We start from the raw sequence: 225,472 nt of genomic DNA, 5'->3' as shown, positions 1-225,472 counted from the left end.
TCAGCGTGCGGGCGTGGGTGCGCTCGATCTCTTCGCGGGTGACGACTTCGGTGCGGATGGGGGTGTCGTCGAGCGTTTTCTCGGTACGCGTGCCGGTGACGACGACGGGAGCGAGCTCGTGTGCCGGCTCGGCCGCATGGGTCGGGGCGGCAAGGACCGGAGCGCCGAGAACGGCGCACAGAGTCAGGCGCACGCTCGGCTTGCATGGGAAACGGGGCATGGGCAAACCAATTGCTGATGTGGGACCAGAGCGCCAGCGGGGGCTCGTGCCATGCCCTGGCGTTCTTACGTATTGATAGTGGTTATCAATTTCATTTTTATTTTCTATTTAATTTTCTGTTACGTCAATGAGGAAAAACCGGAGCGTGAACCGCTACTGGGAGCTGTAGGCGGCGGGATCGAGCTCGAGCAAGCGCATGGCCGTCCCGCCCGCGATCATGCCCCGCTGTTCGTCCGTCAGCCGGCTGGCCTGCCGGAGCAGGTCCAGCGGCGCGATGTCCGCGAACGGATAGTCGCCGCCGAGCACGATGCGGTCGGCGCCGACGCGTTCGACCAGTATCTCGAGCGTGCGGGCGTCGTAGACGCAGCTGTCGTAGTAGAAGTCGCGCAGGTAGGCGCTGGGCAGTTTGCTCAGGTTGCGCATGGTGTCCGGCCGGAAGGTGGCGTTGCGGTCCAGCCTGCCCATGTAGTGCGGCATGTAGCCGCCGCCGTGGGCCATGGCGATCTTGAGGCCGGGATGCCGTTCCATGACGCCCTGGTAGATGAGCGAGGACATGACTTTGACTTCCTCGATCGACTGCCCGATGGAGTTCCACATGGCGTAGTCCTGGAACCACGGATCGCGGATGCCGTCGGGGTGGATGAAGGCGGCCAGGCCGTGCTGGTGGAGGGCGGCCCACAGTTCCTCGTAGCGTTCGTGGCCGAGATAGTCGCCGCGGTAATTGCTGGGCAGGTTGGCCACGCGCAGTCCGAGCGACAGGGCGCGTTCGAGTTCGCGCAGCATCATGGCCGGATCGCCCAGCGGCAGCACGAAGCTGCCGATGAAGCGGCGCGGGAAGCGGCCGGCCCAGTCGGCCGCCATGTCGTTGACCATCCGGGCCAGTTCCGCTTCTTCCTGCGGCGGCGCCCAGGAGCGCGACTGCAGTATGTCGGCGGAAGTTATCACGCAGGCATCGATGCCGCGGGCATGTCGTCGATCTGTATCTCGGGTTTCAGCAGGCGCTCGAAGCGGGCGCCGGCGGAGGCGGACTGCCTGGTGCCGAAGCCGGTCGAGACGCTGTGCGGCGCAGTGCGTTCGTATACCCGGGGATGGACGAAGTGCGCATGGAAGTCCAGGCAGACCGGGCACCATAGGCGCAGGGAGGCGGACGGCGTAGGCATGATCGGTTTCCTATCGGTTGGCGGGCAGGCCGTGCAAGCGTGCGGGATTGTCGACCAGCACGCGCTGGACCGCTTCCCGGTCGGGCAGGTAGCGATACAGCAGTTCGACCAGGTCGGCGTCGTTGATGGGGGTCTTGGGATATTCCGCATGGGGCCAGTCGGTGGCCCAGACGCAGCGCTCGGGCGCCATGGCATAGCACGAGGCGCCGAAGGGCACGATGTCGTCCCAGGGCCGGTCCATGGCGGATTCGCGTTCGCCGCAGGACAGCATCATCCACCAGTTCTCGCGTTCCATCAGCCGGCGGACGACTTGCCTGCCGGGTTGCTCGAGGCCCTCGGCGGCCTTCATGTGGTCCAGGAGCAGTGTGGCCTTGGCGGACGCGAAAAGGTCCTCCAGCTCCAGCAGTTCCACGGCGGTCGCGTGGATGCGGGCATGCCAGCCCAGTTCGCCGATGCGGGCCAGCGAGCGGTGGAATTCCGGGATGGTGGGAGCGACGTTCAATCGCTTCCAGAAGTTGAAGCGGGCAGCTCGCACGCCGGCTTCGTGCAGTTCGAGCAAGGCCGCATCGCTCAGTTCGTCATTGACGATGGCCACGCCGTGGTAGCGGATGCCGTCGTATACCCCGTCCTTGCATTGGCCCAGGACATCGAGCAGGGCGCCGTGGTCGGAACTGTAGATGGTCGCCTGCACGATCGAAACATGGCTCATGCCGATTGCCTTGGACATGGCGTGCGCGTCGGCGAACCAGGCCCTGGGCGGCGGGTAGGCCGCCTGGCGGCGCGGAGGAAAGCGCGCGGGGTCCGCGTAGATGTGCAACTGGCAATCCCATGCGCCCGCGGGGACCGGCGGGTTCGGCGTGCGAGTGTCGCGAGAGAAGGCTTCGCGTTCGGACATATCGGAGCGTCTCCTGGAGAATGGATGGGAACCCGTGGATCAGTCCGCGGAATAGCCGGATTCCTTGACGACCGGCGCCCAGATGGCCAGTTCGTCGCGTATGGCCTGGCGCAATTGGTCGGGGGTGCTGGTCGCGGCCGACAGGCCGAGCGTCTTGAGGGCATCCTGCAGCTTGGCGGTCGAGGCCGCTGCTGCAATGGCGCGGTTGAGGGAGTCGACGATGGGGCGCGGCGTGCCCTTGGGCGCGAACAGCCCCATCCAGCTCGACCGGTCCATGCCGGAATATCCCAGCTCTGCGAACGTCGGCACGTCGGGCAGCGTCTCCAGGCGCTTCGGGCCGCTGGATGCGAGGATGCGCAGCTTGCCCGCCCGGTGGTGTTCCAGGATGTCGGTGGCGTAGGTCACCACCGCGGCCGGCAGGTTGTTGCCCAGGATGTCCGTGACGATGCGGCCTGCGCCCTGATAGGGGACGGCCAGCGTGGAGATGTTCTCTTTGCGGCCGATCGAGAAGCCGATGAATTGCGGCAGGCTGCCCGGCGCGGGGATGCCGTAGCTGCGTTCTGCGGCTGGCGCCGCACGGTTTCGACGTAGTCGCGGAAGGTCTTCGCGCCCAGCTTGCCGCCGACGATCAGCACCACTTCGAAAGCCGCCACCATCGAGACGGGTTCGAAATCCTTGAGCGGATCGTACTTGATCGAGCGCATGGTCAAGGGCGCCGTGGACATCATGTGATTGTTGGCCATGAGCAGCGTGCCGCCGTCGGGCGGCTGCTGGGAGACCACCTCCGCGGCGATCTGGCCGCTCGCTCCGCTGCGGTTCTCCACGATGATCGGCGCGCCCGTATCCGGGCGCATGGCCTCGGCATAGAGGCGCGCGACCAGGTCGGGCGTGCCGCCCGGCGGAAAGCCGACCAGGATGCGGAGCTGGCGCTGCAAGTCCTGGGCATGGGCGGCCGGGGGAAGCGCCGCTGCCGCCAGCATGGCGAGGAACGAGCGTCTGTCTGTCGTCATGGTCATGAGTCGTCTCCTGTGTCGTTATCGGTCTTTCGCGTGTCGCCGGCAAAGCGTTCCGGCAGTACCGCGGCTGTATGGGGGGCCCGGCCGCGCTGCGTTCCAAAGCGGGGCCGACAAAGGAAAATATATTATTCATCGCAGGAACCAGGCCTTCGACACCTCGGCACAACCATCGATTTTCCAGAAGGACTTACCGACCATTCCAGGAGTGGTTGAGGGACAAGGCGCCAATGACAGGGTATGGCCAAGCCGATTCATTGAATATATTTTAGATACTTATCTAAAATCATATATTTTTTAGAGATGGGGGAAATCCCGGCTATGCGAAAAAGTGCGCGCCGGCGTGTGCCGCGGCACGGGAGGGAGGAAGAAAGAAGCAAGGCGGGCCGCTGCGGCCTTGGCCGCGCCAAGGCCGATCGGGAAGCGCTGTGTGGCCGGCGGCTCAGCCGTGCGCCAGGGATGCCGGGCCGATGCGCACGATCTGCCCATTCTCGATGGGGCGGGCCAGGTCGGCCTGGCGGAAATCCCGCATCCACTGCGGCGTGGTAGCGAGCCCGTGCGCGAGGGCGCGCCGGTAGGCGTGGAAGAACTGTCCGTGGCCCACCGCGACCACGAACCCGCTCAGCGCGCGCACGCGCGCATCGAAGTCACGCAGCCGCTGGGCGAATTCGGCGAAGGATTCGGCGTCGTCGCCGTCGCAGTAGTGAGGATCGGCGCGCTGCCAATAGGCATCGGCCAAGGGGCGGCGCTGGAATACATCGAGCCCGGCGCATTTGGCGGCCGACAGGTAGGTGAACTCATGTATCGGCCATGTCTCGACCGGCGTGTCCGGCCATTTACGGAGGATGGGCTCGGCGGTTTCACGGGCGCGCAGGAAGGGCGAAGCCACCACCAGGTCCGGGGGCCGGCCGACTTCCAGCGCCGCGCGGGACGCCTGCTGGCGCCCGAGCTCGGTCAGCGGGCTGGCGCCCGCCTCGGCCGTGACCGCGCCGGCATTGGCGGCGCTTTGCCCGTGGCGGAGCAACCAGAGCGAGTGGAGGGGCATGGTCGGACGAGGCGGCCGGTGCCGGCTCAGGCCAGCTTCTGCCTGAGCAATTCGTTGACCTGCTGCGGGTTGGCCTTGCCCTTGGCGGCCTTCATCACCTGGCCGACCAGCGAGTTGAACGCCTTTTCCTTGCCGGCGCGGTATTCGGCGACGATGGCGGGATTGGCCGCCAGCACGTCGTCGATCATCTTGCCGATCGCGCCCGTGTCGCTGATCTGCTTCAGGCCGCGCGCCTCGATGATGGCGTCGGCATCGCCGCCGTGCTCGCCCTGCCAGATGGCGGCGAACACGTCGCGGGCGAGCTTGTTGGAGATGGTGCCGTCGGCGATGCGCGCCAGCAGCTTGCCCAGTTGCGCGCTGCCGACCGGGCTTTGCGAAATGTCTTTTTCCTCGCGGTTGAGCGCGGCGGCCAGTTCGCCCATGATCCAGTTGGCGGCCAGCTTGGCCTGGCCGGCCGGCAGGGCCTGGGCCGTGGCTTCGAAGAAGTCGGAAGTGTCGCGGCTCATGGTGAGCTGGGCGGCATCGTAGGCGGGCAGGCCGTAGGCCGATTCGAAGCGGGCACGCTTGGCGCCGGGCAATTCCGGCATCCCGGCGCGCACGCGCTCTATCCAGTCCGGCGCGATGACCAGCGGCGGCAGGTCGGGATCGGGGAAGTAGCGGTAATCGTGCGCGTCTTCCTTGGAACGCATGCTGCGGGTTTCGTCGCGGTCGGGGTCGTACAGGCGGGTTTCCTGCACGACCTTGCCGCCGTCCTCGATCAGTTCGATCTGGCGGCGGATCTCGTACTGGATCGCGCGCTCCAGGAAGCGGAACGAGTTGACGTTCTTGGTCTCGGTGCGGGTGCCGAATTCCTTCTGGCCGGCCGGGCGCACCGATACGTTGGCGTCGATGCGGAACGAGCCTTCCTGCATGTTGCCGTCGCAGATGCCGAGCCAGACCACCAGCGCGTGCAGCGCCTTGGCGTAGCCGACGGCCTCTTCGGCCGAGCGCAGTTCCGGTTCGGAGACGACCTCCAGCAGCGGCGTGCCGGCGCGGTTCAAATCGATGCCGGTCGATTTTTCCCCGTGCGGGCCGATGAAGTCGTCATGCAGCGACTTGCCGGCATCTTCTTCCAGGTGCGCGCGGGTCAGGTTGATGGTTTTTTCCTGGTCGCCGACGAAGAAGCTCAGCGTCCCGCCCAGCACCACCGGGATTTCGTACTGGCTGATCTGGTAGTTCTTGGGCAGATCGGGGTAGAAGTAATTCTTGCGCGCGAAGATCGAGCGGGGGGCGATGTGCGAGCCCAGCGCCAGGCCGAGCTTGATCGCGCGTTCCACTGCGCCGCGGTTCATCACCGGCAGCGTGCCCGGCAGCGCCAGGTCCACCGCGTTGGCCTGCATGTTCGCCGGCGCGCCGAAGCGAGTGCTGCTGCCGGAAAAGATCTTGGACGACGTGGACAACTGCACGTGCGTTTCCAGACCGATGACGACTTCCCAGGTTGTGCCAACCATGCTTTCTATCCAAAAAAAACAGCAACAAAAGCCGCCGCAAACCAAGACATCCAAAACCCAGGATGCGGTGGATCCGGCTTTGCCGGTCCACCCGCATCGCCCCCTGGGGGGCGCGCGTCAGCGCGTAGGGGGGGGCGATTTTTTGTGCCAATCGGTGGCCTGTTGGAAAACGTCGGCGATTCCCAGCAGCCTGCCTTCGTCGAAATAATTGCCGATGATCTGCAGGCCGACCGGGCGCCTGCCGTTGACCGGTCCCTGGCCGAAGCCGCAGGGGATCGATACGCCGGGCAGGCCGGCCAGGTTCAGGCTCAGCGTGTAGATGTCGGCGAGGTACATCGCCACCGGGTCGTCGGTCTTCTCGCCCAGGTTCCACGCCACGGTGGGCGACACCGGCCCGACGATGACGTCGCACTGGCCGCGCAAGGCCTTCTGGAAATCGTCGGCCACCAGGCGGCGCACTTTCTGCGCCTGCAGGTAATAGGCGTCGTAATAGCCGTGCGACAGCACGTAGGTGCCGGTCAGGATGCGGCGCTGTACTTCCAGGCCGAAGCCTTCGGCGCGCGAGCGGCTGGTCATCTCGGCCAGGTCGCGGTACTCGGCGGCGCGGTGTCCGTAGCGCACGCCGTCGTAGCGCGACAGGTTGCTCGACGCCTCGGCCGGCGCGATCACATAGTAGGCCGGAATGGACAGTTCGGTGCGCGGCAGCGAAATGTCCACGCGCTCGGCGCCCAGCGCCTCGAATTGCGCCAGCGCGTCGTCGATGGCCATGCGCACGTCGTCGGCCAGGCCGGCGCCGAAGAACTCGCGCGGGATGCCGATGCGCAGGCCGGCGAGCGGCTTGCTGCCGCGGGCCTGGGCTTGCGCCGTCCAGGCGTCGAAGGCGGCGCGCACGCGGCCGGCGGCGTTGGGTTGCTCGCCGCAGCGCTCCAGGCTGGTGGCGTCGCGTTCGTCGAAACCGGTCATGGGGTCGAGCAGCTCGACCAGGTCGCGCGCGTGGCGCGCGATCGGGCCGCCCTGGTCCAGGCTGGAGCCGTAGGCGATCATGCCGTAGCGCGACACGGTGCCGTAGGTGGGCTTGATGCCGCTGACGCCGCACAGCGCGGCGGGCTGGCGGATCGAGCCGCCGGTGTCGGTGGCGGTGGCGCCCACGGCCAGGCCGGCGGCGACTGCCGCGGCCGAGCCGCCCGAGGAGCCGCCCGGCACGGCCGAGGTGTCCCAGGGGTTGAGCACCGGGCCGTAGGCCGAGTTCTCGTTGGACGAGCCCATGGCAAATTCGTCGCAGTTGAGCTTGCCCAGCGTCACCGCGCCGGCGGCGCCCAGCCGCTCGACCACGGTGGCGTCGAAGGGGCTTGCATAGCCCTTGAGCATGGCGCTGGCGGCCGTGGTGCGCCAGCCGCGCGTGACGAATACGTCTTTGTGGGCGATCGGGATGCCGGCCAGCGGGCCGGCCTGGCCGGCCGCGCGGGCGGCGTCGGCGGCGCGCGCCTGCGCCAGCGTCAGTTCGGCGTCCACGTGCAGGAAGGCGTTCAGCTCATGGCGGGCGGCGATCGCGTCGAGCGCGCTCTGCGCCAGTTCGGCGGCCGAAATGCGGCGCTCGTCCAGCGCCTGGCGCAAGCCGGCGATGCCGGAGAATTCGGTATGCAGGGGCAATGACATGGCTTACTCGATGACCTTGGGCACCAGGAACAGGCCGTCCTGGACGGCGGGGGCGTTGGCCAGCAGGGCCTGGCGCGCCGCTTCCGATGAGGTTTCGGTGACCGCGTCCTGGCGCAGGCGCAGGGTGACGTCCTCGATGGCCGAGATCGGGTGGGTGAGCGGCTCCACGCCCTGGGTGTCGACCGCCTGAAGCTGTTCGATCAGGCCGAAGATGCCGTTGAGGTCGTTCAGGACGCGGGCCTGCGTTTCGCCCGCGAGATCCAGACGGGCCAGACGCGCGATGCGCGCGACGTCGTTTTCGGTAAGCGCCATGGCTGATGAGAGATGGAAAGGCTGTGGAACGGGTTGAGCGGTGCTTGCCGCACGTTTCCCGCCAGGTGATCGCCGCAGGCGTGCGAAGGCCGCAGGATCGCTGCAAATTCAAGTAACTTAATGCGGTCCCGGAGTCCCGCCCGTGGATTATAAGTTATCATTTTGCGTTCACCGGAACCGCCCCCTTCCGCACCCGTTCTTCATAAAGATTCCCGATGTTCAGTTTCCTGCGCAGTTACTTTTCCAATGATCTGGCGATCGACCTTGGCACTGCCAATACGCTGATCTACGTCCGCAGCAAGGGCATCGTTCTGAACGAACCCTCGGTGGTGGCCATCCGACAGGAAGGCGGCCCCAGCGGCAAGAAGACGATCCAGGCGGTCGGCAAGGAAGCCAAGCAGATGCTGGGACGCGTGCCCGGCAATATCGAAGCCATCCGTCCCATGAAGGACGGCGTCATCGCCGACTTCACCGTGACCGAGCAGATGCTCAAGCAGTTCATCCGCATGGTCCATCCCAAGGGCCTGTTCGCGCCCAGCCCGCGCATCATCATCTGCGTTCCCTGCGGCTCCACGCAGGTTGAACGCCGGGCCATCCGCGAATCCGCCCTGGGCGCCGGCGCCAGCCAGGTGTTCCTGATCGAGGAACCCATGGCGGCGGCGATCGGCGCGGGCCTGTCGGTGTCGGATGCCAGCGGTTCGATGGTGGTGGACATCGGCGGCGGCACGACCGAGGTGGCGGTGATCTCGCTGGGCGGCATGGTCTACAAGGGCTCGGTGCGCGTGGGCGGCGACAAGTTCGACGAGGCCATCGTCAACTACATCCGCCGCAACTACGGCATGCTGATCGGCGAACCCACCGCCGAACTGATCAAGAAGGCCATCGGCTCGGCTTTCCCCGGCTCCGAGGTCAAGGAGATGGAAGTCAAGGGCCGCAACCTGTCCGAAGGCATCCCGCGCAGCTTCACGGTTTCGTCCAACGAGATCCTGGAAGCCCTGACCGATCCGCTCAACCAGATCGTCTCGGCAGTCAAGATCGCGCTGGAGCAGACGCCGCCCGAACTGGGCGCCGACATCACCGAGAAGGGCATCATGCTGACCGGCGGCGGCGCGCTGCTGCGCGACCTGGATCGCCTGCTGCAGGAAGAAACCGGCCTGCCCGTTCTCGTCGCCGAGGATCCGCTGACCTGCGTGGTGCGCGGCTGCGGCCAGGCGCTGGAGCGGATGGACAAGCTGGGCGCGATCTTCACTAATGAGTAGTAGACCCCCCCCTACGCGCTGACGCGCGCCCCCCAGGGGGCGGCACTGGCGGACCGGCGGAGCCGGATCCGCTGTGCCCTGGGTTAAAACCTGGTGCTTGGCGGGAATCTGAGATCGGTAGGTCGAGCCGGTTTCCCGTGCGTCGTGTAGTTTTGGAGCGGGGGCGAGCTGCGGTTCGCCCCGGTGTTTTTCCCAGGCGGGGGCGATCCTCTCTCCTGCGGAGGCTGGACACTCCTTCCCATGCAAACCAGTCCACCGTCGTTTTTCAAGCAAGGTCCGCCGGCCTGGGTCAGGCTGGGGTTCTTTGTCTTCCTGTCGCTGACCCTGCTGGTGGTCGATTCGCGCATGCGCGCGCTCGATGCCGTGCGCCAGGCCGTGGGCGTGGTGCTTTATCCGTTCCAGCGGGTCATGCTGCTGCCGCGCGAAGGCATGCAGTACCTGGCCGATTTCTTCGAGGTCAACAGCAGCGTCCAGCAGGAGATCGAGGCCATGCGGCGCGAGCGCATCGAGATGGCGCAGCTGACCACGCAGGCGGCGCAGATGGCGGCCGAGAATGCGCAGTTGCGGCGGCTGCTGGGGGCGAATGCGCGCGTACAGGCGCCCACGGTGCTGGTGCAGGTGCTGTTCGAGGCGCGCGACGCCTTTTCGCGCCGGCTGATCGTCGACAAGGGAACGCGCCAGGGCATCGCCGCCGGCATGCCCGTGATCGACGACGGCGGTGTGGTGGGGCAGGTCGTGCGTGTTTCGCCGATGACCGCCGAGGTCGCGCTGCTGACCGACAAGGCGCAGTCCATACCCATCCAGGTGCTGCGCACCGGCCTGCGCGGCATCACCTATGGCGGCGAGATCGGCGGCCGGCTGGGGCTGCGCTTCATGGCCGCCGATGCGGACATCCAGGTCGGCGACGCGCTGGTGACCAGCGGCCTGGACGGCATCTACCCGGAGGGCCTGCCCGTGGCCACGGTCGAATCGGTCGAGCGCGATGCCAGCGCGGGTTTCGCGCGCATCCTGTGCAAGCCGGTGGCGGGCCTGGAGCGCTATCGCCATTTCCTGGTGCTGCAGACTGTCGAGCCCGGGCAGGCTGCACAACCTCCCGCAACGGCGGGCGACGAATCGTCGACGCCGGCGTCCGACAATTCCCCATGAAAGCGCCCTCCACCCTGCCTCGCTCCAAGATCCCGGCCGAGCATCTGCTCCTGCCGGTGCAGCCGCGCTTCCTCTGGATGACGCTGTTCGTGGCCTGGCTCCTCAACCTGCTGCCGTGGGGACAGGTCGGCGGCATCCCCGACGTGCTGGCTATCTGCCTGGTATTCTGGAGCGTGCACGAACCGCGCCGGGTGGGCATGCTGGCCGCCTTCGTGTTCGGCATCCTGATGGACGTCCATGGCTCGGCCCGCCTGGGCGAGCACGCGCTGTCCTATACCCTCATGGTCTACCTGGCCTTGCTCATGCACAGGCGCCTGTCGTGGTTCTCGCCATGGCTGCAGGCCCTGCACGTGCTGCCGGTGTTTTTCGTGTCGGAGCTGACCGTGTATGCGATCCGCGGCTGGCTCGACGGGTCCTGGCCCGGCTGGTGGTGGGCGATGAACAGCGTCATTTCGGCGCTATTGTGGCCGCTGGCGGGCTGGATCCTGCAGGCGCCGCAGCGCCGGCCGGTCGATCCCGACGATACGCGGCCCATTTGAGCCGTCATTTTCCGCAGCACATGACCGAACTCAAGAATACCGAGCGAGAACTGCAGCACTTCCGCTTGCGCCTGCTGGTGGCGGTCGGTTTCGTGCTGGTCTGCTTCGGTTTGCTGGCGTCGCGCTTCTGGTATCTGCAGGTGGCCAACCACGATGCGTATGCCGCGCGGGCCGAGCAGAACCGCATCTCGCTGGTGCCGGCGACGCCCCACCGCGGCATCGTGGTGGACCGCAACGGCGCGCTGCTGGCGCGCAATTATTCGGCCTATACCCTCGAGATCACGCCGTCCAAGACGGTGGGCAAGCTGGACGACCTGATCGAGCAGCTGGCGGGCGTGATGCCCATCGACAACCGCGACCGGCGCCGCTTCAAGCAGTTGCTCGGCGAATCGCGCCGTTTCGAGAGCCTGCCCATACGCAGCCGGCTGACCGACGAGGAAGTGGCGCGCTTCGCGGCGCAGGCCTACCGTTTTCCCGGCGTGGAGATCCGTGCCCGGCTGCTGCGCACCTATCCGCAGGGCGATGCCGCCGCCCACGTGATCGGCTACATCGGGCGCATTTCGCAGCGCGACATCAACCGGCTCGAAGAAGAAGGGAATCTCTCCAACTACCGCGGCACCGACTACATCGGCAAGGAAGGGCTGGAGAAATCCTACGAAGAAGTGCTGCATGGCAAGACCGGCGTCGAAGAGGTCGAAGTCACGGCCTCGGGCCGCGCGGTCCGCACCCTGTCGCGCACGCCGCCGGTCTCGGGCAAGAACCTGATCCTGTCCATGGACGTGGAGCTGCAGCGCATCGCCGAGGCGGCCTTCGGCAACCGGCGCGGCGCGCTGGTGGCGATCGAACCGGCCACGGGCGACATCCTGGCCTTCGTGTCGCGCCCGTCCTTCGATCCCAATCTGTTCGTCGACGGCATCGACGTCGAGAGCTGGAAGGCCTTGAACGAATCGCCCGACCGGCCGCTGATCAACCGGCCGCTCTACGGCACCTATCCCATCGGCTCGACCTACAAGCCTTTCATGGCGCTGGCCGGGCTGGAGCTGGGCAAGCGCACCTTCACCGGCACCATGTACGATCCCGGCTACTTCGAGTTCGGCGGCCGGCGCTACCGCAACTCGGGCGAGGCCGCGTACGGCACGATAGACATGCAGCGGGCGCTGCAGGTGTCGTCGGATACCTATTTCTATTCGCTCGCCGCCGACCTGGGCGTGGACGCCATCCACGATTTCATGAAGCCCTTCGGGTTCGGCCAGATCACCGGCATCGATCTGGGCGGCGAGCGCACCGGCATCCTGCCCTCGACCGCATGGAAGCGCAAAGCGTATTCCAAGCCCGAGCAGCAGCGCTGGTATGCGGGCGAGACCATCTCCGTCGGCGTGGGCCAGGGCTACAACGCTTTCACGCTGCTGCAACTGGCCCAGGCCACCTCGGTGCTGGCCAACGACGGCGTCTACATGAAGCCGCACCTGGTCAAGGCGCTGCAGGACAGCGCCACGGGCGGGCAGACCCTGACCGTGCCGCACGAAAGCTACCGCATTCCGCTCAAGCGCGAGAACGTGCAGATGATCAAACAGGCCATGGTGTCGGTCACGAAAAGCGGTACCGCGGCGCGCGCGTTCGCCGGCGCGCCCTACGTCGCGGCGGGCAAGACCGGCACGGCGCAGGTCTACAGCCTGCGCAGCGGCGAGAAATACAACGCCAGCCGGCTCGACGAGCGGCTGCGCGACCATGCGCTGTTCATGGCCTTCGCGCCGCTCGACCGGCCTCGCATCGCGCTGGCGCTGATCGTCGAAAATGCGGGCTGGGGCGCGACCGTGGCCGCACCGATGGCGCGGCAGGTTTTCGACTACTGGCTGCTGGGCAAGCGCCCGGGCGGGCCCGTGCCGGACACGCCGCCTTCCACGGAGGTCTCGGGTGATTGACCGTTCCGGCCTGTTCGGCCGCATCACGTGGCGGACGCTTCTGCTGCGCACGTTCTCGGTGTTCGACGCGCCGCTGCTGCTGGTGCTGATCGCGCTGGCGGGCGTCGGCCTGATGTCCATGTATTCGGCCGGCGGCGGCTTCGACGGCCGCTTTGCCGACCAGTTGCGCAACTACGGCATCGCCTTGCTGGCGATGTGGCTGCTCGCGCAGCTTTCTCCCCATACCCTGATGCGGGTGGCGGTGCCCGTCTACCTGGTGGGCATGGTGCTGCTGCTCGGCGTGGAAGTGGCCGGCGAAACCAGCAAGGGCGCCACCCGCTGGCTCAACCTCGGGTTCACGCGGATCCAGCCCTCCGAAATGATGAAGATCGCCGTGCCCATGATGCTGGCCTGGTACTTCCACAAGCACCAGGGCGCCCTGCGCGTGCGCGATTTCATCGTGGCCGCGGTGCTGATGCTGGCGCCTTTTTCCCTCATCGTGCTGCAGCCCGACCTGGGCACGGCCCTGCTGGTGTTCGGCGCGGGCTTTTTCGTGCTGTTCTTCGCCGGGCTGTCGTTCCGCCTGCTGGCGCCGGTCACGCTCGTGGCCGTCGTCGCCATCGGCACCATCGTCATGCTGGAAGACCGGCTGTGCGCGGACGGGCTGGACTGGGTGATCCTGCACGGCTACCAGAAGCATCGCGTCTGCACGCTGCTGGATCCGAGTTCGGATCCGCTGGGCAAGGGCTTCCACACCATCCAGTCGGCCATCGCGGTAGGCTCCGGCGGGCTGCTGGGCAAAGGGTACATGCAGGGCACCCAGACCCATCTCGATTTCATCCCCGAGCGCACCACCGACTTCATCTTCGCCGTCTTCGCCGAAGAGTTCGGCCTGGTCGGCAACCTGCTGCTGCTGCTGTTGTACCTGCTGCTGCTGGCGCGCGGCCTGACCATAGCGGCCAACGCGCCCACCGTTTTCGCCCGCCTGCTGGCAGGCGCGCTGACCATGGTGTTCTTCGTCTACGCCTTCGTGAACATGGGCATGGTCAGCGGCATCCTGCCGGTGGTGGGCGTGCCCCTGCCGTTCATGAGCTACGGCGGCACCGCGCTGCTGACGCTCGGGTGCGCGGCGGGGATCCTGATGGGAGTGCAGCGGCACCGGACGCTGGTGCAGAGCTGACGTCCGCCGGCCACTTCGGGTGTTTGCTCGCCCATAGAGCGCTTGTGCTAACATTGTTCGTACGTAACTAACTTTAGGCGAACGTCATGCCTACGCATGCTCTATCTTCCCCGGGCAGCGCACTGAAATCTTCCCGCTTGGGGCTGCGCACCACGCCCGAACAGGAAGCCGTACTACGGCGCGCAGCAGATGTCGCGCATAAATCCTTGACCGAATTCATTCTGGACGCCGCCACTCGGGCCGCAGAGCAGACTTTGCTCGACCAGCGGCTGTTCATGGTGTCTGGCGCCGAGTACCAAGCTTTGCTGGAATTGCTTGACCGCCCGGAACGGCCCAATCCGGGATTGGCCGAGCTCTTTGCCAGGAAGGCCCCTTGGGAGGCTCGATGAGCCTGTCGGCGCCCACAGCGCTCGACGCCCATCACAATCTCGAAGGATTCGACTGCGGCAAGCCGGCATTGACCGATTGGCTGGTGCGCCATGCTCGACAAGCCCATGGCAGTGGTTCTGCCAGAACCTTCGTTGTTTGTGATGAGCGGCGTGTAGCGGGGTATTTCAGTCTGACGGTTGGCCAGGTCGACACGAGCGACGTGCCGGATCGGGTTCGCCGCGGCATGGGTCAGTATCCCATTCCTGTGATACTGCTAGCCCGGCTGGCCGTCGATACAGCCTACCAAGGGCAGGGTATCGGGATAGGCATGCTGCAAGATGCCATCCGACGCACCCTCTTCATTTCCGAGCGGGCTGGGATACGCGCCTTGCTGACCCACCCCATCGACACGCAGGCGGATGCGTTCTATCGCAAATTCGGGTTCGAACCGACCTTTGCGCAAGAGAGTCAGTTGGTGCTGCTCTTGAAGGATGCGCGAAAGCACGTTTAGGTGGCGGCACTGGCTCTCGATGAGTGACCAGCAGGCGCTCGTGGGGCCGGCGCCGCTACAGCAGCGTGCCGCGCACGAACAGGCCCTGCAGCAGTTTCTTGACCGGCGCGGGCAGCGCGGCCTGTGCCACTTCGCCGGTGGGCAGCCATACCTGCGGCGCCTGCGCGTCGCGCAGCGCCAGCGCGCCCGCGCGTACGTGCCAGGGCGCGATCTGCAGCTTGAAGTGCGTGAACGTGTGCAAGAACTCGGGCAGGCGGACGGCCTCGGCGGCTTCTATGCCCAGTTGCCGGCAGGCCAGCGCGGCGTCGCCGTCGGCGAATTCGGGCAGGCTCCACAGGCCGCCCCAGATGCCGGGCGAGGGCCGGCGCTGGAGCAGGATCTCGCTGTTCTTCTCGATCACCAGCATGCCGGTCTGCCGCTGCGGCACCGCCTTGCGTTCGCGCGGCGTCGGCAATTCGTGCTGGCGCGCTTCGCGCAGGGCCATGCAGGTGGCCCGCACCGGACAGGCGCCGCAGGCCGGATCCCCGCGCGTGCACAGCGTCGCGCCCAGGTCCATCAGCCCTTGCGTATAGCGCCGCATTTGCTCGGCCGCATCCGGTCCGTCGGCCGGCACTTCGGCCTGCGCAATGGCCCACATGCGCTGTTCCACCGCGCGCTTGGTCGGGTCGCCCTCGATGCCGAAATGGCGCGCAAAGACCCGCTTCACGTTGCCGTCCAGGATGGGACTGCGTTCTCCATAGGCAAACGCGGCGATCGCCGCCGCCGTCGAACGGCCGATGCCGGGCAGGGTTTTGATATCCGCTGCTGCAGGCGGAAACCGGCCGCCCCAGTCCGACACCACCTGCCGCGCACAGGCGTGCAGATTGCGCGCGCGCGTGTAGTAGCCGAGCCCGGCCCAGAGCGCCATGACTTGTTCTTCGTCCGCCGCGGCGAGATCGGCGACGGTCGGGAAGCTGGCCAGGAAGCGCGTGTAGTACGGGATGACCGTGGCGACCTGGGTCTGCTGGAGCATGATCTCCGAGAGCCAGATGCGGTACGGATCGTGGGTGTTCTGCCAGGGCAGGGTGTGCCGGCCGCTGGCGCGCTGCCATTCGGCGATGCGGTGGGAGAAAGGCTGCATGGTGGGATGGAATCCTTGCTGTTCCCCGTGGCCCGCCTCTTGGCCGGGCCAGGCTGGAGAACTCTGTTGCCGTGGCAGTGTAGGACGATTCCACGCGTCGCGGCGGCACGCTTGACAGTAGCTTGATTCACTCATACTGTATGCGTGTTAAATGGATAGTTCGAGGAGACAGGAAAAATGATCATCGATTGCCACGCCCACGTCAGCGCTCCGGCCGAGCTTTGGGCATACAAGGCGACGCTGCTGGCATCGCGCGGCACCCATGGCCGGGGCGGCGTGAAAGTCAGCGATGACGAGATCCGGCTGGCAGCGAACAAGGCGGAGACTTGGCCCAAGGGGCACCTGGACTACATCCGCGACCACGGCACCGATATGCAATTGGTGTCGCCCCGGCCGTTCCACATGATGCATTCCGAGAAGCCGGCGCGCATCATCGATTGGTACACGCAGGAGTGCAACGACATCATCCATCGCCAGATGAAGCTCTTCCCGGGTACCTTCACCGGCATTGCCGGGCTGCCCCAGGTGGCCGGGGCGCCGATAGCGCATGTGCTGCCCGAGCTCGAGCGCTGCATCAACGAGCTCGGCTTCGCCGGCTGCCTGCTCAACCCCGATCCCTTCGAGAACGGCGTGGACGAGGCGCCGCCGCTGGGCGACAGCTACTGGTATCCCCTGTACGAGAAGCTGTGCGAACTCGACGTGCCCGCGCATATCCACGCGACCGGCTCGCGGTCCGAGCGCGTGCCGTACTCGCTGCACTTCGTGAACGAAGAAACCATCGCCGTGGTGGGGCTGGTCAACTCCAGCGTATTCAAGGACTTCCCCGATCTCAAAGTGGTGGTGAGCCATGGCGGCGGCGCCGCGCCCTACCAGTTCGGCCGCTTCGAGGCGCCGTCGATCCGCCGCGGCACGGGCAACCGTTTTTCGGACGGCTTCGCCAAGCTCTATTTCGATACGGTGCTGTATACGGAAGAAGCCCTGCGCCTGCTGATCAAGACGGCGGGCGTGGACCGCTGCCTGTTCGGCACCGAGTGCCCGGGCGTCGGTTCCGCCGTCGATCCGAAGACCGGCCGTTCCTTCGACGACGTGAAGACCATGATCGAAGGACTGGACTGGCTGTCGGCCGATGACCGCGGGAAGATCTTCGAAGGCAACGCCCGCAAGGTTTTCCGGCTGCCCGCCGCTTGAGCCGCAGGGGGCCGTCGTGGACCATTCATCCGCCGCGCGCGGCGCGACGCCCGTCTATCTGCTGACGGGCTTTCTGGGCAGCGGCAAGACCACCCTGCTCAGGGCATTGCTGCGCCAGCCGGCGATGGCCTCCACCGCGGTCGTCATCAACGAATTCGGCGAGATCGGCCTGGACCACGAACTGGTCGAGGCCGTGGACGGCGAAACCGTGCTGCTTCCCGGAGGCTGCATGTGCTGCACCGTCCGCGACGACCTCGCGCGTACGCTGGCCGACCTGGACCGGCGGCGGGCGCAGGGCGAAGTGCCGCCGTTCGAGCGCGTGATCATCGAAAGCACGGGTCTGGCCGATCCCGGACCCGTGCTGCAGGTGCTGCTCAAACATGGCGACCTGCTCGAACGCTTCGCGCTGGGCGGCGTGTGGACGACGCTGGACGCGGTGCACGCGCAGTCGCAACTGGATGCGCACGTCGAATCGGTGCGCCAGTTGGCACTGGCGGACTGCGTCGTCATGACCAAGACGGATCTGGCGCCGTTCACCGCGCCGGCGAGCCTGGCGGCGCGCGTGCGCAAGATCAACCCTCATGCGCGGATGCTGCATGTCTGCGAGGGTGCGGTCGACGCGGCCGAACTACTGGCGCAGACGCCTTCCGCGGCAAGCGGCGATGAGCCCGAGGCGATGCTGCGCGGATTATGCCAAGCGGGGCCGACCGGCCATGTCTGCGGCGCCGGCTGCGGCCCGCACGCACATGCGCACGACGGACGCTTCCGCACCAGCAGCCTGCGCTTCGATCGCCCCCTGGAATGGGACGAAGTATGCGACTGGCTGGGCGGCCTGGCCTTTTTCCATGGCGCCCGGCTGTTGCGCATGAAAGGCATCCTGAACGTGGCGGGGGAAGACCGGCCGCTGGCGGTTCATGGCGTCCAGCATCTTTTCCATCCGCCGACCCCGATGGAGCGCTGGCCCGACGACGACCGCAGCTCGCGCCTGGTATTCATTACCGACGGCCTGGACGAGCAGGCGCTGCGGCCGCCTTTCTCTACGGCATAAGCCGCGTGCAGGAATCCGCGGATTCCTGCCTCGCCTCTCGTTCTATTCCCAGACGGCAAAGCCCATCGCACTGCCGGTGCCCGCCGGCGTACGGTAGCAGGCGACGTAGTCCAGCAGCTCCATGCGCAGGCCGCTGTCGTGCATCGCGGCGGCAAGCGGGTACCAGCTGCGGATCTCGGCCGTATTGCCGTTGAACATGGCTTCCGGGATCGCCGCGAGCGCGGCCTCGTCGCGGCGCATCAGCGCATCGAGCACCTGCCGGTCGAGCTCCTCGTCGACGCAGAAATGGGTGAGGCCGCCAGACGCCACGACGGCGACGCGCAGATCCGCGGGCAAGATGTCGATGGCGCGTTTCAGCGCATGTCCGAACGCCAGGCAGCGGCGCAGCCTGGGCCGGTTCAGACCGACGCCCACGTTGGTGAAGATCGGCACGCTGGGCGGAGGCGCGTCGCGCATGATGCGCCGGTAGATGTAGCCGAACGCGTGGGGGATGCCTTCCTGCGCTTTGAGGCTGCGCGGCATGCCGGTCGACGTGGCGACGTCGAACTCCTGGTCGATCAGCGAGGACACCAGGTGTCCGGCCAGCTCCGGCGCGCCGGCATAGGTCGCTCCGCCCGGCGGGCAATGGCTTTCCTCGGCGATGGCGATGCCGGGCGGCAGCCGCGCGACCGCTTCTTCGGAGAGCGGAATGTTCTCGATCGCGGCGCCGGTATAAATGGTGAACGCCGGGACCAGTTCTTCCGTGAACACCTCGCTCTGGTCGTTGCCGAGGACGAGCACGACGTCGGGCGCCGCCTGCGCGAAACGGTCGGCGAGCCGGTCCAGCGCGCGCTGGCAGCGGTCGAAACTGGACTGCTGCGCCGCCGGTTCGAGCTGCGCGGCGAATCCGGGCGCGCGCCGGGCGAGCAGGCTGTCATAGTCCAGCGATTCGCCGCGGTACCAATGGGCCTGGTTCTTCTGGTCGGCCGACGCGCGCAAGCGCCACAGGTCGGGCGGCGTGGACAGCATCGGACCGTGGGATGTCGCGAGGCCGAATACTATGCGGGCCATACTGCTCCTTTGTTCAGTGGGAATGACAGGACGCCATGTCTGAGTCCCGTCGCTAGATGTTGACGATGCCGACTTCGACGGTCTTCAGGCCCATCGCGTCTTCATAGGCACGCTTGATGTGATCGGGCTGCCCGGCATGGAAAGGGAAGTGGTGCAGATGCTTGCCCCACACCGGATGCCGTTCGTATTGCTCGAGCGGCATCCCGTTGAGCATCAGCTCGCGCTCGGACATGGGCAATTCGATGCGCCGGTTCAGGGCCGGGTCGCGGATCACGCCCTTGGGGTCCTGGCCCCGGGCGACCCGGTCCATGTCCTCGAACAGGCGGCGGCGTATCAATGCCACGCCGCGGTCGCTCGCGCCCAGGTTCTCGTGGCTGCGGTTGGTGATGCGGCCCTGGCCGACCCAGGCGACGATGTCCTGGTTGATCACGTGGCTGCAGATCCAGCGGCCGGTCTTGGCATCGACGATCGGGCTTTGCCAGGATGGAATCGTTTCTTGCCGGTAGGGCTCGGCCTCGTTGGGCACGCGGATGAAAGACCAGGTCACGCTCAGCGTGTTTTCGTCGTCGACCGGCACGCGCCATTCGAAGTGGTCGCCCAGGAAGAAGCCATGGGGCCACAGGCAGACGCGTCCAACCGTCCACAGCGGATGGCTTTCGTCGGTGTCTTCGCGCACGCGCTTGTAGACGAAACCGAAGTCGAATTCCTCGAAGTGCAGCTTGGTGTGCGCGGGGGCATAGGGACCGGTGTCGCCCCGCAGCCGCCGGCTCCAGTTGGCGTGCATCCACTCGAAATGGACGGGGTCGATCGAATTCTCCTGGGCTTGCACCCAGTTGCAGGGCACGTCGGCGAATACGATCTGGACGAAGCCGTTGTTCCAGCTGAACGGCTCCCAGTCGGGCAGTTCGGGCGCCGGCTGGGGGCCCAGATAGGCCCAGAGCAAGCCGCCCTTGGCCCGTACCGGATAGGCGGTGTGGCGGATCTTGTTGCGCAGCTTGCTGTCCGCATCGACCATGTCCTCGTAGGGAAAATGCACCCCCTTGCCTTCATGGTCGAACTGCCAGCCGTGGTAATTGCAGCGCAGCCCCCGTTCTTCGACGAAGCCGTAGGCCAGGTCGGCATTGCGATGCGAGCAGTGGCGGGCCAATAGCCCGTAGTTGCCGCCCAGGTCGCGGTACAGGACCAGGTCTTCGCCCAGCAGGCGCACCGGCCTGACTGGATCGCTCGCCAGCTGGTCCACCGCGCCGATCGGGTGCCAGTAGCGGCGCAGCAGTTCTCCGCCGGGCGTATCGGCGCCGACCTGGGTCAGGGCGCGGTTCTTTTCTTCGCTCAGCATGTCGGCATCTCCATCTCAATCGGCTTGCAGCCCGTGATCTTTGATGACGCGCTTCCACTGCTCGAACTCGCGCCGGGTCAGCTCGGCGAATGCCTCGGGCGAGGTCAGCACGACGTCGTAGCCCTTCTCGCTGGCGCTGCGGCGCATCTGCGGCGTATCCATGACCGCGCCGACTTCCTTGTTCAGCCGCAGGATGATTTCCCGCGGGGTGCCGGCCGGCGCGTACAGGCCGAGGTAGGTCGAGAAGTCGAAATCGGGATAGCCGGACTGGGCGATGCTGGGCACCCCGGGCAGGGACGGCGACGGGGTCTTGCCGGTCTGCGCGATGGCCTTCAGCTTGCCGGACGCCACCAGCGTCCGCGCGTTCTCGACCGTTCCGATGATCATCGTGGAATTGTTCTGCATCACGTCCATGGTGGCGACGTTCATGCCGTTGGCCGGGATGTGGCGCATCTTCGTGCCCAGCATGTCCTGCAGCACCAGCGTGTAGAGATGCGTGGTGGAACCCGTGCCGGGCGAACTGTACGACGCCGCATCGCCCTGCTTGCGCAGATGCTCGACCAGTTGGGGAAAGGTGTCGGCCGGATTGGAGGGATGGACCAGCACGGCGAGCTGGCCGTCGACGATCTGCCCGATGGCGTCGAAATCCTTGACCGGATCGTAGGGCGACTTGCGCGACGCCGGCGTGATGACGTGCGAATTCAGCGACATCATCAGCGTGTAGCCGTCGGGCGGCGCCTTGGCCACGAAGGCCGTGCCGATGGCCGTTGCCGCGCCCGCCTTGTTCTCCACCACGACGGTCTGGCCGAGGCGCTGCCCCAGCGGCTCCGACAGCATGCGGGCGAAGGTGTCGGCGCTGGTGCCGGGCGTATAGGGGACGATGATCTTGATCGGCCGGTTCGGATACGCGCCGTCGGCGGCGAAGGCGAACTGTGCCTGGACGGCCAGGGCGAGCGGGGCGGCTGCCAGCGCCAGGAAGCGGCGCCGGAGGAAACAGAGGCTGGGGGTCATGGTGTCTCCTGATTTCGGATGGGATTTATTACACGCTTATTCGCATACTATATGCGTGTTTTTTGCGACGGTAAATCCCATTGCCGGATTTCGTCCGTCCCTGCCGGGCGCGCTGGCGCGCCGCCCTATAATGCGCGCTTCTCCTGCAAGAGGATGCAGCCGCTGTCCGGGCATCCCGGCGCCCGACTCGCGATGAAACGAAACACCAAGGCAAATACTCCCCCCGTGTGGCTCGAGGAAAAACCGGAAGCCACGGCGGTGCGCGTGGAGCGGCAGATCAAGGAAGCCGTGCTGGACGGCCGGCTCAAGCCGGGCGATGCGCTCGGGTCGGAAAACGACCTGGCGGCGCAGTTCGGCGTCAGCCGGCTGCCCATCCGCGAAGCGTTGAGCCGGCTGCGGGCCCTGGGCGTGGTCGAGATCCGCACAGGCGCCGGCGGCGGGGCGCGCATCGCCAGTTCTGGCAATCCCACGCCCGCGGTCGAGGCGCTGGCACTGCAGCTGCAACTGGCGGGCGTGACGGCCGCCGAGGTGTTCGAGGCCCAGTTCGTGCTCGAAACGGCGGCGCTGCCGCTGGCGGCCCAGGTGGCGACCGAGGACGACCTGGCGGCCATCGAAGCGGCCATCGCCGAGGCCGAACGCTGGACCCGGGAAGCCGACGGACGCTTCACCCGCGCGTCGCTGGAAGTCCACCAGGCCATGGTGGATGCCGCCCACAACCACGTCCTGTCCGCCACCATGCGCGCCGTCATCGCCGTGCTGTACCGCGCGCTGCTGAAAGGCACGTCGACCGAGCGCGCCAAAGGCGTCGTCGAACACCACCGGTCCGTGCTGGCAGCCATGCGGGCCCGCGACAGCGAACACGTGCGCGAGATCCTCGTTCCCTACCTCTCCCGCGTCAAACGCCACACGCAAGAGCTGGGCGGATAGGCGGGGAGGGCGCGGTACGGGCGTTCTCCCCAGGGCACAGCGGATCCGGCTCCGCCGGTCCGCCAGTGCCGCCCCTGGGGGGCGCGCGAAGCGCGTAGGGGGGGGCTATTTTTGGCAGCGCGGGCAGAAGTACGTCGCCCGCTGGCCCTGGATCAGGCGTCTTATCGGCGTTTCGCAAATGCGGCACGGCAGGCCGGCGCGGTCGTAGACGCGGGCGCTGATCTGGAAATAGCCGGATTCGCCGCCGGCCCCGACGTAGTCGCGCAGCGAACTGCCGCCGGCTTCGATGGCGTCTCCCAGGGTGTCGCGCACGGCTTGCGCGAGGCGGTCGTAGCGCGGAAGCGCGATGCGGCCGGCCTGGGTGCGGGGATTGATGCCGGCGCGGAACAGGCTCTCCGAGGCGTAGATGTTGCCCACGCCGACGACGATGTCGCCCATCAGCAGAGCTTGCTTGACGGCGGTGCTGCGGCCGCGGGTGTGGCGGTGCAGCCAGGCGCCGTCGAAGCGTTCGTCGAAGGGTTCGATGCCGAGGCTGGCCAGCAGCGGATGCGCTTCGACGGGCCCGGCCTCGGCGGGATGCCACAGGACAGCGCCGAAGCGGCGCGGATCGTGCATGCGCAGGGTGGCATGGTCGAACACCCAATCGACGTGGTCGTGCTTGCGCGGCGGCTCGTCGGGATGGACGTGGCGCAGCGACCCCGACATGCCCAGGTGCACGATGAGCCAGCCGTGGTCGAACTCCAGCAGCAGGTATTTGCCGCGGCGGCCCGCGGCATGGATGCGGCGTCCGGCGACCAGGGCTTCCAGCCCGTCCGGAATAGGCCAGCGCATCCGCCGTTCGCGCACGACCAGGCGGCGCAATGCGCTGCCCTCTACCGTGGGGGCGATGCCGCGGCGGGTGGTTTCGACTTCGGGTAGTTCAGGCATGATGCTTGCTGAAACGAGGGGTGAACCGTTGGCGCGATTGGCGGTCGTATGAAGGATACGAACGCCGGATCGGCTGCCGCGCCCACGGATGGGCTCGGGGCGCAGTGCTAAGATCACCGGATGTCGGTGGCGTCGGCGATACGCCAAGGAATTGTGCCATGTTGTTTAACGTTCATCGTTGGAAGCAGGCGGTTGCGGGAATGGGGCTGGCGGCGGCCATGTCGGCCGCGTGGGCCCAGTCCGGCGCGCCGTCGTCGTCCGACGAGCTGCTGGTTCCCGGCTTGAATCTATCGCCATTGGGCGGCCGGGCGGTGGTGCCCAAGACGCTGCCCGACGTGGATCTGTCCGCCGAAGTGCTGTTCCAGATCCTGGCCTCGGAGATCGCCGCACAGCGCGGCGCCTTCACCCCCGCCGCCGGGACATCCGTGGAGCTCGCGCGCGCCACTGGCGACCCCAGGCTGGCGCGCCGCGCCGTCGAGTTCTCGCTGGCCGGCGGCGATCTGGTGCGGGCGCTGGAAGCTGCGCAGATCTGGGCCGAGCTGGACCCGTCCGACGTCGAGGCGCGCCAGACTGCGCTGTCGCTGGCGGCCGCGGCGGGGCGCGTGGACGGCATGGGGCCGGCGCTGCGCGCGCGCATTGCCGCGGCGCCCGACAAGGCCATCGCCATCGTCGAGGCGCGGCGTGTGGTGGCGCGGCTGGAAGACCGCCGCCGCGCGCTCGGCATTCTCGACGAAGCCCTGGCCGACGTCCGCACCATGCCCGAGGCGCACATCGCCCTGGCGCGCACGGCCGGCGCGGCCGGCGACAACGCGCGCGCGCTGCGCGAAGCGGAGGCCGCTCTCCAGGCGCAGCCCGATTCCGAGACGGCGGCCATGCTGGCCCTGCAGATCGGCATAGAAAGCGATCCCGAGCGGGCGGTGGCCCGGGCCCGGGCCTTCGTCGCCACGCATGCCGAGGCGCGCAGCCTGCGCGTGCTGCTGGCCCGCGCGCTCGCCTCGGTCAAGGATTTCGACGGCGCGCGTTCCGAGCTGGAAGCCATGGCGCGCGCCAACCCCGAGGACTTCGAGATCATCTACATGCAAGGCGTGCTGGCGTACCAGTCCGAACGCCTGGACGATGCCGACGAATACCTCAGGCGCTATCTCGACATCCACGAACAGCGCTCGGCCTCCGCCGGCGCCGCGCCGCTGCCCGAAGCCGACAACGCCCTGTTCCTGCGCGTGCAGATCGCCGAGGACCAGCGCCGCTACGACGATGCCTTCGACCTGCTCGACAAGGTGGACGACCCGAATGCCGCGCTTGCGGCGCGCCTGCGGCAGGCCGTGCTGCGCGGCAAGCAGGGGCGCGTGGACGACGCACGTAAGATCATCTCCATCCTCGATCCGCGTTCGACCCGCGAAGGCGCGCAGGTGGCGCTGACCGAGGCGCAGATCCTGCGTTCGGCCGACCGCCGCGACGAGGCCGTCAAGGTGCTCGAGGCCGCCACCGAGCGCTATCCGGATACGCCGGAACTGATGTACGACCTGGCGATGCTGTACGAGCAGCAGAACCGGATCGAGGACATGGAAAAGCAGTTGCGGCAGGTCATCGCGGTCAAGCCCGACCATGCCCACGCCTATAACGCACTGGGCTATTCGCTGGCCGACCGCAATGTGCGCCTGGCCGAAGCCAAGCGCCTGGTCGAGCGCGCCGTCAACCTGTCGCCCGACGATCCCTTCATCATCGACAGCATGGGCTGGGTCTATTACCGCATGGGCGACCATGCGCGCGCGCTGTCCTATCTCGAACGCGCCTACAAGCTGCGTCCCGATGCCGAGATCGGCGTGCACCTGGGCGAAGTTCTTTGGGCGTCGGGGCAGCAGCAGCGCGCCCGTCAGCTCTGGCGCGAGGTACAGGCCAAGGATCCCGGCAACGGCCTGCTGCGCGGCACGCTGGCCCGTCTCGACGTCACGCTGTGAGCGCCGGCCCGAACCGGCTGCGCATGGCCGCGGCCATGCTTGCGCTGGCGCTGTTGTCCGCCTGCGCGGTGCCCGTGCCTATTCCGGTGCCTGCCGGCGCCGATGAAAACCGTTCGCTGTCGCGGGTGGGGCGTTTCGCCTTGCGCGTGGAAGAGGTCGGCGGCAAGCAGAATGCCGTGCAGGGCAGCTTCGCGTGGCGGGACGACGGCAGCCATCTGGTGCTTGATCTCGCATCGCCGCTGGGCGCGACCCTGGCGCGCGTCGAGGCCGGCCCGGGCCGGGCGGTGCTGCGCGAATCCAACGGCAAGGAGACCCTGGCCCGCAATCCGGACGAACTGGTCGGGATCGCGCTGGGCAGCGACATTCCGGTATCGGGATTGCGCGACTGGCTGCGCGGCCGCGTGGCCGAGCAGCCGGCGGCCGAGGTGGCCGAGCGCGACGAGCAGGGCCGTCCGCTCGCGTTCGAGCAGGCGGGCTGGCGCGTCAGCGCGCGCCAGTACGACGCGCTGGGCCCCACGCGCCTGCAGATGGCGCGCAGCGACAGCGGCGGGCAGGAAGTCGACCTGCGCCTGGTCATCAACCCCTGAAGGCCGCCTGCGCATGACAGCAGAATTGCGCGACGTTCCCGCGCCCGCCAAGCTCAACTTGTTCCTGCACGTGGTCGGGCGCCGGGCCGACGGCTACCATTTGCTGCAGACCGTGTTCCGCTTCATCGATCTGCAGGACACCCTGCATTTCCGGGCGCGCGGCGATGGCAGGATCCGGCGCGTGCGCGAGCTGCCCGGCGTGCCGGAAGACGCCGACCTGACCGTGCGCGCGGCGCGCGCGCTGCAGCAGGCCACGGGTTGTACGCTGGGCGCGGACATCGAGCTTGAAAAGCGCATTCCCGCCGGCGGCGGGCTGGGGGGAGGGTCGAGCGACGCGGCCTCGGTGCTGCTGGCCTTGAACCGTCTCTGGAACACCGGCTTGTCGCGCCGCCAGTTGATGCAGCTGGCGCTGCCGCTGGGCGCCGACGTGCCGGTATTCGTTTTCGGGCGCAATGCCTTCGCCGAAGGCGTGGGCGAGGAACTGAGCGCGCTGGCGTTGCCGCGGCGCTGGTACGTGGTGGCGCAGCCTGACGCGAGCGTGCCGACGGCAGAGGCTTTTCGCGCACCTGAATTGACAAGAGATTCTGCACGCGTCAAAATAGCGGACTTTCCTGGTAGCTCATTTGGTTGCGGCTTCAGGAACGATCTGGAACCTGTCGTTTTTGCCCGGTTTTCCGAAGTCGGTGCGGCAGCGGCAGGCCTAGCCAAGGTGCTCGATGGCGCCAAGGTCAGGATGTCCGGGTCGGGCGCCTGCTTATTTGTCGAATACGACACGCAAGCACAAGCCAATGGCGCGGTGGTTAAAATCACCGCTACAATGCAGGGCCAGCCGGGCGTCATGCCGGCGTTGAGGTTAAGTATGGCGTCAGCCGGCCTCGATGCGCATCCGCTGTTGGACTGGGCCGCATAAGCAATCGCAAGTCGGGAATGTCCGTTACAGCCGGATGTTCGCGCAGCAAGTTTCGATGCCCGCGCAGTCGCCTGCGAGGGTAACGAGTTGGGGAGTCGCCAAGTTGGTTAAGGCACCGGATTTTGATTCCGGCATGCGAAGGTTCGAATCCTTCCTCCCCAGCCAAATACTTTGACCTAGAAGCTGTTGATGCCTGTTCGAATACCACAGGGTCAACAGCTTTGTTGTTTTGTCGATCGGCCCCGGTGACAGGTCAACCCGGGCCACAGCCACGGGCAACGTGTCATGGCGCAAGAAAGCTTCATGATCTTCACGGGGACAGCCAACCCCAAGCTGGCGGCGGACGTCGCAAGCCATCTCGGCATACCACTGGGCAAAATGAGCGTCGGGCGTTTCTCCGACGGCGAAGTCATGGTGGAAATCAACGAGAACGTCCGTGGTAAAGACGTCTTCGTGCTCCAGCCTACCTGTGCTCCGACCAATGACAACCTGATGGAAACCATGGTGATGGTCGATGCGCTGCGCAGGGCTTCGGCCGGCCGCATCACCGCCGCCATGCCGTACTTCGGCTATGCCCGCCAGGACCGCCGCCCCCGTTCGGCGCGCGTGGCGATCTCGGCCAAGGTGGTGGCCAACATGCTGCAGGTGGTCGGCGTCGACCGCATCCTGACCATGGACCTGCACGCCGACCAGATCCAGGGATTCTTCGATATCCCGGTCGACAACATCTACGCCGCGCCCATCCTGCTCAGCGACATCTGGAAGCGCAACCTGTCCAACCTGATGGTGGTCTCGCCCGACGTCGGCGGCGTGGTCCGCGCCCGCGCGCTGGCCAAGCGCCTGGAAGTGGACCTGGCCATCATCGACAAGCGCCGTCCGCGCGCCAACGTCTCCGAAGTGATGAACATCATCGGCGACGTCGACGGCCGCACCTGCATCATCATGGACGACATGGTCGATACCGCCGGCACGCTGTGCAAGGCGGCCCAGGTCCTGAAGCAGCGCGGCGCGCTGGCCGTCTACGCCTATTGCACGCACGCCGTGCTGTCGGGCGGCGCGGTGGGCCGCATCGCCGAGTCCGACCTGGACGAACTGGTCGTGACCGACACCATTCCCGCCAGCGAAGAAGTCAAGGCCTGCAGCCGCATCCGCCAATTGTCGTGCGCGGCCCTGATCGGCGAGACCATGCTGCGCATTTCGCGCGCCGACTCGGTCAGCTCGCTGTTCGTCGAATAAGTTTCTGCCGGCCGCCTCCGCCTCGAGCGGGAGCGGCGGGCGAACCGCAGGCGCTGGTCGCGGCGCTTGCGGACGGGATGCGATGGTCGCGTCCCGTGTATCGCGCAGGCATGCCGCCTGGCGCATTTTGGAGAAAACCATGCAATTCAACGCCACTTCGCGTAGCGTCCAGGGTTCGAGTGCGAGCCGCCGCCTGCGCCGCGCCGGCCGTGTTCCCGCCATCGTTTACGGCGGCGACGCAGCCCCCTTGTCCATCGAACTCGATCACAACGAGATCTACCATGCCCTGCGCAAGGAAGAGTTCCACTCGTCCATCCTGAGCATGCAGTTCGACGGCAAGGCCACCCAGGTCCTGCTGCGCGCCGTTCAATGGCATCCCTACAAGCCCCAAGTGCTGCACGTGGACTTCCAGCGCATCGCCGCCGGCCAGGCCCTGCACACCAAGGTGCCCCTGCACTTCATCAACGCCGAGATCTCGCCTGCCGTTAAGCTGAGTAGCGCCGTGATCACCCACGTGCAGAACGAAGTCGAAGTGACTTGCCTGCCGGGCGATCTGCCGCAGTTCATCGAAGTCGATCTGGGCAACATGATCGCCGGCGCTTCGCTGCACCTGTCGGACATCAAGCCGCCCAAGGGCGTGACCTTCGTGGCCGGCGGCGACACCGTGCTGGCCAACGCGCTGGCCAAGCCGGGCGGCGCGACGGAAGAGGCTGCTGAGGGGTAAGGCCCCCCCCTACGCGCTTCGCGCGCCCCCCAGGGGGCGGCACTGGCGGACTGGAAGGGAAACCCACCCCATGCGGCTGCGCCGCTCCCCTCAAGGGGCGGCACCGGCGGACCGGCAAAGCCGGATCCGCTGTGCCCTGGGTTAAAACCCCCGACGGAATCGAACTGACCCCCAGAAGTTGTGGACGGTCAGAAGCTAAAGCCCGAAGGCCTGAGCCCGGTATTGCACCGGGCTCAGGCCTTTTAGCTGGAGCTTTATGTGGTAGGTGTGTCGGATTCGCGGATCAGGCCGGCGGCTGCGGTTGTCCGTCGATCAGGCGCCACAGCTTCAGGGGATTGCCGTCCTGCAAGGCTTCGGGCAGCAGGTCCGCGGGCATGTCCTGGTAAGCCACTGGACGCAGGAAGCGGTCGATGGCGCTGGCGCCGACGGAGGTGTGGGCGCTGTTCGATGTGGCGGGGAACGGTCCGCCGTGCACCTGTGCGTGGCCGACTTCGACGCCGGTGGGGAATCCGTTGACCAGGATGCGGCCGGCCTTGCGTTCGAGCACCGGTAGCAAATGGCGCGCGTGGTCGTGATCGGCCGCGTCGATCTGCAGCGTCGCCGTCAGTTGTCCTTCGAGCCGCTCGGCCAGCTCGGCCATCTCCTGCACGTCGCGCACCTTGACGATTATCGACGACGGGCCGAAGACCTCTTCGGCCAGCGCGGGCGTGGCCAGCCACTGCCGTGCATCGACCACGTACAGCCGTGCCTGGGCCGCATTCGGCCGGTCCGCCGCCGGTAGGCCGATGCCGGCAGGCTCCACCCCGGCCGCCTGCTCCAGGTTAGCTACACCTCGTGCATAGGCCTGGTGGATGCCTTCGGTCAGCATGGCCGCTGCGGGTTTGTCCGCCAGCGCCGCCGAGGCCGCCGCAATGAAGCGCTGCAGCGCCGCTCCCTCGGCCGCCAGGACGAGCCCCGGATTCGTGCAGAATTGTCCGGCCCCCAGCGTGAGCGAATCCACGAATCCCCGGGCGATGGCCTCGGCCCGTTCCGCCAGGGCGGCGGGCATCAGGAACACCGGATTGATGCTGCTCATTTCCGCGTAGACGGGAATGGGCTCGGGGCGCGCGTTCGCGATTTTCAGCAAGGCCAGCCCGCCGGGGCGAGAGCCAGTGAAGCCCACGGCCTTGATGGCAGGATGGGCGACCAGCGCTTCGCCGATGGCATTGCCGCCGCCCATCACCATCGAGAACACGCCTTCGGGCAGGCCCTGGTCGCGCACTGCCTGCTGGATCGCGCGCCCGACCAATTCGGACGTTCCCAAATGCGCGCCATGGGCTTTCACGACCACGGGGCAGCCGGCCGCGAACGCGGAAGCGGTATCGCCGCCGGCCACCGAGAATGCGAGCGGGAAATTGCTGGCGCCGAATACGGCCACCGGCCCCAGCGGAATCCTGGCCAGGCGCAGGTCGGGACGGGGCAGCGGCTGCCGCGCAGGCTGGGCCGGGTCGATGGCGGCGCGCAGAAAGTGTCCGTCGCGCACCACCTGCGCGAACAAACGCAACTGGCCCACCGTGCGCCCGCGCTCGCCTTCCAGGCGGGCGCGCGGCAGGGCCGTTTCCTCATGCGCCCGGGCGATCAGGGTGTCCCCCAGTGCGAGGATGTTGTCCGCCACGGCCTCGAGGAATGCGCCGCGCCGCGCCGGAGGCAGGCTGCGATAAGGGTCGAAGGCGGCCTGAGCGAGCCGCGCTGCGCGATCGACTTCGGCGGCGCCTCCCAGGCCGAATTCGGGCGCGTCGATGAAGCGGCCGGTGGCGGGATTGGCGGCGCGCTGGCTGCCCTCGGTACCTCGAACGGCTTGGGCGCCGATCAGCATTTCACCCGTAAGCGTCATGGCAATATCTCCTGAAACCCAGGACTGTAGGACGCTCGCGCGGTATTTGCTTTGTGTTTGCCGCAAACCTGCTGTGCGCGCCGGAGTGCTGCGCCCGGCATGGGCAGGCGCGACGCGCGGTTTTCGCTCAGACCCGGCCGCCGCCTCGGCCCGGCGCGGCGGCTATCCCGCCAGCGGTTCTTCGAGCGTGGCCAGCAGCCTGGACCGGCCGTCGAGCACGTGCCGTTCGGCCGCCGCGCGCGCCTTGGCCGCGCTTCCGGAGGCGATCGCCTCGTAGATTTTGCGGTGCTCCACGTTCGACTTGCGCATGTTGCTGCGCACATTGAAGTACCTGCGCCGGAACAAATGCAGCTCTTTGACGTAGTCGTCGTAGGCTTGCCGCGCCCGCCGGTTGCCGCACAGATCCAGGATCAGCTCGTGGTAGGCCAGGTTCAACTCGTAGTAGCGCGTGCCGTCGCTGGCCTCGCAGGCTTCGTCCATGCCGGCCAGCAGCCGCTCGAAGCGCGCTCCGGCCTCAGGGGAGAAATGTTCGCAGGCCCGCTCCGCGGCGTAGCCGAACACCAGCGCGCGCAATTCGTAGACCTCGATCATCTCGCGCACGGACAACTGCCGCACGAATACCCCTTTGTTGGGCACCGGCGTGACCAGTCCGAGACCGGCCAGCACTTTCATGGCCTCGCGGATGGGGCCGCGGCTGGTGCCCATGCGGATGGCGAGCGCGGCCTCGTTGAGGCGTTCGCCCGGCTGGAATTCGCCCGAATAGATCAAGCGCTTCAGCTCTTCGGCGACGGTTTGGGACAGGACCGCGCTGCGGGTGGGGGAGGGAGAGTCGTCCATCGGGCAATCCTACCTGAAAGCCTGCGGGCAAACCTCGTCCGAGGCAGCCAGCGGTGTACATATCGCTGAAATGTGTCTACGAATATCGCAAAGTGTTGACAATATTCTATGATGTGGCAACACTATGCCGAAATAACAGCGAAAGAGAGACTCATGCCCCATCTTCCGGCTTCCGACGCGCTCAAGCGCTTCCGCGTCATCGACCTCACCCAGGTGCGCGCCGGCCCCACCGCGTGCCGCCAACTGGCGGACTGGGGCGCAGACGTGATCCAGGTGCAGATGCCCGAACACATGCGCGGCGACGACACCCTGGGCGGACAGGACGGTTCGGACTATCAGTACACCCACCGCAACAAGCGCTCCATCACGCTCAACCTGAAGGAGGCCGACGGCATCGCCACGCTCAAGCGGCTGATCGCGACCGCCGACGTGGTGGTGGAGAATTTTCGCCCCGACGTGAAATTCCGCCTGGGCATCGACTATGAAACGCTGGCCGAGGCCAACCCCGGGCTGGTGTACGCCAGCATTTCCGGCTTCGGGCAAACGGGCCCGTATGCCCAGCGTCCCGGTTTCGACCAGATCGCCCAGGGCATGAGCGGCCTGATGTCGGTGACCGGCCTGCCGGGCGGCGGCCCGGTGCGGGTGGGCATTCCCATCGGCGATCTGTGCGCGGGCATCTTCGCCGCGCAGGGCATCCTGGTTGCGCTGCTCGAGCGCGCGTCCTCGGGCAAGGGGCAGTGGCTGCACACCTCGCTCCTGGAGTCCATGGTCTACATGATGGATTTCCAGACCTCGCGCTATCTGATCGATGGCGAAGTGGCCACCCAGGCCGGCAACTTCCATCCCACCAGCATCCCCACCGGCGTCTACAAGGCGCGCGACGGCTATATGAATATCGCCGTGTTCGGCTCCAAGATCTGGGAGCGCTTCTGCGCCATCCTGGGCGCGCCCGAATGGATCACCGACGAGCGCTATCACGACAAGGCCTCGCGCTCGGCGAACCGCGACACGCTCAACGCCGAGATCGACCGCCGGCTGGCCGAGCAGGACCGCGGCTACTGGATCACCCGCTTCAACGAGGGCGGCGTCGCCTGCGGGCTCATCAACGACCTGGCCGAGGTCTTCGACGAACCGCAGGTCCGGCATCTGGGCATGGTCAAGGAAGTCGTATCGCAGCGGCTCGGCAGGCAGCGCCTGGTCGGCCAGCCGGTGCAACTGACGCGCACGCCCAGCACCATCGCGCGCGCCGCGCCGCGGCGGGGCGAGCACACCGAGGAGATCCTGCAGGAGCTGGGATACCACGCCGACGATATGGCCCGCATGAAATCCCAGGGAGTCTACTGATGTCCCATCCCGACTACCGATCGTCCACCGAGCGTGTCCTGACGTGGCTCGATGGCGCCACGCTGCACATCCGGTTCAACAATCCTTCGCGCCACAACGCGCTGTCGGCGGACATGTGGGAAGCGGTGCCGCCGCTGCTCGACGCCGCGCGCGGCGACGACCGCGTGCGCCTGGTCGTCTTCTCCGGAGCCGGAGGCAAGGCCTTCGTTTCGGGCGCCGACATTTCCCAGTTCGAAGACATGCGCGCGGCGCGAGAGGCCGTCACCCGCTACGAGGCCATGGCCGAGGGCACGCTCATGGCCATCCACGATTTTCCCAAGCCCACGCTGGCATGCATCAGCGGCTATTGCATAGGCGGCGGCGTGAACGTCGCCATCAGCTGCGACATCCGGATCGCCTCCGACAACTCGGTTTTCTCCATCCCCGCGGCCCGCCTGGGGCTGGGCTACCGCTATTCGGCCATGAAGAACCTGATCGACCTGATTGGGCCGGGAGCGGCGAAGGACCTGTTCTTCACCGCCCGGCGCATCGGCGCCGGCGAGGCCCGGGCGCTGGGGCTCATCAGCCGCAGCAGCACGGTGGACGAACTGCCGGCGCTGCTGGCCGAGTACACGCAGGCCATCGCCGAGAACGCGCCGCTGACCGTGGCCGCCGCCAAGGCGATCACCACCGAGATTCTCAAGCCTTCGCCGGAGCTCGACCTGGACCGTTGCACCGCGCTCATCCGCGGCTGCTTCGACAGCGAAGACTACGCCGAAGGACGCACCGCCTTCATGCAGAAGCGCAAGCCGGTATTCGTCGGCCGATGAGCCGGCCAGGGGGGACAATGAAAAGCTACTGGATGCAGATGACCGACGCGGACACCACGCTGGCATGCCGCGAATCGCCCATGCCGGAACCCGGCCCGAAGCAGGTGCTGGTGCGCATGCATGCCGCCGGGCTGAACCGGGGCGAGTTCGTGCCGGGACACGGTTTGCATGGACAGCCCGGAAGCTGGAAGCAGATCGGCGGCGAGGGCGCCGGCGAGGTCGTCGCGGCCGGCAGTGAAGTGGCCGAGTTCAAGGTGGGCGATCCGGTCATGGGCCGATGCGCGGGCGCGTTCTCCGAGTATTGCCTCATGGACGCCGCCGAGGCCATGCCCAAGCCCGCCGCCCTGTCGTGGGAACAGGCGGCATGCCTGCCCCTGACCTTCCTCGTCGCTTTCGACATGCTGGTCCTGCAAGGCCGGCTGCAGGCGGGGGAGTGGCTGCTGATCAACGGCGTGTCGTCCGGCGTCGGCGTCGCGTCGCTGCAGCTCGGCAAGGCGATGGGCGCCCGCGTCATCGGCACCTCGGGGTCGGCGGACAAGCTGGATTTGCTCGCGCCGCTCGGGCTCGACGTGGCGCTGCATACCCGCGGCGCCGGCTTCGCCGCCGCCGTGCTCGACGCCACCGGACAGCGCGGCGCCGACGTGGTCGTCAACGCGGTGGGCGGCAGCGTGTTCGCCGAGAACATCCGCGCCGCCGCCTTCCAGGGGCGGCTTGCCATCGTCGGCTACGTGGACGGCGTGCTCGAGGCGCCGATCGACCTCGAGGCCGTGCATGCCAGGCGGCTCACCCTCTTCGGCGTGTCCAACAAACTGCGCACCAAGGAACAACGGGCCGCCGCTGTGCCGCGGTTCCGTTCCGAGGTGTTGCCTTACTTCGCCTCGGGACGCATCGTGCCCCAGGTCGACAAGCGATTCGAATTCGAGGAACTGGCCGCGGCCAAGGCCTGCATGGAGTCGGGCGGCCATGCAGGCAAGATCGTGCTACGCATGCCTGCAGTCTGAACAGTCCATCCAAACAAAAAAGATCGAGGAGACACCCCATGCGCACCACCCGCTTCATCCTGGCGCTCTGCCTGAGCGCGCCGGCCATGCATGCCATGGCCCAATCGAACGACTACCCCTCGCGCACGGTGCGCGTCGTCGTCGGCTTCGCCCCGGGCGGCGCCGCGGACTTCGTCGCCCGCGCGATGAACGAGGCCTTCAGCAAAGCGCTGGGGCAGACCGTCGTCATCGACAACAAGCCGGGCGCGGGCTCCAGCATCGCCGCCGACTACGTCGCCAAGGCGCCTGCGGACGGCTACACCATCCTGATCGCCAGCCCCAGCAGCATTTCCATCAATCCCGCCTTGAATCCCAAGCTCACCTACACCCCCAAGGATTTCAAGGCGGTCACCAAGATCACCACCTCGCCGCTCGTGCTGGCGGTCAATCCCAAGACCGACATCCATAGCCTGGGCGACCTCATCAAGGAGGCCAAGGCCAAGCCCGGCGCGCTGAACTATTCCACCTCCGGCAACGGCTCGGCGCCGCACCTGGGGGCGGCGCTGTTCACGCTGCTGACCGGCACCGACATGACGCATGTCCCCTATCGCGGCGGCGCCCCGGCGGTGCAGTCCGTCATGGCGGGAGACACCCAGCTGACCTTCGGCACGTCGCCTTCCGTGCTGCCGTTCGCCAAGGGCGGCAGGCTGCGCGCCATTGCCGTCAGCACCCGCGAAAAATCCTCTCTCGTGCCCGATCTGCCGGGCATGCGCGAAGCCGGGCTGCCCGAGTACAACCTGGAATTCTGGTATGGGGTTTTCGTCCCCGCGCAGACGCCGGCCAACGTCGTGAAGAAAATCTACGAGGCCACGTCGGCGGCGATGAACCAGCCCAACGTCAAGGCCGCGCTGGCCAAGGAAGGCACCGAAGTCGCATTGTCGGCCTCGCCGGAAGCGTTCGAGACCTTCCTGGTGGAAGACGGCGAGTTCTGGGTCAAGCTCGCCAAGGGCGCGAACATCACGGTCGATTGAATCGCGCCGGGAGCGCAGCGCCTGCGCTCCCGGCCGCCTGGCTACCCGGGCGTCCGGCCCGGATACGGCCGGCCGGTTCCGTGGGCCGCTACGCCGGCCGGGCCAATGCCGCAAGCGCGCGCACGTCGGCGGCGCCGCCCAGCTCCCAGCAGGCCGCGATCAGCGCAGCCGTGCGCTGTGCGCCCAGCACCGGATCCGACATGCCGCTGAACTTCCTTTCCAGGTCGGCATCGCTCATGGGGCGCTGCAGCGAGCCGATCGCATGTTCCACGAAAACATGGACCCGGCGCCCATCGGCCAGCACCGCCGTGACGTCGGCGCTGGCCTCGTCGATGCCGTCGTCCACCGTCGCCACGACCTTGCGGCGCAGCGCCACCATGTCGGCGCGGTTGACGATGTCGTCGGCGTACTCGTCCTCGGTTGCCTTGCCGAAGATCAATCCCGCGGCGCAGCCATGGTAGACGCTGAATTTGCCTTGCAGGCCATCGGCCGGCTCCTTTTTGCCGGTCAGTTCCAGCACCAGCGAATGCACCTTCAGCTCGATGCGTTCGACCTGGTCGGCGGCCACGCCCTGGGCGCGCAACTGCACGCAGGCGTCGATGCTGGGATGGATCACGATGCCGCAGGCGAACGGCTTGTAGCTGTTGAACGAGATCTCGAAGCGCCGGCCCAGTTCATCGGTGGCCTCGTTCCACGCCGTCTTGGTCGACACGACCTGGGCGAAGCCGCGCGGGGCCTCGAGCGCGCGGGGGCTGGCGGTGAATCCCTGCTGCGCCAGCAGCGCCGACATCAGGCCCGCGCGCGCCGCGGCGCCCGGATGGAAGGGTTTGGTCATGGTGCCGAATTGTTCGCGCAGGCCGATCGGCTGCGAGGCCGCGATGCCCAGCGCCATCTGCGTCTGGTCGGCATTCAGCCCGAGCAGGCGCGCGCAGCCGGCGGCCGCGCCGAGCATGCCGGTGGTGCCGGTGATGTGCCAGCCGCGGTCGTAGTGCTCGGGATAGACCACGTTGCCCATGCGGCAGGCGACGTCGATGCCCAGCACCAGCGCATCGATCAGCTCGCGGCCGCTGGCTCCCTTGAGTTCGGCCAGCGCCAGCAGCGCCGAGGCGACGGGGCCGGCGGGGTGAATGATGGTCTTGAGGTGGGTGTCGTCGAAATCGAAGGTGTGCGAGGTGATGCCGTTGATCAGCGCCGCGCTGGCGATGTCGACTTTTTCGCGCCGGCCCGCCACTGTTGCCTGCGGCGCCGGCTGCAGCACGCCGACGGCGGCCAGCGCCGCCGCCGCGGCCTCGTGATGGGCCGCGCCCACTGCGCAGCCCAGCCAGTTGAGAAAGGTGCGGTGGGCTTCGTGGTCCACCGCGTCGCTCCAGCCGCGCGAAGAATGGGTCGCGACGTACTCGGCGAGGATGCGGGTGACGGGAGGGGCGTTATGGTCGGCCTGGACCTGGGTGTTGCGTGCCATGGGATAGATAGGATGAAGAACGTCAGTCGAGGGAAATGTTTTGCGCCTTGGCCAGCGCGGTCCAGCGCGCCAGATCCTTCTGCAGGTAGTCGCTGAATTCGGGGGCCGACATGGGCATGGGCTCGACGGCTTCGCCGCCGAGCTTTTCGCGCATGTCGGGCGCCTTCAGCACGGTGTTCAGGGTCTCGTTGAGCCTGGTCACCACGTTGTCCGGAATGCCGGCCGGGCCGACCACGCCGTACCATTGCACGGCGTCGAAGTTCTTCAGGCCGAGCTCGTCCAGCGTCGGCACGTCGGGCACTTGAGGCGCCCGGCTGTTGCCCGTGATCGCCAGCGCGCGCAGGCGGCCGGAGCGGATGTGCTGCAGGGCGGCGGCCAGGCCCGGGAAGACCGCCTGGGTCTGGCTGCCGATGGTGTCGGTGAGCGCCGGGGCCACGCCGCGGTAGGGGGCGTGGGTCATGGGAATGCCGAGCTGCTGGGCCATCAGTTCCATGGTCAGGTGGGTCAGCGAACCGGCGCCGGCCGAGCCGTAGCTGATCTGTCCCGGATGGGCTTTCACGTACTCGACGAATTCCTTGAGGTTCTTGATCGGCAGCTTGGGGTCGATCACCAGGATGTTCGGCGTGGCGCCTATCATGCCGATGGGGGTGAATTCTTTGACCGCGTCGTAAGGCACTTTGCGGGTGGCCGGGCTGGTGCCGTGCGTGGCCACGTAGCCTTGCATCAAGGTATAGCCGTCGGCCGGCGCGCGCGCGGTGTTCTGGCAGGCAATGACGCCGCCGCCCCCGCCCTGGTTCTCGACGACGATCTGCTGGCCGAGCGCGCGGCTCCAGCGTTCGCAGACCGTGCGGCCGACCATGTCGCTGCCGCCGCCGGGCGCCACCGGCACGATGTAGCGGATCGGCTTGTCGGGATAGCCCTGCGCGCCGGCAAGGCCGGGCAGGCCCGCGAGACCGGGGGCGAGCAGCACGGGGGCTGCCTGAAGGAACGTACGTCGTTGCATGGCATGTCTCCTCTTTTTTCGAATGAAGCGGCCGCTCTGCGGCGGCCGCCGGGACCCGGGGGGCTCAGGGATCCGTGGTGTCGCCCAGCCGTCCGAAGGCGCGGTGGACGTGGCTGGCCAGCAAGGCTTCGCAGCGCGCCGCGTCGCCGTCGCGCAGCGCCTGGGCGATCTCTACGTGTTCCGCGATGGACACGCGCATGCCGGTGTCCTGCGACAGGTTCTTCAGGCGCGACAGGTGCAGCTTCTGCACCACGCCGCGATAAGTCTCGACCACCGGCAGGTTGTCGGCGGCCTCTACCAGCAACCAGTGGAAACGCAGGTTCTCGGCGTAATAGCTGCTGACGTCGTGCACATCGGCGGCGGCGCGCATGACGGCGATCGACTCGTCGAGCGCATCGGCGAGGTCCAGGCGCTGCGGCAGCGTGAGCTGTGCGGTGCGGCGTCCCGCGTAGCCGTCCAGCAGCGAGCGCAAGTCGTACAGTCCGCGGATTTCGTCGGCGTCGAGTTCCCGCACGAATACGCCGGCATGCTTGCGCGCCACCACCAGTCCCGAGCTTTCGAGTTCGCGCAATGCCTCGCGCACCGGCACGCGCGACACGCCCAGGCGCGCCGCGACGTCGGGCTCGTTGATACGGGCGCCGGGCGGCAGCTGCCCGCCCAGGATCTGCTGCAGCAGGTCGTCGCGGACCAGCTTGGACAGCTTGGTTTCGCGCACCGTGGCGAAATAGTCTTCGGTCGTATTCGAATGCCAGGGAAACATGGATGCAGCGTCTTGAGTCTTGAGGGTTGGCTGGCGCGCATCTTTACGGTGCGCGCACGGCGGGATCGGGTTTGTGTAATAACGGATTCTATATTTCGTATACGATTTAAAAATAGGGGTTAACCGCAGGCTTCCGCGTTCACGGGTTCGGAGCGGCGCCAAGCCGGCGATTCCGGGTGGATCCGGCGGCGGCGCGGCGCGCGGCTGGCTTTGCCGGTAGGATGGCGGCTGTTGGTTCTCTTCCCCTTGTTTCCATGCCCGACCCTATCCGTCTCATCGCCGGCCTCGGCAATCCCGGTCCCGACTACGAACGTACCCGACACAATGCGGGGTTCTGGCTGTTGGACCAGATCGCGGACGACCTGCGTGTTTCCTTCGCCAACGAGAAACAGTTCTTCGGGCACGTGGCCAAGGCGCGGGTGGCGGGGGAGATCGTCCTGCTGGTCAAGCCGATGACCTATATGAACCGCTCCGGGCAGTCGGTCGGGGCGCTGGCCCGGTTCTACAAGCTGGCGCCCGAGCAGATTCTGGTGGCGCACGATGAACTGGACCTGCTGCCGGGGCAGGCCAAGCTCAAGCAGGGCGGCAGCCATGCGGGGCACAATGGCTTGAAGGACATCCAGGCCGCGCTCGGTTCGCCGGCATTCTGGCGGCTGCGTCTGGGGATCGGGCACCCGCGTTCGCTCGGCCTGGCGCAGCAAGTGGTGGATTTCGTGCTGCATCCGCCTCGCAAGGAAGAGCAGGCCCGCATCGACGAAACCATCGACCGCGCGCGCGCCATCGTGCCGGCGGTGCTGGACGGCGAGTTCGAACAGGCGATGCAGCAGCTGCACAGCGGGAATGCCTGAGTCTGGCGCGCCCCGGGAGCGTCCCCTGCCGGATGCGCCTGCCGCGGCGGGGCCGCCCGGGTTCTTCCGCGAATTCACCGATTTCCTCGCCTTCGTCAGGCGCCCCCGGCTGGGGCCGCGGCTGCCGCGCGCGCCCGCGTCCGTGCGCGGGCCGGGCGGATGGCGCTTCCTGGGGACGCAGGAGTGGCTGGGCGGCCTGAAGGGCCCGCATTTCTTCCAATGGCTGCTGGTGCTCTGGGGCATCAATCTGCTGGTGCTCGGCCCCCTGGCGGCATCGGTGGCGTTCGCCTCGGGAGCCGAGCGCCGGCTCGACGTGCTGCACATTTCCTGGTTCCACGCGGTGGTATGGGCGCCGGTGCTGGAAGAAATGCTTTTCCGCTTCGGCCTGCGCCGGCCGGCCGCCGCGCTGTGGCTGCTGCCCATCCTGATCGCGGCCATGTTCATGCGGCCCGGCCTGGCAGCGGGCGCCAGCATCGCGTTCGCCTGCGCGGCGGTGGCCGGCGTGCTGGCCTGGCGGCGCCAGCGCTGGCCGTGGAGCGTGCTGCGGCGTTATCGCAGCCTGTTTCCCTGGACCTTCCACCTGGTTACGCTGGCCTTTGCCTTCCTGCACCTGGCCAATTTCCGGCTCGGCGAGTCGGGCTGGCTGATCCTGCCGCTGCTGGTCCTGCCTCAATGGGCGTCGGGCCTGGTGCTGGGCTGGATGCGGGTGCGCTTCGGCATACTCGCGTCGATTGCGCTGCATGCGATGTTCAACGCGGGCCCCATGGCGCTGCTGTGGGTGCTGCAGCACTACGCGCCGGCGTGGCTGGATGGCTAGCGCCGCGCGGCCGACCTATCGGGTTTGCATATCAATCCATGCAAACAATTCAATTCCTAAAAAGAAAGGCCTTTGCTAAGTTGTCGGCATGACAGCTACAGGAATCGCCTGCATGACCACACCGGTATTCGGAGACTACGACCAGGACGCGCTGGACCTGCAATACGACAACCAGCGCTATTGCCCCGGCTTCCAGGAAATCCTGGACCGCACCGCGCAGCTCAGCCGCGACGCCTCGCCGCTGTGCACGCATCGCGACGTACGCTGGGGCGAGCACTCCGATGCCAGACTCGACATCTATCGCCCCGGGGGCGCGGGGCCGCTGCCCGTCGTCGTCTACGTCCACGGCGGCGCGTGGCTGGGGCAGAGCAAGGAAGAAAGCGCCTTCGCCGTGCCGGCCTTCCTGCGCGCCGGGTGCATGGCCGTGGTGCTGGGCTTTCCGCGCGCCTCGCAAGTGCCGTTCGCCGACATGGTCGGGGCGGTGCGCGACGGCATCGCCTGGATCGTGCGCAACATCGCCGGGTATGGCGGCGACCCCGCGCGCATCGTGCTGATCGGACATTCCTCCGGCAGCCATCTTGTCACGCAGTGCCTGATCCACGACTGGAAGGCGCGCGGCCTGCCGTCCAACGATTTCGCCGGGGCGGTGCTGGTCAGCGGCCTGGGCGATCTGGAACCGGTGCGGCTGAGCTATCGCAACAAGCGGCTGCACCTGACGCCCGAGCAGGTCGAGGCGTTCTCGCTGCTGGCCAACGAGCCTGGCGGCAAGACGCGGGTGGCGGTCGCGGTGGCGCAGGGCGACACCGACGAATTCCGCCGGCAGAGCCACGCGGTCGCGCAATACTGGCGCGACCGCGGGCTGCTGGCCGAGGAGCGCCTGATCGAGCAGCGCAACCACTTCGACGTGATCCTCGACCTGTGCGATGCATCCAGCGACCTGCACCGCGCGGTGCTGGCGCTGCTCGATGGCAAGCAGGCGGGCCCTAGCCCAGCTTGAACAGGCGGGCGGCGTTCAGGCTGCCGATCTTGAGCCGGTCGGCCTCGCTGATGCTGGCGGCGTCGAACCAGTCGGCGGCGTGGTCGATGTTCTCGAAAGGCCAGTCGGTCGAGAACAGGATGCGGTCGGCGCCGATTTCGAGCATGGCGTCGATCAGCGTCTGGGTGCGGAAATTGCCCGACGTGGTCAGGTAGAAGTTCTCGTTGAAATAGGCGGCGATCTGTTTCTTGGCCGCATACTTGGGCGTCGTCTCGACCCAGGCGTTGCGATGGTCGATGCGCCACATGCTGTACGGCAGCCCTTCGCCCAGATGGCCTAGGATGATGCGCAGCGCCGGATACGCGTCGAACAGGCCCGAACCCATCAGGCGCAGGGCGTGCACGGCCGTTTCCTGGCCGAAGGCCCAGGTCGGCCCCATCAGCCAGCCATGGCCGTCGTAGATGCCGGAATCGGCGGGCAGCGGATTGCGCGGATGCAGGTAGAACGGCACGTCGAGTTTTTCCACGGTTTCCCAGAACGGCCAGTATTGCGGCATGTCGTAGTACAAGGGCTTGCCATGCCGCTCGTCCTGGGAAAAGCCGTTCACCAGCGCGCCGACGAAGCCCAGGTCTGTCACGCAGCGCTCCAGCTCCGCCGCCGCCAGTTCCGGCTCCTGCATCGCCAGCGCGGCGAAACCGCGGAACCGGTCGGGGCGCTTGGCCACTTGCTCCGCCAGAAAATCATTCGCCCGTTGCGCGATGGCATGCGCCTTGCGGTGGTCGGCGATCGCCTGTACCGCCGGAGCGTTCAGCGACAGGATCATCAGCTCGATGCCGTGCTCGTCCATCAGCCGCAGCCGCCGATCCTGGATGTCCAGCAGCCGCGACTTCAGTTCGGGCCAGTCCTTCTCCGGCACGAAGCCCGCCGAGTCCATCAACGTGTCTTCAATCGCGAAATGCTCCTCCAGCGCGATCTTTCCTTTCATCTTCTTTCTCCAGGGCAATAAGGCCGTTCATCCATGCATGACCGGCAGCACCAGGTGCGAAGCATGGACCTTGTCATGGTGAATGGCGTCTTCTCCCACCTTGTCGGGTGTGTAGAGGTGGTCGTAGGGAAAATCGGTAGCGTGCGCGTCGCCGTTGGCGATCGAAATCCGTATCCGGTGCCCGGCCTTGAAGACGTGCGCCATCGGCATGATGGCGATGTCGAGCCGATAGACCTGGCCGGGAAGAAGAGGCTCCGGGTCCGCATGGGTGTACCACGGCGCGTTTTCCCGGGACAGCCGGTCGTCCAATTGGCGGTGCGAGGCGCGCAGCCATCCCTTGGTCAGTACGCGGGCAACCGGCTGGCCGGCCGAGTCGTTGGGGAATTGATCGGCGAGTTTGACGACGACGTCGGTGTCGGAGTTGGACGACGACAGGAACAGAACCAGCCTGACCGGCCCGGTCACTTCGAGATCCGCTGCCAGCGGCGCGCTGGTGAATGTCAGCGTGCGCCGCACGGGATCCAGGCGCCCCTGTTCGTCCATGCTGACGACGCCGCCGCGCCACTGGGGGTCCGGGTAACGATAAGAGGTGGCGGAGGAGGCGCCGGCCGGCGGCTGCTCCGACAGCATGCCGTCGTTCAGCGAGGACACCGACCCGCTGTGCGCCGCATCGAGGTACAGCCGTCGATAGCCCGCCTGGGGCGGCGGCCAGGCCTCGGCGCTGCGCATCCGGTCCGCGCCGGACAGGAAGTACCGCACCTCCGGCTGTTCGAGGTAGCCGGTTCGCTCGCCTTTCAGATAATGATCGTAGAACGGCCGCAGATAGGTCTCATGGAAAGCCGTGCTGGTGAAATCGGCCAGGGCCTTGAACATGTCCTTGCCTCCCAGAACGAGCAGCTTCCTGGGCGACCGCAGGCGCTGGTACCCCACGATGTTGCCGTTCAGGTGGTAGTCCACCTTGCTCCACGCGCCGATCGAGAATACCGGCACGGTGATTTCGGCCAGCCGTTCGGCCGCGGCGCGGATCCGCCAGAACTCGTCGTACAGCGGGTGGGCGCGGATCTCGCCGATGAAGTCCCAGTCGATCCGGCGCGGTTCTCCCTCGTAAGGGCATTCATTGATCGCGCGCAGGGAATTGTTGTACCAGTGCACCGGGAACAATCCCGGAATGCCTCCGCTGTAGGCGGCCGCGCGGTAGGTGTCGATGTTGCCGTCGTAGGGCGCGATGCAGGCCAGCGAAGGCGGATTCTGTATGCCCATGAACCATTGCATGCGGGCATAGTAGGACTGGCCGATTCCTCCCACCTTGCCGGTGCACCATGCCTGCGCGGCTATCCATTCTATGGCGTCGTACAGATCGGTCTGCTCGAGCTCGTCATGGTAGCGATACTCCCCCTCCGAACGCCCGGTGCCCCGCACGTCCATGTGGACGAACGCGTAGCCATGGGAAAGGTAGTAGGCGATGGGCCCGGTTTCTCCGCTCCACATGAACATGTTCGTGGGGGGCAGGCGGTTGTTGTCGAAGCGGTAGGGCGAAGCGGCGAACAGCGCGGGAAATCGGCCGGCGCCCGGCGGGAGGTACACGGCCGCCGTCAGCAGCGCGCCGTCCCTGGCGGGGATACGGACGATGAGCGATGGGGTGGGGGTCGCGTCGGTCATGGGATGGCTCATTGGGGCTGCACGCCGGCTTCCTTCACGAGAACCTGCGCATAGCTCCTGTCGTTGCGGATGTGGCTTGCGAAGGCCGAGGGCGCCATGTCCTTGACCTCGAGCCCGGCGGGGACCATGTGCTGGCGGTTGAAGGCCGCATCATCCAGTATGGCGCGCGAATCCCGGTACATGCGCTCGACCACGGCCGCGGGCGTGCCTTCCGGCGCGAACAATCCCAGCACGGTGCGCGGCCGGTCGTAGTGATAGCCGGCTTCCTTGAGCGTCGGCACGTCGGGCAGCGAGGCAAAGCGCTGTTCGCTGTCGACGGCGAGCACTTTCAGCTGTCCGCTCTTCACGTGGGGAATGACGTTGACGTAGCTGACGAAGCCGACCGGCGTCGTCCCGCCCACCACGGCTTGAACCACTTCGCCGCCGCCCTTGTACGGGATGTAGGTCAGGTCGGCGCCGGCTTCGCGCTTGAATTTCTCCATGTACATGATGGCCAGGGAATGGCTGGGCGTGGCATAGCTCAGGCCGCCGGACTGGCGGCGCGAGGCCTGCACCAGTTCCTGCATGCTGTTGACGCCCAGTTTGGCGTTGACCGCGACGACCTGGGTCGATACGAACAAGGGCGTGATGGGCATCAGGTCCTTGTCGGGATCGTACGGAATGTCCTTGAGCAGCAGCGGGTTGGCCACCATGGTGGTGTCAGTGTAGAACACACAGAAGGTATGGTCGTCCTTGGCCGACGTGCAGCCCCTGACCGCGATGAACGTGTTGCCGCCCGCCCGGTTCTCGACGACCACCGGGACGCCCAGCCGCTGGCTGAGTTCGTTGCCGAACAGCCTGACGAAGATGTCGCTCTGGCCGCCTGGCGCTTGCGGCACGATGATGCGTACGGGTTTGGCGGGCCAGGCGTCGGCGGCGCCGGCGGGTTGGTTGGCCAGCAAGGCGAGACTCGCCCCGATGGCTGCTGCCACGCGTGCGTGCATGATGATGCTCCTCCTTGGGGGAAAATGAACCGGGGCGGCCGTTGTTGTGTGATGGACCGCCCGTCCTCGGCGGCGATTACGCGATGCTGTGGCGCAGCTCGCCTATGCCTTCGATCCAGAGCCGGACCTGTTCTCCGCTCTGCAGGAAGCGCTTGCGCCCCATGCCGACGCCGGCCGGCGTGCCGGTCAGCACCAGGTCGCCGGGCTGCAGCGTGACGCGGGCGGACAGCGCCGCGATCTGTTCGGCGATATCGAAGATGAGCTTGTTCGAGTTCGAATCCTGCATGAGCTCGTCTCCCACCCAGAGCTTCATGCCGAGCTCATGCGGGTCGCCGATGTCGTCGGCGGGAACGATCCAGGGCCCGATGGGGCAGGCGCCGTCGAAGCATTTCTGCCCGATCCAGTCGTAGTAGAACGGCGACATGGGGTCCTGCGCGGCGCGCTTCATGTGGTCGCGCGCGGACAGGTCGTTGGCGATGGTGAATCCGGCCACGTGGTCCAGCGCCTCGGCGGCGGACACGTTCTTCGCCGGCTGGCCGATGACCGCCGCCAGTTCTATTTCCCAGTCCAGCCAGCGGGTATCGTTCGGGATGGCGACGGCCGCGCCCGGTCCGACCACGGCGCTGCGCGAGGTCTTGATGAAATGCCAGGGCTGGTCGCCCAGCTCCTTCATCGTCGGCCCCATGGGCAGGCCCTGGGCGGCGAACATCTCCGCGACGTGATCCGTATAGTTGGCGCCGGCGCAATAAATGGTGCCGGGGTAAAGAATGGGCGCCCGAAGCACCGCATCGTCCAGGGCGAGGCCGCCGGCCGTCGGCGCCAGCCGGCCGGCGGCCTCGCGGCACGCGTGCCGCGCCTGTTCCCATTGCTGCAGCGCGCCCAGTACGGTGCTCCATTCCGCGCGGCGCGTGGCTTCGGCCAGGTCGTGGATACGGTCGCCGGTCAGCAGGCCGGCGCGCGGCCGCCCATCGATTTCATACGTCAGCAGGCGATAGCTCATCGTGAATGTCCTTCGTCGTGGATGCCGGATGCCGCCGCGCGGCTCCGTGGCGGGTCAGGCGTTCGGTTCGTGCAGGTCGGCGGCGCTGTACCGGTCGCCGAAGTCGAACATGTCGTCGTGCTGGATGCCGTCGTAGTACTGGATTTCCCACCAGTTGTGGTCCAGGTCTTCGAAATAGAAGGAATAGGTCCCGTGCTGCTTGACGAGATCCATGATCTGGCCGATCCGGTACTCGTCGCGCAGGTCGTGCGCCGCTTTCCATATGCGCTCCACTTCTTCCGCGCTGCCGACGTCCAGGCCCCAGTGGTTGTCGACGTTCGCGGGGTGGAGCTTGTCGCCCACTTCCAGGCAGACGATGTGGAACTTCAAACCGCAGCGGATGGCCATGGCCGGCTTGGCGTGGCGCACGCATTCGAGGCCGAGGAACTCTTCGTAGAACCGGCGGGACGCTTCCAGGCTGTAGCATTCCAGCGTGCCGTGCGACAGGTATTCGGCGCGGACGACGGAGTCGGGCCTGGCCGTGCCCGCGAAGGGTTGTTTGATGCGCATGGATGTGTTCCTCGTGATTCAGATGGCAGGCTCAGAAGCCTTGTCCGCCGCGGCGCGCTCGGCTTCGGTGAGAAAGGCGTCCGACAGGAATTCGGATTCCGGCAGCCCGCGCAGCGAAGTAAAGTCGCGGCGCGCGGCGTCCACCATCGCGAGGGAGCCGCAGGCGTAGACCTGGTGGCCGGCGAGGCTCGGGTGGTCCGCCATGACGGCCTCGTGGACCAGGCCCGTGCGGCCGCTCCACCGGTCCGCCTCGGCGGCGTCGGAAAGCACCGGGACGTAGTCGAACGAGGGCATCTCGCTCGCCCATTGGCGGGCCAGGCTGTCCATGTAGAGGTCGGCCGGGCGGCGGCCGCCCCAATACAGGCGCATCGGACGATCGATGCCGCGGCTGCGCGCGTAGTCGACGATTGCCTTGATCGGCGCGAAGCCCGTGCCGCTGGCCAGCAGGACGATCGGCCTGGAGGAATCTTCGCGCAGGTAGAAACTGCCCAGCGGACCGCGGAACTTCAGCAGCGATCCTTCCATTTCGCTGCCGAACACGCGGTCGGTGAACAGGCCCCCGGGCGTGTGGCGCAAATGCAGTTCGAGGTCGATCACTCCCTCGGCGCGGGGTGCCGTCGCAATCGAATAGCTGCGCGTCTGGCCGTCCGGCAGCAGGAAATCGACGAACTGGCCGGCGGCGAACAGCAGGTTCTCGTTCATCGGCAGCCGCAGTTCCATGACCGCTATGCCGGGCGCCGGCCGGGACACCCGCTTGACGCGGCACGGCACGATGCGGGGGCGCGTGCTTTGCAGCGACAGTTCCTGCACGTGCACCACCAGGTCGCTCAGCGGCTTGGCCTTGCACAGCAGCGCATAGCCCTGCGCCTTCTGGTCGTCCGGCAGGTAGAACGGATGGGCGCCGCCATGGTCCACCGTTCCCTGCTCGATGCGGGCCTTGCAGGTCCGGCAGGTGCCGGCGCGGCAGCTGTAGGGCAGGCTGAGGCCGGCTTCGAGACCGGCGTTCAATACGGTCGTGTCGGGGGGCGCATCGTAGGTGCGCCCGCTGGGCTGAAGCGTGATCTTGAATGCCATGGTGCGCTTTGTCATTCGGCCTGGAGGCCGACTCGTTTGATCAGGTCTCGATAGGTTTGGTGTTCGTCGCGCAGAAGCGCGGCCATGGCGGTGGGAGTGCTGGGCCATGCCATCACGCCGTCGGCCGTGAAGCGCTGTTTGACGTCGTCCTCGTTCAGCGCGCGCGCGATGTCGGCGCTGATGCGCTCGACGATGTCGGCCGGCACGCCGCGCGGCGCGACCAGGCCGGTCCAGGTCGTGACTTCCAGGCCCGCCGGCCCGCCGGATTCCTCGACGGTCGGAATGTCGGGGTAGGCCGGCAGCCGCTTGGGCGCGGCCACGGCAAGCACCTTCAGCTTGCCGGCATCGACCAGCGGCGCGAACGACCGTATCGTCGCCACCGAGAACGCCACGTCGCCATTGGCGACGGCCGCGTACATCTGCTGCCCTTCCTTGTATTGCACGGCCAGCATGCGCGTATTCGAAAGGTTCGCCAGCACCGCTCCGCCGAAATGCGGAGGGCTGCCCACGTACGGGCTGCTGTACGCGATACGGTTCGGATCGGAGGCCGCGGCGGCAACGATGTCCTTGACGCTGCGATAGGGGCCGTCGGCCGAGGCGGCAAGAAAGAACGGCGCCTGATAGAGCGTGGAAAGCGGCGTGAAATCGCGCTCGGCGTCGTAGGGAATCTTCTTGAACAGATGCGGGTTGATCGAAACGTGCGCGTTGCCCACCATCAGCAAGGTGTGGCCGTCGGCGGGCGCCTGTGCGGCCGCGGTGATGGCGATGAAGCCGTTGCCGCCCGGCCGGGACTCCACGACCACCTGCTGGTTCCAGTAGCGCGACAGTTTCTCGGCGACCAGCCGCGTGGCGATGTCCGGGGTCAGGCCGGTCGGGTAAGGCGTGATGATCCGGACCGGCCTGGTGGGGAATGCCTGGGCGTGCGCCTCCGCCGCGATCAGCGGGCTGGCGGTGAGCAGGCCGCATACCGCCCATGACGCTGCCCGGAGCAGCCGGCGCCGCGCGGCGCCATGCGCGGCTTCGGCCCTGGCGTCGCCGTAGGACGGATCGGGATCGTGCGCCGGCGGCAGGCGGCCGTGGCTATGGCTGTGCATGTCTCCTCCTTTTCATTCGGCGTCATGGGCGCGCCGGTTCGGTCGAAGCATCATCGGTCAAATCCCCCATTGAGCGAAGTCCGCTTTTTGGGAAAACTTGTTCCTCGTGTGGAACAAGCGGAGACGTGCATTGACCCCTGACCTGTTGCGCAACATCGCCGTCTTCGCCGAAGTCGCCAAGGCGAAGAGCTTCACCAAAGCCGGATTGGCGCTCGACCTGCCCAAATCGACGGTGTCGCGGCGCGTCGCTGAGCTCGAGCGCGAAGTGGGGCTGCGCCTGCTCAAGAGGACGACGCAGAAGGTGGAATTGACCGAGGAGGGCCAGAACTACTTCGCCTCCTGTCGGCGCCTGCTCGAGGACGTGCAGAGCGCCCATGAAGAGCTGATCAGCGCGCGGCACCGGCCGCGCGGGCATTTGCGCGTCGCCGCCACCGTGGACTTCGGCCTGCGGCTGGTCAACGGGCTGACCCGGTTCGCCGCGGAATATCCCGATCTGGTGCTCGAGTTCGACTTCACGACGCGCCGGGTGGACCCGCTCACCGAGAACTACGACGTCGCCATCCACATCGGCGCGCCGCCGGATTCAGGCCTGACCGCCAAGAAACTCGCCGACGTCGCCGTGCACGTGTACGCCTCGCCCGACTACCTGGCCGGGCATGGCCGTCCGCTGACGCCCGCGGACCTGAGCGCCCACGCCTGCGTGCTGGAGGGCAGGCTGCATCAAATAGGCATCCAGAACACCTGGACGCTCACGAACGGCCGCAGGCGGGTGGAGGTGGACGTCAAAGGCACGCTGTCGTTCAACAGCATAGGCATCATCCGCCGCCTCATCCTGGGCGGGGCCGGCCTGGCGCTGCTGCCGGAAAGCATATGCCGCAAGGACGTCGAAGCGGGCCGCCTGGTGCGGGTGCTCGAGAACTGGAGCGCGCCGATGCTGCCCATCTACGCCTTGACCTCGACCCGCCTGATGCCCGCCAAGACCCGGACCTTCCTGGATTTCGTGCAGGCCAATCTGTGACGCGGGCCGGGTTTTGCCCGGCGGTCCGGCCGGGCAGGCGCTGGCGCGGTCTTCCGGAACCGCTTACTTCAAACGGGCGGCCTGCTTGTCCAGCGCCTTGAGCGCGCACGCCTCGTCCAGATGGCCGCCGGGCGCGCCGCCCACGCCGATGGCGCCGACGGCGGCATTGCCGGCCTTGACCGGCACGCCGCCGGCCAGCACCAGGAAACCGGGAATGTCGGCCAGGCCGGCCGCGGCGGGGTTTTTCTGCACGGTGTCGGCCATCGCGCTGGTCGGCATGCGCGAGGACGCCGAGGTGTAGGCCTTGGCCGTGGCGGCGTTGGCGGTGTGGGCGCCGGCATTGTCGGCGCGCACCAGCGCCAGCAGGATGCCGGCGCGGTCGGTCACGGCCGCGGCGACGTTGTAGCCGTCGGCGGCGCAGGCGGCGACGGCATCCTGCGCGAGGTTCACGGCCAGCGCGGTGTTCAGGCTGGGCGGGGCCACCGTATCGGCGGCGAAGGCGGGCGCGGCGAACAGCGCGAAGGCGGCGGAAATGAGCGTGGCTTTCATGAGGGTCTCTCTGCGTTGATCGACGTCGGCATGACGTCCGGGAGCCACTGTAGGGCGCGCCGCGCGCGGGCGATATTCGCAGATCAACCGGTCCGGGTCGGTAGGATTACCGATGCCGCGCCAGCCACAGGCGGGTCTGCTCGGCTACCGCCGGCGTGCCCAGCTTGGCGGCGATGCCGGCGCGGTGGCTGTCCACCGTGCGCACGGACACGTTCAGCGCCGCGGCGATCTCCCGGCTGCCCAGGCCCTTGGATACCAGGTCCAGCACCTCGGCTTCGCGCGGCGTGAGCTGGTCCAGCAGCGCGGCCGCCTCGCGGCGGGCCAGCAGCTCGGCCAGCTCCGCCTCGCAGGCGGCGACTGCTTCCATCAGCACGTGCTCGTCCACGGGCTTGGCCAGGAAATCCGTCACGCCGGCGCGGAACGCCCGGCGGCAGGCTTCGACGTCGCCGTGGCCGGTGATCATGATGGCCGGCCACGAGATGCCGCGGGCGGCGAGCTGCGCCAGCAACTGCAGCCCGCTGATGGCGGGCATGCGCAGGTCGAGGACCAGTATCCCGGGCCGGTCGGGATCCAGCTGCGCCAGCAGGTGCGCGGCGTCGGGAAAGCCCCGGGTTTCCCTGCCGTAGGTGGCCAGCAGCAGCGCCAGGGCCTCCCGTACCGCGGTGTCGTCGTCCACGAGATAAATCATGCGGGCATCCTGATCGGCAGCTTCAGCGTGAAACACGCGCCGTCCGCATTGGCGGCTTCCACGCTGCCGTGCATGGTCTCGGCCAGTCTCGCGCACAGCGGCAGGCCCAGCCCCATGCCGTCGGGCTTGGTGGTGAAGAAGGGCTCGAACAGGCGGGGCAGGGCCTCGGGCGGAATGCCCGGGCCGTTGTCGGCGACGGTGATCACGGCCTGCTCGCCCTGTCTCACGGCGCTTATGTCGATGCGCGGCGCGGGTGTGCCGGCGGCCAGGGCTTCGGCGGCATTCAGCACGAGATTGACGATCACCTGCTGGAAGGCGATGACGTCGATCAGGATGCCGCACGGCGCATTCGGCAGCGACACGCGCAGCGCGATGCCGCGCCGCGCGAGATCGGGCTCGACCAGCCGCAGCGCCTCGGTCAGCGCGTCGGCCAGCGGCACGGCCTCGAGCCGGGCCGCGTCCCCCGAGATATAGACGCGCATGCGGCCCAGGATATCGCCGGCGCGCCTGGCCTCGCGGACGTTGGCGTCCAGGGCGAGCTGCAGGAGGTCTTGCCGGCCCTGGGCAGCGGCCCGGCGCGCCGCCTGGCTCTGCGTCAGCAGCGCCGCCATCGGCTGGGCCAGTTCGTGGGCGATGCCGGAGGCCATCTCGCCCAGCGCGTTGACACGGCCGGCATGGGCCAGCCTGGCCTCCTGCTCGAGCAGGGCGGCGCGCCGTTCCTCTTCGCGCCTGTCCCGCACGGCGCGGCGATACTGCGCCGCGAGCCAGACTGCAAGCGCCAGGCCCAGCAGCAGCGGCAGAGTCCATGCCGGGCGCAGCAGCTCCCAGGCGCCGAGCCTGCGCGAGATTTCCAGCCGCAGCGGCTGGCTCGCGCTGGCGATCTCTGCGCCCCGCCCGATGACGGCCAGCCCCTGCGCGCCGGGTCCCGCCCGGGCCAGTTCCCGCTGGTCCAGCCGCAGCACGGCGCCATAGTCCGCCGGCGCGAGCCCCGCGATCAGCGCGGCAGCATCGATGCGCAGCCGCAGATACACGCCGGGCGCCACCAGCTTGACGAGATCGTAGCCGCCGCGGTCCGCGCGGGCATGGATGGCCGTCTCTCCAGGACTGGAAAGCGGCGGCAGCGCCGCGCCAGGCAGCGTGCCCGCCGTCGGCCCGTCCACGCCGCCATAGCCGGCCACCGAGGCCAGCTCTCCCCGAGGACGGATGACGTCTATATCCGTAATGCGCGGATAGAACGTCCGCACCGCCTGCGCCAGTCCTTGCACGCCGGCATCGGGTTCGGCGCGCGCCATGCGGATGACCGCCGCCAGCGCCGTCAGGTGCGCGTCGTGCTGCGCCAGCCTTTCCGACAGCCGCGTCTCCGCCTCGGCCGTCCGTTCCGCAAGCGCCGTGCGCGCGCCGCGATACCCGAACGCCGCCACCAGCGCCACCGCAAGAACGGCGGCAGCCAGCCAGACGGCAAAAGGCAGGAGATGCCGGGCGGAGCGCAGCGTGGACATGTGGGAGGGACGCGGGCCTATCGCAGTGACGAGCCGCCATTATGGGGCGGATTCGGCGCGCATTCCTTCGAAAGCCGATCCGCGCGGCAAGACGGGGCGCGCGCTCCCGCGATGGGGCGGCCGGACCCGTGACAAGGCTACAATCACCGGTCTTGATCAAAAGGAAATACCCATGGCCCTGCAGTGCGGCATCGTGGGCCTGCCCAACGTCGGCAAGTCCACCCTCTTCAACGCCCTGACCAAAGCCGGCATCGCGGCAGAGAACTACCCCTTCTGCACGATCGAACCCAACGTCGGCGTGGTCGAGGTGCCCGATCCCCGCCTGGCCGCGCTGGCCGAAATCGTCAAGCCCGAACGCATCGTGCCCGCCACGGTCGAGTTCGTCGACATCGCCGGCCTCGTGGCCGGCGCCAGCACCGGCGAAGGCCTGGGCAACCAGTTCCTTGCCCACATCCGCGAAACCGACGCCATCGTCAACGTCGTGCGCTGCTTCGAAGATCCCAACGTGATCCACGTGGCCGGCAAGGTCGATCCCATTTCCGACATCGAAGTCATCGAGACCGAACTGGCGCTGGCCGACCTGCAGACCGCCGAAAAAGCCCTGCAGCGCCACACCAAGACCGCCCGCTCCGGCGACAAGGAAGCCGCCAAGCTGGTCGCCATACTGGAAAAATGCGTGGCCCAGCTCAACCTGGCCAAGCCCATCCGCGCCCTGGACCTCTCCACCGACGAGCAGGCCCTGATCAAGCCGCTGTGCTTCATCACCGCCAAGCCCGCCATGTACGTCGGCAACGTCAAGGAAGACGGCTTCACGAACAACCCGCTGCTGGACAAACTGGTCGAGTACGCCAACAAACAGAACGCGCCCACCGTGGCCATCTGCGCCGCCATCGAAGCCGAACTGGGCGAAATGGACGACGAAGACCGCGCCGTATTCCTGGCCGACATGGGCATGGAAGAGCCCGGCTTGAACCGCCTCATCCGCGCCGGTTTCAAGCTGCTCGGCCTGCAGACCTACTTCACCGCGGGCGTCAAGGAAGTGCGCGCCTGGACCGTACCCATCGGCGCCACCGCGCCCCAGGCCGCCGGCGTCATCCACACCGACTTCGAACGCGGCTTCATCCGTGCCCAGACCATCGCCTTTGATGATTTCATCCAGTACAAGGGCGAAGCCGGCGCGAAGGAAGCGGGGAAGATGCGGGCGGAAGGGAAGGAGTACGTCGTCAAGGATGGGGATGTGATGAATTTCTTGTTTAACGTCTGACGCTTTTTGCTGGATCTCGGTGGCGCTCAGTAGCGCTTGGTGGACAGGTTGGCCCATTTGAAATCAATGGGTTGCAGAAACAATACGGTCTGCTGAGCGTTCCTATTGTTCATCGAGGTCTGAAAAATTCGGGGGTAGCGTTGGGGGTACTCGTGTTCAACCGTGGGGGTACATCTCCCCGCAGTGGAGTCCAACGATGCCCGAGAATCTACTCACGGATGCCAAGGTCAAGGCGGCCAAACCGACTGATCGAGATTGGAAACTTTCAGACGGCGGGGGCCTGTTCCTGCTGGTCAAGCCCACCGGTGGCAAGCTCTGGCGGTGGAAATATCGCCTGCAAGGCAAGGAAAACCTCTTTGCCATCGGCAGCTTTCCCCAAGTGAGCCTTGCAGAGGCGCGCGCGGCCCGAGAAAAGGCCCGTGCCTTGGTCAAGCAGGGTATCCATCCTGCTCATGAGCGGCAGCAGCTCAAGCAGCGCAACCTGGAAGCACTGGAGGAACGCAAGCGCGCCCGCGAAAGTTCGTTTGCCAAAGTTGCGAAAACGTACCTGGCCGAGATCAAGCCAGTCTTCGCACAGAGTTCCTACCGGACGAAAGAGTCCCGCATCAGGAAGTATCTGTCACTCACGTTCGATGGGATGCCGATGAGCGACATTGGCGTGAAGCAGATTCGCCCATTACTGGAAAAGTGCAGGGCCCACGGTGCGTGGGCGGCGATTCACGTCAAAGGCGATCTGTCGGCGATCTTCGAGTTTGCGGTGGTGCGGGGACTGGTCGAGGCAAATCCAATTCCCAGCCTGCGCGGGCTGCTACGCGTGCCGTTCAGCGAGAGCAAGGCGGCGATGACGCGAGAGCAGATTCAGAAGTTCTATCAGGAGTTGCGCGGCTACCGGGGCTATCCGGAAACCTCGCTGTGCCTGCGGCTGATTGCGCTGACGGCCTGCCGCCCAGGGGAAGCGGCGGATGCCGAGTGGGACGAGTTCGACTTTGAGGATGCGCTGTGGCGTCGGCCTGCGGCGAAGATGAAAGCGCGGCGTGACCATGTCAGCCCGTTGTCTATGCAGGCCATTGCCGTGCTGAAGGATTTGCAGTGCATCACGGGTGGTGGCCGCTATCTGTTCCCACACCGGAGCGGCAAGGGCTTCACTACGCCCAACCGACTCACCTACGCCATGCGTGACATGAATCTGGGGCGGGGCACGACGCCGCATTGCTGGCGGACGACCTTTTCAACCTGGGCCAATGAGAACGGATACCGGCCTGATGCGATCGAGCGACAGCTTGCCCACGTGGAGAGCAACAAGGTGCGGGCGACGTACAACAAGGCGTTGCTGCTGGATCAGAGAAGGGCTCTGCTACAGGACTGGGCGGATTATCTGGGTGCGGCGGAAGACAGTGGCGCGGCATAGGTAAGAGTTGGCCGGGTGTTGCAGAACGAATGGACGGGAGTGGCCTTTTCCTTTTCTAGATAGGGCCGTTGTCCCTTGAGTGCCGTTCCCTTGCCATTTGCCGTTGCCCAAGGCTGGGCGCGGGGAATGGGGTAAGCAATGGGATAAATGGGGTAATTAGTGCTTCATTCCCCTTTTTAAGATTCATGTCACCCATTTCCTTCCTGGTCTGCCATGCCGGCCCCTCACGACCGATCCTGCGTTCAGGGAATGGGGTAGTCAGACACTTGTAATGAGGTATTTTTAGAGAAAATACCCCATTTAACGGCTATGATTACCCATTTAGATAGCCTGGGCTTACATTTCCATGCACTCGCTCACACCCGAGTACCTTGCCGCGCTGCGCTTCGACGGTACCCAGGCTGCCACGTTGCGCACATTGGGCGAGTACCAGGGCAAGCAGCAACTCTACGCCGCGCAGTCGCCCGAAGCCCTCAAGGGCTTGCGCCAGATCGCGGTGGTGGAGTCCACCGAGTCATCCAACCGACTAGAAGGTGTTGTCGTAGCGCCCTCGCGGCTGAAGTCTCTGGTCATCCGCAACGCAACACCAAAGAGCCGCTCCGAACAGGAGATCGCCGGCTACCGTGATGCCCTGGCGCTGATCCACGAGTCCGCCACGCACATGCCCTTCAGCGAGGGTGTTGTGCTGCAATTACATACCCTGCTGTACCGCTATATGCCGCAGGCGGGCGGGCGCTGGAAGGCTACCAACAACGACATCATCGAGCGTCACCCAGACGGCACATCGCGTTTGCGTTTCCAGCCAGTTGCTGCGCACCTCACGCCCATGGCCATGGCCGATCTGACCGGGCGCTACGCCACCGCGCTGGATCAGCATCTGGCCGACCCGCTGGTTTTGGCGCCGCTGGCGATGCTCGACTTCCTGTGCATCCATCCGTTTCCGGACGGCAACGGCCGCATGTCCCGCTTGCTGACCTTGCTGCTGCTTTACCACTTCGACTATGCCGTGGGTCGCTACATCAGTTTGGAACGCATCTTCGAGGACACCAAGGAAGGCTATTACGAGACGCTGGAAGCCAGTTCGCAGGGATGGCACCAGGGGCAGCACGACGTCAAACCCTGGCTTGATTACTTCTGGGGTGCTTTGCTACGGGCCTACCGCGAGTTCGAGGAGCGTGTCGGCACCATCGAGCGTGGCCGCGGCAGCAAGGGCGACCGGGTGCGCGCGGAAGTCCTGGGGCGCACACTGCCGTTTTCTATTTCCGAGATCGAAGAAGCCTGCCCAGGCGTGAGCCGGGACATGGTGCGGCTAGTGCTGCGGGCGATGAAATTGGAAGGGTTGATCGAATCAACGGGCAAGGGACGGGGGGCGAAATGGAAGCGCATTACGGCAGCCGGCCCTGATAGCACGATCAACGAAGATCAATAGAGGACGACACGATGGATGTTTTCTCACTCAGAAGCCAGTTGATCGAGGACTATAGCCAGTTCGCGAGTTCTTTCACTTCCATTCGGGCGGAAGATATCCGCTCGGGCGTTCATGCGGCCTATGACGGCGGCCGTTACTGGCCGGAGCCGCTGATACAGATCAATCCGCGCTATCGCCAGGGACGGTCGACACAGCAGCTTGCCGGCACGAACGAATTGCTGGCGGCAACGGCCGCTCTGTTCCCCATCGATCTCTACACCCACCAGGAACAGGCGATCGCGTTCTCCTCCCGGGGCGAGAGTTACGTGGTGACCACGGGAACCGGCTCGGGTAAATCGTTATGCTTCTTCATCCCGATCGTAGATGCGGTGCTGCGCGCCAAAGCCCACGACAGCATGCCCAGAACTCGAGCCATCGTGATCTACCCAATGAACGCTCTGGCCAACAGTCAGCGCGAAGAGCTGATCAAGTTCGTAGGCAACGATGGGCCGGTAACCTTCGCGCGCTATACCGGCCAGGAAAGCAAGGAGGAGCGGGATAGGATTCGGGATAACCCGCCGGACATTCTGCTGACCAACTTCATGATGTTGGAAATGCTCATGACTCGGCAGAACGAGACCGACAGCCGGGTGATCGCCAACTGCGCCGGCCTGCAGTTTCTGGTGCTGGATGAATTGCATACCTATCGCGGACGGCAAGGCGCCGACGTGGCCATGTTGGTGAGGCGCGTTCGAGAACGGCTGGCACCGGAGTACCTGCAGTGCATCGGCACGTCCGCCACGATGGCGTCGGGCGGCAGTCAGGAAGATCGCAACCAAAAAGTCGCTTCCGTTGCCTCCACGTTGTTCGCAACCCAGATATCGCCCTTCAATGTCGTCACCGAAGATCTGGAACGGGCTACAGAGCCATCCGAGACTGCCGACTCGGTCAGATCGCAACTGGGCGCCGCCATCGACGCGGGCGTTTCCACGCATGCCGATGATGCCACGTTGCGACAACATCCTTTGGCGATCTGGGTGGAAACACGCCTTGGCATCACGCGCGAACAGGGAGGGAAATGGGTTCGTGCTAATCCCCTGACCTTTGCCAAGGCCACCGAGCGCCTGGCCGAAGAGTCGGGAAGGGATGAAGTGATTGCGGGTGCCATGCTGCGCGCCATGCTGCTGCTGGCAGCCCAACCCGAAAAGAGTCGTCGTCTCGACGGGCACGGCAGCGAAAAAGCCTTCTTCGCCTTTCGTCTCCACCAGTTCATCAGCGGTGCTGGCGTCGTGTTCACGACCCTCGATGCCCCGGGGACACGCCCCGTTGAGTTGGAGGGACAGCAGTTCCTGCCCGGAGATGAGCAAAAACGGTTGTACTCCACGCACTTCTGCCGGGATTGTGGGCAGGAGTACCACCCCGTCAGGATGCGTCGAGACGATGCCGGTTGGGAGGTGCTAGCCCGCGACATCGACGACATGCCAAAAATGCGGGACGACGACACGGACGCCTCCGAAGTCGAAGAGGATGCCATTGGCGAAAGGCTGGGCTTCCTGCTGCCCCTGAACGCCAACGATCCCATCGAATTTACCGGCAAGGTAGAGGACTATCCGGAGTCCTGGATAGAGATCACGCGACATGGTGAGGTGAGGTTCAAGCGCACCCATCAGCGCCTGGAGGCGGAACAACTCTCGATTCAAGCCAATGGCAGAGTCGGGCGTGGCCAGGAGGCCTGGTTCTTGCCCGGCAAGTTCCGTTACTGCTTGCGTTGCCGCACGGTGCATGGCGCCCAGGGCAAGGACAGCAATCGTCTTTCGGCACTGTCTGCGGAAGGGCGAAGCTCGGCGACGACGCTGCTGACCACCAGTGCGCTGCGCTGGATGCACGGCCAGCCATCCATTGGCTCGGACAAGCGAAAACTGCTCGGCTTCACCGACAACCGCCAGGATGCAGCGCTCCAGGCAGGCCATTTCAATGATTTCACCTTCGTCAGTCTGTTGCGCGGCGCCATCTATCGGGCGCTGGTACAAGCTGGCGCGGCGGGTTTGGGCGACAGTGGACTGGGTGCGGCAGTGCGAGCGGCCTTGGGCTTCGATCAGCCACTGAGCACGGCGGAAACCCCGGAAGAAAGCCACCGGGGTGAGTGGATGCAGGAACCGCAATCAGTCGGTCGGAATCTGGCCGATGCGGAGGAAGCCTTGCGCTTCGTGCTCGCGTACCGCGCCTGGTTCGATCAGCGTCGTGGTTGGCGCTACACCAATCCGAACCTGGAAGAACTGGGGTTGCTGGAGGCGGACTACTCCGGCCTGCAGGCATTTTGCAATGAGGCGGTGCGTTTCGACAAAGCGCCTGACCTGCTGCGAAACGCGACGTCACTGGCGCGTGAAAAGGCCTTCCGTTGCCTCTTCGACTACATGCGCAAAGGGCTGGCGGTGGATGCCGCCGCCCTCGATCCCAACCTGTTGCAGCAGCGTAAGGACGAAGCCTTGCGCTTGCTGCGCAACCCATGGGGCATCGGCCGGGAAGAGCGCCTGCTCGGTTGGCGCTGGCTGTTCCTTCAGCCTCCCAATGCGAATGCATTGCGCGGCAAGGATGAAGAACTGGTGCTGCGCGGCGGACTGCAGACGGCCCTGGGCAAGAGCCTGCGTAGCTCGACCATATGGGAGCAGCCGGCGGCGGCCAACCTGCGACGTGCCGACTATCAGACCTTGCTGAACGCCATGATCCGCGCCGCACAAGAGGGCGGATTCATTCGCAGGGATGAACACACTCTGTTCAACGTACCGGGCTTTCGTCTCAATGCCGGCCGGGTTCGATTCCATCTGGGCGATGCATCCGGCAGCCGGCCGAATGCGTTCTTCAAACAGCAATACCAAGCCATCGCCACGATGCTTGGGCAACGGGATCGTTTCCTGTTCGGGCTGGAGGCACGCGAACATACCGCTCAGGTCGATGGTGAACTGCGTGCGCTGCGCGAAAGCCGCTTTCGCTTCGGCAACAGCGAGCGGGAAGCATTGACCGACGGCGAACTGCACGATATCGCCCACAAGCAGGGCGAGCCCACGCGCTTCCTGCCCCTGATGTTCTGCTCACCGACCATGGAACTGGGCGTGGATATCTCGGCGCTGAATGCCGTGTACCTGCGAAACGTGCCACCCACGCCCGCCAACTATGTGCAGCGCGCCGGCCGTGCCGGACGCAGTGGTCAGGCGGCGCTGGTGGTGACCTACTGCGCCGCGCGCAGCCCGCATGACCAGTATTTCTTCCGTGATCCCACCGCCATGGTGCATGGCGTTGTCAAGGCGCCGCTGCTGGATCTGGCCAACCAGGATCTGATCCAGAGCCATCTACAGGCTGTCTGGCTGGCCGCCAGCCGCAAGGAGCTCGACAGCTCGATTTCCAACATCGTCGATCCCGGCGTACCGCAACTGCCCGTGCGAGCGCACATCGTCGAAGCCTTGGGTCAGGAAGGGGTGACGGCCGAAGCGACCCGCCAAGCCATCAATGTGCTGCACATGGTGGAGGAACACCTGACGCCCGAACGCGCTCCGTGGTTCACCGATTGCCAGGCCTATGCCCAGGCGGCCATTGCATCGGCACCAGAGGCCTTCCATCGTGCGTTCAATCGCTGGCGGGATCTATTCACGTCGGCGGAACGGCAAAAGCGCCTGGCCAACGAAACCTTGAACAACTACGCCATCACCGATAAGCGCGAGCGCGACGATGCCAAGCGCCGTTGGCGGCAGGCCTCCGATCAGATCGAGCTGCTCCTGCACGGCCGCGACTCCTTCTCCAGCGATTTTTACACCTACCGCTATTTGGCCACCGAGGGCTTCCTCCCAGGCTACAACTTCCCGCGGCTGCCGCTGATGGCCTACGTGCCCGGTCGTGCCGATGTGCGGGGTGGCAATACCTTCCTGCAGCGCCCGCGCTTTCTGGCGCTTTCCGAGTTCGGACCGCGCAGCCTGGTGTATCACGAAGGCCGCGCTTACAGGGTGGTTCGCGCTCGCATTGCCTTGTCATCTGATGATCCCGGCAGTGCCGGTGGCACGCTTAGCACCCAGTCGGTACGCATCTGCTCGAACTGCGGCGCCGCGCACTTCGAGTCCCATTGGAACGACTGCCACGCCTGCGACCAATCGCTGTTGGATGCGCTGAAGATCAACAGCCTGTATCGCATCGACAACGTCGATACTGAGCCCACCGAGCGCATCACCGCCAACGACGAGGAGCGCCAGCGCCAGGCCTTCGAGCTGCAGACCACCTTCCGCTGGGCGATCCGCAATCGCCGCATCGACGTGCGCACCGTGTTGGCCAGAGACAGCGAAGGCGAGATATGTACCCTGCGCTACGGCGCCGGTGCCACCATTACCCGCATCAACAAGGGATTGCGCCGGCGTCGGCAACCGAATGACTTCGGCTTCTTCATCAACTCCCGGACGGGGTGGTGGGAAGGAGAGGAGCGTCGTTCGGCCAACACCGCCAACGAAGGGGATCGCCTGCCACCGCAACGCGTTGTTCCCTATGTCCAGGATCACAAGAACGCCCTGCTGCTGCAACCTTGCGGCGCCTGGGCTGAACAGACCTTCGTCACCCTGCAGCATGCGCTCAAGCGTGGCATTGAAGCAGCCTTCCAGCTCGAAGAGGCTGAGTTGCTGGCCGAGGCCTTGCCCGATCTCCGCCATCGCAATGGCGTGCTGTTCTATGAGGCGACCGAAGGCGGCGCAGGCGTGCTTACCCGGCTAGTCAACGATCCATTGGCGCTGCAACAGGCGGCGCGCTACGCGTTGCGCATCATGCACTACGACGTACCGGTCGACGGTGGCCAATGGCCGACCTTCGAGAGCCGCCAGGAACAGCCTGACACTCGCTGCGTCGCGGGGTGCTACCGTTGCCTGTTGTCCTATTACAACCAGCCCGACCACGAACTGATCGATCGCCGCGACGCAGAAGCAGTTCACATTCTCTGGCGCCTGGCACAGGTCGAATCCATCGCCCAGCAGCAAGAGGCCGAACCTTTACTGCCCCCCGAACCGGAAGCCTCGTCAGGCTGGGCAGGCCAGTGGCGACAGGCGGCGGCTACGCATCTGCTGGATGGTCCGCCCCCGGCAAGCGTGGATATCGAGGGTCTCACATTGTTGCACTGGCCCGATCACTACGCCGCCATCGCCCTGCCCGATACCCCGCGCGACTTGCAGGCTGCATGGGAAGACCGCGGCTATACCTTTATCCGTTTCCCTGCCGACACTGACGCCTGGCCGATGCTGTTCCAGCGCCTGGGTCGTCTGCTGGGGCTATGAGAACCATCGAGATGTCCATTCCTCAATACACCCCGGGTTCGCTGATACATGCGCGCGGGCGCGAATGGATCGTGCAGCCAGGCAGCGTTCCTCCGTTGTTGCGCTTGCGGCCCTTGTCCGGCACCGAAGAAGAGGGCGCACTGATCCACATCGTTCTGGAACCTGGCATCGAATCCGCTCACTTCCCACCACCCGATCCCTCGCTGGAGGGCAGTCAGGGCGAAGCCATCCTGCTCTCCGATGCGCTGCGCATGGCCCTGCGTCGCGGTGCCGGCCCTTTCCGCAGCTTCGGCAACATCGCGGTGGAGCCGCGTACCTATCAACTGGTCCCGCTGTTGATGGCGTTGCGTCTTGATCCGGTGCGCCTGTTGATCGCCGACGACGTGGGAATCGGCAAGACCATCGAAGCCGCCCTGATCGCACGCGAACTGCAGGATCGCGGCGAGATCCAGCGTATGGCCATCTTGTGTCCGCCGCACCTTGTCGAACAGTGGGTGCGCGAACTCAACGACCGCTTTCACCTGCACGCGGTTGCTGTCACCGCGACCAGTGCGGCCCGATTGGAGCGAGGCATCACGGTCGGTGAATCGTTGTTTCAGGTGCATCCGGTCACCGTCGTCAGTCTCGACTACATCAAGTCCGAGCGCCATCGTCACGACTTCATCCGCGCCTGCCCGGAATTCGTCATCGTCGACGAAGCCCACACTTGCGTCAGCGCGGGCCAGGGCCGGCAACTGCGCTTCGAGCTGCTGCGTGCGTTGGCAGCCAACGAAGCACGCCACCTGGTTCTGCTCACCGCCACTCCTCACAGCGGCGACCAGGACACGTTCTACAGCTTGCTGGGGTTGTTGAAGCCGGAGTTCGCTGCGCTGGCGACAGCCAGCGGCGATGCCAAGGAAAGGCTGCGCGATCAGTTGGCATTGCATTTCGTGCAGCGGCGCCGACCCGACATCGACGAATGGCAGGACGGCAGCATCTTCCCCCAGCGCGAAACGGCCGAGCTGACCTATCGCCTTGGTGGCCTGTGGGAAAACTTCTTTCAGGACGTGCTCGACTACTGCCGTGAAGTGGTGCAACGCGCCGGTGGAGATGAGAGGAGTCAGCGCCTGAGCTTCTGGGGCACCCTGGCGCTGATGCGCTGCGTCGCCAGCAGCCCGGCGGCGGCCATACAGGCCCTGCGCACCCGCCTGCTGGCCGAGCAGGTGGAACAGGCGCCTGAAGAGATCCTCGGCCCGTTGTTCGATGGCACGGAAGATGCCCTGAGCGAAGACGATGTGGTGCCAGCCGCTGACATCGGCGATCCTGCCCTGCTCGACCTGTTGAACAAGGCCGAGACGCTAGCCGGCGAAGAGAGCGATCCCAAACTGCGCCTGCTCGGAAGCCATCTCAAACAGCTTATCGACGATGGCTTCAATCCCGTGGTGTTCTGCCGCTACATCGCCACCGCCCGCTACCTGCATGACCATCTGGCGGGCAGATTCCGAGGCGTCACCGTGGACGTGGTGACGGGTGAATTTCCGGCCGCAGAGCGGGAGCGCCGTATCGATGCCTTGGGCGAAGCCGAGCGTCGCCTGCTGATCGCTACCGACTGCCTGTCCGAAGGCATCAACCTGCAGGAAAACCTCGATGCCGTGGTCCATTACGACCTGTCCTGGAACCCCACGCGCCATGAGCAACGCGAAGGCCGGGTAGATCGCTTCGGCCAGACCAGCCTCAAGGTGCGCGCCACCCTGATCTATGGCGCCAATAACCCGGTGGATGGTGCCGTGCTGCAGGTCATCTTGCGCAAGGCGGAAAAGATCCGCCAGGAACTGGGCGTGCCGGTGCCACTGCCCGACGACGACCATACCCTCACTCAGGCGTTGATGAAGGCCGTGATGCTGCGCAGCGAGCGCGCAGGCGGCCCACAACGCTCCTTTGATTTCGATCAGTACCCAGAAAGCCGGGCACTCGACATTCACTGGACCGACCTGGCCGAAAAAGCCAAGAAGAACCGCACCGTATTTGCCCAGCGCCGCTTGCGGCCTGTTGATGTACTGCCGGAATGGGAGCGCATGCGTGCCGTGCTTGGCAGCAGCGATGACGTCAAGCGTTTTGCCACCCAAGCCATGGCGCGCCTGGGGGCAGGATTGTCGCTGCGCGCCCACGGAGCTACCGCGCTCATCAGCGCCTTGCCTGCAGCATTGCGCGAGCGGCTGGCAGCCGAAGGCGTGGACGGCGATTTGCGCATCGACTTCAACCAGCCCCCGGCGTCGCGCTGCCGCTTCATCCACCGTAGCCATCCGCTGATCGCCACCCTGGCCGACGAACTGCTGGAGCGTTCCTTGATGGCGGAAACCCATGACGGCCAGCAACTGGCCACGCTGGGCCGGATCGGCGTCTGGCGCAGCCCGGCGGTGCAGAGTGTTACCTCGGTGCTGTTGCTGCGCCTGCGGCACCAGATCAGCACCACCCGGGAGGGCCGCAACCAGACCTTGCTGGTCGAAGAAGCCTTGCCCGTGGCCTGGCAGGGCCGTACCGATCCGGTCGAGATCCAGGGCGATCAATTGCTCGCCTGGCTGGAGGCGCCAGCCCAAGGCAACCTGCCGGACGTGGTGCGTCAGCGCGAAATGCACAACCTGCTGGAGACGTTGCAGCAGCGCCAGGAGCAACTGGAACAGCTCGCCGATGATCAGGCCGAAAGACTGCTGGCAGATCACCGGCGCGTGCGCGAAGCTGCCGATGCCCGGGGCCGCTATGAAGTACGCGCGCTCAAACCAGTGGACGTCATTGCCGCCTATGTCCTGATGCCTGGAGGTGCTGCATGAGCCGTCGCAAGGATGCCGTGCTGCAGTTCGATGCGATCGCCATCGAAGGCGGACTGCTGCCGGCTGAGTGGCTGGCCAAGGTGGCCGCCCTGCAGGCTCCGCACCAGGCCCCCACGGACTATGGGGTGCCCAAGGGCCTGAATCTGCGCGACGAACTGGGGCGCTACTGGCGTATCGCCGAAGCGCACTGGAACGATTTCGCCGCGACCCGCACGGGGGCAAGCGATGCCCAGGCATTGACACAACGCTTCGTCACTCAACTGCTGCGCGAAGTGTTCGGCGTTATCGATATCGTAGTCGGCGTCGAGCCGCAGATCCTGGATGAGCGCAGCTATCCACTCACGGCCACCGCTGGTAATGGCCGGTTGCCGCTGGTGGTCGCTCCCTGCGACCAGCGTCTGGAGGAGCGTGACCGCCGCTTGGGCGATGGCGGGCGCCAGCGCAGCGCCTTCGGGCTGTTGCAGGACTACCTTAATGCGGCCGACACCACCTTGTGGGGCATCGCGAGCAATGGCCTGTCGCTGCGGGTGGCGCGCGACAATGCCAGCCTGACTCGCCCGGCCTGGATCGAAGCCGATCTGGAGCGCATCTTTACCGAGCAGCGCTTCGCCGACTTCTCACTGTTGTGGCTGCTGATCCACGCCAGCCGCTTCGGCCAAGGCCAGCAACTGCCGCAGCAATGCGCACTGGAGGCCTGGTACGCCGCCAGCCGGGAACAGGGCACCCGTGCCCGTGAAAAACTGCGCATCGGTGTGGAGGATGCGCTCAAGACCCTGGGCCAAGGCTTCCTGTCCGAAGCCAGCAATGGCGCCTTGCGTCAGCGCCTGGCGAGCGGCGAACTCACGCCCGACGATTACTTCCAGCAACTACTGCGTCTGGTCTACCGGCTCATCTTCCTGCTGACCATCGAGGAGCGTGGTCTGCTGCATCCGGATCAAGCAGACCCTGAAGCCATTCGTCTGTATCAGGACGGCTACAGCCTGCGTCGCCTGCGCGATCGCACCCGCCGCCGCCGCACCTGGGATCGCCATACCGACCTCTGGCAGGGACTCAAACCGGTCTTTGCAGGGCTGGCCAGCGGGCAGCCGCTGTTGGCGCTGCCGGCACTGGGAGGCCTGTTCGCGACCGATCAATGTCCTGATTTGGATCACGCAGACCTGGGCAACAATACCCTGCTGGCCGCGACCCACCGGCTGGCCTGGATACCTGACGGCGGTAGCCTCACCCGCATCAACTGGCGTGACATGGGGCCGGAAGAGCTGGGCAGCATCTATGAAAGCCTGTTGGAATTGGTGCCCCAGGTCGCCCAGAATGGCCACGTGTTCCGCTTTGCTAATGCCGAGCAAAGCCAGGGCAATGCCCGCAAGACCAGCGGCAGTTACTACACGCCCGATCCCCTGGTGCAGGAGCTGCTGAATTCCGCGCTGGAACCGGTCATTCGCCAGCGCATAGCGGGTGCCAGCGACCCACAGGCCGCACTCCTGTCCATTACCGTTTGCGATCCGGCCTGCGGTAGCGGCCACTTCCTGCTCGCCGCCGCCAGGCGGCTGGCCAATCACCTGGCGCAGTTGCGCGCCCAGGGCACGCCCAGCGGCGACGACTACCGTCAGGCACTGCGCGACGTCATTGGCCACTGCATCTACGGCGTGGATCTGAACCCGCTGGCGCTGGAACTGGCGCGCATGTCCCTGTGGCTAGAAGCCATGACGCCCGACAAGCCCTTGGGCTTTCTCGATCACCATCTGCAATGCGGCGATGCCCTGTTGGGCGTACTCGATCCCGCCATCCTCGACCGAGGCCTGCCGGATGCCGCCTTCACGCCTCTGAGCGGCGACGACAAAGTCCTTGCCAGCGAACTCAAGAAACAGAACAAGCGGGAACGCGAAAGTTGGCAAAGGGCACTTGCCAGTGGCGACCTGTTCCGCGAGGAGCAACTGGCCATCCGTACCGGCGCGGTGGAGCAACTCACCGACAATGATCTGCTGCAGGTGGCCGCTAAACAGGCCCGCTGGCAGCAAGCCCATAGCGCTGCCAGTCAAAGCCGCTTGGCGCGCCTGGCTGATCTTTACCTGGGGGCCTTTCTGCTAACCAAGGCGGATAACCAGCCCGTCCCCAGTTCCCGCCACCTGTGGGCCGTAGCGAATAGTGAGACTGAGCCGACCCTAGATCTCGTCGAAGCCACTGCCCGTGAAGCCTGCGCCCTGGCCCGTGTTTTGCATTGGTGGATTGCATTCCCCCATATCGCCGCGCAGGGCGGCTTCAGCGTGATGCTGGGCAACCCGCCCTGGGAGCGCATCAAGTTGCAAGAAGAGGAATTCTTCGCCAGCCGCAATAGCGATATCGCCAACGCCAGGAACAAGGCGGAGCGCAGCCAGCGCATCCAGTGGCTGAGCGAGGGGATACTGGCCCGACATCTGGAGCCGGATAGGGTTCAGGCCGAACTGGTTTGCAGCAACGAGCGGCGCCTGCATCAGGAATTCATTACCGCCCGCCGTACCGCTGAGGCCACCAGTGCCTTTGTCCATGTCAAGGGCAACGAGGGCGGGCGCTACCCGCTGACCGGTATCGGTGACGTCAACACCTATGCGCTGTTTGCCGAGACCTTTGCACAACTGGCGGGACGACCGGGCCGCGCGGGGCTGATTGTACCCACCGGCATCGCCACCGATGATTCCACCAAGGCGTTCTTCTCCGCCGTTAGCCAATCCGGGCGGCTGGTCAGCCTGTTCGACTTCGAGAACAGTGACGGGGTGTTCCCCGGCGTGCATCGCAGCTACAAGTTCTGCCTGTTGACTTTGGGCCAGGCAGAAGCTGCCCGCTTCGTCTGCTTCGCCACCCAGGTAAGCCACTTGGCCGACCCTCGCCGCCACTTCACCCTGACCCCTCAGGAATTCGCGCTGATAAACCCCAACACACGCACTTGCCCAGTCTTCCGCAGCCAGCGCGACGCAGAACTGACCAAGAAACTCTACCGCCAAGCGCCGGTGCTGATACGCGAAGCGCAGGTGGACGAGAACGGCGATATCCTGGAACAGGAAGACGGCCCTTGGGGGATTCGCTTCCAAACCATGTTCCACATGTCCAATGACAGCCACCTGTTCCGTGACGGTGATTCACCGGATAGCCTGCCCTTGTACGAAGCCAAGATGATCCACCAGTTCGATCATCGCTGGGCCAACTACGTGGAAGGCCTTTCCGGCCAGGATAGCCTGACGATAGTGGACGTGAGTGAGGGGCAAAAAGCCGATTCGGCCTTCATCCTGCGCCCACGCTACTGGGTGGGACAGCGCGAAGTACTAGCTCGCATCGCTCGCGTGCCCCGCGCCATCAGCAAGGCTTGGCTGGCCGTGCACCAGGCCAGCGTAGACACACGGCGCAGCGCGCTAGACGTCTTATGGCTAGCACTGGCCCAGTGGATTGCCGGCGAAATCTTCCGCCGCGAAGCCGGCAATCCCGAACCCGACGGCAGCTACAGCGCCGCCCTGAAATTGCGCACCACTCCGCGTGTAGAACGTTCCCTTTCCAGCGACTACCCTGCCTGCGCTATCGTCTTACGTGATAACAGAATCACTGGCAAAAAAGCCATCACCGAGTTCGCCAAATGGGCTCAGCAGGACAGAGACCACTCCCTGTCCGACGACGAACTCGCCATCTTGCAACGCTTCGCCGCACAAACTGCCGGTGAAGCCCGTGACAGTGCCCTGTATACCGAACTCGATGAGTGGATGGACCACCGCAGTCCACGCTGGCTGATGGGTTGGCGAGATATCTGCCGTGCTACGGACGAACGCACCGTGATCGCGTCGGTGATTCCAAGAGCGGGGGTAGGGAACAATATGCCCTTGATGCTATTTGGAGCAGACCTTGATCCCCGAAAAGCGGCTGCCCTGTTGGGCAACTTGTGCTCACTCACTCTTGACTTTGTGGCTCGCCATAAAGTCGGTGGGACTCACCTTAATTACTTTATTTACAAGCAGCTTCCTATTCTCTCGCCAGATCGCTACACCGAAACCGATCTGGCCTTTATCGTCCCGCGCGTACTGGAACTGACCTATACCGCCCACGACCTGGCCGACTGGGCTACCGAGCTTGGCTATACCGGTTCACCCTTCCCTTGGCATCCCGAACGCCGCGCCCATCTGCGTGCCGAACTCGATGCCTACTACGCCAGGCTCTACGGCCTGACCGAGGAAGAACTACGCTACATTCTCGATCCGGCCGACGTGGCCGGTGAAGACTATCCCAGCGAGACTTTCCGTGTGCTCCGAAACAATGAGTTTCGGGATTTCGGGGCTTACAGGGAGACGTCAACCACGTCCCTTCGATTGGCCAGTCTCGATGGTGAAACCCGTCGCGATCATGTGCAGTACCGCACCCAGCATCTGGTATTGGAAGCCTTCAAGCGAGGTTTCCAGGTAGAAGACACATTGCCTACTCATGCTGAAGCCAAGGTTCGGCAGGTCTTCGATCGAGCGGCGCTGCCTGATGGAATCTGGGCACGACCACAACAGGATGAAGGTGGGGAGACGGGGGTGGCTCTGGCTGCCTTGCTCAAGGTTGCCGAGACCCCATGGCCAGTGCGCCATGTACGCCTCGCCGCCGTCTTGGCGCTTGAGCCAAGGCTGATGACGCCTTTGCTGGACACGCAGGATGCTCTGGATTGGCAACGCCTGATAGGCGAAGAAGCCAGGCCGTTCTCCGGGTCGGTTTTGAGTGTCATACCGCGTGTAAATCAAGCTTGGGGCAGAGCCGTGCGCTTTCTGCGGAGCAGCAGCTACCTGATTGAAGATCTGGGGGCAGGGACTTGGGCCAAAGGTGTCGAACTGGATATGCCTGCTGCCGAATGGGCCGAAGGGCGTGCCCAGATGATTCTTACTTTCCTGCAAGCCCGAGGGCAGGACTTCGATCGTGTCATTCGCGAGTTGCCTGACGAGATAGGGGGATGGATTGAAGCCACAGCCTGACATGTTCCAGCAACAGCTATGTCTCACCCCGTCGGCCCAGATGCATGAGCCACGCTTATGGGTGAAGCGGTTGGTGATATGGGAAAAACCTGGAGAGCCGCCCTTGCGGGATGTTCCATTACGTCCAGGCCTGAATATCGTCTGGACGCCAGACGACAACGGCATCGGTCATGGCGGAGGCAAGACCTTGTTCTGCAGGCTGCTGCGCTATTGCCTGGGCGAGGACAAGTTCGCTCCCGAAGATCAGCGCAACGGAATCAGTTCGGCATTTCCCAACGGATGGGTTGGTATGGAAGTCGTGCTGGATGGCGCCTGTTGGGCCGTCCTTCGACCCTTGGGCATCCGGCGGCGGCATTTCGCGGTACTGGATGGCAATCTCGATGAACTTGTTCTCAGCGAAATGCCGGCCTCTGGCCTGTCTCCGTTGCTCAACGCCATCGAAGAGAATCTGCTGACACCAGGCGTCAGAGATCTGATCGCTGGCAAGAAACAAGAGCATCAGGCTTGGCAGATTGCCTTGGCGTTGTTGAGCAGGGACCAGGAATGCAGATTCGACCATGTTCTTGAATGGCGATCCTCACTATCCGACTCGGAATCGCCGGCGCGGGGGCTGAATCGAACCGAGCGGCTGGAGGTACTGCGAGCCCTGTTGAATGCCATCGACCTCTCCGAACAGACGCTCCGCGTCGACATCGCCGCGATGAGCGAGTCGAGCCGCAGCCAGGAGCAGGAAATAGGCCATCGTGCCTGGGAGATCCGCAAGCTGAGAAAGCAGCTTCTGGAAGTGCTTGGCGTTACGGACGATGAACTTGCGCAGGGCACCCTGGGTGTCGAAATCATGCGTCGGGCGGCGCAGGAGCGGTTGGCAGCGCAAACCCAGTCCAGCGGGGCGGGCGCGACTCCGGATATAGACTCCGTGCGGCAGGCGCACGAAAAGGCCCAAGCGGAGGTGGCAAGAATCCAGGCTGATATCGGAAGGCAAGAGGCTGTGATACCAGCCATCGCGCGGGCGATATCCGCGATCAAGGGCGAATATCCAACATTGGCCTACTCGCTCAAGGAAGCAGAAAACTATCCTTGTCCCATCTGCGAGGTGCCCATTGACCGCGTGCTGGCGAGCCAATGCGGGTTGTCACACAAGGTTCCAGATCTGGAATCCTGCAAGGCTAGGTTGGAGAACGGCAGAAAAACGCTCAAGGATGAACAGGAGCGTCTGGAATCAGCCCAATCGCTACTGACGCAGTTGCGACCTGAGCTGGCGTTGGCGAAACAGGATGCAACGCGCAGGGAAGAGCATTACCAGAACCTGCTGAAGCTTCGCGAACAGCGCGATGGGGCGTGGTATGCCGCACGCAAGGCCGTGGACGATGTCGAGCGCCTGGCCTCGCTGCTCGAACAGCAGCAAACTACCGAAGCCCGCCTGGATAGGCATCAAATCGAAATAGAGCAAGTGCGGGAGCGGATCGCGGCGCTGCAAAACCAGAACGCGACTGTTTTCTCGAAACTTGCCCAGAAGTTCGACCCGATCATCCGACGCTTAGTCGGACCTGAAGCCAGTGGCGAAATCCGATTGACCGGAAACGGGCTGAGCCTGGTTGTCCAGATGGGTGGGGATCGTTCGACATCGGCCATCGACTCGCTGAAAGTCGTGGCCTTCGATCTCGCGACCCTGTGCATGAGCATCGAAGGTGACACGAGGCTCCCGGCTTTCCTGCTTCATGACAGCCCACGTGAAGCCGACCTGGGGCTCGCCCTGTACCACGGCCTGTTTCATCTTGTGCATGAACTGGAAGAGTTCGGCTCGGCCCCGCTGTTTCAGTACATCGTGACGACGACCACCCCACCGCCGCCGGCGTACGCACAGGCGCCTTGGGTCGCCATACAACTGCGCGGCTCCCCTGCTTCTGATCGTCTCCTGAAACGAGATCTTTGAGGGGAAAGCGTGATGCCACGCGAAATGAAACTGCCTACCCTTGTCGTCAAAGCCTTGACCGACAGCGGCTACGATTTGCTCTCCACAGCCGAAGACGGCTGGTTTCTGGCTGGAATCAGTGGAACTCCCATTCGGGTGGCAGTGCGTGTCTCTGGGCAGGGCGTCTTGCTTGCAGGGCCAGAACCCAACGCGATGGAACGTATCGGTCTGATCCCCGTAATACAACAGCCACCACGCGGCATGGCCAGTGCAGGTCTGGCCGCAGATGCTGCTCAACTCTATGACGTGCTACGTGTTCTTCATTCCTTGCAAACGCATCCAGCTTCGGTCTTGTCGGCCAAGGTGGAAGCGCGACTGGCGGCAATCCCGGCTACGGAGCGCACCAACGAAGTACGCCAGCGCATAGGGCAGGATGTTTTTCGTGAAGCCCTACTGGAGCTGTGGGAAGGACGTTGCGCCCTTTCCGGCAGCGACTTGCCACTCTCCCTGCTGCGAGCCAGCCATGCCAAGCCTTGGTCGCTGGCTGACGATACCGAAAGGCTCGATCCGTTCAATGGCTTGCTATTGGCGGTCCACTACGACGCGTTGTTTGACCAAGGCCTAATTACTTTTGGCGATGACGGAAGCCTATTAGTCTCATCGTTACTGTCACAGGATGCGCGGAAGACATTGCATTTGGATGATTTCACGAGTTTGCGCCTCATCCTTCCGGGGCATATCGAGTACCTGAACTTCCACCGCAAAAATATTGCCAAGCAGTAATCGGCGGCCAATGCTGCCTATCTTCCGCAGTACACGCTGATAATTTGTGGTCGATCGTGTCCTAACTCCCGACTGATGGTGCGTCTCGCATGGGTGTCGAGTTCGCGTTGTTCCGCCGACAGCGCATGGCGAGGTGGGCCTCCTGCTGCGGATGCTGCCCATCCCGTCAGCGTCTCGTACCGTACCTGTGCATAGCGATGCCGCAGCCCGTGCATGTTGCTCAATCCCGCCGCTTTACACTGACCGTCGTAGATATGCCGCTGCTGGATGTAGCTTTTGTGTGCCGGGATCATTGATCCAGCGCCTGCCAGACGGTGCGCAGCCCGGAGCACTTCGTGCTGTTCGGGTGTTGTGATCGGTACGGTTCGTGCCCTTCCGCCTTTCGTCCATGACCCTTTGAGAGCGAGATGATCGCCCCGGTCTGCATAGCTGGGCTGGAACTTGATGGATTCTTCTCGGCGCAGGCCAAACGCTGCCTGCAGTTGCAGGCTCATGCGCGCATGGACATCGGTGATCTGATCAAGTGCTGATCCCAGTTCGAGGGCCTTGCTGATGTTGGTCACATAACGGCGTTCAGCCACGCCAAGCTGTGCGTTGTCCATCGGAAGGACGCCAGCTTTGCCGATCTTTTCGGCCCACCAGCGCAGATGAGAGAGCCGATTCTTGATAGTGCCAGACGACAAACCTTCGCTCTGCCAGCGTTCCAGCAGCGCCTGGACGTGCTTGCCCTTGAGTGACGATACCTTCATTTGCCTGAAACCGGCCTCGCGTAGCTGCCGTGCAGCTAGCGCGAGAGACCGCATCCGGTCGGCCTGGGTGTTGTGGCTGCCGTCACGGTTGCGCTGGCAAAGCTGCCGCAGGGTGTAGGTCAAGTCGTCCATCTTTCGGCCTCCGAGTAAAGCGCCGTACTGCGTTGTCCTGAAATTCAATGGTTAGTGTTGGTGCCAACTCGCCAAGGCGAGATCCCGTGAGGGCAAGGGCATGGTGTTCAGGAAACACCAGAGCCTCGAATGAGGCGTCCGTCTTGCTCCCTGTTGGAAGCCTGGACGGAGGTACTACAAGACGAAAGTGATGCGAATGTGGACGAGTCCTCCTATGAAGTGAGTGGGATGAGAAATGCAGCGGGAGCCCTGTGCGTTGCACAGAGCAATTGCCGCAAAGGAGAGTGCGCCAGGCGGCGCGGTAGGGATGAGTTCAAACAGACGAAGAAGGCTCCGCCCTGGGTAGGGCCGGTATGCGGTCGGAGCCTGGGCATACCTGGGGCGGCTCCACCCTGTCGGGCCAGCGTTTGCAGGAACCTGCGCTGTTGGGGGTGCCGATGTACGAAGCCCATCGGTCTTGGCAACTGCCCGGTCAATGTAGTGCGGACATCATCATGTAGGCCGCACGCAATAGGAACTGGCTTTTGCCCGCATTGTTGGCGGTGTGGCGCGGGTCGTCACTGCGGAGTGCAGTGACGACCCGTTTCGCGGCAGCATTTGCTACGCAGGATGGGGCTGCCATCCCCTGACCTGCATTACCTGTGCTGCGATGTCCCCAGCGTTCGTCGGGACGTTCAGAATCTTACGGATGTTGGCGATGTGCGCCAGGGCAGTTTCACGCGATGCCGGGGGCGCAGTCGGTTCCGGGCGGACTTCGGTGCGTGGCGGAGTTGTAGGCCGGTTCGCGGCAGACGTCTCCTTGCGACCTGCCCACAGGCGGAATTCGCCAGCAAATACGCGCTTCACCAAGGCGAAGAAGTAGGCCACGACATTGCGCACGGTGCCGCTCTGGCTGCGTGCCTGCAACTCGTCGAGTACTTCCTGGCGATGCTGCGGCGGCAGCCGCCGCAAGGCGGCCTGCACGTCCTTTTGCTGATCTGCCTGGGCATTGCTCAGGCAAGCCGGCAAGCTCACCGACTGCGATGTCGAATCGGCGTCGCCTTCGCGCGCGCGGTACGTACGTTCTTTTTTATACATATACGTCTTATACGTACTGCGCTGCTCAGCCGTCATGTGGCGAGCGTGTCCGGTCTGTTGCGGAACAAACGTGCTGCCAGCGGAATCGCCAGAAAATGGCAGCGGGTCGGCTACCTCGCTTGCCTGCGACGGCGGCGTAGGGGGCAAATCATCGTCATCGTGGCGTTGATCGTGGGTCGCAATGGAGGCGGCTTCAGGTGCCTGCGCCAGCGTTGCCTGAATGTGGACGGCCACCCGATCCACCTGGTTGTTTTCGTGGCCGATGGAAGATTGCAGAAGCGCGGGCAGGCTGGCATCGAGCGTGCAGGCCTGTTGGAAGCTGAGGGCGCTTTCGTGAACCTGATACAGCTCGCTGAGCACATGGCCGGTCAGAGGATCGCGGTGCTGCCCCACCAGACTGATCCACCCGGTCAGCCGAAGCACGACGAGAACACGCCAGGCCGTCTCGTACCCGGCCCGCTGTCCCAGCGGGGTAGAGGTGAGATAGCGACGCAACTGCCCCAGGTTTGCCAACGGACTGATGCCCTCCGCAGAGCGCAGCATGCGCAGCACCTGACAGCCATTGCGCTCCAATGGCGTGAGGCGGGCATCGAGCATGAGTGAGGCCGGAGTAGTGAACAGAGCGTCTTGCTCCAGCGGGTTGTGGCGGGTGTGGTGGTCTGCCATGAGAGTTCTCCGAGGTCTGGGCCACAGCGGCCCGTTCCTCTGCATCTCATCGCGTACTGTTCCATGCGTCAGCCGACAATGCGGTCTGCGCCATAACCGTTTTATCCTAGCGAGTGCAGCGCTGGCACCGGCATCCAGGCTGATCTATCATCCAGATACCCCCTCTGGGGGTACGACTGGGGGTACTTCCAGCAATTCCCGCAAAGACCGTGACGCGATTTCCCCGCGAAACCTGGCATTCACGGCCCTTTTCCGACTGATCAACGTTTAAACGTGTGATCAACGTCTGACGATTTTTCAGAACTCACCACCTCGGCGATCATCTGGCCTTTTACGAAATCCGCCCGGGACCTGCAACGGGTTCCGGGCTGCCTTGGGCGTGGGTTTATAGCGTTTTTGCATAGATGCTCCCTGAGCGTCATGGCATACCCTGCCCACAAATTGCAGACGGGGATCTTCACCCTCGCTCAGTTCTCGGCTAACCGGTTCAGTGAAGGCGCGGGGCTCGCAGCACTCCAAACCGTAGCCCATGGGCGGATATTCAGGCGCCAACCTTGCCCTGCCAACAAACCATTCGAATAAATATGGCTCGGCGGTTGGCCGCATACGAACGGATTCGGTCGCGGTTTTTAGCGCCACGGAATGCACGCCTCTACGTTTTCACCAACCTGTGTCGTTCTCTCGTGTTTGCATTGCGGCCCGGGTTGCCCGCACGGTTTTATTTTTTGTGAGCGAAACGATCAAGTAGCCCGGTTTCTCCTGGCCGTTGATCGGGAACAGGCTTTCAATTGATTCGCGGATTTTTATTTCAACGGACACATTTTGGATGAAAGCATGTCCGGAATAAGAGCAGGCGAAATCGGTCAAAAGTGGGCTGTGCTGACGGGTATTTGCCGATCGGCGGCGATACGCTCAATATCCTTTGCTTCAGAGTCAATTAAGCCGGATGTAGTTGCTGACGCCAGCGGGCGTAGGCCACAACAAATCGTGAATCATGGCCGGCGTCCTTTTAATGCGCCGAAATAACACCCTGCTTCGTTTGTTGCGCTCGTTCTCCAGAACGAGGTTTCCCTACCTGCGTCGCGCGGATTCCTGTATTAGCCGAACTAATCAATCCTTATCAGCCAAAGCGGCTTGATGACGGCCAACCCCGTTGATACTGTAGCAGTCCACACACGGCATGCTTCGTTTTGGCGAGAACGGATCCACGTTTGTCGCGACCCATAACGCTGTCAGATTTTCAAGCCGGATTGCGTGAATGTCTGCATCCGCCGAGCGAACAGAATCTGCACCGTAAAAAGAAATAAAAGTGTGGCACTTGTAGTGGATTACTTTCCGGCTCGTTGTGGCGGCATACCGTTAACGAGACTCACCAACTTGAAAAGTGCTAATCAACGCCAGCCTCAGGACCCCGCATGTACAAAAAAAAATTGGTTATCGATGTACATGGCCATCTTTCCGCGCCGCCGCATTTTCGTGCTTACGCGATGAACCTCATGTCTCTACGTTCTGCGAGCAGCACGCTGGCCATTCCCGAGACTGCCATGGCGGCGGCGCAGGAGCGGCACCTGGCTATGCTCGACAACTGCAAAGTCGATCTCCAGCTGCTGTCGCCGCGCCCCGTGACCATGATGCATTGGGAACGTCCGTTTCTCGTCGACAAGTGGACACAAACCACTAATGACCTGATTGCGACCCAGTGCAAACTGCACCCCAAGCGCTTCGTGGGGATTGCCCAGTTGCCGCAAACCACGTATCGAGGCATTGAGTCCTGTCTGCCCGAGCTCACCCGCTGCATCCGGGATCTGGGTTTTGTTGGTGCCATCGTCAATCCCGATCCTGGTGGGAATCGCATGACCCCGGGCATGAACGACGAGTACTGGTTCCCGTTGTACGAAAAGGCCGAGGAGCTGGACGCCACGCTGATTGTTCATCCGTCGGTTTCCCGGGATCCGCGCCTTGAAATCATTCCTCACTCCTATCAATACAACAATCTCACTGAAGAAACGCTCGCGACGCAGTTGCTTGAACGCAGCGACGTCTTTACGCGCTTTCCCAGGCTGCGCGTGGTGGTTTGCCACTGCGGGGGCGCGCTGCGTCGTCTGCTCGATCATGGCGGTGTAATGGATGCCCTTGCAACCGAGCACGGGCGTGACAGCCGCGTCCTCCCCAGTGGTCAGGAAGCCGGCAGTCAGATGGGGCCGGGATTCGGCAGCGTCAGGAAAGCCAAACCCAATCTAAGCAATAACCTGTTCTTCGATACCTGCGCCTACGACTCCATTTTCCTCGGTGCGGCGATCCGCCAACACGGCTCGAACCGTATGGTATTCGGCACCGAGGTTCCCGGCACGGGGTCGGGCGTGCTCAATCCGGAAACGGGTAAGCCTAGCGACGATGTGCTTGCCATCCTCCAGAAACTCGAATTCCTGGACGACGACGATATCGTAAAGATGGTGCACGACAATCCGCGCAAGGTCTTTCCCTTGCTGGAAAAAGTTTACTTTTCTTAATCGGACGGGACGCTCATGGCAAAAATCGTACTTGGCATCGGGACTTCGCACGGCCCGATGCTGTCGACTCCGCCCGAACAATGGGGGCAGCGCGTGGAGGCGGACAAGGCCAATTCCCGTCTGTTCTTTCGCGGCAAGACCCACACCTTCGACCAGCTCGCCGAGTTGCGCAAATCTGAAGGGCTGGCAGGCCGGGTGTCGACCGAAATGTGGCGGGAACAGCATGCGGCCTGCCAGGCTGCGATAAAAGAGCTGGCCAAGGTATTTGCGGATGCCCGGCCGGATGTTGCCGTCATCGCCGGCAACGACCAGATGGAACTGTTCACCGCCGCCAACATCCCGACTTTCGCGGTGTATTGCGGCGAGACCATCCTGAACTACGATCGCAAACCCGATCCAGCCCGAGCGCCGGGCATCGATGTCGCTTTGCGCGGACGCGTCCCGGAGGGCGGTGCAGAGTACCGATGCGAGACCGGGCTGGCGCGTCACCTTCTGAAATCATCGATGCTCGAAGGTTTCGACGTCGCCGCGCTCAAGGAATTCCCTGCAGACGTGCGAACCATTCCGCATGCCTATGGTTTTGTCTATCGCCAGATCATGAGCGACAAGGTGGTGCCGTCGGTACCTGTATTCACCAATGCCTTCTATCCGCCCAATCAGCCTACGGCAAACCGGTGTCGCCAGTTCGGACGGGTGATCGCTCACGCCATCGAGTCCTGGGATAACGATCTCCGCGTCGCCGTGATCGCCTCGGGCGGGCTTTCCCATTTCGTCATCGATGAGGAAATCGACCGCGTGGTGCTCGACGGGGTGCTCAGCGGCAACCTGGACGGGGTGGAGGACTTGCCTGAATCGATTTTCCAGTCAGGCACGTCCGAGATCAAGAACTGGATTCCCGTTATGGGCACCATGTCCGAACTGGGCATGGCAGGCACGGTCGTCGACTACATTCCCTGCTACCGGTCCGAGGCCGGCACGGGTAATGCGATGGGATTTGTATATTGGACCGGCGATCGATAGAAGCCCGTTTTTATCGCCAATAACTATAGCAACTGGAGACGTCATGAATTTCCGTTTTCGCTCAGCCGCTACTCCGTTCATGCTGAGAGCAGCGGCCATCGCTGCCTTTGCTCTGGCCTGTGGCAGCCAGGCGGTTCACGCAGCAAACTACCCCGCGAAACCCGTCAAGATCATCGTGCCCCAGACCCCAGGCACCGTTTCGGACCTGTTTGCCCGCGCCCTTGCCAAAGACCTGGCTGCCAGACTGGGCCAGCCGTTCATCGTGGAAAATAAGACAGGGGCCGGCACAGCCATCGGTTCGAGCTATGTGGCGAAATCGGCGCCCGACGGCTACACGGTGCTGGTGACCATGAACTCGCATTTTCAGAGTCCAGCCATCAACAAGGTGAGCTACGACCCGGTAGCAGACTTCACGCCTGTCACCATGATGCTTGAAGGCCCGCTGGTCGCCGTCGCGCATCCGTCCATTCCGGCAAACAATTTTGCGGAATTCATCGATTACGTGAAGAAGCAGGGCGATCACGCGACTTATGGTTCGCCCGGCGTCGGCACGGCGACTCATCTGCATTCCGTCATTATCCAGGATCTCATAGGCTCCAAGATGCGCCATATTCCGGCAGCGGGGTTTGGCGCGGCATTGATGGATGTCATGCAAAACAGCACGACCATGATTCTGTCGGGGGTGGAAAACGCTCAACCTCTGCAAAAATCAGGAAAGGCCAAGCTGCTCGCGGTAACGGGCTCTGAACGGATCGATGTTCTCCCTGAGGTGGGCAGCCTGGCGGAAGCGGGTGTCCATTCACCGGTGGACCTTTCCATATACGTTGCCATGTTTGCTCCCGCAGGTACGCCCAAGCCCATCGTCGATCTTCTCTACAAAACCACGAGCGAATCCATGAAAACTCCGGAGATGCTCGCCTGGATGCACGAGAGAGGCTACAGGGGCATGCTTCCTACGCCCGAGGAGTTTGCGAAGATCGGCCGCAACGAGTTCGAGTTCTGGAAGAAAGCCGTGGCTCAGCACGGATTGAGAGTCAATGATTGATACCTCTCTGCGAGGGAGAGATTACCCATGTTGAATGCTGAAAAAAATAGAATTCTGACCGAGGTCGGTCCGGACACCCCGATGGGCGGCCTGCTGCGGCGTTATTGGATGCCTATCGCCGGTACCAGTGAGTTCACGGAAGAGCAGACAATCAAGGCCATTCGCTTGCTTGGCGAAGACCTGGTCCTCTATCGTGATTTTGGCGGCCGTTACGGTCTGATCGACCGCAACTGTTCGCATCGTCGCGCAGACCTTTCCTATGGCTTCGTGGAAGAGCACGGTTTGCGCTGCAATTACCACGGGTGGCTATTCGGCGAGAATGGCGCCTGTCTTTCCCAGCCGTACGAAGACGTCGCACACCCGGACAACCGCTCGCGCGAGCGTGTCCGTATAAAAGCCTACCCGGTCCAGGAAAAGGGAGGCTTGCTATGGGCCTACATGGGGCCGCAGCCGGAGCCCTTGCTTCCTGATTATGAGGCTTTTTCCAGACCCAATGGCTTTGTCCAGATCGTCATCTCGGAACTCCCCTGCAATTGGTTTCAGTGCCAGGAAAATTCCATCGATCCAGTGCATTTCGAATGGATTCACAACAACTGGAATATTCGTCAGCAGGGTAAACGCGGTCCGTACTCAGCAGAACACCGGGAGGTCGATTTCGAAGAGTTCGAGCACGGATTCACCTATAAGCGTGTGCGAGGCGACGCTTCGAAGGAAGACGACCCCCTGTGGAACATCGGCCGTGTCTGCCTCTGGCCCAACGCACTCTACACCGGGTCGCATTTCGAATGGCGCGTACCCGTCGACGATGAGAATACGCTGAGCATTTGTTGGACTTATACGCGGGTGCCCCGCGAATCGGAGCCCTACCGTCAGGACGTCATACCCACTTGGCATGGACCGATCCGCGATCGAGACGGACGCTGGATTTCGAGTCACATCATGAATCAGGATTTCGTCGGCTGGGTCGGCCAGGGCGTAATTGCCGATCGAACGCTTGAAAACCTTGGCGCGAGCGACCGCGGTATCGCCATGATCCGCAAGCGCTATTTCGAGGATCTTGAAACCATTGCTGCCGGAGGGGATCCCAAGGGAATCATCCGTGATCCGGCGCTCAATCACTGCATCGACCTGCCGAACGTATACGCCCAAAAGATGAAGGAAGGTGCGAGCCTCGAAACGATGCTCAACGATCCTATCGCACGCCGCCACCTAGAAGATTACATCTGGCAAGCCGGCCAGCCTCCTGAAGTAAAAGCCGCTTATTTGTCGGCCATGGGAGTTCCCGCCTCCCGCGGCGCCGAGTAGCGCCTATGGAGATATAAATAAGAGACGCCGCTTGTCCGTAGCCATGTTGGTGAATCCGGCCAAACCGCCCACGTGCAAAGCGGCATCTCCACGGCTGCTTTGCCCCGACCATGCTAGACTCGAAAAACAGCTTATTTCGATTGGCCGATGACGGGAAAAAGGGGGCAGTGAATGCAGGACCTCAATCTCCTCCGGGTCTTTGAAGCCCTATGGCACGAAAAATCCGTCACGCTGGCCGCGCAGAGACTCGGACTTTCCCAAGGGGCGGTCAGCCTGTCCCTGAAGCGTCTTCGAGAAGAGTATCAAGATAAGCTTTTCGTGCAGGTCAGCCGCACGATGGAACCGACGCCGCTGGCCGAGAAAATATCGCCCAACTTACTGCAGGCGTCCAGATTGATTCGCGAGTCTCAGGCTATGCCGCAACGGTTCGAACCGTTGGGTTCCAGTCGCATTTTCAACATCAGGGCGCGCGACATCAGCGAAATCATTACTTTTCCACGCATATTCGAAAGGCTGCAGACGCTTGCGCCAAAGATGGGGATGCGCACGATTTATCTGCCAACAGACGAAACTTTCCAGCAGCTCGCGTCCGGCCGCCTGGATCTGGCGCTTGGCTATTTGGAAGGCAACCCGGCCGACATTCACCGCGTCCCGATATATTTGAAGCAGAAATATGTTTGCGTAATGAGTCCCGATCACCCCCTTGCTCAGGAAGAACTGACGGAAGGGCAGTATTTGGATGCGGATCACCTGCTGGTAGAGAACTCGGTTACGTCGCAGCACCCGATAGAACGCATACTGACGGCAGCAGGCAGACGGGATCGCATCAAGATTCGGCTGACACAGCATCTTGCAGCTTCTTGGTACGTACTTAAATTCGATTTATTGTGGACGCTGCCATACAGGCTTGCCAAATTGCTCGTTCAGTATTTCCCACTTGTCATAAAGCCTGTTCCGGAAAATTTGAACCTTTCTTATGAAACCTGTCTGTATTGGCATGAAAGATTTCATGCCGATGTCGAGGTCAAGTGGCTTCGGGACCTGATTGTAGACACGCTGCTTGAGCAGTCGACCGGCATTCACAGGCCTTTGCCGACCGATCAATGTCTAAACGTGTAATCGACAAGCTGCCCCCAAGAGGCCCACCTACGCTTTGATCAACTCCCCAATCCGGCAATACACCCGTCCGCCCAGCCGCCCCAGCGGCGCGTACGCGGCAAGATCGACCTTGAAATCGTTGAGCAGGCCCTCCGCCGCGTGGACCCACACCACCTGCCCGACGACCAGGTTGCTGTCGCCGAAGGGGACGATGCTGTGGAGCCGGCATTCGAAGTGTATTTTCGATTCGGCGATGCGCGGCGTTTTGATGACGGCCGACGGCAGGGTGCTGAATCCCGCGGCATCGATCTCGCTGACGTCCGGCGGAAAATCCTTGCCGCAGGTTTGCACTTGGTGCGCCATGGCGTCGGACACGGTGTTGATGACGAATTCCGAGTTGGCGCGGATGTTGCGCAGGGTGTCTTTGTCGTGGCGCGCTTCGCGTCCTTCGCTGCCCACCGAGAACCCCACCAGCATCGCACTGGTGGAAAGCGCCATGTAGTTGCTGAACGGCGCGGCATTGACGGTGCCGTCTTCCCCCAGGGAGGACACAAGGGCGATGGGCCTGGGAACGATGCTGCCCATGAGAACCTTGTAGCGCTGCAAGCCGTTCAGCGGTTCCGGCGAGAAGCCATCGGGCGATGCCGGGTCGATGGGACTCGGCATCAGCGCTGCTTCCAGGGGATGACGTGTTGTTCGATTTCCTGCAGGAGCAGGGTCGAGAGCACGCCTAGCAGCCCCATGGTCACGACGCCGACGAACATCCGGTCGACTTGCAGCAGTTCCCACGAGACCCAGATGAGCTGTCCGACACCGTCTTCGGCGGCCACGAATTCGGCCGCGACCACCACCAGAAGCGAGATGCCGAGCGCCAGCCGCAGTCCCGTGAAGATCATGGGCATGGCGCCGAGCAGCACGATTCTGCGGAACATGATGCCCGGCGTGGCGCCGAAGTTGCGCGCGGCGTCTATGTAGATCTTTTCTATGCCCGCCGCGCCCGAGTACGTGTTGATGAGGATAGGGAAAAAGGCGGCGATCGCAACGACCGCGATCTTCGACATTTCGCCGAAGCCGAAGGCCAGCAGCAGAAGCGGCATCAAGGCGATTTTCGGTATCGGGAACAGCGCGGCGATGAGCGGATCGAGCGCATAGCGCACCGGTTTCCACATTGCCATCATCAGCCCCAGCGTGACCGCGGGCACGATGGCGATTCCATAGCCGCACCCGACTCTGAAGAGGGTCGTGCCGATATGCTTGAGCAATTCGCCGGACAGGATCATGTCCAGGAAGGTCAAGGCGATTCCGCTGGGAGGCGGTACCAGGCGACGGTCTGCCATGCCCAGATCGATGGCGATCTCCCATAGCAGGAGCAGGAGTATGGGAGCGGCGACGGCCAGCACGCGGCGGCGCAGCGCGTCCGTCGCCGAGGGGGAAAGCTTCGATTTCCGGGCCGGGGCGGAAATGACGCGCACGGTGCTTCTTGCGGATGTATTCATGACTGCTCCATTTCCTTGCGCGCGCGCACCACTTCCTCTTCGAGCGTTCGCCACAGGCGCATCTTCATCTGGGCGAATTCCGGCGTTGCGCTGATTTCCATGATGTTGCGGGGCCGCGCGAATGGAATGTGGATTTCTTCCTTGATGCGGCCGGGCTGGGCGGTCATGATGATCGTCCGGTCGCCGAGCATCAGCGCTTCTTCGAGCGAGTGCGTGACGTACACCACGGTCTTGCGGCTGGTTTCCCATATGCGTACCAGCTCGTCCTGGAGAATGGCGCGGTTCTGCGCGTCCAGCGCCGCGAAGGGCTCGTCCATCAAGAGCAGCGCCGGATTGGTGACGAAGGCCCGGGCGATGGCCGCGCGCTGCTTCATGCCGCCCGACAGCTGATGCGGATAGTGCTTGTGGAACTTGCTCAACCCCACCAGCTGCAGCGCTTCGCCTACCCGCTGCGCGCAATCGCTCGCCGGGACGCCGCGGTTGCGCAGCCCGAAGGCGACGTTGTCGAACACGCTCATCCAGGGAAAGAGGCTGGCCTCTTGGAAGACCATGGCGTTTTCGACGGGCCATCCGCCCGAGTCGATCGCCGCGGTGCCCGAGTCGGGCGTCTCGAGGCCCGCGAGTATCCTGATCAAGGTCGATTTGCCGCAGCCGGACGGCCCCACGATGCAAAGGAACTCGCCCGCCGCGATCGAGAGGTTGACGCGGTCGAGGGCGACGAAACGCCCTCCCTTGCTATCGAACGCCTTGTAAAGCTCGCGGATCTCCACCTTGGCGCCCTGGCGGCCGTTCGGCGGGGCCGGGGTATGGGCTTCGACCGCATGGTGGCTCACCGGCATCCCTTTCTCCCGTCGTCGTGGGCAGGCTTGTACGGACCGAGCTCCGCGGCCGCGCGCTCGATCAGGTCCATGCTGACCATTTCCGAGAACGGATGCTTCTTCTTGACGTATCCCTGATCGAAGAAGAAATCCTGGATGGCCATCAGGCTGGCTTCGGACACCCGCCCATCCGGTTCCAGCGCGGTCCAGGATATCCGGTCGATGAAATTTTCGTCCGGGATCTTGGTGTATCGCGCCATCATGCCGACGACTTCCTTGCGATTCGGCCCGAAGTGGAAGGCGTCGCAGTAGTCGCGCCGCGCCTGCATGTACGCCAGCACGAAATGGTAGGCGGCCTGCGGATCTTCCTTCACCCAGTTGGTATTGATCTGCATCAGGGATATGTCGGTGGGCTGGACCTTGATCACATCGTCGGGATTGACCCATTTGAAGGCGAATTGCTTTTCTTCCGCCACCTCGATGGAGGGGGAAATCATCATGGCCGCGTCGATCGCGCTGTTGCTCAGCGCCACCGGCATCTGGTTGAAGGGCATGAACTTCATGGTGACGTCTTTCAACGTCAGTCCGCCGGATTCGAGCACCTTGCTGACCTGATACATGGTGATCGATCCGCGGCTGTTGACGGCGATCGTGCGCCCCTTGAGGTCGGCCGGCGTCTTGACGACGTCCTTGAGGCCGTTGCGCAGCATGATTGCCTGGTTGTAGGGGCTGGTGGCTCCCGACATGATCACCTGGAGAGGCAGCCCCTTGTCGAAGGTGTTGAAGAAGCCGACCGACGGCGCGCCCGCGATGGCCTGCAGCTTGCCCGATGCCAGCATGGCGGCCAGGTCGCTGGAGGAACCGACCGGCTGAGCCTCGACTTCCAGGCCGTATTTCTTGAAGTAGCCTTTGTTGATCGCGATGTAGACGGGCGCGTTCGGCAGCGAGGGAACCGCGCCGACGATGATTTTCGTCGCCGCTGCCGCCGGGGCGGCGGGCGCCAGTATCGCGCCCGCGAAAAGTACTGAAAGCAATAGCTTCTGCATGTCTCCCCCTTATCTTAGGGTTGGGTTTGTCGCCGGCATCCGCTTCGCGCTATTGCTGCATTCCTCTGTGGCAGAAGCGGGCTGCCTTCCGTATGACTGCTATGTGCAGGCGTGGTCCTCTATGAATTCCACGATTGCCGTCCCGAGTGCGTCTTGCGGCAGTCCCAGGTGGAACAGGCCCGAGAAGTGATTGTGTCCTGCCAGCTGAAGGAATCTCGGCATGGGTCTGCGCTGATCGCAGATTGCCAAGGCCAGCCGCAGCGCCTGGCGTTCGAAGTGCGACGGCTCGTACTGGGCCACCGCCAGCAACATCGGCAGTTCCGATTGCGACAGGCCGAGAATCGATGACCGTTCGCCGTACAGATCGGGATCGTCGCCGAAGTAGCTGGTGGCGATGCTCTTCGGATTGCTCGCGGCAAGGTCGTAGACGCCCGAGAGCAGGATGCCGCCGGCGAGGCCGTGGCCCGCTTCCGGATGGAAGGCCGGGTGGCCGATATAGGCTGCTGCGTGCGTAGCCCCGGCCGATTGCCCGAACAGGAAGATCTTCTTCCGATCGATGCCGAATTCGGCGGCGTTCCGATGGATCCATGCTATCGCCGCCGCGATGTCTTCCGGTCCGGCGGGCCAGGGATGCTGGGGCGCCAGCCGGTAGGTCATGTTGATGCCGACCAGGCCCCGGCGCGCCGCCCACAGGCCGACGTGGTCGTTGAAAGGACTGCCGGCGCGATGCTTGTCGCCGCCGGTGTATCCCCCGCCATGCACGAACACCAGGGCGGGACGCGGCGCCGCGGAGGAGTCATCCATGGCATGGAAGACATCCAGCCGTTGGCGCTCATCCCCGCCGTATCGCAGGTCGCGGGACAGGCGGACATCGGCATAGGGCTCGGATTGGTGCAGCGGGGCGTACAGGCGCTGCGCTTCCGCCAGGGCATCGGCACTCAAGGCCCGGCCCGACGCCTGGACCGCTCGCCGAATGGATGCCAGTTCGGCTATCGAAGGGAGCGCGCGCATTGCCGCGGGGGTGGGATTCATCTCAGCCTGGCTCCTGCAGTAGGCGCAGAACATCTTTCTTGACGATCTTGCCCGTCGCATTGGTCGGCAGCGTGTCGAAGAAGATGATCTTCTTGGGCCGCTTGGGACCGCCCAGCCGATCGCGGCAATAGGCGAGGATGTCGTCTTCGCTGCAATCGCCTTTGGCGACGATGCAGGCAACGACCTGCTCTCCCCAGTGCGGATCGGGAAGTCCGACCACCGCTGCTTCCTTGACCGTAGGGCAGCTCAATAGTACCGGCTCGATTTCAGCCGGATAGACATTGATGCCTCCCGACCGGATGACGTCGCGCTTTCTGCCGCATAGAAATAGATAGCCATGCCTGTCCTGGTAGGCGAGATCGCCCGTCAAGAGCCAGCCATTGCGCAGCGCCTTCGCGCTCTCTTCCGGAAGCTCCCAGTAGCCGCGGAACATGGCTGCGCTGTGGATGGCCATTTCGCCTACCTCGCCGACTGCAACGGGGCGCAGCTCGTCATCGACGCATTGCACGCGGGAAAGACGGCCGGGCCGGCCGCAGGAGTGCGTGCCGGAAAATTCCGGGTCGGTCCGGGCCGCCGCGAAATCGCTCGCCGTCTTGAAGGTGACCAGGCCGCCGGCCTCCGACGAGGCGTATCCCGCGGTGATGTCGGCCTTGAAGCTCGCCTGCGCGCGCCAGCCGTCGAGCGATTGCATCTGGTTGATGCCGTGGAGCACCCGCAGGCTGCCGAGATCGCGCGCGCCGAAGTCGGGATGGGCGCATATGCGCCGCGACATCCAGTCCATGGCGGTGGCGTGCGTCACGCGCTCCTGTTCGATGCTGTCCAGGTAGGGGCCGGGATCGAAGCGCGGCAGCAGGACGGTGCGCATGCCCTGGTAGAGGTAAAGCATCAGGAAATAGACCGCCATGCCCGCCGCGAGAGGCTGCGCAACCAGGCCCACGTCGTTGTCGCGCAGCGGGTGTTCGGTCAGCGCGCTCAGCAGCCCCATGATGAAGGCCCGGTGCGTGCGGACGCATCCCTTGGGGCTTCCCGTGGTGCCGCTGGTGAACTTGATGGTCAGGTCGTCGTCCGGATCGACTTGCGCATCGGGCGCGGTGGCCGGCGCCGCACGGGTGAGCGCGTGGAAGTCGAGCGGCAGGTCGTGCCCCGGACCCACGCCTATTGCCGCTTCGACCGATTCCAGTTCATGCTGGATGGACCGGTAGAGACTGGCTGCCGATGCATCGACGATCAGGTATCTGGCGCGCAGCTTTTCTACGATGAAGGCGATCTCCGATCCGACCAGAGTCGGCATGACCGGTGCGGTAATGCAGCCGATTTTCGCAACGCCCAGATAGCTCTCGACGAATTCCACCGAGTTGTTCATCAGCAGCACCACCCGATCGCCGTGGGCCGCGCCGAGCGAGAGCAGCGCATTGCCTACCCTGTTGGCATTCTGCTCGAGTTCGCTCCAGGTGAGGCGCCGTTCGCCGAAGACCAGCGCCTCGGCGCCCGGACGGAGCCTGGCATGGTGACTGAGGACGTTCCCGATGACCATTGTGCTTGCACGTTTCATCTATCGTTGCCGGGCTTGCCCGTTCTCCGTTGTGCGCGGCATTCAGCCGATCGTCATGCGCCGCTTGCGCAGCATCCCGTTCCGGTCGACCTGGGTCCGGAGCATGTTCAGCTCCCAGTCGGTAGGCGGGGTGGTGGTCGGGACTTCATCGGGAATGACCAGCTCGAACCCCGTATTGGCGATGACTTCTTCCACGGTATGGCCGGGATGGACGGACACCAGCCGCATGCGGTGCTCTTCTTCGGTGAAGTCGCATACGCAGAGCGGGGTCCATACGAGTTGCGGGCCGTCGCGTCCGTCCAGGGTGGCATGCCGGCTGTCGTAGCCGTCCATCCAGCCCGCGCCGCTGCGGTAGTCCACCTTCTCGACGAAGGTGCGCTTGTTGTGGTGCTCGAAGTACATGTTGATCGGCCCCGTGCCCAGCCACAGGGTGCCCACCGTTCCCGGGCCGCGGACCTTCAAGTCCGGATGAGGGCCTCCGACGCCGATCATGTTGAGATTGCCGTACTTGTCGACTTGCATCCCGCCGAAGCCCGAGCCTCCGCGCCGGATGCGCTGCCGGCCGCCGCGGCCTTTGGTGCCGCCGTCCACGACGTCGGCAAGGTAGATCTTGCATTCGGCCCCGTACGCGGCGCGCGGATCCCAGGTGCCGAGCGGCAGGGTATCGAATTTCGCGTTGTAGACGCCTGCGCCGCCGCAAAACAGCCAGAGGTTGGGCGTGACGGTCAATTGGGCCAGTCGGTTGGCTGCCAGCGAAACCACCTGGTTCGCGCCGCCGCTGCCGAGGACCTCGTCGTCCCCGGCGCACGATCGCGCGATGATGATCGCCAGGAGCTCCGCAGTGGAATAGTCGTCCGTCCCGGGAGTTGCTATGTCTGCCATGTCGTTTCCACCCGCTGCGTGTTCAAGCGGCCAGCATGCGACGCAGTTGCGTCAGCTTGCGGAGCCCGCCGATTTTTTCGAGGTACTCGAAATGATCGAGCCCAAAGACGAATTCATCGAGGTACTGCTGCGCCTGTCCCTCGCGGACCATCGAGAGATAGCGCTTCAGGTGCTCTTCATCGAGGGCGTAGTTGGCGGACGAGAAGGTGGGATGCGCACCGTACGGGGCATGCACGACGTAGTCCACCCAAAGCCCCGGAATCGTCGTTCTTGCCGGATCCTTCGTGATGGCCTCGGCGCCGACGATCTCGTCGGCCTGGACGATCACGATGTCGGCGGCTTTGGCTTTGTCGCGCTCCTGGCCGGTGCCTCCCCAGCATTGCGCGTTGCCGTATTCGTCGGCCGCCTGCGCATGCATGATGAAAACGTCGGACTTCAGGGGCGGAACGGCGTAGACCTCGCGTCCCGAGAACGGGTCGACCACCTTCTTCAACTCGGGATTGAGCGCGGGTGCGGAGATGGCCTCGTACAGGTACTGCACCGGCGCGAACGGCCGGCCTCCCGCCGCTGCCTGGGTTCCCAGAATGATGAACGGCTCGTCGGCTTCGACGATGTCGAGGGAGCGGTCTTTCGCCGCCTGGCGGAATGCCGGCGCTGTGCCGAGATATTCGAATCCGACGTACGACAGATAAAGCTTCTCGAGCATCTTGGCCGCGATCGGCAGATCGGCGGCGATGGATGCGGTTACCGGCGGGATCATCGTCATGCCGCTGGCGCCGGCACGGATGGCCGCTCTGATGAGCGCCATCGCGCCGTCGGCCGAATGCGACCCGGCCAGCGACAGGGTGCGCTTGGAGGCGATGATCCTGCCCGCCTCCTCCAGCGAAATGAGCTTGCTGCGGCGCTTCGGATCGGCAGGCAGCTGCTCCTCCAGCGGGATCATGAATTTATGGCGTAAGGGTTCTTCCATCGGGCGCCCCATGTTGTCGTTGTCTCTGCGCGGCCGGCCAGGCTGCGCCTGCAAGGTTCCGCCACGCCGGGGATAGATGTCCCGACCGGTTCATGGGTGGCGGGAATCCCAAGTAGCGATAAGCGTTCTGGCCTCGACTGCGTTCCCATGACAACACAAAGAAACCTATAGATTAAGTAAAATTGTCCAATCAATTCATCCCGTGAATTTATGAATTCGACCACCCGCCACCTTCGCGCCCTCGTGCAGATCGCCAGGCTGAAAAGCTTTACGCGGGCAGCCGAGCAATTGCACATCACCCAGGCCGGGCTGAGCTCCATGATCACCGAGCTGGAGTCCCAGCTGGGGTGCCGGCTCTTCGAGCGGACCACCCGCTCGGTCGCGTTGACGGCGACGGGGACGCTGCTGCTGGCATCGGCCGAACGGATCCTGGAGATCTTCGATTCGACGATCGCCCGGATAGACGAGACCACGGCGTCGTCCCGCCGGCTGCTTTCGGTGGCCGCCACGCCATTCATCTCGTCGAGCCTCTTGCCGACCGTATGCGCCCGGTTCCGCGAGGTCTGGCCCGACGTCCACGTGCGCATCAGGGACACGGTGCACAGCGAGGTGCGGGAACTGGTCGAGAGCGGAGAATGCGATCTCGGGATAGGCATTTTCTTCAAGCCGACCTCGGGCATGGAGCGAACGCCGATATTCGACTTCGATTTCGTCTACGTATCCCGCTCCGATAGATTGATGCGGGAAAGCAGCTTGCGGTCGCTGTCCCAGAGACGCGTGTTCTGGAGCGAACTGAAACACCAGCCCTTGATAGGCATGCCCCCGTCGCATGCGATCCAACGGCTGGTCGACGCTCACTTGAAGCCGATCGGGCGGGCCAATGAAGACCGGCCGGTGTACAACAGCTTCCACACCCTTCTGTCGATGGTGGAGGCAGGCATGGGGGGCGCCATTCTGCCTTCGTTCATCGGCGGCGCGGCAGTGGGGCGGCGCCTGAATTTGCAGATCATAGACAAACCCCGCCTGAGCCTGCAGTTGTACAGCGTGTCCAAGAAAGGGCGCGAGCTGCCGGAATCGGCCCAGGATTTCAAGGATTGCCTGCGGGAAATCATCGCGAAGCGCTGGTCGAGCGAACAATCCGTGGGGTAGGGGCGGGCGGTACGCCGGCTGGATGGCCGACACCTCACCTCGGAGTGAATGGCGCCGACGGACGATCGACCGCCGGCACTGTGTCATGCAGGGTGGCGGGGGCGCGGCCGAGATAATCGACGGCGCTCAAGGCGGCGAGAATGAACAGCATCGCCGCGGACAGCACGCACGTCGCGCGCAGCACGGGGTAGCGCTCGCGCAGCTCCATGAACCAGGCGAGGACCAGTCCGGCCTTGGCGAGCGCGATCACCAGGGCGGCCGCGGCATTGCCTTTGCCAAGAGGCAATAGCGCCAGCCCGATGGTCGATGCGGCGAGCGCGAGCAGCGCGATCCAGATGCGCGCCAGGACGCGCAGTTCGGCATGCAGGCTTGCGTTCACGATGCTCTCCCGACCAGGTAGAACGCAGGGAACAGGAAGATCCACACCACGTCGATGAAGTGCCAGTAGAGCGCGGTGATTTCGCCGCGAAGCGGCGCGTCGGCGTCGCTCGCGATACGGCTGCGCAGCACGGCCAGCAGCACGAGGCCGATCGCCAGATGGACCGCATGCACGCCGGTGCAGAGGAAATACAGGAAAAAGTAGCGCTGCGCGGCGCCCGGCTCGGTCCCGGTGGGCGCGCGGAAGTCGGGGCCCGGCAGCAGGCCTTCGCTCAGGTCGTGCGCATACTCGAAGCCCTTGATGGCCAGAAAGGCGAGGCCGAGCGCGATCGTCAGCGTCAGCAGCCTGCGCGTGGCGGAGAGAGCGCCATGGCGGCGGGCCGCGACCGCCGCCGCCATCGTGAAGCTGCTCGTGAGCAGCAGCAGGGTGTTGATGCTGCCCAGCCACAGGCTGCTGTGGCGCGCAGCCTGGACGAATGCATCCGGCGCGCTCAGCCGGGCATGCGCGTAGCCGACGAACAGCGGCCCGACGAACAGCAGTTCCGTGGCGAGGAACACCCACATGCCGAGCCGGGCCCGATAGCGGCGGTCGGCGTCGATGCCGGCTGCCGCGTTCACGATTCGCCTCCATCGGGATAGGCGTACGGGTCGCGGCCGCCCGGCGGCTGGACGGCGAAATTGTGCGTGGGCGGAGGCGAACTGGTCTGCCATTCCAGGCCGCGGGCGTGCCAGGGGTCGGGGCTCGCGGGCTGGCCGCGGAACCAGGACCAGCCCAGATAGCACAGCGGAAGCAGGTAGCCGACCGCGAGAATGGTCGCGCCGGCGGACGAGAGGACGTGCATCACCTGGAACTCTGGCGGATAGCTGTGGTAGCGCCGCGGCATGCCGTCGTAGCCGAGCAGGAACTGGGGAAAGAAGGTCAGGTTGAAGCCGAAGAAGACCAGTATCGCGGCGGCGCGCGCCCAGCCTTCGGGATAGAGCCGGCCGGTGATCTTCGGCCACCAGAAGTGCAGCGCGCCGAGATAGGCCATTACTGCGCCGCCCACCATGATGTAGTGGAAGTGCGCCACCACGAAATAGGTGTCGGTCACGTGCACGTCTATCGTCAGCGACGCCAGGAACAGGCCGGTCAGGCCGCCGAGCGCGAACAGGCCGACGAAGCCGAGCGCATACAGCATCGGCGCCGCCAGGCGGATGCTGCCCTTGTAGAGCGTGGACAGCCAGTTGAAGACCTTGATGGCGGATGGGACGGCCACCAGGAAGCTCAGCATCGAGAACACCATGTTGGCGTACATGGACTGTCCGCTGACGAACATGTGATGGCCCCAGACCAGGAAGCCGAGCACGGCGATGGCCAGGATGGCATAGGCCATCATGCGATAGCCGAAGATGCGCCGCTGGGCGAAGCAGGGAATGATCTCGCTCACCACGCCCATGGCGGGCAGGACCATGATGTAGACCGCCGGGTGCGAGTAGAACCAGAAAAGATGCTGGAACAGCAGGGGATCGCCTCCCAGCGCGGGATCGAAGATGCCGACGCCGAACAGGCGTTCGGCCGCCAGCAGCACGAGCGTGATCGCCAGCACCGGCGTGGCCAGCACCAGGATGATGCTGGTCGCGTAGTTGGCCCAGACGAAGAGCGGCATGTCGAACCAGCCCATGCCGGGCGCCCGCAGCGTGTGCACGGTGACGATGAAATTCAGGCCGGTCAGGATGGACGAGAAGCCCGTGACGAACACGCCGAACAGGGTCAGGATCACGTGCGTGTTCGAGAACATGGTCGAGAACGGCGTGTAGAACGTCCAGCCCGTGTCGACGCCGCCCAGCAGCAGCGCGGCCACCGTCAGCAGGCCGCCGGCCACGTACAGGTACCAGCTGAGCAGGTTCAGGCGCGGAAACGCCAGGTCGCGCGCGCCGAGCATCAGGGGAATGAGGAAGTTTCCCAGCACGGAGGGAATGGACGGAATCAGGAACAGCCAGACCATGATCACGCCGTGCGCGGTGAACAGCTTGTTGTAGGTGTCGTCGCCGACCAGGTCGCCCTGCGGCGTGACCAGCTCGAGCCGCATGATGCCGGCCGCCGCCCCGCCCAGCATGAAGAATGCGGTGATGCTGACCGCGTACAGAATGGCGATGCGCTTGTGGTCGTGCGTGAGCAGCCAGGACTTCAGCGTGTAGCCGTCCTGAAGATAGCTGCCTTGGGTGGCAAGAGTGCTCATGGATGCTGCGACTCCGAGGGTGGCGTGGCGCCGGGGTTCCTGAGGTATTCCGCCAGAGCGGTGAGTTCCTGTTCCGACAGCTGCCCGGCGTAGGAAGGCATGACCGGGGCGTAGCCGGCCGCGACCTGCTTGGCCGGAACCAGGATGCTGTCGCGCAGGTAGTTTTCGTCCGCGACCACGGCGCTTCCGTCCTGGAGCGCCACGCGCCGGCCGAAGAGGCCGTCGAGCGACGGCGCGCGGACGGTGCTGCCGCGGCCGTGGCAGCCCACGCAGCCATGCTCGCGGAATAGCGCGAGCCCCTGGCGGCGCAGTCCGTCCTCGATGGCCGCGCCCGCTTGCCACCGCGCATAGTCCTCGGGAGGCATCACGATGAGGCCGCCGGCCATGGAGGCATGCTCCGTGCCGCAGTACTCCGCGCACAGCAGCGGGTAGCGGCCGGGCACGTCGGCACGGAAGTTGAGCGTGGTATAGCGTCCGGGCAGGACGTCCTGCTTCACGCGCAGGGCCGGCAGGTAGAGACTGTGGACGGCGTCTTGCGAGGTCATCAGCAGGCGTACCGGCCGCCCGGCCGGCACGTGCAGCTCGTCGATCTCGCGCCGGCCGCCGGCGTGCTGCACGGTCCATACCCACTGCCTGGCCACCACGTAGATGGGCTCGGCGTCGGCCGAAGCCTTGGTCATGCCGCTGTAGTCGTGCGCGGACCAGGCGAACAGCGCCAGGAAGGCGAGCAGGATCGCGATGGTCCATGTCCACTCCAGACGGGGGGCGTCGAGCGGCACGCCGGCGCGGCTCGCACGCGACCCGGCACGGTATTTGATGCAGAAGAATACGGCGGTGGCAGCCAGCACGAGCAGAATGAACAGGGCCAGTCCCGCCAGGGTCAGGAACAGCGTATCCGTGCGATGCGCGAAAGCCGACGCGGCGGGGGACAGGATGGACAGCGAATCATTCATGGTCGGGCTCCCGCCGGCCGCCGCTCTGGCCGGACCGCGTCCGGCGGCGTTGCCGCCAGACCAGCGCAGCCGTCAGCATCATGACGGCCGCCCCCGCTGCCTGGGTGAGCCGCATCACGGCCGCGGAATACCGCCCAGTGGCGGGGTCGTAGTGCGCGCAGAAAAGCAGCAGGCGATCGGCCAGCCCGCCGACCCGGCCGCCGGCCGCTTCGGTCAAGGCCAGGCGCACGTCGCGGCTCGAGAAGCGCACGCCGGGCATGTAGCGGGAGATCCTCCCCTCTGGCGTCAGGACGACGAAGCCGGCGGGGTGCCCGAACTGCATCGTCGCCGGATCGTAGCGGTAGGGGAAGCCGACGGCCCGCGCCAGCGCGTCGATATCGGATTGCCGGCCGGTCAGCAGGTGCAGCCGCGCAGCCGCGTGCGGATCCAGCGTCGCCGTGTACCGCTGCAGCTTGCGCGCGGCGTCGGCCGGCCCTTCGGCCGGATCGATGCCGACCGCGATGATTGCGTAGTCCAGCCTCGTCTCGCGCACGCTTTCGAGAATGCCGTCCATGGTGGTTTCGCACAGCATCGGGCAGTGGTAGTAGCCGAGCACGAGTATGGCCGGCCGGCCCGCCATCAGGCTTGCCATGTCGGTCGAGACGCCGGATGGCAGCACGAACGGGGCATGCACCGGCACCTGGGCGCCCAGCCGCTGTGTGAAGGGCGTGGGGGCGAAATCGGTGGCGGCGGCCGCCATGGACCACGCCCACGCGAGAGCGGCCAGCCATCTCATGGCCGGCGGACGCCGCTTCGCGGGGCGCCAGTGGATGGAGAGGAGTCCGAGGCCGGATCGCTCGGCGACATGGCGGCGATTGCGCGCATCGCCTGTTCGATGGGCACTCGGGCGATGCCGGCGGCCGGATCGACCCAGCCGTAGCCCGCCAGCAGGGCCCGTTTTTCCGCCAGGTAGGTCTCGAGCGCATCCCGCGGCGCCGTTTCGAGCAGCGGCCCCGACGCCCAATGCTGCGGTTCGTCCATCGGAACGACATCGCGGCCGCGGTCCCACGCTTCCAGCAGCGCGACCGCGGCGCCCGCGGCGACCGCGATCGCGGCCATGCCGCCGATGGCGATGCGGCGCAGCGCGCGTACATCGATATCCTCATCCATGGCGATGCTCCGAGGTCGATCGGCGCCGCATCCGTACAGCCTGGCGCGTGCGCAGCCAGGCGGCAAAGGCGTGGGCCAGCATGCCCATCGAGGCGGCCAGCACCGGCAGCAGCCATGCCAGGTGCCACGAGAGGGCGGGCACCGACGGCAGTACCTGCCAGGCGGCTTCGACCATGCCGAACGCGGCCACCCATGACGCCAGCCACTGCAGCCCCGCGGCTGACCGCTTGATGCGCCGCGACAGCAGCAACAACAGCGGCAGCGCGAAGCCGCCCAGCGCGAGCGCCAGTCCCAGCCAGCGCCACCCGCCGAGATAGCGCGGCAGGTACCACGAGATCTCGTGCGGCAGGTTCTCGGCCCAGATGATCTGGAATTGCGTGAACTCCAGATAGGCCCAGCCGAGTACGAAGGTAAGCAGCAGGTTGCCCAGGTCGCCGCGGACTTGCGGCGGCACCGCCCGCGCGACGGCCGCAGTCCCCAGGGCGAGCGCGAACTTGAGCTGGCATACCAGCGCCAGCAGCCCGAAGCCCGAGGAATGCCAGGTCGGCACGAGCGACACGACGAGATCGATGGCCGCCACGGTGGCCGACCATCCCACGGCGAGCAGGCCCGCCGCGGCCGCGCCCGGACGCATGGGGCGCGAGCCGCCAGGAGAGAACCAGGCCAGTCCGCTCCACAGCAAACCCAGCAGCAGCAGCCGGAAGGTGAAGGCCGGCAGCGCGCGCCAGGCCTCGCGGAACGCGGGTTCGCGCGCGGGGTCGATCCAACCGGAGGCGGCCCAGGGATACAGAGTGTCCAGCAGCGGGAACAGCGGCAGCCAGAGCAGCGCCAGCAGGGGCAGCATGGCCGCGCGGCGATACAGGGTCGTTCTCAGGTCGGCGCTCCATCGCCCGCCCGCCAATCCATCGATGTAGAGCACGCCGAGCGAGCCTAGCGCGGCGCCGGTCCAGCCCCACCAGGCCGCCAGCCAGGCGGCCGCGAGGTCGGTGGGAGCCAGCCATGCTCCGGCCGCTCCTGCAACAGTCAGCGTCGCCAGCGCAACGGCCGCCGCCACCCCGGGCCGGGCCGCCACGAGGGCATGGCTGAGTGCCGGCAGGCCGGCTTGTCCGGTCCGGCTCATCGCTGCTCCCTGCGCGGCAGGTGTTCGAGCGCTTCGGTGCGCACCGGCTCCGGCAGGCGGTCCACCTCGGCGTGTTGGCTGAGCTGCAGCGCGCGCAGGTAGGCGACCACCGCCCAGCGTTCGGCGGGGGACAAGCGGTCGCCATAAGGCCGCATCTGGCCGTAGCCGTCGCGGATGACCTCGTACAGATGGCGATCCGGGGCGCTGCGCAGCCGGTCGATGTGATAAGAGGGCGGCGCGGGAAAACCGCGGCGCACGATGCGGCCGTCGCCGTCGCCCGCCGGGCTGTGGCAGGGCATGCAATAGATCTCGTAGCGCTCGCGCCCCTGGCGCAGCAGCGCCATGTCGACGGGATAGGGCTGCGCGGGCGCCTCGTCGTCGCGCAGGCCGCGCTGCACGTCTTCGCCGCCGCGGCGGCTGCTGCTGCTGACGGCCAGGTCGCCGCGGCTGCGCGGGAGCGTACCCGGCTGCGCCTGCGGGCCCGGGGCGCGGCCGGAAGCCGGCGCCTGTGCGCCGTAGGGCTTCGCGCGCGGCTGGTCGTACATGTCCTGTCTGGCCCGCTCGCAGCCGCCGAGCGCAAGCAGCGCCAGGCACGCGGCCGCCGCTGCCCGGCCGCGATGCGGCGCGATGCGGCGGCCGGCGCTCACTGCGGCACCTCGTCGACGCGATAGGCGTCGCATCGCTCCAGCAATGTTCGCGCCTTCACGCACGCCGCCTCGTCCTGCAGGCCGCGAATGCAGAGGAAGAAGCGGTCGCGCGAGGCGCGCGAAAAACCCGGGGCGTCGAAAACGGGATGCCGCAGGGCCGGCAGCCCGTTGCCGAGCAGCATCGCCAGCACCGCGGCGAGCGCGGCGCCCAGTATGGTCATCTCGAAAGTCACAGGGATGAAGGCCGGCCAGTTGTGCAGCGGGCGACCGCCGACGTTGACCGGATAGGCCACGACGGCCGCGTACCATTGCATGAAATAGGCGGCGCATCCGCCTGCCGCGCCGCCCGCCAGCGTCGCTGCCGGCACCCAGTTGCGTCCCATGGAGACCACTTCCGCCAGACCTTCGACCGGCAGCGGCGAGTAGGCGTCGATCGCGTCGAAGCCCGCTTCGCGCGCCTGGCGCGCCGCATCGAGCAGCGCCTCGCCGGTGCCGAACTGTCCGATCACGCCGTAGGGCAGGCGCTTCATGGCTCGGTGCTCCCGGTCCGCTCGACCAGCTCCCGCATCTCGCTCATCGAAATCATGGGCAGGAAACGCACGAACATGAGAAAGAGCCATGCGAACAGCGCGATCGAGCCGATCAGCAGCGCCCAGTCCCAGCCGGTCGGTATGTAGACGCCCCATGAGGAAGGGAGGTAATCGCGATGCGTGCTCTGCACCACGATCAGGAAGCGCTCCATCCACATGCCGAGGTTGATCACGATGCTGATCGCAAGCAGCGCCGGCACGTTGGCGCGTATGCGGCGCAGCCAGAGCAGTTGCGGCACGGCGACGTTGCAGGCGAGCAGGCTCCAGTACACAGGCGCGTAGATGCCGGTCCAGCGGTCGACGGTCATCGCGATCTCGTATTCGTCGCCGCTATAGAACGCGGTGAAGGCCTCGGCGGCATATCCGTAGGCGACCACTGCGCCGGTTGCCAGCAGCACGCGCGCCGAAAGATCGAGATGCTTCATCGTGATGAAGTCGTGCAGCCGGAAATAGTGGCGCAGCGGAATGGCCAGGGTGACGACCATCGCGAAGCCCGAATAGAGCGCGCCTGCGACGAAATACGGCGGGAAGATGGTCGAGTGGTAGCCCGGCGTGTTGCCGATGGCGAAGTCGAGGGAGACGATGGTGTGCACCGACACGACCAGCGGCGTGGCCAGTCCCGCCAGCAGCAGGTAGGCGCTTTGGTGGCGCGCCCAATGCCGCGCATCGCCGCGCCAGCCGAGGGCGAACAAGCCGTACAGGCGGCGGCGCGCGGCCGTGCGGGCGCGGTCGCGCAGGGTCGCCAGGTCCGGGATCAGGCCGACATACCAGAACATCAGCGAAACGAGCAGGTAGGTCGCGATCGCGAACAGGTCCCACACCAGGGGGCTGTGCCATTGCGGCCAGAGCCCCATGCGGTCGGGATAGGGGACCAGCCAGTAGAAGAACCACGGACGGCCCAGGTGCAGGATCGGAAACAGCCCGGCGATGGACGCGGCGAACAGCGTCATCGCCTCGGCATAGCGGTTGATGGAGGTGCGCCAGCGCTGGCGCAGCAGCAACAGCACGGCGGAAATGAACGTGCCCGCATGGCCGATGCCGATCCACCATACGAAGTTGCTGAGCGCGAACCCCCACGCGACCGGGATGTTGACGCCCCAGATGCCGACGCCGCGGGTGACCACCCACGCGGCCGAGCCGAAGAATACGAACGTGCCGGCCAGCGCCACGGCGCATCCTACGCGCCAGCGCACCCCCGCCGGCGCGAACACGATGGCGGCGATGCGATCGGTCACCTCGGCAAGGCGGGAGCGCCGGGCGTGCGGCTCAGGCATCGCCATCTCCTCCTTCCTGCGATGCGTCGCCGCCGTCGGCCTTGCGGCGCACCCGTGCCAGGTAAGTGGTGCGCGGCCTGGTGTTCAGCGCTTCGAGCAGGGCGTAGTGGCGCGGCGAGGCGCGCGCCCGGTTCACCGCGCTCGCCGGGTCGTTGAGGTCGCCGAATACGATCGCGCGGCTCGGGCATGCGGCCTGGCAGGCGGTAACGACGTCGCCGTCGCGCAGCGGCGCCCCGGTGCGTCCGGCATGGATGCGGGCCCGGTTGATGCGTTGGACGCAATACGTGCATTTCTCCATCACGCCCCGCGACCGCACGGTCACGCCGGGGTTGCGCTGCGCGGGCACGGCCGCGTCGCCCGCGCTGTATTCGAAGAAATTGAAGCGGCGGACCTTGTATGGGCAGTTGTTGGAGCAGAACCGGGTGCCGATGCAGCGGTTGTAGACCTGGGCATTCAGGCCGTCGCTGTCGTGCACCGTGGCGCCGACCGGACAGACTTCCTCGCAAGGCGCGTTCTCGCAGTGCATGCAGGGAACGGGTTGGAAGGCGCCGGTTTCGCCGACGTCGTCATAGCGGTCCACGCGGATCCAGTGCATGACCCGGCCGCGCGCGACTTCCTCCCGGCCCACTACGGGGATGTTGTTTTCGGCCTGGCAGGCGATGGTGCAGACCCCGCAGCCCGTGCATGCGTCGAGGTCTATGTTCATCGCCCAGGCATGATCGGGATACGGCACGGGCGGGTAGAGGCTGGGCAAGGGTTCGTGCCGGGGCACGCCGTGTCCCGGTTCGACGCTGAGGATCACCTCGCGCCCATGCGTGGACGTCTCGGTCTGCACGCGCGAGAACGCATGCCGCCGGCCGAGGGCCCGTGCGCGCACAGGCCCCGTGTGCATGCCTGGGGGCACCAGGCCATGGGCGTTGGCGCCGACCCGGTTGCCGACCGAACCGGCCGCGGTCCGCCCATAGCCCGCCGCCACCGCGAGCACGCCGTCCGCCTGGCCCGGGCCGACCAAGGCGGGCGCTTGCACGATTGTTTCGCCCGCGCGCAGTTCCAGCACGTCGCCGGTGCGCACGCCGAGCGCGGCGGCGGTGGCGGCGCTGAGCAGAACGGCGTTGTCCCAGACGACCCGTGTGTGGGGATCCGGCAATTCGTGCAGCCAGGCATTGTTGCCGAAGTCTCCCGCCACGTGGGAAGGCAGCAGCCGCAGCACCAGCCCGGGCGGCCGGGGCGGCGGCCGGCTGCGCGGCGCCAGCGCCGGCCCGGCGGCGATGCTCGCCGCATCCGGCGCGTCGATCACGCCGCGCCTGAGCGCCTCGCGCCAGCGCGCATCGAAATCCGCCGCCCACGCCGTTCGCCACGTGGACTGGACCGCCTGATGGGCGCTCAGGTCGGCGCCGGCCAGCCAGGACAGCACGGTATGCGGCGAGACGCTGTCGTGCAGCGGCGCGATCACGGGCTGCACGATGCCTGCGCTGCCGTCCCAGGCGTGGGCATCGCTCCAGGCTTCGAAGTCGTGCGGCCGCGGCGCATGCCAGCCTGCCAGGCGCGCCGTTTCGTCGCGGTACAGGCCGAGATGCACGCAGAGCGGCACGCGCGCCATGCCTTGGGCGAAACCGCTGGCGGGGGCATCGTATGCGGGGTTGGCATCGAGCACGAGCAGGGTATCGACCTCGCCCGCGCTCATCGATGCCACCAGCGAGGACAACGGTTGCGGCACGGGTGCGTCGCGGTGCTGCGCGACTTCCAGGCACGTGCCCAGGCTGCCCGCACGCTGGTTCAGCGCCCAGATGATCTCGTGCGCGCGCGGCGACAGGGTCGGGCCGCCGATGATGAGGGCGGAGCCACGGTGCTGCGCGAGCATCCTGCCGAGTTCGGCCGCCATGGCCGCCGTCGAGGCCTCGGCCGGCATGGCGCCCGTGTCCGGAACGCCGGCCGAGGCCGCGAGGGCTTCGAGCACGCATTCGATCTGCCATGGGGCCAGCGTGCGGCAGCGATCCGCATGGCTGGCGATCAGCGAAGGGGACGATTGCAGGACGTGGACCGTACAGCCGCCGGCGCGCGCGCGAACGATGTCTTGCGCATGCCGCACGCCGGCCGCGCCGCGCAGCGGATCGGCATCCAGGCAGACCAGCAGGCGCGCGCGGTCCAGCCTGTACCGGACACGGGCGCGGGTGCCGGTGAGCCGGAACCAGGCAGCTGCCGCCGCGTCGTCCGGCAGTGCGTCGTGGACATGCCATGCCATCCGGGGCAGGGCCTCGGCCAGTTCGCGCAGCTGGCGCATCATCGTGGGCGATGCGCAGGGGCCGGTCAGGATGTGCAGGCCGCGGCCCGAACGCGCCTGCAGCGCGGGCAGCCGCTCGCGCAGGGCGCGGCGCAATCCGTCGGGGCCGGCGATCATGCCGTCGCGCAATACATTGCGGGAGCGGTCCGGATCCCATAGCTGCAGCACGGTTGCCTGGGTCCGGGCGTCGGTCGCGCCGAGACTCGCCTGATGATCGGAGTTGCCTTCGACTTTCGTCGGCCGACCATCGTGGGTTTCGACCAGCACCCCGAAGGCTCCGCCGCCGTGCCGGACGCTGGTGGCATAGAAGACCGCCTCGCCCGGCGCGGCGCCTTCCGGCATCGATGCGTAGGAGAAGATCGGTTCGGCCGGCGGTCCCTTGCAGCCGGTGGCGGCCATCGCGGCAGCGCCGGCCATCGCCGCGAGCAGGGTGCGGCGGCCCGGGTTTTCCGGCCCGTCCGCATGGCGGTCGAATTGCTGCGTGGGCCGTTCGCGATGGAAGGTGACGGGAATGTCCATGGCGTCTAACGGTGACAGGTGGTGCAACTGGTCATGCGGGCCTCGCTTTCGAAGCGGAACGTCCGCTGCAGCAATTCGATGTCTTGCGCCGACAAGGGCGCGCGGTCGTGCATCGCGAAGACCTGGTCGCGCGGACCGGCATGGTGCGCCGGCGCGCGATGGCATTCGATGCACCACTCCATCGTCAGCTCCTGCTGGCGCACGAGGCGCGGCATGGTGTCGACCCGGCCATGGCAGGTCATGCACGCCACGCCCTTGGCGACGTGGATGCTGTGGTCGAAGTGGACGAAGTCGGGCAGGTCGTAGACACGTTTCCATGCAATCGGTGTGCCTTGTTCCGCGCTGTCGCGCAGCGGAGCCAGCGCCAGCGCATCGCGGAACAGCGCCGCATGGCAGGTCAGGCAGACCGACGCGGCGGGCATCCCCGCCGAGGCTGTCTTTTCGACAGTCGAATGGCAATATCTACAATCGATCCCGTCGTCGCCCACGTGATGCCGGTGGCTGAACGGAATCGGCTGGTCCCATCCTTCGCGCGCATTCACGCTCGCCGTCATCCGCCATACGACCAGCGCTGCCGACCCCGCCACGAAGCCGGCTATGGCGAGCAGCGCGAGTTTGATGAGCAGGACGGCAGGGTCGTCGAAGGTTTGCGCCATGGGAGAGGAGTCCGTGGATGAGCACCTCCGCAACTCTCGTGCCTGTCATCGGACTGAACAGCACGACCGGCCGCGCAGCCTCAGCCGCGCATATAACGTTGCGGCGCTTCGCCCATGGCGCGGCGGAACATGGCGCTAAAGGCGTTGACTGTGGCGTATCCCATATCCTGCGCGACGCTGCTGACCGACTGTCCCAGCGACAATTGGCAAACCGCCTCGGACAGGCGCAACTGCTGGCGCCATTGACCGAAAGTCAACCCGGTTTCCTGCTTGAACAGCCGGCTCAGGGTGCGCACGCTGGTTCCCGCGCGCAGGCTGAGCAGCTCCATGGAATCGTGTGTCGCCGGCGACCGCATCAGCGTTTCGCAGACTTTGAGCAGACGCTTGTCCTGCGGCAGCGGCAGCTTCCCGTGGCGGATAACCTCGGCCTCGCTCAACTGCCGCAGTAACAGGGGGACAAGCATCGCCGCCTTGCTGTCCGGCTCGTAGGCGGGCGGGTCTTCCAGCATGGCGAGGATCAATTCGCGCAGCAGGGCGGTTACGCGAATGTGGCGGCATTCCGGCCACAGCCACGGCGCGGCGTCCGGTTCGATCCGCAGCCATCGCATGGCCACGCGGCCGACCATGTGCAATTCGTGGTCCACCCCCGGCGCTATCCACAGCGCCTGGCGCGGTGCGACGGCCCATGCGCCTTGCGGCGTCAATACACGCACTACGCCGTGCGTGGCGTGAACCAATTGGCCCTGCTCATGGCTGTGCCAGATCTCGCGGTGGCCGTGCTCATAGTCCCGCCGCGCAGCCATGACCGGCCGCTCCTGTTTCCGGTAATCCCGCGCAAAACGGTCTCGCCAGATCTTGTCCATTTGAAGGTGATTCAAGAGATGTTGTTCTGAAACTGCCAAATATCGGCGGTTCCTCACAAATATATGGCGGCCTAATTCACCGACTGTAAGTTCAAATAATACTAATTCGCATTTTCAATGATGTGGGCGCCGCGGTGTCGTCCGCCGCGCTCTTGAGAGGAGCCTGAACGGCCATGTCCCCTTTCCAACTACGACGCATGCTGTCCCGCACTGGCACTGCGGTGGCCCTGTCCGCCTGCTGGAGTCCGATGGTGCACGCCCAGGCTGCGGCACGGCCGGACGCTACCATGGCACCGGCCGGCGGGAACGTCAATGGCGTTTCGTCCCAGGCGGCAGCCGGCGGGGCGACCACCTTGCCTGCCGTCACGGTGACCGGAACGGCCGAGACGCCGCGCGGCGGGTTGCCGCCTGCCTTCGCCGGCGGGCAGGTCGCGCGCGGCGGCGGTCTGGGCCTGCTCGGCAACCGCGACATCATGGACGCGCCGTTCAGCCTGACCAGCTATACCGCGCAAAGCATCGAGGACCAGCAGGCGCGCAGCATCAGCGACGCGGTGAAGAACGACGCCTCGGTGCGCACCATCTGGGCCGACGGCAGCTACAGCTCGCAGATGACCATCCGCGGCTTTCCGGTGCAAGCGCAGGACATGGCGATCAATGGCGTATACGGCATTGTTCCGCCGCAACTGACGGGCGGCCTGGAGATGGTCGAACGCGTCGAGATCCTGCGGGGCCCCGGCGCGCTGCTGTACGGCATGGCGCCGTCCGGCGCGGTGGGCGGCACGGTCAACCTGGTTGCCAAGCGCGCCACCGATGCGCCCATTACTCGGTTGACGACGAGCTACTGGTCGGACGCACAGTTCGGCGCGGCCATCGACCTCGGCCGGCGCCTGGGCGAGGACAAGCAGTTCGGCATCCGCTTCAATGCGGCCTATCGGGACGGCGATACGGCCCTAGACAAGCAGCAGCAGCGCGTGGGCTTCGCCTCGCTCGGCCTGGACTACCGGAGCGACCGCGTGCGCATCTCGGCCGATCTGGGCTATCACGACATGCGGTCGGACAACCCCACGCGCCCCATCTACACCGACAATGCCAGCTTCCAGATCCCGAAAGCGCCGCCGGGGGACCTGAACCTGGGCCAGTCGTGGTACTACGCCAAATCCGAGGATACCTACGGGATGGTGCGCGGTGAAGTGGACCTGGCCGACGACCTGACCGCATACGCGGTGGCGGGCGGCCGCCGCAACGACTTCCTGGGCCTGTACAACTTCATCTACCTGCAGAACGGTGCGGGGGATTTCCGCGCGAACCAGTACTACCAGCCCACCTACGCCGATACGAAGACCTTCCTGGGAGGGGTGACGGGACGATTGAATACCGGTCCGCTTCGGCACACCATCGATTTGTCGGTCTCCGTGCTGGGAACGGAGTCGGGCGTGCTGGCGCCGGTAATCGCCACGTACAACGGCAATCTCTACGATCCCGTTTCCGTGAGCCAGCCCAGCCTGTCGGGCTTCTCCAGCGATGCGCCCAAGACGTCGTTCAGCCGCCTGGCCAGCGTTGCGCTGGCGGACACCATATCGGCGTGGGACGACCGAGTTCAGTTCACTGCCGGCTTGCGGCGCCAGTCCGTCAAGGTGGACAACTACAACGCGGCTACCGGTTTGAGAACCGCTACCTATGACGAGGACGCCTACACGCCGGCTTTCGCCCTCCTGGTCAAGCCGTGGCAGCATGTGTCCTTGTATGCCAATTACATCCAAGGTTTGGGCCAGGGTCCGGCCGCCCCGGCATCGGCCGCCAACTCGGGTACGGTGTTTGCCCCGATCAAGTCCAAACAGTACGAGGTCGGCGCCAAGGCGAGATTCGATGGCGTGGGCGCGTCGATCGCGTACTTCGAGATCAAGCAGCCGAGCGGATTCCTCGATCCGGCCAGCAATACGTTCGGCATGGATGGCGAGCAGCGCAACCGCGGGTTGGAAATCAATGCCCATGGCGAGGTGGCGCGCGGCGTGCGGCTGCTGGGCGGGGTGTCTTTCATCGACGGCAAACTGACCAAGACCGCCGGCGGCGCGAACGACGGCAACAAGGCGGTGGGGGTGCCCGGCACGCTGCTGAACCTGGCCGTGGAATGGGACCTGCCGAGCGTTCCGGGGTTGACGCTGTCGGCGCGTCATCTCTATACGTCGTCGCAGTATTACAACCCCGCCAACACGCAGAAGATTCCCGGCTGGCACCGCACGGATATCGGCGTGCGCTACCGCGCCCGCATGATGGACAAGGGGGTTACGCTGCGCGCCGGTATCGCCAATCTGTTCGACAAGGACTACTGGGCCGGGGCCTCCGCCAATTACGGCCTGGCGCGCGGCTATCCGCGTACCTACATGGTGTCCGCCACGATAGATTTCTAGGGAACCCGCACGCATGACAGGCCGCCGGCGCTTTTGCCTGGGGATGGGAACGCAGCTCGCGCTGGTCCTGTCCGGCCGCGCGCGGGCGGCTGTATCAGCGGACGGCTCGGCGGCCTTGCCGCGCATCGCCTGTACCGACTGGGCAGCCGCCGAGAGCCTGGCCCTGGTGGGCAACATGCCCATCGCCGTGCCCGAACTCGATGTGTACCGGCAATGGCTGCCCGAGCCCGGGCTGCCGGCGGGCACCGCCGATCTGGGGGCGCGCACCGAGCCCAATCTGGAGGCGCTGTCCGCGCTGGCGCCGGACAGCATTTTCATTTCAAGCTGGCAGGCCGGCATGCTGCCGCTGTTCCGGCGCATCGCGCCGACCGAGATAGCCAGGCTGTTTGATGCCGGAGGCGATCCTTACCTCGGCATGCGCGAACTGCTGCTGCAAGCCGGCCATGCGAGCGGCCGCGAGGCGAGGGCGCGCCGCTGCCTGGACGACTTCGATGCGCAACTGGGCGCATTGCGGCAGGCATTGGCCGCCCGCCCTCGGCGCCCTCTGTACGTCGCCGTGCTGCACGAGAACGGCGCGCAGGCCTACGTGTATGGCCGCGGCAGTTGGGTGGACGCCGTGATCGGCAGGCTGGGGCTGCGCAATGCCTGGACGGCGCCCACGACCTTCTACGGCAACAGCCTGGTGGGAATCCCGGCCCTGGCCGGCGACCCGGCCGCCGCCATCCTTTACCTGGACCAGGGGGCCCGTACGCGGCGCGCGCTGGCACAGTTGCGCAGCAGTACATTGTGGCGCGGCCTGCCCGCCGTGGCGCAGGGGCGCGCCGTCATGATCCCGTCTTTCTTCGCCCTGGGCGGCATACCCTCGGCGGCGCGTTGCGCCCGGCTGCTCGCCGCCGCCATGGCCGACGGCGCCGCGATGGGCAGTGCGAGGTAGCCCATGGAACATGCGCTGCTTCATCTGCCCGCCGCTTCCAGGCCGTTCCGCTGGATTGCGCTGGCATCACTGTGCGCGGTGGCGGTCGCTTTTACGCTGTACACCCTGGCCGGGATCGCGCCGCCCTCCCGCTGGATCGCCATCCTGGACGGCCGCGCGCAGGACGCGGTGCAAAGCCTGACGTTCACCCAGGTGGCGCTCCCGCGTATCGCCATCAGCTGGGTGGTCGGCGCCGGGCTGGGCCTGGCTGGGCTGCTGTTCCAGCAGGCCTTGAGAAACCCGCTTGCGGATCCGGCGACCATCGGCGTGTCATCCGGCGCCTATCTGGCCCTGGCGGCCGCGACCCTGTATGCGCCGCGGCTCCTGGAATGGAGCGCCGAAGGCGTGGCGCTGGCGGGCGGTATCGCGGCGTGCGTGCTGGTGATGGCGGTGGCCCGACGTTCCCAATTCGCCACGATCCACATCATTCTGGCGGGACTCATCGTATCGCTGTTCTGCGGCGCCGCCGCGGGGGCGTTGACGCTGATGAACCACGAGTATCTGAACGGGCTGTTCGTCTGGCAGACCGGTTCGCTGGCCCAGAACGGATGGCAGAAAGTGGCGCGCATGCTGGCGCAGTACGCGGTGCTGGCGGTCTGTGCGGGCCTGCTGGCGCGGCCTCTCGTCATGTTGACGCTGGATGACGAGCGCGCGGCGGCCTTGGGCGTGCACGTCTCGCGGGTGCGCGCGGCGTCCATCGCCCTGGGCGCGGCCTTCAGCGCGATCGCGGTTGCCTGGGTGGGAGTCGTGGGGTTCATCGGCCTGATGGCGCCGCATCTGGCGGGAATGCTGGGGGCGCGCACGCTGGCGCAGCGCATGCTGGCCGCGCCATTGCTGGGCGCGTTGCTGCTGTGGGCAACGGACCAGGTGGTCCAGACCCTGGGACGCTCGGCAGCCTCGATTCCGACGGGCAGCGCCTGTGCGCTGCTCGGCGCGCCGCTGTTGCTGTGGCTGCTGTTCCGGCAGCGTGCAGGCCTGGGCACGCGGCCCGCGCCGGGTGCTGCATCGCCGGCAAGGCACGGCGTGATCCTGCAGGACAAGTACTCCGATCGAACCTTGCTGGCGCTGTGTGCGGCGGCGGGCGCGGCGAGCCTGCTGGTCGCGCTGGCCCTGGGGCGCGATGCGGCGGGCTGGACCGGCCTGGCCGATACCGCCTGGGCCACGATCCGCGATTGGCGCGTGCCGCGCGTCGCCGCGGCGGCCCTGGCGGGCGCCATGCTGGCCAGTGCCGGCACGCTGCTGCAGCGGCTGACCGGCAATCCGCTCGCCAGTCCCGAGGTCCTGGGCATTTCGTCCGGTGCGGCGCTCGGTGTCATCGGCGTCCTGCTGCTTACCGCGGATCTTGGCGCTCCGGGCATGCTTGCCGCGGCCAGCACGGGAGCGCTGGCGGCCCTGGCCGTGATCGCGGCGTTGAACTGGCGGGCGGGGTTCTCGCCGGAGCGGGTGCTGCTGACCGGCGTCGCCCTGTCTACGCTGTTCAGCGCCTTTGCGGCCTTCTTGCTGACGAGCGGCGACCCGCGCGCGGCCGCGCTGCTGACATGGATGTCGGGATCGACGTACCGTGCGACCAGCGCAAGCATTCTTCCCGGCCTGGCGATACTGGGGCTGGCTCTGGGCAGCGCGATCGCCGGCCGGCGCTGGCTGCTGATCCTTCCGCTGGGTGCGGAAGGGGCGCAGGCCCTGGGCGTCGCCGTGCTGCAGGCGCGGCTGTACTTTCTGGTCATCGTCGCGGTGCTGACGGCCAGCGCCACCATCCTGGTCGGACCGTTGAGCTTCGTGGGGCTGCTCGCGCCGCACATGGTGCGCGGATTGGGGCTGCAGCGGCCGCGCGCAGCGTTGGCCGGCTCCGTCCTGGCCGGCGCCGCCATTATGGTGCTGGCCGACTGGGCCGGCCGCATCGCGGTCTTTCCGTGGCAGATTCCGGCCGGACTGGTTGCCATGCTGGCGGGCGGTCCCGCGTTTTTGTGGTTATTGTGGAGAAGCAAATGAATCCCCCCGAGCCTGTAGCGTCCGACCCCCGGCCGGCTTCGTTGCTGCGCGAGGCCGTGCGCCTGCTCAGGCCTTTCTGGAAGGTCGCCATCCTGGCCACCGTCATGGGCGCCGCCAGCGGCCTGGCGACCGCCTGGCTGCTGGCGACGGTGAACCGCGCGCTGCACATGCCGCAAGGGGCGACAGCGGGTCTGCTGGGGTTGTTCGCGGGGCTCTGTGTGGTGACCATCGCCGGGGAAATTGCCTCGGACCTGGGCAATGGCCTGGTCGGGCAGAACGTGGTGGCCAAGCTGCGCAAAGACCTGTCCGAAAAAATCCTGTCCGCGCCGATTGCGCAGATCGAGCGCTTTCGCGTCCATCGCATTACCACCACGCTGAACCAGGATATCGACACGATCAGCACGTTCACTTTCGGCTTCTCGGGGCTGGCGATCGCCATGGCGATCACCATCGGCTGTTTCGCCTATCTGGCGGTGCTGTCGCCGCTGCTCAGCCTGCTGGCCGCGGCGGCCATCGCCCTGGGCAGTTGGGGCCACGCCATGGCCCGCCAGCGCGGGCGCAAGGGCTTCGAGGCCGCGCGCGACGCGCAGGACGAATTGCAGCGCCACTATCGCGCCATCACGGAAGGTTCGAAGGAACTGCGCATCAACCGGGACCGGCGCCGTACGCTGCGCGATGCCTACCTGAACGCCACGATCGAACGCATCCGCGACTTGCGCGTGCGCGCCATGCGCGTTTTCATGTCCGCCAATGCCTTCGGCTCGGCCTTGTTCTTCATCGTCATCGGCGTCGTGCTGGCGCTGCAGAACAAGTTGTCCGCCGGAGCGCCCGTATTGTCCGGCTTCGTCATCGTGCTGCTGTACGTGAAGGGGCCGTTGACGCAACTGATCAGCGCACTGCCCATGCTGGGACAGACCCAGATCGCCATACGCCGTGTCGCGGAACTGTCGCTGAAGTTCGCCAATCCGGAAGCCGACCTCTTCCCGGCGCCGGCCGCGCCGGCCAGGCCGGAGCAAGTCGGATCCATCGAGCTGCGCGGCGTTTGCTACGCCTACCCCACGGATGCCGGCGCGGGCATGTTTCAGCTGGGCCCCATCGACCTGCGCATCGAACAGGGCGAAATGCTGTTCCTGGTCGGCGAGAACGGCAGCGGCAAGACGACGCTCATCAAGCTGCTGCTGGGCCTGTACGAACCCCAGGAGGGAATCGTCCTGCTGGATGGCGAACCCGTGGTCGCGGACAACCGCGACGATTACCGCCAGTTGTTCAGTACCGTCTTCGCCGACTATTTCCTGTTCGACGACGTGGTGGTGGGGCCCGCCCAGGCCGCCGAGGCGGCTGTCTACCTGGAACGGCTCGAACTGGGCCACAAGGTATCGGTGACCGACGGCAGGTTCTCGACCACCGACCTTTCCACCGGACAGCGCAAACGGCTCGCTCTGGTCCATGCTTATCTGGACAAGCGGCCCGTGCTGGTGTTCGACGAGTGGGCCGCCGACCAGGATCCCGCGTTCCGCCGCGTGTTCTATACGGAGATCCTACCGGACCTCAAGCGCGACGGCAGGACGCTGATCGTCATCTCGCACGACGACCGCTATTTCCACGTCGCGGATCGCGTGGCGCACATGTCCGACGGGCGAATCGTCAGTGTGGAAAGCCAACCGGGCTCGCTGCGGCGGCTGGCGGCGGGGCGGCCATGATCGGAGCGTCCTCCGCGCGGCCCGCCGCGCCCGCATTGCTGGAACTGCGCGACGCCGGATTCCGGGCCGCGGGCGAGACGATTCTGCAACCGCTGACATTGGCTATCCCGGCCGGACGCGTGCTGGGAGTGATCGGCCACAACGGCTCGGGCAAATCCACGCTGGGGAGGATGCTTGCGCGCCAGCTCCTGCCGTCCACAGGCCGGCTGCTGCTGCGCGGCGCGCCGGCCGAGCGCATGGCCGCGCGCCAGTTCGCGCGCGAGGTGGCCTATCTGCCTCAGCATATTCCCGCGGCCGCCGGCATGACGGTGCAGGAACTGGTCGGCCTGGGGCGCTACCCCTGGCTCGGGGCCTTCCGGTCGCCCACCCGGGAAGACCGGGATCGGGTCCGGGAATCCATGGCCACCACCGGCGTGGCCGATCTGTCCACACGCCTGGTGGATACGCTCTCGGGCGGGGAACGCCAGCGCGTGTGGCTGGCCATGCTCGTCGCGCAGCAGGCCCACAGCCTGATATTGGACGAGCCGACCTCGGCGCTGGATATCCGGCACCAGGTTTCGGTGCTCGGCCTGTTGCGCCAGCTGGCGCGCACGCAGGGCGTGGGCGTCGTCGTCATTCTGCATGACATCTATATGGCCGGACGCTACTGCGACGACATCATTGCCTTGCGCCGGGGGCGCGTCGTGGCGGCGGGCGGCCGCGAAGAGATTCTTGCTCCCGACGTATTGCGCGCCATCTACGACATCGAGATGGACGTAATGATCCATCAAGCCTCGGGCGACCGCGTGGTGTGCCTGCGGGAATAGCTAGCCGGCGGTGTGCCGGCTGCCTGCCGGATAGCCTGGCCTGTTCCGAGTAATCAGGCCGAGGCCGCCGGCTTCCCGCCTTGCTTGCGCGCAATGACCTGCATTTCCACGTGCGCGCCGGGATACGCGATGCCGGCGATCATGGCCGTGCCGGTGGGCTTGCAGGGCAGCTCGTCCGCCAGCACCTCGATGACCGGGTGGACGTGCTCCATGGAGTCGATGATCAGCGTGTAGTTGACGATGTCTTCGAGCTTGGCGCCCGTCGCCGCCAGGTAGGCGGAGATGTTCCTGAGCATGAGCCGGGTCTGCTCCTGCACCGTCGGCGCCAGTTCTTGCGCGGTGTAGTCCATGCCTATGGTGCCCGACACGAAAACCCAGTCGTTGTCGAACATGGCGCGGCTGTAGGGGGCGCGCGGGAAAGGCAGGGGGAAATCCGCGATCTGCATGATGGTGTGCTCCGTGGCTGGTATGGGAATGGGAAGGCCCGCGCCGGCGGCGCGGAACGTGCGTTCAGTCGAGCTTGAAGCCCAGCTTGCGGATGATGGGACCGTAGCGGTCCAGGTCGGTCGAGATCTGGGCGCGCAGCGTGTCGGGGTCGTTGCGCTGCGCGGGCTCGAAACCGAAGGCCAGCAGTTTTTCGGTCACGTCGGGTTGCCGCACCGCCCATTCCACGGCGCCGGCCACCCGTTGCGCGATCCCGGCCGGCATGCCGGCCGGCCCCACGATGGCGAACCAGACCGACATGTCGATGCCTTTGAATCCCAGTTCGTCGAGCGTGGGTACGTCGGGCAGTCCGGAGAAGCGCCGGGCCGAACTCACCGCGAGGAAGCGTGCACGTCCGGATTTGACGAACTGCGCATAAGGCGCGATGCCGTCGAAGGCCGCGTCGACGGTGCCGGCCATCAGCGCCTGCGCCACTTCCGCGCTGCCCTTGAACGGCACCCGCCTGGCATGCGTGCCGGCCGCATCGTTGAAGGTGTCCACCAGGATCTGCGAGACGATGGCGGCGGCGCCGATGTTCAGTTCGGCATCGCGCGACTTGCCGCGCGCGACCAGGTCCGCCACGCTGGCCGGATCCTTGGGCTGGCTGCGCGCGACCACCGCGTTGGGGCCGACCACGGCCATGGACACCGGCGTGAAATCCTCCTTCGGGTCGTAGGGCAGCTTTTCGTAGAGCGCGGGGTTGAGCACGAAGGTCTGGTCGATCGACCACAGCAGCGTATAGCCGTCGGGCTGCGCGCGCAGCACTTCCTGCACGCCGATCAGCGTATTGCCGCCCGCCTTGTTCTCGACGATGAGCGGCTGCCCCAGCCGCTCTTGCAGCTTGAGCGCGATCAGGCGGGCCGCGACGTCGGCGCCGCCGCCGGCCACGAAGGGAACGACCAGCCGGATCGGGCGGTTCGGCCAGGCCGGTTCGGCGGCCATGGCCGGTACCGCAAGCGCGCAACACAGCGCAAAGCCTGCCCGCAGCAGGCTGACATGCCGGAAGTTCACCATTACACTCCGTCGGGAAGTTGCCATGATCCTAACTTTCCGGCGCGAGGCCATGTATGCAGATCGAATCGCAAACTGTGCCGATCCCCATCGCGAATCCGGTAATGCTCGAAGACGATCTCAACGCCATCCTGGCGCCCTCGGCGCCCGAGCCGGCCGCCTTGACGCTGTCGGACATCCTGGGCGAATCGCGCTGCAACGCGCCGTGGCCCAGCGGCGGGCAGGTCACGCGGCTGCATACGCAGCCTTGGGAAGGCGTCAGCGCGCGCTACTTCGATTTCAGTTTGAACGACCGCCTGCGGGTGCGGCTGGATCCCGAGAAAGAGCTGCTGCTGACTTTCTTTCTCGAAGGCCACGTCGTCGGACACATCGGCGACGAGCATGGCCCGGCGCTCGACTTCCGCCTGGACCGCATGCTGTTGCGGACGCCGAACCGCAATGGCGGCTACCTGATCGACATACCGGGTTCGTGCACTCATCGTTTCGTGCAGTTCCGCCTGCGCCGCGAACTGTTGCCGCGCTGGCTGCAGGCCCTGGGCGTGCGCATTCCGGCCACGCAGCTCGACGAAATGGTGGACCGCGACGACGGCCGCATCCTGTGCAACACGGCCGTCACTCCCAAGCTGCGCGGATGCCTGGACCGCATCCGCAGCGAACGCAGCGATCAACCCGCCTTCGTGCCGCTCTTCCACGCGCGCGCCACGGAACTGCTGCTGTGCGCTTTGCAGGATCTCGACGAACTCGTGCGGCCTGCGCGGTCGGCCACGGTCGACGCCCCGGCCGCCGTCGTGGCGCAGCTGCGCGCGATCATTGCCGAAGCGCCGGCGCATCCCTGGACGATCACCGAGCTGGCGCGGCGCATGGGCTGCACCGCTACCCGGCTTCAGCAGCACGTCCGGGATGCTGCCGGGGTCTCGGTATACAACCTGCTGGTCGCGCAGCGGCTGGAACTGGCCGCGACGCTGCTGCGCGAGACCCGGCTGGGCGTGCAGGCCATCGCGGCGGAAGCGGGGTGGCAGTGCCATTCCCGTTTTGCGGCGGTATTCCGGGCGCACCATGGCAGTACGCCGCGGGAATACCGGCTGCGGCACGGCAAGGCGCAAAAACCGTGCGCGTGACGGACGGTGCGGCCGTGAGTGCCGCCCTTATTCCGGACTGATGCGCAGTTTGCCCAGCACCTCGCCCCAGAGCCGGTGCTCCGCATGGGCCTTGCGCTTCAAGTCGTCGGGAGACCCGGGCGTCGGCACGACGCCGTGCCGAGCCAGCCTGCCGCTGGCGTCGGCGAGTCCGATGGCCTCGTTCAACAAGGCGTTGCAGGCGTCGATGGCCTGGCGCGCCGTGCCCCGGGGCGCCCACAGGGCGAACCACGGCTCGACGTCGAAACCGGCCAGCCCCTGCTGGTGCAGCGACGGCACGTCGGGATAAAGCGGAAACGGCGCCATGCGCGTGCCGCCCAATATGCGAAGGGTCTCCGTATGGGCGGCGGCGATCTGCATGGGCAGGATCATGGTTTTTATCTGCCCCGACAGCAAGTCGGCGACCGCGCCGGCGGAGCCTTTGTAGAGCACGCGCTCGAGCCGTATGCCGGTCATGGCCTGGATCATGGCCATGCAGAGATGGTGGTGGGTGGCCAGCCCCGGCGCCGCGTACTCCATGCCCGGATGGGCGTTCGCATAGGCGATGAAATCCCGCAGGTTCTCCACCGGCAGGCTGTGGTGCACGACCAGCGCGTGGTTGCCATAGCCTTCGATGCCTATGGGCTCGAAGTCGGCCAGCACGTCGAAAGGCAGGTGCTTGTAGAAGTACGGCAGGCTCAACGTATTGGAAACGTTGTTGAGCAGGGTGAGCCCGTCCGGCGTGGATTTCGCCACGGCGTCCATGCCCAGCATGCCCGATGCGCCCTCGCGGTTCTCGACCAGGCAAGGACGGTTCGCCAGGGCCGCCAGGCCCGGAGCGATGGCGCGCGCCAGCAGGTCGTTCGTGGTGCCGGCGGTTTGCGGGACCAGGATGCGGACGGGGTGGCCCATGCCGGGCCGGGGGGCTGTCGATGCCATGCGTCAATTATAGTGGGAGCTGTTCCACGCATTCCGCCGACCCGCCCGCGCATGCTGTTCGCGCAGGCATGGTGTGGCGGCACTCCAACGATAGGCGCCCGCCATGCCCATGAGCCTCAGGCAGTTGAGAATTTTCGTCTCCGTGGCCAGGACGGGAAGCACCATGGGCGCCGCATCCGACATTTCGTTGTCGCAATCGGCGGTCAGCGCCGCATTGAACGAACTGGAAGGCCTGCTCAACACGCGCTTGTTCGACCGCGTGGGCAAGCGGCTCATTCTCAACGACAATGGCCGCGCGCTGCTTGCCGAGGCAACCGCGCTGCTGGACAACGCACAGCAGATCGAACGGGGATTCTTCGACAAGCACGGACATGCGGCGGCGACCCTGAAACTCGGTTGCAGCACGACCATCGGCAACTACGTGCTGCCGGGTCTGCTTGCCCGGTACCGCCTGCAGTCGCCCCATACGCCGATCGAGGTCACCATCGCCAATACCGGGCAGATCGGCGCCGCGGTCGCCGCGTTCGAAGTGGACATGGGCCTGATCGAAGGAGCTTGCCAGGAAGCGGACATCCAGGTGATTCCATGGCTGCTCGATGAAATGGTCATCGTTTGTTCGGCGCGGCATCCGCTCGCTTCCGAACGGCATACGCGGCGCATCACGCGCGAGCAGTTGAGGGAGTCGCGCTGGCTGATGCGCGAGCGGGGGTCGGGCAGCCGGCAGGCCGTCGAGCAGGCCTTGCTGCCCTACCTGCACCAGTTGAACATGGACATCGAACTGGGCAGCTCCGAGGCCATCAAGCACGCGGCGGCCGAGGGGCTGTGGCTGGCCTGCCTGTCGCGCAGCGTCGTGCGCGATCTGGTCGCGTCCGGGCAGCTGAGCATCCTCGATACCGACCTGCCGCCGCTGACGCGCCGGTTCTACCTCATCCACCACAAGAAGAAGTATCTGTCGGAGAACCTCAACGCATTCCTGGCGCATTGCCGCAGCTATCCTTCCGTCTATCCCGCCTGACGCGGCCGTCCGCGCCGCCCGCCTATCTATCCAACCGCTATCGCTTATCCATATATTTCGTTGGTTGTGGATCGGGCGGCTGGGTACATTCCCCTTGATGTTTCGAAGAAGACATAAATCATCTAGGGAGATACGGCATGAAAATTCTCGGCAAGCTTTGCGGCAGTCTTGCCCTGGCATTCGCGGCGTCGACGGCCTCGATGGCGCAGTCGCCGCCGCTGCGCATCATCGTGCCGATGGCGCCGGGCGGGGGCATCGATACGCTCGCCCGCATGATGGCCCCGCCGCTTTCCCGCAAGCTCGACCGGACCGTCGTGGTGGAGAACATGCCTGGCGCGGCCGGGATCATCGCGACGGACTACGTCGCCAAGTCCAAGGGGGAGGGCATTCCGCTGCTCTTGACCAGCAACAACATCACCATCAATCCCTATCTTTTCAAATCCCTTCCCTTCAACGTCCTGACCGACCTGCAGCCGGTCGCCAAGACCACCACGATGCCGATGCTGCTGCTCGCCCATCCTTCCGTGCCGGTCAACGACGTGCAGGAACTGATCGGCTACGCCAAGGCGAATCCCGGCAAGCTCTCGTACGCGAGCCCCGGGACGGGCACGCCCCACCACCTGGGCATGGAACTCCTGAAGATCCGCGCGGGGATAGATCTGGCGCACGTGCCCTATAAAGGGACGCCGCCCGGCCTGGTCGATGTGCTGGGCGGCCACGTTCCGCTGATCGTCTCGGTCGTCACGCCGGTAGCCGAGGCGGTGCGCAGCGGCAAGCTGAAGGCCCTGGGGACGCTGGAAAAGCAGCCCGTGGCCGGCTTCGAGACCGTTGCCCCCCTGGCCAGGACCCTGTCCGGTTTCGAGGTCGAGGTATGGCACGGCGTCTATGCTTCCAGGAGCGTCCCGAAAGCCACGGTCGACCAGGTTTCCCGGGCCGTGCGCGAGGTCATGGCGGATCCCGGCATGGCGGAGAAGCTCAATGCCGCGGGCATCGTGCCCCAGCCGGGAACCGGCGAGGAACTGGCGGCGCTCACCGCGGACGACTTGAAGAAATGGGAGAAGGTGGTGCAACAGGCCGGCATCAAGCCGGAATGAGCGCCGGCGCGGGATTATCCGTGGGATGGTCCCGCGCCGGCCGGGCCTTCAATCCACCCGCACGCCGGCGTCCTTGACCAGCTTCTTCCATTTCGGCGCTTCCTTGGCGATGAGCGCGGTGAATTCCGCGGGCGAGCTGCCTACCGCCTCGACGCCCTGTTCCGAGAGTTTCTTGCGCACGTCGGGAGCCTGTATCGCCTTGACCAGCGCCTCGTTCAGCTTGTTCACGACGGCAGGCGGCGTACCGGCGGTCGTCATGATGCCGAACCATGGCGTGACCTCGAAACCGGGTACGCCTTGTTCGGCCACGGTGGGCACGTCGGGCAGCATGGACGCGCGCCTGGTGGCGGGCACCGCCAGCGGCTTGAGCTTGCCGTCGCGGATCTGCGGCAAGGCCACGGCCATTTGCAGGAACATCAGCGAGACCTGGCCGCCGAGCAGGTCGGTCGTGGCCTGTCCCACGCCTTTGTAGGGTACGTGCAGCAGGTTGACGCCCAGTTCCGCCTCGAGCATTTCCATGGCGAGGTGCGCGCCGCTGCCGTTGCCGGGCGAGGCATAGGTGATCTTGCCGGGCGACTGCTTGGCGGCGGCGACCAGTTGCTGGAAGTTCTGCACGGGAAGGGACGGGTGCGCGACGAGCACCATGGGCGACCACACCAGCTGGCTCACGGGCGCGAAGTCCTTGTCGGGGTTGTAGGGCAGCTTGTCGTAGAGCGCGCTGCGCAGCGTGACGTCCCGGCCGGTCACCAGGAGGGTGTACCCGTCGGGATTGGCCCGCGAGACGAAGTTCTCGGCGATGGTGCTGCCGCCGCCGCCTTTGTTCTCGACGATGACCTGCCAGCCGCGGTCCTCCGCCAGCTTCTGGCTGACCAGGCGGGCAAGGATGTCGGTGAAGCCGCCGGGCGGGTGGGGCACCACGAGCCGTATGGGCTGGCTCGGATAGTCCTGCGCCAGCGCTGCGCCGGCATGGGCCGCGAGCACCGCGGCGAAAAGTACGCTCTTGAACATGGCTGTCTCCTTCATCGTTGTAAGGGGCCGCCCCCTGCCGCCAGGGCCGATGGCCCTAATGCGTAGCAGAAAGCGAGGTGCGTACATCGACCAGCGCCTGCCGTTTCTCGCGACGGATGACGTTGACCGATCGTTCGAGCGCGCCCGCCAGCTGGTCGGCGCGCTCGACGACTTCCACATGCGCCCGGCTCGCCTGGGCAACCAGGGAGTAGGCGGGCACGGGGGCGAGCGAGGTCAGCGGCATGACCTCGCAGGCGGCTGCATGGCCGTCGCGGTGCACGCCCAGCGTGGCCCGGCGCACGGCGTTCCACATGCCGTTGTTCTTGATGATGGTGAGCAGCGGCAGGTCCCTGGCCTCGGCCATCTGGTGGCAGGCCACGGGATTGGCGAAAACGTAGGAGCCGTCTCCCACGCAGGCGACCACCAGCCGGTCGCGGTCGGCCATTTGCGCGCCCAGCGCCGCGCTCATGCCCCAGCCGAGCCCGCCGGAGTAGGGCGTGAAGAAGTAGCGGTTGCTGCCTTTGAGATCCATGTAGTCGGGGATGGCGCCCAGCTCGCTGAAGCACATGCCCTCGTCGCCCAGGATGTCCGAGATGTGCGCCGACAGACAGGCTCCCGAGATGGCGGGGCCGGCGTCGCGCGCCACGGACTCGGCGGCCTGCCGCCAGCGCCGCTCGGACAGGGAACGGTAGTGCGCGTGGCGTTCCCGGACGTCGCCGACGCGCGGCGCCAGGGCGGCGTGCAGCGCCTCCAGGCCGGCGACGGTATTGCAATCGATCGCCATGTCGGTCTGGAAACTGCGGACCGGCTGGCGCCGGCACAGCGTGTCGGGGCCCAGATGGGCGATCCACTTCCCGGACCCGGGGCGATGCAGGTGCTCCACCCAAGGCGTGGAGGCGTCCACGACCAGGATGACGTCGGCGGCGTCGAGGTGGCCGGCCGCGTCGTAGCCCAGCATCATGGGATGCCGCGACGGCATGACGTTGCGCACCGGCGATATCTCGATGACCGGGATCGCGCAGGCATCGGCCAGGCGCGCCAGGGCCGCGCCCACCCTGCCGGCGGGGTCGCCGCGCTCGGCCACGATCAGCGGGCGCTCGGCGCCGGCGAGACGGCGCGCCAGCAGTTCGATGGCCTGGGGGTCGGGATGGCTGGCGGTCGGCTGGGCGACGGCGAAGTTCTCGAGCCGGACGCCGGGCGGCAAGGGGTCGAGCAGGGGTTCGCGCGGAAAGCCCAGGAAGACGGGCCCGCGCGGCTCGTCCATGGCGAGCGCGGCAGCCCGTCCCACCAGGCTGCAAGCCTGTTCCGGATAGCGCAGCTCGTACTCCCACTTGACCAGTTCGCGGATCATCGCGTTCTGGTCATAGAGTTCCTGTCCGTACTGGACCGGCGTGAGCCTGGCGCCGGGACGCCCGTGCTCGGTGAGCGGCGTGCGGCCGGCCAGCAGGAACAGCGGGATGTTGTCGCTATGGGCGTTGAGCAGGCCGCACAGCGCGTTGGCCATGCCGACGTTCACGTGCACCATGACGGCCTGCATGCGGCCAGTGGCCAGGTAATAGCCGTGCGCCATGCCGACGGCCAGGGTCTCGTGCATGCAGGTGACGGGCTCGGGAACGCTGTCCGCGAGCCCGGGATTGGCCAGCGCTTCGATGATGGGCGCGAAGTCGTTGCCGGCATTGGCGAACAGGTAATCGACGCCGCTGTCCTTGAGCGCCATCAGCATGGCTTCCGCGGGCGTGGTGGTTTCGCATATCCGCATGTGCGTATGCTTCCTCGGTGCGGCCGGCAGCTCGCGCATGCCGGCCCTTTGGTTGGGGGTCATGCCCGGCGCTCGGGCTTCCATGTGGCGAAGGCCATGCCGCAACCCGTGCCCGCCGGCGTGCGGTAGCACGCTTCGTAGGCTTGCCAGTCCAGGCGAAGATGCTCGACGGCGCCGGCAACGGTGATCCAGTTGCGGATTTCCGACGAGCCCGAGTTCAGCCTGCGCGGATCGATGGCCTTGAGCGCTTCTGCGTCACGTTCGGCGCACGCGCGCAATATCAGGCGGTCGAGTTCTTCGTCGACGGTGAAATGGCTGAGCCCGCCCGAGGCGACGATGCCCACGCGCGCATCGTTCTCCCAGCTGGCCACCGCCCGGGCCAGGGCCTGTCCCAGGGCGTAGCAGCGCGCCGGCCGGGGCTGGTTGGGCGGATAGTAGGTATTGAGCGCGATCGGGAGTATCGGGACCGGTTGCGCGGTCATCAGGCGCCGATGGACGAAGCCGAATGCGTGCCCTTCGCCGTGGGGCTTGGCCAGCTGCCGCGATTGGCTGATGTCGAAGGACTCGTCCATGAGCGAGTCGATCACGTGCCGGCCCAACTCGTGGGCGACGGGATATTCCCGCGGGCCTTCGTCTTCGTGATACTGCGAACGCGCCAGCCGCCAGAACGCCGGCGCCTCCGCGGGCATCGCCAGCGGCCGGTTGACGATGGTCTTGCCCCAGTACACCAGGATGGCGGGCAGGTTGTCGTCGCCGTACTGCTCGTTCTGGTCGTCGCCTATCACGATCACGGCGTCGAGCCGGGCGCTGGCGACTTCCTCGGCGAGCCGCTGGATGTGCGATTCGCATGCCGCGGCCTTGCGGGCCTGTTCTTCGGGCAGGAGGTCGCCGGCCAAGGAATCGCCCCGGCGTGTCGCCAAGGCCTCGTAGGTCGTCGGCTGGCCGACCTCGTCCAGCAGCTTGCGGCCGCTCTGGTCGATTTCCCCGTGCTTGCCGTAATCCCCCGCGGGACTATTGAGCATGGGGCTGTGGGAGGACCCTATACCCAGGACGATTTCTGCCATGGCTGCCTGCTGCCTCGTTGGCGATGCTGAAGATTCGTCCAGTGTAGGGAGCCGCCCCGGCTATGGATAACGGATTCTTTCTGTAGGCATTAGCAAAAAAGGAGATAACGAGCGGGCAGGGAATCAGGCGCGGCGATCCGGCGCCTGCGCCGTGCCCGCCTTCCTGAAGTTCTCTTCCAGCGCCCCCAGCACCCGCAGCAAGACGTCGAGATCCCGCTCCTGCAGGCCGTCCAGCGCTTCGTCGAAGAAGGCCAGGCGGCGGGGCATGGCCGCATCGACCACGGCCTGGCCGGCGGGCGTGAGGCTGACCCGGGTCTGGCGGTTGTCCTGGACATCGGTCTCGCGCGCGATCCATTCCTGCTGCTCGAGCGCCTGCAGCAGACGCGTCAGCGAAGCGGGGTCCAGCCTGCAGCGTTCGACCAGCTGTTTCTGCGCGCTGGCGCCATCTTCGGCCAGCGTGAACAGGATGCGCCAGCGCGGCAGGGCGTGGCCGACCCGGCCGCTGAAGCCGGCCTGCATGGCCCGGTAGGTCTGGCCCAGCCGCTGGATGACCTGCAGGCCGCGCTGTTCGCGGCCCATGGGCGCGCCGGCGGGGTTCATGGCTCTTCCCGGGCGGCGGGCCGCTTGCCGCGGTCGGGACGGACGATCTGGATGGCCGGGACGCGCCGCACCAGCCACAAGGCGACCAGGGCGATGAAGACGGCCAGGATCTGGCCGTTGTGGATGCCCGAGACCAGGGCCTGGCGGACGTGTTCGAGCAGTTCGGTGGCCTGGCCGCCGTGCTGGGCGAACTGTTCGGCCAGCGTGCGCTGCGCCTGCGGATCGACCAGGATCTGCGGATTGTGGAGCTGGGGCAGCCATTGCAGCGCGTTCTCGGTCTGCAGGACTTCGGTGACCCGCCACAGGTAGCTGTGGGAAACGATGGTGCCGACGATGGCCGTTCCCAGCATGCCGCCTATCATGCGGGTCGATTGCAGGGTGGCGGTGGCGATGCCCAGGTGGGTGCGGTCGGCGGTGTGCTGCGCGAATATGGTCAGGTTGGGCATGGTGAAGCCTATGCCGAGCCCGGCCAGGAACATGTAGAACGCGAACAGCGCATGCGGCGTGTCGTGGTGCGTGGTGACGATGCCCAGGCAGGCCAGGCCCATGGTGCCGAAGCCCGCGTACAGCATGCGGTTGGGCCGGTCGATGTGGCTGATGATGCGGCCGTTGAGGATGCTTCCCACGGTGATGCACGCGGCCATGGGCGTGATCAGCAGGCCCGCCTGCTGCGGCGACAGGCCGAAGCCGCCCTGCAGCAGCAGCGGCGCATAGAACATCAGCGCGAAGATGATGAAACCGACCAGCATCGCCAGCAGGAACAGCACGGCCAGCGCGGGGTTGCGGAACATGTCGATGGGCAGCAGGGGCTGGGGCGTGCGCTGCTCCCACACGTACAGCGCCGCGAAAGCGGCCAGGCTGGCGGCGCCGAACAGCAGGACGGTGCCCGAACTGCTGCCCTTGGGCAGCAGTTCGACCACCATCTGCAGGCCGCCGAGGGCCACCGCGATCAGCAGGGCGCCGGGCCAGTCGAGCTGGATCCGGCCCGCGGTGTGATGGCGGATGTGCGGCAGGAAGCGCACGATGAACAGGATGCCCAGCAGTCCCACCGGCACGTTGACGTAGAACACCGAGCGCCAGCCGTACTGTTCGGTCAGCACGCCTCCCAGCGAGGGGCCGATGGCGTTGGCGATGCCGAAGGCCGAGCTGACGATGATCTGCCAGCGCAGGCGCACCCGCGGTTCGGGAAACAGATCCGGGATGCAGGCGAAGGCGCAGCCCACCAGCATGCCGCCGCCTATGCCCTGCAAGGCCCGCGCCACGACCAGCCACAGCATGCTGGTGGCCGCGCCGCACAGCACCGAGGCGAGCGTGAACACCAGGATGGCGGCGATGACGAAGGGCTTGCGGCCGTAGTAGTCCCCCAGCCGCCCGAAGATGGGAATGGTGATGACCGAGGGGAGCAGGTAGGCCGTGGCGACCCAGGCATAGAGATCGAAGCCGCGCAGCTCGGCCACGATGGTGGGCAGCGCGGTGCCCACCACGGTCTGGTCGATGGCCACCATCATCATGACGAAGCACATGCCGAGCACCGCCATCAGCGACTGCCGGAACGGCAGCACCTGGCCCTCGGAATGCTGGGGAAGCGTAGACATGCAAATCCCGGGAATTATTGATGTATCAATGAATATTGTAGGCGCATACCCAACCTGCCGGGGCAACTTGTTTAAGATAGAAACCGGGATTGCCCGCCCGTTTCAACGAGGAAGCCCCTATGCCGCTGTCCGACGCCGACCTCCGCGCCCTGGCCCATGCCAAGCACCTGCTCGGGCATCCGGGCATTGCCGCACGCCTGGCGGGACTGGCCGGCAAGCCCATCGAGCGAACGCTGGCGGCCCTGCCCGGCAAGGCCTCGGCGCTGGTCGAGACGCTTACCCGCGGCGCGGTCGGCAAGGCCATGGACGTCGCGGTGCGGACCCTGGATCCGGCCCGCACCGGATCCTCGTCGGACCGCTGGCACAAGCTCGCCGTCGGCGCGACGGGAGCCGCCGGCGGCGCGTTCGGCCTGCCCGGGCTGGCCGTGGAACTGCCGATCTCGACCACGATCATGCTGCGTTCGATCGCCGACATCGCCCGCAGCGAGGGGGAGGACCTGCGCGTGCCGGAGGCGCGGCTGGAATGCCTGCACGTGCTGGCGCTGGGCGGCACCTCCAAGCGCGACGACGCCGCCGATGCCGGCTATTTCGCGTCGCGGGCCGCGCTGGCGCAGGCCATCGCGTCGGCCGGCCAGTACCTGGCGCAGAAGGGGGCGGTCAAGGGCAGCGCGCCGGTGCTGGTCAAGCTGATCGGCGACATCGCCGCGCGTTTCTCGGTGGCGGTCTCCGAGAAGGCGATCGCGCAGTCCGTGCCGGTAATCGGCGCGATCGGCGGCGGGGCGATCAACGCGCTGTTCATCGATCACTTCCAGGACATGGGCCGTGGGCACTTCACGGTGCGGCGGCTGGAGCGCGCGTACGGAACGGAGGCGGTGCGCGCGGCGTGGGAGGCGCTGCCGCGCGGCTAGCGGTCGCCCCCGCGGCGCGCGCCTTATTCGACGGTCGCCCCCGAGCTTCTGACGACCTTCTCCCATTTGACCGTCTCGCTCTTGATCAGCGCCCCGAACGCTTCCTGGCCCAGCGAGGTCGATTCCCCGCCGTTCGCCGCCACCTTCTGGCGCACGGCAGGATCGGCGGCAATGGCAAGCAGCATCGAAGACAGGGCGTCGCTCACCGCCTTCGGCGTCTTGCTCGGCACGACGAAGCCGCTCCAGACCGACGACTCGAAGCCGGGCACGCCCTGTTCGGCAATGGTGGGAACGTCCGGAAGAAGCGGAGAGCGCCGGGTTCCGCTGGTTCCCAGGACCTTCAGCTGATTGGCCTTGATGCCGGCCAGCAGCGCGCCGTCTATTGCCCGGAACGCGAGATCGATGCGGCCCGCCATGAGGTCCGTCTGGACCGTGCCGGCGCTCTTGTAGGGCACGTGGGTGATGTCGATGCCGGCCTCGGACGCGAAGAAAGCCCCGGTGATGTGGCCGGACGTGCCCGAGCCGGACGATCCGTAGTTGAGGGTGCCCGGCTTGGCCCTGGCAAGCGCGATCAGCTCCTGGACATTGTTCGCCGGAAACTTGGCGTGCGTCACCAGCATGAAGGGCTGGGAGGTCACCATGGCCAGCGGCGTGAAGTCGTTGACCGGATCGTAGGACAGTTTCTGGAACAGCGAAGGGTTCACCGCCAGGGTCGTTACCGAGGCGAAAAGCAGCGTGTATCCGTTGGGCGCGGAGCGGGCGACGGATTCCGCGCCGATGATGGTGCTGCCGCCGGGCTTGTTCTCGATGTATACCGGTTGGCCGCTTGCCTGGCTGAGCTTTTCGGCGAAGATCCGGGCGTTGGTATCGCCCGGACCGCCCGCGCCCTGGGGCACGACGATCTTCAGCGGGTGCTCGGGAAAAGTCTGGGACTCGGCAGCCGGGGAGGAGACGATGCCTGCGGCTGCGCACAGGACCAGAGCTGGAAGTCGCTTCATGGGTGAACCCCTTACAGAAAGTGATGGCACAACTCCGGGCGTGCCAGGCCGGAAACGTACTAGTCCGGAAGCTTGAACAGCTTCAGGGCGTTGTCGCGCATGACTTTGCGCCTGGAGCCGGGACGCAGGCCGAGCTCGTCCATTTCCCTTACCGCGCGCTCGGGGTCGATGACCGGCCAGTCGGTTCCGAAGAGAAACTTGTCCTGTCCGTAGGAGTCCGCGAACTTCACGACGGAGCCGGGCCAATGCTTGGGAGCGTAGGCGTCGCCCGCCATATAGACGTTCGGATGCTTCCAGGCCATTGAGATCATCTCGTCGGTCCATGGGTAGCCGAGATGGATGCCGATCAGCTTCAGCTCCGGGAAATCGATCGCGACCCGATCGAGCATGATCGGCTGCGCGATGGTCGGCAGCCGGCGGTCGCGCTGGTAGATCAGGCAATTCCCCATTTGCATCATGATGGGGATGTCCAGCTCGCAGCAGCGCGCGTAGTACGGATACATGAGCGCCGCGTCGGGGGCGATGCCGAACCAATGGGGGTAGTAGTGCGCGCCGACGAAGCCGTATTCTTCGACCGCACGGTCGAGCTCGCGCAACCCCTGGATGCCCCGGGTCGGATCGATGCCCGCCAGTCCGGAGAAGCGCGCGGGGTGCTCCGCGCAAATCCCGTGCACGCGCTCGTAGGTGATTTCCACGGATCCCTTGATGCGCAGGTCGCCCATGCGGACGGCGATCAGGAGGGAGCGGTCGATGTTCGCCGCGTCCATCTTCCGCAGATAGTCGGGCATCTCGATGCCGCGGTAGAACGAGCCGCTCTGCCGGGTCTTGGCGCGGAACGAGTCGTCGGTCGCTATCCGCCCCTCTTCGAACTCCCGGGGGGTAAAGACATTGACGACGATATCGATCGCGCCATATTCGGAGGTGGCCTGGTCTTGCTCGCTCATGATTGACTCGATGTAGTTGCCGGGACAAGCGTCTTCTCGCCTGTGGCGATTCTTATGGAATCCGCAGGCCGGCACAATGCAAGAAAACTGAGCGATCGGTGAGAAAAGCTGAGGCTAGCGAATGGCGGGCGGGTGGGGCGGCGGAGCCCTAGCCGCACAGTTCCAGGATGGCCTCGTACGATGCCTGCCCTTCTTCGTGCAGCCATTCGAGAAACTTGGCGACCGGGCTGTCCGGCGTATAGGGGGCGCCGACGATGGCGTGGTATTCCGTGTCGTTCTCGGTCCGATAGCGCGGAAATGGCAGGCAGAGTTTTTCCGAGAGCAGGTCGTCGACCAGGATGACGGCGGGGGCGACGGCGATGCCCATCTTGTTGATGCACGCCTGGACGCCGAAATAGAGCTGGTCGAAATACAGGGCGTTGGCCGGCTGCAGCCCTTTCAGGCCCATCGAGGCGAGCAGGTTGGGCCAGGAGTGGGGGGATGTCGCGGTATGGATGAGCGTGTGCCTGCTCAGGCCGGAGGCGGTGATGCCGGCGATCCCCGGCAGATCCGGACTGCCGATGGGCATGGACATCGCGGGAAAGAGCGGAATGGCCTGCTGCGATGGAACGGTGGGTGTGCGGCGGATGGCCAGGTCGTAGCTGTCGCGGGAGAAGTCAGCGGGTTCCAGGGACGAGCTCAGCCGGATATAGATGTCTGGATGCCGGTGCGTAAACCGGTTCAGGCGGGGGATGAGCCAGTGCATGCTGAAAGTGGGCGTCGCGCTGACGTTCAGCGTCGATGGCTGCACCGTCCGGCGCAGCACGGTGACGGCCAGTTCCAGGCGGTCGAGCGAGGCGCTCGTTTCTTTCAGGAGGTCGCGGCCTTCCTGGGTGAGCAGGGCCTGCCGCGCACCCCGCTTGAACAGCAGAACGCCCAGCCATTCCTCGAGCAGGGCGATCTGCCGGCTCACCGCCCCATGGGTCACGTGGAGTTCGGCAGCGGCGCGCGCGAAATTCTCGTAGCGCGCGGCTACCTCGAAAACCCGGATGGCGTTCAGCGGCGGAAGCCTTCTCATGGGTATGAGGCCGGGTCACCCGACCGGCTTAGAGGGGCAGCATCGAGTCGGCGTGCGCTGCGATGTGCCCGGGAGTCGTGAACCAGACTCTATCACGGTGGCGCGAGATGTGCTCCAGGACGCGCCGCAGCTTGCGCAGCCTGTGGGGCTGGCCGGTCAGGAAGGTATGGAAGGACGCCGCGTAGACCAGCGGGAATTGCCGGGAATCCTCCAGTTGTTCGTCGAATGCGTCGATCAGCATCCGTTCGAATTCCTCGTCGCTTGCGCCGCGGTTGATGTACGCGGGCAAGTCGTTCAGCTCCATGGCGGGGTAGGGCACGGCGAGGATCGGGCCGTTGTCGGTCTTGAACCGGATGGGCTGTTCGTCGAAGTACCAGTCGAGCATGTACTTGAACCCGGCCTCCTTCAATAGTTCGGGCGTCCTGGGGCTTTGCGACAGGAACGGGCCCAGCCATCCCTCCGGCCGCTTCCCTTCTTCCTCGGTGATGCGCCGGACGACATTCGACAGCATGGCGCGCTCCGCCGGCTCATCCATGTCGATCTGCCGCTCCGAATTCGTCCAGCCGTGGGCGACGAGTTCATAGCCGGGTTTCCGGCAGGCGGCGAGCACCTCGGGACACACGTCGTAGACGGATCCGTTGGCGATGATGGTCAGGGGGATGCCGAACTGTTCGAACAGATTCAGGATCCGCCATACGCCTACGCGGTTGCCGAAATCCCGATACGCATAGCCTCTCTGGAACGGCGGCGACGGCATCGAGGTGAAATCGTTGCCCGGGTTGCGTCCGAACTCGAACGCCTCGATGTTCAGGGCGAAGTAGGCCGCGAGCCGCTTGCCGTCCGGCCAGTCATAGCGCGGACGGCTGACGATCGGAGAGAACGGGTACCGGTGGAGCTTGGTGTCGAAGCGTTGCATGGTGGTCAGGCCTTGTCGGGTTGGGCGTCCTGCGCCATCTCGTCGAGCTTGCCGAGCAGATCGGCCGTCGTCATGACGTCCGCATACTTCTGCGAGAGGTCGAAAAGATTGACCGCATGCGGCACGACGCCCCGGTCGTACACCGCGTCGCAGGGGACCACGCACTTGTAGTTGTACGAGAAACCGTCCACCGCGGTGGCGCGGATGCAGCCGGAGGTCGTGCAGCCGGTAAGAACCAGCGTGTCCACGCCGAGATCGACGAGATGGCTGGCCAGCGGCGTGCCGAAGAAGGCGCTCGGATGCTTCTTGGGAATGGTGAGCTCGTGCTGCCTCGGCGCGACCTCGCGGACGAACTGGTAGCCGTCCTGGGAGATGCCCATCGCGGCCGGGATCTTCGACGCCAGCCGCCCGCCGTCGTGAGGCCGCTTCTGCGCGACGTGGGGAAAGATGACGGGATAGCCTTGCCCGCGGAACGCCGCGATGAGCGACGCGATATGGGGCACGGCTTTCCAGGCGGCCTCGCCGCAGGCCGTCGGGTATTCATTGACCGCTTCCAGGATCGGCCTGGCCGCCGTGCCCGTCGTCCGGTACTGGACGTCGATGACGAGAAGCGCCAGCCGCCTGCCGATGCCGGACGGGTTGCCCCAGCCTGCCGCGCGATAGGCGGCCAGGTCGCTCTCCGGGATGATTCCTTGCCATAGGTCTCGCATCTTTCCCTCCACGGCAGCGGGCGTCAGCGGAGGCGGGCCGTGCCCACGACGTTGACGGTCTCCCCGACCTTGGCGACGACGTTGCCGCCATCGTCAATGGAGACGACGAGTTCTTCGTTGGGATAGGTCGGCGCGATGAACTTCACCTCGATTTCCCCGCGGCGGTGCCAGTCCCTGCCGTACTTCCTGGCCGCGAGTTCCGCGGCGTAGCCCATGACCATCGGGCCGTGCGCCAGGGTGTCCTTGTAGCCGCGCTGGCGGGCGTAGTCGATGTCGTAATGGATGATGTCGTTGTCGCCGTTGAGCACGCCGTACTGGTCGATCATCTTCTGGGTAATGAAGATCCGTTTTTCCATGTCTTACTCCGGGAAATGGCTGACGTTGAGCGCCTGCGCGATCATGCGGCCGTTCTTGTCCTTGAAGTCGGCGGAGAAACTGACGTAGCGCTTGTCGCGCTTGACGAACTTTTTCTCGATGCGGCCGGTGCCGACGATGTCGATGCTTTCGTCGGCCCAGATCGGCTCGAAGAACCGGAACTGGTTGGAACCCATCACGCCGCCCTGCTGAGGCGGGTACTTGCTGTACAGGACAGCCATGAAATAGACCTGCAGCACGGATGGAAGCGCGGCCCGGCGGCCGTCGACTTCATAGCCGGCCGCATCGCCGTCGACGACGCCCGCGTACTCCTGCATGATCTCCGGCGTGACGCTGAAGTGGAGCGGCGGGAGGGTATCGCCAATGACGTAGTCGTCATAGGTCGTGCCGCGCTGCTCGCCTTCGCGCGGCTTGATTTCGCTTGGTCGTGTCATTCCTGCTCTCCTGTGAAAAGAACTTTCGATTGCACCAACTGGTCGATCTTCGCTTCCGGATAAGCGCACAGCGTCTGGAAGATCCGCCGCGTGGCGCTGCCGAGCGCCGGGGGATAGTCCAGCGGGCGCTGTGCCGCGTACTTGAAGGGGTTGCCCAGGAAGTTCAAGGCGTTGCCTGTTTCCGGCTTCTCTACGCTCTCGACCATGTTGCGCAGTCGCGCCAGCGGCTGATCGACCGCTTCGGCCACGTTCATCACCTTGCCGGCCGGAACGCGCGCCTGGAAAAGCGCGGCGGCCCAATGGTCGGCGCTCTGCCCGGCGAACACCTCGGAGAGCTCGGCCACGAGCGCCTCCACGTTCTCGACCCGCTTGCCGCGGTCGGAGAATCTCGGGTCGGTCGCCAATTCGGGCCGGCCAATGACGTCGCAGAGCTTGGGCCAGAAATGTTCCCCGGTCGGCGAAATGGCGAGGTAGCCGCCGTCGCTGCAAAGAAAGGCCTCGCTCGGGGCGATCATCGGATTGCGGCTGCCCATGCGCCGGGGAACGTCGCCCGATATGAAGTGGTTCTGGGCCTGCCAGGTGAGCAGCGCGAGCTGGCAATCCAGCAGCGATATCTGCGCATGGGCCGCCTTGCCTTCGCGGGCCCCCTGGTACAGGACGCCGCACGCGGCGAGCGCCAGATAGAGCCCGCCGGCCAGATCCGCAATCTGATAGCCGACGCGGCAGGGCTCGCTCGATTCGGAGCCTGTAATGCTCATCACTCCCCCCATTGCCTGAACGATCAGGTCGTAGGCGGGCGCGCGGGCATACTCGCCCGCGTCGTGCAGGCCGATCAACTGGGCGACGCCGATGCGCGGATTGACCTTCCGGAGGCTCTCGAAATCCAGGCCCAGACGGGCGGGAACGTCGGGAGCGAAGCCGTAGACGACGGCGTCGCTGATGCGCACCAGGTCATAGAACGCTTCGCGTCCGGCCGGCTGCTTCAGGTCGATGCAGACGCTCGACTTGCCCCGGTTGACGGAAAGAAAGAAGGAGCTGTCGCCGTCGAAGCGATAGACCGGGACCCCCCGGGACGAGTCCCCTTCGGGAGGCTCGATCTTGATGACTTCCGCGCCGAGCTGCGCGAGCGTCTGCCCTGCAAACGGACCGCCCAGCACCCAGGTGAGGTCCAGAATTCGTGCTTTGTTTAACAATTTTTCCCTCGCTGATCAGCACCGTTCGGGTAGCGCTATTCTTGGTCAGCGAGGGGCAGGCAACAATCGATATATTTTTGGCTAAGTATGAAAAAAACTGACGGCTGAAGAGAGGCGATCGCACGCGGCCCGGGGCTGAGGTGTGCGGCCCATACGGCGATGCCCGTGTCGGGCAACGGCCGAATCGGCTCGCTTTCAGCGCGAGCCGGACGACGCAAGCGCCCGTTCGCGCAGCCGGATGATGCCCAGCATCCAGGCCCCGGTAACGGCGAATGCGGCGACGACGTCGCTCAGGTAGTGCACCTGCAGGATGACGCGGCTGTAGCCGATGGCGGCGATGAGCGCGGCAGCCGCCATCGTCAGCCCGGGGCGCCAGGCCGCGGGCATGGCGCTTATCGCCAGATAGGCCAGCAGGCCGTACACCGCCATCGAGCCGGTGGCGTGGCCGCTGGGGAAGCTCCATCCGAGTTCCTGGGTGTAGCCGTGCAGGTGTTCGGGGCGGATCCGGCGGAAGGCGTGCTTGAGCAGTACGTTCAGGCCCGAGGCGCCGAGCGTGCCGGCCAGCCAGAACCCGGCATCCGCCCAGCGGCGGCGTAGCAGCAGGAAGGCCAGGACGGCGGCGCCTAGTGCGAACAGGAAGGCGCGGTCGCCCGCCATCGTCAGCAGGGCCAGCGCGCGCAGCCATGCCGCCGAGGCGTGGCTGGCCAAGGCCTGCGCAATCGCGTGGTCCAGCAGGACCAGCCGCGACTCGGTCACCACATTGACGGCGATGAGCGCGAACACGGCCGCGCCTGCCGCGATGAGCCAGGCCGCGGTCCGCGCGCGTCGTGCCGGCGGTACGCGCCGGGTATCGAAGGCGCGGCCGATCCACAAGCCGAAGATGCATGCGCATGCCAGCCAGGCGAGAAAAGCGGCCCCGGCGTAGCTTCCCGCCAACCATTGCAATGTCGTCATCGGCCTGTCAGCGTTCGTGTGTCGTCAGATGCGACGATAGCAGTCCGGCCGCGGGATGGCCGGCGTCGCGGCATGTGCGGGTTCTCCTGGGGCCGGCATCAGTGCGCCCGGACCGTCCACGAGCCGTCCGGCTGCCGCGCCACCGCGGCGCGCATCGCAATCTGCGGCGCTTCGTCACCCGCCGGACCCCGTGCGGCTCCGGCATCGAGACGCACGGTGCGCAGTACGCCGTGTTCGGCCGTGGCCAGCTGGAGCGTGGCCGTCCTGCCGGCGGGAGCCGCGTAGTTGTTCAGTCCGATGCTGTAGGTGCCGGCCTGCAGGCGCGCCGGGTCGCAGCTTGCGTGGTAGTGCTCGGGGCCATGGCCTTTGATGTTGTCCAGGTCCAGCGCGCCCGCGGCGCCTATGCGCGCGCCGTAGTGCACGTGGGCGCCTCCGGGTTCGAGCACGTGCAGGTCCAGGTCGCCTTCGCCGTCCCAGGCCAGCGTGGCGGTGAAGAAACCCGGACTGGCGCTAGGCGCGGGCCGCGCCAGCTGCAGCAGCGCCTGGGCCATCATGGCGCCGGCGGCGGCGCGGCCGTTGCGGCGCGCGTCCAGGTAGGTCTCCACCAGCATATGGCCGGTGACGTCGTCGGCCGAAAAGGGAATGGCGAGATTGGCGGGCGGCGGGAGCCCGGGCACCATGCCGCGCAGCGCGGCGATCACCGTATCGTTGGAAGACAGCAGATGCGGGCCGTTGACGACGGACGCGGCGGGCGCGAGATGGACCGCCGCGGCATGGGCCGCATCGGCAGCCCGCCAGGCCGTGTTGAGAAAGAAATTGCCTTGCGAGTGGCCGACCATCAGCAGGCCGTGTCCTTGCATACTGAGGGCCTGCAGGCGCAATCGATGGGCGGCGTAGTCGGCGCCGGTGGGCGGTGCGGCGGCCAGCCTTGCCGTGCGCGCGAGGATGCGGGCATTGCGTGCCTGCACCAGCGCGTCGGCCAGTTCGTTGGCGCGCGGCACCGCCTGCGCGATTTTGCGCCACCAGGCCAGCCTGCCGTCGACGACCTCCCAGAATAATTCCCAGCGCTGGCTCAAGGCTTCGTCCAGCTCCGCCGCGCGCTGTTCGAACACCTCGGCAAGATCTTCGATGCCGTCGAGCGCCCGCCGTTCCAGGCCGCTGGCGTTGTAGAAGACTTCCGCGCCCACCGCCAGGCCGGCGCCGCGCGGGTCGGACGCCATGCCTTCCCGCAGCGTCGCCAGGAGCGTCCGGGCGCCGGAATAGGCTTCGTCCGGCGTGTTCCAGACGCCGTTGAAAAAGGCCAGCGTATGCGTGCGTTCCGGGCACAGCTGAGCATGGGCGAAGGCCGGGACGGCGGCGATGCCGGCGAACACGGCCGCGCGCGCGCAACCAAGCAGGGCAAGGGCGGAACGGAGCCGGATCCTATTGCGCATCGCAGCCATCCTTGTCGGACACGGCCATGACTGCGCCGTCGAGCGCGCGGGCGTAGGCCAGGTAGGCCTGGACCCGTTCCCTGGTATTGGCGGTCATCTTGCGCAAGACGGACATGGCCTGCATGCCTTCGGCCTCCGAGGCGCTGTGGGTCATGATGCAGGAAATGGCCTGCCCGCTCTGCGCCGCCGCATCGAGGGCGGCGGCCGCATCCTGGCTGCCGCGCACGACCGAGGCCTGATAGGCGCGGGCCAGTTGGGCGAGCGCGGCCCGAAGCTCGGGCGTGGCCTGCCGGCCGGCGATCCAGGCATCGATGTCGTCGCGTATACCGTTGCCGCCGGCATCGGGTCCGGCCAGTCCGGCGGAGCGGTCCAGCGTGGGCAATTGGCCCTGGCTTTCGAGATCGCCGACGGTAGGGGCCGGCGTGTCGTTGGCGGGAGGTTCTTCGCCGCCGCAGGCGGCGAGCAGGCCGGCACAGAGGCCGAGCGTGCAAAGAGCGGATCGGGGCATGGCGCATCCTGGGCAGGTGGATCCGCGCCAGTCTGCCGGCCGCGCGGATGGATGGCGCCATTAGGCCTGGGCCGATGCGGCCATGGCCGGCGAGCGGGACAGATTCGTCGTTGTGGCTCCCCCGCATGGAACTTGCTGCCCAGGCCGGGTTTTGCCAAGGAACGCCGTTCGGGGCCACACTGTCGGCGTTTCGAATAGAGCCGGACGGGAGGAACGCAGGCATGAAGGGGCGAGGCAGATATCGGGCGGGAGCCGCGGCGCTGGGAGCGTGGCTGGGCTTGTCCGCCGGGGCCGCGGCCGAATCGTCCGTCGTGCTCTATGGCACCGTCGATGCCGGGGTCTACAAGCTGGCGCGCGGCCCCGTCTCGGTGGGCAACATCCAGCGCAGCTACTGGGGCATAAAGGGCGTGGAGGATCTCGGCGGCGGCTATGCCGCGCTGTTCCACTTGCAATCGCGCTTCGAGATCGACAGCGGACGCCTGGAGGCCAGCGGCGCCGGGCCGCTGTTCTACGGCGAGTCCACGGTCGGCCTGTCCGGCCCGTTCGGCAAGCTCAGGCTCGGGCGGGCCATGACGCCCCTGTGGGCGCTGGACTGGCAGTTCGACCCCTGGGCCAACTTCGACCGGGTGGCTTCGATCGCCTGGCAGATCTACCATCCCTCGTATCGCGCCGACCCGTACCGAACCGGCGCGGCCGGCGACTACAGCCGGGTCAACAACGGCGTGTTCTACGATTCGCCGGTCCTGGCCGGCTGGTCGGCGCATCTGTCGGTCAATGGCGAGCGCAGTCAGGTTCCCGATGGCAACGGCGCGGTGGAGCGCAGGCGCGGTCTGGCGGGAGCGGTCAATTACGAAGGCGGGGGCTGGACCGCGCTGGCCTCGGCCGAGCGCAACAGCGTGGACGACCGGACTTATTTCCTGGGCCTGGCCTATGGACCGGGAGCGACGCGCATCATGGTCTCGGCCAATCTGACCGAGTTGAGTCCCTTCAGCCAAATGCAGTTGGGAGAGCCGCGACGCCGCCGCACGAGCGCCATGCTGGCCGCCGTCCACCGGACCGGCGCGGTGACCTGGAAGGCAGGCATAGGCAGGGATTTCCAGGGCTACGGCACCGAAGGCGCAACCGGCTACGCCAGCCTGGGCGTGTCTTATGCGTGGTCCCCGCGAACCCTCCTCTATGCCGGCCTGGGCCACGCCCGTCCCGGGCATCTGGCCAGCCGGACCAACGTCGGCCTGGGGATGAACCACAGTTTCTGAGGCGCAGGCAGGCCGCGAAGGCGGCGGAGCAGGCCCGAGGCGCTTGCCGAGGAAAGGCGGAGCCCGAGCGAACCGCTACGGTGCGGGCTCGGGAGTCGGCGCGGCGGGCGCCGCATTCTCCGGGGAAGCCCGGTCTTCGACGCGAAAGCGCAGTGTTCCTATCATCTGGCCGGCGTCGGTCACCACCTTGACCTGCCAGCGGCCTTGCGGATCCGCGGTGAAGTTGCGCTTGTGGGTCCAGGCCCGGTAGCCTTCCTTGCGGCCGCCGCGGATGTCCAGCGCGATCCGGTCCACCTCCCGGCCGTTGTGCAGCCATACGTGATAGATGTGCTCGCGCAGGCCCAGCGGCGCGCTGACCGCCGTATAGGCGTAGATGCCGTTCGCCTGCAATTGCGCCGGCGTGACCGTGCGCAGGCTTTTGCCGGCCGCCATCGTGCGCGTATCCATCTGGGTGGAGATCGCCATTTCGTTGAGCCGCAGCGTCGCCGGCGGCACCCACAGGCGCGCGAACCAGCCCAGCGCGCCGAGCGCCGCCATCAGTCCGACGACCGCCCATTTGCGCCAGCGCGCCTCGATCGACAGCAGCTCGGCCAGCGACGGAAAGGACAGCGCAACCGCGACGCCCAGCGCGAGGCGGTAGCTCAGCCCCGTGGTCAGGTGCAGGATCAGCGGGAATGCCGTCAGCAGCACGGCGAACATCGTGAAGGTGTGATAAGTCAGAAAGACCCAGCGGCGGCCCGCCAGCCAGCGGAAATACAGAGGGTCGACCAGCGCCACCAGCGCCGCGGCGCCCAGCAGGCCGGTGAACACCACCTGGCCGCTGTTCCAGGTGGTGGCTGCATAGAGGAAGGGCAGCACGAAGAACAGTCCTTCCTGGTGGATCATCTGGGTGGCGTAGCGCAGCACCGGCGTGGGGATGGTCCAGCCCAGCCGCTGCTTCATGCGCTGGCGCAGCCATTGTTCCACCACCAGCCAGGCCCAGCACAGCAGCATGACGATGGCGATGACGCGGGCGAAGGCTTCGTGCCGCTCGACGGTGAAGAAGCTGACGATGCCCGAGGCGAACCCGAAGGCGGCTATCGTTCCGGGATAGCGCTGCACGAGCGCCAGGAGGCGCTGCAAGAGAGATTTCAGGTCTGGCACGGGGAGGGCGGATCAAGGATAACCGGGCAGGCTGAGCGCCCCTTTATCGGAAAAACGGGTGGTGCCGGCCACGCCGCCGGACAGCTTGCCGCGCAGCGTATAGGGGATATTGTCCAGGCGCGACCCGGAAGCCAGCCCCAATGCCTGGCGCAAGGCCCCGAGCGCCGATACCGAGACCGGCACGCCCAGCACGGTCTCGCCGAAGCGCGGCACGGTGCCGCGCGCATCGCTGACGCCGGTGGCGAAACGGTTGCCGTTGAGGTCCAGCTCCAGCGCCACGCCGTCGTAGTCCACCGGGGTGTCGTTCGGATTCTGCACGCGCAGTTTGACCAGCATGCGCAGCTCCATGCCCTGGCCCTGCAGCGGCTCGATGCCGGCCACCTGCACGCCGAGCGGATCGCGGCCCGCCAGACCGGCGCAGCCGGACAGCGCCAGCGCGCAGACGCAAGCCAGCGCCAGTCTGTGCATGGAAGAAAGAAGGGGCGTCGACGCATGCATGGTAGCCGCCACGGGAATCGGGAAGTCCCCATATTAGTAGCTCTCCCGCGCTCCGCGCCTTCACCGCATGCAACGGATGTAACCTCCCGCGAAGCCCGGCAGGGCTGCGCCGCCGGAAGACCTAGACCCTTCCCAATTTGTCCGGATTACGCATGACGTAGATGGCCGAAACCGAGCCCTTTTCGTCGTAGGCGAAGGTCATGGCCGCCGTTGCCGTCCTGCCCTCGCGCAGGAGCACGCCGCGCGTGTTGTTGATATCGGCTTCCACCCATTCCATGCCGTGCCAGAAGCGCTGGAGCCCGCGCTCGATGAAACGCAGGACCGCCTGTTTGCCGAGCAGTTCGTGGCGCAGGGCGGAGGCCTTGCCGCCGCTGTCGGACAGGATGCAGACGTCGTCCGCCAGCAGCGCGGCGAGCCGCTCGGTGCCGGCGCCGTCGATCGCGGCCCGGAACGCGCCCAGCAGCTCCTGTTGGCGGGCAACCGGGGTGACGTGGCGCACCTTGTCGGTTTCGACCGCCTCGCGGGCGCGCGAGACCAGCTTGCGGCAGGCGCTCTCCTGCATGCCCAGCGTGGCGGCGATGTCCGGATAGGGCGTATCGAAGATTTCGTGCAGCAGATAGGCGGCACGTTCCTTGGGCGTCAGCCGCTCCAGCATCAGCAGGAAGGCGGTAGTCAGGGAGGAGGCGAGCTCGAGGCGCGATTCGGGCGTATCGTCCAGCCGCGCGTGAATGGGTTCGGGCAGCCACGATCCGACATACTCCACGCGCGTGCGATAGGCGGCGCGCAGCATGTCCACGCACAGGTTGGTGCAGGTCTGGGTCAGCCAGGCGGCCGGGTTGTCGATGGCGCCGCGGTCGGTGGCGCGCCACTTGAGGAAGGTTTCCTGCACGGCGTCTTCCGCGTCGGCGCGGGTGCCCAGCATCCGGTACGCGAGGCTGAACAGGAAGCGCTGGCGGGTGGAAAAAACGTCCTGGGCGTCTGAAGGCGTCATGGCGTCAGGCGCGCGGCCGGGGGGCCCGGCTCGCGCGTGGGGTCAGTGCTGGGAAACCTGCATCCGGTTCCACAGGTTGATCATGGAGATGGTCGATGTCAACGCGGCGATCTGCGAGTCCGAGAAATGCTCGCGCAGGCGAACGCGCAGCGCGCCGTAGTCGGTCTTGCGGTCGAGCACGGTCAGCGCCTCGGTCCAGGCGAGGGCGGCTTTCTCGCTTTCGCTGTAGTCGCCCACGTGTTCCCAGACGACCAGCCGGTCCAGGCGCTCGCTGGTTTCGCCGTCCCGGCGCGCTTCGGCGATGTGCATTTTCACGCAGAACGCGCACTGGTTGATCTGCGAGGCGCGCAAAACCACCAAATGGTGCAAGGTGATCGGCAGGTCCTGGTCCAGAATCGTCTGTTGCGCGGCAGAGAGGGCGCGATAGACGTCAGGCAGCTGGGCGGCGGGATTGACGGCGGCGGAACGGCTCATGGAGGTCTCCAAAAAAAGCGGGTTTCGTCTATTTGACGATCCAGCCGCGGGATTTGTGACGCGCGGCGCCGAAAAAATGCCCGAGAATGCGCTGGATGGTCCGCCAGCCAAGCCGCGGCCCGGGGCCGTACAGGAAATGCCGGTCCCGTCCATGGGTTCAATTGTCCTATTGACAGGTCAATAGAATAATTGTGAAATGGCCCGACGATCCGTCCTCCCCGAGGGCGGACATACCCAAGGCATCCAGAATGAAACGAGGTGGCGCGTGAGCAGCGGGACTCCGGAGCAGGTCATTATTGTAGGGGGAGGTCCGGTCGGGCTGGTCATGGCGATGCGGCTGGGGCATTTCGGCATCCCGGCCGTGGTGGTGGAGGCCGACGAGGAAGTGTCGCGCGCGCTGAAGGCCTCGACCTTCCATCCGCCCACGCTGGACATGCTGGACGAGTATGGCATCACCCCCGGCCTGATCGCCGCCGGGCTGGTCGCGCCGACCTGGCAGGTCCGCATGCACGAGACCGGCGAATACGCCGAATTCGATCTCTCCGCGCTCAAGGACGAAACGCCGCATCCCTATCGCCTGCAGACCGAGCAGTGGAAGCTGTCCGAACTGCTGCTGGCGCATATACGCGCGAAGCTGCCGGGCACCCAGGTGCTGATGGGCTACAACTGTGTGGCGATCGCGCAGGACGAACACGGCGTGCGGGTCACGGTGGAGACGGCGGGCAAGGAGCGCAAGGAATTGTCCGGCCGCTACCTGATCGGCGCCGACGGCGCGCGCAGCATGGTGCGCGCGGCGCTGGACCTGAGCTTCGAAGGCCACACATTTCCCGAGACCACGGTGCTGGCCACCACCAGCTTCCCGTTCCACGAACACATTCCCACGCTTTCCTACATCAACTACTGCTGGGCGCCGACCGGCACCTTCAGCCTGCTGCGCCTGCCGGGGCTGTGGCGCGCCAGCCTGTATCCCTGGGAAGGCGAGAGCATCGAGGACGCGACCCGGCCCGAGTCGATCCAGAAGAAGCTGCAGCACATCCTGCCGCGCGACGAGCCCTACGACATCATGGAGATCCGGCCCTACCGGATCCATCAGCGCGTCGTCGATACCTATGTGAACGGCCGCATCGTCCTGGCGGGCGATGCGGCGCACATCAATAGTCCGAGCGGCGGCATGGGCATGAACGGCGGCATCCACGACGCCTTCAACCTGAGCGAGAAGCTGCGCCGCATCTACGCCGGCGAAAACGCCGATGCGCTGCTGGGACAGTACGAGCGCCAGCGGCGGCCGATCGCGATCAGGCACGTGCTGCAGCAGTCGGGCCGCAACCGCGCCCGCATGCAGGAGCGCGGCGCGGAGCAGCGCCGCAAGACGCTGGAAGAGTTGCTGCGCAAGGCCGGCGATCCCGCGCTGGCGCGCGAGTACCTGCTGGAAACCTCGATGATCCTGAGCCTGCGCGAAGCGGCCGCCATCGAATGAACCCGGAAGCACGATGAGCCAAGTCCCGGCAGCGCAGTTCTCCATTCCCGAGCGGGTCACCGGATTCGTCGAAGGCCGCTGCACCGGCGCAGGCGGCTATGAACTGGAGGTGATCCACCCCGGCGACGGACGCCGCATTGCGACGCTGGTCGAATCCTCGCCGGCAGAGGTCGATGCCGCCGTGCGCAGCGCGCGCGCCGCGTTCGAGGACGGCCGCTGGCGCCGGCAGACCGTCGAGGCCAGGCAGGCCGTGATGCGCCAGGTCGCCGACCTGGTGGACGTCCATCGGGAGGAACTGGCCTACCTGGAATGCATGAATTCCGGCATCCCCATGCGCCACCTGCAGCGCGGGCAGATTCCCCGCACCGCGCACAATTTCCGTTTCTTCGCCGAATTCCTCGGCCAGCATGCCGGAAAAATGTACGACCAGACCGAGGGCTACCTGACCCTGGTCCTGCGCGAACCGGTGGGCGTGGCCGCGCTGATCGGGCCGTGGAACGCGCCGCTGGCGCTGACTTCGATGAAGATCGCCGGCGCCATCGCGTTCGGCAACAGCTGCGTGTGCAAGCCTTCCGAGGTCACGCCGCTGGCGGTCGCGCGTTTCATGGAGCTGCTGGTCGAGGCCGGGGTGCCGCCCGGGGTCGTCAACCTGGTCAACGGACGCGGCGGCGTCACCGGCGAGGCCCTGGTGGCCCATCCCGGCGTGGACCTCGTCTCGTTCACCGGCGGCACGCAAACCGCGCGCCGCATCTCGGCCAGCGCCGGCGAAGGGCTCAAACCGCTTTCGCTGGAACTGGGCGGCAAGTCCGCCAACATCATTTTCGAATCGGCCGACCTGGAGCGGGCGATCGACGGCGCCTTGCTGGGCATCTTCTCCAACAACGGCCAGCAGTGCCTGGCCGGCTCGCGCATCCTGGTACAGCGTGCGGTGCTGGATCGCTTCATCGAATCCTTCGTGGCGCGCACCCGGCGCCTGCGCCTGGGCGACCCCCTCGACCCGGCCACCGAGATCGGCCCGCTGGCCTTCCGGGCGCATCGCGACCGCGTCGCCTCCTACGTGGAGGTCGCACGCGCCGATGGCGCCCAGGTATTGTGCGGCGGACAGGCCGAAGCCGCGCTGGAGCCGGGCTTCTTTTTCCAGCCTACCGCGGTGCTCGCCCAGGACAACCGCGCGCGCGTATGCCGGGAAGAAATCTTCGGCCCTTTCGCCACCATCGTGCCCTTCGACACCGCGGACCAGGCCTTCGCCATGGCCAACGACAGCGAGTTCGGCCTGGTCTCCTACGTCTGGACCGACCACCATCCGACCCTCATGCGGGCCCTTTCCGATATCCGCGCCGGCATGGTGTGGGCCAACACCCCCATGACGCGCGACCTGCGCGCCCCGTTCGGCGGCATCAAATCCTCCGGCTACGGCCGCGAGGGCGGCGAATCCAGCATGAAGTTCTACACCTACGAAAAAACCGCCATGCTCCCCACCGTCCTCCCCGCCATCCCGCGCCTGGGCGCCTGAACGAGGCTCATCCCTGGGGGAGCCTGCTCTTCCAGTGGTCGCCCTTCAGCCAAGGCTCCAGCGGCGCGGGCTGGCCGTCGGCCAGCGAGACGCCCATCCACGCCAGGCACAGCATGCACGACAGCACCGGCACGCGGGAACTGGCGTTGGCGGCCAGCAGCGGGCGCAGCGTCGGCATGCCGGTGCCCAGCATCAGGATCGCGTCGGTATCGTCCGCAGCCAGCTCGTGCAGCAGCCCGCCCGCCGTATCGGCCTTCATCGAATAGATGGGATGGAACTGCGTGTGGTCCATCGGCGCCGAGGCGATGCGCGACACGGTGAACCCCTGGGATTCCCAGTAGCCCTTGCTGGCCTCGGTCAGCCCCGCGGGATAGGGCGAAGCCAGCGCAATGCGCCGGGCGCCGAGCTGGCGCAACGAGGCGACCACCGCGGTCGCGGCGGTAAAGGCCGGCACGCCGCGCTGCCGTTCGATCTCCGCCAGCACGCGCGACTCGCGCTCGCGGCCCACCAGATACGATGCCCCGGTGCACCCGACCGCCACGGCCTTGATGGGCGCGTTGGCGAACTGGTCGCAGGCATGGTCCAGCTTGTCCACATAATCGACCAGCCGCTCCTCGATCGTCGGCTTGCCGCTCATCAGCCGGCCATTGATATGCGCATAGCCCTGCGGAAGCAGGATGTAGTACTCGGGCTCGACAGTAGTATTCGCCTGCGGGGTCAGCAGGCCGATCAACCCCTTGGGTGCGTATTCGACAGCCATATCGGTAACGAAAGATGGGTGCAGACCCAGGGCACCGCGGATCCGGCTCCGCCGGTCCGCCAGTGCCGCCCCCTGGGGGGCGCGCGTCAGCGCGTAGGGGGGGTCTTGCTCAATCTAGTTTTATATTGGCGCCCTTGATGATCGGGGTCCACTTCTTCTCTTCGTCGTGGAGGAACTTGACGAACTCGGCCTGCGGCGCGCCGACGGGGGTCAGCCCCAGGTCGGTCAGCTTGCCGCGGGCGTCGGCGTTGGCCATGACCTTGCCGAGCGCGGCCTGGAGCCGGTCGATCACCGGCTGGGGCGTGCCGGCCGGGGCCGAAACGCCGAACCAGACCTCGCCTACGGTGCCGGGCACGACTTCGTCCATGGTCGGGACGTCGGGGAAGGCCGGCAGCCGCTTGGGCCCGCTCACGGCCAGGATGCGCGCCGTGCCGGCCTTGACCTGGGCGGATGCGACCGACATGTTGTTGAAGATGGCGTCGAGCTGGCCGCCGAGCAGGTCGTTCATCGCCGGGCCGGTTCCCTTGTAGGGAACGTGGGTCATGTCTATGTGCGCCTTCTGCTTGAGCAGTTCGCCGGTCAGGAACCCGGCCGACCCGACGCCGGCCGAGCCGTAGTTGTACTTGCCGCCGGCCTTGCGCGCCTGCTCGACGAATTCCTTGAAATCCTTGGCGGGATGGCTGGCGCGGACGATCAGGCCGTTGGGAAAGGTACCCAGCAGCATGATGTGGGCGAAGTCGCCGTACGGGTCATAGGGAATCTTCTGGCCCAGCAGCGGCCCGGTGGTGATGGCCGCGCCGTTGGTGATGACCAGGGTGTAGCCGTTGGGCGCGGCCTTGGCTCCCAGGTCGGTGCCGAGGATGGAACCCGCGCCGCCTTTGTTGTCGACCACGACGGGCTGGCCGATTTCGTCGGCCAGCGCGCTGGCGACCACGCGGCCGATGAGGTCGGTCGAGCCGCCCGGGCTGAACGGAACGATCAGTTTGATGGGCCGGTCGGGATAGGCTTGCGCCTGCACGCCGAAGGCCGTGGCGGCCAGGCCGGCCGCGAGGAAGACGCGGCGGCAGAGATGCAGTACGCGGGGGCGGGCGCGGTGTTCGCCTGTAATATGATTGCGCATGACATGACCTGATTGAATGTGTACGACGGCGATATGCATATTCGGTCAGGTCATGTTCTCGCGTCAAGACAAATTGTTCTATTGGACAGACAATAAGACAGAATACGGATTTATGTCGACCACCCTGCCTTTGCCGAAGTACCACAGCGTCTACCTGGTCCTGAAGGAACGCCTGAGCGACGGCGTCTACGACGAGCGTGTTCCGGGCGAACTGGAACTGATGGAAGAGTTCGCGGTGTCGCGGGCCACGGTGCGCAAGGCGCTCGAGAACCTGGCGCTGGAAGGACTGATCGAGCGTTCGGCCGGCCGCGGTACGCGGCGCGTGCAGCCGGCGTCGCCCGGCGCGCCGGCCTCGCGCATGAGCGGGCTGCTGGACAACCTGATCGCCGCGAGCCTGGCCACCACGGTCAAGGTCATCGAGCACGAGTATCTGCAGGCCACCGATCCGGTGGCCCAGGTCCTGCAGGTCGAGCCGCGTTCGCAGGTGCTGCGCGCCATGCGGGTGCGCAGCACCAAGGCCGGCCCGGTATCGTGCATCACCACCTGGGTGCCGCGCGAGTTCGCCGACAACCTGGGCCGCCGCCAGCTGGGGCGCAAGCCCATACTGGTGCTCATCGAAGAGTCCGGCGTGGAGATCGGCCGGGCGCGCCAGACCATCTCCGCGCGCCAGGCCGATGCCGCCGTCGCCGCGCTGCTGGACGTGCCGCTGGGCGCGGCGCTGCTGTCGGTCAACCGCGTGGTGAACGACATGGCAGACCGGCCCGTGCTGTGGCTCCAGGGACTGTATCGCCCGGATCGCTACGAATACGACATGGAGCTGTCGCGGGTGGGCGACATCGACGCCAAGGTGTGGGTCAGCAGGGATTTCGGCGCCAACATGCGCTGAACCGCCGGGTTGCGGCGCCAATCCGGGCCGGCCATGCCGCTGCGTCCGGGCATGCGGTCCGGCATGGACCGCGCGCGGCTGCGCAAACACAAGACAAGATCCCGAATCAAATGTACTATTGTTAGGACAATAGATATGAAGGGCGCCGAGGCTCTTCAGGGACATCGGGTGCGAGGTTGAACAAGACGGCGGGACAAGGCCGGACGCTGGCGCAGAAGCTGATCGCGCGCGCGGCGGGAAGGGATGGCGTGGCCGTGGGCGAGATCGTGACCTGCAAGGTCGACCTGGCCATGTTCCACGATTCGTCGGGGCCCAGGCGGCTCAAGCCCATGCTGGAAGAGCTGGGCGCGCAGATATGGGACAAGTCGCGGGTGGTGCTGGTCATGGACCACTACGTGCCCGAGCGCGACGACGACTCCCGCCGCATCGTGCGGCTGGCGCGCGAATGGGCGCGCGAACAGGCCTTGCCGCACGTCTACGACAGCCAGGGCATCTGCCACGTGGTGGTGCCGCAGGGCGGCCATATCCGTCCGGGCATGTTCTGCGTCGGCGGCGATTCGCACTCGCCCACGGGCGGCGCGTTCGGCGCCTATATGTTCGGCATAGGCTCGACCGAAATGCTGGGCGTGGTCGTCACCGGCGAGATCTGGCTGAAAGTTCCCGAAACGCTGCGCATGCACTGGTCGGGCAGGCTGCGGCCGGGGGTAACGGCCAAGGACATGATGCTGCACATGCTCGGGCGCTTCGGCATGAGCGGCGGCGCCTACCAGGCGGTGGAGTTCTGCGGCCCCGCGGTGCGCGCGCTGGGCATGCAGGAGCGCATGACCCTGTCCAACCTGAGCGCCGAGATGGGCGCGCAGGCCGGCCTGATCGCACCGGACGACACGACCCTGGAATGGCTGGCCCGAGCCGGCGCGACGGAGGCGGTAGCCGAGGGCTGGGATACCGATCCCGGCGCAGCCTATACCCAGTACGATTTCGATGCCGACGGGCTTGCGCCGATGGTGGCGGCGCCGCACAGCCCGGCCAATACCCATGCGGTGACGGAGTGCGGCCGTGTGCCGGTACAGGTGGCCTACATCGGCGCCTGCACCGGCGCCAAGCTGGACGATCTGCGCGCGGCCGCGCAGGTGCTGCGCGGCCGCCGGGTCGCGCCGGGCGTGCGCCTGATCGTGGCGCCGGCCAGCATCCAGGACCAGGAAGCCGCGCGCGGCGAAGGCACCCTGCAGGCGCTGCTGGACGCGGGGGCCGAGCTGTTCCCCACCTCGTGCGGCGCCTGCGCGGGCTATGGCGATGCGATAGACGGCGAGGTGAACGTGATCTCCAGCACCGCCCGAAATTTCAAGGGGCGCATGGGCTCGCCCTCCGCCAGCGTCTACCTCGGCTCGCCCTATACCGTCGCCGCGTCCGCGCTGCGCGGCGTCATCAGCGATCCCCGCGAGGTGATATGAACCCCCTCTACGCGCTGACGCGCGCCCGGCATGGTGGGCCCCCATCCGCTACGCGGCAGCCCCCCGAGGGGGCCTGGGCCCGCCTTGGGGCGGCCCGGCGCCGGGCCCAGGAGGCGGAACGAACGGACCGGCGGAGCCGGATCCGCTGTGCCCTGGGTAGCGCGTTGCGCACTGGAAAATTGGCATGAAATACAAGGAAAGCGGTACCGGCACCACACATCGCGTCTGGAAGCTGGGCAAGGACATCGATACCGATCTGCTCGCGCCGGGCTACGTCATGAAGCACGGCATCGAGGTCATCGCCAAGCACTGCCTGGAATCGGTGCGGCCGGAATTCTCGGCGTCCGTGCGGCCGGGCGACGTGGTGGCGGCGGGGCCGGGCTTCGGCATCGGCTCCTCGCGCGAGCAGGCCGCCCAGGCGCTGGCGCGCCTGGGCGTGGCGGCGGTGATCGCCCCATCCTACGGCGGGCTGTTCTTCCGCAATGCCTTCAACGTCGGCCTGATGCTGCTGACCTGCGCCGAAGCCGAGTCCTTGCAGGAGGCCGAACGGGTGGAGATCCGGCTGGGCGAGCCGCCCGCCGTGGCGGGCGCCGACGGCCGGGTGCTGGCTTGCGATCCCATTCCGGATTTCCTGATCGACATGGCCCGCAGCGGCGGGCTGCTGAACCAACTGCGCAAGCGGATGAGCCCATCATGAGCCTGGACCTGTCTTCCATCGATCCTGCGCGCACCGCGCTCTTGATCGTCGATCTGCAGAACGATTTCCTCGCGCCCGACGGCGCCTACGCGCGCGGCGGAGCTGTGGCGCCGGCCGCGGCGGCGCTGCCGGCGCGGGTGGCCAGGGTGGCGCGCGCGGTCAAGGCGGCGGGCGGCATGGTGGCCGCCAGCCAGTTCACGCTGTGGCCGGACGGCCGCGGCGAGCCCATGGTCGCGCCCCATCTGCTGTCCCTGCGGCCTTTCCTGCGCAAGGGCGATTTCGCGCCCGGCAGCAGGGGGCAGGCCAATGTGGACGCGCTCGAGGGGCTGGTCGACGTGTCGGTATGCAAGGTGGCCTATTCCGCTTTCTTCAACACCCAGCTCGACTGGGTGCTGCGGCACGCGGGCGTCGATACCGTCGCGGTATGCGGCATCGTGACCAACGGCGGCGTGGCGAGCACGGTGCGCGATGCCCATATGCGCGAGTACCACGTCGTGGTGCTGGCCGACGGCTGCGCCGCGTTCCGCGAGGAAGTGCACGCTACCGCGCTGGCCGATATGGCCGGCATCGCCGGCGTGACCGATTGCCCCACGTTCGAGCGCAGCCTCGCCGCGCGCCGCAACGCCTGAATGGAGTCCGCCATGCAGCACGACTTGCGCGCCCGCCTGGCCCGGCCCGGCATCCTGCTCGCTCCCGGCGTCTACGACGCCTTCAGCGCGCTGATCGCCGAGCAGGCGGGCTTCGAGGCCCTTTACCTCTCGGGGGCTTCCATCGCCTACACGCGCCTGGGGCGCTCCGACGTCGGGCTGACCACGTATACCGAAGTGGCCGACGTACTGGCGCGCATCGCCGAGCGCGTGCGCATACCGGTGATCGTCGATGCCGATACCGGCTTCGGCAATGCCTTGAACGTCATGCGCACTGTGCGCGGCTTCGAGGCCGCCGGCGCGGCGATGATCCAGCTGGAGGACCAGACCTTCCCCAAGCGCTGCGGCCACCTGGATGGCAAGGGAGTCGTGCCGGCGGCGGAAATGGTGGGCAAGCTCAGGGCCGCGCTCGATGCGCGCGCCCGGCCGTCCACGCTGGTCTTGGCGCGCACCGATGCGGTCGCGGTGGAGGGCCTGGAGGCGGCGCTCGACCGCGCCGAGCAGTATCTGGAGGCGGGCGCCGATGCCTTGTTCATCGAGGCGCTGCGTACGCCCGAGCAGATGCAGGCGGCGTGCCGCCGCTTCGCCGGCCGGGTTCCGCTGCTGGCCAATATGGTGGAAGGAGGCAAAACGCCGATCCAGAGCGCCGCACAACTGCAGGAGCATGGTTTCGGTATCGCCATATTTCCCGGCGGCACGGCGCGCGCGGTGGCGCATACGCTGCGCGGCTACTACGCCAGCCTGCGCGAGCACGGCACCACCGCCCCGTGGCGCGACGCCATGCTCGACTTCGATGCCCTGAACGATCTGATCGGCACGCCGGCCCTGATGGCGCTCGGCAAAAAATACTGACACCCGGAAGAACCGGGCTCACCCAGGAAACCGCGGATCCGGCTCCGCCGGTCCGCCAGTTTCGCCCCCTCGAGGGGGCTCGCGCCAGCGGGTAGGGGGGTAGGCCTTCCCCCCAGGAACGCTCCTTGCTGACATGTCCATGCTTCCAAGCAACCCGCATGTCACTCAGAGAGGAGATTGTCATGGCTTACATTGAACGCCACACGCCGCAGCAAAGCGGCGCCAACATCACGGGCAAGGGCAGCGCTACGGCCGAAGGCCCCGGTCCGCACATCATGGCTGCCGATACCCTGGACGGGAACAAGGTCTACAGCGCGGACGACGAGCACGTCGGTTCGATCAAGGACATCATGCTCGATGTCAGTTCGGGACGCATTGCCTATGCGGTGCTCTCCAGCGGCGGCTTCCTGGGCATGGGCGACAAGTTGCTCGCCATCCCCTGGAGCGCGCTGACGCTGGATACCGACCGCAAGGTATTCATCCTGGACGTGCCCGCCGACGTGGTGAAGAACGCGGAAGGGTTCGACAAGGACCACTGGCCGAGTTTCGCCGATGCCGGCTGGGCGACCTCGCTGCATACCCACTACCATGCCCAGCCGTACTGGCAGGAGCGCCGCGGCGAGCGCGTCAGGATCGACCAGCCTGTGGTCGACGCTCCGCGCACCGGGTTCTCCGAAGGGCTGTAACCGACGGCAGGCTTCGACAGGGCGCCGCCCGGCGCCCGAATGAGGAGGCGGGGCGCTTTACGGCGCCTCGCCTTCGCTTTCGTCGTATTTGCGCGCGCTGCCGTAGAACGACTGCGCAGGGTACTTGATGGCGTTCTTGAGCATTTTGCGCTCGACCGCGCGCGCAATATCGATGTCCAGCCTGTCGGCCAGCGCGACGAGGTAGAGCAGTACATCGGCGATTTCGTCGGTGGCTTCGGAAAGCTTGAGCGGGTTGAGTTCGTTGGACTCTTCCTCGGTCATCCATTGAAAAATCGACACCAGTTCGCCGGCTTCGCCGCTCAGCGCCATCGCCAGGTTCTTGGGCGAATGGAACTGGCCCCAATTCCGTTCTTCGGTAAATTGGCGGACGGCACGCTTGATATGGTCGAGGTCGGACATTTGCGTTCCTGGACGGGCATGAGTTTTCCCCATTCTAGTGTCCCGTCGGCAAAGGGCCGCGCCGTTTGCGCGGCGCGGCCCCGGCCCGAAACCTCGTCCGCCCGCCTGGGGCGGCAGGCGGAGCGCCCTTCAGCCGCCGCTCAAATCGATGCGCTGCGCTAGGTCGCCATAAATGGCCAGTTCCTTGGCCAGCTTCTGGCCGAAGGCGGCCGGCGTCATGGGCTTGGCAGGCAGGTTGCCCTGGCCTTCCATGGCCTGGCGGGTTGCCGGTTCGGTAATGACTGCATTGACCTCGGCATTGATGCGGCTCACCACGTCAGGCGGCGTGCCCGCCGGAGCCAGCATGCCGTGCCAGGTGCTGATGGTGTAGTCCGGGACGCCGGCTTCGGCAAACGTGGGGACGTTCTTGAGCTGGGGCAGCCGCTCGGTGGAGGCGACCGCCAGCGCGCGCAGCTTGCCCTGCGAGATGTAGCCCATGACCGAACCCGGCGAAGGGAAGGACATGTCCACGACGCCGCCTATCAGATCGGTCATCCCCTGCGCGGCGCCCTTGTACGGGACGTGCAGGATCTCGGTGCCCGTGCGTATCTTGAACAATTCGCCGGCCAGGTGCGGCACGCCGCCTATGCCTTGCGAGGCATAGCTGAACGGGCGCTGCTTGGCACGCAGCGCCGCCAGCAACTGGCCGAGGTCGTGGTAGGGCGAGGCGGCGTTGACCACCAGCACGTTGGGCACTTCGACGGTCAGCGCGACCGGCGTAAACGATTTTTCGACGTCGTAGCGCAGGTTCTTGATGACGAACTTGTTGAGGTTGTGGCTGGTTGCCGTCACCAGGAGCGTGTAGCCGTCGGGCGCGGCGCCCGCGACTGCCGCCGCGGCGATGCTGCCGTTGGCGCCCGGCTTGTTGTCCACCACCACCGGCTGTCCCCAGCGCTTGGCCAGTTCGCTGGCGACCAGGCGCGCCGATTGGTCGATGGCGCCGCCGGGCGGGTAGCCGACCACCAGCGTGACCGCCCGGGTGGGGAAGTCGGCGCCGACGGCCAGGGCGGGCAACAGAGAGAAGAAAGCGGCCAAGGTGTGCCGAAGCGGGCTGAACATGCGTGTCTCCATGGACGGCCAGGTCGGGCCGGATGCCGGCCTGCGAGTGCTGGCCGCGGCATGCCTCTTTACTTGCTGGCCGGTTCTACCCCGGACACTAAAGAACGCCCATTCCCTGGGCAAGCGCGATTTTCAAGGTTTCCAGCCTGCGAAAAACTTACTTCCAGGGCGGAGCGGGGGCCGCCAGCCTGCGCGCTTCGAAACCGCGCACCGAACCGAAGCGCTCGCTGCGCGCTTCCCAGTCGCGCTGCGCCTGGGCGATGGCCTCCCTGCTGCCGACGAAGTTCCACCAGATGGTGAGGTCGTCGGTGGGAGGAACGCCGCCGATCAGCAGGGCGCGGCTGCCCGCGTCCAGCGCGAGCGGGAGCCGCGCGCGTCCGGGCGCCAGATAGGCGAGTTCGTCCGGCGCGAAGCGTTCGCCCTGGGCCTGCAAGCCGCCTTCCAGCACCAGCAGGCCGTATTCGTAGGCGGGATCGAGTTCGAGATCGAGCGAGGCTGCGGCCGCGCATGCCAGATCCAGGCCGACCAGCGGCGAATACACGCGCGCAGGCGCGGCGCGGCCGGCACAGGCGCCGGCGAGCAGGGTGAAATCCACGCCTTGTTCCCGCCAACGGGGCAGGTCGGGATAGTGGTCGAATCCGGGTGGCATATCCTGTTTGCCCGGCGGCAGCGCGATCCACAGTTGCGCGGCGTGCAGCACGCGCTGATCGGGCAGCGATTCCTCGGTATGGCTGATGCCGTGCCCGGCCGTCATCAGGTTGACCTGGCCCGGCCGCAGCACCTGTTCGTTGCCCAGGCTGTCGCGGTGCAGCGCCTCGCCTTCGATCATCCAGGTGAAGGTCTGCAGGCCGATATGCGGATGGGCTTCGACCAGCATGCCGGCGCCGGGCTCGAAGCGGGCCGGACCGGCGTGGTCGAGAAAACACCAGGCGCCGATGCGGCGGTGCTGGCGCGTCGGCAGTACGCGCTCGATGGTGATGCCGCCGCCGATTTCGGCGGTGCGGGACGCGATGCGCTCGATGCCGGAAGCGGCTTCTTTCATGACGGATCTCCTGACTGAGGGCGGCCAGCCCCGTGCGGCGGCGGAATGTCGCGGGACCTCGGTATGATAGTGCCTGCCAGGAGAGGGCCGGGGTCAATGCCGGCCGGGGCCGGAACGGTGTCTCAGGGCTTTTCGGAGATTCGACCATGCGGTGGTTCAAGCGCATCGCCATCGGTGCGGCGATCCTGTTCGCCGTTGCGGCCGCCGGGCTGATCGTGCTCGTCCTGGCGGTCGATCCCAATCATTACAAGGGGCCGCTGGCCGACGAGGTCAAGACGCGCTACGGCCGTACCTTGCGCATGGACGGCGATCTGCGGCTGAGCGTGTTCCCGCGCCTGGGCGTGGAGGCCGACAAGGTCTCGCTGTCCGAGCCGCGCTCCACCCAGATCTTCGCCGCCGTGGATACGGCCCGGGTGGCCGTGGCCGTCCTGCCGCTGCTGTCCGGCCGCATCGTGATCGATCAGGTGCAGATCGAGGGCCTGAAAGCCAACGTCGTGCGCTACCGGAGCGGCAAGTTCAATTTCGACGACCTGTTCGGGGGCAGCGAGCCCCAGCCTTCCGGCAAGAGCGCCGGCCGGCCGCTGGAGGCGCAGGGCCGCACGCTGGAGTTCGACGTTGCCGGCATCGAGTTCACCGGCGGCGAACTGGCGGTGCGCGATTATCTGAAAGGCGTGGCGCTGCGGGTGGAGCGCCTGGCTGTTTCCACCGGCCGCGTGGCGCCGCGCAGGCCTTTCGAGTTCGACGTATCGGCGCGGGTGCTGGGACAGAGCCCGCGCGTGGATGCGACCGTCCAGGGCCTGGGCAGGCTGGCGTTCGATCCCGCGCAGCGCTCGCTGTCGATACGGTCGCTGGACCTGAAGGCTTCTGGCGTGCTGCCCTCGGTGCGCGCCTCGGCGCTGACCGCGCGCGGCGATCTGCAGGTCGACGGCCAGCGCGGCGCCATCGACGCCAGCGGCGTGACGGTGGTGTTCCAGGGCGACGTGGCCGGCAGCCGGCCGCTCACGGGGGTCGACCTGCGCCTGGACGCGCCGCGCCTGGCGGTGGGCCTGGCCGAGGGACGGCTGCAGGCCGAAAGGCTGGCACTGGCTGTCCAGGGCAAGCTGGGCAGCGATCCTTTCGAGCTATCGCTGGCTGCGCCGAAACTGGACGTTTCGCCGCAGCAGGCCCGAGGAGAGCCGGTCAGCGGCCAGTTGCGCCTGGGCGCCGACCGCGGGCTGCTGGCAAAGGTCTCGCTATCCGGCATATCGGGCAGCGCCGACAAGCTGGCCATCGAGCGGCTCGCGCTGGAGGGCGAGTTCAAGCAGGGCGAACGGCTGCTGAAACTGGCGGCGGCATCGCCGGTCGAGGCCAGCCTGCAGCGCAAGACCGTGGCATTGCCGCAGTTGGCGGGCCAGCTCGGCATCCTGGATTCCGCCTTGCCGGGAGGCCAGATGCAGGCGCCCCTCAAGGGCAGCCTGCGCGCCAATATCGAACGCGAGCAAGTGACAGGCCGGCTCGAGGCGAACATCGACGGCGGCACATTGAACGCGACCGCCGAGCTGGCGCAGTTCGACGAACCGCGCATCGCGTTCACCCTGGCCGCCGACACGCTGGACCTGGACAAGCTCTGGCCCGCGAGCCCCCCGGGCGGAGGAGGCGGCGCGTCCGCCAAGGCGACGGCGGATGCGCCGGTAGACCTTTCGGCACTGGAAGGCCTTACCGCTTCCGGCACGGTCAAGATCGGCAAGCTGGTCGCGCGCGGGGTGAAGGCCGCGAACGTATCGGCGTCGGTCCGGGTCGCCAAGGGGCGCGCCGACGTGAGCGCGATGAAGGCCTCCCTGTATGGCGGCACGCTGTCGGGCAGCCTGTTCGCCGATGCCCCAGGCCGCCGCATCGGCCTGGCTCCCACGCTCAGCAACGTGTCGGTACAGCCCTTGCTGGCGGACTTGTTGGGCAAGGACACGCTGACGGGGCGCGGCAGCATCGCGTTGAACCTGACCGCCACCGGGGCGACCGAATCGGAAATGAAGCGCAGCTTGAACGGCACGGCCGCGATTACGCTGCGCGACGGCGCCATCAAAGGGCTGGACGTGGCGCAGGCGCTCAGGCAGTTCCGCGCCATGCTGCCGCAGCGCAAGGACGACGCCCAGCAGCACCAGGCCGCCCAGCAGACCGAGTTTTCCGAATTGCAGGCCCAACTGGTCTTTGCCGCCGGAATAGGCACCGTGCGCAGCCTCGATGCCAAGGCGCCGCCGCTGCGCATCACCCAGGGCCAGCCCGCGCGCATCGACATTCCCGGCGAGCGGCTGGATCTGGTCCTGTTGGCAACGGTGGCCAATCCTTCGGCGAAGGACGGCAAGGAGCTGCTCGACCTGCGCAACGTAACCGTGCCGGTGCATGTGAACGGCAAGTTCGATGCGCCGGCGTATACCGTCCAGTGGAGCAAGGTCGCGGCCGAAGTCTTCCGGCACGCCATTGTCGACAAGATCGAAGAAGGCCTGGGCGTCGAGCGCGGCGAGACCGGCGACAAGCTGCGCGATACCGTGCGCGAGCGCCTCAAAGGCTTGTTCAACCGCTAGGGCCCGGCCTCCAACGTCGTTTCCATCCTTCATGTCCGTATCCATCTCCAGCCTGACCATCTACCCCATCAAGTCCTGCGGCGGCATTGCCCTGCAAAGCTCGGCCATAGGCATGGCGGGCCTGCACAACGACCGCCGGTGGATGGTGGTGGACGAACGGGGCGCCTTCCTGACGCAGCGCAGCCATCCCGCCATGGCGCGGGTGCGCACCGAACTGCGCGATGGCTACCTGCTGGCGACGGCGCCGGGCCAGCCGCGGCTGGACATCCCTATCGAAGTCGTCGAAGACGACGACAGCGTGCGCCGCCGCGTCCGTGTCTGGCGCGACGAGGTCGATGCCGTAGACGAAGGCGATCTCGCGGCGCAGTGGTTCGGCTCGCTGCTGGGCACGCCCTGCCGGCTGGTCAAAGCGCATCCGGATTCGCACCGGGTGGCCAGCGTGGAACGCATCGAAACCTGGCTGGCCCGGCATCCCGTGGCCGAAGGTTTCCCGCTGCGCCACGTCTACGCGTTCGCGGACGGCTATCCGGTCTTGATCGCCAACGAGGCCTCGCTGGCGGAGCTCAACGGCAAGCTCGCCGCCGCGGGCCGGGCGCCGGTGGACATGGCCCGGTTCCGCCCCAACATCGTGCTCGGCGAATTCGGCGCGTTCGACGAGGACTACACCGTGCTGGCCACGATCGGAGCGGTGAGGCTGGCGCTGGTCAAGCCCTGCGTGCGCTGCGAAATTCCCAATACCGACCAGGTGACCGGCGTCCGCTCGAGCGAGCCCATGGCGACGCTCGCAGGCTTCCGCAGCCAGCCTGGCGGCGGCGTGACCTTCGGCATGAACGCCATCGTCAGCGCGCCGCCCGGCGCGGTGCTGACGGTGGGGGACAGAGCGGAAGTGGTGCTCGACTTCTGAAGGGGCGGATCAGGCCGGCGCGACGATGCGATGGTACTTGGCCATCAGTTGACCCTCGTCTTCCTTCCACTCCGGATTCAGCTCGATGCACTCGACCGGACAGACCACCTTGCATTGTGGCTCGTCGTGGTGTCCGACGCATTCGGTGCAGCGGGCGGGGTCGATCTCGTAGATGGCCTCGCCCATGGTGATGGCGTCATTGGGGCACTCGGGCTCGCAGACGTCGCAGTTGATGCATTCGTCGGTAATCAACAGAGCCATGGGAACTTCCTTGCTGCGGTACGCTCCGCCTGCGGTCGGTCGCGGCGATGCTCAGGCGCCGTCGCGGCCGGTGGGTTGCGCGACTTTGGCGTGCAGCCAGCGCTCGACGGAGGGAAATACGAATTTACTGACATCGCCGCCCAACTGTGCGATTTCCCGCACGATCGTCCCGGAAATGAACTGGTACTGGTCGGACGGCGTCAGGAACATGGTTTCGACATCCGGCAGCAGGTAGCGGTTCATCCCCGCCATCTGGAATTCGTATTCGAAATCCGATACGGCGCGCAGGCCGCGCACGATGACGCGGGCATTCTGCTCGCGCACGAAATCCTTGAGCAGGCCGGAAAAACTCGCGACCTGCACGTTGGGGTAATGGCCCAGGATCTCGCGGGCGATCTCGACGCGTTCGCTGACCGAGAAGAACGGGGCCTTGTTGCGGCTGACCGCCACGCCCACCACCACCTTGTCGAACAGGCCGGCGGCGCGGCGCACGAGGTCTTCGTGGCCGCGGGTCATCGGATCGAAGGTGCCAGGGTATACGGCAATGATCATGCTTGGGCTCCGTATTATCGGTATGGGTGGGCGCCAGCCTGCTTGGCCATTGCCCGGTCGGCTACTCCTGGGCCTGCCGGGCGCGGTAGGGGGACCGCCTGCGCGGTCGGTTTGCAACCTGCTTCCGGGGCTTCCGGGTGCCGGAGCAATGTTGCCGAATGGCGTGATTATTTCCTTATTTGCGCAATGCAGCAAATCGCCTGTTCAAACCATGCCGGACGGGTGTGGTTCCCGGCCGGCGCCGCGGTCCACGCGCAGTAGCTGGAAATGTACCGCGCCTGCGCGGTCTTGGCGCAGCAATTCCGTGCCCTCGGGTGGAACCAATGGTGCTTCGGCTTCAATATAGAGCATTCCATCGTCAGTGAGCGCTCGCATTGCAACGGGAAGCACACGCTCCAGCCAGCCCTGGCCGAAAGGGGGGTCCAGCATGATCAGGTCGAAGCTCCCGGGCTCGCGGGCCAGCATCGGCAGCGCATCCCCGGCGCGCACTTCGGCCTGGGCGGCGCCCAGGCGTGCGCGCAGCGCTTCCAGCGCCGCGGCGGCGCGGCGGTCGGACTCGACCATCAGCACCCGGCCGGCGCCGCGCGAAGCCGCTTCCAGGCCCAGCGCGCCGCTGCCGGCGAAGGCGTCGAGCACGGCCTTGTCCGCGTAGTCGCCGTCCCAGAGGTGGGTGAGCCAGTTGAACAGCGTCTCGCGCACGCGGTCGGGGGTGGGACGCAAGCCGGGCAGGTCCAGGACGGGAATGGGCGTGCGCTTGTACTGCCCGCCGATGATGCGGATCTTGTGCGGGACGGCCCGGCTGGCGCGGGCGGGGGAGTGGCGTTGAGAGGGCATGGCGTGGGACCGGTAGAATTCAGGATTCTATATGCCGTGGCGGCCGCTCCGCCGCGCAGGCCCGTCCGCCGCCTCTGCAACGATGCCGCTGACCCCTTTCCGCAGACAGGTTTCCATGTTCAGTTTCTTCAAGAAAAAAGCGCCGCCTCCTCCCGAACCGCCGCGCGCGCCGGAGCCGGCCGGCCAGCCGCCGCGCGACGAGGCCGTGCCCGTGCCGGCCGCGCCCGAACGCGGACAACTGCCCTCCGCGCCGGCGCCCGCCGCACCACCATCGCCGGCCGGCGCTGCCGTGGCGCGGCAGGCTCCCGCTCCGGCCGCGCCCGCTGAGGAGTCCCCGGCAGCGATATCCGCGCCCGTCGCCGCGGAGTCCGTCCCGCAGCCGGCGGCGCCGCCCGAGGCCGCACGCCCGGACACGGCCGCGCCGGTGGCGCCTCCCGCCGCGCCGGTCACCCCGGCACCCGCACCTGCACCCGCACCCGCACCCGCACCCGCTCCGGCCCCGGCCCCGGCCCCGGCGGCCAAGTCCTCCTGGCTCGCCCGGCTCAAGACCGGCCTGTCGCGCACCGGCCAGAGCCTGACTTCGCTGTTCGTCGGGGTCAAGGTCGACGAGGATTTGTTCGAAGAGCTCGAAACCGCGCTCATCATGGCCGATACCGGCGTGGACGCCGCGCAATCGCTGCTCAAGGGCCTGCGCGAGCGGGTCAGGCAGGAACGCATCGAGGACGGCGACCGCGTGCGCCAGGTGTTGCGCGAGCTGCTGGCGGCCCATCTGAAGCCGCTGGAGCGCCACTTCGATCTGGACCGCCCCGCGCCCATCGTCGCCATGATCGCGGGCGTCAACGGCGCCGGCAAGACCACCTCCATCGGCAAGCTCGCCAAGACTTTCCAGTTGCGGGACCGCCGCGTCCTGCTGGCTGCCGGCGATACCTTCCGCGCCGCCGCGCGCGAACAGTTGATGGAATGGGGCCGGCGCAACGACGTGACGGTGATCGCGCAGGAGGGCGGCGATCCGGCCGCCGTGGCTTTCGACGCCGTCAAGTCGGGCCAGGCCCGCGGCATGGGCGTCGTCATGGTCGATACCGCCGGCCGCCTGCCCACGCAGCTGCACCTGATGGAAGAGGTCAGGAAGATCAAGCGTGTGATCGCCAAGGCCGACCCGTCGTCGCCGCACGAAGTGCTGCTGGTGATCGACGGCAACACCGGACAGAACGCGCTGGCCCAGATCAAGGCCTTCGACGAAGCGCTCGGCCTGACCGGCCTGATCGTCACCAAGCTGGACGGTACTGCCAAGGGCGGCATCCTGGCCGCCGTGGCCTCGGGCGCGCAGGGCGTGCGGCCGGTGCCTGTTTATTGGATCGGCGTGGGCGAAGGGATCGACGATCTGCAGCCTTTCGTGGCGGACGAGTTCGCCGGGGCGCTGCTGGGGAGTTGAGCCGGGCAGGCGCACGCCTGCCCGCAGGATGCTGCTCAGGCCACCCGTTTGGCCAGCCGCACCACCGTCACTCCAGGCACCAGCTGTCGCAGCGAAGGCATGACCAGCGTGCAATGATCATAGGGCGTGGTGATGGGCCGGCCGTCCTGCCAGCCGATCACGGTGCCGGCCTTTTCCAGCTCCTCCAGGCCCTGCCAGGGCTCGGAGAAGCGGAAGTCCCTGCTCTGCGCGACCACCGGTTCGGTAACCTGGATGGCCAGTTGGGTGCCGGGCTTGGGCATGAACCACTCCTGGCGCAGGTCGCCGGCATCGACGATACCGGAGGCGAGCAGGAAGCGCGCAACTTGGTCGGTGGCAACCGCCCGGCTTTCCAGCGCGCCGTGATAGCCGCATTCGATCAGCAGCGAGCGGGTGCCGTTGTCCGCCATTTCTCCGAAGCGGCCGTAATCGCGCATGCGCACGCCGTCCTTGTGCCCGGCATCGACGATGATGTGCTGCGGCGCGCCCAGGTCGCGCGCCAGCGCGAGGTTGCGCGGCTGCATGCCGGTCAGCGACAGCGGCGCGCAGGGCTCGTGCATGGAATGCAGGTCGAGCAGCCAGTCGGCTTTGCGCACCCAGGGCAGCAGTTCGGCGGCGCGCCGGCTTTCGCGCGAGGCCGGGGCGGCCAGCTTCTCGTCGCTCCAGACGCGGTTCATGTCCTCGTCCAGGTAGCGCGACCTGTCGTGGCGCGCGGCATCGAAGCTGTCGAAGGCCGCCAGGTTGCAGAACGCCAGTGTCAGCGTGCCGCGGCGGGGGCGCAGGCCGGCTTCCAGCACGGTTTTGACGGCCCAGGCGCCGCACAGCTCGTTGCCGTGGATCAGCGAGGTGACCAGTACGTTGCGGCCCGGCGCATCGGCACGGAAGTGCCAGACGCCTTCGGTGCCGGTGTTGCCGGCACGCAATGCGGACAGGTCCGGAAGCGGCAGAAGGAATTCATGGCCCGACATCGCCTATCCTTCGATCTTCGCGAATTCGACGATGCGCCGGTACTTGGCCGTCTCGGCCGCCTGGAACTCGGAGAGGTCGATGCCCGGGTCGGCCACCGTCGAGCCCGATTCTTCCATCTTGGCGCGGAACTCGGGTGCCTGCAGGACCTTGGCCAGAGCGGTGCGCAGCTTGCCGGTCAGGGCCGCGGGCATGCCGGCCGGACCGTACAGCGCGAACCAGACGTTCATGTCCACGTCCTTCAGGCCGGCGGCTTCGGCGAAGGTGGGGATCTGGGGGGCCATCGCGCTGCGGCTCTTCTGCAGCAGGCCGAGCGGCACCAGCTTGCCGGCGCGGATATTGGGCAAGGCGCTGGACAGCACGAACACGCCGTACTGCAGTTGGCCACCCAGCAAGTCGCTGGTCAGCGGCGCTACGCCGCGGTAGGGAACGTGCACCAGCTCCAGGCCGGCGGCCTTCTTCAGGCTTTCGCCGCCCAGGTGCAGGGACGTACCCACGCCGGACGAGCCGAAGCTGGATTGGCCGGGGTTGGCGCGCACGCTGGACAGGAAATCGGGGATGGTCTTCACGTCCGAAGCAGCCGAGGTCACCATGACCAGCGGCTGGGTGCTGACCAGGCCGACGGGGGTGAAGTCCTTCAGGCCGTCGTACTTGATTGCCTTGTTGATCAGGCGCGCGATGGCCATTTCGTTGGAGGCGCCCAGCAGCAGCGTGTAGCCGTCCGGCGCGGCCTTGGCCACGCGCTGCGCGCCGATCGCGCCGCCGGCTCCGCCGACGTTCTCGATGATGACGTGTTCACCGATCTGCTTGGACAGTTCGGCGCCGACCAGGCGGGCGGTCAGGTCGGTGCTGCCGCCGGCGGGATAGCCGACCACCAGCGTGATGGGGCGGCTGGGGTAGTCGGTCTGGGCGTGGAGCAGGGGCGAGGCGCCGAGCGTGGCGGCGGCGGTGGCCAGGAGCAGTACACGGCGGGAGAGCGAGGACGAAGTCATGGCGGTCTCGGACTGGGTTGTTGAAATGCAATCGTCACGCAGACCACTCGTTCCAAGGTGCCTATGCAGCACATGTATGTGCCAATTCAGTTTTTGTGTGGTTCGAGAAAACCGTGCTACAGCATGGTTTTCCTGCTGATTTGGAAAAAATTACTGACAGGAATTCAGGGTTTACCCGAGAGGTAGCGGGGGAGCGCAGCGCCGTTCAGCGCGCAAATTCCGTGGCTGCCCAGACGGCCTCGACCACGTCGGCCTGGCGCGCGCGCGGCCGATACAGCCGGACCTCGAAGGGGACTTCGTCGCTGCGGCCGCCCAGGACCACCATGTTGCGGCGCTGGCAATCCGCCGCGACCACCGACCAGGGCAGCCAGGCCACGCCCAGGCCCTTCTTGACGAATTCATAGACCGCATCGGCCGAGTCGCAGCGCAGGAAGACGTTCATGCCCGCCAGCGGATTGCGCTCGAAATGCTCGCTCAGCAGCCGCTCCATCGACAGGCCGATGCCGTAGGCGATCAGCGGCGTCGCGTCGTTGCCCCCGATCAGGCTGTAGCGCGGCCTGCCCTGGGCGTCGGCCACGCTGACCGGCACCAGCTTCTCGGTGGACAGGGTGAGATGCCGGTAGCGGTGGCCGTTCAGCGGTATGGACAAGGCGCGGTGCTCGTAGCAGCACAGCATGTCCACCTTGCTTTGTTCGAGCATGATAGACAGGTCGGCCGTCGAACCGGTGACGACGTCGATCTGCGCACGTCCGCGCACCGGGCTGCGCGGCATGTGGGTGATGCGCGCGAGCCAGTCGGCCACCAGCGTGCGCGCCAGCGTGCGGCCCGTGCCGATGCGCAGGCTCAGGCCTTGCCGGGCGCCGTGGCGCTGGACCTGCGAGCGGGCATTGGCGACGTTCTCGACCGTGCGCTCGGCCGTCTTGAGCATGACCTCGCCTTCGGGCGTGAACTGCACCGGCGTGCGGTTGCGCTCGACCAGTGGCGCGCCCGCCCAGATTTCCAGGGCGCGGATGCGCCTGCCGAATGCAGGATGGGTCACGTGCCGCATTTCCGCGGCGCGAACGAAACTCTGCGTGCGAGCCAGCGCGATGAGGTCTTCGAATAACTTGAGGTCCATGTCGCCCTGATTCTACCGGCTGGCGGTGGGACCGCCCGCGACCTTTCTCAACCGTAACAATTCACGCCCGCAGCCTGCGCGCCCCGCTGCCTCAGTGCAGGATCTGGCTCAGGAACAGCCGCGTGCGCTCGTGGCGGGGGTGCGAAAAGAATTCTTCCGGGGCGGCCTGTTCGACGATCTGCCCCTGGTCCATGAAGATCACGCGGTTCGCCACCTGGCGCGCAAAGCCCATTTCATGCGTGACGCACAGCATGGTGATGCCGGTATCGGCCAGCGTCGTCATGACGTCGAGCACTTCCTTGACCATTTCCGGATCCAGCGCGGAGGTGGGCTCGTCGAACAGGATGATCTTGGGCGACATGCACAGCGAGCGGGCGATGGCCACGCGCTGCTGCTGGCCGCCGGAAAGCTGGCCGGGGTATTTGTGGGCCTGGTCGGGTATGCGCACGCGTTCGAGGAAACGCATGGCGGTGGCCTGCGCCTCGGCCGGCGGCTGCTTGAGCACCCAGATCGGCCCCAGCGTCAGGTTCTCCAGCACCGTCAGGTGGGGGAACAGGTTGAAATGCTGGAACACCATGCCGACCTCGCGGCGGATGGCCTCGATGTTCTTGAGGTCGGCGGTCAGTTCGATGCCGTCCACGACGATGCGGCCCTGCTGGTGTTCTTCCAGGCGGTTGATGCAGCGGATCAGCGTCGATTTGCCCGAGCCCGACGGGCCGCAGACGACCACGCGCTCGCCGCGCGCCACGCGCAGGTCGATGCCGCGCAGCGCCTGGTAGCTGCCGAACCACTTGCCGACGTCCTGCATCTCGATGATGGGATCTGGGGACATGTCTTTCCTTGGAGCGGCGCCGTCCGCGCGCATTGATGCATCCTCCCGTCGCTGCGCGGCATCCTCCCCGAGGGAGGACGCGAGCCCTTCGGGCGGCCGGGCGGGCGCGCTCATCGTTCGCGCCCCGTGCGCAGCTGCCGCTCCAGCGACTGGCTGTAGCGCGACATCGCATAGCAGAACACGAAATAGATGGCGGCGATGAAGAGATAGGCCTCCACCGAGTAGCCCGGCCACGCCGCGTCCGCGAGCGAGGCCTTGGCCGATTGGGTGAGGTCGAACAGGCCGATGATCACGACTAGCGACGTGTCCTTGAAGACCAGGATGAACATGCTGACCAGCGGCGCGATGATGATCTTGAGCGCCTGCGGCAGCACGATCAGCCGCATTTGCTGCCAGTAGCTCAGGCCGAGCGAGTCCGCGCCTTCGTATTGTCCCTTGGGAATGGCCTGCAGGCCGCCGCGCACCAGTTCGGCCAGGTAGGCGGCCGCGAACAGGATGATGGCGATCTGCGCGCGCAGCAGCTTGTCCATGCTCCATCCCTCGGGCAGGAACAGCGGCAGCATGACCGAGGACATGAACAGCAGGCTGATCAGCGGCACCCCGCGCACCAGTTCGATGTAGACCACGCACAGCGCCTTGATGGCCGGCAGGCGCGACCGCCGGCCCAGCGCCAGCAGCACGCCGAGCGGGAAGGCCAGCCCCATGCCGAAAGTGGCCAGGATCAGCGTCAGCGGCAGGCCGCCCCAGCGCTCGTTCTCCACGTAGCTGAGCCCCAGCACGCCGCCCCACATCAGCACCCCGGTCGCCGTCAGCGCCACTGCCCAGACGAGCGCCAGCCAGCGGTTCCAGAAGCGCCGCATGCAGCTCGCCACCACCGCGCCGATCAGCAGCACGCTGGCCACCAGCGGCCGCCACTGCTCGTCGTAGGGATAGAGCCCGAACAGGATGAGCCGGTGCTTTTCGGCGATGAATGCCCAGCAGGCCCCGCCGGCATCGCGGCAGGCCTGCGCCGATTCCGCCGAGAACGTCGCCCGCAGCACGCCCCAGTCCACCAGCGCCGGCACCACCATCAGCAGCAGCCACGCCGCCAGCAGCGTGAGCACGATATTCAAAGGGGACGAGAACAGGACCCCCCCTATGCGCTTCGCGCGCCCAGCATGATGAACCCCCAGCCGCTGCGCGGCAGCCCCCCGAGGGGGCCTGGGCCCGCCTTGGGGCGGCCCGGCGCCGGGCCCAGGGGGCGGCGCTGGCGGACCGGCGGAGCCGGATCCGCGGCGCCCTGGCTCGGGGGTATTGTCGACCGGAGACGCCGGGCTCATTGGCGTTCCACGAACGCCATGCGGCGGTTGTAGAAGTTGATCAGGACGGAGATGGTCAGGCTGATCGCCAGGTAGACGGCCATGATGATCAGCACGCCTTCGATCGCCTGGCCGGTCTGGTTCAGGGTGGTGTTGGCGATGGAGACGATGTCCGGGTAGCCGATCGCCACCGCCAGCGAACTGTTCTTGGTCAGGTTCAAATACTGGCTGGTCAGCGGCGGGATGATGACGCGCAAGGCCTGCGGCAGCACGACCTGCCGCAGCACGGCGCGCCGCGGCAGGCCGAGCGACTCGGCTGCTTCCCACTGGCCGCGGTCCACGGACTGGATGCCGGCGCGCACCACTTCGGCGATGAAGGCGCCGGTATAGATCACCAGTCCGAACAGCAGCGCGGTGTACTCCGGCGTGAGCGTGGTGCCGCCGACGAAGCCGAAACCCTGCAGGCGCGGCACGTCGAAGGCGGTGGGCGCGCCCCCTGCCAGCCAGCCGGCCAGCGGCAGGCCGACGAGCAGGCCGGCGCTGGTCCAGCCCAGCGGACGCGCCTGGCCGCCGCTGTGCCGCTTGCGGCGCGCCAGGTGCGCGAGCAGCAGCGAGAGCGCCGCGGCCAGCAGCAGGCCGAGCCCGGCCAGGTCGAACCCGAGGCTGTCGGCCGGCAGCGGGAGCTTGATGCCGCGGTTGGAGACGAATATGCCGGGCAGCAGCTGGATGGCCTGGCGCGCCGGCGGCAGGGTTTCGGTGATCAGCGCATACCAGAGGAACAGCTGCAGAAGCAGCGGCGTGTTGCGCATCAGCTCGACATAGGCGGCGGCGAGCCGCGCCACCGGCCAGTTGCGCGACAGCCGCGCGATCCCCATGAGCGTGCCCAGCACCGTGGCCAGCACGATGCCGACCGCCGCCACGCGCAAAGTGTTCAGCAGCCCGACCAGTAGCGCGCGGCCGTAGGTGTCCTGCGGTTCGTAGGCGATGGGGCTTTCGCCGATGGCGAAGCCGGCCTCGCGGCCGAGAAAGCCGAAGCCCGAGGCGATGTTGCGCGCCGCGAGGTTGGCCAGGGTGTTGGACACCAGGAACCAGGCGACGGCCGCCACGGCGGCGACCGCCATGGCCTGGTAGGCGGCGGAACGGACGGAGGGGTTGCTCCAGCTCAGGCGGGCCATGCGCGCATCAGCGGATGGGCAGTGCGTACATCAGGCCGCCTTTGGTCCACAATGCGTTGGCGCCGCGCTGCATCTTCAGCGGGCTGCCCTGGCCGAGGTTGCGCTCGAAGCTCTCGCCGTAGTTGCCCACCTGCTTGACGATGTTGTAGGCCCACTTTTCGTCGACGCCCAGGTTCTTGCCGGCGCCCGGCGTCACGCCCAGGATGCGCTGCACGTTGGGATTGGGGCTCTTGAGCATCTGGTCGACGTTCTTGGAGGTGATGCCGTACTCCTCGGCCTCGATCATGGCGTTCAGCGTCCACTTGACGATCGCCGCCCATTGCTCGTCGCCTTGCCGCACCATGGGGCCGAGCGGCTCTTTCGAGATCATCTCGGGCAGGACCACGTAATCGTCCGGGTTCGGCAGCTTGGTGGTGCGGATCGCGTTGAGCGCCGAGATGTCGGTGGTATAGGCATCGCAGCGGCCGGCCGCGAAGGCGCGCACCAGTTCGTCGAATTTGTCGATCACCACAGGCTTGAAGCTCAGCTTGCCGGCGCGGAACCAGTCCGCCAGGTTCAGTTCGGTGGTGGTGCCGGGCTGCAGGCAGATCGCCGCGCCGTCGAGCTCCTTGGCGCTCTTGACCCCGATTTTCTTGGCCACCATGATGCCCTGGCCGTCGTAGAAGTTCACGCCCACCCCGGTCAGGCCGAGCGCGGTGTCGCGCTGCAGGGTGATCGAGGTATTGCGCGGCAGGACGTCGATCTCGCCCGACTGCAGCGCGGTGAAACGCTGCTGGGTGTTGAGCGGCGTCAGCCTGGCCTTGGAGGCATCGCCGAACAGCGCTGCGGCCACGGCCTTGCACAGGTCCACGTCCAGGCCGGTCCAGTTGCCCTTGCTGTCGGGGTTGCTGAAGCCCGCGACGCCGGTGGACACGCCGCATTGCACGAAGCCCTTCTTCTTGACCGCATCCAGCGTCGGCCCGGCATGGGCGGCATGGGCGCCGGCCAGCAGCAGGGCGGCGGCGAGCAGGGGTTTCAAAACGTTCATGTCGGATTCCTAGCGCGGGGCCCTGGACTATAACTCCAGGCGGACGGTGGCGGACGAGCCGGTGCGGGCCTGCGGCCGCCCGGCGCCCAGGGAAGGAAACGTACCGTAGCATGTGTTCGATATCATGAAAACCTCGCGCCTGTCGCTACGCCTGCCACCCAGGTTACTATTTCCGCCTCATGATCGAATTCCAGCACGTACATAAAACTTACGGCCGCGGCATCGACACGCTGGCCGACGTGAGCTTCGGCATTGCCCAGGGCGAGTTCGTCTTCGTGTCCGGTCCTTCCGGCGCCGGCAAGTCCACGCTGCTGAAGCTGATCGCGGGCCTGGACGTGCCCAGCCGTGGCACGGTGCTCGTCAACGGCAAGAACGTCGGCAGGCTGCCCGGGCGCTACCGCCCCTATCTGCGGCGCGCGATCGGCACCATCCTGCAGGACGTGCACCTGCTCAACGACCGCAGCGCCTACGAGAACGTCATGCTGCCGCTGATCGTGACCGGCCATTCGCGCTCGGCCGCCGCCACCCGGGCGCGCGCCGCCATCGAGCGCGTCGGCCTGTCGGGCAAGGAAGCGCTGCGCCCCGAGGAGCTGTCGGGCGGCGACCAGCAGCGCCTGGCGATCGCGCGCGCCATCGTCAACCGGCCGGGCCTGCTCATCGCCGACGAGCCCACCGCCAACCTCGACCGCGACAGCGCCCGCCGCATCGTCGAGGTCTTCCGCGCGTTCAACCGCGTCGGCGTCACCACCATCCTGGCCACGCACGACGAAAGCCTGATTGCCGATTATGCGACGCGGGTGCTGTTCGTCAACGCCGGCAAGGTCACCGACGGCGGCAAGCGCACGCCGCGCCTGGCCGGGGAGGCCGTGCAATGAACCCGCTGATCCGCCAGCACCGCTACGCATTCGGCGTCACGCTGCGCCGCCTGTTCGCCCAGCCCTTCTCGTCGCTGGCCAACATTCTGGTCATCACGCTGGCGCTGGCCATCCCGCTGCTGGGCGCGGCGGCGCTGATGTCGCTGCGGCCCGTGGCCAGCCACCTGGCCGCCGACCCGGAAATGACCGTCTTCATGAAGGTGGACGCCACCTCGGCCGAGACCGATGCGGTCGCCGACCGGATCCGGCGCGACCACGCCGGCGAGATCGAAGACCTGCGCACCGTCCGCCGCGACCGCGCGCTGGCCGATCTCAAGGCCAATCCCGCCTATGCGCAGGCGCTCGCCGTCCTGCCCGACAACCCCCTGCCCGATGCCATCGTCGTGACGTTGAAGGGCGAAGACCTCGCCAAGCGTTCGGAGAAGCTCGCCGCCATCTGGAAGACCTGGACCAAGGTCGATCTGGTGCAAGTGGACAGCGCCTGGGTGCAGCGCCTGGAAGCGATCCTGCGCTTCGCCCGCGCGGCGCTGCTGTTCCTGGCGGTGGTGGTGGCCGTGGCGGTGCTGGCCGCGGTGTTCAACACCGTGCGCATGCAGGCGCTCGCCCAGCGCGAGGAAATCGGCGTGGCCCGCCTGGTGGGCGCGACCGAATCCTTCGTGCGGCGGCCCTTTCTTTACCTGGGCGCGGTCAGCTGCGCCGCCGCCGCGCTGGCGGCGATCGGGCTGGTGGCGGTCGTGCTCGACCCGCTCAACGCCGCCCTGGCGGACCTGGCCCGCAGCTACGGGACCGAATTCGCGCTGCGCCTGCCGCAGTGGGAATGGCTCGCAGCCTTCGTCGTGGGCGTGGCGCTGCTGGGCGCGCTCTCGGCCAGGTGGTCCGTCACGCGCAACACCCGGTTCTGAGGCCGCGGCGCGCACCGATGACGGTTAGGTGACTTGTAATAATCCAGCGCGGTCGAGCAGGTACGATGGCGGCTTTGCCGCAACTCGGTCGCAGGTATGCTGGAACAAGAACTGAAATTCGCCGTCTCCGCGTCGCTACGCAAGGAGCTCGTCCAGGCGCTGGTCCGTGCGGGGGGAGACAGCCGGGTACATCTGCGGGCCATGTATTTCGACACCCCCGACCGCCAGCTGGCGCGCCAGAAGGCGGCAATCAGGCTGCGGCTGGAGGGGCGCAAGTGGGTGCAGACTTTCAAGATGGCGGGCGCCAACGCCATGACGCGGATCGAGCTCAATCATCCGTGTCCCCGCCGCACCCTCGATCTGTCCGTCTATGCCGGCACGCCCGCCGAAGCGGTGCTGCAGGACGTCCAGGACGAGCTGGCGGTTCGCTATGAAACCGACGTCTGGCGCCGCCGCGCATCGATACGGACACGCTGGGGAAGCGTGGAGATCGCCCATGACGAAGGGGAGATCCGCGCAGGCGAGCTGACGCTGCCCATTCACGAACTGGAATTCGAACTGCTGTCCGGCCAGCCGCGCGCCGTGTTCAGTGCTGCGAGCCGCTGGCTGCGCCAATACGGGCTGGTGCTCGACTTGCGCAGCAAGGCAGAGCGCGGCGATGCCCTGGCCGAGGCGGCGCTGCGCATCGGCCGTGCCGCGCCCGAACAGCAGCAGGCCGCGCGGCGTGCCGAGATCGCGCGCTTCTGGAGCGCGCGAAACGCCGCCAACGTCAAGCTGCCGCACCGTGTCGGCGTGACCCAGGCGAAGCAGGCCGTCACCGACGACTGTTTCGAGCAGATCGCCCGCAACGCCGCGCTGCTGGCCGCGGCCGACATGCCCGACGGCGAACGGCCGGACGGATCCGAGCCGCTGCACCAGCTGCGCGTGGGCATGCGCCGGCTGCGGTCGCTCTGGCTGCTGCTGGAAGGGCGCGCGGAACTGCCGCCCGCCGGACTGAGGCAGGCTGCGCGGGAATACTTCGGCGAATTCGGCCGGATCCGCGACCAGGACGTCATCGGCGAAACCGTGCTGCCGTCGCTCCTGGCCGCGGGCATGCCGCCCTTGCCCGGTCCGGCGCGTGAACAGCGGGATGCGGCCGGGCTGGCCGCCGGCGCCGAGTTCCAGACCTGGCTCTTGCAGCTGCTGGCCTGGAACCTGGGCCTGCGCGACGCGCCGAGCCCGTCCGCCACGGCGCAAGAGCCGGCCGAGGCGCCGCCGCAAGGCGAGGCCCGCAGGCTGGCCGGCGCGGTCACGCCGCGCCTGGACGGCTGGCACAAGCGGCTGGTGCGCGACGGCGCCCGCTTTGCCGGCCTGGACGACGAGCGGCGCCACACGCTGCGCAAGCTGGCCAAGCGCCTGCGCTACGGCCTCGCGCTGGCGGGGACGCTCTACTCCGCGCGCCGCATCCGGCGTTACCGCAAGGCGCTCGCCGCGCTGCAGGACGTTCTCGGGGAAATGAACGACCTGGTCATGGCGCGCGCCCACTATGCCACGCTGACCGAGGCCTATCCCCAGGCCTGGTTCGCGCTGGGCTGGATCGCGGCGCGGCTGCGCGAACTGGAAGAGCAGGCCGGGAGCGCGTTCGCCAGGCTGGGGGAAACGCGGCGGCCGTGGAAGTAGCGAGCGTCCCTGGCTCAGTGCGCCGCGCCCTGCGGCAGGGCCGACTTCCTGAACGCGCGCGGCGAGGCTCCGTAGCGCTGCCGGAACGCCCGGCTGAAATGGGCGATGTCGTTGAAGCCCCAGTAGAAGGCGATTTCTCCTATCGATCTCGATCGCATCGCCCCGCTGGCCAGATCGGCGCGGCAGCGTTCCAGCCGGGTCTGCCAGATCCACTTCATCAGCGGGACGTCCTCGTCTTCGAACAGTTCGTAGATGTACCGGGTCGATAGGTTGACGGCGGCGGCGATATGGGCTGCGTTGATCTCGTGGTTGCGCAGGTTGTCTTTCACGTAGCCCATGATGCGCTGTTTGTGCAGCGCCCTCAGGCGCGAGGGGGAGGAAGGCGTGTCGGGACCGGAACCCGCCAGGCTGGCGGCGACCAGGAAGGGCAGGGCGTCGGCGAGCCGGTCGGCCTCGAGGTCGGACAGCCGGTCGGTCTGGGCCAGGAGCTGGTCGATGGTATGGCGCAGCACCGCGCCTGCGCCATACGTGGTCCGGACCTGCCGCGCGGTATGGAGTTCGATCTCGGGCATGATGGCCCGCAGCGCGCTGTGTTCGATGTAGAGCGAATGGGCGAGAACGTTGCCGGCTTCGATGAAGAACGGCCGTGACGGATCGATGATGAACAGGTCGTCGGGTTCGATGCGGGTTTCGCGGCCTTCCTGGTGCACCAGCGCCACGCCTTCGCGGTGCAGCGACACGAGCAGGCGCGAGCGCATTCCTGTCGCCCGCGGCGAACAGGTGGTGTGGGGAGAGAACCGCAGCGCGGCGAAGCGCAGGCGTTCGCCGCTGTAGCCTTTGACCTGGGTGCTGAACGGGTGTTCTTCGTTGCCCTGCACGGACAGGCCGACCGCGAAAGCCTCCTGCATTTCCTTGCGGAAACGCGCGGAACCCGCATCCTGCTTCTTGCCGTCGATGGTGAATTGTCGGATGGTCATCATGGAATATCAGTCTCCGGCGCGGATCGGTCGAACCGAGCCTGTCTGCGGAGAGTTTCCCGGCTTGCAGACAGGCAAGTCAATCGGACTTTGCCCGCAGAGCGGGCGCCATCAGCGTGCGCAGCCAGTCTTCCAGCTACCCAACCCTATGCCCGTATACCAGTCGGCCACGGCTTTGTAATAGAGGGTCTGGAACGGCGCGCCGCCGGCAGCGCCGTGTGCGATCAGCCAGGTGCGGATTTCTTCCGCGCCGTTGCCGGCCTCGTGGACGTGCTCCGCGGCGTACCGGACGAGCGCCTCGGCATCGCCGCCGGCCAGGCGGGCGAGGAACTCCCGGTCGAAGGCCTCGTTCAGCAGGCCCATCCGCGGCGTGGCGATATCGTGGCTCAGGCCGCCGGTGGCCAGTATCGATACGCGTTCGACCCCTTCGAAGCGGCGGATCGCGCCGCCCAGCATCCGGCCCCATTCGTGCGCCCGCAGCATGGTCGGCAGCGGCGGCTGGACGCAGTTGACCAGCACCGGCACGACCGGAATCCCGCCGGCGACGCCGGCCAGGTGCAGCGGCGCGATGATGCCGTGGTCGAGGGTCAGGTCCATCGACAAGGCGGGGTCGAAACCCGACTGCATCGCTTCGCCGATGAGGTGCGCGCCGAGATCGGCGTGGCCGGCCAGCACCTGGCGGTCGACTTTCAGCCAGTGCTCCACCGGCGTGGGATAGGACGGGGCCGCGCCTATGCAGAAGGCGGGCAGGTTGTCGAGGAAGAAATTGTGCAGATGATCGTCGGAAACGACCACGAGGGCTTCCGGGGCCGCTTCGCGGATGGCATGTCCGACCGACAGGAAGGCAGCGAAGATCGCCTCGCGATCCGCATCCGGGATGGCGCCGGGAAAATTGAGCATGACGGGCGTGTGGCTGACGGCATGCACGCTGACGATGCGGGCCATGTCAGTTGCCTCCTTCGCCGCCGGCGCAGCGCAGGGACTGGAGGAATACCGATTCCGGTATATGCAGGCCCAGGCAGTGCGCCCTCAGCAGGTAAGGGTTGACCCCGGCCAGGTACATGGCGCCGATGTCGTTGTCCCGGATGGCGTGTTTGAGCGACGGCTCCAGGGGAGTCGGGGCCATGTAGGCATCCGGATCACGCCTGTAGCGATGTAGATGATCGTCGCGATGGTGGATGTCGAACAGGATGCGGTTCATCCAGTACGCGTCAGTCGTAGGCATGAGCTGCCGCCAGTTGCTGGCCATCAGCGGGCTCCCTGCAATTGCCTGGCGAGCCAGTCGACGATGGTGGGCAGGGTCTGCGGCGTCAGTCCCATGTGGCCGCCGGGGAAGAGCCGGACGGACTTGGGATCGCCGTGTTCCACCAGCAGGTGGATGTCGCCGACCGGGCATTGCCGGTCGTCCTTGCCGTTGACCAGCAGCAGCGGCGCGCAGGGGCCGTCCAGCAGCCCCTGGTCGAGCAGCGACAGGCGCTGGAAGGCAGCGGCATATTCCTCGTCGGTGGCTACGCCCAGCATGCGCTGGCGCGTCTCGACCAGTTCCATCAGGTAGCTGTCGGGATAGCGCGAGGCGAGTATCCATTCCGGCTGGAACATGAAGTGCGCGCCGCCGCCCCAATTGACGGCGCCGGCCAGCCGGTCCGGCAGCAGGTGGGCAAGCTTGGTCGCCCAGTAGCCGCCGAAGGAGCGGCCCAGGCACGCCGGGCGTTCGCCGTCGAGGTCGGGGCGGCCGCGCAGCCAGTCCAGCACGGCGATGAACGGCCGTTCGGCATCGACCACGCCCCGCACCGGGGATTCGCCGGTGCCCGCATTGTCCATGGCCACGGTGGCGAGGCCCTTGGCCAGCAGCGCGTCGCTGGCGGCCGTCATCTGTTCCTTGCAGGCATCCACGCCGCCCCACATGAGGACGACGCGGGGACGGGCGATGCCGCGCGGACGGCGCAATAGCACGGGTATCTCGCCGCCTTCGCCGACGCGGCCCTGGAAAGGCACGACGACGCGTTCCATGGGGATATCCCAGTATGCGGAGGCCGCTAGATAGGTCTCGCGTTCGCCGGTGGCGCAATAGGCTTTGGCCGGATGGTTGGGGCACGGAAAGCGGCCCATGAAATAGGCGCCGCTGGCACGCTGGTAGAGATCCGCCGCGCGATTGGTCTCGCCCGCTGCGTGAGCACGCCTTGCATCGGCTTTCAGCGTATCGCCCAGATTGCCCCAGTATGTGCCCCAGGCTTCGCCGTCGAGGCCCGGAACGCCGTCTATCCATGCCGCGCCCGCATCGAGCGGCAAAGCATTCATCGGGTGCGTCCTGGCTTTCCAGCGGCTGGCCATCCAGGCCTTGGCCTCGGCCAGGGTCTTGGGGCGGCCGGCAACGTCGGAGCCGCCGGAAGGGGTGGGGAACTGCTGTGTCACGGTCGTCTCTCCAGATTCGTTCGGGAAGCGCGCCAGGCGGCATGTGTCGATGCCGGTATGTTCGCAGGCGTTGCGCGCGCCGGCTTGGCCGGGCATGCGTTGGAACTTGACCGCGCATGCGCGCAGCCGGCGGCGGAGCCGGGATGCGGCCGGTGGCGGAACTTGGCTGGGCTTGCGCCGAAGCTTGTGCGGGAGTCGGAAGACGCGCCTGCGGCGTTGACGGGCGCAGGGGGCTCTTGCGTAATCGCCGCTTGCGGCATATCCGCCGAGCCAATCATGGAAGAGGAAAAATGAGCAGGATCAAACATGCGCTCGTGGTCGGGGGCGGCATCGGAGGCATGTCGGCGGCCATCTGCCTGCGGCGGCGGGGCATCGACGTACGGCTTGTCGATCTGGACCCCGATTGGCGCGTCTACGGCGCGGGCATCACCATTACCGGCCCGACCCTGCGCGCGTTCCGCGAATTGGGGATCCTGGACGAGATCGCGGCGCAGGCCTATACCGGGCATGGCATACAGATCTGCGACATGCTCGGCACGCCCCTGAAAGTGGTGCCGACGCCAGTGGTGGGAGATGGCGACCTGCCCGGCAGCGGCGGAGTGATGCGTCCGGCGCTGCATGCGGTGCTATCGCGCCGGACGCTGGAAAGCGGCGCGCGCGTCAGCCTGGGCGTCACGGTGGACGGCCTGGAGCAGGACGGCGGGGGCGTGGCCGTCCGTTTTTCGGACGGCACCTCCGGCCGATACGATCTCGTGATCGGCGCGGACGGCATTTTTTCGCGGATCCGGACCCTGATCTTCCCCGGCGCGCCCAGGCCCGTGTTTACCGGGCAGTGTGCCTGGCGCCTGGTCGTTCCGCGCGCGCCCGGCATCGACCGCCGGCATTTTTTCCTCGGCGGGCCGGTCAAGCTCGGCTTGAATCCGGTTTCCGACAGCGAGATGTACATGTTTCTGCTCGAGCCGCTCGCCGAACCGAACCGCATCGAAGAATGCGATCTCCACCGTGGATTGGCGGCGCTGATGCAAGGGTACGGCGGCGTCCTGGAGGAGATCCGCGGGCAGCTGGACGAGGTGTCGCGCATCGTCCGCCGGCCGTTGGAAGGCTTCCTGCTGCCGGCCCCCTGGCATGCCGGCCGGGTGGTATTGATCGGCGATGCGGCGCATCCCACCACGCCGCAACTGGCGTCGGGCGCCGGCATGGCCGTCGAGGATGCCCTGGTGCTGGCCGAGGAGCTCGACCAGGCGGAGAGCGTTGCCCAAGCGCTGCATCGCTTCATGCAACGGCGCTATGAACGTTGTCGCCTGGTCGTCGAGAATTCGTTGCGGATAGGCTGCCTGGAGCAGGCGAAAGCGCCTATCGAGCAGCAGGCGGCGCTGGTGGAAACGTCGCTGGCGGCGCTGGCGCAGCCGATCTGATCGCGCCATCGGGCCTGGCGGTCCTGCGGCCGCCAGGCCCCTGCTCGCTGCCTACTCGATCTTGGTGCCCGTTTCCCGGACGACCTTCTCCCACTTCTGCATTTCCTTCTTCACCATGGCGGCGAACGCCTCGGGCGGCATCGTGCTGGCCTCGAATCCTATGTTGGCGAGCTTGGCGCGCACGTCGTCGGATCGGCCCGCCGCCATCAGCTCGCCGCGCAGCCTGGCGATGACGGGAGCGGGCGTGCCGGCGGGAACCCATGCCCCGACCCAGGACTCGTCTTCGAAGTCGCTGAAACCCGCTTCGCCAATGGTGGGCACGTCGGGAAGCGCTGCGCTGCGTTGGGTACTCGTGACGGCCAGGCCGACCAGGCGTCCCGACTTGATCAGCGGCACGGCCGGCGGCAGCGCGGTCGCGGACAGTTCGACCTCGTTGGCCATGGTGGCCTGCATGGTCGCAGGGATGCCCTTGTATGGCACGTGCATCACGTCGACCTTGGCGAGGACCTTGAACAGATAGTCGGCCGACATCTGCGGCGTGGTGCCGTAGCCGGGGGATCCGTAGTGCAGTTCCTTGCCCTGGCGCGCGCGCCCGACTGCGTCCTTGAGAGACCGGACGCCACTGGTTGGACTGGTGACCAGTATGTTCGGCGCCGTGGCCAGCAGCGCGACGGGGATCAGGTCTTTCTCCGAGTCATAGCCCGGATCCTTGTAGAGGTAGGGAGTGACGGCAAAGGCGGTGGAACTGATCAGGACGCTGTAGCCGTCGGCCGGGGACTTGGCCGTCGCCTGGATGGAGATCAGCGCTCCCGCGCCGGCCCGGCTTTCGACCACCACCGGATGCGAGGTGGTTTCGGTAATTTTCTGCGCGAAGATGCGGCCGACCACGTCCTGGGGGCTGCCGGTCGATGCGGTGATGAACTTGATCGGCTTGCTCGGATAGGCCTGCGCAAGCGCCGATTGGGCCGTGCCCAGGGAAAGTGCGATACCGAGCATCCGAACGCAATGGTTCAGGGTCATCGAGGTCTCCATGATGTGTGCTTTGTCGGGGATTCTGAACAGCGCCCGATCCGTTCCGGCAACCCGCCATAAGGCGTGGAAGTCTTTGGGCCCCGAGTATTCTAGGCAGGCCGAAGCCGGGGAGATATGCTGTCCGTGCGGGATCTGTTGATCGCTGTTGCACTGTCTCGGCGAAGGCGCTTGCCCCGCATCGGCCCGCGTCGCCGAGCGATGGCAGGGAAGGCGTGCCCGCTTCGCCTTATTCCTTGAAGCGCCGGGTCCACCGGCGTTCGTAGGGAGTGCGGGCGAAGCGCGCCGCCATGAAGTCGACGAAGGTCCGCACTTTTTCCAGCCGGTGCTTGCGGGAGGGATAGACGAGATCGATCGTCGTCCGGGGCAGGTCCCAGGCATCGAGGACGGGCCGCAGCTGCCCGCCGACGAGATCGTCGTAGAGCACATATGCCGGCAGTATCGCGATGCCGAGGCCGTCGAGGGCCGCGGTGCGCAATACCTGCACGTCGTTGGATTCCACCCCTCCTTTGACCGGCACGGCGGTTTTCTCGCCGCGGCGCGTGAAATGCAATTCGTCCTCGGGCTCCGGACAGGTGTGGATCAGCAGCGCGTGGGCGGCGAGATCCGCGGGCCTGCGGGGCATGCCCGCGCGTTTCAGATACCTGGGCGACGCCGCGAGCACCTGGCGGGTCTCGGCAAGCCGCTGGAATTCCACGCCCTGGCCGGGGTCGGAGGCGCGCATGCGAATGGCGACGTCGACGTCGCCATCGATCGCGGCGGTGTCCGGGACCGCCTGTACCTGCACGGAAACGGCCGGGCAGCGCAGCGCATAGGCGGGCAGCAGCGGCGCGATGTGGTGGACGCAGAAGAAAAGCGGCGCGGCGAGCTGCAGCATGCCGCTGGGCTCGGCCACGGCGGCGTTCACCGTCGATTCGGCTTCCTGGAGGTCGGCCAGGATCTGCTTGCTGCGCCGAAGGAATTCCTGCCCCGGTTCGGTCAGGTACAGGCGCCGGGTGTTGCGTTCCACCAGCCGGGCGCCCAGCCGCTCTTCCAGCGCGGACAGGTAGCGGCTCGCCGCCGCGTTGGACAAGCCCAGCTTGCCGGCTGCCCGGTTCAGGCTGCCGGCCTCCGCGACCCCTACGAACAATGCCATTTCGGTCAAGCGGTCCACGTGCCGGGCCTCCTTGTGCAACCACGCGAGCGCGACGCCAGGCGCGCGGGCTTGCGCGGCGGTAGGTCGCGGTAAGGAAGAGAATATCGAGCGCCTCGCGCATGGGTCAATCGGGCCAATTCCCGATTCCGCGCCGTCCGCCATTCCGATTACAGGAATGGTGAATTCCACTTTCGTCCATTTACACCGCCTACCCCCTCTCTCTACAGTCCGCCTTACAAACCGGCGAGCCCCATCGCCGAAAGAAAAGACTGAGACAAGCGAGCGCCGCGCCAGTCGCGGCCCCTCATCCCGAGGCGCTGCCCATTGCGCCGGACAATCCGGCGCGATCGAGAGTGAGGCATGCACAAGATCGACATTCAGAGACTATCCAAGGTTTACCAACTGGGCCGTGGCCGCACGATGCAGGCGCTCGACGACGTCAGCCTGAGCATCGAGGACGGCGAATTCGTTTCCGTGATCGGCGCCAGCGGCTGTGGCAAGACCACCTTGCTGCGCATCATCGGCGGATTCGAGCAGGCGGACGCCGGCTGTGTGCAGATCAGCCGCGATCCCAAGGCGAGCGGATTGGCCACCTCCACGGTCTTCCAGGAAGAGTCGCTCTTCCCCTGGCTGACCGCCGAACAGAACGTCGGCTACGGCTCGCGGATCCGCGGCGTGCCAGCCGAACGCCGCAAGGCGCTCGTCGATTATTTCATCGGCAAGGTCGGCCTGACGGCGTTCCGCGGCAGCTATCCCAACCAGTTGTCGGGCGGAATGCGGCAGCGCGTGAGCGTTGCGCGGGCGTTCGCCAACGAGCCGGAGATTCTCCTGATGGACGAACCCTTCGGCGCGCTGGACGAGCAGACCCGGCTGGTATTGCAGGAGGAACTGCTCAAGCTGTGGAGCGAGCATCGCCGCACGGTGGTTTTCGTGACGCACAACCTGGACGAGTCGATCACCCTGTCCGACCGCATCGTCGTTCTCAGCGCCCGTCCCGGGCGCGTGCGGGCGGTGATTCCCGTGGACCTGCCGCGGCCGCGCAATGTCGTCGCCTTGAGAAGCGATCCCCGGTACGCCGAGATCTATCAACAGCTCTGGGACCTGCTTCAGACCGACATCCATGCCACCGCCTGAACGAAGAGACGCGACGACCATGCACGCCCCCTCATCCACGAATCTCGCCATGCCCGCCGGACGCAGCGCCCGGAACGAACCGACGCCGGCCGACGCCCACCCCGCCAGAACGCTCAAGCGTGGCGAAGGCAAGGCGCGCGACGACGCGACGCAGCGCATGCAGAAACTGCTGCGCCTGGCCTCGCCCTTCCTGCTGCTCGCCATCTGGGAACTGCTCGCGCGGCTGGGCATCCTGGACGTGCGCTTCTTTCCTCCGCCGTCCACGCTGGTCGGCACCGCCGAGCAGATGCTGACGGACGGATCGCTGGCCGCCGCCGTCGCCGACAGCATGATCCGGCTGGTCATCGGCTTCTGTCTGGGCGCGGTCGCCGGATGTCTCGTCGGCGTATGCGTGGGCCTGTCCGGCTGGTTCCGGTCGCTGATCGAGCCGTGGCTCATCGTGACCTATCCCATTCCCAAGCTCGCGATCTATCCCCTCCTGGTCCTGATCGTCGGGCTGGGCGACGCGCCCATCGTGCTGCTGCTGGCCATCGCGGTCTTCTACATCGTCTCGCTGAACCTGACGGCCGGCATTGCCTCCATCCGCCCCGTCATCTACGACGTCGGCCGCGACAGCCAGGCGAGCTTCATGCAGATCGTCCTGACGATCGCGCTGCCGGCCTCGCTGCCGCATCTGTTCGTCGCCCTGGAGATCGCCTCGGGCATCGCCTTCATCGTCCTGATCGCCGCCGAGTTCGTCGGCGCGAAGACGGGCCTGGGAAGCATCATCTGGTCGAGCTGGCAGTTGTTCGACGTCGGCCCCATGTACGTCGCCATCCTCGCCATCAGCATCCTCGGCTACCTGTCGACCGTCCTGCTGCGGGCAACAGGCCGCCTATTGATGCCGTGGCGCAGGACGCACCGGGTCTGAGATCCCTCCAATTTCGCCAATGCACATGACTACGATGAATTCGAAACCAAGCATAGATCTCGACCCCCAACTGGCCGCGGCCCAGCGGCTCACGGACGAGATGCAGGCGGAACTCGGCCCGCCTTCCCGGGATATCGCCGCCATCAGAGAGCGGGCAGCCGAACTGCGCAAATGGTGGAACCGCGGCGGACCGCGCATGGCGCGCGTCATCGAGGCCTCGGTGCCGGGGCCGTTCAGGCAGATTCCCATCGTCGTGTACGTGCCCGAAGGGAGTGCGCCGCTGCGCCCCGCGTACGTCTACCTCCACGGCGGCGGCTACAAGCTGGGCAACCAGCACGCCAACGACAGGCAGATGCGGGAAATTGCCGAGGCGTGGGGCGGCATCGTCATCAGCGCCGATTACGTCCACGTTCCGGAATACCGCTTTCCCTGTGCGATAGAGGAAACCGCCGCCTTGTTCGAATGGCTCTCCCGCCATGCCGAACAATGGGGCATCGACGGGCAGCGGCTGGCATTCGGCGGCTCGTCCGCGGGCGCCAACGTCTCGCTGGGCGCCGCGATCCAGTTGGGAGGCGAGGCCTGCGGGTACTTGCGCGCGGGGGCGCTGGTCGTCGGCACCTATGGCGACCGGACGACCACGGAGTCGATGCGCATCTACGGAGACGGGGCGCTCTACCCCAGCCGCGCCGCCGTGCTCGTGAACCTGGACGAGTACGTGCCCGATGCCGCCATGCGCGCGGATCCCCGTTTCGACTGCTTTGCCGCCGATCCGAGCCGGTTCCCGCCGATGTTCATCGCCGCCGCGCAATACGACGTATTCCGCGATGCGTCCCGGGCGTGGCAGCAATGGCTGCTCGACCACGGCCGCACCGTCGTTTTCAAGGAGTACCCGGGCATGTCACATGTCTTCCTGGGCTATAGCCGGATGGTCGATCAGGCGCAGGCCTGCGTCCGGGACATCGCCGAATTTCTCTCGCAGCACCTTTCGCCGGCCGTGCGGGGCAACTGACCTCGACGGCTCTTTCGCAATCCTACGTGGACACAGACCATGAGTACCGATACCTCCCTGGCCCAGGCGGAGTCGCCGGCCCGAGTGCAAACCAAGTTCGTCGGCGTGGCGCAATCGCTCGATGCGCGCGTGGACGTCGCGAAGATGCTGACGCCCGAACACTACGCGGTCGAGCGCGAGGCGATCTTTCGCCGCGCCTGGCTGCCCATCGGGCATACCGACGACCTGCCGGAGCCCGGCAGCTACTTCGTTTATGACGTTCCCACTTTCAACGCTTCTCTCCTGGTGGTCCGCGGCGACGACGGGCAAGTGCGCGTCTTCCACAATGCGTGCCGCCACCGGGGCAACAAGCTGGTCCGTTCCGGCGCCGGCAAGAAGCGCAGCTTCATGTGCGGCTTCCACGGCTGGTCCTTTTCGTCGGACGGCGCGCTGAAGGTCGTGACCGACCACAACCAGTTCGACGGCCTGGAGAAAGCCGACTATGGATTGAGCCGCGTGACGTCGGAGGTCTGGGAAAACCTGATCTTCGTGAACTTCGACGAGACCCCGCGGGAGTCGCTGCAGGACTGGCTCGGCCCCGAGTTCTTCGACCGCTACCAGGGCTATTGGGACCTGCACGAGAAAGTCGCCAGCTACAGCTTCGACCTGAACTGCAACTGGCACCTGGCGGTGAATTCGTTCACCGAGGGCTATCACACGATGTACATCCACAAGAACACGGCGCGCGACTACCAGGGCGGCAAGATCAACCCGCAGCGCCACCGGCCCCACATGGAGCTGACCCGGCGCCACCACCGCTTCTCGGCGCCCGGCAATCCGGACCATGAAATCCTGCCGGTCGAAGGGCTGGCCATCAAGTACGGCCGCAAGCTCCTGCCCGCGTTCGACTTCGATTTCTCGATGCTGCCCGCCGGCGTGAACCCGAGCAGGTACGAGTACTGGGCGTTCGACAACATCGCGCTGTTCCCGAACATGGTCGTCCTGTGCGGCAACCATTACCGGGTCGAGCTGACCTTCTGGCCCATCGACGGCAGCCGCACGCGCATCTACAACAGTCTCTACAACTACAAGACCAAGAACCTGGGAGAACGCCTGGGCCAGGCGTATTTCAGGGCGCGGGGGCGCGACGTACTGCGCGAGGATCTCAACACGCTCGAGGCGCAGCAGCAAGGCCTCGTGTCGGGAGGAATGCCCCACGTCATCCTCTCGCGCCAGGAAACCGCGCTGAAGCACCACTTCGCCGTTACCGAAAACATGTTGCGCGGCCAGTAGGCCCGCCGACAAGGAGAACCGCATCATGAGCCAGTCCCTGCTTCCTCCCCGGTTCGCCGGCCTCGAACATCTGGTCGACGAATGGGCCCTGCCGTCCGAGAAGGCACGCGCCCACAAGCGCGTCGCCACCGATATCGAGGTCTCGCGGCGCTTCCATGGCGAAGTGCTGCCCCACGTGGAGCCGATCATCCAGTACCTGAATACCTTTCCCAACGACCCGGGCGCGCTGCCGCCGGATGCGCTGCGGCTTTATCGCCTGGCGCAGATGTTCATGGAGGTATCCGCCCCGATCGACCTGGAATGGGACAGCTCGGACATCGAGGACGTCTTTCCCATGGAAAGAATGAACTTCCATCCGCCCAGCGTGCCCGGCTGAGGCGCGGTCCGCGCATGATCCTGTTCCGATCCACGAACCCTGGCATGGGGAGAACGAAAGTGTTGAACATGTTCCGATTGGGATGCCGGCTGCTGGCCGGCTGTATGCTCGCTTTGTACGGCGTCGGCGCGGCTGCGCAGCAGGCGGCCGCGCCGACGAAAGTGACCGTTTCGCTCTTGTACATTACCGCCGACGCGGGAATATTCCTGGGAATCGAGAAAGGCTATTTCGCCGAACAGGGGCTCGAGTTGAACCTGGAGCGGATGACCAGCGCCGCCGACGCGATCGGCCTGGTCGCCAACAACAAGATCGACGTCGGGACGGGGGGGGATCACGCCGGGCCTGTACAACGCTTTCCGGCGCGGCCTGCCGATCCAGATCGTGGCCGAAAAGGCCAGCCTGCTGCCGCCCGCGACGGACGGCAACGGCGCGCTGCTGGTCAGGCGGGACCTGATGGACAGCGGTGCGGTCAAGACGATGGCAGACCTGAAGGGCCGCCGCATCGCGGTCATCAGCCTGCAGTCGGCCTCGCTCAATTTCTCCATGCGCGCGCTGAAGCTGGGCGGACTGGGCAGGGAGGAGGTCACCTGGGTCGAGATGCCGTTCAACCAGATGATCGCCGCTTTCGAGAAGAAGGCCATCGACGCCGCGATGATGTACACGCCTTACCTGCAGCTGGTGGCGGAGAAGCTGAAAACGGCGATTCCGATCAAGGACGGAGACCTGTCGGCCACTTCGACGGGGGATGCCCTGAACATCATGATGTATTCGCCGGACTTCGCCAAGACGGAAGCGGCCAAGCGCTTCATGGTCGCCCACCTCAAGGCGCAGCGCGACATCCAGCGCATGGTCGAGGGGAAAGCGGATCTCAAGGAGGCCTGCCGGGCGGTGGCGAAGTACGTGCCGTCGATGTCGGCGGACTGCCAGGGCATGAAGTTCAGCGGCATCGATCCCGACGGCCGCATCAACGTCGCCTCGCTGGAACGCTACCAGGACGAATGGATGGAGTGGGGCGTGATGAAGGAACGAGCCGATATCCGCAGCCACGTGAACGGTGAGTTTTCGAAGCACGCGGTGTCCGTCCTGGGTCCGTACCAGGGCAAGGAGAACTAGACGCCGTGGGAGGGGTCGGCCGAGAAACGGTTCCAGCGGCGCTCGTACTGCATGCGCTCGAAATGAGCGGTGATGCAGTCGACGAAGCCGCGAACCTTGCCCGACCGGTACTTTCGGCTGGGAAACGCCAGGTTGATCGCAAGCGGCGACAGCGACCACTCCTGGAGCACGGGAACCAGCCGGCCCGCGGCGAGTTCGTCGTAGAGGACGTAGGTCGGCTGCACGACGATGCCCATGTGCCCGAGCGCCGCGGTGCGCAGTATCTGGCTGTCGCTGGCCTTCAGCAGGTTCTTCGGCGCGACCGTCTCGACCTGTCCGGCGCGGGTGAAATGCAGTTCGCCCGGACTGGACGAGTGCGTATAGGTCAGGATGCGGTGCTGGAGCAGGTCGGCCACCGATCCGGGCGTTCCGTGCCTGGCGAGGTAGCGCGGCGTGGCGGCCAGGACCCGGTCGGTTTCCGCCAGGCGCCTCATCGTGATGCTGGAGTTGGGTTCGATGTCGCGCGTCCGGATGGCGACGTCGATGTTCTTGTCGATGAGATCGGTGTAGCCATTGTCCACTTCGATGTGAACCACGACCTCCGGGCATTGCTTGGCGTATTCGCGCAGCAGCGGCGCGATGTGGCGCGTCGAGAACGAGTGCGTGGCGCTGACGCGCAGCCGTCCCCTGGGCTGCACCGATAGCGCGTGGGTGGCTTCTTCGGCCAGATCGATGTCCGACAGGATCGCGCGTGCGCGTTCGGAAAATTCCAGGCCCATGCCGGTCAGCGATATCCGGCGGCCCGTCCTGTCGAGCAGCCGGGTCTGCAGGCGGGATTCGAGCGCCTGCAGGTTTCTGTTGGCCGCGGCATGGGATATCTGCAGCGCTGCGGCAGCCCCGCGCAGGCTGCCGCAGTCCGCGATGTGCACCAGCAGGGAGAGTTGGGTCAGGCGATCCACGGCAGGGCTTCCACGGACGATCCGTTCAGTCCGCCACGATACCGTTTTCCGTGATGAAGGTTTTCCAGCGCGCGACGTCGCGCTCGATCATGCCGGCCACTTTCTCCGGCGTGCTCGGCGTCGGCACCATGCCTTGCTTCAACAGGGTTTCGCGTACTTCGGGCAGAGCGATGATGGCGGTGGCGTGGCGGTTGAGCTCGGCGACGACGGGAGCGGGCGTGCCTGCCGGGGCGGCCAGCCAGTAGTACATGTCGATGTCCAGGCTTTCCAGGCCCAGTTCGCCGAAACTCGCCACGTCCGGAGCCAGCACCGAACGCTTTTGTCCCGAGACTCCCAGTATCCGGACCTTGCCGGTGGCGGCGAGCGGCAGGGCGGTATGTATCGGCAGCACCATCATCTGGATCTGCCCGCCCATGAGGTCGGTGCTGGCGCCGGCCGCCCCTTTGTACGGCACGTGCACGATGTCGAGCTTGAGATGGTTCTTCAGGATCTCCATGGCCAGGTGCTGGGGCGTCCCCTTGCCGGGCGAGCCGTAGTTGAGCTTGCCGGGCCGCGCGCGGATGTAGGCGGTGAAGGCGTCGAAATCGGCTACGGGCAGGACGGAAGGGTTGACGACCAGCGCAAGATTGCCCACGGCCATTTCGCCGATGGGGGCGAAATCCTTGACGGGGTCGTAGGGCATGGTCTTGTACAGGGCCGGCGTGATGGTGAAGGTGTTCACGGTCACCATCAGCGTATGGCCGTCCGGCGGCGCCTTGGCGACCTGGTCGGCGCCGATGTTGCCGCTGGCGCCCGCCTTGTTCTCGACCACGACCGGCTGTTTCAGCCTCTCGCTGAGCTTGGGGGCGATGGTGCGCGCGATCAGGTCGATGCCCGAGCCCGCGGTGAACGGCACGACGAGGGTGACGGGCCGGGTGGCGAACGTGGCGTCGGCCGCGCCCGTCGCCCACGGAAGTGCGAGCAGCATGGCGGCCAGCATGCGACGGCGGTATGTCATGGTGTGTCTCCTCTCTCGAATGATGGGGGCTACTTGATGTCTTCTTCGAGCCCGAGCAGCTTGAGCGCGTTGAGCAGATAGATCTTCTTTTTCTCGTCCTCGGGGAGGTCGAGCGATTCGACCGAGCGGATGCCCTCGCGTATGAACATCGGGCCTTCCTCGGGGTCGAACGGGCAGTCGCTGGCGAACACCACTTTGTCGCTGCCGAAGAAGTCGAGCCCGCAGCGCAGCGCCGACGCGGAGCCGCCGAGCACCGTGTCGGCGTAGAACATCTTGAAGTAATCGATGGGCTTTTTGGCCATGCGTTCCAGCAGGCCGTTGTAGTCGTCCTCGACGCTGCGGCTGCCCAGCTGCGCCCACAGGGTTTCGGCGCGTCCGCCGAAATAGGGGATCATCGCGCCGCAATGGTGCGTGATGACGCGCAGGTTCGGCAGACGGTCGAACATCTGCGAGAACACCATGCGGGCCATGGCCACGCTCGTGGCGTAAGGCCAGCCCAGCACCTGCCAGATCTCGAACCGGGACTTCTCCTCGACGGGGTAATCGGCCTGCGAGGCGGGGCGGAACGGGTGCATCCAGACCGGCACGCCGTGCACCTCGGTGGCGCGCTGGAAGACGGGGAAGAACTCCGGATCGTCGAGCGGGCGGCCGTTGACGCTGGTCGTGACCTGGATGCCGCGCGCGCCCAGTTGGGTGATCGCCCGGTCCATTTCCTCCAGCGCGGCGGGGATGTTGTTCATCGGCAGGGCCGCCACGAAGGCCGGGAACACGTCGGGGTTGCGTTCGACGATGGCGGCCATGTCGTCGTTGGCCACGCGCGCGAACCCGGGCGAGGCGTCGGCGCCGCCCAGCGCCTCGGGCGGCGGCAGGGCCAGCGTCAGTACCTGCTGCACCTCGGGCCATTGCGACAGCATGTCCTTGCGCGCGTCCATGTCCCACAGCATGCGCAGATTGCTCATCCGCTTGACGATGCCGGGATCCTTGGAGTGCTCTCTCATGATCTCCAGGTACCGCGACGGCATGACGTGGCTGTAGATGTCGATTTTTCTCATGTGTGCTCCTTGGCGCCGGCCAGCGGCACGGTCAGCGGATCGTAGGAATAAAGCCATTCCGACCGGGTCTTGCTCATGTTCTTGGCATGGAAGGCGCGGCGCATCTCGTCTTCGTCCTCGATGCGGTAGAGATCCCGGTTCTCGGTCGATTCGCGCACCACGGCGGCGGTGCGGTCCATGCGGCTGTTCTGGTAGCTCTGGAGCGCATCGGGTACGTTGTCGCAGGCGGCGAGGCAGCGCGCCAGGATCTCGCCGTCCTCGATGGCCATCGCCGCGCCCGAAGCCAGGTAGGGCAGGGTCGGGTGGGCGGCATCGCCGAGCAGCGTGGCGCGCGCCGTGCTCCAGTTGTCCACGGGCGCGCGGTTGTTCAGCGCATAGCGGTAGCAGCCGTCGCGGTCGATGGCGTCGATGACCGTCTGGATGGTGGGATGCCATCCCTCGAAATCCGCCTTCAGGTCCGCCCATGGGCGGACCTGGGTCCAGGACTCGTTCTCGGGATGGGCGTGTTCCACCAGGCCCACGAAGTTCATCAGCTTGCGCGCGCGCAGGTAGTACATCACCGCATGCTTCTTGGGGCCGCACCATACGGTGGAAACCGTGTCCATGATGTCGGCCGGCAGGCGGTCGGTCGGGATGACCGCGCGCCAGGCGACGTCGCCGGTATAGCTGACCGGCGTCGGGCCGAGGATCTGCGCGCGGATCGCCGATTTGATGCCGTCCGCGCCGACCAGCACGTCGCCCGTTTCGCGGCGGCCGTCGGCCAGATGCAGGGTGACGCCGTCGGAGTCCTCCTCGAAGCCGGTGGCGCGCGCATCCAGGGCGATGCAATGCGGATCCATCTTCAGCACCGCCTTGGCCAGCAGCTCGTGCAGGTCGGCGCGGTGGATGTGGAAGTAGGGGGCGCCGTTGCGCCGCTCGTGTTCCTGTCCGAGCGGAATGCGGTGCATGAGTTCGGCCGTGTCGAAGCGCCGGAATTCGAAGGCTTGCGGGCGCACGACGGTTTGCTCGAGCTCTTCTCGCAATCCCAGGTCGTACAGCACTTTTACGGCATTGGCACTGGACTGTATGCCGGCGCCGACTTCGCCCAGCGTGGGCGCCTGCTCGAACACGCGCACGGGAAGCCCGCGCTTGAGCAGGCAGGCGGCGGCCGTCAGACCGCCGATGCCGGCGCCGACGATGATGGTCAGGGGATGTTTGTTCATCTTCATTACACGTTATTCATGGCGTCCTGCCTCCAGGGTGCCGCGGATCCGGCTTTGCCGGCCCGCCAGCACCGCCCCCGGGGGGGGGGCGCGCGTCAGCGCGCAGGGGGGCAGTCTCAATCAGCGGTGATGCGGGCTTTCTTGATCACTTGGGCCCAGCGTGCGTACTCGTCGGCCACCAGTTCGCCGAATGCCTCGGGCGTGCCGGGAGCCACGATCAGCCCTTGCTTGTCCAGGCTTTGCCTGATCTCGGGCATGGCGAGGATCTCGTTGACCTCGCGGTTCAGGCGCGCCACGACGGCCTGCGGCGTGCTCTTGGGAGCGAGCATGCCGAACCACAGGTCGACCTCGGCGCCGCGCACGCCTTGTTCGGCAAGCGTGGGCACGTCGGGCATGACTTCGATCCGCTTTTCCTGGGTGGTGGCCAGCACGCGCAGCTTGCCCGCCTGCTTGTGTCCCAGCGCCGTGTTGGCCGGCAGGATCATGGCCTGGACCTGGCCGCCGAGCAGGTCGGTGACGGCGCCCGCCGAGCCGCTGTAAGGCACGTGCATGAGGTCGACGCCCGTGTGCAGCTTGAACAGCTCCATGGCCAGGTGCTGCGGGGTGCCGTTGCCGGGCGAGGCGTAGGCGTAGTGGCCGGGGCGGTCGCGGAAGGCCTGGATGGCCTGCGCCAGCGTCGTGGCGGGGAAATCGGGGTTGACCGCGAACACCAGCGTGCCGACGGCCACCCGGCCGACGGGGGCGAAGCTCTTGAGCGGGTCGTAGGGCACGCTCTTGAACAGGCTGGGGTTCATCACGAACGTGCTGACCGTCATCAGCAGCGTGTGTCCGTCCGGCGCCGCATTGGCCACGAAGCCGGTGCCGATGTTGCCGCTGGCGCCGGGACGGTTTTCCACGATGACGGGCTGGCCCAGCTTCTGCGAGAGCTTGGGGCCGAGGGTGCGGGCCAGGGTGTCCATGCTGGTGCCCGGCGTATAGGGCACCACGATGGTGACGGGCCGCTCCGGCCACGCGGCGGCCACGGGAGCGGACCAGGGCGCGGCGGCGGCGAGGAGGGTGGCCAGCAGCGCGCGGCGCCGCGGCAGGCAGGCGAGGGTTGTCATGTCGCGTCTCCTTGGTTCAGCGTTCCAGCGGACCGCCCGCCAGCCATTGGGCGCCGCGCCGGTACAGCGCCTGCACTTCAGGGCCCTGGAGCATGGGCATGTCCATCTTGACGCGGTAGCCGATGCGCGTCTGGATGTAGGCGAGGTGGCGGTAGCCTACCGGCATGCGGGCCAGTTCTTCCTGGTCCAGCGCCAGCGTGGCGGCAGGATCGACCGGGTCGATGCGGTCTTTTTCGTAGATGGGCTGCCGGTGCAGCAGCTTCCAGCTACCCTCGTGGCGCACGACGAAGTCGTAGAAGCGGCCGGTGCAGACGACGTCGCAGGCCACGCCTTCGATCGGGCCGCGCTGGGAGATGGTCATCTTGGTCTGCGCGACGGCCCGGTCGCCCTGGATCTCGACGGTCGTGCCGCCCAGGAAGTGCAGGATGCTCACGCCCTTGTCCCAGCCTTCCTGCGTGACGCGGATGAACTCGGCGAACGGGCCCTGGAACCAGGTCGCCATCATCACGCCTTCGGGGTGCCAGACCGTGGCGAAGCGCTCCCAATCCCCGGCGTCGCGCCATACTGCCCAGCGCTCGACCATCTGCCTGATCTCGAGTTCGTTTTTCAGGTCGTCGTTCAATGTCTTCTCCTTGATTGTCAATCGATGCTGATGCCGGTTTGACGCACGATCTCGCCGTAGCGCTGGATCTCCTGGGCCATCAGGCGGCCGAGGTCTTCGGGCGTGCCGGTCTTGACCTCGAATCCCTGCGCTTCGAACTTCTGCCGGATGTCGGCGTCTTCCAGGACCCGGTTCATCGTGGCATTGATGCGCGCGACCACCGGGGCGGGCGTGCCCGCCGGCGCGAATACGGCCAGGCTGGCCCCCAGGTCGACGTTGGGCACGCCGGCCTGGGCCATCGAGGGCACGCCGGGCACCAGCGGCGAGGCCTCGGCGGTTGTCAGCGCCAGCGCCCGCAGCTTGCCTTCGCGTATCTGCGGCATGACGGCGACGTCGGAAATCATGAAATCCACCTGGTTGCCCAGCAGAGCGACCAGGGCGGGCCCGACGCCCTTGAACGGAATGTGGGTGAAGTCCACTTTGGCGGCCTTGGCGATGATCTCGGTGGCCAGGTGCGGGGCCGCGCCGTTGCCGCTCGATGCATAGCTCAGGCGCCCGGGCTGCTTGCGGGCGGCCGTGATGAGGTCGTTCAAGGTCTTGGCCGGCGAGCTGGGATGGACGACGACGATGAAGGGCGATGCGGTGATGTTGCCGACCGGGGCGAAGCTGCGCAGCGCGTCGTAGGACAGCTTCTTGTAGAGGGCCTGGGAACTGGCGTGCGTCACCGGTCCGGTCATGTAGAGCGTATAGCCGTCGGGCGCGGCCGAGGCGACATAGGCGGCGCCGATGGTGGTGCCGGCGCCCGGCTTGTTTTCGACATAGACCGGCTGGCGGAAGCTCTCCGCGAGCTTGGCGGCAAGAATGCGCGCGGCGACGTCGGTCGAACCGCCCGGCGGGAACGGCACGATGATCCTGACCGGCTTGGCGGGATACTCCTGGGCATGCACGGCGGAGGCGGGCAGCGCCGCGGCCAGCAGCGCTGCGGCGCAGGCCGTCCATCCCAGGCATGCGCGCCGGCCGGGCCTGGCCGGCGCAGCGTGTCGTTTGGCGGCGGTCATGAGGCGCTCCCTTGCGCGACGGCCTGCTCCAGGTCGTGCGCGAGCTCGATGCCGGCGCCGCGCAGCAGTTGCCCGATGCGGCGTATTTCTTCGGCGCGCGGAGCGGGCATGGGCGGGCGCATGCGCGGCGAGTCGATGAGCCCGCGCAGCCAGGTGGCGATCTTGTAGCGGACGTGCAGCCGGCCCAGTTCGGCATAGACGTACTCGTGCAGGCGCGCCAGCCCGGCGTCCCAGATGTTCCGCGCCGCCACGAGGTCGTTGGCGCGCATGGCGTCGATGTGGTCCAGCATGGGTTCGAGCGCGTAGTTCCACGAGCCGCTGATCGTTCCGTCGAAGTTCCCGGTGGCCAGGTATTCGTGGAACAAGTGGGCGCTGGAGCACAGCAGGGCGACCGACGGCGCGTGTTCCCGCATTGCGCGGGCCAGGATGCGGTGCCCCTGGTAGGCGTAGGTGGTCTTCCAGCCGACGATGTTCGGCACTTCGCGGCAGAACTTCAGCGTGGGCTCGAGCGGCAGGCCCAGTCCCCAGGGCTGCGATACGTTGGTGATGGGGTGGGTGAAGATGGGCAGGTCCACGGCGCGGTCCTGGGCCTGGATCTGGTCCAGCCAGACTTCGGGATAGCGCACCGAATCCCAGCACAGCGACACATCCATCGATCCCGCGGGCGGCACTACGAAAATTCCCTGGGCGCCCACCGCCTTGGCATCGCGCGCGGTCGCTATCGTCTCTTCCGTGGTCCAGGCGAAGGTTCCCGCGAGTACCGGGATCTTGCCGCCCGCTTCCTCCAGTACGATCTCAAGGACACGCCGCTTTTCCTCGCGGGTGAGATAGAAGATCTCGCCGGCTTCAGGATTGGCGATCAATCCGCCCTCGGCGGCGAAGCGCGGCTGGAGATAGTGCTGGACCAGGCGGCGCAGGCCGGGTTCGTCGATGCCGAGTTCCGGCGTCAGGGGCAGCACGAGCGCCGAATACAGGCGGCGCGACAGGGGATGGCATGGCACGGACAAGTTCGTCTCCTATGAGTCCTGCCAGCAACGGAGGCTGGCTATCGAAGCGGTATGGGCGATATGGGCTGCGGCGGCTGGCGGTTCGATAGGAAAAACGAGGCCCCTCGGCGGCTCGGGTGAGCACCGATCCCATGGATGCCGGGAGCAGCAGGTCGAATAAAGGGGCGGACGAACTGTGCGTCGTCGCCGGCCGCAGGCGTTGCCGCCTGGCCCTGCGTCGTTCAGCGCGCTGTCGCTCTTTGTCTCCGGTGCCTAGTTCTGGGCGGCCCTGCCGCCGTCGTAGCTATGCGAGGGATTCTAGGAAGGCTCCGTTAATTTGTCTAATATATCTCTTATATCTATTGATTTTAACTACTTATGAATCTGAGTATTCGGCACTTCAAGGCTTTCCTGGCCGTCGTCCACACCCACAGCTTTACGCGGGCCGCGGAGCAGATGCACATCAGCCAGCCTGGTCTCAGCCTCATGATGCAGGACATGGAAAGCCAGTTGTCGTGCCGGCTTTTCGAGCGCACGACCCGGTCGATCCAACTGACGGCGGCGGGGCAGCGGCTGCTGCCGATCGCCCAGCAGGTGGTGGACGAGGTGGAGACCATTGCGCCGGTGCTGAGCCAGCTTTCCGAGAAGCGGCGCCGGACCTTGCGCGTAGGCGTGCCGCCCATTTTCTCGGCGAGCGTCATCCCCCTGGTCTACATGAGGCTGCGCAAGACCGAACCCACGCTGGACCTGCGCATCGTCGACCTTCCCAAGCCGGAGGTCGAGCGCCAGGTCCGCAACGGCGAACTCGACTGTGGGCTGGGCGTATTTCCCAAGCGTGTACCCGAGGTGTCGCGCCGGCCGCTGTTCGAATTCGACTTCGTCTACCTGGAGTCGCGCGCCGCGCCCGCGCGGCCCAAGACCCACGGCCGGCCGTCCAGGCGGATCCGCTGGGACGAGCTGCCGGCCGTACCCTTCGTCGAGCTGCACCATACGCAGGATCTGCAGCAGCAGATCAACAAGTGCCGGGCGGCCGCCGGCGCCGCCCGTACCGACGGCATCAGGATGAACCGGCTCGAGTCCCTCATCGGCATGGCGGCGGCGGGCGTGGGGCCGACCATCATTCCGACGTTCGCGGCGCCGGTGGGCATCGACGCCCAGGTGTCCACCGCGCTGCTGGTCGATCCGGTGCTTTCGCTGGATTTCCACCTCATCATCAAGCGCGGCCGCGAGCAGCCCGACGTGATGGAGCCTTTTACCCGGACCTTGCTCGAAGTGATCGAGGAGCGCAGGGACCGGATCCACCGTCCCGCCGAGCAGGACTGGGACTAGCGCACAGCGCGTAAAGCTTCAGTACTCGCGGTGGTTGCGCGGAAAGCGTTCCTGCAGGAAAGCGGCGAACGCGGCGGCGGCCGGCGATAGCGTGCGGTGGCGGTGCCGCAGCAGCGCGATCGGCCGCCGGATCTTGCGGGATTCGAACGGCAGCATTCCCACCTCGGGGAATTTCTGGACGATGGTCCGGGCATGGCCGGGGATCACGGATACGCCCTGCCCCGCTTCCACTAGGCCGATCGCGGTCCAGACGAAGGCTACCTCGCACGCGGGGGTGAGCCGCACGCCGACTTGCGCGGCATGGTAGTCGACCAGGTAGCGGGTGGAGTTGTGCTCGCCCAGCGCAATGAAGGGGTGGTCGGTCAGATCTTTCCAGGTGGCGCGGTGGCGGGGGCTCCAGCCATAGCTGCGCGGGTAGATCAGCAGCAGGTCGTCGTTCTGCAGGAGTTCCGCGTGGATGAAAGCCGTATCCACCGGCAGCACACCCACGGCCAGGTCGACCTCTCCCTTGGCGACGAGGTCGACGATTTCTCCGCCCGGGGTATCGCGCAGCACCATGGTGATGTGCGGATGATGTTCCTTGAACGCGCCGATGATGCGCGGCACCAGCAAGGCCGATTGCAGCGGCGAGCATGCGAAGCGGACGCGCCCGCGGCGGCGGTCGGCCAGTTCGCGCGAGCCTGCGACGGCTGCGCCGAGATCCTGCAGCACGCGCGTGGCCACCGGGTGGAGCTCGGCCCCGGCTTCGGTCATGCGTACCGAGCGGGTGGTCCGGTCGAGCAGTTTGAGGCCGAGTTCCGATTCCAGTTCGCGCACCAGCAGGCTGACGGCGGACTGCGACAGATTGAGCAGCGCGGCGGCCGTGGTGAAGCTGCGGGACTCCGCCACGCAGGCGAAGGCGCGCAGCTGCTTGAGGGAGAGGTTGCCCAGCGAGGCATGGAAACTCATTTGCCGACCTCATCAATAAATGAGAATAACTCGCTGGAATAATAAATCGTCCGGCGCTGTAATGCGCACTCTAGAACGACAGATTCAGGAGGAGACACGCACCATGGCAATCGGCTTGAGTTTCTTGCGCTCGCTGCGGCTGGCGCCGATCGCGGCCCTTGCGGCGGGAATGGCGTTCGCGCCGGCCGGCGCAGCGCTTGCCGCGCAGAACACGATATCGATCGTGGTCGCCACGACGCCCGGCACCGGGCCGGACATCCTGGCGCGGTCGGTCGGCCAGCAGCTCATGGCCCGCTTCGGCACCGCCGCCGTGGTCGACAACCGGCCCGGCGCCAGCGGCAACATCGGTGCCGACCACGTCGCGCGGTCGCGGCCGGACGGCGCCACGCTGCTGGTCGCGGCCACCACCTTCGCCACCAACGCGGCGGTCAACCGCACGCTGCCTTACGACCCGATCAAGGATTTCGAGCCGGTCGCGCTGCTCGGCAGCGGCACGCTGGGCCTGGCCGTGCCCGCCGCGTTTCCCGCCGATACGCTGAAGGCCTTCGTCGCCAAGGCCAGGGCCGAACCGGGCGGCATCAACTACGCCTCGCCCGGCAACGGCACGCCGCAGCATCTGGCCATGGAACTGTTCAAGCAGGAGGCCGGCATCGACCTGTTCCACGTGCCGTTCAAGGGCGCGGGCGGCGCCGTGAACGATCTTGCCGGCGGACACGTTTCCGCGATGATCGTGCCGCTGCACACCATCCAGCCGTTGGTCAACGCCGGCAAGCTCAAGGTCCTGGCGGTCATGAGCGCCCAGCGGGCGCCGTCGTTGCCGCAGGTGCCGACCTTCCGCGAATCCGGCTACGAGAAAGTGCAGGTCGATGTCTGGTACGGCCTGCTCGCGCCCAAGGCCACGCCCCAGGCTACGATCGCCAAGCTCAACAAGGAAGTGAACGAGGTATTGAAGGACGACGACGTCGTGGCCAGCCTGGCCAAGCAGGGCATCCGGCCCGAAGGCGGCTCGCCGGCGCGGATGGCCGACGTCCTGGCTCTGGAAATCAAGCGCTGGCCGCCCGTCGTGCGCGCCGCGAACATCACGGCAGACTGAATGAACCCACCCCCTACCCGCTTGCGCGGGCCCCTCGAGGGGGCGGCGCTGGCGGAGCCGGATCCGCGGCGCCGGGGCCACACAGCGCTGTTTCATGCGATGCGGGTGGCGCGCCGCGCTATGGACAACTAGGTAGACCCATGCAGAAGACTTGGAACGATTACGAGCACCCCCACGAAGATTTGCGCGAGCTGCTCGAGCGCGTCGACAAGGCCGGCGAGCTGCTGCGCATTTCGGGCGCGGACTGGAACCTGGAGGTCGGCACGCTGGCGGAGATCGTCAACAGCGGCCGCTCCGAAGCGCCGGCCATCCTGTTCGACAACATACCCGGGTATCCGGCCGGTTTCCGCTTGCTGTCGGGGGCGACCAATTCCTCGGCGAGGCTGGCGCTGACGCTGGGCTTCCCGGTGCCCAAGGGCCCGATGGACGTGGTCCGCTCCTACCGGGACCGCATGCTGCGCCACGAGCCCATCCCGCCGCGCATCGTCGATACCGGCCCGATCCTGGAGAACATCGACCGCGACGACGACGTCGACATTTTCAAGTTTCCCATCCCTTTCCTTCACGAGATGGACGGCGGACGCTACATCGGCACCGACGACCTGGTCATCATGCGGGACCCGGAAGAGGACTGGATCAACATCGGCACCTACCGCTCGATGGCGCACAGCCGCAACCGCGTCGGCCTGTGGACCTCGCCCGGCAAGCAGGGCCGGCAGATCCGCGACAAATACTTCAGCCAGGGCAAGCCGTGCCCGGTGCTGATCTCCTGCGGCCATGATCCCATGCTGTTCCTGGCGGGCGGCAATGAACTGCGCTTCGGCCTGTCGGAATACGACTATTCCGGCGGCCATCGCGGCCTGCCGTTCGACGTGGTGCTGAGCGAGGTGCACAAGCTGCCCATGCCGGCCCACAGCGAGATCGTGCTCGAAGGCGAGATATACCCGGGCGAGACCTTGCCCGAAGGGCCGTTCGGCGAGTTCACCGGCTATTACGCCGGCGGCAAGAGCGAGCAGCCCGTCGTGCGCGTGCAGCGGGTGTACTACCGCAACAATCCCATCCTGACCATGGCGACGCCGCTGCGGCCGCCCTCGGACTTCTCGTTCTCCAAGTGCGTGATGAAGGCCGGCATGATCTGGGACGAGGTCGAGCGCGCGGGGCTGAGCGGGGTCAAGGGCGTCTGGTGCCACGAGGCCGGGGCGGCGCGTCTTTTCAACATCATCTCGATCAAGCAGTCCTACGCCGGGCATTCCAAGCAAGCCGCGATGATGGCGGCGAACTGCCAGTCGGGCTCGTACCTGGGACGCTTCGTGGTCGTGGTCGATGAAGACGTCGATCCCACCGATCTCTTCGACGTGGTATGGGCGATGTGCACCCGCTGCGATCCGGTCGAGGACATCGAGTTCATCCGCAAGGCGTGGAGCGGCCCGCTCGATCCGCGCATCGCGCGCGGCACCGCCACGAACTCGCGCGCGGTCATCGATGCCTGCCGACCCTTCGAGATGCTGAAGACCTTTCCGCCGGTGGCCTGCGCCACGCCGGAGCTGCGGCAGAAGGTGGAAGCGAAGTTCGCCGATCTGCTGGCGACCTTGAAGTAGCGTCCCGGCGGCTGCCGGGCGCGGCTGCGCCCGGCATGCCGCGCCTAGGCTTCGACCGGCAGGCCGGTGAAGTTGTCCGAGAAGGCAAGCCTTCCCGGGGCGGTGCCGGTCATGTATTCCAGGTCGGCCCGCTGCAGGCGCTTGATGAAATCGCTTTGCCCCGGGAAGCTGTGCACCATGGTGCACAGCCCCGCGGAAAAGCGCTGCACCAGCCACATGCGCCGCAGGCAGGTCTCGGAATAGCTGTCCAGCATGCGGTCCGAACCTTTCCGATAGTGGTCGGCCAGGGCGCGCCCGAGCACCTGGATGTCGGCCACGGCCGAGTTGAGGCCCTTGGCGCCGGTGGGCGGCACGATGTGGGCGGCATCGCCGGCCAGGAACAGCGATCCGTGGCGCATCGGTTCGACCAGGAAGCTGCGCATGCCGGTCACGCTTTTCTGCAGGATCCTGCCTTCGATGAGCGGCGGCATGTCGGCCACGTCGAGCCGTTCGTGCAGGGCGCTCCAGATGCGGTCGTCCGACCAGTTCTCGGGACGGTCGTCGGGTTCGCATTGCAGATAGAGGCGGCTGCGCGTAGGCGACCGGAAGCTCAGCATCGCGAATCCGCTTTCATGGCAGCCCCAGGTCACGTCGGGCGCCGCGGGCGGCACTTCGGCCAGGATGCCCAGCCAGCCGAACGGATAGATCCGGTCGTATTCCTTGCGCACCGTCGGCGGAATGGCGCTGCGGCAAATGCCGTGGAAGCCGTCGCAGCCGATGACGAAGTCGCAGCGCATGCTGCGGGTGGCGCCATCCGCATCGAACTCGATGGACGGCGCCGGGCCGTCCAGCCCGGCCAGGCGGGTGACCGGCGTGTCGAAGCGCAGGTCGGCCCCCGCGGCGATCCGGGCCTCGATCAGGTCGTGCACCACCTCGTGCTGGGGATAGACCATGACGGTGCGGCCGGTCTCGGCCGTGAAGTCGATGCGGTGGGACGCCCCGCCGAACCGGAAGTCGATGCCCGTCTGCGGCATGCCCAGGCGCTTCATGCGCTCCCCCAGGCCCACCTGCGACAGCAGATCGACCGTGCCCTGCTCGAGCACGCCCGCGCGCAGGCGCTGCTGGACGTGGTCGCGGCCGCGGCTTTCGAACACCACCGACGCTATGCCTTCCCGGTGCAGCAAATGGGAAAGCAGGAGCCCCGCCGGGCCGGCGCCGACGATGCCGACCTGAGTGCGTTCGCTCATGCCGGCTCCTCCAGTGTGATCAGGCCCATGCCGGTGGTCATCGGCGCATAGTAGTTGCGGTGCACCCGCCGGGCCTGGCCGGACAGCGCGCCGCGCATGACCAGCCACATGATCAGCTCGATGCCTTCGGCGCCGAACCGTTCCATGAGGGTCTGGTGGGTGAGCTCGCTCAGGCTGGCCGGATCGTTCTCGATGCGGTCCAGGAAGTCCTGGTCCCATTGTTCGTCCATCTTGCCGAACTCGGGGCCGGTCAATTGGTGCGACATGCCGCCGGTGCCGAGGATGACCACGCGCAAATCGTCGGGGTAGGATTCGACCGCCTGCCGGATCGCCTGTCCCAGCCGATAGCAGCGCCGGGCGGTGGGCAGCGGGTGCTGCAGGACGTTGACTGCGAACGGCACGGCGGCCACCCGCCAGTCGGGGTCGTGTTCGAAGCACAGGTGCATGGGCACCAGGAAACCGTGCTCGACCCGCATCTCCTGGCACACGGTCAGGTCGAATTCGTTGTAGACCAGGGATTCGCACAAATGCTGCGAGAACTCCAGGTGTCCGGCGATGGCGGGCAGCGGACGCACGCCGAAGCCTTCGTCGGCGATCTCGTAGCGGTCGGCCGCGCCCACCGCGAATGTCGGGTACTTGTCGAAGAAGAAGTCGGCGCCGTGGTCGTTGTACACCATGATCGCCACGTCGGGCTTGAGCTCGGCCAGCCATTCGCGCACCGGGACGTAGGCGTCGAACAGCGGGCGCCAGGCCGGCGTGGCCTGCTTGCCGCGGTCGTAGGCGCCGCCTATGGAGGGAACGTGCGAAGTGCCGATGCCTGCGATGATGCGTCCCATGTCAGGTTGCTCCCTTGTCGTTGCGGGTGGCCAGGAAGGCCTCGTAGGTTTCGCCGCGCATTTGCGCGCCCATGGCATAGAGCGGGATGCCGGTGACGACGCCCAGCTTGAGCAGGAAGTACACGTTGGCGCCGGCATCGAGCAGGGCCGTGAAGTCGCGCGCGCGCACCAGTTCCTTCTGTGCTTCGGTCAGTCCGAAGCGTTCCATGTAGGCCTCTTCGTTCTCTTTGTAGGCGGCGCGGTTGGCCGGGTCGGTGAGCGAGTTGCACATCTTGTTGATCCGGTAGCCTTTCCAGGAAAGCTGCAGGTCGAAGACGAGCGATCGCGAGATGGGGCGAGAGCGGTCGCGCTGCGGGGTCGTCATGGAGTAACGCTCCTTGGTCGAAGAAAGAAAAGGGCTGCGAGGCGCCGATGCACGGCGGCCGGGCTCGCAGGCACGGACTTGTGAGCCCTGCTGTTTTTATGGAGAATGACTCTAGCTTTCATGTGTCTGATTGTTCTAATCAACGTCGCCGGTGGAGTGGGGAAATCGCCATGTCGTTCGAACGGCCGGTAAGGTGCGAAGAACTGCTCAACTACCGAATCGCGCGGTTGCTGTCGGTCAGCGGGGCGCTGCTGATCCGGCTGTGCGAAGGCCGCTTCGGCATCAGCCGCCGCGAGTGGCGCCTGATCGCGATGCTGGCCGACTACGGAACGCTCTCTCCTTCCGAGCTGGCCCGTTGCGCCCATACCGATCGCCCGCTGGTCTCGCGCGCGATCAACGCCCTGGTCGACAAGGGGCTGTTGGCGCGGGGCGGCGGCGACGGCGACCGGCGCCGCAGCGCGGTATCGCTCACCGACAAGGGCTGGGCATTGCATGCCGAACTGTTTCCGCTGACTTCCGACATCAATACCCGCATCCTGACGACGCTGGAACCGGACGAGATCGACGCGCTCGACCGCGCGCTCGGCCGCCTGACCAGCGCGGCCGAACAGCTCAACCAGACCTACCCGCTGAAGGAGAAGGCCGACCGCCGCGGCGGCGGCAGCAGGCAGCGGGCGTCCACCCGGCCCGACCTGCTGGACGTCTGGTAGCGCGGCGGCCGGTTTCCGGCCGTCTTCGGTCAGTTCGCGCTGGCGCCGGATGCCTTGATCAGCTTGGCCCACTTCACGATCTCCGCCTTCTGGAAATCCCGCAGCTGTTCGGGCGACGAAGCGGCCACGGTCATGCCGTCCTGGACGAAGCCGGCGCGCGCGGAGGGCTTGTTCATCGATCGCACGATTTCGCGGTTCAGTTTCGCGACGATGGCGGGCGGCGTGTCCTTGGGCGCGAACACCGAGAACCACAGCACGATCTCGTAGTCGGGCACGCCGGCCTCGATCATCGTCGGCAGGTCGGGCGCCGCGGGCGAGCGCTCCCGGCCGGTGACGGCCAAGGCCCGCACCTTGCCCGACTGCACGACCGGCATTCCGATCGCGACCGAGTCGAACAGTATGTCGGCATGGCCGCCCATGACGTCGCTGAGCGCCTGGGCTGGGCCTCGCGCGGGGATGTGCGTCATGTCGATGCCGGCCAGCGACTTGAGCAGCTCGCCCGACATGTGGCCCGAGGTCCCGATGCCCTGCGAAATGAAATTGAGCGTGCCAGGCTTGCGTCTGGCCAACTGGACCAGTTCCTGCACGTTGTTCGCCGGAACCGACGGATGCACCATCAGGACGTTCGGCACGGTGGCGAGCAGGCTGACCGGCGTGAAATCGCCCACGGCGTCGTAGGGCAGGTTCTTCAGGAGGGTGACGTTGATGGCATGGGTCGCATGGGTGCCCAGGAGGATGGTGTAGCCGTCGCCGGCCGCCTTGGCCACGTGATCGGCGCCGATGGTGCCCCCGGCCCCGGGTTTGTTTTCGACGATCACCGGCTGCTGCCAGGCTTCCTGCAGGTCGTGCGCCACGCTGCGCGCCAGTTTGTCGGTCAGCCCGCCGGCCGTGAACGGCACGATGAAGCGGATCGGCTTGCTCGGGTACTGCGCGTCGGATTCGGCCGCACAGGCTGGCGCTGCGGCCAGGGCGAGCGCCAGGCTGGCGAGCAGCGGCGGCGCGAATCGGCGGGTTTGGGGGCGCGTGCGGAAAGGTCTGCGGCGCATGGGAGTCTCCTTTGGTCGGACATCGTGGGAATGAACGGCGGCGGATCGTGAGCCGGCAGGCATCACGTCAGGATGCCGCCACCGTTCGGCGGGAAACCGCGTCGGCGGGCGACGCGGCCCCCGCGGCCTCGGCAGCTTCTGCGGCTGCCATTTTTTCGATCATGCGGCGCGCGCGGGCCGGCCCGGCGTCGATGTTCAGCCAGGCCGTCTGGCGCAAGCCGGTAACGTTCTGTTCCCGCTGCATCGCCGAGGTGACGACGTTGTCTTCCTGGAAGGTGCGGCTGAATTCGCACGCCAGCCGCGCTTCGAAATCGGCGTCGCCCACGCCGAAATTGCGCACGTGCATCCAGAAGAAATGGGTGCTGGTATCGGTCTCGGGAGTCAGGAACTTGTAGCTGTATGCGCGCCGGCCGCGGTCCATGTTGGCCTCGGTGTGCTCCTGGCCCGCATCCATCGTCACTACGTCGACGCGCGACACGCACGGCGGAAAGAAGCGGTAGTACTGGCAGCGGTCGGTCAGGCCCTCGAAGGCGCCGCTTGCGCGATCGATGGGAGGCGGCTCCGCATCGAGCGTCCACCGGTAGGTGACGATGTGGTCGTCGGCCTCTTCGGTGACGGGGGCGACTTCGCTCGAGGCCGGGTTGCCGATGGTGCTGCGGTGCGTGTAGGTCGTATGGGCCGGATCCTGCAGGTTCTCGACGATGTTCAGGTAGTGCGTGAGGTGATGCTGGCGTTCGCCCCACAGCACTGCCCAGCCCGGCGTGTCGTAGCGTTCGATGACGTGGATGAGGCCGGGGTCGGCGCGTTCAGGGTCGCCCATCCAGATCCAGGCGGCGCCGTAGCGCTCGGCTACGGGGAAGCTCCTGACGCGGGCGGCGGGCGGGATCCTGTCCTGGCCGGGAACGTGTACACAGGCGCCGGAGCCGTCGAACTGCAGTCCGTGGTAGCCGCACTGCAGCGTGTCGTCCACGACCTGCCCCAGCGACAGCGGAACCAGCTTGTGCGCGCAGCGGTCGAGCAGCGCCGCCAATTCGCCGTTCCGCTTGCGGTAGGCGACGATGGGCTCGTCCAGGACCCGGCGCGAGAACGGGGTGTCGCCGATTTCCTTCGACCAGGCGAGGACGTACCAGGCGTTGCGGACGACGTAATGCATAGAGCTCTCCTCACTGAATGGCGTGCCGGCCGCGGGGGCCGGACACTGGCCGCCGTAACGCGGCGGCTTCTAGTGGGGAGACTCTATCCGTCGAGTCGAGAATTGTTCTATACAACCACCCGCGCTATCGGGCGCGCGGGCGGGAACGGCATCCGTTCAGTCCATCACCTTCGCCATGGCCTGCGCCACGGCGTCGAGGTTGGCTTCGAACAGCCCGGCCACGCACATGCGGCCCGACTGGATCAGGTAGACGCCGAACTCGTCGCGCAGGCGGTCCACCTGCTCCGGACGCAGGCCGGTGTAGCTGAACATGCCGCGCTGGGTCACGAAGTAATCGACGTCCAGGTCCGGCCGCAGCGCCTGCAGGCGATCGCGCAGGCCGCGGCGCATGGCGTTGATACGGGTGCGCATCTGCGCGACCTCGCCGTGCCAGGCGGCGCGCAGCCCGGGGTCGTTGAGCAGCGTGCCGACCACGCGGCTGCCGAACAGCGCGGGGCTGGAGTAGTTCTTGCGTACGGTGGCCTGCAATTGGCCGAGTACGCGCGCGGCCTCGTCCGGCGTCGGGCAGACCACCGACAGGCCGCCCACGCGTTCGCCGTACAGCGACATGCTCTTGGAGAACGAGTTGCCGACCAGCATGGCGCCGCCGCGCCTGGCCATTTCACGCACGATCCAGGCATCCTCGTCCAGGCCGTCGCCGAAGCCCTGGTAGGCCATGTCGAAGAACGGGATGGCATTGCGCTCCGCCAGCGCATCGGCGATCTGCGCCCACTGCTCGCGCGTCGGATCGATGCCGGTGGGGTTGTGGCAGCAAGGCTGGAGCAGCACGACGCCGAGTTCGGGCAGCTGGCGCAGCGCGGCGAGCATTTCCTCGAAGCGCAGGCCGTTGGTGGCGGCGTCGTAGTACGGGAAGGCGTGCATCTCGAAGCCCGCGCCGCCCAGGATGTTGTAGTGGTTCTCCCAGGTGGGGTCGCTGATCCACAGTTCGCTGCCGGGGAAGTGCGCCTTCAGGAAGTCGCCGCCCACCTTGAGCGCGCCCGAGCCGCCCAGCGTATGGATGGTGGCGATGCGGCCTTCGGCGATCGCCGGGTGGTCGGCGCCGAATACGGCTTCCTGGACCGCCTTGCGGTATTGGGCGTCGCCTTCCATCGGCAGGTATACGGCGGGCGCCGAGACATCGATGCGGTCACGCGCCTGCGCCACGCTGTCCAGCACCGGAACCTTGCCCTCGGCGTCGTAGTAGAAGCCGATGCTCAGGTTGACTTTGTTCTGGCGGGGATCCTTCAGAAAGGTCTGGACCAGCGACAGAATGGGGTCGCCGGCATAGCGGGGTACGTGCTCGAACATGGGGCGGATTTCCTTGTAGTGCAAAGATTGTAGCCGGGAGGTTACAGACTCGTTCTCATCTGCCACAGCTCGGGGAACAGCACCACGTCCAGCATCTTGCGCAGATAGCTCACCCCCGCCGTGCCGCCGGTGCCGCGCTTGAAGCCGATCACGCGTTCGACCGTGGTGACGTGGCGGAAGCGCCATTGGCGGAACATGTCTTCGAGGTCGACCAGTTTTTCGGCCAGCGCGTAGAGGTCCCAGTGGGCGTCCGGGTCGGCGTAGACCGTCAGCCAGGCGGCTTCGACCGAGGCGTCGTAGACGGTGGGCAGGGTCCAGTCGCGGTGCAGGCGTTCGGGGGCGACGGCCAGGCCGCGGCGCGCCATCAGCATGACGGCTTCGTCGTAGAGCGAGGGCGCATGCAGCGCCGCCTCGACCGCCGCCTTGCGCTCGGGATGGTGGGCGTGCGGCGCGACCAGGTTGGCGTTCTTGTTGCCCAGCACGAATTCGATCTGCCGGTATTGGAAGGACTGGAAGCCGGAGGAGGAGCCCAGGTGAGGCCGGAAGCGCGTGTATTCCGAGGGCGTCAGCGTGGACAGGACCACCCAGGCGTTGACCAGCTGCTCGAACACGCGCGAGACGCGCGCCAGCATCTTCAGCGCCGGCTCGACTTCGTCCTGCCGGATGCAGGCGCGCGCGGCGTTCAGTTCGTGCAGGGCCAGCTTCATCCACAGCTCGCTGACCTGGTGCTGGACGATGAACAGCAGTTCGTTGTGGTCGGACGAGAGCGGGTGCTGGGCGCTCAGCAGCGCATCCAGGCCGAGGTAGTCGCCATAGCTCATGGACTTGGAGAAATCCATCTGGGCGTCGTGCCACTGCGCGGTGGAGGCGGACGGTTTCTCGGGAGTGTTCATGGTCGGGGGTCCTGAAACGTGAGTGGCCGCCGGGCGCGGCGGGCGTCCCGCTGCCGGGGCAGGGTGTCAGCGCAGCGGTCGCAGCACCGCGCGAACCGGACTGGCGTCCAGTGCGGCAAGGCGCAGCGGCAGCGCGATCAGTTCGTAGTCGCCTTCGGCCGCCTGGTCGAGCACCAGGCCTTCGAGGATGGCCATCCCCGCGGCATGGACCCGGCGGTGCGCATCCATGGTCTTGGATTCCTGCGGATCGATGGAAGGGGTGTCTATGCCCACCAGCCGCACGCCGCGGCGGGCCAGCAAGTCGATGGCGGCGGGCGATACGGCGCAGAAGCCGCTGTCCCAGGCCTCGATGGGCGCGCGCGCATAGGTGCGCAGCAGCACGCGGGGCGGCGTGTCCTGCAAGGCATGCGCGATGTGGTGCGGCTCGATGAGCGGACGGACGCCTACGCAATGGATGACGCGGGCGGGGCCGATGTAGGCGTCGAGCGGCACGCTGCCGATCGGCGCGCCGTCGCGCGCGTAGTGCAGCGGGGCGTCGGCGTGCGCGCCGGTGTGCGGCGAGAGCGTCATGCGGCCCACGTTGACCGGACAGGCGCCTTCCATGCGCCAGACCCCGGCCTGCTCGAAGGGCGTGTCGCCGGGCCAGACCGGGGTGGCGGGAGAAAGCGGTGGACTGATGTCTATGAGTGCCATGGCGGGCATGCCTACGCGCCGTACGAGCTGGCATTCTATCGCCCGCCGGGCCGCCGGCGGCCCGGGCCCAACCGCGCGCTCAGTCCGGCCGGATGCCGTGGTAGGCGTTGGAGAGCAGGCGATGGATGTCGCCGCGCTGCGCGGCATCGATTTCCCTGGGGTTCCAGTACGGCGCGCTGACGACCAGGTCGGCTGCGCGGTCCAGGTCTGCCTCGGCGATGCCGCCGATGTCCTTCAAGGCCACGGGCGCGCCGTTGTCGCGCGCCAGGTCGAACAGGGCCGCGGCCGCGCTGGCGCGGCCTGCCGCGTCCAGCGCGCGTTCGATGCGGCGCATGGCGTCCGGCGCGGCGGCCGCGTTGAAGGCGATCGCGTGCGGCAGGATGATCGTATGCACCTCGGCGTGAGGCAGGTTGAAGGTGCCGCCCAGCGTATGGCAGAGCTTGTGATGCAGCGCCATGCCGACGTTGCCCAGCACCGTGCCGCACAGCCACGCGCCGTACTGGGCATCGCTGCGCGCCTCCAGGTCGCCGGCGTCGCGGCGGATGGCGGGCAGCGCGCGGGCCAGGGCGCGTATGCCTTCCTCGGCCATGAGCTCCATGATGGGATTGCCGTCGCGCGCGTACAGGCCTTCGGCCGCATGGGCGATGGCGTTCATGCCGCTGGTGATGCTGAGCGCCTGCGGCAGGGTGAGCGTCAGGTCGGGATCGTAGATGACCGTGCGCGGCAGCACGCGCGGATCCTTGCCCGTTTTCTTCAGCCCCGCTTCGGTGATGCCGAAGATCGGAGTCATTTCGCTGCCGGCGTAGGTGGTGGGGATGGCAAGAATCGGCAGCCCCGAATCGAGCGCGATGGCCTTGCCCAGGCCGATGGTCGATCCGCCGCCTATGGCGACTGCGCAGTCGGCGCCCAGGCGCCGCGCCTCGTCGCGCGCCTGGCGCGCGGTTTCGATGGGGACGTGCATGACGGCGCGGGCAAAGATGCCGGCCGCCCGGCTTCCCAGGAGGTCGGCGATCCGGCGCGCCTGGTCCTGCTGCTCGGGCGTGGACAGCACCAGCGCGCGGCTGGCCTGCAGCAGGTCGATTTCCCGCTCCAGGGAGGCGAGCGCGCCCCGGCCGAAGACCACCCGGGCGGGCTGGCCGTTGTAGATGAAGTCTTTCATGGCGGGCTCCTCAGTGTTCGTTGCCGGCGCCGGCCTGGCTGCCGGCCGCCGCGGGATTGAGCACGAAGTCGTACTCGACCAGGTAGGTGCCGTCGGGCTGCTCGACCCAGTCGGCGATCAGCGACTGCCTGACGCCGAACACCGCGTCCGAGTCCAGGTAGGGATCGTCGCTGCGGAAGACGTGGGTGATCAGGGTTTCGTAGCCCGGCGCTTCGATCATGAAGTGCAGGTGGGCGGGCCGCCAGGGATGCCGCCCAGCGGCTTCGAGCAGTTCTCCCACCGGACCGTCGTGCGGAATCGCGTAGGGAACGGCCAGGATGGAGCGGAAATGATAGCGGCCCTGCTCGTCGGCATGGAGGATGCCGCGCGCCTGCGCGTGGTCGAGCTCGGCATGCTGGACGTCGTAGAGGCCGTCCTCGTCGGACTGCCACACGTCCATCTGCGCATGCGGCACCGGCTCTCCGTTCACGCCCCGTACGGTGCCCCGCACCAGGCAGGGAATACCGCGCGCGCCGTTCGAGATGTCCGCGCCGGGCTCGTAGTGCGGCGCGCCCTGGACGTGGAACGGGCCGAACACGGTGGCCTCGGTGCATCCGGCCGGCTTGTCGTTGTTCTGCGCCACGGTGAGCATGGACAGCCCGAGCACGTCCGAGAGCAGGATGAATTCCTGGCGCTTGTCGTCGGTGATGTGGCCGCATCGGGTCAGGAACTCGATGCCGCGGCCCCATTCCTCTTCGGTGAGTTCCACTTCCCGCGCGAAATCGTGCAGGTGGCGGACCAGGCTGGTCAGGATCCGCTTCAGGCGCGGATCGGCACAGCCGGCATGGCGCGCCAGGACGGCGTCGGTGATGGTGTCTTGATTCAGGTTGCGCATGGTCGTTTCTCCGTTGCTCTGCTTACGCCTGCTGGCCGGTCACCCTGGCCAGGATCGCGTCCGCCTCGCCGGCGTTCGCGCCGCGCCAGGCGACGATCTGGTCGGGACGGATCAGCACCAGTGGGGCTTCGTACAACTCGCGCACCGCGGGCGCCGCGAGCCGCACGGCTTGCAGATCGATGCCGCGCCTGCGCGCCGCCGCGAGGAACGCGTCGTGGGGCGTTTCCTGTTCGCCCAGCACCAGCAGCGTCCACTCGCGGTGGAACAGGTCGAACAGCGAGCGACCGTCTTCCAGCCAGGCGTGGGGCGGCCGCCCGCCCGGGCTGGCGGTGTGGATGTACTGGTTCGGCTCGTCGGGAGGCGGCGGCGTGCCGTCGCCCGCGATGATGGGCGAGCCGTCGTAGCGTCCGCCGAAGGTGACGCCGGGAATGTTGAATTCGAGCCGCGCATGGTCGTTCAGGTGCTGGATGGCGACCTGCCGTTCGGCCTCGCCGGTCGGCGAGTCTTCCTCCAGTTCGGGCCGGGCGCGGAACAGGCCCACCGAATCCGCGAAGCGCCGGGCAAAGCCGGTATTGCGCTCGGCCAGCGGCCGGCGCTCGGCTTCGTAGCTGTCGAGCAGCGACAGCGGGGCCTGGCCCTTGACGACGCTGGCCAGCTTCCATGCGAGGTTGACGGCGTCTTCGACCGCGGTGTTGTAGCCCAGGCCGCCGGTGGGCGTGAACAGATGCGCGGCGTCGCCGGCGATGAATACCCGGCCGCGCTGGAATTGCCGCGCCACCAGCGCGTGTCCGGCCAGCCACGTGCCCATGGACAGGATTTCCATCGGGACCTGCGCGCCGACGGCTTCGGCGAAGACGCGGCGCGCGTCTTCCTCGGTCCAGTTGTCGGCGTCTTCCCCCGGGTGGACCGCGGCGTGGAAGGCGTACTCGGCCTGGCCGTCCACCGAGGCCATGAAGGCGCGCCGCTGGTGGTTGACGGCGACGTACATCCAGGCCTTGGGGTGCGGCAGCGCCGGCAGGAAGGCCGGCGAGCGCAGGTAGATGGCGAACATCTTGCCGCCCATGAACTCGCGCTGGATGCCGGTGACGCCGCCCCATTCGATGCCCAGCGCGGTGCGCACGAAGCTGCGCGCTCCGTCCGCGCCGACCAGGAATTTCGCCCGCACTTCCACTTCCTCGCCGCCGGCGGCGGGCTGGATCGTCGCGCTGACGAAATCGCCCTCGTCGCGCAAGCTGCGCAGGCTCCACCCGTAGCGCACGTCGTTGGTGGGCCAGGCTTGCGCATGGCGCCGCAGCGTCGCTTCGACGAACTTCTGCGAGACCCGGTGGGGCAGCTCTGCGGCGCTCCAGGAGCCGGTCATCGTCTTGATCCGGACGGTGGCTTCGGCGGCGGTCGGCAACTGGATGCGCGCCAGTTCGTGCCCCGTGTAGCGGGTGAAGTAGGCAATGTCGGTGGGGTGGTCCGCGGGCAGCCCCAGCGCCCGGATCTCATGGGCGAAGCCCAGGCGGCGGAAGTGCTCCATGGTGCGGGCCTGGGTGGCGTTGGCCTGCGGATTGAAAGCCGTGCCCGGCTTGGAATCGACCACCAGGCAGCTCACCCCGCGCGGGCCGAGCTCATTGGCGAGCATCAGCCCGCACGGGCCGCCGCCGGCGACCAGGACATCGACTTCGAGCCGGGTCTTGCCCCGGGCGGTAGACTGCGCGTCGTCAAGCATCGTATGTTCTTCCTTTCGTCTACGCACCCGCCGATGCGGTATTTATTTAGGTTACCAAAGTAAATCGGCGTGTGCAATCAGAATCCGGCCATCGTGAAAACCCCAGACAAGCACGCCTACCATTGGCGAACCCACAATCCCGGCCGCGTGCTCAGCGGCGCGCTGCGCCGTTTCGAGCAGCGGGTCATGGATCTCATGAGCGAAGCCGGCCATTCGGAGACGCGGCGCTGGCACGTGAACCTGACGCGCCACCTGGACCTGGACGGCACCCGCATCACCGACCTGGCGCGGCGCTCGGCGATGACCAACGCGGCTATGAACGAGCTGATCGGCCAGTGCGAGGACATGGGCTTGGTGGAACGCGTCGCGGACCCGGCGGACAAGCGCGCCCGCATCGTCCGGTTCACCGGGGTCGGGCTTGCATGGCTGGATGCCTTCGGCCGCGCGGTGGCGGTCGCGCAGCAGGAAATGGAGGACGAGATCGGCAGCGGCGGCATGACGGTCCTGCTCAAGGACCTGGCAGGCTATGCCGGCAGCGCCGAGTGAGGCGCGCCGCGCTTTACCGTGAAGCGCGGCGCGGGAAGGCGTGCGCCCTCAGTTGGCCTTGATGCCTTTCTCGCGGATGATCGCGCCCATGCGCTTGAAGTCCAGCGAGCCCTTGTCGCCGAACTCGCGCGGGCTCATCTGCTCGGGTATGTTGCCCATGCCGATGATCTTCTCCTGGACCGCCGCGGTGCCGAGGATGCGGTTGACCTGGGTGTTCAGCTTCTCGACGACGGCGGGCGGCGTGCGGGCCGGCGCGTAGAGTCCGAACACGGCATCGGCGTCGAAATCCTTCAGGCCGAGTTCGTCCAGGGTCGGCAGGTCGGGGAATTGCGGCGAACGCTTTGGACTCGCGACCGCCAGCATCTTCAGTTTGCCGGCCTTGACGTACTGGATGGCGATGCCCGGGTCGAACAGGAAATCGATCTGCCCCGCGAGCAGGTCGGTCAGCGCGGGGCCGGCGCCGCGGTAGGGAACGTGCACCGCCTCGGTCTTGGTGGCGCTCATCATCATCTCGCCGGCCAGGTGGGGCGAGGTGCCGTTGCCGGGGGAGCCGAACGAGCGCTTGCCGGGATGCGCCTTCATGTCGGCGATGAATTGCTGGAAGTCCTTCGGCCCGCCGTCGGCGCGCACCACCAGGTAGAACGGCACGCGCGCGACCGCCGCGACCGGGATCAGGTCCTTGGCGGGGTCGAAGGGCATCTTGGCATAGAGGTGGGGGTTGATCGAGACCATTCCGCCCGAACTCATCAGCAGCGTATAGCCGTCGGGAGCTGCCTCGGCAACGGCCTGGCCGCCGATATTGCCGCCGGCGCCCGCCTTGTTCTCGACGACGACGGGCTGGCCCAGCGCTTCCTGCAGCGGCTGGCCGATGACGCGCGCCAACAGGTCGGCCGCGCCGCCGGGCGCGAAGTTGACGACGACCCGGACCGGTTGGGCGGGCCATTGCTGCGCGTGGACGGCGCCGCCGGCGCCCAGGCCGAATGCGAGCACCGCGAGGGTTGGTAGCAGTTTCATGGATGCACCTTTACGAAAGATCAGAAGGGGTAGTGGCGGTCGGCGGTCTGCACGGTGATCCAGCGCAGCTCGGTGAACGCGTCGATGCCGGCCTTGCCGCCGAACCTGCCGTAGCCCGAATCCTTCACGCCGCCGAACGGCATCTGGGCCTCGTCGTGCACGGTGGGTCCGTTGACGTGGCAGATGCCCGAATCGATGCGGTTGGCGACGTCCCAGGCGCGGGCGATGTCGCGCCCGAACACGGCCGCCGACAGGCCATAGGGGTTGTCGTTGGCCACCCGCACGGCTTCCTCGACGCCGTCCACCCGCACCACGGGCTTGGCCGGGCCGAAGCTTTCTTCGTGGTAGATGCGCATTTGCGGCGTCACGTTGTCGAGCAGCGTGGCCGGCATCAGGGTGTTCTCCGCCTTGCCGCCGCATACCAGCGTGGCGCCCTTGGCCAGCGCGTCGTCGATCAGGGCATTGCAGCGCTCGACCGTTCCCTGGTCGACCACCGAGCCCAGCACCACCGGGCCCTTGCGCGGATCGCCCAGCGGCAGCTTCGACGCCTTGGCCGCGAGCTTCCGGACGAACTCGTCGGCCACCTTGCGGTCGACCACCAGCCGTTCGGTACTCATGCAGATCTGCCCGCTGTTGGCGAAGGCGCCGAAGGCCGCGCCGTTGACCGCGGCTTCCAGGTCGGCGTCGTCGAGCACCACCAGGGGCGCCTTGCCGCCCAGTTCCAGCACGACCGGCTTGAGGTATTTGGCGCAGGTCTGCGCGATCAGTTTGCCCACGCGGGTAGAGCCGGTGAAGTTGACGCGGCGCAGCGCCGGATGCGCCACCATGGCTTCGACCACCTCGGCGGCGTCGGCCGGCGCGTTGGTCACGAAGTTCACGACCCCGGGCGGAAAGCCCGCATCCTTGAAAGCCTCGACGATCAGTCCGTGGGTGGCCGGGCAGAGTTCGGAACCCTTGAAGACCACGGTATTGCCGCAGGCCAGCGGCGTGGCGATGGCGCGCACGCCCAGGATCACCGGGGCGTTCCACGGCGCGATGCCGAGCACCACGCCGGCCGGGCGGCGCAGGGCCATGGCCAGGCTGCCCGGGACGTCGGACGGGATGACTTCGCCGCTGATCTGGGTGGTGATGCCGGCGGCTTCGCGCAGCATGTCCGCCGCCAGGTGGACATTGAACCCGGCCCACGGCGCGGCGGCGCCCGTTTCCGAGGCCATCGCCTCGATCAGGCTCTGCGCCTTGTCTTCGATGGCCTGGGCGGCCTTGAGCAGCAGGGCGCGGCGCTCGCCCGGTCCGGTGCGGGACCAGGCGGCGAACGCGCCGGCCGCGGCTTCGACGGCGGCAACTGCGTCGGCCGCCGTCGCCGCGGGGGCGGACGTGGCCACCGCTCCATCCAGGGGGTTGCGGCGCTCGAACGTGGCGCCGTTGCCGGCCTGCCGCGTTTCGCCATTGATCAACATCGTTATCGTGCCCATGGGCTTGTCTCCTGTCGTTGCCATTCATTGCCCGTCCGTATGACGGGCTTCGTTGCTACTGAGATTGCCGGCCGCATCAAGCGATTTCGATCTCGACCAGCACGGGGGCGGCCGATTCCAGCGCATGCGCCAGCGCCGGCGCCAGTTGTTCGGCCCGTTCCACGCGGAGCCCTTGCACGCCCTGCGCCGCGGCCAGGCCGATGAAGTCGAGGGCGGGCAGCGCGGTGCCCGGCACGGCTTCCCGCTCCCGGTAGCCGAACAGCCGCGCGAATTCATGCAGCGCCGCATAGCGGCGGTTCTTGAGGATCACGACGGCGATCGGCAGCGCCATCTGCGCGGCGCTCCACAAGGCCTGGATGGCGTACATGGCCGAACCGTCGCCGATCAGCGCGATCACTTTCGCGCCGGGCTTGCCCATGGCCACGCCCACGGCGGCGGGCAGGCCGTAGCCCAGTCCGCCGCTGCACATGGTGTAGAAGGTTTCCGAGGCGTACATGGGCAGGTGCCGGTGCATGACGGGACGGGCGCTCGGCGCCTCCTCGACGACGATGCTGTCGCGTCTGCGCACGTCGTCCAGCGTCTGCAGGACCCAGTCCACCGGCAGGCGCTCGCCGGCCGGCGGCACCGGCACGCGGGCGCCCCGGGCGTGCAGGGCCGGAGCAGGGCGCGGCGCAGGCGGGGCGCGGTCGAGCAGGTCGAGCAGTCCGAGTCGGATGCTGCCGGTCGCCGCCATGCCCGCCGGCGTCCACGCCGCGACCTGCGGGTCGTCGGTCAATTGCACCAGCGCGGCGCCCGGCGGCAGGTGCGGGCCCTGCCCCTCGACGTGATAGGTGAAGGCCGGCGCGCCCAGCGCGAAGACCAGGTCGTGGCCATCCAGCAGCGCGACGATGCGCTCGCGGATAGGCGGCAGGAAGCCGCCCCACAGCGGATGGTCCTCGGGGAAGCTGCACCGGCCGGACATCGGCGCGACATAGACCCGGGCGTTGTGCCGCTCGGCCAGTTGCACCGCTTCATCCCAGGCGCCGTCGCGGTCGACCGCGGCGCCCACCACGATGGCGGGGCGGCGCGCCGCATCGAGCGCAGCGCCGATGCGGCCGAGCAGGTCCGGATCCGGCCGCAGGTGCCGGGCAACCTGCCGCGCCGGCACCGCCTCGGTCCGGACCTCCCAGTCGTCCGACGGAACCGAGACCAGGACCGGGCCGCGCGGCGGCGTCATGGCGATGTAGTACGCGCGCGCGATGGCCAGCGGCACGTCCTCGGCGCGCGCCGGCTCGACGCTCCATTTCACGTAGGGCCGGGGCAGCTCCGCGGCCTGCGTCGAACCGAGGAAAGGATCGAAGGACAGCAGCGAGCGCGCCTGTTGGCCGGCGGTGATCACCAGCGGCGTGCGGTTGCGATAGGCGGTAAAAATATTGCCCATGGCATGGCCGACGCCGGCCGCCGAATGCAGGTTGATGAAAGCGGCGTTGCGGGTCGCCTGGGCATAGCCGTCAGCCATCCCCACCACCACGCATTCCTGCAGACCCAGCACGTACCGGAAATCGTCGGGGAAGTCGCGGAACATCGGCAGCTCCGTCGAGCCGGGGTTGCCGAAGATGGAGGTCATGCCGAATTCGCGCAACAGTTGGAATACGGCCTCCCGGACCGTCGTGGTGTGCGGGGCGCCGTGCGCGGCGGGGGGTCGAACAACTGGATTCATCGGTTCTCCTTGCCAGGGCGGCATAGTCTGGCGGAGGCAACCCTATCCAGCAATAATATGAATCGTATAAATCGATATTAGAAAAATGGATAACAGCCAGATAGACATGAACCTGCTGCGGCTGTTCGAGGCCGTCTACAGGCTGGGCAGCGTCAGCCGCGCCGCCGAAGCGCTGGGCCTGTCCCAGCCGGCCGCGAGCCAGGGGCTGGCGCGGCTGCGGCACGCCGTCGGCGATGCCTTGTTCGTGCGGTCAGGCACCGGCATGCGGCCGACCCTGCGCGCCGAGCAGTTGGCTGGCGCCATCCAGCCCGCCTTGTCGGCGATTCAAAGCGCACTGGCAGTCAAAGATGAGTTCGATCCGCTGCAATCGCGTATTACCGTGCGCCTGCACCTGAGCGATATCGGCGAGGCGCGTCTGCTGCCCGATCTGGTGGCGACCCTGCACCGCGAGGCGCCCGGCATGCGTCTCCATACCGAGCCGCTGCCGCACGAGGAAATCGCCGACGCGCTGGCCACCGGCAAAATCCATTTCGCGCTGGGTTTCCTGCCTTCCGTGACCGAGACCGAGCGCGTGGAACTGCTGCGCGACCGCTATGCAGTGGTGGTGCGCGCCGGCCATCCCCTGCTCGCCCAGGGCACGCGGATCGCGGCGATCCAGGACCTGAAGCGGCTCGAATACGTCGCGGTGCGCTCGCATTCCGAGACCTTGCGCATCCTGGGTCAACTGGGCCTGGACTCGCGGCTGGCGCTGACGTCCGCGCATTTCCTGGCGCTGCCCGCCATCATCGTCAAGACCGACTTCGCCGTGGTGATGCCGCACGCAATCGCGCAGCGCTTCATGGACGCGCGCCGCTACGCGCTGCTGTCCACGTCGCTGCCCAACAGCAGGTTCACCGTTTCCATGCACTGGAACCGCCGCTTCGACAACGATCCGGCACATCGCTGGATGAGGCAGTTGTTCGTCTCGCTGTTCCGCAATGGCGCGCGTCCGGGCCGGGCCGCGCAGGGCCGCCGTGCGAAATAAGCCAATCCGGCGCGCGCAGCGGACGGCTGGCGTCCTGCGCAAGTCCGCAGGGGCGGGCGTTCAGCCGCCGGGCTGGGCGTCCAGCGCGGCCTCGATCGCCGGCGCCAGCGACTCGGGCTTGTCGGTGGGTGCATACCGGCCGATGGGCTGCCCGTCGCGGCCGATCAGGAACTTGGTGAAGTTCCACTTGATGCCTTCGGTTCCCAGCACGCCGGGCTTGGCGCTCTTGAGCCAGCGGTAGAGCGGGTGCGCCCCGTCGCCATTGACCTCGATCTTGGCGAACATGGGGAAGGTGACGTCGTAGTTGAGCTTGCAGAAGCTGCGGATCGCCTCGTTGCTGCCGGGCTCCTGGTGGCCGAACTGGTCGCAGGGAAAGCCCAGCACCGCGAGGCCGCGCTCGCGGTAGCTGCGATACAGCGCTTCCAGGCCGGCGTACTGCGGGGTGAAGCCGCATTGCGAGGCGACGTTGACGATCAGCAATACCTGGCCGCGGTAGGTGTCCAGTGGAAGGTCGCGGCCCTCGATGTCGGTGGCGGAAAAATCGTACACGGTAGTCATGGCCGCTCCTGGTTCAACGGACGAGCTGGTTGATTTCGATGATGGGCATCAGCACCGCCAGCACGATCAGCAGCACGAAGCCGCCCATCAGCAGGATCATCAGCGGTTCCAGCAGGGCCGTCAACGCCATGGCGCGGCGCTCCACTTCGCGCGACAGCGTCTGCGAGGCACGCTCGAGCAGTTCGGGCAGCGTGCCGGTCTTCTCGCCGCTGGCTATCAGGTGCACCAGCAGGGGCGGGAAGGTTTTCTGCACCTGCAGCGCCGATGCCAGCGAAACCCCTTCACGTACGCGCGAGGTGGCATCGTCCACGCTGGCGCGCAGCCGGTCGTTGCCCAGCGTCTGCCGCGCGGCGTCGAGCGCGCGCAGCAGCGGCACGCCGCTGCCGGTCAGGATCGCCAGGGTCGAGGCGAAGCGGGCGGCGTCCAGGCCGAGGATGAAGCGGCCGGCCAGCGGCATCTTCAGCAGCCGGCTGTGCCAGGCGAGCCGGGGCGCGGGCGAGCGCAGCAGCATGCGCCAGCCGGTCAAGGCGAGCGCCAGCGCCAGGCCGACCAGCCATCCCCACGAGCGCACGAAATCGCTCAGGTTCAGCATGACGCGGGTCAGCATGGGCAGTTCCTGGCGCGCCTGCGAGAACGCGCTGACCACCTGGGGCACGACGTAGCCGAGCAGGAAGATCACGATGCCGATGGAGACCAGCGCCACCACGGCAGGGTAGATGAAGGCGGTGAGCACCTTGGTGCGCAGGGCGTTGCGTTCCTCGATGTAGTCGGCGAGCTTTTCCATCACGTGGGCCAGGTCGCCGGATTCTTCGCCCGCCGCCACCAGCGCGCGATAGATTTCGGGAAAGTCGCGCGGCCGCGTGGCCAGCGCGTCGGCCAGCCGGTGGCCGGCGCGCACGTCGGCGCGGATCGCGGTCATGACCTCGGTGACGTGCTTTTTCTCGGCCTGCTCCGCCGTGGCGGTCAGCGCCGCATCCAGCGGCAGGCGCGCCGCCAGCAGGCTGGCGAGCTGGCGCGTGGCCCAGGCCAGCTCGGAGTCTGACATCCGCGCTCCCAGCCAGCCACGTCCCCCGCTGCCGCTGCGCTGCGCGCCGGCCTCCTCCACCGCCAGCGGCGTCAGCCCGCGCGCCCGCAACTGCGCCCGCGCCGCGCGCGGACTGTCCGCATCGATCAGCCCCCGGTCCAGCTTGCCGACTGCGTCGGCGGCTTCAAAACGATACGAAGGCATTTTTTAGTCAATCCATCCAGAAAACGCATGCGTGAAACACACTGCAAAGCCGTACCGTATCTAACCCATCACCTCAACCCACGCTGCCGCCCCTAGACCGTGGGCACAGCGGATCCGGCTTTGCCGGTCCGCCAGTGCCGCCCCCTGGGGGGCGCGCGTAAGCGCGTAGGGGGGGCTGGCTACACATCCCTCGTTACGCGTATCACTTCTTCGGGCGAGGTGATGCCGCCGGCTATCCAGCGCTCGCCGTCCTGGCGCATCGTCCGCATGCCGTCCGCCATGGCGGCGTTGCGCAGCTCCTGCTCGCCGACGCCGGTATGGATCAGCTGCCGCTGGGTGTCGTCCACCGTGTAGAGCTCGTGGATGCCGGTGCGGCCGAGGTAGCCGGTATGGCTGCACGTGGCGCAGCCTACCGGCCGGTAGACCGTGCTGCCGTCGGGCTCGGCGTGGGCCTGCTTGCAATCCGGGCACAGCCGCCGCACCAGGCGCTGCGCCAGCACGCCCAGCAGCGAGGACGACAGCAGGAAGGGCTCCACGCCCATGTCGGTCAGGCGCGTGACCGCCGACACCGAGTCGTTGGTGTGCAGCGTGGCCAGCACCAGGTGGCCGGTAAGCGAGGCCTGCACCGCGATCTGCGCCGTCTCCAGGTCGCGGATCTCGCCGATCATGATGACGTCCGGATCCTGGCGCAGGATGGCGCGCAGGGCCAGGGCGAAGCTCATGCTGATCTTGGCGTTGACCTGGGTCTGGCTGATGCCGGGCAGGTCGTATTCGATCGGGTCCTCGACCGTGAGGATGTTGGTGGTGGAGGCGTCCAGCCGCCCCAGCGCGGCGTACAGCGTGGTGGTCTTGCCGCTGCCGGTGGGGCCGGTGACCAGCACGATGCCGTGCGGCTGGTGGATCAGCCGGTCGAGCTGCTGCAGCAGGCCGGCGTCCATGCCCAGGCGCGACAATTCCAGGCGGCCCGCTTCCTTGTCGAGCAGGCGCAGCACGGCGCGTTCACCGTGGCCGGTGGGCAGGGTCGAGACGCGCACGTCGATCGGCCGCCCGCCCACGCGCAGTGCGATGCGGCCGTCCTGCGGCAGGCGCTTTTCCGAGATGTCGAGATTGGCCATGATCTTGATGCGCGAGATCAGCGCGGCATGCAGCGCCTTGCGCGGGCTGACCACGTCGCGCAGCGTGCCGTCCACGCGGTAGCGCACGACCGAATGGGTCTCGAAGGGCTCGATGTGGATGTCGCTGGCGCCGTCGCGCGCGGCCTGCGTGAACAGCGCATTGATCATGCGGATCACCGGCGCGTCGTCCTGGGTCTCGAGCAGGTCCTCGACTTCCGGGATGTCCTGCATCAGCCGCGCCAGGTCGATCTCGTTCTCGGCCGCGCCCACTACCGCCGCGGCATCGCCGGTATCGGCATACGCCGCGGTGAGCCGCGTCTCCAGGTCGGCATCCGGCACCCGGCTGATGCGCACCGCGCCGTGCCGCCGCTGGATCTCCGCGATCGCCCACGCCGGCGTGCGCGGACTCACCGTCAGCAAATTGCCTTCAGGCCGCAGATTCAACAGCGCCCGCTGCGCACGCGCCCACGAATAAGGCAATGGATTCATATGCGGGACCTCATCGGCTCACGATCTCGGCGGCGTAACCGAGGTTGCGCAGCGCGGCCAGCGTGGCGTCTATGGTCACGCGGTCGCGCGCCACGCGCATGCGCACGTCCCAGCGCTCGCCGGTGTCGTGGACCACGTAGGCGCTCATGCCGGTATCCGCCACCCGGCGCGCCGCCAGCTGCGCTTCGCTTTCGGACGGCGCGCCGAACACCTGGAGCACGATGATCGGATCGGTGGACTGCAGCGCCGCGACGTCGCGCGGAATGGTGGAGGACGGGACGATGCCGGCGCCGGCATCGCCGTTGGGGATGGGATCGCCCACGCCGGGCACGCGCGGCGGCAGCTGCGGCGCCTGCATGTCGGGCAGCAGCCAGTGCGACGCCGGCTGCGACTGGGCCTGCTGCGCGCGCATGTATTCGTAGCGATCGACCATCAGATTGCTTTGCGAGGCGCCGTCGCGCACCACGTAGGGCCGCAGGAACACCATCAGGTTGGTCTTGGTGCGCTTGCGGTTGTCGTAGCGGAAGAGGTTGCCCAGCACGGGAATATCGCCCAGGCCGGGGACTTTCTCCACGCTGCCCGTCACCTGGTCCTGGATCAGGCCGCCGATGACGATGATCTGGCCGTCGTCGACCAGGACGTTGGATTCGATCGCGCGCTTGTTGGTGATCAGGCCGGCGCTATTGGACTTGCTTTCGTCCACGCTGCTGACCTCCTGGTAGATCGTCATCTTGACCGTGCCGCCCTCGGACACCTGCGGCTTGACCTTGAGCGTCAGGCCCACGTCCTTGCGCTCGACGGTCTGAAACGGGCTGACGGTGGAGGTGCTGCCGGTCTGCGCGTACTGGCCGGTGATGAAGGGCACGTTCTGGCCGATGATGATGCTGGCCTGCTCGTTGTCCAGCGTCAGCAGGTTGGGCGTGGACAGGATGTTGCCGCCGGCCTGGGTCTCGAGCGCGCGGGCGAGGAAGCCGAGGTTGGTGATCTGCCCGATGCCGGGGATGGTGACCGAGCCCTTGGCGATGCCTATGGTCAGGCCGTTGCCGACCGAGCCGATGTTCTGCGCGGTGCCGATGATGTTGGAGCCGGTGCCGCCGAAGCTGGTGCCGCCGACCACCGAGGTGCCGCTGCCGCTCAGGCTGCCCAGGCCCGTGAGCCACTGGATGCCGAATTCGGCCGCGGTCTCGGCGTTGACTTCGACGATCAGGCTTTCGACGAAGATCTGCGCGCGCCGCACGTCGAGCTGGTCGATGATCTCGCGCAGGCTGCGGTACAGCGGCTCGGGCGCGGTGATGATCAAGGTGTTGGTGGTGGCGTCGGCCTGCACCGTCGCGCCGCCGCCGCTGAAGGCGGTCGAGCCTGTCTGCGTGGTCGAGCCCAGCGTGCCGGAGGTGCCGCCCAGGCCGGTGCCGCTGCCCCCCAGCGCGCCGCTGGTGCCCGACAGCGATCCGGAGGTGCTGCCCGTCGTGCTGCTCCCCAGGCCGCCGGTGGTGCTGCCGCCCAGGCCGGACGCGCCGCTCAATCCGCCCAGGCTATTGCTGCCCGAGGCCAGGGAGCCGCCGGACTGGCCGGTGAGCACGCCGCGCAGCACCTCGGCCAGCTTGACCGCTTCGGCGTTGCGCAGATAGACGACGTGCATGTTGCTGGCGCGCGCCGAGGGATTGTCGAGGCGCGCGATCAGGTCGCGCGCCAGCTTGGTGCGGGCGGGGCTGCTGGCGCGCAGCAGCACGCTGTTGGTGCGCGGGTCCGCCACGGCGGTAATGCGCTGGGTGGCGTCGCCGCTGGTGCCCTGGTCGAGCAGCCGGGTGACCAGGATCGCGATATCGGAGGCGATGCCGTGCTTGATCTCGATCAGGTCGGTGGCGATGGCCGACGGCGTATCGACGTTGGCGATGACGTTGGCGATGCGCTGCAGGTTGTCGGCGTAGTCGGTGATGACCAGCGTGTTGTTGCCCGGGTAGGCATTGATGGGATTGTTCGGCGCGATCATGGGCCGCAGCACCGGCACCAGGTTGTTCGCGCTTTCGTAGTTGAGCTTGAACACGCGCGTGATGAGCTGGCCGCTGTTGGCGCCGCCGCTGGTGACCGGGCTGCCTTGCAGCTTGGCGTCGGCCTCGGGCACGACCTTGCTGACGCCGTCCACTTCCACCACCGAGAAGCCCTGCATGCGCAAGGCGCCCAGCAGCATGCGGTAGGCGGTATCGCGGTTGACCGGGTTTTCCGATACCAGGGTCAACTGGCCTTTCACGCGCGGATCCACCAGGAAAGTCTTGCCGGTGAACTGTCCCAGCGCGCGCACCACCGATTCGAGCTCGGTGTTGACGAAGTTGAGCACCACGCCGTCGGCGGGCGCCGAGCTGGCCGCGCCGGCCTGGGCCGCCGCGCCGCCCGGCGTGACGGCCAATGCCAGCATGGCCGAGGAAACCGCCGCCGCCAGCGTCCGGGCAAGCAGGGGTCTGGCCGGGCGGGGTCGGGAGAAGGCTGGGGTGAACGTAGGCATGGTGTTATCGGCCGATTTTCAAAATGGAGTCGTTGCCCGAGCGGCGGCCCAGGGCGGACAGAGTGCTTTGCAGCGCTGCGCGGGCTTCCGGCGACGCCTGGGGCGAGGGACGGGCCACGCCGTTGAAAGAGAATCCGGCACGGGCCGTCCAGCGGCCCGTGCCCTCGACGGCGAGCGGTCCGGAGACGGTGGATATGGCGACTGCCAAGGCCTGGCCGGATTCGCCGTTGAGCTTGAGCCGGTAATGGCCGATGGGCCGCAGCAGCGACAGCGCGGTGGAGGCGTCGCGCCATTCGGCCGTGAGCAGCTCGCCTTGCGGGATGCTGCCGTTGAGCCGCAGCGCGGGCCAGGTCAGGCTGAGATCGCCGGCGGGGCGCAGCGTGTTGAATGGCGCGCCGAACTGGACCAGCGCTTCGGCCGGGAGCTTCAGCGTCTGGCCGGACAGCAGGAAGCCGTTGGTCTGCAGCCGCAGGTCGAGCGGGCCGCCCAGCCAGGCGTGGCGGATTTCCATGCGCGGGCCGTCGCGCCAGGCCGCCGCCCATGACACCGGCGTGGGCAGGGTGGTGCGCATTTCGGGAAAACCGACCGCGAGCAGGGCGGTGCCGCGCCAGAGCGTGCCGGAAGCGTCCACCACCGCGACCGGCCATTGCGCGGGCAGCAGCGCGATCAGCCAGCGGGCCGGCAGAACGGCCAGCGCGCTGGCCAGGGCCACCACGGCGCAGAGCAGGATCTTGAGCCAGGTACGCATCAGCGGCCCTGCCCGGGTGCGGCCGACGTGAAGACCATGGCGCCGGACACTTTGCCCGTCATCAGCCTGCCGTTCTCGGCGGTCGGCCGTTCGAACTCGGCTTCGGCCAGTTGCAGCCGGGTCTGGGAGGGAACCGAGGCGAGCCATTGCAGCAGCCCGGGCGCCGAAACCTGATCGACGGTGACCTGCAAGGCGCCATCGGCGCCGCCGGCCGGCGCGGTTTCGCCGGCGATGCCCGCGCGCTGCAGGCTGTCGGCCAAGGCCTGGCGCGTTTCCTCCGGCGTCATCCTGCCGCTGGTGGCGCGCTGCAGGCTGCGGGCCTCGGCGGTGAGCGCATCGACGCGGGCAGCCTGGGCGCGCAATGTCGGCAGTTGCTCCTGCAGGCGTGCATGGCGTGTCCAGGCCGGTTCCACGAATATGAGGAACACCAGCGCGGCGCCGGCGACCAGCCCCCCCGCCGATAGGAGGCGGCGTTCGCGCGGGGCCAGCCGCGCCCAGTGGCGCGCCGCGTCGGCGCGCAGGCGCGCCAGGGCTGGCGGCAAGGTCGGATTGAAGGCAGGCAGGTTCATCGTCTGGATTGATCTGGTTGGATACGTACGCCGGCGGCGGGCGCCGGGCGCATGCCGCCGTCCTTGCCGGCATCGCCGCCAGGACGGATGACCCATTCGCCTTCATCGCGCGTCACGCCCAGCCCCAGGCTGGCGGCGCGCTGCAGGATAGCGGGATCGATTTCCATCCGTGTGACGGCCGCGGGAGCAGGTCCGGCCGGGGCGGTGTTCTCGCGCCGCGGCAGGAAGCGGCGCGGGCGTTGCGAGGTGGCCGGCTCGGGCGCCGCGGCCGGCGCGTTCGTGGCGACCATGCCGATGGCGTCGTCGGCCAGCCGCAACCGCAGTTCGCCGGTCGCGTAGCGCAGTTCTTTCAGATTGTTGGAGGCTTCGGGCAGCAACTGGGCGGCGGCCAGGGCCAGGGGCAGGAAGTCGGTGGTCCCGAATTCGCCGCCCGCCGCGCGCAGCGCGTCGCGCCGCTGTTCGGCCTGGCGCACCGGGTCGAGCACCACGGGCAGGTCGGGAAAAGCCGCCTTGACCTGGGCCGTCATGCGCTGGCGCAGCGCGGTTTCTTCGCGCCCGAGCTGCCACGCGTGGACGTTCAGGCCCAGCAGCCAGACCGCCGCGGCGCCGGCCGCCCATGCGATGGGCCCGCGCCACGGCGAGCGGCCGCGCCGGTGCGGCTGCAGCGCCGGCAGGGCCAGCGACCAGCCGGGCGCGGGCCCTTGCCAGCGTGCCTCGGCGGGCAGGGCCCGCAATGCCGTGCCGGCGAGTTCGGGCCGGCCCGCCGGAGGCGGATCGATCCAGTCCAGCCGGGCGGGGCTGCCCTGTTCGAGCGCCGGCTGCAGCGCGGCCAGCGCCGGGTCGTCGCCCGTCGTGGCGAGCGGATCGATGGCCCACACTTCGCCGCTTTGCGGGCCGGTGCGGACGACGACGTGATCGGCGCGTACCAGGACGGTCCAGCCGTCGCTGGCGACGGGCAGCGCGAGCGGCGCAGGCAGGACGGCATCGGCGGGCAGGCCGCATTCGGCCAGCAGCCGCAGCGCGCGCGCGAGCGCCTCTCGGGCGGCCCAGGCGACGGGCACCGAGCCGTCGGCGGCGCGGGCGCCATGGGCGACGGCGAGCGCGTCGATCTCGCCCAGCAGCAGCGGCTCGACGGCTCCCTCGACCGCCGCGGCGAGCCGATGGCCGGGCAGGGGAGGCAGCGTAACGGCGGCCACCACGCTGTCGGCGGGATGCAGGATGGCTTCGATGCGGCCGGCGGGTACGGCGGAAGCGAGCTCGGACAGCGGCAGTTCGCCGGCGCGCTGCACGGCCTGCTGCCGGTCCAGCACGGCGAAGGCCACCCTGGATCCGGCATGCAGCGTAGGCAGCGCGGGCAGTTCGAGCCGCAAAGTCGTTTTCAATTGATTTCCCTCTTCCAGACCACGGCCGGCGAATTGGCATTGGCTCGCGACACCAGCGAACGCATGGTGACCACCGCCCGCTCCAGCGTCACGGTGCCCGAAACCATAAACCATTTGCTGACCGTGACGATCTGCGCGTCGGTGATAGTAATGTCCGGATTCGCCAGGCGGTTGGCGAAGTCCGCGCGATCGTTGAAATACGTGCCCGCGTCGCGCTGTGTGGTGATGGCGCGGGCCTGCGCCAGCGACAGGCCCGCGACCACCGCTGCGAGCACCTCTGCCGGCGCCGTGTTGGCATTGACCGCCGAGACTTCCGGCAGGACGGTAACGTACGGCCGCAGCGTCTCGACGGTCTTGTCGTCGATGTCGGTCATCCCCTCCAGGTCGTCGACCGAACGGATCATCGGCGCGGTGGCGGCGCGCGTCACCGCCGTGTTCTGGCTGCCGTCGCCGGCGGCTTCGGTCACGGCCTGGGCGCTGGCCACGCGCAGCGCGATGCGCGGCGCGATGCCGCCGGGCAGGCCCAGCATGGCGCAGAGCCGGTCGAGCACGGCCACTTCCAGGGGCAGGGGGATGCCCGCCTTGGCGAGATTGCGCAGGTTGTACTTGCCCTGTTCGTCTTCGATGCGGCCCGAGAACAAGGCCGTCCGGTCGTCGCCGGCGCGGGTGATGCGGGTATCGGCCACCGGCGTCGCCCACAGCCCGCTCAGCCGGGTCGTGCTGTTGGTGCGGGCGTCCTCGCGCAGCACCAGGCGCGCCCAGTCCAGGCCGCCTTGCAGCAGCCAGCGCGCCTGGATGCGCGCCTGCTCGTTTTCGACGGCGCGCACCGCCGTGGCCTGGCGCTGGAATAGCCCGGTGACCAGCACCGCGACGGCGGCGACGATCAGCAGCGCGCTGACCACGGCCATGCCGCGCTGCGAGCCTTGCCGCGGGGAAAGGCGTGCGGGCCTCATTCGAGCGTCACCACGCGCCGATAGCGCTCGACTCCGGCAGGGGTGAGCCGCTCGGCCGATATTTCCAGGCCGGTGAAGGCGGTGCCGGTGGCGGGGAACGGGGTGTTGATCCAGCCTTGTCCGGGAACCCATGCGCGCAGCGCGAATCGCGTGACGCCCGGCAGGATGGCCGCGCCGTTGCCGGCCGCAGGCAGCGGATACTGCCGGGCCGCCGCGCCGGCCGCCCGCCGGAGCACCGTGCCGTCGAGGAACCACACCACGCGCTGCCAGGCCGCCGGATCCGCGGCGTCGCTGCGGATGATCTCCAGCGTGGCGGAGGCGTCCGGGGTGTCCTTGACGGCCACGCGCAGGCTTTTGGGCAGCGTCGTCACGATCGAGGTCTTGCCCGTGTCCGTGCCCGTTTCCTGGCCGGCAGCGGCCGTGCCGTCGTCCAGGAGGGCGTCCGGCGCACGCAGCGCCAGGTCGCGCTCGACCTGCCCGAGCATGCGGACGATGCTCTCGACTTCGTCGGCATCGGCGCTCAGCCTGTGCTGCATCGCGCTGACGTTGCTCAGGCCGCGCCACGAGATGATGGCCACCACCGCCATCAGCGCGATCGCGACCATGACTTCGATCAGCGTGAAGCCTGCTTGCGCGCGCTTTTGCCCCCCCGGGGGGCAGCGACCCCGCGTAGCGGGCGGAGCGTGGGGGCCATTCACGGCAAGGCGCTCAAGAAGCCGTTGATCTGCGCCAGCGTCACATTGGCATCGCCGTCCGGGTGGACGCGGATCATGACCTGGCGGATGTTGGCGTTGTCCGAATTGGTGAACACGCGTTCGCATTGCATGGCCTGGCCGCCTTGCGGGCACGCGGCCACCTGCCGTCCGGGACTGGGCATGAGCCGCGCCAGGCGCAGTTCCGCCAACTGGTTCTCGGCTTCGACCAGTGCCAGGGACTTGGCGCGCAGCGCCGCATTGTTCTGCGCGATCATGCCGACCGCACGCACCGACGCGGCCAGCGCGACGCCGACGATGGCCAGCGCGACCAGCACCTCGACCAGGGTGAACCCGGCTTCATTGGACCGCATAGCGTCCCGCCTCGTCGCGCACGATGGTTACGATCGCATCGGCGCTGCGCAGCCTGACCACGAGCGGAGGGGGAATCCACTCGGACGTGAAGACCGGCGGGCCTGGCGGGTCCGCCTGGACCGCGACCGGTCCGTCGCTCCAGGCGCGCGGGCGCAGCAGCTCGTCCCGGCCGAAAGCGTCCCAGCCCGAGGCCGAGGTGCCGGTCGAGAGCGCGCCGCTGGGCGTCAGGACGCGCGGACGACGGACGAAGCGGTAGCCTTCCTGGTCGGCTTCCCAGAGAATGCGCCGGCCATCCGCGCGCACCTCGCCCTGCGCCACGGCGAACAGCTGGGCCAGGCGTTCCGCGTCCTGGAGCAGCAGCTTGCGGCGGTCGGGGAAGGCACGGATCGTGACGGCGGCCGCGGCGATCCCTATGATCACCACCACCACCATCAGCTCGATCAAGGTGAAACCGCGGGCGTGCCGGGCGTTGCCGGGCTGGCGGAACTCAGAGGTCCCAGGAACCGACGTCGGCATTGGCATTCTCGCCGCCGGCCTGGCCATCGGCGCCTAGCGAGAATACGTCGATGTCGGTGCCGTGGACTCCGGGGTTCAGGTATTGGTACGGGTTGCCCCACGGGTCTGCGGGGAGCTTGTCGAGATATTGTTTCCAGTTGGCCGGCGCCTGGCCGGTGGCCGGACGCTCCACCAGGGCGCGCAAGCCTTGTTCGGTCGTGGGATAGCGGCCGTTGTCCAGCCGGTAGAGCTTGAGGGCCTGCATGATGCCGGAAACGTCCTGGCGCGCCGCGACGGCGCGGGCCTGGTCGGGGCGGTCGAGCACCCGAGGGACGACCAGCGCGGCCAGGATGCCCAGGATGACCACCACCACCATGATCTCGATCAGCGTAAAGCCGGATTGGCGCTGGCGTCGGATAGAGCGTGACTGTGTCACAGCGTAAACTCCATGTCGTTGTCTTACGGCGTCTATTATCACCGTATTACGTCTCAATTCATCAAGCGGGGGGTGCAGCCGTATCTCCCCTTGTGCGATCATGGTTTTTTTCCGGGCGCGAAACGCCGTTGCCGCGCCCGTCTGGAGTCCTCGATGCGGGTATCGCTCAGTCTTCCCTCGACGGCCGCCTGGCTGGCCATGCTGGCGTTCGCCGCCGGTGTCGGCGTGTGGGGAGCCATCCTGTTCGCGCCCTCGCCGCTGCCGCCTCCGCCGGCCGTCGTAGGCGGCGGCGCCCTGCGTACCGATACCGCATCCGTCGCGCGCTGGTTCGGCACCGGCGCCGGGGCGCGCATCCAGGTGACGGTGGCCGGGCTGATCGCCGCCGGACCGCGCGGCTCGGCCGTGCTGGCCATCGACGGCCGCCCGCCGCGCGCCTACGCGGTGGGCAGCACGCTGGCCGATGGCGTGACCCTGGCCGAGGTCAGGGGCGGCGGCATCGTGCTGGACCAGGGCGGCGAGCGGGTCGAGGTGGCGGCCGCCAAGCTGCCGCCGGCCGAGGGCATACGCATCGTGAAGTAGCCTCAGCGCTGGGGAGCCAGGACGCCGCGGCGCATCTGGTCCAGCTCGATGGATTCGAACAGCGCCTTGAAGTTGCCCTCGCCGAAGCCTTCGTCGCCCTTGCGCTGGATGATTTCGAAAAAGATCGGACCGATCACGGTCTGGGTGAAGATCTGCAGCAGCAATCCGCCGCCCGGGGCGCCGTCCAGCAGGATGCGGTTCTTCGCCAGCCGCGGCGCGTCCTCGCCATGGCCGGGCAGCCGCTCGTCCAGCAATTCGTAGTAGGTGTCGGGCGTGTCCAGGAATGCGACGCCCGCATGCCGCAGCGCCTCGACCGTGGCGTAGATGTCGCCGGTGCCCAATGCAATGTGCTGGATGCCTTCGCCATGGTAGAGGTCGAGGTATTCCTGGATCTGGCCTTTTTCGCCCTTGCCTTCCTCGTTGATGGGAATGCGTATGCGCCCGCACGGCGAGGTCATGGCCTTGGATTTCACCCCCGTGACCTGGCCTTCGATGTCGAAATAGCGGATTTCGCGGAAATTGAACAGGCGCTCGTAGAACTCCGCCCACTCGGCCATGCGGCCGCGATGCACGTTGTGGGTCAGGTGATCGATCAGGGTCAGGCCCGCCCCGGCGTGGCGGACGTCCGCGCTGGCGTTGGCGGGGTCGATGGGCTCGAAATCCACGTCGTAGATGTCGATGTCGCCGATGCCGCCCGTCTGGCCGTTCTTGCCGCGCCAGCGGTCGACGAAATAGATCAGCGAGTCGCCGATGCCCTTGATGGCCGGGATATTCAGCTCCATCGGACCGCTGCGGCCGTCGAAGCCCCAGGCGCCCAGCTCCAGCGCGCGGCGGTAGGCCGCCGCCGCGTCCTGCACGCGGAACGCGATGGCGCAGATGGAAGGGCCGTGCAGCCGGGCGAAGCGCTGCGCGAAGGAGTCGGGCTCGGCGTTGACGATGAAATTGATGCCGCCCTGCCGGTAGAGCAGCACGTTCTTGTGGCGGTGGCGCGCAATGGCCTTGAAGCCCAGGCTTTCGAACACCCGGCCCAGCGCCGCGGGGTCGGGAGCGGCGTATTCGACGAATTCGAAGCCTGCGGTGCCCATCGGGTTGTCCCAGGGCTGGAATGGGATGGCGGTCATGGCTTTCTCCGTGCGGCGCGGCGCGCGTAAGCGCGTACGGGGGCTTTGGCAAGAGGGGCGAGCTTCAGCTATAGTAGCGAACTGCCCAGGAGGCGGAGATCGAATTTTCCGAGGGATCTCGGGAAGTGGGAAGTGAAAGAAAAGCTTGGGTTGACACCGGCTTTTAAGTCCTTCATAATCTTTCGTTCCCCGGCGGAGGGGTGCCCGAGTGGTTAAAGGGGGCAGACTGTAAATCTGTTGGCCTTGCGCCTACATTGGTTCGAATCCAATCCCCTCCACCAATAGCTTTTGCGGTTCGGCAGTGTGTGACCAGTTGCTTTGTGCGGCTGGTCAAAATTTTGGCCGGAGCGCAGCGGTGGGGTCCGCCGAGGCTGCTTCTGGCAGTGTAGCGGCAAAGCAGTAACGGCAGGCGGGTGTAGCTCAATGGTAGAGCAGAAGCCTTCCAAGCTTACGACGAGGGTTCGATTCCCTTCACCCGCTCCAACGAGGTCGTCGCAGGCGCCCGGACATCCGGTGAGTGGCCGGAGGTCTCGGTAGGTTGCAGTACAGAATTCGCCCATGTGGCTCAGTGGTAGAGCACTCCCTTGGTAAGGGAGAGGTCACGCGTTCGATCCGCGTCATGGGCACCACTTTTCTTCGTTCCAGTTATAGCAGGCATCCAGAGGCGGGAGTCAGCCATGGCAAAAGGCAAGTTTGAGCGTACGAAGCCGCACGTAAACGTGGGCACGATCGGTCACGTTGACCACGGCAAGACGACGCTGACGGCGGCGATCAC

The 225,472-nt window shown here is 66.7% G+C and carries 207 protein-coding genes, 4 tRNA genes and 3 pseudogenes (1 of these 214 cut by a window edge); 81 read left to right on the top strand and 133 right to left on the bottom strand.

Annotated features, from left to right (window positions below):
• The 9 genes and pseudogenes from PIGHUM_RS04725 to gatC all read right to left on the bottom strand — a co-directional run.
• Positions 1-220: pseudogene (locus PIGHUM_RS04725) on the bottom strand (TonB-dependent receptor plug domain-containing protein); it reaches 1,799 nt to the left of the window's first position.
• A 153-nt stretch (positions 221-373) separates the two neighbouring features.
• Complete coding sequence (locus tag PIGHUM_RS04720) at positions 374-1,165, bottom strand: amidohydrolase family protein (RefSeq protein ID WP_160142164.1); 792 nt, start codon at positions 1,163-1,165, stop codon at positions 374-376.
• A complete protein-coding gene (locus tag PIGHUM_RS23850; protein ID WP_160142163.1) occupies positions 1,162-1,380 on the bottom strand; it encodes a hypothetical protein in 219 nt (72 codons plus the stop codon). The genes PIGHUM_RS04720 and PIGHUM_RS23850 overlap by 4 nt, the downstream gene beginning before the upstream one ends.
• Before the next feature lie 10 nt (positions 1,381-1,390).
• Positions 1,391-2,275: an amidohydrolase family protein gene (locus PIGHUM_RS04715; RefSeq protein WP_124078144.1), complete on the bottom strand. Its 885-nt coding sequence runs from the start codon at positions 2,273-2,275 to the stop codon at positions 1,391-1,393.
• 39 nt (positions 2,276-2,314) lie between these two features.
• A pseudogene (locus tag PIGHUM_RS24405) lies at positions 2,315-3,129 on the bottom strand (tripartite tricarboxylate transporter substrate-binding protein).
• Between the two features lie 601 nt (positions 3,130-3,730).
• Positions 3,731-4,333: a histidine phosphatase family protein gene (locus tag PIGHUM_RS04700; RefSeq protein WP_124078139.1), complete on the bottom strand. Its 603-nt coding sequence runs from the start codon at positions 4,331-4,333 to the stop codon at positions 3,731-3,733.
• A 26-nt stretch (positions 4,334-4,359) separates the two neighbouring features.
• Positions 4,360-5,823, bottom strand: a complete 1,464-nt coding sequence (gatB, locus tag PIGHUM_RS04695; protein ID WP_124078137.1) for an Asp-tRNA(Asn)/Glu-tRNA(Gln) amidotransferase subunit GatB — start codon at positions 5,821-5,823, stop codon at positions 4,360-4,362.
• A 117-nt stretch (positions 5,824-5,940) separates the two neighbouring features.
• On the bottom strand, positions 5,941-7,479 hold the full coding sequence (gene gatA / locus PIGHUM_RS04690) for an Asp-tRNA(Asn)/Glu-tRNA(Gln) amidotransferase subunit GatA (RefSeq protein ID WP_124078135.1): 1,539 nt from the start codon (positions 7,477-7,479) through the stop codon (positions 5,941-5,943).
• 3 nt (positions 7,480-7,482) lie between these two features.
• Positions 7,483-7,791: an Asp-tRNA(Asn)/Glu-tRNA(Gln) amidotransferase subunit GatC gene (gene gatC, locus PIGHUM_RS04685; RefSeq protein WP_124078133.1), complete on the bottom strand. Its 309-nt coding sequence runs from the start codon at positions 7,789-7,791 to the stop codon at positions 7,483-7,485.
• Positions 7,792-8,006: 215 nt separating this feature from the next.
• On the opposite strand from gatC, the gene PIGHUM_RS04680 reads away from it, so the two are divergent.
• From PIGHUM_RS04680 to PIGHUM_RS04650, 7 genes are all read left to right on the top strand, one after another.
• Positions 8,007-9,050, top strand: coding sequence for a rod shape-determining protein (locus PIGHUM_RS04680; protein ID WP_124078132.1), 1,044 nt, complete (start codon positions 8,007-8,009; stop codon positions 9,048-9,050).
• A 240-nt stretch (positions 9,051-9,290) separates the two neighbouring features.
• Positions 9,291-10,196, top strand: coding sequence for a rod shape-determining protein MreC (gene mreC, locus PIGHUM_RS04675; protein ID WP_124078130.1), 906 nt, complete (start codon positions 9,291-9,293; stop codon positions 10,194-10,196).
• The gene (gene mreD, locus PIGHUM_RS04670) at positions 10,193-10,735 is read left to right on the top strand and encodes a rod shape-determining protein MreD (protein ID WP_124078129.1); all 543 of its coding nucleotides are present in this window, start codon (positions 10,193-10,195) and stop codon (positions 10,733-10,735) included. The genes mreC and mreD overlap by 4 nt, the downstream gene beginning before the upstream one ends.
• Positions 10,736-10,755: 20 nt before the next feature.
• Positions 10,756-12,657, top strand: coding sequence for a penicillin-binding protein 2 (gene mrdA / locus PIGHUM_RS04665; protein ID WP_124078128.1), 1,902 nt, complete (start codon positions 10,756-10,758; stop codon positions 12,655-12,657).
• On the top strand, positions 12,653-13,816 hold the full coding sequence (gene rodA, locus PIGHUM_RS04660) for a rod shape-determining protein RodA (protein ID WP_425466674.1): 1,164 nt from the start codon (positions 12,653-12,655) through the stop codon (positions 13,814-13,816). Before mrdA ends, rodA begins: the two co-directional genes overlap by 5 nt.
• A gap of 86 nt (positions 13,817-13,902) precedes the next feature.
• On the top strand, positions 13,903-14,205 hold the full coding sequence (locus PIGHUM_RS04655) for a type II toxin-antitoxin system TacA family antitoxin (protein WP_124078123.1): 303 nt from the start codon (positions 13,903-13,905) through the stop codon (positions 14,203-14,205).
• Positions 14,202-14,696: a GNAT family N-acetyltransferase gene (locus PIGHUM_RS04650; protein ID WP_124078121.1), complete on the top strand. Its 495-nt coding sequence runs from the start codon at positions 14,202-14,204 to the stop codon at positions 14,694-14,696. Before PIGHUM_RS04655 ends, PIGHUM_RS04650 begins: the two co-directional genes overlap by 4 nt.
• A 55-nt stretch (positions 14,697-14,751) precedes the next feature.
• Here PIGHUM_RS04650 and mutY read toward each other — a convergent pair whose 3' ends face one another.
• A complete protein-coding gene (gene mutY, locus PIGHUM_RS04645) occupies positions 14,752-15,816 on the bottom strand; it encodes an A/G-specific adenine glycosylase (RefSeq protein ID WP_124078119.1) in 1,065 nt (354 codons plus the stop codon).
• 177 nt (positions 15,817-15,993) lie between these two features.
• On the opposite strand from mutY, the gene PIGHUM_RS04640 reads away from it, so the two are divergent.
• Both PIGHUM_RS04640 and PIGHUM_RS04635 read left to right on the top strand, forming a co-directional pair.
• On the top strand, positions 15,994-17,004 hold the full coding sequence (locus tag PIGHUM_RS04640; protein WP_124078117.1) for an amidohydrolase family protein: 1,011 nt from the start codon (positions 15,994-15,996) through the stop codon (positions 17,002-17,004).
• Positions 17,005-17,020: 16 nt separating this feature from the next.
• A complete protein-coding gene (locus PIGHUM_RS04635; protein WP_222929217.1) occupies positions 17,021-18,052 on the top strand; it encodes a CobW family GTP-binding protein in 1,032 nt (343 codons plus the stop codon).
• Between the two features lie 42 nt (positions 18,053-18,094).
• Here the strand turns inward: PIGHUM_RS04635 and PIGHUM_RS04630 are convergent, their stop codons facing one another.
• Genes PIGHUM_RS04630 through PIGHUM_RS04620 form a run of 3 tightly spaced genes read right to left on the bottom strand, consistent with a single transcriptional unit; the run spans position 18,095 to position 21,449 of the window.
• Positions 18,095-19,102: a DODA-type extradiol aromatic ring-opening family dioxygenase gene (locus PIGHUM_RS04630; RefSeq protein WP_124078113.1), complete on the bottom strand. Its 1,008-nt coding sequence runs from the start codon at positions 19,100-19,102 to the stop codon at positions 18,095-18,097.
• 52 nt (positions 19,103-19,154) lie between these two features.
• Positions 19,155-20,438: an aromatic ring-hydroxylating oxygenase subunit alpha gene (locus tag PIGHUM_RS04625; RefSeq protein WP_124078111.1), complete on the bottom strand. Its 1,284-nt coding sequence runs from the start codon at positions 20,436-20,438 to the stop codon at positions 19,155-19,157.
• Positions 20,439-20,453: 15 nt separating this feature from the next.
• The gene (locus tag PIGHUM_RS04620) at positions 20,454-21,449 is read right to left on the bottom strand and encodes a tripartite tricarboxylate transporter substrate-binding protein (RefSeq protein ID WP_124078109.1); all 996 of its coding nucleotides are present in this window, start codon (positions 21,447-21,449) and stop codon (positions 20,454-20,456) included.
• Between the two features lie 192 nt (positions 21,450-21,641).
• Between PIGHUM_RS04620 and PIGHUM_RS04615 the strand changes: the two genes are divergently transcribed.
• Complete coding sequence (locus tag PIGHUM_RS04615; protein WP_160142162.1) at positions 21,642-22,376, top strand: FadR/GntR family transcriptional regulator; 735 nt, start codon at positions 21,642-21,644, stop codon at positions 22,374-22,376.
• A 105-nt stretch (positions 22,377-22,481) separates the two neighbouring features.
• Here the strand turns inward: PIGHUM_RS04615 and mutM are convergent, their stop codons facing one another.
• The gene (gene mutM, locus PIGHUM_RS04610; protein WP_124078105.1) at positions 22,482-23,303 is read right to left on the bottom strand and encodes a bifunctional DNA-formamidopyrimidine glycosylase/DNA-(apurinic or apyrimidinic site) lyase; all 822 of its coding nucleotides are present in this window, start codon (positions 23,301-23,303) and stop codon (positions 22,482-22,484) included.
• A gap of 158 nt (positions 23,304-23,461) precedes the next feature.
• On the opposite strand from mutM, the gene PIGHUM_RS04605 reads away from it, so the two are divergent.
• The 6 genes from PIGHUM_RS04605 (at position 23,462) to PIGHUM_RS04580 (ending at position 28,718) form a co-directional block, all read left to right on the top strand.
• Positions 23,462-25,261, top strand: coding sequence for a tetratricopeptide repeat protein (locus PIGHUM_RS04605; protein ID WP_124078103.1), 1,800 nt, complete (start codon positions 23,462-23,464; stop codon positions 25,259-25,261).
• Positions 25,262-25,284: 23 nt separating this feature from the next.
• Positions 25,285-25,848, top strand: coding sequence for an outer membrane lipoprotein LolB (locus PIGHUM_RS04600; protein ID WP_124078307.1), 564 nt, complete (start codon positions 25,285-25,287; stop codon positions 25,846-25,848).
• A 13-nt stretch (positions 25,849-25,861) separates the two neighbouring features.
• Positions 25,862-26,758, top strand: coding sequence for a 4-(cytidine 5'-diphospho)-2-C-methyl-D-erythritol kinase (gene ispE, locus PIGHUM_RS04595; RefSeq protein ID WP_124078101.1), 897 nt, complete (start codon positions 25,862-25,864; stop codon positions 26,756-26,758).
• Positions 26,759-26,846: 88 nt separating this feature from the next.
• Positions 26,847-26,923, top strand: a tRNA-Gln gene (locus PIGHUM_RS04590).
• A 120-nt stretch (positions 26,924-27,043) separates the two neighbouring features.
• Positions 27,044-27,994: a ribose-phosphate pyrophosphokinase gene (locus PIGHUM_RS04585; RefSeq protein WP_187697751.1), complete on the top strand. Its 951-nt coding sequence runs from the start codon at positions 27,044-27,046 to the stop codon at positions 27,992-27,994.
• Positions 27,995-28,133: 139 nt separating this feature from the next.
• On the top strand, positions 28,134-28,718 hold the full coding sequence (locus PIGHUM_RS04580) for a 50S ribosomal protein L25/general stress protein Ctc (protein ID WP_124078099.1): 585 nt from the start codon (positions 28,134-28,136) through the stop codon (positions 28,716-28,718).
• 283 nt (positions 28,719-29,001) lie between these two features.
• Here PIGHUM_RS04580 and PIGHUM_RS04575 read toward each other — a convergent pair whose 3' ends face one another.
• A complete protein-coding gene (locus PIGHUM_RS04575; protein WP_124078097.1) occupies positions 29,002-30,591 on the bottom strand; it encodes an aldehyde dehydrogenase (NADP(+)) in 1,590 nt (529 codons plus the stop codon).
• Between the two features lie 162 nt (positions 30,592-30,753).
• A complete protein-coding gene (locus tag PIGHUM_RS04570) occupies positions 30,754-31,428 on the bottom strand; it encodes a GntR family transcriptional regulator (protein ID WP_124078095.1) in 675 nt (224 codons plus the stop codon).
• Between the two features lie 153 nt (positions 31,429-31,581).
• On the opposite strand from PIGHUM_RS04570, the gene PIGHUM_RS04565 reads away from it, so the two are divergent.
• From PIGHUM_RS04565 to PIGHUM_RS04550, 4 genes are read left to right on the top strand one after another with little or no spacing between them, the layout of a single operon-like run.
• Entirely contained in the window at positions 31,582-32,772 is a 1,191-nt protein-coding gene (locus PIGHUM_RS04565) for a CaiB/BaiF CoA transferase family protein (RefSeq protein WP_124078093.1), read from the top strand.
• Positions 32,772-33,581 (top strand): enoyl-CoA hydratase, encoded by an 810-nt coding sequence (locus PIGHUM_RS04560; protein ID WP_124078090.1) that lies wholly within the window; start codon positions 32,772-32,774, stop codon positions 33,579-33,581. The genes PIGHUM_RS04565 and PIGHUM_RS04560 overlap by 1 nt, the downstream gene beginning before the upstream one ends.
• Positions 33,582-33,598: 17 nt before the next feature.
• Entirely contained in the window at positions 33,599-34,582 is a 984-nt protein-coding gene (locus PIGHUM_RS04555) for a zinc-binding dehydrogenase (RefSeq protein WP_124078088.1), read from the top strand.
• 38 nt (positions 34,583-34,620) lie between these two features.
• Positions 34,621-35,592 carry a Bug family tripartite tricarboxylate transporter substrate binding protein gene (locus PIGHUM_RS04550; protein ID WP_124078086.1) on the top strand — a complete coding sequence of 324 codons (972 nt, stop codon included), beginning with the start codon at positions 34,621-34,623 and terminating at the stop codon, positions 35,590-35,592.
• 88 nt (positions 35,593-35,680) lie between these two features.
• On the opposite strand, the gene PIGHUM_RS04545 is transcribed toward PIGHUM_RS04550, so the two are convergent.
• From PIGHUM_RS04545 to PIGHUM_RS04535, 3 genes are all read right to left on the bottom strand, one after another.
• Positions 35,681-37,054 carry an MmgE/PrpD family protein gene (locus PIGHUM_RS04545; RefSeq protein ID WP_124078084.1) on the bottom strand — a complete coding sequence of 458 codons (1,374 nt, stop codon included), beginning with the start codon at positions 37,052-37,054 and terminating at the stop codon, positions 35,681-35,683.
• 22 nt (positions 37,055-37,076) lie between these two features.
• Entirely contained in the window at positions 37,077-38,057 is a 981-nt protein-coding gene (locus tag PIGHUM_RS04540) for a Bug family tripartite tricarboxylate transporter substrate binding protein (protein WP_124078082.1), read from the bottom strand.
• A 64-nt stretch (positions 38,058-38,121) separates the two neighbouring features.
• Complete coding sequence (locus PIGHUM_RS04535) at positions 38,122-38,817, bottom strand: FCD domain-containing protein (protein ID WP_124078080.1); 696 nt, start codon at positions 38,815-38,817, stop codon at positions 38,122-38,124.
• Positions 38,818-39,071: 254 nt separating this feature from the next.
• Here PIGHUM_RS04535 and pth point away from each other — a divergent pair, with 254 nt between their 5' ends.
• From pth to PIGHUM_RS04520, 3 genes are all read left to right on the top strand, one after another.
• Positions 39,072-39,665: an aminoacyl-tRNA hydrolase gene (pth, locus tag PIGHUM_RS04530; protein WP_124078078.1), complete on the top strand. Its 594-nt coding sequence runs from the start codon at positions 39,072-39,074 to the stop codon at positions 39,663-39,665.
• Positions 39,658-40,482 carry a CPBP family glutamic-type intramembrane protease gene (locus PIGHUM_RS04525; protein WP_124078076.1) on the top strand — a complete coding sequence of 275 codons (825 nt, stop codon included), beginning with the start codon at positions 39,658-39,660 and terminating at the stop codon, positions 40,480-40,482. Before pth ends, PIGHUM_RS04525 begins: the two co-directional genes overlap by 8 nt.
• 112 nt (positions 40,483-40,594) lie before the next feature.
• Complete coding sequence (locus PIGHUM_RS04520) at positions 40,595-41,479, top strand: alpha/beta hydrolase (RefSeq protein ID WP_160142161.1); 885 nt, start codon at positions 40,595-40,597, stop codon at positions 41,477-41,479.
• On the opposite strand, the gene tsdA is transcribed toward PIGHUM_RS04520, so the two are convergent.
• From tsdA to PIGHUM_RS04485, 7 genes are all read right to left on the bottom strand, one after another.
• Positions 41,466-42,443, bottom strand: coding sequence for a gamma-resorcylate decarboxylase (tsdA, locus tag PIGHUM_RS04515; protein WP_124078072.1), 978 nt, complete (start codon positions 42,441-42,443; stop codon positions 41,466-41,468). The two genes, PIGHUM_RS04520 and tsdA, sit on opposite strands and share 14 nt — an antisense overlap.
• A 27-nt stretch (positions 42,444-42,470) precedes the next feature.
• Positions 42,471-44,102, bottom strand: coding sequence for a CocE/NonD family hydrolase (locus PIGHUM_RS04510; protein WP_160142160.1), 1,632 nt, complete (start codon positions 44,100-44,102; stop codon positions 42,471-42,473).
• An 8-nt stretch (positions 44,103-44,110) separates the two neighbouring features.
• Complete coding sequence (locus tag PIGHUM_RS04505) at positions 44,111-45,085, bottom strand: Bug family tripartite tricarboxylate transporter substrate binding protein (RefSeq protein WP_124078068.1); 975 nt, start codon at positions 45,083-45,085, stop codon at positions 44,111-44,113.
• Between the two features lie 76 nt (positions 45,086-45,161).
• Positions 45,162-46,085, bottom strand: coding sequence for a fumarylacetoacetate hydrolase family protein (locus PIGHUM_RS04500; protein ID WP_124078066.1), 924 nt, complete (start codon positions 46,083-46,085; stop codon positions 45,162-45,164).
• 54 nt (positions 46,086-46,139) lie between these two features.
• On the bottom strand, positions 46,140-46,634 hold the full coding sequence (locus PIGHUM_RS04495) for a VOC family protein (protein WP_124078064.1): 495 nt from the start codon (positions 46,632-46,634) through the stop codon (positions 46,140-46,142).
• A gap of 18 nt (positions 46,635-46,652) precedes the next feature.
• The gene (locus PIGHUM_RS04490; RefSeq protein ID WP_124078062.1) at positions 46,653-47,708 is read right to left on the bottom strand and encodes a CDP-6-deoxy-delta-3,4-glucoseen reductase; all 1,056 of its coding nucleotides are present in this window, start codon (positions 47,706-47,708) and stop codon (positions 46,653-46,655) included.
• An 11-nt stretch (positions 47,709-47,719) separates the two neighbouring features.
• Positions 47,720-48,802 (bottom strand): Bug family tripartite tricarboxylate transporter substrate binding protein, encoded by a 1,083-nt coding sequence (locus PIGHUM_RS04485; protein WP_124078060.1) that lies wholly within the window; start codon positions 48,800-48,802, stop codon positions 47,720-47,722.
• 130 nt (positions 48,803-48,932) lie between these two features.
• Here PIGHUM_RS04485 and PIGHUM_RS04480 point away from each other — a divergent pair, with 130 nt between their 5' ends.
• Positions 48,933-49,820, top strand: coding sequence for a LysR family transcriptional regulator (locus PIGHUM_RS04480; protein ID WP_160142159.1), 888 nt, complete (start codon positions 48,933-48,935; stop codon positions 49,818-49,820).
• A gap of 63 nt (positions 49,821-49,883) precedes the next feature.
• Here the strand turns inward: PIGHUM_RS04480 and PIGHUM_RS04475 are convergent, their stop codons facing one another.
• From PIGHUM_RS04475 to PIGHUM_RS04465, 3 genes are all read right to left on the bottom strand, one after another.
• Entirely contained in the window at positions 49,884-50,369 is a 486-nt protein-coding gene (locus tag PIGHUM_RS04475; RefSeq protein ID WP_124078056.1) for a GlcG/HbpS family heme-binding protein, read from the bottom strand.
• 106 nt (positions 50,370-50,475) lie between these two features.
• Entirely contained in the window at positions 50,476-51,057 is a 582-nt protein-coding gene (locus PIGHUM_RS04470; protein WP_124078054.1) for a response regulator transcription factor, read from the bottom strand.
• The gene (locus tag PIGHUM_RS04465; RefSeq protein ID WP_124078052.1) at positions 51,054-52,556 is read right to left on the bottom strand and encodes a sensor histidine kinase; all 1,503 of its coding nucleotides are present in this window, start codon (positions 52,554-52,556) and stop codon (positions 51,054-51,056) included. Before PIGHUM_RS04465 ends, PIGHUM_RS04470 begins: the two co-directional genes overlap by 4 nt.
• A gap of 172 nt (positions 52,557-52,728) precedes the next feature.
• Between PIGHUM_RS04465 and ychF the strand changes: the two genes are divergently transcribed.
• The 8 genes from ychF to PIGHUM_RS04425 all read left to right on the top strand — a co-directional run bounded on the left by ychF (position 52,729) and on the right by PIGHUM_RS04425 (position 72,402).
• Positions 52,729-53,820, top strand: a complete 1,092-nt coding sequence (gene ychF / locus PIGHUM_RS04460; protein ID WP_124078050.1) for a redox-regulated ATPase YchF — start codon at positions 52,729-52,731, stop codon at positions 53,818-53,820.
• Positions 53,821-54,016: 196 nt separating this feature from the next.
• Positions 54,017-55,228, top strand: coding sequence for a tyrosine-type recombinase/integrase (locus PIGHUM_RS04455; RefSeq protein ID WP_124078048.1), 1,212 nt, complete (start codon positions 54,017-54,019; stop codon positions 55,226-55,228).
• Positions 55,229-55,574: 346 nt separating this feature from the next.
• Positions 55,575-56,657 (top strand): Fic family protein, encoded by a 1,083-nt coding sequence (locus PIGHUM_RS04450; protein WP_124078046.1) that lies wholly within the window; start codon positions 55,575-55,577, stop codon positions 56,655-56,657.
• Positions 56,658-56,668: 11 nt separating this feature from the next.
• Positions 56,669-61,936, top strand: coding sequence for a DEAD/DEAH box helicase (locus PIGHUM_RS04445; protein WP_124078044.1), 5,268 nt, complete (start codon positions 56,669-56,671; stop codon positions 61,934-61,936).
• An 11-nt stretch (positions 61,937-61,947) separates the two neighbouring features.
• Positions 61,948-64,743, top strand: a complete 2,796-nt coding sequence (locus tag PIGHUM_RS04440) for a helicase-related protein (RefSeq protein ID WP_124078042.1) — start codon at positions 61,948-61,950, stop codon at positions 64,741-64,743.
• A complete protein-coding gene (locus tag PIGHUM_RS04435) occupies positions 64,740-69,707 on the top strand; it encodes an Eco57I restriction-modification methylase domain-containing protein (RefSeq protein WP_187697750.1) in 4,968 nt (1,655 codons plus the stop codon). Before PIGHUM_RS04440 ends, PIGHUM_RS04435 begins: the two co-directional genes overlap by 4 nt.
• A gap of 1 nt (position 69,708) precedes the next feature.
• Complete coding sequence (locus tag PIGHUM_RS04430; protein ID WP_246012899.1) at positions 69,709-71,640, top strand: chromosome segregation protein SMC; 1,932 nt, start codon at positions 69,709-69,711, stop codon at positions 71,638-71,640.
• Positions 71,641-71,652: 12 nt separating this feature from the next.
• Positions 71,653-72,402: an HNH endonuclease gene (locus PIGHUM_RS04425; RefSeq protein WP_246012907.1), complete on the top strand. Its 750-nt coding sequence runs from the start codon at positions 71,653-71,655 to the stop codon at positions 72,400-72,402.
• 17 nt (positions 72,403-72,419) lie between these two features.
• Here the strand turns inward: PIGHUM_RS04425 and PIGHUM_RS04420 are convergent, their stop codons facing one another.
• The 3 genes from PIGHUM_RS04420 to PIGHUM_RS04410 form a co-directional block, all read right to left on the bottom strand.
• Complete coding sequence (locus tag PIGHUM_RS04420; RefSeq protein WP_124078038.1) at positions 72,420-73,283, bottom strand: phage integrase N-terminal domain-containing protein; 864 nt, start codon at positions 73,281-73,283, stop codon at positions 72,420-72,422.
• Positions 73,284-73,883: 600 nt separating this feature from the next.
• Entirely contained in the window at positions 73,884-75,026 is a 1,143-nt protein-coding gene (locus PIGHUM_RS04415; protein WP_187697749.1) for an STY4528 family pathogenicity island replication protein, read from the bottom strand.
• 660 nt (positions 75,027-75,686) lie between these two features.
• Positions 75,687-75,893 carry a hypothetical protein gene (locus PIGHUM_RS04410; protein ID WP_124078034.1) on the bottom strand — a complete coding sequence of 69 codons (207 nt, stop codon included), beginning with the start codon at positions 75,891-75,893 and terminating at the stop codon, positions 75,687-75,689.
• Positions 75,894-76,441: 548 nt separating this feature from the next.
• On the opposite strand from PIGHUM_RS04410, the gene PIGHUM_RS04405 reads away from it, so the two are divergent.
• From PIGHUM_RS04405 to PIGHUM_RS04385, 5 genes are all read left to right on the top strand, one after another.
• A complete protein-coding gene (locus PIGHUM_RS04405; RefSeq protein WP_124078033.1) occupies positions 76,442-77,536 on the top strand; it encodes an amidohydrolase family protein in 1,095 nt (364 codons plus the stop codon).
• Positions 77,537-77,551: 15 nt separating this feature from the next.
• Entirely contained in the window at positions 77,552-78,556 is a 1,005-nt protein-coding gene (locus PIGHUM_RS04400) for a DODA-type extradiol aromatic ring-opening family dioxygenase (RefSeq protein ID WP_124078032.1), read from the top strand.
• Between the two features lie 43 nt (positions 78,557-78,599).
• Entirely contained in the window at positions 78,600-79,601 is a 1,002-nt protein-coding gene (locus PIGHUM_RS04395) for a Bug family tripartite tricarboxylate transporter substrate binding protein (RefSeq protein ID WP_160142158.1), read from the top strand.
• A 27-nt stretch (positions 79,602-79,628) separates the two neighbouring features.
• Positions 79,629-80,906: an aromatic ring-hydroxylating oxygenase subunit alpha gene (locus tag PIGHUM_RS04390; protein WP_124078030.1), complete on the top strand. Its 1,278-nt coding sequence runs from the start codon at positions 79,629-79,631 to the stop codon at positions 80,904-80,906.
• A 171-nt stretch (positions 80,907-81,077) separates the two neighbouring features.
• Positions 81,078-82,025: a LysR family transcriptional regulator gene (locus tag PIGHUM_RS04385; RefSeq protein WP_124078029.1), complete on the top strand. Its 948-nt coding sequence runs from the start codon at positions 81,078-81,080 to the stop codon at positions 82,023-82,025.
• Positions 82,026-82,052: 27 nt separating this feature from the next.
• Here the strand turns inward: PIGHUM_RS04385 and PIGHUM_RS04380 are convergent, their stop codons facing one another.
• The 8 genes from PIGHUM_RS04380 to PIGHUM_RS04345 all read right to left on the bottom strand — a co-directional run bounded on the left by PIGHUM_RS04380 (position 82,053) and on the right by PIGHUM_RS04345 (position 89,800).
• Positions 82,053-82,670 carry a flavin reductase family protein gene (locus PIGHUM_RS04380; protein ID WP_124078028.1) on the bottom strand — a complete coding sequence of 206 codons (618 nt, stop codon included), beginning with the start codon at positions 82,668-82,670 and terminating at the stop codon, positions 82,053-82,055.
• The gene (locus tag PIGHUM_RS04375; protein WP_124078027.1) at positions 82,670-83,500 is read right to left on the bottom strand and encodes an ABC transporter permease; all 831 of its coding nucleotides are present in this window, start codon (positions 83,498-83,500) and stop codon (positions 82,670-82,672) included. The genes PIGHUM_RS04380 and PIGHUM_RS04375 overlap by 1 nt, the downstream gene beginning before the upstream one ends.
• Positions 83,497-84,339, bottom strand: a complete 843-nt coding sequence (locus tag PIGHUM_RS04370) for an ABC transporter ATP-binding protein (protein WP_124078026.1) — start codon at positions 84,337-84,339, stop codon at positions 83,497-83,499. Before PIGHUM_RS04370 ends, PIGHUM_RS04375 begins: the two co-directional genes overlap by 4 nt.
• Positions 84,330-85,364 (bottom strand): ABC transporter substrate-binding protein, encoded by a 1,035-nt coding sequence (locus tag PIGHUM_RS04365; protein WP_124078025.1) that lies wholly within the window; start codon positions 85,362-85,364, stop codon positions 84,330-84,332. Before PIGHUM_RS04365 ends, PIGHUM_RS04370 begins: the two co-directional genes overlap by 10 nt.
• Positions 85,365-85,463: 99 nt before the next feature.
• Positions 85,464-86,396, bottom strand: a complete 933-nt coding sequence (locus tag PIGHUM_RS04360; protein ID WP_160142157.1) for an alpha/beta hydrolase — start codon at positions 86,394-86,396, stop codon at positions 85,464-85,466.
• A 1-nt stretch (position 86,397) separates the two neighbouring features.
• Positions 86,398-87,948, bottom strand: coding sequence for a class I adenylate-forming enzyme family protein (locus PIGHUM_RS04355; protein WP_124078023.1), 1,551 nt, complete (start codon positions 87,946-87,948; stop codon positions 86,398-86,400).
• Between the two features lie 42 nt (positions 87,949-87,990).
• The gene (locus tag PIGHUM_RS04350; RefSeq protein WP_124078022.1) at positions 87,991-88,830 is read right to left on the bottom strand and encodes a CoA-transferase; all 840 of its coding nucleotides are present in this window, start codon (positions 88,828-88,830) and stop codon (positions 87,991-87,993) included.
• A gap of 22 nt (positions 88,831-88,852) precedes the next feature.
• Positions 88,853-89,800, bottom strand: coding sequence for a CoA transferase subunit A (locus PIGHUM_RS04345; RefSeq protein ID WP_160142156.1), 948 nt, complete (start codon positions 89,798-89,800; stop codon positions 88,853-88,855).
• 210 nt (positions 89,801-90,010) lie between these two features.
• On the opposite strand from PIGHUM_RS04345, the gene PIGHUM_RS04340 reads away from it, so the two are divergent.
• Entirely contained in the window at positions 90,011-90,949 is a 939-nt protein-coding gene (locus PIGHUM_RS04340) for a LysR family transcriptional regulator (protein ID WP_124078020.1), read from the top strand.
• Positions 90,950-90,983: 34 nt separating this feature from the next.
• On the opposite strand, the gene PIGHUM_RS04335 is transcribed toward PIGHUM_RS04340, so the two are convergent.
• The 13 genes from PIGHUM_RS04335 to PIGHUM_RS04275 all read right to left on the bottom strand — a co-directional run bounded on the left by PIGHUM_RS04335 (position 90,984) and on the right by PIGHUM_RS04275 (position 103,598).
• On the bottom strand, positions 90,984-91,328 hold the full coding sequence (locus PIGHUM_RS04335) for a cytochrome C oxidase subunit IV family protein (protein ID WP_160142155.1): 345 nt from the start codon (positions 91,326-91,328) through the stop codon (positions 90,984-90,986).
• The gene (locus tag PIGHUM_RS04330; protein ID WP_222929216.1) at positions 91,325-91,945 is read right to left on the bottom strand and encodes a cytochrome c oxidase subunit 3; all 621 of its coding nucleotides are present in this window, start codon (positions 91,943-91,945) and stop codon (positions 91,325-91,327) included. The genes PIGHUM_RS04335 and PIGHUM_RS04330 overlap by 4 nt, the downstream gene beginning before the upstream one ends.
• Positions 91,942-93,546 carry a cytochrome c oxidase subunit I gene (gene ctaD / locus PIGHUM_RS04325; protein ID WP_124078018.1) on the bottom strand — a complete coding sequence of 535 codons (1,605 nt, stop codon included), beginning with the start codon at positions 93,544-93,546 and terminating at the stop codon, positions 91,942-91,944. Before ctaD ends, PIGHUM_RS04330 begins: the two co-directional genes overlap by 4 nt.
• On the bottom strand, positions 93,543-94,499 hold the full coding sequence (locus PIGHUM_RS04320; RefSeq protein ID WP_124078017.1) for a cytochrome c oxidase subunit II: 957 nt from the start codon (positions 94,497-94,499) through the stop codon (positions 93,543-93,545). The genes ctaD and PIGHUM_RS04320 overlap by 4 nt, the downstream gene beginning before the upstream one ends.
• The gene (locus PIGHUM_RS04315; protein WP_124078016.1) at positions 94,492-95,274 is read right to left on the bottom strand and encodes an SCO family protein; all 783 of its coding nucleotides are present in this window, start codon (positions 95,272-95,274) and stop codon (positions 94,492-94,494) included. The genes PIGHUM_RS04320 and PIGHUM_RS04315 overlap by 8 nt, the downstream gene beginning before the upstream one ends.
• Entirely contained in the window at positions 95,271-95,648 is a 378-nt protein-coding gene (locus tag PIGHUM_RS04310; protein ID WP_124078015.1) for a hypothetical protein, read from the bottom strand. The genes PIGHUM_RS04315 and PIGHUM_RS04310 overlap by 4 nt, the downstream gene beginning before the upstream one ends.
• Complete coding sequence (locus PIGHUM_RS04305; RefSeq protein ID WP_124078014.1) at positions 95,641-96,768, bottom strand: hypothetical protein; 1,128 nt, start codon at positions 96,766-96,768, stop codon at positions 95,641-95,643. The genes PIGHUM_RS04310 and PIGHUM_RS04305 overlap by 8 nt, the downstream gene beginning before the upstream one ends.
• On the bottom strand, positions 96,765-97,415 hold the full coding sequence (locus PIGHUM_RS04300) for a c-type cytochrome (protein WP_246012898.1): 651 nt from the start codon (positions 97,413-97,415) through the stop codon (positions 96,765-96,767). The genes PIGHUM_RS04305 and PIGHUM_RS04300 overlap by 4 nt, the downstream gene beginning before the upstream one ends.
• Positions 97,412-97,945: a DUF3341 domain-containing protein gene (locus tag PIGHUM_RS04295; RefSeq protein ID WP_222929214.1), complete on the bottom strand. Its 534-nt coding sequence runs from the start codon at positions 97,943-97,945 to the stop codon at positions 97,412-97,414. Before PIGHUM_RS04295 ends, PIGHUM_RS04300 begins: the two co-directional genes overlap by 4 nt.
• Positions 97,942-99,279 (bottom strand): NrfD/PsrC family molybdoenzyme membrane anchor subunit, encoded by a 1,338-nt coding sequence (nrfD, locus tag PIGHUM_RS04290; protein ID WP_246012897.1) that lies wholly within the window; start codon positions 99,277-99,279, stop codon positions 97,942-97,944. Before nrfD ends, PIGHUM_RS04295 begins: the two co-directional genes overlap by 4 nt.
• Positions 99,272-102,079 (bottom strand): 4Fe-4S dicluster domain-containing protein, encoded by a 2,808-nt coding sequence (locus PIGHUM_RS04285; RefSeq protein ID WP_124078012.1) that lies wholly within the window; start codon positions 102,077-102,079, stop codon positions 99,272-99,274. Before PIGHUM_RS04285 ends, nrfD begins: the two co-directional genes overlap by 8 nt.
• 5 nt (positions 102,080-102,084) lie before the next feature.
• Positions 102,085-102,735, bottom strand: coding sequence for a cytochrome c3 family protein (locus PIGHUM_RS04280; protein WP_124078011.1), 651 nt, complete (start codon positions 102,733-102,735; stop codon positions 102,085-102,087).
• A gap of 80 nt (positions 102,736-102,815) precedes the next feature.
• On the bottom strand, positions 102,816-103,598 hold the full coding sequence (locus PIGHUM_RS04275; RefSeq protein ID WP_246012896.1) for an AraC family transcriptional regulator: 783 nt from the start codon (positions 103,596-103,598) through the stop codon (positions 102,816-102,818).
• Between the two features lie 173 nt (positions 103,599-103,771).
• Here PIGHUM_RS04275 and PIGHUM_RS04270 point away from each other — a divergent pair, with 173 nt between their 5' ends.
• From PIGHUM_RS04270 to PIGHUM_RS04250, 5 genes are read left to right on the top strand one after another with little or no spacing between them, the layout of a single operon-like run.
• Positions 103,772-106,006 carry a TonB-dependent receptor gene (locus PIGHUM_RS04270; RefSeq protein WP_124078010.1) on the top strand — a complete coding sequence of 745 codons (2,235 nt, stop codon included), beginning with the start codon at positions 103,772-103,774 and terminating at the stop codon, positions 106,004-106,006.
• Positions 106,007-106,019: 13 nt separating this feature from the next.
• The gene (locus tag PIGHUM_RS04265; protein WP_124078009.1) at positions 106,020-106,940 is read left to right on the top strand and encodes an ABC transporter substrate-binding protein; all 921 of its coding nucleotides are present in this window, start codon (positions 106,020-106,022) and stop codon (positions 106,938-106,940) included.
• Between the two features lie 3 nt (positions 106,941-106,943).
• On the top strand, positions 106,944-108,968 hold the full coding sequence (fhuB, locus tag PIGHUM_RS04260) for a Fe(3+)-hydroxamate ABC transporter permease FhuB (protein WP_124078008.1): 2,025 nt from the start codon (positions 106,944-106,946) through the stop codon (positions 108,966-108,968).
• A complete protein-coding gene (locus tag PIGHUM_RS04255) occupies positions 108,965-110,668 on the top strand; it encodes a cyclic peptide export ABC transporter (RefSeq protein WP_124078007.1) in 1,704 nt (567 codons plus the stop codon). The genes fhuB and PIGHUM_RS04255 overlap by 4 nt, the downstream gene beginning before the upstream one ends.
• A complete protein-coding gene (locus tag PIGHUM_RS04250) occupies positions 110,665-111,474 on the top strand; it encodes an ABC transporter ATP-binding protein (RefSeq protein WP_124078006.1) in 810 nt (269 codons plus the stop codon). The genes PIGHUM_RS04255 and PIGHUM_RS04250 overlap by 4 nt, the downstream gene beginning before the upstream one ends.
• Positions 111,475-111,527: 53 nt before the next feature.
• Here PIGHUM_RS04250 and PIGHUM_RS04245 read toward each other — a convergent pair whose 3' ends face one another.
• Both PIGHUM_RS04245 and PIGHUM_RS04240 read right to left on the bottom strand, forming a co-directional pair.
• The gene (locus PIGHUM_RS04245; protein WP_124078005.1) at positions 111,528-111,920 is read right to left on the bottom strand and encodes a RidA family protein; all 393 of its coding nucleotides are present in this window, start codon (positions 111,918-111,920) and stop codon (positions 111,528-111,530) included.
• A 64-nt stretch (positions 111,921-111,984) separates the two neighbouring features.
• Positions 111,985-112,995 carry a Bug family tripartite tricarboxylate transporter substrate binding protein gene (locus PIGHUM_RS04240; protein ID WP_160142154.1) on the bottom strand — a complete coding sequence of 337 codons (1,011 nt, stop codon included), beginning with the start codon at positions 112,993-112,995 and terminating at the stop codon, positions 111,985-111,987.
• A 77-nt stretch (positions 112,996-113,072) separates the two neighbouring features.
• Here PIGHUM_RS04240 and PIGHUM_RS04235 point away from each other — a divergent pair, with 77 nt between their 5' ends.
• A complete protein-coding gene (locus PIGHUM_RS04235) occupies positions 113,073-114,086 on the top strand; it encodes a helix-turn-helix transcriptional regulator (protein ID WP_160142153.1) in 1,014 nt (337 codons plus the stop codon).
• A gap of 27 nt (positions 114,087-114,113) precedes the next feature.
• On the opposite strand, the gene PIGHUM_RS04230 is transcribed toward PIGHUM_RS04235, so the two are convergent.
• The gene (locus tag PIGHUM_RS04230; RefSeq protein ID WP_124078002.1) at positions 114,114-115,022 is read right to left on the bottom strand and encodes a Bug family tripartite tricarboxylate transporter substrate binding protein; all 909 of its coding nucleotides are present in this window, start codon (positions 115,020-115,022) and stop codon (positions 114,114-114,116) included.
• 103 nt (positions 115,023-115,125) lie between these two features.
• On the opposite strand from PIGHUM_RS04230, the gene PIGHUM_RS04225 reads away from it, so the two are divergent.
• Together PIGHUM_RS04225 and PIGHUM_RS04220 are read left to right on the top strand one after the other, a co-directional pair.
• Positions 115,126-116,037 (top strand): LysR family transcriptional regulator, encoded by a 912-nt coding sequence (locus tag PIGHUM_RS04225; protein ID WP_124078001.1) that lies wholly within the window; start codon positions 115,126-115,128, stop codon positions 116,035-116,037.
• Between the two features lie 137 nt (positions 116,038-116,174).
• Positions 116,175-117,131 carry a Bug family tripartite tricarboxylate transporter substrate binding protein gene (locus tag PIGHUM_RS04220; protein ID WP_124078000.1) on the top strand — a complete coding sequence of 319 codons (957 nt, stop codon included), beginning with the start codon at positions 116,175-116,177 and terminating at the stop codon, positions 117,129-117,131.
• A gap of 48 nt (positions 117,132-117,179) precedes the next feature.
• Here PIGHUM_RS04220 and PIGHUM_RS04215 read toward each other — a convergent pair whose 3' ends face one another.
• From PIGHUM_RS04215 to PIGHUM_RS04195, 5 genes are all read right to left on the bottom strand, one after another.
• Complete coding sequence (locus tag PIGHUM_RS04215; RefSeq protein ID WP_160142152.1) at positions 117,180-118,139, bottom strand: tripartite tricarboxylate transporter substrate binding protein; 960 nt, start codon at positions 118,137-118,139, stop codon at positions 117,180-117,182.
• A gap of 55 nt (positions 118,140-118,194) precedes the next feature.
• Positions 118,195-119,961 carry a thiamine pyrophosphate-requiring protein gene (locus PIGHUM_RS04210; protein WP_222929213.1) on the bottom strand — a complete coding sequence of 589 codons (1,767 nt, stop codon included), beginning with the start codon at positions 119,959-119,961 and terminating at the stop codon, positions 118,195-118,197.
• Positions 119,958-120,962, bottom strand: coding sequence for a DODA-type extradiol aromatic ring-opening family dioxygenase (locus PIGHUM_RS04205; RefSeq protein ID WP_187697748.1), 1,005 nt, complete (start codon positions 120,960-120,962; stop codon positions 119,958-119,960). The genes PIGHUM_RS04210 and PIGHUM_RS04205 overlap by 4 nt, the downstream gene beginning before the upstream one ends.
• A 123-nt stretch (positions 120,963-121,085) precedes the next feature.
• Positions 121,086-121,562 (bottom strand): MarR family winged helix-turn-helix transcriptional regulator, encoded by a 477-nt coding sequence (locus tag PIGHUM_RS04200; RefSeq protein ID WP_342773166.1) that lies wholly within the window; start codon positions 121,560-121,562, stop codon positions 121,086-121,088.
• On the bottom strand, positions 121,559-123,163 hold the full coding sequence (locus tag PIGHUM_RS04195; protein WP_425466673.1) for an MDR family MFS transporter: 1,605 nt from the start codon (positions 123,161-123,163) through the stop codon (positions 121,559-121,561). The genes PIGHUM_RS04200 and PIGHUM_RS04195 overlap by 4 nt, the downstream gene beginning before the upstream one ends.
• A 113-nt stretch (positions 123,164-123,276) precedes the next feature.
• Here PIGHUM_RS04195 and PIGHUM_RS04190 point away from each other — a divergent pair, with 113 nt between their 5' ends.
• Positions 123,277-124,065: an EcsC family protein gene (locus PIGHUM_RS04190; protein ID WP_124077997.1), complete on the top strand. Its 789-nt coding sequence runs from the start codon at positions 123,277-123,279 to the stop codon at positions 124,063-124,065.
• A gap of 23 nt (positions 124,066-124,088) precedes the next feature.
• Here the strand turns inward: PIGHUM_RS04190 and PIGHUM_RS04185 are convergent, their stop codons facing one another.
• The 11 genes from PIGHUM_RS04185 to PIGHUM_RS04135 form a co-directional block, all read right to left on the bottom strand.
• Positions 124,089-125,063 carry a Bug family tripartite tricarboxylate transporter substrate binding protein gene (locus tag PIGHUM_RS04185; RefSeq protein ID WP_124077996.1) on the bottom strand — a complete coding sequence of 325 codons (975 nt, stop codon included), beginning with the start codon at positions 125,061-125,063 and terminating at the stop codon, positions 124,089-124,091.
• Between the two features lie 59 nt (positions 125,064-125,122).
• Positions 125,123-126,007 (bottom strand): amidohydrolase family protein, encoded by an 885-nt coding sequence (locus tag PIGHUM_RS04180; RefSeq protein WP_124077995.1) that lies wholly within the window; start codon positions 126,005-126,007, stop codon positions 125,123-125,125.
• Between the two features lie 148 nt (positions 126,008-126,155).
• The gene (locus PIGHUM_RS04175; RefSeq protein WP_124077994.1) at positions 126,156-127,064 is read right to left on the bottom strand and encodes a LysR substrate-binding domain-containing protein; all 909 of its coding nucleotides are present in this window, start codon (positions 127,062-127,064) and stop codon (positions 126,156-126,158) included.
• Between the two features lie 28 nt (positions 127,065-127,092).
• Positions 127,093-127,980: a polysaccharide deacetylase family protein gene (locus PIGHUM_RS04170; protein WP_124077993.1), complete on the bottom strand. Its 888-nt coding sequence runs from the start codon at positions 127,978-127,980 to the stop codon at positions 127,093-127,095.
• A 5-nt stretch (positions 127,981-127,985) separates the two neighbouring features.
• Positions 127,986-128,690, bottom strand: coding sequence for an isochorismatase family protein (locus PIGHUM_RS04165; RefSeq protein ID WP_124077992.1), 705 nt, complete (start codon positions 128,688-128,690; stop codon positions 127,986-127,988).
• A gap of 23 nt (positions 128,691-128,713) precedes the next feature.
• The gene (locus PIGHUM_RS04160) at positions 128,714-129,046 is read right to left on the bottom strand and encodes a MaoC family dehydratase (RefSeq protein ID WP_124077991.1); all 333 of its coding nucleotides are present in this window, start codon (positions 129,044-129,046) and stop codon (positions 128,714-128,716) included.
• Positions 129,047-129,049: 3 nt separating this feature from the next.
• Positions 129,050-129,499 carry a hypothetical protein gene (locus tag PIGHUM_RS04155; protein ID WP_124077990.1) on the bottom strand — a complete coding sequence of 150 codons (450 nt, stop codon included), beginning with the start codon at positions 129,497-129,499 and terminating at the stop codon, positions 129,050-129,052.
• Complete coding sequence (locus tag PIGHUM_RS04150) at positions 129,496-130,692, bottom strand: CaiB/BaiF CoA transferase family protein (RefSeq protein WP_124077989.1); 1,197 nt, start codon at positions 130,690-130,692, stop codon at positions 129,496-129,498. Before PIGHUM_RS04150 ends, PIGHUM_RS04155 begins: the two co-directional genes overlap by 4 nt.
• A 195-nt stretch (positions 130,693-130,887) precedes the next feature.
• Positions 130,888-131,646, bottom strand: coding sequence for a phosphatase PAP2 family protein (locus tag PIGHUM_RS24135; RefSeq protein ID WP_246012895.1), 759 nt, complete (start codon positions 131,644-131,646; stop codon positions 130,888-130,890).
• Positions 131,647-131,744: 98 nt separating this feature from the next.
• Entirely contained in the window at positions 131,745-133,079 is a 1,335-nt protein-coding gene (locus PIGHUM_RS24130) for a YfaP family protein (protein WP_246012894.1), read from the bottom strand.
• Positions 133,069-133,587: a hypothetical protein gene (locus PIGHUM_RS04135; protein WP_124077988.1), complete on the bottom strand. Its 519-nt coding sequence runs from the start codon at positions 133,585-133,587 to the stop codon at positions 133,069-133,071. Before PIGHUM_RS04135 ends, PIGHUM_RS24130 begins: the two co-directional genes overlap by 11 nt.
• A 221-nt stretch (positions 133,588-133,808) precedes the next feature.
• Here PIGHUM_RS04135 and PIGHUM_RS04130 point away from each other — a divergent pair, with 221 nt between their 5' ends.
• Positions 133,809-134,843, top strand: coding sequence for a porin (locus tag PIGHUM_RS04130; RefSeq protein WP_160142151.1), 1,035 nt, complete (start codon positions 133,809-133,811; stop codon positions 134,841-134,843).
• A gap of 75 nt (positions 134,844-134,918) precedes the next feature.
• On the opposite strand, the gene PIGHUM_RS04125 is transcribed toward PIGHUM_RS04130, so the two are convergent.
• The 4 genes from PIGHUM_RS04125 to PIGHUM_RS04110 form a co-directional block, all read right to left on the bottom strand.
• Complete coding sequence (locus PIGHUM_RS04125) at positions 134,919-135,986, bottom strand: DUF5924 family protein (RefSeq protein ID WP_124077986.1); 1,068 nt, start codon at positions 135,984-135,986, stop codon at positions 134,919-134,921.
• A 12-nt stretch (positions 135,987-135,998) separates the two neighbouring features.
• Positions 135,999-136,484 carry an LEA/WHy family protein gene (locus PIGHUM_RS04120; protein ID WP_187697747.1) on the bottom strand — a complete coding sequence of 162 codons (486 nt, stop codon included), beginning with the start codon at positions 136,482-136,484 and terminating at the stop codon, positions 135,999-136,001.
• A 121-nt stretch (positions 136,485-136,605) separates the two neighbouring features.
• Positions 136,606-137,475, bottom strand: coding sequence for an RNA polymerase sigma factor SigJ (gene sigJ / locus PIGHUM_RS04115; RefSeq protein WP_124077985.1), 870 nt, complete (start codon positions 137,473-137,475; stop codon positions 136,606-136,608).
• A gap of 42 nt (positions 137,476-137,517) precedes the next feature.
• Entirely contained in the window at positions 137,518-137,949 is a 432-nt protein-coding gene (locus PIGHUM_RS04110) for a carboxymuconolactone decarboxylase family protein (RefSeq protein WP_124077984.1), read from the bottom strand.
• Positions 137,950-138,214: 265 nt separating this feature from the next.
• On the opposite strand from PIGHUM_RS04110, the gene PIGHUM_RS04105 reads away from it, so the two are divergent.
• Together PIGHUM_RS04105 and PIGHUM_RS04100 are read left to right on the top strand one after the other, a co-directional pair.
• Positions 138,215-139,426 (top strand): FAD-dependent oxidoreductase, encoded by a 1,212-nt coding sequence (locus tag PIGHUM_RS04105; protein WP_222929211.1) that lies wholly within the window; start codon positions 138,215-138,217, stop codon positions 139,424-139,426.
• Positions 139,427-139,439: 13 nt separating this feature from the next.
• The gene (locus PIGHUM_RS04100; protein ID WP_124077982.1) at positions 139,440-140,939 is read left to right on the top strand and encodes an aldehyde dehydrogenase; all 1,500 of its coding nucleotides are present in this window, start codon (positions 139,440-139,442) and stop codon (positions 140,937-140,939) included.
• A gap of 7 nt (positions 140,940-140,946) precedes the next feature.
• Here PIGHUM_RS04100 and PIGHUM_RS04095 read toward each other — a convergent pair whose 3' ends face one another.
• A complete protein-coding gene (locus tag PIGHUM_RS04095) occupies positions 140,947-141,699 on the bottom strand; it encodes a maleate cis-trans isomerase family protein (RefSeq protein ID WP_124077981.1) in 753 nt (250 codons plus the stop codon).
• Between the two features lie 109 nt (positions 141,700-141,808).
• Positions 141,809-142,819, bottom strand: coding sequence for a Bug family tripartite tricarboxylate transporter substrate binding protein (locus PIGHUM_RS04090; protein ID WP_124077980.1), 1,011 nt, complete (start codon positions 142,817-142,819; stop codon positions 141,809-141,811).
• A gap of 112 nt (positions 142,820-142,931) precedes the next feature.
• On the opposite strand from PIGHUM_RS04090, the gene PIGHUM_RS04085 reads away from it, so the two are divergent.
• The 6 genes from PIGHUM_RS04085 (at position 142,932) to PIGHUM_RS04060 (ending at position 148,038) form a co-directional block, all read left to right on the top strand.
• The gene (locus PIGHUM_RS04085; RefSeq protein ID WP_187697746.1) at positions 142,932-143,705 is read left to right on the top strand and encodes a GntR family transcriptional regulator; all 774 of its coding nucleotides are present in this window, start codon (positions 142,932-142,934) and stop codon (positions 143,703-143,705) included.
• Positions 143,706-143,881: 176 nt separating this feature from the next.
• The gene (locus PIGHUM_RS04080) at positions 143,882-145,156 is read left to right on the top strand and encodes a 3-isopropylmalate dehydratase large subunit (RefSeq protein ID WP_124077979.1); all 1,275 of its coding nucleotides are present in this window, start codon (positions 143,882-143,884) and stop codon (positions 145,154-145,156) included.
• A gap of 184 nt (positions 145,157-145,340) precedes the next feature.
• Positions 145,341-145,853 (top strand): LeuD/DmdB family oxidoreductase small subunit, encoded by a 513-nt coding sequence (locus PIGHUM_RS04075; protein ID WP_124077978.1) that lies wholly within the window; start codon positions 145,341-145,343, stop codon positions 145,851-145,853.
• A complete protein-coding gene (locus PIGHUM_RS04070) occupies positions 145,850-146,482 on the top strand; it encodes a cysteine hydrolase family protein (RefSeq protein WP_124077977.1) in 633 nt (210 codons plus the stop codon). The genes PIGHUM_RS04075 and PIGHUM_RS04070 overlap by 4 nt, the downstream gene beginning before the upstream one ends.
• A gap of 12 nt (positions 146,483-146,494) precedes the next feature.
• Positions 146,495-147,352, top strand: a complete 858-nt coding sequence (locus PIGHUM_RS04065) for an isocitrate lyase/PEP mutase family protein (protein WP_124077976.1) — start codon at positions 146,495-146,497, stop codon at positions 147,350-147,352.
• A gap of 182 nt (positions 147,353-147,534) precedes the next feature.
• Positions 147,535-148,038 carry a PRC-barrel domain-containing protein gene (locus PIGHUM_RS04060; protein ID WP_124077975.1) on the top strand — a complete coding sequence of 168 codons (504 nt, stop codon included), beginning with the start codon at positions 147,535-147,537 and terminating at the stop codon, positions 148,036-148,038.
• A 57-nt stretch (positions 148,039-148,095) separates the two neighbouring features.
• On the opposite strand, the gene PIGHUM_RS04055 is transcribed toward PIGHUM_RS04060, so the two are convergent.
• The 3 genes from PIGHUM_RS04055 to PIGHUM_RS04045 all read right to left on the bottom strand — a co-directional run bounded on the left by PIGHUM_RS04055 (position 148,096) and on the right by PIGHUM_RS04045 (position 150,598).
• A complete protein-coding gene (locus PIGHUM_RS04055) occupies positions 148,096-148,458 on the bottom strand; it encodes a nucleotide pyrophosphohydrolase (protein WP_124077974.1) in 363 nt (120 codons plus the stop codon).
• Positions 148,459-148,587: 129 nt separating this feature from the next.
• Positions 148,588-149,556, bottom strand: a complete 969-nt coding sequence (locus PIGHUM_RS04050) for a Bug family tripartite tricarboxylate transporter substrate binding protein (RefSeq protein WP_160142150.1) — start codon at positions 149,554-149,556, stop codon at positions 148,588-148,590.
• Positions 149,557-149,713: 157 nt separating this feature from the next.
• A complete protein-coding gene (locus tag PIGHUM_RS04045; RefSeq protein ID WP_124077972.1) occupies positions 149,714-150,598 on the bottom strand; it encodes a pirin family protein in 885 nt (294 codons plus the stop codon).
• A gap of 146 nt (positions 150,599-150,744) precedes the next feature.
• Between PIGHUM_RS04045 and PIGHUM_RS04040 the strand changes: the two genes are divergently transcribed.
• Both PIGHUM_RS04040 and PIGHUM_RS04035 read left to right on the top strand, forming a co-directional pair.
• Positions 150,745-153,156 (top strand): AsmA family protein, encoded by a 2,412-nt coding sequence (locus PIGHUM_RS04040; protein WP_124077971.1) that lies wholly within the window; start codon positions 150,745-150,747, stop codon positions 153,154-153,156.
• A 31-nt stretch (positions 153,157-153,187) separates the two neighbouring features.
• Positions 153,188-154,060 (top strand): MOSC domain-containing protein, encoded by an 873-nt coding sequence (locus PIGHUM_RS04035; RefSeq protein WP_124077970.1) that lies wholly within the window; start codon positions 153,188-153,190, stop codon positions 154,058-154,060.
• Between the two features lie 9 nt (positions 154,061-154,069).
• Here PIGHUM_RS04035 and PIGHUM_RS04030 read toward each other — a convergent pair whose 3' ends face one another.
• From PIGHUM_RS04030 to rsmD, 3 genes are all read right to left on the bottom strand, one after another.
• Positions 154,070-154,321, bottom strand: coding sequence for a YfhL family 4Fe-4S dicluster ferredoxin (locus PIGHUM_RS04030; protein WP_124077969.1), 252 nt, complete (start codon positions 154,319-154,321; stop codon positions 154,070-154,072).
• Positions 154,322-154,372: 51 nt separating this feature from the next.
• Positions 154,373-154,873: a pantetheine-phosphate adenylyltransferase gene (coaD, locus tag PIGHUM_RS04025; RefSeq protein WP_124077968.1), complete on the bottom strand. Its 501-nt coding sequence runs from the start codon at positions 154,871-154,873 to the stop codon at positions 154,373-154,375.
• Positions 154,874-155,077: 204 nt separating this feature from the next.
• Positions 155,078-155,707: a 16S rRNA (guanine(966)-N(2))-methyltransferase RsmD gene (gene rsmD, locus PIGHUM_RS04020; RefSeq protein WP_124077967.1), complete on the bottom strand. Its 630-nt coding sequence runs from the start codon at positions 155,705-155,707 to the stop codon at positions 155,078-155,080.
• Between the two features lie 115 nt (positions 155,708-155,822).
• Here rsmD and ftsY point away from each other — a divergent pair, with 115 nt between their 5' ends.
• Positions 155,823-157,139 (top strand): signal recognition particle-docking protein FtsY, encoded by a 1,317-nt coding sequence (gene ftsY, locus PIGHUM_RS04015; protein WP_124077966.1) that lies wholly within the window; start codon positions 155,823-155,825, stop codon positions 157,137-157,139.
• A 35-nt stretch (positions 157,140-157,174) separates the two neighbouring features.
• Here the strand turns inward: ftsY and PIGHUM_RS04010 are convergent, their stop codons facing one another.
• The 7 genes from PIGHUM_RS04010 to PIGHUM_RS03980 form a co-directional block, all read right to left on the bottom strand.
• A complete protein-coding gene (locus PIGHUM_RS04010) occupies positions 157,175-158,125 on the bottom strand; it encodes a M14 family metallopeptidase (protein WP_124077965.1) in 951 nt (316 codons plus the stop codon).
• 3 nt (positions 158,126-158,128) lie between these two features.
• Positions 158,129-159,115: a Bug family tripartite tricarboxylate transporter substrate binding protein gene (locus tag PIGHUM_RS04005; RefSeq protein WP_124077964.1), complete on the bottom strand. Its 987-nt coding sequence runs from the start codon at positions 159,113-159,115 to the stop codon at positions 158,129-158,131.
• 205 nt (positions 159,116-159,320) lie between these two features.
• Positions 159,321-160,232: a LysR family transcriptional regulator gene (locus PIGHUM_RS04000; RefSeq protein ID WP_124077963.1), complete on the bottom strand. Its 912-nt coding sequence runs from the start codon at positions 160,230-160,232 to the stop codon at positions 159,321-159,323.
• A gap of 91 nt (positions 160,233-160,323) precedes the next feature.
• The gene (locus tag PIGHUM_RS03995) at positions 160,324-161,064 is read right to left on the bottom strand and encodes an amino acid ABC transporter ATP-binding protein (protein WP_124077962.1); all 741 of its coding nucleotides are present in this window, start codon (positions 161,062-161,064) and stop codon (positions 160,324-160,326) included.
• 110 nt (positions 161,065-161,174) lie between these two features.
• Positions 161,175-162,236: an amino acid ABC transporter permease gene (locus PIGHUM_RS03990; protein ID WP_425466672.1), complete on the bottom strand. Its 1,062-nt coding sequence runs from the start codon at positions 162,234-162,236 to the stop codon at positions 161,175-161,177.
• A 143-nt stretch (positions 162,237-162,379) separates the two neighbouring features.
• Positions 162,380-163,537 carry an amino acid ABC transporter permease gene (locus tag PIGHUM_RS03985; protein WP_124077960.1) on the bottom strand — a complete coding sequence of 386 codons (1,158 nt, stop codon included), beginning with the start codon at positions 163,535-163,537 and terminating at the stop codon, positions 162,380-162,382.
• A gap of 7 nt (positions 163,538-163,544) precedes the next feature.
• Complete coding sequence (locus tag PIGHUM_RS03980) at positions 163,545-164,564, bottom strand: amino acid ABC transporter substrate-binding protein (protein ID WP_124077959.1); 1,020 nt, start codon at positions 164,562-164,564, stop codon at positions 163,545-163,547.
• 179 nt (positions 164,565-164,743) lie between these two features.
• Between PIGHUM_RS03980 and PIGHUM_RS03975 the strand changes: the two genes are divergently transcribed.
• From PIGHUM_RS03975 to PIGHUM_RS03965, 3 genes are all read left to right on the top strand, one after another.
• On the top strand, positions 164,744-165,439 hold the full coding sequence (locus PIGHUM_RS03975) for a cell division ATP-binding protein FtsE (protein ID WP_124077958.1): 696 nt from the start codon (positions 164,744-164,746) through the stop codon (positions 165,437-165,439).
• Positions 165,436-166,341 carry a cell division protein FtsX gene (locus tag PIGHUM_RS03970; RefSeq protein ID WP_124077957.1) on the top strand — a complete coding sequence of 302 codons (906 nt, stop codon included), beginning with the start codon at positions 165,436-165,438 and terminating at the stop codon, positions 166,339-166,341. The genes PIGHUM_RS03975 and PIGHUM_RS03970 overlap by 4 nt, the downstream gene beginning before the upstream one ends.
• A gap of 96 nt (positions 166,342-166,437) precedes the next feature.
• Positions 166,438-168,000 (top strand): CYTH and CHAD domain-containing protein, encoded by a 1,563-nt coding sequence (locus tag PIGHUM_RS03965; RefSeq protein WP_124077956.1) that lies wholly within the window; start codon positions 166,438-166,440, stop codon positions 167,998-168,000.
• A 14-nt stretch (positions 168,001-168,014) separates the two neighbouring features.
• On the opposite strand, the gene PIGHUM_RS03960 is transcribed toward PIGHUM_RS03965, so the two are convergent.
• The 4 genes from PIGHUM_RS03960 to PIGHUM_RS03945 form a co-directional block, all read right to left on the bottom strand.
• Positions 168,015-168,980, bottom strand: coding sequence for a helix-turn-helix domain-containing protein (locus PIGHUM_RS03960; protein WP_124077955.1), 966 nt, complete (start codon positions 168,978-168,980; stop codon positions 168,015-168,017).
• 108 nt (positions 168,981-169,088) lie between these two features.
• On the bottom strand, positions 169,089-169,922 hold the full coding sequence (locus PIGHUM_RS03955) for a DODA-type extradiol aromatic ring-opening family dioxygenase (RefSeq protein WP_124077954.1): 834 nt from the start codon (positions 169,920-169,922) through the stop codon (positions 169,089-169,091).
• A 1-nt stretch (position 169,923) separates the two neighbouring features.
• Positions 169,924-170,202 carry a subunit of meta cleavage enzyme gene (locus PIGHUM_RS03950; RefSeq protein ID WP_246012893.1) on the bottom strand — a complete coding sequence of 93 codons (279 nt, stop codon included), beginning with the start codon at positions 170,200-170,202 and terminating at the stop codon, positions 169,924-169,926.
• A gap of 23 nt (positions 170,203-170,225) precedes the next feature.
• Entirely contained in the window at positions 170,226-171,485 is a 1,260-nt protein-coding gene (locus PIGHUM_RS03945) for an alpha/beta hydrolase family protein (RefSeq protein WP_222929210.1), read from the bottom strand.
• Between the two features lie 194 nt (positions 171,486-171,679).
• Between PIGHUM_RS03945 and PIGHUM_RS03940 the strand changes: the two genes are divergently transcribed.
• On the top strand, positions 171,680-172,804 hold the full coding sequence (locus PIGHUM_RS03940; RefSeq protein ID WP_124077952.1) for an FAD-dependent oxidoreductase: 1,125 nt from the start codon (positions 171,680-171,682) through the stop codon (positions 172,802-172,804).
• A 51-nt stretch (positions 172,805-172,855) separates the two neighbouring features.
• Here the strand turns inward: PIGHUM_RS03940 and PIGHUM_RS03935 are convergent, their stop codons facing one another.
• Both PIGHUM_RS03935 and PIGHUM_RS03930 read right to left on the bottom strand, forming a co-directional pair.
• Positions 172,856-173,824 carry a Bug family tripartite tricarboxylate transporter substrate binding protein gene (locus PIGHUM_RS03935; RefSeq protein WP_160142149.1) on the bottom strand — a complete coding sequence of 323 codons (969 nt, stop codon included), beginning with the start codon at positions 173,822-173,824 and terminating at the stop codon, positions 172,856-172,858.
• 238 nt (positions 173,825-174,062) lie between these two features.
• Positions 174,063-174,986: a LysR family transcriptional regulator gene (locus tag PIGHUM_RS03930; protein ID WP_124077950.1), complete on the bottom strand. Its 924-nt coding sequence runs from the start codon at positions 174,984-174,986 to the stop codon at positions 174,063-174,065.
• 342 nt (positions 174,987-175,328) lie between these two features.
• Between PIGHUM_RS03930 and PIGHUM_RS03925 the strand changes: the two genes are divergently transcribed.
• The 7 genes and pseudogenes from PIGHUM_RS03925 to PIGHUM_RS03900 all read left to right on the top strand — a co-directional run bounded on the left by PIGHUM_RS03925 (position 175,329) and on the right by PIGHUM_RS03900 (position 180,782).
• On the top strand, positions 175,329-176,102 hold the full coding sequence (locus tag PIGHUM_RS03925; RefSeq protein WP_124077949.1) for an ABC transporter ATP-binding protein: 774 nt from the start codon (positions 175,329-175,331) through the stop codon (positions 176,100-176,102).
• A 19-nt stretch (positions 176,103-176,121) separates the two neighbouring features.
• On the top strand, positions 176,122-177,012 hold the full coding sequence (locus PIGHUM_RS03920) for an ABC transporter permease (RefSeq protein ID WP_160142148.1): 891 nt from the start codon (positions 176,122-176,124) through the stop codon (positions 177,010-177,012).
• 34 nt (positions 177,013-177,046) lie between these two features.
• Complete coding sequence (locus PIGHUM_RS03915; RefSeq protein ID WP_160142147.1) at positions 177,047-178,021, top strand: alpha/beta hydrolase fold domain-containing protein; 975 nt, start codon at positions 177,047-177,049, stop codon at positions 178,019-178,021.
• Between the two features lie 39 nt (positions 178,022-178,060).
• Positions 178,061-179,293 carry an aromatic ring-hydroxylating oxygenase subunit alpha gene (locus tag PIGHUM_RS03910; protein ID WP_124077946.1) on the top strand — a complete coding sequence of 411 codons (1,233 nt, stop codon included), beginning with the start codon at positions 178,061-178,063 and terminating at the stop codon, positions 179,291-179,293.
• Positions 179,294-179,318: 25 nt separating this feature from the next.
• Positions 179,319-179,669, top strand: a complete 351-nt coding sequence (locus tag PIGHUM_RS24125) for a hypothetical protein (protein WP_246012892.1) — start codon at positions 179,319-179,321, stop codon at positions 179,667-179,669.
• A pseudogene (locus PIGHUM_RS24400) lies at positions 179,594-179,980 on the top strand (ABC transporter substrate-binding protein); the annotation flags it as partial. The gene PIGHUM_RS24125 and the pseudogene PIGHUM_RS24400, both read left to right, overlap by 76 nt.
• A 70-nt stretch (positions 179,981-180,050) precedes the next feature.
• Positions 180,051-180,782: an ABC transporter substrate-binding protein gene (locus PIGHUM_RS03900; RefSeq protein WP_124077945.1), complete on the top strand. Its 732-nt coding sequence runs from the start codon at positions 180,051-180,053 to the stop codon at positions 180,780-180,782.
• On the opposite strand, the gene PIGHUM_RS03895 is transcribed toward PIGHUM_RS03900, so the two are convergent.
• From PIGHUM_RS03895 to PIGHUM_RS03860, 8 genes are all read right to left on the bottom strand, one after another.
• Positions 180,779-181,720, bottom strand: a complete 942-nt coding sequence (locus PIGHUM_RS03895) for a LysR family transcriptional regulator (RefSeq protein WP_124077944.1) — start codon at positions 181,718-181,720, stop codon at positions 180,779-180,781. The genes PIGHUM_RS03900 and PIGHUM_RS03895 overlap by 4 nt on opposite strands.
• 25 nt (positions 181,721-181,745) lie before the next feature.
• Complete coding sequence (locus PIGHUM_RS03890; protein ID WP_124077943.1) at positions 181,746-182,717, bottom strand: Bug family tripartite tricarboxylate transporter substrate binding protein; 972 nt, start codon at positions 182,715-182,717, stop codon at positions 181,746-181,748.
• A 29-nt stretch (positions 182,718-182,746) separates the two neighbouring features.
• Positions 182,747-183,769 carry an amidohydrolase family protein gene (locus PIGHUM_RS03885; RefSeq protein WP_124077942.1) on the bottom strand — a complete coding sequence of 341 codons (1,023 nt, stop codon included), beginning with the start codon at positions 183,767-183,769 and terminating at the stop codon, positions 182,747-182,749.
• Positions 183,766-184,971, bottom strand: a complete 1,206-nt coding sequence (locus PIGHUM_RS03880; RefSeq protein WP_160142146.1) for an FAD-dependent monooxygenase — start codon at positions 184,969-184,971, stop codon at positions 183,766-183,768. Before PIGHUM_RS03880 ends, PIGHUM_RS03885 begins: the two co-directional genes overlap by 4 nt.
• A gap of 116 nt (positions 184,972-185,087) precedes the next feature.
• A complete protein-coding gene (locus PIGHUM_RS03875; RefSeq protein ID WP_124077940.1) occupies positions 185,088-186,074 on the bottom strand; it encodes a Bug family tripartite tricarboxylate transporter substrate binding protein in 987 nt (328 codons plus the stop codon).
• 16 nt (positions 186,075-186,090) lie between these two features.
• A complete protein-coding gene (locus tag PIGHUM_RS03870; RefSeq protein WP_124077939.1) occupies positions 186,091-186,696 on the bottom strand; it encodes a nuclear transport factor 2 family protein in 606 nt (201 codons plus the stop codon).
• Positions 186,697-186,713: 17 nt separating this feature from the next.
• On the bottom strand, positions 186,714-187,733 hold the full coding sequence (locus PIGHUM_RS03865) for a Bug family tripartite tricarboxylate transporter substrate binding protein (RefSeq protein ID WP_124077938.1): 1,020 nt from the start codon (positions 187,731-187,733) through the stop codon (positions 186,714-186,716).
• Positions 187,730-188,734 (bottom strand): dihydrodipicolinate synthase family protein, encoded by a 1,005-nt coding sequence (locus PIGHUM_RS03860; RefSeq protein ID WP_246012891.1) that lies wholly within the window; start codon positions 188,732-188,734, stop codon positions 187,730-187,732. The genes PIGHUM_RS03865 and PIGHUM_RS03860 overlap by 4 nt, the downstream gene beginning before the upstream one ends.
• Positions 188,735-189,097: 363 nt before the next feature.
• Here PIGHUM_RS03860 and PIGHUM_RS03855 point away from each other — a divergent pair, with 363 nt between their 5' ends.
• On the top strand, positions 189,098-190,048 hold the full coding sequence (locus PIGHUM_RS03855) for a LysR family transcriptional regulator (protein ID WP_124077936.1): 951 nt from the start codon (positions 189,098-189,100) through the stop codon (positions 190,046-190,048).
• Positions 190,049-190,066: 18 nt separating this feature from the next.
• Here the strand turns inward: PIGHUM_RS03855 and PIGHUM_RS03850 are convergent, their stop codons facing one another.
• Positions 190,067-190,996 (bottom strand): LysR family transcriptional regulator, encoded by a 930-nt coding sequence (locus PIGHUM_RS03850; protein WP_124077935.1) that lies wholly within the window; start codon positions 190,994-190,996, stop codon positions 190,067-190,069.
• A 103-nt stretch (positions 190,997-191,099) separates the two neighbouring features.
• On the opposite strand from PIGHUM_RS03850, the gene PIGHUM_RS03845 reads away from it, so the two are divergent.
• A complete protein-coding gene (locus PIGHUM_RS03845) occupies positions 191,100-192,089 on the top strand; it encodes a tripartite tricarboxylate transporter substrate binding protein (RefSeq protein WP_160142145.1) in 990 nt (329 codons plus the stop codon).
• Between the two features lie 140 nt (positions 192,090-192,229).
• Complete coding sequence (locus tag PIGHUM_RS03840) at positions 192,230-193,687, top strand: UbiD family decarboxylase (RefSeq protein ID WP_124077933.1); 1,458 nt, start codon at positions 192,230-192,232, stop codon at positions 193,685-193,687.
• Between the two features lie 44 nt (positions 193,688-193,731).
• On the opposite strand, the gene PIGHUM_RS03835 is transcribed toward PIGHUM_RS03840, so the two are convergent.
• From PIGHUM_RS03835 to PIGHUM_RS03825, 3 genes are read right to left on the bottom strand one after another with little or no spacing between them, the layout of a single operon-like run.
• Positions 193,732-194,913 carry a 4-hydroxybenzoate 3-monooxygenase gene (locus PIGHUM_RS03835; protein WP_124077932.1) on the bottom strand — a complete coding sequence of 394 codons (1,182 nt, stop codon included), beginning with the start codon at positions 194,911-194,913 and terminating at the stop codon, positions 193,732-193,734.
• A complete protein-coding gene (locus tag PIGHUM_RS03830) occupies positions 194,910-195,749 on the bottom strand; it encodes a class III extradiol dioxygenase family protein (RefSeq protein ID WP_124077931.1) in 840 nt (279 codons plus the stop codon). The genes PIGHUM_RS03835 and PIGHUM_RS03830 overlap by 4 nt, the downstream gene beginning before the upstream one ends.
• A gap of 1 nt (position 195,750) precedes the next feature.
• The gene (locus PIGHUM_RS03825) at positions 195,751-196,113 is read right to left on the bottom strand and encodes a protocatechuate 3,4-dioxygenase (protein WP_124077930.1); all 363 of its coding nucleotides are present in this window, start codon (positions 196,111-196,113) and stop codon (positions 195,751-195,753) included.
• 170 nt (positions 196,114-196,283) lie between these two features.
• Here PIGHUM_RS03825 and PIGHUM_RS03820 point away from each other — a divergent pair, with 170 nt between their 5' ends.
• Positions 196,284-196,823 (top strand): MarR family winged helix-turn-helix transcriptional regulator, encoded by a 540-nt coding sequence (locus tag PIGHUM_RS03820; protein WP_124077929.1) that lies wholly within the window; start codon positions 196,284-196,286, stop codon positions 196,821-196,823.
• Between the two features lie 29 nt (positions 196,824-196,852).
• Here the strand turns inward: PIGHUM_RS03820 and PIGHUM_RS03815 are convergent, their stop codons facing one another.
• The 8 genes from PIGHUM_RS03815 to PIGHUM_RS03780 form a co-directional block, all read right to left on the bottom strand.
• Complete coding sequence (locus PIGHUM_RS03815) at positions 196,853-197,869, bottom strand: tripartite tricarboxylate transporter substrate binding protein (protein ID WP_124077928.1); 1,017 nt, start codon at positions 197,867-197,869, stop codon at positions 196,853-196,855.
• 67 nt (positions 197,870-197,936) lie between these two features.
• A complete protein-coding gene (locus PIGHUM_RS03810) occupies positions 197,937-199,022 on the bottom strand; it encodes an aromatic ring-hydroxylating dioxygenase subunit alpha (RefSeq protein ID WP_124077927.1) in 1,086 nt (361 codons plus the stop codon).
• A 156-nt stretch (positions 199,023-199,178) separates the two neighbouring features.
• Entirely contained in the window at positions 199,179-200,369 is a 1,191-nt protein-coding gene (locus tag PIGHUM_RS03805; RefSeq protein ID WP_124077926.1) for an amino acid aminotransferase, read from the bottom strand.
• A 41-nt stretch (positions 200,370-200,410) separates the two neighbouring features.
• Positions 200,411-201,262: a tryptophan 2,3-dioxygenase gene (kynA, locus tag PIGHUM_RS03800; RefSeq protein WP_124077925.1), complete on the bottom strand. Its 852-nt coding sequence runs from the start codon at positions 201,260-201,262 to the stop codon at positions 200,411-200,413.
• A gap of 66 nt (positions 201,263-201,328) precedes the next feature.
• A complete protein-coding gene (kynB, locus tag PIGHUM_RS03795) occupies positions 201,329-201,955 on the bottom strand; it encodes an arylformamidase (RefSeq protein ID WP_281279047.1) in 627 nt (208 codons plus the stop codon).
• A gap of 79 nt (positions 201,956-202,034) precedes the next feature.
• Positions 202,035-203,114 carry a maleylacetate reductase gene (locus tag PIGHUM_RS03790; protein WP_124077923.1) on the bottom strand — a complete coding sequence of 360 codons (1,080 nt, stop codon included), beginning with the start codon at positions 203,112-203,114 and terminating at the stop codon, positions 202,035-202,037.
• Positions 203,115-203,124: 10 nt separating this feature from the next.
• On the bottom strand, positions 203,125-203,988 hold the full coding sequence (locus PIGHUM_RS03785) for an intradiol ring-cleavage dioxygenase (RefSeq protein ID WP_124077922.1): 864 nt from the start codon (positions 203,986-203,988) through the stop codon (positions 203,125-203,127).
• Positions 203,989-204,010: 22 nt separating this feature from the next.
• The gene (locus PIGHUM_RS03780) at positions 204,011-205,702 is read right to left on the bottom strand and encodes an FAD-dependent oxidoreductase (RefSeq protein ID WP_124077921.1); all 1,692 of its coding nucleotides are present in this window, start codon (positions 205,700-205,702) and stop codon (positions 204,011-204,013) included.
• A 93-nt stretch (positions 205,703-205,795) separates the two neighbouring features.
• Here PIGHUM_RS03780 and PIGHUM_RS03775 point away from each other — a divergent pair, with 93 nt between their 5' ends.
• On the top strand, positions 205,796-206,248 hold the full coding sequence (locus tag PIGHUM_RS03775) for a MarR family winged helix-turn-helix transcriptional regulator (protein ID WP_246012890.1): 453 nt from the start codon (positions 205,796-205,798) through the stop codon (positions 206,246-206,248).
• Between the two features lie 48 nt (positions 206,249-206,296).
• On the opposite strand, the gene PIGHUM_RS03770 is transcribed toward PIGHUM_RS03775, so the two are convergent.
• The 3 genes from PIGHUM_RS03770 to mdlC all read right to left on the bottom strand — a co-directional run bounded on the left by PIGHUM_RS03770 (position 206,297) and on the right by mdlC (position 210,433).
• Positions 206,297-207,262, bottom strand: coding sequence for a Bug family tripartite tricarboxylate transporter substrate binding protein (locus PIGHUM_RS03770; protein WP_124077920.1), 966 nt, complete (start codon positions 207,260-207,262; stop codon positions 206,297-206,299).
• Positions 207,263-207,282: 20 nt separating this feature from the next.
• Positions 207,283-208,734, bottom strand: coding sequence for an aldehyde dehydrogenase (locus PIGHUM_RS03765; protein WP_124077919.1), 1,452 nt, complete (start codon positions 208,732-208,734; stop codon positions 207,283-207,285).
• A 76-nt stretch (positions 208,735-208,810) separates the two neighbouring features.
• Positions 208,811-210,433 (bottom strand): benzoylformate decarboxylase, encoded by a 1,623-nt coding sequence (gene mdlC, locus PIGHUM_RS03760; protein WP_124077918.1) that lies wholly within the window; start codon positions 210,431-210,433, stop codon positions 208,811-208,813.
• An 85-nt stretch (positions 210,434-210,518) separates the two neighbouring features.
• Here mdlC and PIGHUM_RS03755 point away from each other — a divergent pair, with 85 nt between their 5' ends.
• Positions 210,519-211,457, top strand: a complete 939-nt coding sequence (locus PIGHUM_RS03755; protein WP_124077917.1) for a LysR family transcriptional regulator — start codon at positions 210,519-210,521, stop codon at positions 211,455-211,457.
• A 60-nt stretch (positions 211,458-211,517) separates the two neighbouring features.
• Here PIGHUM_RS03755 and PIGHUM_RS03750 read toward each other — a convergent pair whose 3' ends face one another.
• From PIGHUM_RS03750 to gspG, 12 genes are all read right to left on the bottom strand, one after another.
• Positions 211,518-212,015, bottom strand: a complete 498-nt coding sequence (locus PIGHUM_RS03750; protein WP_124077916.1) for a glutathione peroxidase — start codon at positions 212,013-212,015, stop codon at positions 211,518-211,520.
• Positions 212,016-212,028: 13 nt separating this feature from the next.
• The gene (gene gspF / locus PIGHUM_RS03745; protein ID WP_124077915.1) at positions 212,029-213,243 is read right to left on the bottom strand and encodes a type II secretion system inner membrane protein GspF; all 1,215 of its coding nucleotides are present in this window, start codon (positions 213,241-213,243) and stop codon (positions 212,029-212,031) included.
• A 179-nt stretch (positions 213,244-213,422) separates the two neighbouring features.
• Entirely contained in the window at positions 213,423-214,847 is a 1,425-nt protein-coding gene (gene gspE / locus PIGHUM_RS03740; RefSeq protein ID WP_124077914.1) for a type II secretion system ATPase GspE, read from the bottom strand.
• Positions 214,848-214,857: 10 nt separating this feature from the next.
• Complete coding sequence (gspD, locus tag PIGHUM_RS03735) at positions 214,858-217,347, bottom strand: type II secretion system secretin GspD (protein ID WP_246012889.1); 2,490 nt, start codon at positions 217,345-217,347, stop codon at positions 214,858-214,860.
• Positions 217,348-217,351: 4 nt separating this feature from the next.
• Positions 217,352-218,095, bottom strand: a complete 744-nt coding sequence (gene gspN / locus PIGHUM_RS03730; RefSeq protein ID WP_160142144.1) for a type II secretion system protein N — start codon at positions 218,093-218,095, stop codon at positions 217,352-217,354.
• Positions 218,095-218,664, bottom strand: coding sequence for a type II secretion system protein GspM (gspM, locus tag PIGHUM_RS03725; protein ID WP_160142143.1), 570 nt, complete (start codon positions 218,662-218,664; stop codon positions 218,095-218,097). The genes gspN and gspM overlap by 1 nt, the downstream gene beginning before the upstream one ends.
• Entirely contained in the window at positions 218,661-220,046 is a 1,386-nt protein-coding gene (gspL, locus tag PIGHUM_RS03720; RefSeq protein ID WP_160142142.1) for a type II secretion system protein GspL, read from the bottom strand. The genes gspM and gspL overlap by 4 nt, the downstream gene beginning before the upstream one ends.
• Positions 220,043-220,999 (bottom strand): type II secretion system minor pseudopilin GspK, encoded by a 957-nt coding sequence (gene gspK / locus PIGHUM_RS03715; protein ID WP_124077910.1) that lies wholly within the window; start codon positions 220,997-220,999, stop codon positions 220,043-220,045. Before gspK ends, gspL begins: the two co-directional genes overlap by 4 nt.
• Positions 220,996-221,697 (bottom strand): PulJ/GspJ family protein, encoded by a 702-nt coding sequence (locus PIGHUM_RS03710; RefSeq protein WP_124077909.1) that lies wholly within the window; start codon positions 221,695-221,697, stop codon positions 220,996-220,998. Before PIGHUM_RS03710 ends, gspK begins: the two co-directional genes overlap by 4 nt.
• Positions 221,694-222,065 (bottom strand): type II secretion system minor pseudopilin GspI, encoded by a 372-nt coding sequence (gene gspI / locus PIGHUM_RS03705; RefSeq protein WP_124077908.1) that lies wholly within the window; start codon positions 222,063-222,065, stop codon positions 221,694-221,696. The genes PIGHUM_RS03710 and gspI overlap by 4 nt, the downstream gene beginning before the upstream one ends.
• Entirely contained in the window at positions 222,052-222,582 is a 531-nt protein-coding gene (locus PIGHUM_RS24315) for a prepilin-type N-terminal cleavage/methylation domain-containing protein (protein WP_124077907.1), read from the bottom strand. Before PIGHUM_RS24315 ends, gspI begins: the two co-directional genes overlap by 14 nt.
• Complete coding sequence (gspG, locus tag PIGHUM_RS03695; RefSeq protein WP_281279046.1) at positions 222,554-222,997, bottom strand: type II secretion system major pseudopilin GspG; 444 nt, start codon at positions 222,995-222,997, stop codon at positions 222,554-222,556. Before gspG ends, PIGHUM_RS24315 begins: the two co-directional genes overlap by 29 nt.
• A gap of 153 nt (positions 222,998-223,150) precedes the next feature.
• On the opposite strand from gspG, the gene PIGHUM_RS03690 reads away from it, so the two are divergent.
• Entirely contained in the window at positions 223,151-223,576 is a 426-nt protein-coding gene (locus tag PIGHUM_RS03690; RefSeq protein ID WP_124077905.1) for a hypothetical protein, read from the top strand.
• A 2-nt stretch (positions 223,577-223,578) separates the two neighbouring features.
• Here PIGHUM_RS03690 and hppD read toward each other — a convergent pair whose 3' ends face one another.
• The gene (gene hppD, locus PIGHUM_RS03685; protein ID WP_124077904.1) at positions 223,579-224,697 is read right to left on the bottom strand and encodes a 4-hydroxyphenylpyruvate dioxygenase; all 1,119 of its coding nucleotides are present in this window, start codon (positions 224,695-224,697) and stop codon (positions 223,579-223,581) included.
• A gap of 194 nt (positions 224,698-224,891) precedes the next feature.
• Between hppD and PIGHUM_RS03680 the strand changes: the two genes are divergently transcribed.
• The 4 genes from PIGHUM_RS03680 to PIGHUM_RS03665 form a co-directional block, all read left to right on the top strand.
• Positions 224,892-224,978: transfer RNA gene (locus tag PIGHUM_RS03680), tRNA-Tyr, on the top strand.
• Between the two features lie 128 nt (positions 224,979-225,106).
• A tRNA-Gly gene (locus tag PIGHUM_RS03675) sits at positions 225,107-225,180 on the top strand.
• Positions 225,181-225,251: 71 nt separating this feature from the next.
• Positions 225,252-225,326, top strand: a tRNA-Thr gene (locus PIGHUM_RS03670).
• 48 nt (positions 225,327-225,374) lie between these two features.
• Positions 225,375-225,472, top strand: a 98-nt coding sequence (locus PIGHUM_RS03665; protein ID WP_033453371.1) for a GTP-binding protein, incomplete at its 3' end; no start/stop codon positions are given.

The organism is Pigmentiphaga humi (genome assembly GCF_900606115.1).
In the GTDB taxonomy this organism is placed as follows: domain Bacteria; phylum Pseudomonadota; class Gammaproteobacteria; order Burkholderiales; family Burkholderiaceae_B; genus Pigmentiphaga; species Pigmentiphaga humi.
This window is presented reverse-complemented; position numbering and strand designations above follow the sequence as displayed.

Coding starts and splice junctions, on each gene's coding strand:
- PIGHUM_RS23850 (WP_160142163.1), bottom strand. CDS start 1,380: ATGCCTACGCCGTCCGCCTCCCTGCGCCTATGGTGCCCGGTCTGCCTG.
- PIGHUM_RS04715 (WP_124078144.1), bottom strand. CDS start 2,275: ATGTCCGAACGCGAAGCCTTCTCTCGCGACACTCGCACGCCGAACCCG.
- PIGHUM_RS04700 (WP_124078139.1), bottom strand. CDS start 4,333: ATGCCCCTCCACTCGCTCTGGTTGCTCCGCCACGGGCAAAGCGCCGCC.
- gatB (WP_124078137.1), bottom strand. CDS start 5,823: ATGGTTGGCACAACCTGGGAAGTCGTCATCGGTCTGGAAACGCACGTG.
- gatA (WP_124078135.1), bottom strand. CDS start 7,479: ATGTCATTGCCCCTGCATACCGAATTCTCCGGCATCGCCGGCTTGCGC.
- gatC (WP_124078133.1), bottom strand. CDS start 7,791: ATGGCGCTTACCGAAAACGACGTCGCGCGCATCGCGCGTCTGGCCCGT.
- PIGHUM_RS04680 (WP_124078132.1), top strand. CDS start 8,007: ATGTTCAGTTTCCTGCGCAGTTACTTTTCCAATGATCTGGCGATCGAC.
- mreC (WP_124078130.1), top strand. CDS start 9,291: ATGCAAACCAGTCCACCGTCGTTTTTCAAGCAAGGTCCGCCGGCCTGG.
- mreD (WP_124078129.1), top strand. CDS start 10,193: ATGAAAGCGCCCTCCACCCTGCCTCGCTCCAAGATCCCGGCCGAGCAT.
- mrdA (WP_124078128.1), top strand. CDS start 10,756: ATGACCGAACTCAAGAATACCGAGCGAGAACTGCAGCACTTCCGCTTG.
- PIGHUM_RS04655 (WP_124078123.1), top strand. CDS start 13,903: ATGCCTACGCATGCTCTATCTTCCCCGGGCAGCGCACTGAAATCTTCC.
- PIGHUM_RS04650 (WP_124078121.1), top strand. CDS start 14,202: ATGAGCCTGTCGGCGCCCACAGCGCTCGACGCCCATCACAATCTCGAA.
- mutY (WP_124078119.1), bottom strand. CDS start 15,816: ATGCAGCCTTTCTCCCACCGCATCGCCGAATGGCAGCGCGCCAGCGGC.
- PIGHUM_RS04640 (WP_124078117.1), top strand. CDS start 15,994: ATGATCATCGATTGCCACGCCCACGTCAGCGCTCCGGCCGAGCTTTGG.
- PIGHUM_RS04630 (WP_124078113.1), bottom strand. CDS start 19,102: ATGGCCCGCATAGTATTCGGCCTCGCGACATCCCACGGTCCGATGCTG.
- PIGHUM_RS04625 (WP_124078111.1), bottom strand. CDS start 20,438: ATGCTGAGCGAAGAAAAGAACCGCGCCCTGACCCAGGTCGGCGCCGAT.
- PIGHUM_RS04620 (WP_124078109.1), bottom strand. CDS start 21,449: ATGACCCCCAGCCTCTGTTTCCTCCGGCGCCGCTTCCTGGCGCTGGCA.
- PIGHUM_RS04615 (WP_160142162.1), top strand. CDS start 21,642: ATGAAACGAAACACCAAGGCAAATACTCCCCCCGTGTGGCTCGAGGAA.
- mutM (WP_124078105.1), bottom strand. CDS start 23,303: ATGCCTGAACTACCCGAAGTCGAAACCACCCGCCGCGGCATCGCCCCC.
- PIGHUM_RS04605 (WP_124078103.1), top strand. CDS start 23,462: ATGTTGTTTAACGTTCATCGTTGGAAGCAGGCGGTTGCGGGAATGGGG.
- PIGHUM_RS04600 (WP_124078307.1), top strand. CDS start 25,285: ATGGCCGCGGCCATGCTTGCGCTGGCGCTGTTGTCCGCCTGCGCGGTG.
- ispE (WP_124078101.1), top strand. CDS start 25,862: ATGACAGCAGAATTGCGCGACGTTCCCGCGCCCGCCAAGCTCAACTTG.
- PIGHUM_RS04585 (WP_187697751.1), top strand. CDS start 27,044: ATGGCGCAAGAAAGCTTCATGATCTTCACGGGGACAGCCAACCCCAAG.
- PIGHUM_RS04580 (WP_124078099.1), top strand. CDS start 28,134: ATGCAATTCAACGCCACTTCGCGTAGCGTCCAGGGTTCGAGTGCGAGC.
- PIGHUM_RS04575 (WP_124078097.1), bottom strand. CDS start 30,591: ATGACGCTTACGGGTGAAATGCTGATCGGCGCCCAAGCCGTTCGAGGT.
- PIGHUM_RS04570 (WP_124078095.1), bottom strand. CDS start 31,428: ATGGACGACTCTCCCTCCCCCACCCGCAGCGCGGTCCTGTCCCAAACC.
- PIGHUM_RS04565 (WP_124078093.1), top strand. CDS start 31,582: ATGCCCCATCTTCCGGCTTCCGACGCGCTCAAGCGCTTCCGCGTCATC.
- PIGHUM_RS04560 (WP_124078090.1), top strand. CDS start 32,772: ATGTCCCATCCCGACTACCGATCGTCCACCGAGCGTGTCCTGACGTGG.
- PIGHUM_RS04555 (WP_124078088.1), top strand. CDS start 33,599: ATGAAAAGCTACTGGATGCAGATGACCGACGCGGACACCACGCTGGCA.
- PIGHUM_RS04550 (WP_124078086.1), top strand. CDS start 34,621: ATGCGCACCACCCGCTTCATCCTGGCGCTCTGCCTGAGCGCGCCGGCC.
- PIGHUM_RS04545 (WP_124078084.1), bottom strand. CDS start 37,054: ATGGCACGCAACACCCAGGTCCAGGCCGACCATAACGCCCCTCCCGTC.
- PIGHUM_RS04540 (WP_124078082.1), bottom strand. CDS start 38,057: ATGCAACGACGTACGTTCCTTCAGGCAGCCCCCGTGCTGCTCGCCCCC.
- PIGHUM_RS04535 (WP_124078080.1), bottom strand. CDS start 38,817: ATGTTTCCCTGGCATTCGAATACGACCGAAGACTATTTCGCCACGGTG.
- pth (WP_124078078.1), top strand. CDS start 39,072: ATGCCCGACCCTATCCGTCTCATCGCCGGCCTCGGCAATCCCGGTCCC.
- PIGHUM_RS04525 (WP_124078076.1), top strand. CDS start 39,658: ATGCCTGAGTCTGGCGCGCCCCGGGAGCGTCCCCTGCCGGATGCGCCT.
- PIGHUM_RS04520 (WP_160142161.1), top strand. CDS start 40,595: ATGACCACACCGGTATTCGGAGACTACGACCAGGACGCGCTGGACCTG.
- tsdA (WP_124078072.1), bottom strand. CDS start 42,443: ATGAAAGGAAAGATCGCGCTGGAGGAGCATTTCGCGATTGAAGACACG.
- PIGHUM_RS04510 (WP_160142160.1), bottom strand. CDS start 44,102: ATGACCGACGCGACCCCCACCCCATCGCTCATCGTCCGTATCCCCGCC.
- PIGHUM_RS04505 (WP_124078068.1), bottom strand. CDS start 45,085: ATGCACGCACGCGTGGCAGCAGCCATCGGGGCGAGTCTCGCCTTGCTG.
- PIGHUM_RS04500 (WP_124078066.1), bottom strand. CDS start 46,085: ATGAGCTATCGCCTGCTGACGTATGAAATCGATGGGCGGCCGCGCGCC.
- PIGHUM_RS04495 (WP_124078064.1), bottom strand. CDS start 46,634: ATGCGCATCAAACAACCCTTCGCGGGCACGGCCAGGCCCGACTCCGTC.
- PIGHUM_RS04490 (WP_124078062.1), bottom strand. CDS start 47,708: ATGGCATTCAAGATCACGCTTCAGCCCAGCGGGCGCACCTACGATGCG.
- PIGHUM_RS04485 (WP_124078060.1), bottom strand. CDS start 48,802: ATGCACAGCCATAGCCACGGCCGCCTGCCGCCGGCGCACGATCCCGAT.
- PIGHUM_RS04475 (WP_124078056.1), bottom strand. CDS start 50,369: ATGAAAGCCACGCTCATTTCCGCCGCCTTCGCGCTGTTCGCCGCGCCC.
- PIGHUM_RS04470 (WP_124078054.1), bottom strand. CDS start 51,057: ATGATTTATCTCGTGGACGACGACACCGCGGTACGGGAGGCCCTGGCG.
- PIGHUM_RS04465 (WP_124078052.1), bottom strand. CDS start 52,556: ATGTCCACGCTGCGCTCCGCCCGGCATCTCCTGCCTTTTGCCGTCTGG.
- ychF (WP_124078050.1), top strand. CDS start 52,729: ATGGCCCTGCAGTGCGGCATCGTGGGCCTGCCCAACGTCGGCAAGTCC.
- PIGHUM_RS04455 (WP_124078048.1), top strand. CDS start 54,017: ATGCCCGAGAATCTACTCACGGATGCCAAGGTCAAGGCGGCCAAACCG.
- PIGHUM_RS04450 (WP_124078046.1), top strand. CDS start 55,575: ATGCACTCGCTCACACCCGAGTACCTTGCCGCGCTGCGCTTCGACGGT.
- PIGHUM_RS04445 (WP_124078044.1), top strand. CDS start 56,669: ATGGATGTTTTCTCACTCAGAAGCCAGTTGATCGAGGACTATAGCCAG.
- PIGHUM_RS04440 (WP_124078042.1), top strand. CDS start 61,948: ATGTCCATTCCTCAATACACCCCGGGTTCGCTGATACATGCGCGCGGG.
- PIGHUM_RS04435 (WP_187697750.1), top strand. CDS start 64,740: ATGAGCCGTCGCAAGGATGCCGTGCTGCAGTTCGATGCGATCGCCATC.
- PIGHUM_RS04430 (WP_246012899.1), top strand. CDS start 69,709: ATGTTCCAGCAACAGCTATGTCTCACCCCGTCGGCCCAGATGCATGAG.
- PIGHUM_RS04425 (WP_246012907.1), top strand. CDS start 71,653: ATGCCACGCGAAATGAAACTGCCTACCCTTGTCGTCAAAGCCTTGACC.
- PIGHUM_RS04420 (WP_124078038.1), bottom strand. CDS start 73,283: ATGGACGACTTGACCTACACCCTGCGGCAGCTTTGCCAGCGCAACCGT.
- PIGHUM_RS04415 (WP_187697749.1), bottom strand. CDS start 75,026: ATGGCAGACCACCACACCCGCCACAACCCGCTGGAGCAAGACGCTCTG.
- PIGHUM_RS04405 (WP_124078033.1), top strand. CDS start 76,442: ATGTACAAAAAAAAATTGGTTATCGATGTACATGGCCATCTTTCCGCG.
- PIGHUM_RS04400 (WP_124078032.1), top strand. CDS start 77,552: ATGGCAAAAATCGTACTTGGCATCGGGACTTCGCACGGCCCGATGCTG.
- PIGHUM_RS04395 (WP_160142158.1), top strand. CDS start 78,600: ATGAATTTCCGTTTTCGCTCAGCCGCTACTCCGTTCATGCTGAGAGCA.
- PIGHUM_RS04390 (WP_124078030.1), top strand. CDS start 79,629: ATGTTGAATGCTGAAAAAAATAGAATTCTGACCGAGGTCGGTCCGGAC.
- PIGHUM_RS04385 (WP_124078029.1), top strand. CDS start 81,078: ATGCAGGACCTCAATCTCCTCCGGGTCTTTGAAGCCCTATGGCACGAA.
- PIGHUM_RS04380 (WP_124078028.1), bottom strand. CDS start 82,670: ATGCCGAGTCCCATCGACCCGGCATCGCCCGATGGCTTCTCGCCGGAA.
- PIGHUM_RS04375 (WP_124078027.1), bottom strand. CDS start 83,500: ATGAATACATCCGCAAGAAGCACCGTGCGCGTCATTTCCGCCCCGGCC.
- PIGHUM_RS04370 (WP_124078026.1), bottom strand. CDS start 84,339: ATGCCGGTGAGCCACCATGCGGTCGAAGCCCATACCCCGGCCCCGCCG.
- PIGHUM_RS04365 (WP_124078025.1), bottom strand. CDS start 85,364: ATGCAGAAGCTATTGCTTTCAGTACTTTTCGCGGGCGCGATACTGGCG.
- PIGHUM_RS04360 (WP_160142157.1), bottom strand. CDS start 86,396: ATGAATCCCACCCCCGCGGCAATGCGCGCGCTCCCTTCGATAGCCGAA.
- PIGHUM_RS04355 (WP_124078023.1), bottom strand. CDS start 87,948: ATGAAACGTGCAAGCACAATGGTCATCGGGAACGTCCTCAGTCACCAT.
- PIGHUM_RS04350 (WP_124078022.1), bottom strand. CDS start 88,830: ATGGCAGACATAGCAACTCCCGGGACGGACGACTATTCCACTGCGGAG.
- PIGHUM_RS04345 (WP_160142156.1), bottom strand. CDS start 89,800: ATGGAAGAACCCTTACGCCATAAATTCATGATCCCGCTGGAGGAGCAG.
- PIGHUM_RS04340 (WP_124078020.1), top strand. CDS start 90,011: ATGAATTCGACCACCCGCCACCTTCGCGCCCTCGTGCAGATCGCCAGG.
- ctaD (WP_124078018.1), bottom strand. CDS start 93,546: ATGAGCACTCTTGCCACCCAAGGCAGCTATCTTCAGGACGGCTACACG.
- PIGHUM_RS04320 (WP_124078017.1), bottom strand. CDS start 94,499: ATGAATGATTCGCTGTCCATCCTGTCCCCCGCCGCGTCGGCTTTCGCG.
- PIGHUM_RS04315 (WP_124078016.1), bottom strand. CDS start 95,274: ATGAGATGGCTGGCCGCTCTCGCGTGGGCGTGGTCCATGGCGGCCGCC.
- PIGHUM_RS04310 (WP_124078015.1), bottom strand. CDS start 95,648: ATGGATGAGGATATCGATGTACGCGCGCTGCGCCGCATCGCCATCGGC.
- PIGHUM_RS04305 (WP_124078014.1), bottom strand. CDS start 96,768: ATGAGCCGGACCGGACAAGCCGGCCTGCCGGCACTCAGCCATGCCCTC.
- PIGHUM_RS04295 (WP_222929214.1), bottom strand. CDS start 97,945: ATGAAGCGCCTGCCCTACGGCGTGATCGGACAGTTCGGCACCGGCGAG.
- nrfD (WP_246012897.1), bottom strand. CDS start 99,279: ATGCCTGAGCCGCACGCCCGGCGCTCCCGCCTTGCCGAGGTGACCGAT.
- PIGHUM_RS04285 (WP_124078012.1), bottom strand. CDS start 102,079: ATGGACATTCCCGTCACCTTCCATCGCGAACGGCCCACGCAGCAATTC.
- PIGHUM_RS04280 (WP_124078011.1), bottom strand. CDS start 102,735: ATGGCGCAAACCTTCGACGACCCTGCCGTCCTGCTCATCAAACTCGCG.
- PIGHUM_RS04275 (WP_246012896.1), bottom strand. CDS start 103,598: ATGGACAAGATCTGGCGAGACCGTTTTGCGCGGGATTACCGGAAACAG.
- PIGHUM_RS04270 (WP_124078010.1), top strand. CDS start 103,772: ATGTCCCCTTTCCAACTACGACGCATGCTGTCCCGCACTGGCACTGCG.
- PIGHUM_RS04265 (WP_124078009.1), top strand. CDS start 106,020: ATGACAGGCCGCCGGCGCTTTTGCCTGGGGATGGGAACGCAGCTCGCG.
- fhuB (WP_124078008.1), top strand. CDS start 106,944: ATGGAACATGCGCTGCTTCATCTGCCCGCCGCTTCCAGGCCGTTCCGC.
- PIGHUM_RS04255 (WP_124078007.1), top strand. CDS start 108,965: ATGAATCCCCCCGAGCCTGTAGCGTCCGACCCCCGGCCGGCTTCGTTG.
- PIGHUM_RS04250 (WP_124078006.1), top strand. CDS start 110,665: ATGATCGGAGCGTCCTCCGCGCGGCCCGCCGCGCCCGCATTGCTGGAA.
- PIGHUM_RS04245 (WP_124078005.1), bottom strand. CDS start 111,920: ATGCAGATCGCGGATTTCCCCCTGCCTTTCCCGCGCGCCCCCTACAGC.
- PIGHUM_RS04240 (WP_160142154.1), bottom strand. CDS start 112,995: ATGGCAACTTCCCGACGGAGTGTAATGGTGAACTTCCGGCATGTCAGC.
- PIGHUM_RS04235 (WP_160142153.1), top strand. CDS start 113,073: ATGCTCGAAGACGATCTCAACGCCATCCTGGCGCCCTCGGCGCCCGAG.
- PIGHUM_RS04230 (WP_124078002.1), bottom strand. CDS start 115,022: ATGGCATCGACAGCCCCCCGGCCCGGCATGGGCCACCCCGTCCGCATC.
- PIGHUM_RS04225 (WP_124078001.1), top strand. CDS start 115,126: ATGCCCATGAGCCTCAGGCAGTTGAGAATTTTCGTCTCCGTGGCCAGG.
- PIGHUM_RS04220 (WP_124078000.1), top strand. CDS start 116,175: ATGAAAATTCTCGGCAAGCTTTGCGGCAGTCTTGCCCTGGCATTCGCG.
- PIGHUM_RS04215 (WP_160142152.1), bottom strand. CDS start 118,139: ATGTTCAAGAGCGTACTTTTCGCCGCGGTGCTCGCGGCCCATGCCGGC.
- PIGHUM_RS04210 (WP_222929213.1), bottom strand. CDS start 119,961: ATGACCCCCAACCAAAGGGCCGGCATGCGCGAGCTGCCGGCCGCACCG.
- PIGHUM_RS04205 (WP_187697748.1), bottom strand. CDS start 120,962: ATGGCAGAAATCGTCCTGGGTATAGGGTCCTCCCACAGCCCCATGCTC.
- PIGHUM_RS04200 (WP_342773166.1), bottom strand. CDS start 121,562: ATGAACCCCGCCGGCGCGCCCATGGGCCGCGAACAGCGCGGCCTGCAG.
- PIGHUM_RS04190 (WP_124077997.1), top strand. CDS start 123,277: ATGCCGCTGTCCGACGCCGACCTCCGCGCCCTGGCCCATGCCAAGCAC.
- PIGHUM_RS04185 (WP_124077996.1), bottom strand. CDS start 125,063: ATGAAGCGACTTCCAGCTCTGGTCCTGTGCGCAGCCGCAGGCATCGTC.
- PIGHUM_RS04180 (WP_124077995.1), bottom strand. CDS start 126,007: ATGAGCGAGCAAGACCAGGCCACCTCCGAATATGGCGCGATCGATATC.
- PIGHUM_RS04175 (WP_124077994.1), bottom strand. CDS start 127,064: ATGAGAAGGCTTCCGCCGCTGAACGCCATCCGGGTTTTCGAGGTAGCC.
- PIGHUM_RS04170 (WP_124077993.1), bottom strand. CDS start 127,980: ATGCAACGCTTCGACACCAAGCTCCACCGGTACCCGTTCTCTCCGATC.
- PIGHUM_RS04165 (WP_124077992.1), bottom strand. CDS start 128,690: ATGCGAGACCTATGGCAAGGAATCATCCCGGAGAGCGACCTGGCCGCC.
- PIGHUM_RS04160 (WP_124077991.1), bottom strand. CDS start 129,046: ATGGAAAAACGGATCTTCATTACCCAGAAGATGATCGACCAGTACGGC.
- PIGHUM_RS04155 (WP_124077990.1), bottom strand. CDS start 129,499: ATGACACGACCAAGCGAAATCAAGCCGCGCGAAGGCGAGCAGCGCGGC.
- PIGHUM_RS24135 (WP_246012895.1), bottom strand. CDS start 131,646: ATGACGACATTGCAATGGTTGGCGGGAAGCTACGCCGGGGCCGCTTTT.
- PIGHUM_RS24130 (WP_246012894.1), bottom strand. CDS start 133,079: ATGCGCAATAGGATCCGGCTCCGTTCCGCCCTTGCCCTGCTTGGTTGC.
- PIGHUM_RS04135 (WP_124077988.1), bottom strand. CDS start 133,587: ATGCCCCGATCCGCTCTTTGCACGCTCGGCCTCTGTGCCGGCCTGCTC.
- PIGHUM_RS04130 (WP_160142151.1), top strand. CDS start 133,809: ATGAAGGGGCGAGGCAGATATCGGGCGGGAGCCGCGGCGCTGGGAGCG.
- PIGHUM_RS04120 (WP_187697747.1), bottom strand. CDS start 136,484: ATGCATGCGTCGACGCCCCTTCTTTCTTCCATGCACAGACTGGCGCTG.
- sigJ (WP_124077985.1), bottom strand. CDS start 137,475: ATGACGCCTTCAGACGCCCAGGACGTTTTTTCCACCCGCCAGCGCTTC.
- PIGHUM_RS04110 (WP_124077984.1), bottom strand. CDS start 137,949: ATGAGCCGTTCCGCCGCCGTCAATCCCGCCGCCCAGCTGCCTGACGTC.
- PIGHUM_RS04100 (WP_124077982.1), top strand. CDS start 139,440: ATGAGCCAAGTCCCGGCAGCGCAGTTCTCCATTCCCGAGCGGGTCACC.
- PIGHUM_RS04095 (WP_124077981.1), bottom strand. CDS start 141,699: ATGGCTGTCGAATACGCACCCAAGGGGTTGATCGGCCTGCTGACCCCG.
- PIGHUM_RS04090 (WP_124077980.1), bottom strand. CDS start 142,819: ATGCGCAATCATATTACAGGCGAACACCGCGCCCGCCCCCGCGTACTG.
- PIGHUM_RS04085 (WP_187697746.1), top strand. CDS start 142,932: ATGTCGACCACCCTGCCTTTGCCGAAGTACCACAGCGTCTACCTGGTC.
- PIGHUM_RS04075 (WP_124077978.1), top strand. CDS start 145,341: ATGAAATACAAGGAAAGCGGTACCGGCACCACACATCGCGTCTGGAAG.
- PIGHUM_RS04070 (WP_124077977.1), top strand. CDS start 145,850: ATGAGCCTGGACCTGTCTTCCATCGATCCTGCGCGCACCGCGCTCTTG.
- PIGHUM_RS04065 (WP_124077976.1), top strand. CDS start 146,495: ATGCAGCACGACTTGCGCGCCCGCCTGGCCCGGCCCGGCATCCTGCTC.
- PIGHUM_RS04060 (WP_124077975.1), top strand. CDS start 147,535: ATGGCTTACATTGAACGCCACACGCCGCAGCAAAGCGGCGCCAACATC.
- PIGHUM_RS04055 (WP_124077974.1), bottom strand. CDS start 148,458: ATGTCCGACCTCGACCATATCAAGCGTGCCGTCCGCCAATTTACCGAA.
- PIGHUM_RS04050 (WP_160142150.1), bottom strand. CDS start 149,556: ATGTTCAGCCCGCTTCGGCACACCTTGGCCGCTTTCTTCTCTCTGTTG.
- PIGHUM_RS04045 (WP_124077972.1), bottom strand. CDS start 150,598: ATGAAAGAAGCCGCTTCCGGCATCGAGCGCATCGCGTCCCGCACCGCC.
- PIGHUM_RS04040 (WP_124077971.1), top strand. CDS start 150,745: ATGCGGTGGTTCAAGCGCATCGCCATCGGTGCGGCGATCCTGTTCGCC.
- PIGHUM_RS04035 (WP_124077970.1), top strand. CDS start 153,188: ATGTCCGTATCCATCTCCAGCCTGACCATCTACCCCATCAAGTCCTGC.
- PIGHUM_RS04030 (WP_124077969.1), bottom strand. CDS start 154,321: ATGGCTCTGTTGATTACCGACGAATGCATCAACTGCGACGTCTGCGAG.
- coaD (WP_124077968.1), bottom strand. CDS start 154,873: ATGATCATTGCCGTATACCCTGGCACCTTCGATCCGATGACCCGCGGC.
- rsmD (WP_124077967.1), bottom strand. CDS start 155,707: ATGCCCTCTCAACGCCACTCCCCCGCCCGCGCCAGCCGGGCCGTCCCG.
- ftsY (WP_124077966.1), top strand. CDS start 155,823: ATGTTCAGTTTCTTCAAGAAAAAAGCGCCGCCTCCTCCCGAACCGCCG.
- PIGHUM_RS04010 (WP_124077965.1), bottom strand. CDS start 158,125: ATGTCGGGCCATGAATTCCTTCTGCCGCTTCCGGACCTGTCCGCATTG.
- PIGHUM_RS04005 (WP_124077964.1), bottom strand. CDS start 159,115: ATGACTTCGTCCTCGCTCTCCCGCCGTGTACTGCTCCTGGCCACCGCC.
- PIGHUM_RS04000 (WP_124077963.1), bottom strand. CDS start 160,232: ATGGACCTCAAGTTATTCGAAGACCTCATCGCGCTGGCTCGCACGCAG.
- PIGHUM_RS03995 (WP_124077962.1), bottom strand. CDS start 161,064: ATGTCCCCAGATCCCATCATCGAGATGCAGGACGTCGGCAAGTGGTTC.
- PIGHUM_RS03985 (WP_124077960.1), bottom strand. CDS start 163,537: ATGGCCCGCCTGAGCTGGAGCAACCCCTCCGTCCGTTCCGCCGCCTAC.
- PIGHUM_RS03980 (WP_124077959.1), bottom strand. CDS start 164,564: ATGAACGTTTTGAAACCCCTGCTCGCCGCCGCCCTGCTGCTGGCCGGC.
- PIGHUM_RS03975 (WP_124077958.1), top strand. CDS start 164,744: ATGATCGAATTCCAGCACGTACATAAAACTTACGGCCGCGGCATCGAC.
- PIGHUM_RS03970 (WP_124077957.1), top strand. CDS start 165,436: ATGAACCCGCTGATCCGCCAGCACCGCTACGCATTCGGCGTCACGCTG.
- PIGHUM_RS03965 (WP_124077956.1), top strand. CDS start 166,438: ATGCTGGAACAAGAACTGAAATTCGCCGTCTCCGCGTCGCTACGCAAG.
- PIGHUM_RS03960 (WP_124077955.1), bottom strand. CDS start 168,980: ATGATGACCATCCGACAATTCACCATCGACGGCAAGAAGCAGGATGCG.
- PIGHUM_RS03955 (WP_124077954.1), bottom strand. CDS start 169,922: ATGGCCCGCATCGTCAGCGTGCATGCCGTCAGCCACACGCCCGTCATG.
- PIGHUM_RS03950 (WP_246012893.1), bottom strand. CDS start 170,202: ATGCCTACGACTGACGCGTACTGGATGAACCGCATCCTGTTCGACATC.
- PIGHUM_RS03945 (WP_222929210.1), bottom strand. CDS start 171,485: ATGCCCGGCCAAGCCGGCGCGCGCAACGCCTGCGAACATACCGGCATC.
- PIGHUM_RS03940 (WP_124077952.1), top strand. CDS start 171,680: ATGAGCAGGATCAAACATGCGCTCGTGGTCGGGGGCGGCATCGGAGGC.
- PIGHUM_RS03935 (WP_160142149.1), bottom strand. CDS start 173,824: ATGACCCTGAACCATTGCGTTCGGATGCTCGGTATCGCACTTTCCCTG.
- PIGHUM_RS03925 (WP_124077949.1), top strand. CDS start 175,329: ATGCACAAGATCGACATTCAGAGACTATCCAAGGTTTACCAACTGGGC.
- PIGHUM_RS03920 (WP_160142148.1), top strand. CDS start 176,122: ATGCACGCCCCCTCATCCACGAATCTCGCCATGCCCGCCGGACGCAGC.
- PIGHUM_RS03915 (WP_160142147.1), top strand. CDS start 177,047: ATGAATTCGAAACCAAGCATAGATCTCGACCCCCAACTGGCCGCGGCC.
- PIGHUM_RS03910 (WP_124077946.1), top strand. CDS start 178,061: ATGAGTACCGATACCTCCCTGGCCCAGGCGGAGTCGCCGGCCCGAGTG.
- PIGHUM_RS24125 (WP_246012892.1), top strand. CDS start 179,319: ATGAGCCAGTCCCTGCTTCCTCCCCGGTTCGCCGGCCTCGAACATCTG.
- PIGHUM_RS03890 (WP_124077943.1), bottom strand. CDS start 182,717: ATGACATACCGCCGTCGCATGCTGGCCGCCATGCTGCTCGCACTTCCG.
- PIGHUM_RS03885 (WP_124077942.1), bottom strand. CDS start 183,769: ATGAGAAAAATCGACATCTACAGCCACGTCATGCCGTCGCGGTACCTG.
- PIGHUM_RS03880 (WP_160142146.1), bottom strand. CDS start 184,971: ATGAACAAACATCCCCTGACCATCATCGTCGGCGCCGGCATCGGCGGT.
- PIGHUM_RS03875 (WP_124077940.1), bottom strand. CDS start 186,074: ATGACAACCCTCGCCTGCCTGCCGCGGCGCCGCGCGCTGCTGGCCACC.
- PIGHUM_RS03865 (WP_124077938.1), bottom strand. CDS start 187,733: ATGACCGCCGCCAAACGACACGCTGCGCCGGCCAGGCCCGGCCGGCGC.
- PIGHUM_RS03855 (WP_124077936.1), top strand. CDS start 189,098: ATGAATCTGAGTATTCGGCACTTCAAGGCTTTCCTGGCCGTCGTCCAC.
- PIGHUM_RS03850 (WP_124077935.1), bottom strand. CDS start 190,996: ATGAGTTTCCATGCCTCGCTGGGCAACCTCTCCCTCAAGCAGCTGCGC.
- PIGHUM_RS03845 (WP_160142145.1), top strand. CDS start 191,100: ATGGCAATCGGCTTGAGTTTCTTGCGCTCGCTGCGGCTGGCGCCGATC.
- PIGHUM_RS03840 (WP_124077933.1), top strand. CDS start 192,230: ATGCAGAAGACTTGGAACGATTACGAGCACCCCCACGAAGATTTGCGC.
- PIGHUM_RS03835 (WP_124077932.1), bottom strand. CDS start 194,913: ATGAGCGAACGCACTCAGGTCGGCATCGTCGGCGCCGGCCCGGCGGGG.
- PIGHUM_RS03830 (WP_124077931.1), bottom strand. CDS start 195,749: ATGGGACGCATCATCGCAGGCATCGGCACTTCGCACGTTCCCTCCATA.
- PIGHUM_RS03825 (WP_124077930.1), bottom strand. CDS start 196,113: ATGACGACCCCGCAGCGCGACCGCTCTCGCCCCATCTCGCGATCGCTC.
- PIGHUM_RS03820 (WP_124077929.1), top strand. CDS start 196,284: ATGTCGTTCGAACGGCCGGTAAGGTGCGAAGAACTGCTCAACTACCGA.
- PIGHUM_RS03815 (WP_124077928.1), bottom strand. CDS start 197,869: ATGCGCCGCAGACCTTTCCGCACGCGCCCCCAAACCCGCCGATTCGCG.
- PIGHUM_RS03810 (WP_124077927.1), bottom strand. CDS start 199,022: ATGCATTACGTCGTCCGCAACGCCTGGTACGTCCTCGCCTGGTCGAAG.
- PIGHUM_RS03805 (WP_124077926.1), bottom strand. CDS start 200,369: ATGTTCGAGCACGTACCCCGCTATGCCGGCGACCCCATTCTGTCGCTG.
- kynA (WP_124077925.1), bottom strand. CDS start 201,262: ATGAACACTCCCGAGAAACCGTCCGCCTCCACCGCGCAGTGGCACGAC.
- kynB (WP_281279047.1), bottom strand. CDS start 201,955: ATGGCACTCATAGACATCAGTCCACCGCTTTCTCCCGCCACCCCGGTC.
- PIGHUM_RS03790 (WP_124077923.1), bottom strand. CDS start 203,114: ATGAAAGACTTCATCTACAACGGCCAGCCCGCCCGGGTGGTCTTCGGC.
- PIGHUM_RS03785 (WP_124077922.1), bottom strand. CDS start 203,988: ATGCGCAACCTGAATCAAGACACCATCACCGACGCCGTCCTGGCGCGC.
- PIGHUM_RS03780 (WP_124077921.1), bottom strand. CDS start 205,702: ATGCTTGACGACGCGCAGTCTACCGCCCGGGGCAAGACCCGGCTCGAA.
- PIGHUM_RS03770 (WP_124077920.1), bottom strand. CDS start 207,262: ATGAAACTGCTACCAACCCTCGCGGTGCTCGCATTCGGCCTGGGCGCC.
- PIGHUM_RS03765 (WP_124077919.1), bottom strand. CDS start 208,734: ATGGGCACGATAACGATGTTGATCAATGGCGAAACGCGGCAGGCCGGC.
- mdlC (WP_124077918.1), bottom strand. CDS start 210,433: ATGAATCCAGTTGTTCGACCCCCCGCCGCGCACGGCGCCCCGCACACC.
- PIGHUM_RS03755 (WP_124077917.1), top strand. CDS start 210,519: ATGGATAACAGCCAGATAGACATGAACCTGCTGCGGCTGTTCGAGGCC.
- PIGHUM_RS03750 (WP_124077916.1), bottom strand. CDS start 212,015: ATGACTACCGTGTACGATTTTTCCGCCACCGACATCGAGGGCCGCGAC.
- gspF (WP_124077915.1), bottom strand. CDS start 213,243: ATGCCTTCGTATCGTTTTGAAGCCGCCGACGCAGTCGGCAAGCTGGAC.
- gspE (WP_124077914.1), bottom strand. CDS start 214,847: ATGAATCCATTGCCTTATTCGTGGGCGCGTGCGCAGCGGGCGCTGTTG.
- gspD (WP_246012889.1), bottom strand. CDS start 217,347: ATGCCTACGTTCACCCCAGCCTTCTCCCGACCCCGCCCGGCCAGACCC.
- gspN (WP_160142144.1), bottom strand. CDS start 218,095: ATGCGTACCTGGCTCAAGATCCTGCTCTGCGCCGTGGTGGCCCTGGCC.
- gspM (WP_160142143.1), bottom strand. CDS start 218,664: ATGAACCTGCCTGCCTTCAATCCGACCTTGCCGCCAGCCCTGGCGCGC.
- gspK (WP_124077910.1), bottom strand. CDS start 220,999: ATGAGGCCCGCACGCCTTTCCCCGCGGCAAGGCTCGCAGCGCGGCATG.
- gspI (WP_124077908.1), bottom strand. CDS start 222,065: ATGCGGTCCAATGAAGCCGGGTTCACCCTGGTCGAGGTGCTGGTCGCG.
- PIGHUM_RS24315 (WP_124077907.1), bottom strand. CDS start 222,582: ATGCCGACGTCGGTTCCTGGGACCTCTGAGTTCCGCCAGCCCGGCAAC.
- PIGHUM_RS03690 (WP_124077905.1), top strand. CDS start 223,151: ATGCGGGTATCGCTCAGTCTTCCCTCGACGGCCGCCTGGCTGGCCATG.
- hppD (WP_124077904.1), bottom strand. CDS start 224,697: ATGACCGCCATCCCATTCCAGCCCTGGGACAACCCGATGGGCACCGCA.